175 protein-coding genes, 1 tRNA gene and 3 pseudogenes are annotated in these 180,117 nt (G+C 70.0%); 102 read left to right on the forward strand and 77 right to left on the reverse strand.

Annotation, left to right across the window (positions count from 1 at the left end; all coding sequences use genetic code 11):
• The first annotated feature begins 207 nt into the window (after window positions 1-207).
• The 4 genes from HLA95_RS14735 to plsY all read left to right on the forward strand — a co-directional run bounded on the left by HLA95_RS14735 (window position 208) and on the right by plsY (window position 3,351).
• On the forward strand, window positions 208-405 hold the full coding sequence (locus tag HLA95_RS14735; RefSeq protein WP_191061257.1) for a hypothetical protein: 198 nt from the start codon (window positions 208-210) through the stop codon (window positions 403-405).
• A gap of 67 nt (window positions 406-472) precedes the next feature.
• A complete protein-coding gene (locus HLA95_RS14740) occupies window positions 473-1,423 on the forward strand; it encodes an aspartate carbamoyltransferase catalytic subunit (RefSeq protein WP_191061258.1) in 951 nt (316 codons plus the stop codon).
• On the forward strand, window positions 1,420-2,730 hold the full coding sequence (locus HLA95_RS14745) for a dihydroorotase (RefSeq protein WP_191061259.1): 1,311 nt from the start codon (window positions 1,420-1,422) through the stop codon (window positions 2,728-2,730). Before HLA95_RS14740 ends, HLA95_RS14745 begins: the two co-directional genes overlap by 4 nt.
• Window positions 2,731-2,733: 3 nt before the next feature.
• On the forward strand, window positions 2,734-3,351 hold the full coding sequence (gene plsY / locus HLA95_RS14750; RefSeq protein ID WP_191061260.1) for a glycerol-3-phosphate 1-O-acyltransferase PlsY: 618 nt from the start codon (window positions 2,734-2,736) through the stop codon (window positions 3,349-3,351).
• A 6-nt stretch (window positions 3,352-3,357) separates the two neighbouring features.
• On the opposite strand, the gene HLA95_RS14755 is transcribed toward plsY, so the two are convergent.
• Window positions 3,358-4,143 (reverse strand): SDR family oxidoreductase, encoded by a 786-nt coding sequence (locus tag HLA95_RS14755; protein WP_222183707.1) that lies wholly within the window; start codon window positions 4,141-4,143, stop codon window positions 3,358-3,360.
• A gap of 189 nt (window positions 4,144-4,332) precedes the next feature.
• Here HLA95_RS14755 and HLA95_RS14760 point away from each other — a divergent pair, with 189 nt between their 5' ends.
• A complete protein-coding gene (locus HLA95_RS14760; RefSeq protein ID WP_222183708.1) occupies window positions 4,333-4,737 on the forward strand; it encodes a winged helix-turn-helix transcriptional regulator in 405 nt (134 codons plus the stop codon).
• 3 nt (window positions 4,738-4,740) lie between these two features.
• On the opposite strand, the gene HLA95_RS14765 is transcribed toward HLA95_RS14760, so the two are convergent.
• Window positions 4,741-5,346 (reverse strand): class I SAM-dependent methyltransferase, encoded by a 606-nt coding sequence (locus tag HLA95_RS14765; protein ID WP_322100137.1) that lies wholly within the window; start codon window positions 5,344-5,346, stop codon window positions 4,741-4,743.
• Window positions 5,347-5,395: 49 nt separating this feature from the next.
• Between HLA95_RS14765 and dprA the strand changes: the two genes are divergently transcribed.
• The 5 genes from dprA to rpmG all read left to right on the forward strand — a co-directional run bounded on the left by dprA (window position 5,396) and on the right by rpmG (window position 13,055).
• Complete coding sequence (gene dprA, locus HLA95_RS14770; protein ID WP_222183709.1) at window positions 5,396-6,550, forward strand: DNA-processing protein DprA; 1,155 nt, start codon at window positions 5,396-5,398, stop codon at window positions 6,548-6,550.
• Between the two features lie 108 nt (window positions 6,551-6,658).
• Window positions 6,659-9,385 (forward strand): type I DNA topoisomerase, encoded by a 2,727-nt coding sequence (topA, locus tag HLA95_RS14775; protein WP_191059046.1) that lies wholly within the window; start codon window positions 6,659-6,661, stop codon window positions 9,383-9,385.
• Between the two features lie 3 nt (window positions 9,386-9,388).
• Complete coding sequence (gene rnr / locus HLA95_RS14780) at window positions 9,389-11,662, forward strand: ribonuclease R (RefSeq protein WP_191059047.1); 2,274 nt, start codon at window positions 9,389-9,391, stop codon at window positions 11,660-11,662.
• Window positions 11,625-12,824, forward strand: coding sequence for an MFS transporter (locus HLA95_RS14785; RefSeq protein WP_222183710.1), 1,200 nt, complete (start codon window positions 11,625-11,627; stop codon window positions 12,822-12,824). The genes rnr and HLA95_RS14785 overlap by 38 nt, the downstream gene beginning before the upstream one ends.
• A gap of 63 nt (window positions 12,825-12,887) precedes the next feature.
• On the forward strand, window positions 12,888-13,055 hold the full coding sequence (gene rpmG, locus HLA95_RS14790) for a 50S ribosomal protein L33 (RefSeq protein ID WP_159716472.1): 168 nt from the start codon (window positions 12,888-12,890) through the stop codon (window positions 13,053-13,055).
• Between the two features lie 54 nt (window positions 13,056-13,109).
• On the opposite strand, the gene HLA95_RS14795 is transcribed toward rpmG, so the two are convergent.
• Window positions 13,110-13,673: a hypothetical protein gene (locus HLA95_RS14795; RefSeq protein WP_191059049.1), complete on the reverse strand. Its 564-nt coding sequence runs from the start codon at window positions 13,671-13,673 to the stop codon at window positions 13,110-13,112.
• A gap of 281 nt (window positions 13,674-13,954) precedes the next feature.
• Window positions 13,955-15,856 (reverse strand): propionyl-CoA synthetase, encoded by a 1,902-nt coding sequence (locus tag HLA95_RS14800; RefSeq protein WP_191059050.1) that lies wholly within the window; start codon window positions 15,854-15,856, stop codon window positions 13,955-13,957.
• 97 nt (window positions 15,857-15,953) lie between these two features.
• Here HLA95_RS14800 and HLA95_RS14805 point away from each other — a divergent pair, with 97 nt between their 5' ends.
• Complete coding sequence (locus HLA95_RS14805; protein WP_222183711.1) at window positions 15,954-17,546, forward strand: 5-guanidino-2-oxopentanoate decarboxylase; 1,593 nt, start codon at window positions 15,954-15,956, stop codon at window positions 17,544-17,546.
• Window positions 17,547-17,680: 134 nt separating this feature from the next.
• Here HLA95_RS14805 and HLA95_RS14810 read toward each other — a convergent pair whose 3' ends face one another.
• A complete protein-coding gene (locus HLA95_RS14810) occupies window positions 17,681-18,685 on the reverse strand; it encodes an NAD-dependent epimerase/dehydratase family protein (RefSeq protein WP_222183712.1) in 1,005 nt (334 codons plus the stop codon).
• A gap of 346 nt (window positions 18,686-19,031) precedes the next feature.
• Here HLA95_RS14810 and HLA95_RS14815 point away from each other — a divergent pair, with 346 nt between their 5' ends.
• From HLA95_RS14815 to HLA95_RS14830, 4 genes are read left to right on the forward strand one after another with little or no spacing between them, the layout of a single operon-like run.
• A complete protein-coding gene (locus HLA95_RS14815; protein ID WP_191060552.1) occupies window positions 19,032-19,877 on the forward strand; it encodes a hypothetical protein in 846 nt (281 codons plus the stop codon).
• Window positions 19,874-21,094, forward strand: a complete 1,221-nt coding sequence (locus HLA95_RS14820) for a glycosyltransferase family 4 protein (RefSeq protein ID WP_191060551.1) — start codon at window positions 19,874-19,876, stop codon at window positions 21,092-21,094. The genes HLA95_RS14815 and HLA95_RS14820 overlap by 4 nt, the downstream gene beginning before the upstream one ends.
• Window positions 21,070-22,953: an asparagine synthase (glutamine-hydrolyzing) gene (gene asnB, locus HLA95_RS14825; protein WP_191060550.1), complete on the forward strand. Its 1,884-nt coding sequence runs from the start codon at window positions 21,070-21,072 to the stop codon at window positions 22,951-22,953. Before HLA95_RS14820 ends, asnB begins: the two co-directional genes overlap by 25 nt.
• The gene (locus tag HLA95_RS14830) at window positions 22,950-24,116 is read left to right on the forward strand and encodes an FAD-dependent oxidoreductase (protein ID WP_222183713.1); all 1,167 of its coding nucleotides are present in this window, start codon (window positions 22,950-22,952) and stop codon (window positions 24,114-24,116) included. Before asnB ends, HLA95_RS14830 begins: the two co-directional genes overlap by 4 nt.
• A gap of 803 nt (window positions 24,117-24,919) precedes the next feature.
• Here the strand turns inward: HLA95_RS14830 and HLA95_RS14835 are convergent.
• The 4 genes and pseudogenes from HLA95_RS14835 to HLA95_RS29905 form a co-directional block, all read right to left on the reverse strand.
• Window positions 24,920-26,213: pseudogene (locus HLA95_RS14835) on the reverse strand (transposase family protein); the annotation flags it as partial.
• Between the two features lie 126 nt (window positions 26,214-26,339).
• Window positions 26,340-26,519 (reverse strand): annotated as a pseudogene (locus HLA95_RS29900) (IS630 family transposase); the annotation flags it as partial.
• Between the two features lie 11 nt (window positions 26,520-26,530).
• Complete coding sequence (locus tag HLA95_RS14845; protein WP_191060352.1) at window positions 26,531-26,794, reverse strand: hypothetical protein; 264 nt, start codon at window positions 26,792-26,794, stop codon at window positions 26,531-26,533.
• 371 nt (window positions 26,795-27,165) lie between these two features.
• Window positions 27,166-27,618, reverse strand: coding sequence for an HU family DNA-binding protein (locus HLA95_RS29905; protein WP_222183714.1), 453 nt, complete (start codon window positions 27,616-27,618; stop codon window positions 27,166-27,168).
• Here HLA95_RS29905 and HLA95_RS14855 point away from each other — a divergent pair.
• Window positions 27,533-28,771: a BaiN/RdsA family NAD(P)/FAD-dependent oxidoreductase gene (locus HLA95_RS14855; protein WP_222183792.1), complete on the forward strand. Its 1,239-nt coding sequence runs from the start codon at window positions 27,533-27,535 to the stop codon at window positions 28,769-28,771. The genes HLA95_RS29905 and HLA95_RS14855 overlap by 86 nt on opposite strands.
• Here HLA95_RS14855 and HLA95_RS14860 read toward each other — a convergent pair.
• Complete coding sequence (locus HLA95_RS14860) at window positions 28,725-29,702, reverse strand: NAD(P)H-quinone oxidoreductase (protein ID WP_322100138.1); 978 nt, start codon at window positions 29,700-29,702, stop codon at window positions 28,725-28,727. The genes HLA95_RS14855 and HLA95_RS14860 overlap by 47 nt on opposite strands.
• Window positions 29,703-29,890: 188 nt before the next feature.
• Between HLA95_RS14860 and HLA95_RS14865 the strand changes: the two genes are divergently transcribed.
• The 4 genes from HLA95_RS14865 to cobT all read left to right on the forward strand — a co-directional run bounded on the left by HLA95_RS14865 (window position 29,891) and on the right by cobT (window position 34,515).
• A complete protein-coding gene (locus HLA95_RS14865; RefSeq protein ID WP_255591995.1) occupies window positions 29,891-30,502 on the forward strand; it encodes a J domain-containing protein in 612 nt (203 codons plus the stop codon).
• Window positions 30,503-30,565: 63 nt separating this feature from the next.
• Window positions 30,566-31,285 carry an NUDIX hydrolase gene (locus HLA95_RS14870; RefSeq protein ID WP_191058965.1) on the forward strand — a complete coding sequence of 240 codons (720 nt, stop codon included), beginning with the start codon at window positions 30,566-30,568 and terminating at the stop codon, window positions 31,283-31,285.
• 212 nt (window positions 31,286-31,497) lie between these two features.
• Entirely contained in the window at window positions 31,498-32,514 is a 1,017-nt protein-coding gene (gene cobS, locus HLA95_RS14875; protein ID WP_159714771.1) for a cobaltochelatase subunit CobS, read from the forward strand.
• A 90-nt stretch (window positions 32,515-32,604) separates the two neighbouring features.
• Complete coding sequence (gene cobT / locus HLA95_RS14880; RefSeq protein ID WP_223861451.1) at window positions 32,605-34,515, forward strand: cobaltochelatase subunit CobT; 1,911 nt, start codon at window positions 32,605-32,607, stop codon at window positions 34,513-34,515.
• A gap of 6 nt (window positions 34,516-34,521) precedes the next feature.
• On the opposite strand, the gene HLA95_RS14885 is transcribed toward cobT, so the two are convergent.
• From HLA95_RS14885 to HLA95_RS14900, 4 genes are all read right to left on the reverse strand, one after another.
• Window positions 34,522-35,448, reverse strand: a complete 927-nt coding sequence (locus tag HLA95_RS14885; RefSeq protein WP_191058964.1) for a fatty acid desaturase — start codon at window positions 35,446-35,448, stop codon at window positions 34,522-34,524.
• Window positions 35,449-35,492: 44 nt separating this feature from the next.
• Window positions 35,493-36,227 (reverse strand): amino acid ABC transporter ATP-binding protein, encoded by a 735-nt coding sequence (locus HLA95_RS14890; protein WP_191058967.1) that lies wholly within the window; start codon window positions 36,225-36,227, stop codon window positions 35,493-35,495.
• Window positions 36,228-36,237: 10 nt separating this feature from the next.
• Window positions 36,238-36,894 carry an amino acid ABC transporter permease gene (locus tag HLA95_RS14895; RefSeq protein ID WP_191058963.1) on the reverse strand — a complete coding sequence of 219 codons (657 nt, stop codon included), beginning with the start codon at window positions 36,892-36,894 and terminating at the stop codon, window positions 36,238-36,240.
• 80 nt (window positions 36,895-36,974) lie between these two features.
• A complete protein-coding gene (locus HLA95_RS14900) occupies window positions 36,975-37,739 on the reverse strand; it encodes an ABC transporter substrate-binding protein (RefSeq protein WP_191058962.1) in 765 nt (254 codons plus the stop codon).
• 430 nt (window positions 37,740-38,169) lie between these two features.
• Between HLA95_RS14900 and HLA95_RS14905 the strand changes: the two genes are divergently transcribed.
• From HLA95_RS14905 to HLA95_RS14920, 4 genes are all read left to right on the forward strand, one after another.
• Window positions 38,170-39,681, forward strand: coding sequence for a UxaA family hydrolase (locus HLA95_RS14905; RefSeq protein ID WP_223861450.1), 1,512 nt, complete (start codon window positions 38,170-38,172; stop codon window positions 39,679-39,681).
• 251 nt (window positions 39,682-39,932) lie between these two features.
• On the forward strand, window positions 39,933-41,300 hold the full coding sequence (locus HLA95_RS14910; RefSeq protein WP_222183717.1) for a hypothetical protein: 1,368 nt from the start codon (window positions 39,933-39,935) through the stop codon (window positions 41,298-41,300).
• Entirely contained in the window at window positions 41,297-42,073 is a 777-nt protein-coding gene (locus tag HLA95_RS14915; RefSeq protein ID WP_191059353.1) for an MlaA family lipoprotein, read from the forward strand. Before HLA95_RS14910 ends, HLA95_RS14915 begins: the two co-directional genes overlap by 4 nt.
• A gap of 160 nt (window positions 42,074-42,233) precedes the next feature.
• The gene (locus tag HLA95_RS14920) at window positions 42,234-43,076 is read left to right on the forward strand and encodes an amino acid ABC transporter substrate-binding protein (RefSeq protein ID WP_191059352.1); all 843 of its coding nucleotides are present in this window, start codon (window positions 42,234-42,236) and stop codon (window positions 43,074-43,076) included.
• A gap of 20 nt (window positions 43,077-43,096) precedes the next feature.
• Here HLA95_RS14920 and HLA95_RS14925 read toward each other — a convergent pair whose 3' ends face one another.
• Complete coding sequence (locus tag HLA95_RS14925; protein WP_223861485.1) at window positions 43,097-44,446, reverse strand: Nramp family divalent metal transporter; 1,350 nt, start codon at window positions 44,444-44,446, stop codon at window positions 43,097-43,099.
• Between the two features lie 202 nt (window positions 44,447-44,648).
• Between HLA95_RS14925 and HLA95_RS14930 the strand changes: the two genes are divergently transcribed.
• The 5 genes from HLA95_RS14930 (at window position 44,649) to HLA95_RS14950 (ending at window position 50,759) form a co-directional block, all read left to right on the forward strand.
• The gene (locus tag HLA95_RS14930) at window positions 44,649-44,864 is read left to right on the forward strand and encodes a hypothetical protein (RefSeq protein ID WP_159714757.1); all 216 of its coding nucleotides are present in this window, start codon (window positions 44,649-44,651) and stop codon (window positions 44,862-44,864) included.
• Window positions 44,845-46,068, forward strand: a complete 1,224-nt coding sequence (locus HLA95_RS14935; protein ID WP_191059351.1) for an adenylate/guanylate cyclase domain-containing protein — start codon at window positions 44,845-44,847, stop codon at window positions 46,066-46,068. The genes HLA95_RS14930 and HLA95_RS14935 overlap by 20 nt, the downstream gene beginning before the upstream one ends.
• On the forward strand, window positions 46,065-46,946 hold the full coding sequence (locus tag HLA95_RS14940; RefSeq protein ID WP_191059350.1) for an endonuclease/exonuclease/phosphatase family protein: 882 nt from the start codon (window positions 46,065-46,067) through the stop codon (window positions 46,944-46,946). Before HLA95_RS14935 ends, HLA95_RS14940 begins: the two co-directional genes overlap by 4 nt.
• Before the next feature lie 99 nt (window positions 46,947-47,045).
• Entirely contained in the window at window positions 47,046-48,866 is a 1,821-nt protein-coding gene (locus HLA95_RS14945; RefSeq protein WP_191059349.1) for an ABCB family ABC transporter ATP-binding protein/permease, read from the forward strand.
• A gap of 396 nt (window positions 48,867-49,262) precedes the next feature.
• A complete protein-coding gene (locus tag HLA95_RS14950) occupies window positions 49,263-50,759 on the forward strand; it encodes a hypothetical protein (RefSeq protein ID WP_191060729.1) in 1,497 nt (498 codons plus the stop codon).
• Between the two features lie 51 nt (window positions 50,760-50,810).
• Here the strand turns inward: HLA95_RS14950 and HLA95_RS14955 are convergent, their stop codons facing one another.
• The 3 genes from HLA95_RS14955 to HLA95_RS14965 all read right to left on the reverse strand — a co-directional run bounded on the left by HLA95_RS14955 (window position 50,811) and on the right by HLA95_RS14965 (window position 52,706).
• On the reverse strand, window positions 50,811-51,347 hold the full coding sequence (locus HLA95_RS14955; RefSeq protein ID WP_191060728.1) for a CHRD domain-containing protein: 537 nt from the start codon (window positions 51,345-51,347) through the stop codon (window positions 50,811-50,813).
• A 114-nt stretch (window positions 51,348-51,461) separates the two neighbouring features.
• Window positions 51,462-51,617, reverse strand: coding sequence for a hypothetical protein (locus HLA95_RS14960; RefSeq protein WP_191060727.1), 156 nt, complete (start codon window positions 51,615-51,617; stop codon window positions 51,462-51,464).
• Between the two features lie 66 nt (window positions 51,618-51,683).
• Complete coding sequence (locus tag HLA95_RS14965) at window positions 51,684-52,706, reverse strand: aldo/keto reductase (protein ID WP_191060726.1); 1,023 nt, start codon at window positions 52,704-52,706, stop codon at window positions 51,684-51,686.
• Window positions 52,707-52,848: 142 nt separating this feature from the next.
• On the opposite strand from HLA95_RS14965, the gene ltnD reads away from it, so the two are divergent.
• From ltnD to HLA95_RS14980, 3 genes are read left to right on the forward strand one after another with little or no spacing between them, the layout of a single operon-like run.
• The gene (gene ltnD / locus HLA95_RS29170; protein ID WP_222183718.1) at window positions 52,849-53,724 is read left to right on the forward strand and encodes an L-threonate dehydrogenase; all 876 of its coding nucleotides are present in this window, start codon (window positions 52,849-52,851) and stop codon (window positions 53,722-53,724) included.
• 36 nt (window positions 53,725-53,760) lie between these two features.
• The gene (locus HLA95_RS14975; RefSeq protein WP_222183720.1) at window positions 53,761-54,555 is read left to right on the forward strand and encodes an endonuclease/exonuclease/phosphatase family protein; all 795 of its coding nucleotides are present in this window, start codon (window positions 53,761-53,763) and stop codon (window positions 54,553-54,555) included.
• 57 nt (window positions 54,556-54,612) lie between these two features.
• A complete protein-coding gene (locus tag HLA95_RS14980) occupies window positions 54,613-55,626 on the forward strand; it encodes a lysylphosphatidylglycerol synthase domain-containing protein (RefSeq protein ID WP_191061392.1) in 1,014 nt (337 codons plus the stop codon).
• 18 nt (window positions 55,627-55,644) lie between these two features.
• On the opposite strand, the gene HLA95_RS14985 is transcribed toward HLA95_RS14980, so the two are convergent.
• The 6 genes from HLA95_RS14985 to HLA95_RS15010 form a co-directional block, all read right to left on the reverse strand.
• Window positions 55,645-57,135, reverse strand: a complete 1,491-nt coding sequence (locus HLA95_RS14985; protein WP_191061393.1) for a phospholipase D-like domain-containing protein — start codon at window positions 57,133-57,135, stop codon at window positions 55,645-55,647.
• 82 nt (window positions 57,136-57,217) lie between these two features.
• Complete coding sequence (locus HLA95_RS14990; protein ID WP_222183722.1) at window positions 57,218-57,916, reverse strand: DUF6064 family protein; 699 nt, start codon at window positions 57,914-57,916, stop codon at window positions 57,218-57,220.
• Entirely contained in the window at window positions 57,913-58,827 is a 915-nt protein-coding gene (locus HLA95_RS14995; protein ID WP_222183723.1) for an aldo/keto reductase, read from the reverse strand. Before HLA95_RS14995 ends, HLA95_RS14990 begins: the two co-directional genes overlap by 4 nt.
• A gap of 9 nt (window positions 58,828-58,836) precedes the next feature.
• On the reverse strand, window positions 58,837-61,374 hold the full coding sequence (locus HLA95_RS15000) for an NAD-dependent epimerase/dehydratase family protein (protein ID WP_191061328.1): 2,538 nt from the start codon (window positions 61,372-61,374) through the stop codon (window positions 58,837-58,839).
• Between the two features lie 104 nt (window positions 61,375-61,478).
• The gene (locus tag HLA95_RS15005) at window positions 61,479-63,209 is read right to left on the reverse strand and encodes an HAD family hydrolase (RefSeq protein WP_222183725.1); all 1,731 of its coding nucleotides are present in this window, start codon (window positions 63,207-63,209) and stop codon (window positions 61,479-61,481) included.
• Window positions 63,210-63,236: 27 nt separating this feature from the next.
• Window positions 63,237-63,476: a hypothetical protein gene (locus HLA95_RS15010; RefSeq protein WP_191061131.1), complete on the reverse strand. Its 240-nt coding sequence runs from the start codon at window positions 63,474-63,476 to the stop codon at window positions 63,237-63,239.
• Between the two features lie 312 nt (window positions 63,477-63,788).
• Between HLA95_RS15010 and HLA95_RS15015 the strand changes: the two genes are divergently transcribed.
• From HLA95_RS15015 to HLA95_RS15085, 15 genes and pseudogenes are all read left to right on the forward strand, one after another.
• A complete protein-coding gene (locus tag HLA95_RS15015; protein ID WP_222183727.1) occupies window positions 63,789-64,916 on the forward strand; it encodes a hypothetical protein in 1,128 nt (375 codons plus the stop codon).
• Window positions 64,913-65,299, forward strand: a complete 387-nt coding sequence (locus HLA95_RS15020) for a phage holin family protein (RefSeq protein ID WP_191061133.1) — start codon at window positions 64,913-64,915, stop codon at window positions 65,297-65,299. The genes HLA95_RS15015 and HLA95_RS15020 overlap by 4 nt, the downstream gene beginning before the upstream one ends.
• Window positions 65,296-66,840 carry a DUF3618 domain-containing protein gene (locus HLA95_RS15025; RefSeq protein WP_222183728.1) on the forward strand — a complete coding sequence of 515 codons (1,545 nt, stop codon included), beginning with the start codon at window positions 65,296-65,298 and terminating at the stop codon, window positions 66,838-66,840. The genes HLA95_RS15020 and HLA95_RS15025 overlap by 4 nt, the downstream gene beginning before the upstream one ends.
• Window positions 66,841-67,094: 254 nt before the next feature.
• Window positions 67,095-68,198 (forward strand): NAD-dependent epimerase/dehydratase family protein, encoded by a 1,104-nt coding sequence (locus HLA95_RS15030; RefSeq protein ID WP_191061185.1) that lies wholly within the window; start codon window positions 67,095-67,097, stop codon window positions 68,196-68,198.
• Window positions 68,195-70,249, forward strand: a complete 2,055-nt coding sequence (locus HLA95_RS15035; protein WP_191061186.1) for an NAD-dependent epimerase/dehydratase family protein — start codon at window positions 68,195-68,197, stop codon at window positions 70,247-70,249. The genes HLA95_RS15030 and HLA95_RS15035 overlap by 4 nt, the downstream gene beginning before the upstream one ends.
• 52 nt (window positions 70,250-70,301) lie before the next feature.
• Window positions 70,302-71,426: a glycosyltransferase family 4 protein gene (locus tag HLA95_RS15040; RefSeq protein ID WP_222183730.1), complete on the forward strand. Its 1,125-nt coding sequence runs from the start codon at window positions 70,302-70,304 to the stop codon at window positions 71,424-71,426.
• Window positions 71,423-72,553, forward strand: a complete 1,131-nt coding sequence (locus HLA95_RS15045; protein ID WP_191060973.1) for a CgeB family protein — start codon at window positions 71,423-71,425, stop codon at window positions 72,551-72,553. The genes HLA95_RS15040 and HLA95_RS15045 overlap by 4 nt, the downstream gene beginning before the upstream one ends.
• Complete coding sequence (locus HLA95_RS15050; protein WP_191060974.1) at window positions 72,550-73,650, forward strand: CgeB family protein; 1,101 nt, start codon at window positions 72,550-72,552, stop codon at window positions 73,648-73,650. Before HLA95_RS15045 ends, HLA95_RS15050 begins: the two co-directional genes overlap by 4 nt.
• Window positions 73,647-74,693: pseudogene (locus HLA95_RS29175) on the forward strand (CgeB family protein); the annotation flags it as partial. The gene HLA95_RS15050 and the pseudogene HLA95_RS29175, both read left to right, overlap by 4 nt.
• Before the next feature lie 78 nt (window positions 74,694-74,771).
• Window positions 74,772-75,782, forward strand: a complete 1,011-nt coding sequence (locus tag HLA95_RS29180; RefSeq protein WP_222183785.1) for a UDP-glucuronic acid decarboxylase family protein — start codon at window positions 74,772-74,774, stop codon at window positions 75,780-75,782.
• 45 nt (window positions 75,783-75,827) lie between these two features.
• The gene (locus HLA95_RS15065; protein ID WP_191062334.1) at window positions 75,828-77,078 is read left to right on the forward strand and encodes a cytochrome P450; all 1,251 of its coding nucleotides are present in this window, start codon (window positions 75,828-75,830) and stop codon (window positions 77,076-77,078) included.
• Between the two features lie 28 nt (window positions 77,079-77,106).
• Window positions 77,107-80,403 (forward strand): helicase-related protein, encoded by a 3,297-nt coding sequence (locus HLA95_RS15070; RefSeq protein WP_222183732.1) that lies wholly within the window; start codon window positions 77,107-77,109, stop codon window positions 80,401-80,403.
• Window positions 80,404-80,469: 66 nt separating this feature from the next.
• Complete coding sequence (locus HLA95_RS15075; protein ID WP_191062416.1) at window positions 80,470-80,844, forward strand: hypothetical protein; 375 nt, start codon at window positions 80,470-80,472, stop codon at window positions 80,842-80,844.
• Between the two features lie 198 nt (window positions 80,845-81,042).
• Window positions 81,043-82,482, forward strand: a complete 1,440-nt coding sequence (locus HLA95_RS15080) for an amidase (protein ID WP_322100139.1) — start codon at window positions 81,043-81,045, stop codon at window positions 82,480-82,482.
• 108 nt (window positions 82,483-82,590) lie between these two features.
• Window positions 82,591-83,850, forward strand: a complete 1,260-nt coding sequence (locus HLA95_RS15085) for a DUF763 domain-containing protein (protein ID WP_222183736.1) — start codon at window positions 82,591-82,593, stop codon at window positions 83,848-83,850.
• A gap of 144 nt (window positions 83,851-83,994) precedes the next feature.
• On the opposite strand, the gene HLA95_RS15090 is transcribed toward HLA95_RS15085, so the two are convergent.
• Window positions 83,995-84,069 (reverse strand) — tRNA-Gly (locus HLA95_RS15090).
• Window positions 84,070-84,236: 167 nt separating this feature from the next.
• On the opposite strand from HLA95_RS15090, the gene trxA reads away from it, so the two are divergent.
• Genes trxA through HLA95_RS15140 form a run of 10 tightly spaced genes read left to right on the forward strand, consistent with a single transcriptional unit; the run spans window position 84,237 to window position 91,582 of the window.
• On the forward strand, window positions 84,237-85,175 hold the full coding sequence (trxA, locus tag HLA95_RS15095) for a thioredoxin (protein WP_191060493.1): 939 nt from the start codon (window positions 84,237-84,239) through the stop codon (window positions 85,173-85,175).
• Window positions 85,175-85,822 (forward strand): LON peptidase substrate-binding domain-containing protein, encoded by a 648-nt coding sequence (locus tag HLA95_RS15100; protein ID WP_191060492.1) that lies wholly within the window; start codon window positions 85,175-85,177, stop codon window positions 85,820-85,822. Before trxA ends, HLA95_RS15100 begins: the two co-directional genes overlap by 1 nt.
• Window positions 85,823-85,840: 18 nt before the next feature.
• Complete coding sequence (locus HLA95_RS15105) at window positions 85,841-86,089, forward strand: Trm112 family protein (protein ID WP_191060491.1); 249 nt, start codon at window positions 85,841-85,843, stop codon at window positions 86,087-86,089.
• The gene (locus tag HLA95_RS15110; protein WP_191060490.1) at window positions 86,086-86,442 is read left to right on the forward strand and encodes a gamma-butyrobetaine hydroxylase family protein; all 357 of its coding nucleotides are present in this window, start codon (window positions 86,086-86,088) and stop codon (window positions 86,440-86,442) included. Before HLA95_RS15105 ends, HLA95_RS15110 begins: the two co-directional genes overlap by 4 nt.
• Window positions 86,394-87,656 (forward strand): MFS transporter, encoded by a 1,263-nt coding sequence (locus tag HLA95_RS15115; protein WP_191060489.1) that lies wholly within the window; start codon window positions 86,394-86,396, stop codon window positions 87,654-87,656. Before HLA95_RS15110 ends, HLA95_RS15115 begins: the two co-directional genes overlap by 49 nt.
• A complete protein-coding gene (locus tag HLA95_RS15120) occupies window positions 87,656-88,468 on the forward strand; it encodes a glutathione S-transferase family protein (protein ID WP_191060488.1) in 813 nt (270 codons plus the stop codon). The genes HLA95_RS15115 and HLA95_RS15120 overlap by 1 nt, the downstream gene beginning before the upstream one ends.
• A gap of 12 nt (window positions 88,469-88,480) precedes the next feature.
• The gene (locus HLA95_RS15125) at window positions 88,481-89,230 is read left to right on the forward strand and encodes a gamma-glutamyl-gamma-aminobutyrate hydrolase family protein (protein WP_222183738.1); all 750 of its coding nucleotides are present in this window, start codon (window positions 88,481-88,483) and stop codon (window positions 89,228-89,230) included.
• The gene (locus HLA95_RS15130) at window positions 89,227-89,994 is read left to right on the forward strand and encodes a pseudouridine synthase (protein ID WP_191061078.1); all 768 of its coding nucleotides are present in this window, start codon (window positions 89,227-89,229) and stop codon (window positions 89,992-89,994) included. Before HLA95_RS15125 ends, HLA95_RS15130 begins: the two co-directional genes overlap by 4 nt.
• On the forward strand, window positions 89,991-90,545 hold the full coding sequence (gene rsmD / locus HLA95_RS15135; protein ID WP_191061079.1) for a 16S rRNA (guanine(966)-N(2))-methyltransferase RsmD: 555 nt from the start codon (window positions 89,991-89,993) through the stop codon (window positions 90,543-90,545). Before HLA95_RS15130 ends, rsmD begins: the two co-directional genes overlap by 4 nt.
• Window positions 90,542-91,582 carry a M23 family metallopeptidase gene (locus tag HLA95_RS15140; protein ID WP_191061080.1) on the forward strand — a complete coding sequence of 347 codons (1,041 nt, stop codon included), beginning with the start codon at window positions 90,542-90,544 and terminating at the stop codon, window positions 91,580-91,582. The genes rsmD and HLA95_RS15140 overlap by 4 nt, the downstream gene beginning before the upstream one ends.
• On the opposite strand, the gene HLA95_RS15145 is transcribed toward HLA95_RS15140, so the two are convergent.
• Window positions 91,583-92,086 (reverse strand): DUF1622 domain-containing protein, encoded by a 504-nt coding sequence (locus HLA95_RS15145; protein WP_222183739.1) that lies wholly within the window; start codon window positions 92,084-92,086, stop codon window positions 91,583-91,585.
• Between the two features lie 198 nt (window positions 92,087-92,284).
• Here HLA95_RS15145 and HLA95_RS15150 point away from each other — a divergent pair, with 198 nt between their 5' ends.
• From HLA95_RS15150 to HLA95_RS15160, 3 genes are read left to right on the forward strand one after another with little or no spacing between them, the layout of a single operon-like run.
• Entirely contained in the window at window positions 92,285-92,833 is a 549-nt protein-coding gene (locus HLA95_RS15150; protein ID WP_191061081.1) for a 2,4'-dihydroxyacetophenone dioxygenase family protein, read from the forward strand.
• Window positions 92,811-93,566, forward strand: coding sequence for an SDR family NAD(P)-dependent oxidoreductase (locus tag HLA95_RS15155; RefSeq protein WP_222183786.1), 756 nt, complete (start codon window positions 92,811-92,813; stop codon window positions 93,564-93,566). The genes HLA95_RS15150 and HLA95_RS15155 overlap by 23 nt, the downstream gene beginning before the upstream one ends.
• Window positions 93,566-94,360: an IclR family transcriptional regulator gene (locus HLA95_RS15160; RefSeq protein ID WP_222183741.1), complete on the forward strand. Its 795-nt coding sequence runs from the start codon at window positions 93,566-93,568 to the stop codon at window positions 94,358-94,360. The genes HLA95_RS15155 and HLA95_RS15160 overlap by 1 nt, the downstream gene beginning before the upstream one ends.
• A 56-nt stretch (window positions 94,361-94,416) precedes the next feature.
• On the opposite strand, the gene HLA95_RS15165 is transcribed toward HLA95_RS15160, so the two are convergent.
• The 6 genes from HLA95_RS15165 to HLA95_RS15190 form a co-directional block, all read right to left on the reverse strand.
• Complete coding sequence (locus HLA95_RS15165) at window positions 94,417-94,752, reverse strand: tRNA-binding protein (RefSeq protein WP_191059804.1); 336 nt, start codon at window positions 94,750-94,752, stop codon at window positions 94,417-94,419.
• Window positions 94,753-94,837: 85 nt separating this feature from the next.
• Complete coding sequence (locus HLA95_RS15170; RefSeq protein ID WP_191059805.1) at window positions 94,838-95,542, reverse strand: phasin family protein; 705 nt, start codon at window positions 95,540-95,542, stop codon at window positions 94,838-94,840.
• 113 nt (window positions 95,543-95,655) lie between these two features.
• The gene (locus tag HLA95_RS15175; RefSeq protein ID WP_191059806.1) at window positions 95,656-96,291 is read right to left on the reverse strand and encodes a TetR/AcrR family transcriptional regulator; all 636 of its coding nucleotides are present in this window, start codon (window positions 96,289-96,291) and stop codon (window positions 95,656-95,658) included.
• A gap of 28 nt (window positions 96,292-96,319) precedes the next feature.
• Entirely contained in the window at window positions 96,320-97,147 is an 828-nt protein-coding gene (gene proC, locus HLA95_RS15180; protein WP_223861520.1) for a pyrroline-5-carboxylate reductase, read from the reverse strand.
• Window positions 97,144-97,647, reverse strand: coding sequence for a type III secretion system chaperone family protein (locus HLA95_RS15185; RefSeq protein ID WP_191059813.1), 504 nt, complete (start codon window positions 97,645-97,647; stop codon window positions 97,144-97,146). The genes proC and HLA95_RS15185 overlap by 4 nt, the downstream gene beginning before the upstream one ends.
• A 143-nt stretch (window positions 97,648-97,790) precedes the next feature.
• Complete coding sequence (locus HLA95_RS15190) at window positions 97,791-98,066, reverse strand: accessory factor UbiK family protein (RefSeq protein WP_191059807.1); 276 nt, start codon at window positions 98,064-98,066, stop codon at window positions 97,791-97,793.
• Between the two features lie 122 nt (window positions 98,067-98,188).
• Between HLA95_RS15190 and lgt the strand changes: the two genes are divergently transcribed.
• The 4 genes from lgt to HLA95_RS15210 are packed head-to-tail and all read left to right on the forward strand — an operon-like array spanning window position 98,189 to window position 101,423.
• Window positions 98,189-99,034, forward strand: a complete 846-nt coding sequence (lgt, locus tag HLA95_RS15195; protein WP_191059808.1) for a prolipoprotein diacylglyceryl transferase — start codon at window positions 98,189-98,191, stop codon at window positions 99,032-99,034.
• Window positions 99,031-100,152: a class I SAM-dependent methyltransferase gene (locus HLA95_RS15200; protein ID WP_191059809.1), complete on the forward strand. Its 1,122-nt coding sequence runs from the start codon at window positions 99,031-99,033 to the stop codon at window positions 100,150-100,152. Before lgt ends, HLA95_RS15200 begins: the two co-directional genes overlap by 4 nt.
• Window positions 100,149-100,907: a peptidoglycan editing factor PgeF gene (gene pgeF, locus HLA95_RS15205; protein ID WP_191059810.1), complete on the forward strand. Its 759-nt coding sequence runs from the start codon at window positions 100,149-100,151 to the stop codon at window positions 100,905-100,907. The genes HLA95_RS15200 and pgeF overlap by 4 nt, the downstream gene beginning before the upstream one ends.
• 42 nt (window positions 100,908-100,949) lie before the next feature.
• Complete coding sequence (locus tag HLA95_RS15210) at window positions 100,950-101,423, forward strand: VOC family protein (protein WP_191059811.1); 474 nt, start codon at window positions 100,950-100,952, stop codon at window positions 101,421-101,423.
• A gap of 46 nt (window positions 101,424-101,469) precedes the next feature.
• On the opposite strand, the gene HLA95_RS15215 is transcribed toward HLA95_RS15210, so the two are convergent.
• The 4 genes from HLA95_RS15215 to HLA95_RS15230 form a co-directional block, all read right to left on the reverse strand.
• Window positions 101,470-102,426, reverse strand: a complete 957-nt coding sequence (locus tag HLA95_RS15215) for a hypothetical protein (protein WP_191061270.1) — start codon at window positions 102,424-102,426, stop codon at window positions 101,470-101,472.
• Between the two features lie 188 nt (window positions 102,427-102,614).
• The gene (locus HLA95_RS15220) at window positions 102,615-103,424 is read right to left on the reverse strand and encodes an ABC transporter permease (protein ID WP_191061269.1); all 810 of its coding nucleotides are present in this window, start codon (window positions 103,422-103,424) and stop codon (window positions 102,615-102,617) included.
• On the reverse strand, window positions 103,421-104,173 hold the full coding sequence (locus tag HLA95_RS15225) for an ABC transporter ATP-binding protein (protein WP_191061268.1): 753 nt from the start codon (window positions 104,171-104,173) through the stop codon (window positions 103,421-103,423). Before HLA95_RS15225 ends, HLA95_RS15220 begins: the two co-directional genes overlap by 4 nt.
• 25 nt (window positions 104,174-104,198) lie before the next feature.
• Window positions 104,199-105,206 (reverse strand): TAXI family TRAP transporter solute-binding subunit, encoded by a 1,008-nt coding sequence (locus tag HLA95_RS15230; RefSeq protein WP_191061267.1) that lies wholly within the window; start codon window positions 105,204-105,206, stop codon window positions 104,199-104,201.
• A gap of 196 nt (window positions 105,207-105,402) precedes the next feature.
• Between HLA95_RS15230 and ald the strand changes: the two genes are divergently transcribed.
• Window positions 105,403-106,515 carry an alanine dehydrogenase gene (gene ald, locus HLA95_RS15235; protein ID WP_191060576.1) on the forward strand — a complete coding sequence of 371 codons (1,113 nt, stop codon included), beginning with the start codon at window positions 105,403-105,405 and terminating at the stop codon, window positions 106,513-106,515.
• Window positions 106,516-106,780: 265 nt separating this feature from the next.
• A complete protein-coding gene (locus tag HLA95_RS15240; protein ID WP_222183745.1) occupies window positions 106,781-107,581 on the forward strand; it encodes a DUF2971 domain-containing protein in 801 nt (266 codons plus the stop codon).
• Window positions 107,582-107,609: 28 nt separating this feature from the next.
• Here the strand turns inward: HLA95_RS15240 and HLA95_RS15245 are convergent, their stop codons facing one another.
• The 3 genes from HLA95_RS15245 to HLA95_RS15255 form a co-directional block, all read right to left on the reverse strand.
• Entirely contained in the window at window positions 107,610-107,894 is a 285-nt protein-coding gene (locus HLA95_RS15245) for a BrnA antitoxin family protein (RefSeq protein WP_191060574.1), read from the reverse strand.
• Entirely contained in the window at window positions 107,866-108,147 is a 282-nt protein-coding gene (locus HLA95_RS15250; protein ID WP_191060577.1) for a BrnT family toxin, read from the reverse strand. Before HLA95_RS15250 ends, HLA95_RS15245 begins: the two co-directional genes overlap by 29 nt.
• 63 nt (window positions 108,148-108,210) lie before the next feature.
• Window positions 108,211-109,968 (reverse strand): cation:proton antiporter domain-containing protein, encoded by a 1,758-nt coding sequence (locus HLA95_RS15255; RefSeq protein ID WP_191060573.1) that lies wholly within the window; start codon window positions 109,966-109,968, stop codon window positions 108,211-108,213.
• A gap of 276 nt (window positions 109,969-110,244) precedes the next feature.
• Here HLA95_RS15255 and HLA95_RS15260 point away from each other — a divergent pair, with 276 nt between their 5' ends.
• From HLA95_RS15260 to HLA95_RS15280, 5 genes are read left to right on the forward strand one after another with little or no spacing between them, the layout of a single operon-like run.
• On the forward strand, window positions 110,245-111,474 hold the full coding sequence (locus HLA95_RS15260; RefSeq protein ID WP_222183747.1) for an aminotransferase class I/II-fold pyridoxal phosphate-dependent enzyme: 1,230 nt from the start codon (window positions 110,245-110,247) through the stop codon (window positions 111,472-111,474).
• A 1-nt stretch (window position 111,475) separates the two neighbouring features.
• The gene (locus HLA95_RS15265) at window positions 111,476-114,151 is read left to right on the forward strand and encodes a DNA translocase FtsK (RefSeq protein WP_222183748.1); all 2,676 of its coding nucleotides are present in this window, start codon (window positions 111,476-111,478) and stop codon (window positions 114,149-114,151) included.
• Between the two features lie 24 nt (window positions 114,152-114,175).
• Window positions 114,176-114,802 carry a LolA family protein gene (locus tag HLA95_RS15270; RefSeq protein WP_191062045.1) on the forward strand — a complete coding sequence of 209 codons (627 nt, stop codon included), beginning with the start codon at window positions 114,176-114,178 and terminating at the stop codon, window positions 114,800-114,802.
• A gap of 52 nt (window positions 114,803-114,854) precedes the next feature.
• Complete coding sequence (locus HLA95_RS15275) at window positions 114,855-115,307, forward strand: YqaA family protein (RefSeq protein WP_223861773.1); 453 nt, start codon at window positions 114,855-114,857, stop codon at window positions 115,305-115,307.
• Window positions 115,308-115,353: 46 nt separating this feature from the next.
• On the forward strand, window positions 115,354-115,956 hold the full coding sequence (locus HLA95_RS15280; RefSeq protein ID WP_222183749.1) for a glutathione S-transferase family protein: 603 nt from the start codon (window positions 115,354-115,356) through the stop codon (window positions 115,954-115,956).
• A gap of 5 nt (window positions 115,957-115,961) precedes the next feature.
• Here HLA95_RS15280 and yddG read toward each other — a convergent pair whose 3' ends face one another.
• The gene (yddG, locus tag HLA95_RS15285; protein ID WP_222183750.1) at window positions 115,962-116,924 is read right to left on the reverse strand and encodes an aromatic amino acid exporter YddG; all 963 of its coding nucleotides are present in this window, start codon (window positions 116,922-116,924) and stop codon (window positions 115,962-115,964) included.
• Here yddG and HLA95_RS15290 point away from each other — a divergent pair.
• From HLA95_RS15290 to HLA95_RS15300, 3 genes are all read left to right on the forward strand, one after another.
• On the forward strand, window positions 116,923-117,210 hold the full coding sequence (locus HLA95_RS15290) for a YciI family protein (protein WP_191062379.1): 288 nt from the start codon (window positions 116,923-116,925) through the stop codon (window positions 117,208-117,210). The genes yddG and HLA95_RS15290 overlap by 2 nt on opposite strands.
• Before the next feature lie 8 nt (window positions 117,211-117,218).
• Window positions 117,219-117,620: an EVE domain-containing protein gene (locus HLA95_RS15295; RefSeq protein WP_191062380.1), complete on the forward strand. Its 402-nt coding sequence runs from the start codon at window positions 117,219-117,221 to the stop codon at window positions 117,618-117,620.
• 150 nt (window positions 117,621-117,770) lie between these two features.
• The gene (locus tag HLA95_RS15300; protein WP_191062381.1) at window positions 117,771-118,394 is read left to right on the forward strand and encodes a hypothetical protein; all 624 of its coding nucleotides are present in this window, start codon (window positions 117,771-117,773) and stop codon (window positions 118,392-118,394) included.
• A gap of 23 nt (window positions 118,395-118,417) precedes the next feature.
• On the opposite strand, the gene folP is transcribed toward HLA95_RS15300, so the two are convergent.
• The 14 genes from folP to HLA95_RS15370 form a co-directional block, all read right to left on the reverse strand.
• Entirely contained in the window at window positions 118,418-119,449 is a 1,032-nt protein-coding gene (gene folP / locus HLA95_RS15305) for a dihydropteroate synthase (RefSeq protein ID WP_222183751.1), read from the reverse strand.
• Between the two features lie 65 nt (window positions 119,450-119,514).
• Window positions 119,515-121,461, reverse strand: coding sequence for an ATP-dependent zinc metalloprotease FtsH (gene ftsH, locus HLA95_RS15310; RefSeq protein ID WP_222183752.1), 1,947 nt, complete (start codon window positions 121,459-121,461; stop codon window positions 119,515-119,517).
• A gap of 106 nt (window positions 121,462-121,567) precedes the next feature.
• On the reverse strand, window positions 121,568-122,566 hold the full coding sequence (gene tilS / locus HLA95_RS15315; RefSeq protein ID WP_222183753.1) for a tRNA lysidine(34) synthetase TilS: 999 nt from the start codon (window positions 122,564-122,566) through the stop codon (window positions 121,568-121,570).
• A gap of 40 nt (window positions 122,567-122,606) precedes the next feature.
• A complete protein-coding gene (locus HLA95_RS15320; protein ID WP_222183754.1) occupies window positions 122,607-123,428 on the reverse strand; it encodes a tetratricopeptide repeat protein in 822 nt (273 codons plus the stop codon).
• Between the two features lie 75 nt (window positions 123,429-123,503).
• Entirely contained in the window at window positions 123,504-124,007 is a 504-nt protein-coding gene (gene pal / locus HLA95_RS15325; RefSeq protein WP_191061668.1) for a peptidoglycan-associated lipoprotein Pal, read from the reverse strand.
• Window positions 124,008-124,112: 105 nt separating this feature from the next.
• Window positions 124,113-125,489, reverse strand: a complete 1,377-nt coding sequence (gene tolB, locus HLA95_RS15330) for a Tol-Pal system beta propeller repeat protein TolB (protein ID WP_223861710.1) — start codon at window positions 125,487-125,489, stop codon at window positions 124,113-124,115.
• Window positions 125,490-125,534: 45 nt separating this feature from the next.
• The gene (gene tolA / locus HLA95_RS15335) at window positions 125,535-126,563 is read right to left on the reverse strand and encodes a cell envelope integrity protein TolA (protein ID WP_222183756.1); all 1,029 of its coding nucleotides are present in this window, start codon (window positions 126,561-126,563) and stop codon (window positions 125,535-125,537) included.
• Window positions 126,564-126,592: 29 nt separating this feature from the next.
• On the reverse strand, window positions 126,593-126,997 hold the full coding sequence (gene tolR, locus HLA95_RS15340; RefSeq protein ID WP_222183757.1) for a protein TolR: 405 nt from the start codon (window positions 126,995-126,997) through the stop codon (window positions 126,593-126,595).
• 65 nt (window positions 126,998-127,062) lie between these two features.
• Complete coding sequence (tolQ, locus tag HLA95_RS15345; RefSeq protein WP_191061929.1) at window positions 127,063-127,785, reverse strand: protein TolQ; 723 nt, start codon at window positions 127,783-127,785, stop codon at window positions 127,063-127,065.
• Between the two features lie 184 nt (window positions 127,786-127,969).
• Window positions 127,970-128,380, reverse strand: coding sequence for a YbgC/FadM family acyl-CoA thioesterase (locus HLA95_RS15350; protein ID WP_223861752.1), 411 nt, complete (start codon window positions 128,378-128,380; stop codon window positions 127,970-127,972).
• Window positions 128,377-129,408: a Holliday junction branch migration DNA helicase RuvB gene (gene ruvB, locus HLA95_RS15355; protein WP_222183759.1), complete on the reverse strand. Its 1,032-nt coding sequence runs from the start codon at window positions 129,406-129,408 to the stop codon at window positions 128,377-128,379. The genes HLA95_RS15350 and ruvB overlap by 4 nt, the downstream gene beginning before the upstream one ends.
• The gene (gene ruvA, locus HLA95_RS15360; protein ID WP_222183761.1) at window positions 129,405-130,019 is read right to left on the reverse strand and encodes a Holliday junction branch migration protein RuvA; all 615 of its coding nucleotides are present in this window, start codon (window positions 130,017-130,019) and stop codon (window positions 129,405-129,407) included. The genes ruvB and ruvA overlap by 4 nt, the downstream gene beginning before the upstream one ends.
• Complete coding sequence (gene ruvC, locus HLA95_RS15365) at window positions 130,016-130,537, reverse strand: crossover junction endodeoxyribonuclease RuvC (protein WP_191061856.1); 522 nt, start codon at window positions 130,535-130,537, stop codon at window positions 130,016-130,018. The genes ruvA and ruvC overlap by 4 nt, the downstream gene beginning before the upstream one ends.
• Entirely contained in the window at window positions 130,534-131,283 is a 750-nt protein-coding gene (locus HLA95_RS15370; RefSeq protein WP_191061854.1) for a YebC/PmpR family DNA-binding transcriptional regulator, read from the reverse strand. The genes ruvC and HLA95_RS15370 overlap by 4 nt, the downstream gene beginning before the upstream one ends.
• A gap of 225 nt (window positions 131,284-131,508) precedes the next feature.
• Here HLA95_RS15370 and HLA95_RS15375 point away from each other — a divergent pair, with 225 nt between their 5' ends.
• The 4 genes from HLA95_RS15375 to HLA95_RS15390 all read left to right on the forward strand — a co-directional run bounded on the left by HLA95_RS15375 (window position 131,509) and on the right by HLA95_RS15390 (window position 133,566).
• A complete protein-coding gene (locus tag HLA95_RS15375) occupies window positions 131,509-131,865 on the forward strand; it encodes a PilZ domain-containing protein (RefSeq protein ID WP_191061853.1) in 357 nt (118 codons plus the stop codon).
• A gap of 90 nt (window positions 131,866-131,955) precedes the next feature.
• Complete coding sequence (locus HLA95_RS15380; protein ID WP_222183763.1) at window positions 131,956-132,192, forward strand: YMGG-like glycine zipper-containing protein; 237 nt, start codon at window positions 131,956-131,958, stop codon at window positions 132,190-132,192.
• A gap of 398 nt (window positions 132,193-132,590) precedes the next feature.
• A complete protein-coding gene (locus HLA95_RS15385; protein WP_191062249.1) occupies window positions 132,591-133,067 on the forward strand; it encodes an IS110 family transposase in 477 nt (158 codons plus the stop codon).
• A 55-nt stretch (window positions 133,068-133,122) separates the two neighbouring features.
• Window positions 133,123-133,566: a transposase gene (locus HLA95_RS15390; RefSeq protein ID WP_191062250.1), complete on the forward strand. Its 444-nt coding sequence runs from the start codon at window positions 133,123-133,125 to the stop codon at window positions 133,564-133,566.
• Between the two features lie 42 nt (window positions 133,567-133,608).
• Here the strand turns inward: HLA95_RS15390 and HLA95_RS15395 are convergent, their stop codons facing one another.
• On the reverse strand, window positions 133,609-134,502 hold the full coding sequence (locus tag HLA95_RS15395; protein ID WP_306422319.1) for an ABC transporter ATP-binding protein: 894 nt from the start codon (window positions 134,500-134,502) through the stop codon (window positions 133,609-133,611).
• Between the two features lie 188 nt (window positions 134,503-134,690).
• Here HLA95_RS15395 and HLA95_RS15400 point away from each other — a divergent pair, with 188 nt between their 5' ends.
• Entirely contained in the window at window positions 134,691-135,683 is a 993-nt protein-coding gene (locus HLA95_RS15400) for a FecCD family ABC transporter permease (RefSeq protein WP_191061781.1), read from the forward strand.
• Here HLA95_RS15400 and HLA95_RS15405 read toward each other — a convergent pair.
• The 5 genes from HLA95_RS15405 to HLA95_RS15425 form a co-directional block, all read right to left on the reverse strand.
• A complete protein-coding gene (locus tag HLA95_RS15405) occupies window positions 135,680-139,567 on the reverse strand; it encodes a non-ribosomal peptide synthetase (protein WP_222183765.1) in 3,888 nt (1,295 codons plus the stop codon). The two genes, HLA95_RS15400 and HLA95_RS15405, sit on opposite strands and share 4 nt — an antisense overlap.
• On the reverse strand, window positions 139,567-139,824 hold the full coding sequence (locus tag HLA95_RS15410) for a phosphopantetheine-binding protein (RefSeq protein ID WP_222183767.1): 258 nt from the start codon (window positions 139,822-139,824) through the stop codon (window positions 139,567-139,569). The genes HLA95_RS15405 and HLA95_RS15410 overlap by 1 nt, the downstream gene beginning before the upstream one ends.
• Window positions 139,825-139,834: 10 nt before the next feature.
• Window positions 139,835-141,466: a (2,3-dihydroxybenzoyl)adenylate synthase gene (locus tag HLA95_RS15415; RefSeq protein ID WP_191060890.1), complete on the reverse strand. Its 1,632-nt coding sequence runs from the start codon at window positions 141,464-141,466 to the stop codon at window positions 139,835-139,837.
• Window positions 141,467-141,536: 70 nt separating this feature from the next.
• A complete protein-coding gene (locus HLA95_RS15420; protein ID WP_191060891.1) occupies window positions 141,537-142,598 on the reverse strand; it encodes a YncE family protein in 1,062 nt (353 codons plus the stop codon).
• A gap of 38 nt (window positions 142,599-142,636) precedes the next feature.
• Window positions 142,637-143,740 carry an ABC transporter substrate-binding protein gene (locus HLA95_RS15425; protein WP_191060892.1) on the reverse strand — a complete coding sequence of 368 codons (1,104 nt, stop codon included), beginning with the start codon at window positions 143,738-143,740 and terminating at the stop codon, window positions 142,637-142,639.
• A 208-nt stretch (window positions 143,741-143,948) separates the two neighbouring features.
• On the opposite strand from HLA95_RS15425, the gene HLA95_RS28845 reads away from it, so the two are divergent.
• On the forward strand, window positions 143,949-144,839 hold the full coding sequence (locus tag HLA95_RS28845; RefSeq protein ID WP_222183768.1) for an alpha/beta hydrolase: 891 nt from the start codon (window positions 143,949-143,951) through the stop codon (window positions 144,837-144,839).
• A 19-nt stretch (window positions 144,840-144,858) separates the two neighbouring features.
• On the opposite strand, the gene HLA95_RS15435 is transcribed toward HLA95_RS28845, so the two are convergent.
• The 5 genes from HLA95_RS15435 to HLA95_RS15455 form a co-directional block, all read right to left on the reverse strand.
• Window positions 144,859-146,259 (reverse strand): alpha,alpha-trehalose-phosphate synthase (UDP-forming), encoded by a 1,401-nt coding sequence (locus tag HLA95_RS15435; RefSeq protein WP_222183770.1) that lies wholly within the window; start codon window positions 146,257-146,259, stop codon window positions 144,859-144,861.
• On the reverse strand, window positions 146,244-148,028 hold the full coding sequence (locus HLA95_RS15440; RefSeq protein ID WP_191061422.1) for a glycoside hydrolase family 15 protein: 1,785 nt from the start codon (window positions 148,026-148,028) through the stop codon (window positions 146,244-146,246). The genes HLA95_RS15435 and HLA95_RS15440 overlap by 16 nt, the downstream gene beginning before the upstream one ends.
• Window positions 148,025-148,774 carry a trehalose-phosphatase gene (gene otsB, locus HLA95_RS15445; RefSeq protein WP_222183772.1) on the reverse strand — a complete coding sequence of 250 codons (750 nt, stop codon included), beginning with the start codon at window positions 148,772-148,774 and terminating at the stop codon, window positions 148,025-148,027. The genes HLA95_RS15440 and otsB overlap by 4 nt, the downstream gene beginning before the upstream one ends.
• A 148-nt stretch (window positions 148,775-148,922) precedes the next feature.
• The gene (locus HLA95_RS15450) at window positions 148,923-149,609 is read right to left on the reverse strand and encodes a sulfite oxidase-like oxidoreductase (protein ID WP_191060668.1); all 687 of its coding nucleotides are present in this window, start codon (window positions 149,607-149,609) and stop codon (window positions 148,923-148,925) included.
• A complete protein-coding gene (locus HLA95_RS15455) occupies window positions 149,606-150,607 on the reverse strand; it encodes an LLM class flavin-dependent oxidoreductase (protein ID WP_191060669.1) in 1,002 nt (333 codons plus the stop codon). Before HLA95_RS15455 ends, HLA95_RS15450 begins: the two co-directional genes overlap by 4 nt.
• A gap of 160 nt (window positions 150,608-150,767) precedes the next feature.
• Between HLA95_RS15455 and rpiB the strand changes: the two genes are divergently transcribed.
• From rpiB to thiL, 11 genes are all read left to right on the forward strand, one after another.
• A complete protein-coding gene (gene rpiB / locus HLA95_RS15460; RefSeq protein ID WP_191060674.1) occupies window positions 150,768-151,202 on the forward strand; it encodes a ribose 5-phosphate isomerase B in 435 nt (144 codons plus the stop codon).
• A gap of 24 nt (window positions 151,203-151,226) precedes the next feature.
• Complete coding sequence (gene glyA / locus HLA95_RS15465) at window positions 151,227-152,531, forward strand: serine hydroxymethyltransferase (RefSeq protein WP_191060670.1); 1,305 nt, start codon at window positions 151,227-151,229, stop codon at window positions 152,529-152,531.
• Window positions 152,532-152,609: 78 nt separating this feature from the next.
• Window positions 152,610-152,876, forward strand: a complete 267-nt coding sequence (locus HLA95_RS15470) for a hypothetical protein (protein WP_191060671.1) — start codon at window positions 152,610-152,612, stop codon at window positions 152,874-152,876.
• Window positions 152,846-152,950, forward strand: a complete 105-nt coding sequence (locus tag HLA95_RS29910; RefSeq protein WP_440588849.1) for a hypothetical protein — start codon at window positions 152,846-152,848, stop codon at window positions 152,948-152,950. The genes HLA95_RS15470 and HLA95_RS29910 overlap by 31 nt, the downstream gene beginning before the upstream one ends.
• A gap of 6 nt (window positions 152,951-152,956) precedes the next feature.
• Window positions 152,957-153,415, forward strand: coding sequence for a transcriptional regulator NrdR (gene nrdR, locus HLA95_RS15475; protein ID WP_191060672.1), 459 nt, complete (start codon window positions 152,957-152,959; stop codon window positions 153,413-153,415).
• Window positions 153,416-153,419: 4 nt separating this feature from the next.
• Complete coding sequence (gene ribD / locus HLA95_RS15480) at window positions 153,420-154,559, forward strand: bifunctional diaminohydroxyphosphoribosylaminopyrimidine deaminase/5-amino-6-(5-phosphoribosylamino)uracil reductase RibD (protein WP_255591999.1); 1,140 nt, start codon at window positions 153,420-153,422, stop codon at window positions 154,557-154,559.
• Window positions 154,560-154,569: 10 nt separating this feature from the next.
• The gene (locus HLA95_RS15485) at window positions 154,570-155,172 is read left to right on the forward strand and encodes a riboflavin synthase (protein ID WP_191061242.1); all 603 of its coding nucleotides are present in this window, start codon (window positions 154,570-154,572) and stop codon (window positions 155,170-155,172) included.
• Window positions 155,169-156,293 carry a 3,4-dihydroxy-2-butanone-4-phosphate synthase gene (ribB, locus tag HLA95_RS15490; protein ID WP_191061243.1) on the forward strand — a complete coding sequence of 375 codons (1,125 nt, stop codon included), beginning with the start codon at window positions 155,169-155,171 and terminating at the stop codon, window positions 156,291-156,293. The genes HLA95_RS15485 and ribB overlap by 4 nt, the downstream gene beginning before the upstream one ends.
• Before the next feature lie 9 nt (window positions 156,294-156,302).
• Window positions 156,303-156,767 (forward strand): 6,7-dimethyl-8-ribityllumazine synthase, encoded by a 465-nt coding sequence (ribH, locus tag HLA95_RS15495; protein ID WP_191061244.1) that lies wholly within the window; start codon window positions 156,303-156,305, stop codon window positions 156,765-156,767.
• Window positions 156,764-157,252 (forward strand): transcription antitermination factor NusB, encoded by a 489-nt coding sequence (nusB, locus tag HLA95_RS15500; RefSeq protein WP_191061245.1) that lies wholly within the window; start codon window positions 156,764-156,766, stop codon window positions 157,250-157,252. Before ribH ends, nusB begins: the two co-directional genes overlap by 4 nt.
• A gap of 20 nt (window positions 157,253-157,272) precedes the next feature.
• Window positions 157,273-158,235 (forward strand): thiamine-phosphate kinase, encoded by a 963-nt coding sequence (gene thiL, locus HLA95_RS15505; RefSeq protein WP_222183774.1) that lies wholly within the window; start codon window positions 157,273-157,275, stop codon window positions 158,233-158,235.
• A gap of 16 nt (window positions 158,236-158,251) precedes the next feature.
• On the opposite strand, the gene HLA95_RS15510 is transcribed toward thiL, so the two are convergent.
• Window positions 158,252-158,683, reverse strand: a complete 432-nt coding sequence (locus HLA95_RS15510) for a helix-turn-helix domain-containing protein (protein ID WP_191062195.1) — start codon at window positions 158,681-158,683, stop codon at window positions 158,252-158,254.
• A gap of 212 nt (window positions 158,684-158,895) precedes the next feature.
• Here HLA95_RS15510 and apaG point away from each other — a divergent pair, with 212 nt between their 5' ends.
• Together apaG and HLA95_RS15520 are read left to right on the forward strand one after the other, a co-directional pair.
• Entirely contained in the window at window positions 158,896-159,288 is a 393-nt protein-coding gene (gene apaG / locus HLA95_RS15515; RefSeq protein WP_159714422.1) for a Co2+/Mg2+ efflux facilitator ApaG/CorD, read from the forward strand.
• A 363-nt stretch (window positions 159,289-159,651) separates the two neighbouring features.
• Window positions 159,652-161,298: a multicopper oxidase family protein gene (locus HLA95_RS15520; protein ID WP_222183776.1), complete on the forward strand. Its 1,647-nt coding sequence runs from the start codon at window positions 159,652-159,654 to the stop codon at window positions 161,296-161,298.
• 678 nt (window positions 161,299-161,976) lie between these two features.
• Here HLA95_RS15520 and HLA95_RS15525 read toward each other — a convergent pair.
• The 3 genes from HLA95_RS15525 to HLA95_RS15535 all read right to left on the reverse strand — a co-directional run bounded on the left by HLA95_RS15525 (window position 161,977) and on the right by HLA95_RS15535 (window position 164,507).
• Window positions 161,977-163,317, reverse strand: coding sequence for a glutamine synthetase family protein (locus HLA95_RS15525; RefSeq protein ID WP_191060990.1), 1,341 nt, complete (start codon window positions 163,315-163,317; stop codon window positions 161,977-161,979).
• Entirely contained in the window at window positions 163,292-164,089 is a 798-nt protein-coding gene (locus HLA95_RS15530) for a gamma-glutamyl-gamma-aminobutyrate hydrolase family protein (RefSeq protein WP_191060991.1), read from the reverse strand. The genes HLA95_RS15525 and HLA95_RS15530 overlap by 26 nt, the downstream gene beginning before the upstream one ends.
• An 88-nt stretch (window positions 164,090-164,177) precedes the next feature.
• The gene (locus tag HLA95_RS15535; RefSeq protein WP_222183778.1) at window positions 164,178-164,507 is read right to left on the reverse strand and encodes a hypothetical protein; all 330 of its coding nucleotides are present in this window, start codon (window positions 164,505-164,507) and stop codon (window positions 164,178-164,180) included.
• Window positions 164,508-164,725: 218 nt separating this feature from the next.
• Between HLA95_RS15535 and HLA95_RS15540 the strand changes: the two genes are divergently transcribed.
• Entirely contained in the window at window positions 164,726-164,941 is a 216-nt protein-coding gene (locus tag HLA95_RS15540) for a hypothetical protein (protein ID WP_222183780.1), read from the forward strand.
• A gap of 127 nt (window positions 164,942-165,068) precedes the next feature.
• On the opposite strand, the gene HLA95_RS15545 is transcribed toward HLA95_RS15540, so the two are convergent.
• The 3 genes from HLA95_RS15545 to HLA95_RS15555 form a co-directional block, all read right to left on the reverse strand.
• Window positions 165,069-165,464: a PIN domain-containing protein gene (locus tag HLA95_RS15545; protein ID WP_191059367.1), complete on the reverse strand. Its 396-nt coding sequence runs from the start codon at window positions 165,462-165,464 to the stop codon at window positions 165,069-165,071.
• Complete coding sequence (locus HLA95_RS15550) at window positions 165,454-165,690, reverse strand: AbrB/MazE/SpoVT family DNA-binding domain-containing protein (RefSeq protein ID WP_191059368.1); 237 nt, start codon at window positions 165,688-165,690, stop codon at window positions 165,454-165,456. Before HLA95_RS15550 ends, HLA95_RS15545 begins: the two co-directional genes overlap by 11 nt.
• Window positions 165,691-165,812: 122 nt before the next feature.
• Window positions 165,813-166,748 (reverse strand): LysR substrate-binding domain-containing protein, encoded by a 936-nt coding sequence (locus HLA95_RS15555; RefSeq protein ID WP_191059369.1) that lies wholly within the window; start codon window positions 166,746-166,748, stop codon window positions 165,813-165,815.
• A 229-nt stretch (window positions 166,749-166,977) separates the two neighbouring features.
• Here HLA95_RS15555 and HLA95_RS15560 point away from each other — a divergent pair, with 229 nt between their 5' ends.
• Both HLA95_RS15560 and HLA95_RS15565 read left to right on the forward strand, forming a co-directional pair.
• Window positions 166,978-167,622, forward strand: coding sequence for a hydrolase (locus HLA95_RS15560; protein ID WP_191059370.1), 645 nt, complete (start codon window positions 166,978-166,980; stop codon window positions 167,620-167,622).
• 66 nt (window positions 167,623-167,688) lie between these two features.
• Window positions 167,689-168,276, forward strand: coding sequence for a nuclear transport factor 2 family protein (locus HLA95_RS15565; protein WP_191059371.1), 588 nt, complete (start codon window positions 167,689-167,691; stop codon window positions 168,274-168,276).
• A 107-nt stretch (window positions 168,277-168,383) separates the two neighbouring features.
• On the opposite strand, the gene polA is transcribed toward HLA95_RS15565, so the two are convergent.
• A complete protein-coding gene (gene polA, locus HLA95_RS15570; protein WP_191059372.1) occupies window positions 168,384-171,098 on the reverse strand; it encodes a DNA polymerase I in 2,715 nt (904 codons plus the stop codon).
• A gap of 98 nt (window positions 171,099-171,196) precedes the next feature.
• On the reverse strand, window positions 171,197-172,531 hold the full coding sequence (locus tag HLA95_RS15575) for a calcium-binding protein (RefSeq protein ID WP_191059373.1): 1,335 nt from the start codon (window positions 172,529-172,531) through the stop codon (window positions 171,197-171,199).
• 364 nt (window positions 172,532-172,895) lie between these two features.
• Between HLA95_RS15575 and HLA95_RS15580 the strand changes: the two genes are divergently transcribed.
• Window positions 172,896-173,771, forward strand: coding sequence for a calcium-binding protein (locus HLA95_RS15580; protein ID WP_222183781.1), 876 nt, complete (start codon window positions 172,896-172,898; stop codon window positions 173,769-173,771).
• A gap of 277 nt (window positions 173,772-174,048) precedes the next feature.
• Here the strand turns inward: HLA95_RS15580 and HLA95_RS15585 are convergent, their stop codons facing one another.
• A complete protein-coding gene (locus HLA95_RS15585; protein ID WP_191060751.1) occupies window positions 174,049-174,951 on the reverse strand; it encodes a sigma-70 family RNA polymerase sigma factor in 903 nt (300 codons plus the stop codon).
• A 170-nt stretch (window positions 174,952-175,121) separates the two neighbouring features.
• On the opposite strand from HLA95_RS15585, the gene msrB reads away from it, so the two are divergent.
• Together msrB and msrA are read left to right on the forward strand one after the other, a co-directional pair.
• Window positions 175,122-175,574, forward strand: a complete 453-nt coding sequence (gene msrB / locus HLA95_RS15590) for a peptide-methionine (R)-S-oxide reductase MsrB (RefSeq protein ID WP_191060752.1) — start codon at window positions 175,122-175,124, stop codon at window positions 175,572-175,574.
• A complete protein-coding gene (gene msrA, locus HLA95_RS15595) occupies window positions 175,571-176,092 on the forward strand; it encodes a peptide-methionine (S)-S-oxide reductase MsrA (protein WP_191060753.1) in 522 nt (173 codons plus the stop codon). The genes msrB and msrA overlap by 4 nt, the downstream gene beginning before the upstream one ends.
• 37 nt (window positions 176,093-176,129) lie before the next feature.
• Here msrA and HLA95_RS15600 read toward each other — a convergent pair whose 3' ends face one another.
• Window positions 176,130-176,549, reverse strand: coding sequence for a cupin domain-containing protein (locus HLA95_RS15600; RefSeq protein ID WP_191060754.1), 420 nt, complete (start codon window positions 176,547-176,549; stop codon window positions 176,130-176,132).
• A 53-nt stretch (window positions 176,550-176,602) separates the two neighbouring features.
• The gene (locus HLA95_RS15605; RefSeq protein ID WP_191060755.1) at window positions 176,603-177,358 is read right to left on the reverse strand and encodes an SDR family oxidoreductase; all 756 of its coding nucleotides are present in this window, start codon (window positions 177,356-177,358) and stop codon (window positions 176,603-176,605) included.
• A 274-nt stretch (window positions 177,359-177,632) separates the two neighbouring features.
• Here HLA95_RS15605 and HLA95_RS15610 point away from each other — a divergent pair, with 274 nt between their 5' ends.
• The 3 genes from HLA95_RS15610 to HLA95_RS15620 all read left to right on the forward strand — a co-directional run bounded on the left by HLA95_RS15610 (window position 177,633) and on the right by HLA95_RS15620 (window position 179,975).
• The gene (locus HLA95_RS15610; RefSeq protein ID WP_222183782.1) at window positions 177,633-178,868 is read left to right on the forward strand and encodes a calcium-binding protein; all 1,236 of its coding nucleotides are present in this window, start codon (window positions 177,633-177,635) and stop codon (window positions 178,866-178,868) included.
• Window positions 178,869-178,951: 83 nt separating this feature from the next.
• Window positions 178,952-179,419, forward strand: coding sequence for a nuclear transport factor 2 family protein (locus HLA95_RS15615; protein WP_191062391.1), 468 nt, complete (start codon window positions 178,952-178,954; stop codon window positions 179,417-179,419).
• A gap of 4 nt (window positions 179,420-179,423) precedes the next feature.
• Window positions 179,424-179,975, forward strand: coding sequence for a TetR/AcrR family transcriptional regulator (locus tag HLA95_RS15620; RefSeq protein ID WP_191062392.1), 552 nt, complete (start codon window positions 179,424-179,426; stop codon window positions 179,973-179,975).
• Window positions 179,976-180,117 lie beyond the last annotated feature (142 nt).

Genomic DNA, 180,117 nt, shown 5'->3' on the forward strand with positions numbered 1-180,117 from the left:
ACCTGGCCCATAGCGCATCCCTTGCCGCATGGTGATCCATTGTACCACCACATTGCGGGATCAAACACCTAGTGCGTGTTGCCGTGGTGACGGCAGTCACAGCGGCGGAAGGCACCGCGCTGCTATTGGTCCGTTTGTTGCTGAACGGGCATAGACGGACCTTGGACCGTCGCCCACAAGTGGATATCGGCGAGGTCGAGAACCCAGATGGCAGACATCATCCCGCTGCGCGGCAGCCAGCCGGCGCGAGCCGCACCGGTCCAGCCGGTCGTCTTCGACCCTGCAGATGCCTGGCTGATGCCCTGGGATATGCTCCGCCTGGGCTTGGCCGCCTGGGCGAGCCTCTGGCTGGCGCCGATGGGACTGCGGGTCGAGACGGTCGAGAAGCCCCGCCCGCCGCGCTGACGAGACGGCATCCGGCAACGTCGCCGCTGCTTGTCGGCAGGGCGGGCCGGGCCTATGCCTCCCGGCCATGGACAACCGATATTCCCTTCGCTTCCGCGGGCCGCACCTCCTCGGTATCGAGGGACTGGTGCCCTACGAGATCCAGGACCTGCTCGACCGGGCGGATGCCTGCGTCGACGTGAACCGCGGGCTCGCCGACCGCCGCGACCGGCTGGCCGGCCGCACCCTGCTCAACCTGTTCTTCGAGAACTCGACCCGCACCCGGACCTCGTTCGAGCTGGCCGGCAAGCGGCTGGGCGCCGACGTGGTCAACATGGAGGTCGCGACCTCCTCGGTGAAGAAGGGCGAGACCCTCATCGACACCGCGATGACGCTGAACGCCATGCATCCGGACGTGCTGGTGGTGCGCCATGGCGAGAGCGGGGCCGTGGCCCTGCTCGCCCGGCACGTGCGCTGCTCCGTCGTGAATGCCGGGGACGGGCTGCACGAGCATCCGACCCAGGCGCTGCTCGACGCGCTCACCATCCGCCGGCGCAAGGGCCGGATCGAGGGGCTGACCGTCGCGATCTGCGGCGACGTGCTGCACTCAAGGGTCGCCCGCTCCAACATGCTGCTGCTGCTGGCGATGGGCGCTCGGGTCCGGCTGGTGGCCCCGCCCACCCTGCTCCCGGGCGGGATCGAGGCCTACGGCGCCGAGGTCACCACCGACATGATGCGCGGCCTGGAGGGGGCGGACATCGTGATGATGCTGCGCCTGCAGCTCGAGCGGATGCAGTCCGCCCACCTCCCCTCGATCCGCGAATATTTCCGCCTCTACGGCCTGACCCGCGAGAAGCTCGCCAACGCCGCCCCGGACGCCCTGGTGCTGCATCCGGGGCCGATGAACCGCGGCGTGGAGATCGACGGCGTGGTGGCCGACGACATCGACCGCAGCGCCATCCTGGACCAGGTCGAGATGGGGGTGGCGGTGCGCATGGCGGTGCTGGAAGCGCTGGCAGGGCCGGAGGCCGGGCGATGAGCCGCCTGCTGATCACCAATGCCCGGCTGGTCGACCCGGTGGCGGGCACGGAGACGGCGGGTGCGCTGCTGGTCGAGCATGGCCGGATCGCCGCCCGTGGCCCAAATCTCGGCCGGGACGAGTCGATCGACGCCGAGCGCCTGGACGCGGGCGGGCTGGTCCTGGCACCGGGCCTGGTCGACCTGCGCGTGCAGCTCGGCGAGCCGGGTGCCGAGCACAAGGAGAGCTTTGCCAGCGGCGCGCTCGCCGCGGTGGCGGGCGGCGTCACCAGCTTCGCCTGCCTGCCCGGCACCCAGCCGCCGATCGACGACCCTTCCATGGTCGAGTTCGTGGCGCGGCGGGCCCGGCGCGTGCGGCTGGCCAAGGTCTATCCCTATGCCGCCATCACCAAGGGCCTGAAGGGCCAGGAGCTGGCCGAATTCGGCCTGTTGCGCGAGGCGGGCGCGGTCGGCTTCACCGACGGCCACCTGGCCGTCGCCAATGCCCGGATCATGCGCCGGGCGCTGAGCTATGGCCGGCTGGTCGATGCCTTCCTGGTGCAGCATCCGGAAGAACCGGACCTGGCCCGCGGCGGCGTGGCCAACCCGGGGCCGATCGCCGCCCGGCTGGGCCTGGCCTCGATCCCGCGCGAGGCCGAGGTCATCATGATCGAGCGCGACCTGCGCCTGGCCAGGGCCACCGGCGGGCGGGTCCACTTCTCGCGGATCACCACGGCCGAGGCGGTGGAGGCGATCCGCCGGGCCAAGGCCGAGGGCGTGCGGGTCACCTGCGACTGCACTCCGCACCATCTGGCGCTGAACGAGCTGGAGGTCGAAGGCTACCGGACCTTCGCCAAGGTCTCGCCGCCCCTGCGCGCCGAGGACGACCGGCGCGCGATCGAGGCGGCGGTGGTGGACGGCACGATCGACGCGATCGCCTCGGACCACCGCCCGCAGGACCAGGACAGCAAGCGCCTGCCCTTTGCCAGCGCCGAGTTCGGCGTGGTTGGCCTGGAAACGCTGTTGCCGGTGGCGCTGCGCCTGGTGGCGGACGGGCGGATGAGCCTGCCGGACCTGTTCGCCCGCCTGTCCACCACGCCTGCCAGGCTGCTCGGCATCGAGGCCGGCACGCTCGCCGTGGGCGCCCCCGCCGACCTGATCCTGCTCGACCCGGACCGGCCCTGGAAGGTCGCCGAGCGCGACCTGCACAGCGCGTCCAAGAACACCGCGTTCGAGGGCCGGCTCATGATGGGCCGGGTCGAGACCACGCTGGTGGACGGCCGCGTCGTGTTCCGCCGGGGCGAACCCATCCCCACCAGACTGGACTGAACGATGGAACCCGTCGCCGCCGCGTGGGGCTGGCCCCACCTCCTGGCCCTCGTGCTCGGCTACCTGGCGGGCTCGATCCCGTTCGGCCTGATCGTCACCCGGCTGGGCGGGGCGGGCGACATCCGCGCCATCGGCTCCGGCAATATCGGCGCCACCAACGTGCTGCGCACCGGCCGCAAGGGCCTGGCGTTGGCCACCCTGCTGTTCGATGCCGCCAAGGGCGCTTTGCCCGTCCTGGTGGCGCTCACCTGGTTCGACCGCGAGCTCGCTCTGCTGGCGGGCCTGGGCGCGGTGTTGGGCCACTGCTTCCCGGTCTGGCTGGGCTTCAAGGGCGGCAAGGGGGTGGCGACCGCCGCCGGCGTGGTCCTGGCGATCAGCCCGCTCACTTTGCTGGCGGCACTCCTGGTCTTCCTGGCGGCGGTGACGCTCACCCGCTACGTCTCGCTGGGCTCGGTGCTGGCCTCGGTCGCGGCAGCACTGGTGGCCTACGCCCTGGGCGACCCGCAGGCCGCCCTCCTGTTCGCGGTGATCGGCATCATCGTGATCGTGAAGCACCACCAGAACATCGGCCGGCTGGCGCGGGGCGAGGAGAACAAGCTGAGCTTCGCCAAGAAGCCCTAGGCCGGGTCAGGCACAGGGCACCGTCCCGCCATCGATGGTGTACTCGACGCCGTGGATCGCCGCGGCGCGGTCCGACGCCAAAAAGGCGATGAGCTCGGCCACTTCCTCGGGCTGGGCCGGGCGACCGATCGGAATGCCACCCAGCGCATCCAGGATGCGCTGGCGCGCCGCCGTCTCGTCGATGCCCGCACTCGTGGCGATCCGCTCGACCAGCGCCTCCGCAGCGTCCGTATAAATCCAGCCGGGCGCCACGGCGTTCACCCGGATCCCCTTGGGGCCGAGTTCCTTGGACAGGGCCTTGCTGTAGACGCTCAAGGCGGCCTTGGCCGCCGCATAGCCGGTGGTCGATTCCGGCAGGGGCAGGCGGCGCTGGATGGAGGAGGTGTGGATCACCACGCCCGAGCCCTGCGCGATCATGTGCGGGATCAGCAGCCGGTCGAGCCGGACCGCGGACATCAGGTTGAGATCGAGCTCCGCCTGCCAGGCTTCGTCGTCCAGGGCCGCGAACCCGCCGCCCGGGCTGCGCGAGCCGCCGACCACGTGGACGATCAGGTCGACGCCGCCCAGCCGGTCCAGGACCGCCTCGGCCAGTGCGGTGCAGCCGGCCGCCGTGGCGAGGTCGGCCGGCACGAACGCCACCTCGTCCATCGGCTCGTGCGGGCCGGATCGCGCCGCCGTGACCACCCTGGCACCGCCCGAGACCAGCCGGCGGACCACTGCCCGACCGGTCCCCTGGGTGCCGCCCGTCACCACCGCGCGCCTGCCGGCGAACTCGTTCGGGTCGCAGGCCATCAGCCGATCTCCAGTCCCGAGATGCCGTGCTGCGCCAGGGTGAAGCGCCGGTTGCCCGCGAAATAGGCGGTGACCGGATCGGAGAGATGAACAGCCATGAGACGTCGTGTCCTGGACGTTGTTGTCCAGTCCAGGATCACCTACCCTGACCTCGTGGCAAGTACGCACGGAAAAGTTAGCTACTAACCCATGAGTAAGCGTCCCGATTATACCGGTGCTTTGGCGGCGCATGGCGTGCAGCAGGTGCTGCGGGTCCTGGAAGGGCGCTGGAAGCTGGTGATCCTCTTCCAGCTGTTCGGCGGCAGGCTGCTGCGCTTTTCCGAGCTGGAGCGGGCGGTTCCCGGCATCTCGCAGAAGATGCTGGCCCAGCAGTTGCGGCAACTGGAGAAGGACGGCGTGGTGGCGCGGATCGTCCATCACGAGGTGCCGCCCAGGGTCGAGTATCATCTGACCGAGTGGGGGCAGGCGCTCTGCCCGGCGCTGGACGCCCTGCTCCGCTGGGCCGAGCAGGCACCACCCGCCATGCGCCCGGCCCTGCTGGGCGCGGCCGCCGACGAGCCTGCTGCCCCTGCGGACCCGTTGCCGGTGGCCTGACCTTCAGCGGCGCCGGGCCACCAGGTGGAACAGGTGCCAGTGCTTGGGCCGACCGCGCGGGGTCACCGTGTCGGTCTCCTCCTCGTCCAGCCGCTCCACGGCGAACGGCGCCAGCAGGGCTGCCACCTCGGCCGGCGTGTGGATGGTGATGCCCGGCTGGCCGGCGAAATCGTCGCGCGGGCCCAGCAACTGGCAGGCCAGCCGGCCGCCCGGGGCGAGCCGGGCATGGATCCGGGTGAACAGGCCGGCGAACCGCTCTGGTGGGCAGAACGGCAGGGCGAAGGACGACACGGTGAGGTCGGCCTCCGGCCAGTCCGCGTCCTCGAAGCGTGCAACGGTGGTGGTCAGCCGCGGCAGGTCATCGGGCGGGCAGGTGGCGCGGAGGCGGTCGATCGCGGCCTGCTCCCGGTCGATCGCATGGACCGTGTGGCCCATGGCCAGGAGCGGCAGCGTGTCCCGGCCGACGCCGCAGCCGAGATCCACCACCCGCAGGGGCGTAGCCCGCCCTTCCCGTGCGAACGCGGCCAGGGCCTGGGCCACCGTGGGACGGAGCGGCCCCTGCCCCGCCCGGTCCCAGTAGCCGGCCAGCTTCTCCCGCCAAGGTTGCACAGCGTCCACCTCTTATTGCATTAGTGGCAAGAGACCTTTTGGAGCCAGGATGATCCAGGCGCCGGACGATACCGCGGAAGCCCTGGCCCGGCTGCGCCTGTGCCGCAGCGACGGGATCGGTCCGCGCGCGTTCGGCCGGCTCCTGTTCCGCCTGGACAGCGCCAGGAACGTGCTGGAGCGCTGGCACGAGCTGCCGCGCGAGGCGACGGCCGCCGTGCGCCTGGCCGACCCTGCGGCCGTCGAGCGGGAATGGGCCGTGACCGAGCGGCATGGCGCACGCCTCCTGTTCCTGGGCGAGCCTACTTATCCCGCAGCACTCGCCACGATCCACGACCCGCCGCCGGTGCTGACGGTCCTGGGCGACACGGGCCTTCTGGACATGCCGGCCGTGGCGATCGTGGGCTCACGCCATGCCAGCGGCAATGGCCGCACGCTGACCCGCACGATCGCGCACGAGCTGGCTGCCGCCGACTATACGGTCGTGTCCGGCCTGGCGCGCGGCATCGACACCGCGGCGCATGAAGGGGCCGTGACGGCACCGGGCCGCACGATCGCGGTGATCGCGACCGGCATCGACCAGGTCTATCCCGAGCAGAATGCCGAGCTCGCGGCACGGATCGCGGCCGACGGCCTGCTGGTGACCGAGCGGCCGTTCGGTGCCGAGCCGCGTGCGGCCGCCTTCCCCGCGCGCAACCGGATCATCGCCGGGCTGTCGCTGGGCGTGCTGGTGGTCGAGGCGGCCATCCGTTCAGGCTCGCTGGTCACGGCCAGGCTGGCGCTGGAGCAGGGCCGCGAGGTCATGGCGGTGCCGGGCTCGCCGCTGGACGAGCGGCATCGCGGCACCAACCAGCTCATCAAGGACGGCGCGGTGCTGATCGAGGATGCGGCCGATGTGCGCGCCGTGATCGACCCCCTGGCCATGCGCCGCGAGCGGATCGCATCGCCGCCGCCGCGACGGACGGAGCGCGCCCAGCTACCCCTTCCGGCCCAGCCGAGCTACCTGCCCGCCAGCGGCTCGCCGGCACCAGGCGGCCTCGTGGCGCAGGTGCTGGCCTGCCTGGGTGCCGAACCCCTCGCGGTTGACGATCTCGTACGCCAGTGCCAAGCAACGACGGCCCAGATCCATGAGACCCTGCTCGAGCTGGAGCTCGAAGGTCGCCTGGAGCGGCATGGTGGCAACCGTGTCTCCCTGCTGTTCGCCTGAGCCTTGTGGCCCGCAGGCTCTTGCAACTCGGAAGACAGGGCCCACCTTCCCGACCCGATCCTCACCGCCGCCGACCTGCCGCGGTGGGTGCCCCGAGAAAAGCCGCTGATGAACGTCGTCGTCGTCGAATCCCCGACCAAGGCCAAGACGATCAACAAGTATCTGGGCGACGGATTCACCGTCCTGCCCAGCTACGGCCATGTGCGCGATCTGCCCGAGAAGGACGGCTCCGTCCTTCCCGACGACGATTTCCGCATGATCTACGAGGTCCAGGAGGACAAGAAGAAGCGGATCGACGAGATCGCCAGGGCGGTCCGGGGTGCCGATCGCCTGGTGCTTGCGACCGACCCCGACCGCGAGGGCGAGGCGATCTCCTGGCACCTGCTTTCCGCGCTGCAGGACAGGAAGGCGATCAAGAAGGGCCTGCAGGTGGAGCGGGTCCTGTTCTACGAGGTGACCAAGCCCGCCGTGCTGGAGGCGATGCAGTCGCCGCGCCAGCTCGACCACCACCTGATCGACGCCTATCAGGCGCGCCGGGCGCTCGACTATCTGGTGGGCTTCACCCTCTCGCCCGTCTTGTGGCGCAAGCTGCAGGGTGCCCGCTCGGCCGGGCGGGTGCAGTCGGTGGCGCTGCGCCTGATCTGCGAGCGCGAGGCCGAGATCGAGGCGTTCGTCCCGCGCGAATACTGGACGATCGCGGTCGCCTGCCGGACCGAGCGCGGCGACCCCTTCACTGCCCGCCTCGCCAAGCTGAACGGCAAGAAGCTCGACCGGTTCGACCTGGCGGACGAGGCCCAGGCCATGACCGCGGTGCGCGCCATCGAGGCGGCCAGCTTCAAGGTCGGCTCGGTCGAGAAGAAGCAGGTCAGCCGCAACCCGGCACCGCCGTTCTCGACCTCGACGCTCCAGCAGGAAGCCTCGCGCAAGCTGAACTTCTCGGCGGACCGCACCATGCGCACCGCCCAGCGCCTGTTCGAGGGCGTCAACCTGAACGGCGAGCAGGTGGGCCTCATCACCTACATGCGCACCGACAGCGTGGCCCTGTCGAACGACGCGATCGGCCAGTGCCGCCGCTGGATCGGCAGCCGCTTCTCCGAGCGGCACCTGCCGGACAAGCCGCGCGTGTTCAAGACCAAGACCAAGAACGCCCAGGAGGCCCACGAGGCGATCCGGCCGACCGACGTGTTCCGCACGCCCAAGGAGGTCGGCCGGTTCCTCGACGACGACCAGCGCCGGCTCTACGAGCTGATCTGGAAGCGCACGGTCGCCTCGCAAATGGCAGCGGCCCTGCTCGACCGGGTGATCGCCGAAATCGACGCCACGGACGGTTCGGTCGGCCTGCGCGCCACCGGCCAGACCGTGACCTTCCCGGGCTTTCTGGAGCTCTACCAGGAAGGCCGCGACGACCCCGCCGCGGACGACGAGGACGACGAGAGCCGGCTCCTGCCGCCGATGACGGTGGGCGAACCGGTGAAGCGCGAGGCCGTCACGCCCAGCCAGCACTTCACCGAGCCGCCGCCCCGCTTCACCGAGGCCAGCCTGGTCAAGCGCATGGAGGAGCTGGGCATCGGCCGGCCCTCCACCTATGCCTCGATCCTTTCCGTGCTCCAGGCCCGGCAATATGTGCGGCTCGAGCAGAAGCGCTTCGTGCCGGAATCGCGCGGCCGGATCGTGGTGGCCTTCCTCACCTCGTTCTTCGACCAGTATGTCCAGCCGGACTTCACCGCCAAGCTGGAGGACCAGCTCGACGACGTGGCGTCCGGCGAGGTCGACTGGCGGGCGGTGCTGCGTGCCTTCTGGGACCCGTTCAAGGCCAGGATCGAGGACGTCAAGGAGCGCCGGGTCGCCGAGGTGATCGACGCGCTCAACGACGCGCTGGCGAGCCGGCTGTTCCCGCCACGCGAGGACGGTTCCAATCCGCGGATCTGCCCGACTTGCGGCACCGGCCAGCTCTCGCTCAAGATCGGCAAGTTCGGCGCGTTCGTCGGCTGCTCGAACTATCCGGAATGCCGCTTCACCCGCCAGCTCGATGTGCCGACGGGCGATGCGGACGCAGCGGAGAGCAAGGATCGTCTGCTCGGCAGCGATCCGGACAATGCCGAGGAGGTCTGGCTGAAGGTCGGCCGGTTCGGCCCCTATGTACAGCGGGGCTCCGGCGAGACGGCCAAGCGCTCGTCCCTGCCGCCCAACGTCAAGCCGGACGAGCTGGACCTGGAGACGGCGCTGAAGCTCCTGGCCCTGCCGCGCGAGGTCGGGATCGACCCGGAGAGCGGCAAGCCGATCACCGCCGGCATCAACCGGTTCGGGCCGTTCGTGCAGCTCGACAAGCGCTTCGTGCGCCTTGGGCCGGACGAGGACGTGCTGACGGTCGGGATCAACCGGGCGATCGCATTGCTGCGCGAGCCGCCGGCCCGCGGCCAGCGTGCCGCCCCGGCCGCGCTGAAGGAGCTGGGCAGCCATCCCGACAACGGCCAGCCGATCCAGCTCTTCGCCGGCCGGTTCGGGCCCTACGTGAAGTGCGGCGACGTCAATGCCAGCCTGCCCAAGTCGATGTCGCCGGACACGCTCGATCTCACGACCGCGGCGCGGCTGATCGACGAGCGGGCGGCGCGCGGTCCCTCGGCGAAGAAGCCCAAGCGCACGGCGGCGAAGAAGGCGCCGGTGAAGAAGCAGGCCGGGGGCGAGGCCGCCGGAAAGACGGCGAAGAACGGCAAGACGACGGCAAAGACGGCACCGGCGAAGGCCAAGGCGGTTGCAGACAGCGAGACCGAGCCGGCGGCCTCGGCTGCTCCTGCAGCCAAGCCGGCCCGGCGCACCGCCGCCAAGCGAGCCTGAGGATTGCGCACCACACGAATTCTGCCCCATGCCCGGTCGGGCCTGCCCAGCAAGCGCCAGCTCATGGAGTTCATCCAGGCAGCCGGCGGCGAGGTGCAGGTGCGCGAGGTCGCCCAGGCCTTCAGCGTCCGTGGCGACCAGCGCCATGGCCTGCGCAAGCTCCTGCGCGAGCTGCGCTCCGAGGGTGAGCTGGAAGGCCGGCCGCCGCGCCGTCATGCGATCGCCGGCAAGCCGCCGCCGGTCATGCCGGTCACGGTGGAGGAGGTCGACGAGGACGGCGACCTGATCGCCCGGCCGATCGACGAGCTGTTCGGCGAGCTGCGCGTGCGCCTGCCCCACCATGCGCTGGAGCGCCCGGTACCGGGCCTGGACGACCGGCTGCTGATCAAGCTGTTCCGCCAGCAGGATGGCTCCTACGAGGGCCGGGTCATCCGGGTGCTGCCGAAGGCTGCCCGGGAGGTGGTGGGCGTGGTCGAGCGGGCCGGCGACGGCTTCCGGCTGCGGCCGGCCGACCGCAAGCTCAAGCACGAGTTCCTGCTGCGTGCCGACAAGGTCGAGGTCGCGATCGGCGATCTCGTGCGCGCCCAGGTCCTGCCCGGCTGGCGGTACAGCGCGCCGCGCGCCGAGGCGGTCGAGAACCTGGGCCGGCCCGATGATCCGCGGGCGATCAGCCTCATGACGGCGATCGAGGCGGAGCTGCCCATGCAGTTCCCGCAGGCGGCCCTGGACCAGGCGGCGCAGGCGGAGCCGGTCACGCTGGCCGGGCGGACGGACCTGCGCCACCTGGAGCTGGTCACGATCGATGGCGAGGACGCCCGCGACTTCGACGACGCGGTCCATGCCGTGCCCGATCCCGAGGGGAAGAACGCCGGCGGCTACCTGATCACGGTCGCGATCGCTGACGTCGCCCATTATGTCCGCCCGGGCGACGCGCTGGACGTGGAGGCGCGCCAGCGCGGCAACTCGGTCTATTTTCCGGACCGGGTCATCCCGATGCTGCCGGAGAAGCTCAGCAACGATTTGTGCTCGCTCCGCCCCCACGAGGACCGTGCGTGCCTGGCCTGCGTCCTGTCGATCGACAGCCAGGGCGAGATCCGGCGCTGGAAGTTCGTGCGCGGGGTGATGAACAGCCGTGCCCGGCTCACCTATGGCGCGGTGGAGGCCCTCAAGCTCGGTGACGAAGCGGCGGTGCCGGGCGAGGTGCGCCAGCCGGTCATGCACCTGTTCGACGCCTATGCGCTGCTGCGGGCGGCACGCGACCGGCGGGGGGCGATGGACCTGGACGTGCCCGAGCGCAAGGTCCTGTTCAGCGAGAACGGCCTGCCGGTCGGCTTCAAGCCGCGGGAGCGGCTGGAATCCAACCAGCTCATCGAGGAGTTCATGATCGCCGCCAACGTGGCCGCGGCCTCGGAGCTGGAGGCGAGGAAGGCGGCCTGCCTGTTCCGCGTCCACGACAAGCCGGACGCGCTCAAGCTGGCGGCGCTCGCCGACTATCTGCGCGAGCTGGGCCTGCCCTGGGGCAAGAATGTCAGCAAGCCCGGCGACTTCACCCGGCTGATCGGCCGGATCGAGGACGAGGCATCGCGCCAGATCGTTTCCCAGCTGGTCCTGCGCTCCCAGGCCCAGGCCGTGTATCACCCGGACAATATCGGCCATTTCGGCCTGAACCTGCGCCGCTACGCGCATTTCACCTCGCCGATCCGCCGCTATTCCGACCTGGTCGTTCATCGCTCGCTGATCAGCGCGCTGGGCCTGGGCGAGGGCGGGCTCGATCGCTACGACGAGGGCGAGGCGCTCTACGAATTGGGCTCGCACCTCTCCTCGACCGAACGCCGCGCCATGGTCGCGGAACGCACCGCCTACGAGCGCTTCGTCGCCCTGTTCATGCAGGACCAGGTGGGCGCCCGGTTCGAGGCGATGGTGGCCTCGGTGCAGCGCTTCGGCCTGTTCGTGTCCCTGCTCGACAGCGGTGCGGAAGGTCTGGTTCATGTCGGCGGGCTCGGGCGCGACGACTGGATGCATGACGAGGCGCGTCATGCCCTGGTCGGCCGCTTCTCCGGCGAGGTCTATGCCCTGGGCGACCGGGTGACCGTAGAGCTGGAGGAGATCGACCATCTGGGCGGCAAGATCTCCTTCCGCCTGGTCGAGCACCAGCCCGGCCCCGCCAGCATGGCGGCGGCCAGGCAATGGGCCAGCGGCAAGAAGCGCCGCACCGGACTGACTGGGGGGAGAACTGGCCGTGGCACGGGTGGGGGCAAGGGACGCCGTCGCTTCTGACCCGCCGCTGCAGCCGTCCTGGGGAATCCTGGCTCTGGTCATGGCGACCACGACCCTGGTCGGCATCGTCCTGTCCACGAGCCAGCCGCTGCTTTCCCTGGTCCTGGATCGCCACGGCGTCCCAGCCGGGCTGATCGGCCTGAATGCGGCAGCCGGCGGGTTCGGCGTGTTCCTGGTCATCCCGTTCCTGCCCCGCCTGCTGGCCCTGGGCGCCAGCCGCGCCATGCTGCTGGGCCTGGCCATCGCCGCCCTCACCTTCCTGCTCCTGCCGCTCCGGATCGACCTCTGGCTGTGGTTCGTGCTCCGCCTCGTGCAGAGCATCGGCCTGGCGCTGCTGTTCATCATGAGCGAATCGGCGGTCAACGCGCTGGTGACCGAGGAGCGGCGCGGCCGGGTGATAGGGCTCTACGGCACGCTGTTCAGCGTCGGCTACACGGCCGGCCCCGGCCTGATCGTGCTGCTCGGCAGCGAGGGCTACCTGCCGTTCGCTACCTGTGCCGCCCTCCTGGCCGCAGGCGGCATCCTCACCCTGTTCCTGGCACCGATCGACGGCCTGCTGCGCGGGGGTGCCCGGCACGGCGCCGACGTGCTGGGCAAGCTGCGCGCCACCCCGTTCGTGTTCGCGACCGCCTTCGTGTTCTCCCTGCTGGAGACCGGGCACTTCGCGCTCCTGGTGCTCTGGGGCCTGGCCGGCGGGGCGGTGGAGCAGGAGGCCGGGCTGATGGTGATGGTGCTGATCGCCGGCAACATCCTGTTCCAGTACCCGGTGGGCTGGATCGGCGATCGGATCGGCCGGGTGCGCACGATCGTGCTGACGGCCCTGGCCGCGGCGCTGGGGCACGGCCTGATGAACACGAGCCTCGCGGCCGGCTGGCCCCTCTGGCCCGTCCTGCTGCTCACCGGCGGTGCGATCGGCAGCCTCTATTCCTGCGGCCTGTCCCTGCTCGGCCAAAGCTATGGCCGCGACCACATCGCCGCGGCCAACACCACCTACATCATGACGATCCAGATCGGCATCACGGTAGGGCCGCTCCTTGGCGGCACCGCCATGCAACTGGGGGGTGCCTGGACGCTGCCATGGGTGCTGGGGGCAGTCGCCCTCACCCTGGCGCTGGCCCGCCTGGACGTGCTCACCCGGGGGCGCCGGGGCGGCAAAGGTTGACAAGACCCGCCGATTGCCGCTAGGTCCGCGCCCGTTCCGGAACATTCTGCTCGGAGAAGGCCTGTGGCCAAGGCCGCGACCGTACTGATCAAGCTCGTCAGCACTGCTGGCACGGGCTACTTCTACACCACGAAGAAGAACACCCGCAGCACCACCGACAAGCTGTCGTTCAAGAAGTACGACCCGAAGGTGCGCAAGCACGTCGAGTTCAAAGAATCCAAGATCAAGTGACCAACGGGCGCCTCAAGCGCCCGTTCGTCTGTTCAGGCCCGTGCGGGTGTCGATCTAGCGGTCGACCTGGATCGAGCCGGACAGCATCGCTGCTTCCTGCTCCCCCATGGTGTCCCCGGCATCGCGACATTCGACGGCGGTGATCAGGGCGGAAGTGTGCACTCCTGCCCGTCCGGCCGCGTCGCCGCTGCGCTGGATGGCCACGCAGGCGAGCGGCGTTCCTTCCATGGTCGTGGTGAACTGGGCCCACTCGACCTCCGGATAGCTGTTCGCCAGGCTCCCCTCCCCGGTCACCTGCGGATCCGTGCCGACCTGCTGGACCACGCTGGTGATCGGGCCGGGCCGGTAATAGGTGTCGCCGGAGCCGCGGCCGTACCAGACGATGACGAAGCCGTCCTGGCCGGTGAAGAAGGCGCTCTCGGTGCGCGCGTTCACGCCGCTCTCCACCCGCTGATGATGCTCGCCGGTCACGCCCGGATAGCGGGGGTGCTTCAGGGTGACGGCGGCCCGCTCCGCGGGGATCTGCTGGCCCGGCCCGCTCGGCGGCGGCATGCAGGCGGCGAGTGCCAGTGTGGTGGACAGGCTCAGGACAGCGAGGGACGCGGGCAGTCGCGGCATGGGAATCTCCGCCCCCGTGACGGGGGACTGCAACCATCAGTCCTCGTTCGTACAGCCCCATGTCAAGCGCCACCCCAGCCAGCAGACGGAAGACCCGAAGCGGCTGTGGACTGCCGGCCTCGTGAGTAGCCGAGGCTGAACTCGCCCTGCCGACTTGCCGTTCTTCTTCCGCCCGTGGCCGGGTTTGGGCCCGACTACGGCGGAAGGGGAAGACAGCAGGCCATCGACAGGCGGGCGGTCCCGGCAGGCGGTGGGTGCCGGCCTGCCGGTTCACGACGGCTTCAGGCGGCTGCCTGCGCGTAGCCCAGTTCCTGGAGGGCGGTGCGGATGTCGTCCAGCGTCGAGGGATCCTCGATCGTGGGCGGCATCGTCCACTCCTTGCCGTCGGCGATCTTCTTGATCGTGCCGCGCAGGATCTTGCCCGACCGGGTCTTGGGCAGCTTGCGTATCACCTTGGCCAGCTTGAACGCGGCCACCGGCCCGATCTCCTGGCGCACCATGGCGACGGCCTCCTGCTCGACCTGGGCGGGCGGCTCGTCGATGCCGGCCTTGAGCACCAGGAGGCCCAGCGGCAGCTCGCCCTTGAGCCGGTCGGCCACGCCCACCACCGCACATTCCGCCACGGCCGGATGGGCGGCCAGCACCTCCTCGATCTGCCCGGTCGACAGGCGGTGCCCGGCCACGTTGATCACGTCGTCGATCCGGCCCATCACGAACAGATAGCCGTCCTCGTCGCGATGGCCGGCATCGCCGGTCAGGTAGTAGCCGGGATAGCGGCTCAGATAGTTCTGGCGGAACCGCTCCTCGCTGCCCCAGAGCGTGTTCAGGCAGGCCGGCGGCAGCGGCAGGCGGATGCAGATGTCGCCCTGCTGCCCGGCTGGGACCTCATGGCCGTTCTCGTCCAGAATGCGCACGTCATAGCCGGGTGCCGGCAGGGTCGGCGAGCCCGGCTTCACCGGCAGATGCTCGATCCCGAGATAGTTGGCGGCGATCGCCCAGCCGGTCTCGGTCTGCCACCAGTGGTCGATCACCGGCACGCCCAGATTCTGCTCGGCCCAGCGCAGCGTCTCCGGGTCGCAGCGCTCGCCGGCCAGGAACAAAGCGCGCAGGCCGGACAGGTCGTGGCGGTGCATCAGCACCGCGTCCGGATCCTCGCGGCGGATCGCCCGGAAGGCGGTGGGGGCGGTGAACATCACCTTCACCCCGTGTTCCGCGATCACCCGCCAGAACGCCCCCGCATCCGGCGTGCCGACCGGCTTGCCCTCGTAGATCACGGTCGTGCTGCCGTTCAGCAGCGGCGCGTAGACGATGTAGCTGTGCCCGACCACCCAGCCGACATCCGAGGCCGTCCAGAACACCTCCCCCGGCTGGACGCCGTAGATGTGGCGCATCGACCAGAGCAAGGCGGTGGCATGGCCGCCATGATCGCGCACGATGCCCTTGGGCAGGCCGGTCGTGCCGGAGGTGTAGAGGATGTAGAGCGGGTCGGTGGCGGCGACCGGAACGCAGGCTGCCGGCTCGGTACGCTCCATGGCCTCCGCCCAGTCCAGGTCGCGGCCGGGGTCGAGCTGGGCTTCGGCCTGCGGGCGCTGCAGGACGATGCAGCGCTCCGGGCGGTGGCCGGCCCTGGCCAGCGCATCGTCGACCAGCGGCTTGTAGGGCACCAGCCGGCCGGGCTCGATGCCGCACGACGCGCAGACGATCACTTTGGGCGTGGCATCGTCGATCCGGGTGGCCAGCTCCTTGGCGGCGAACCCGCCGAACACCACCGAATGGACGGCACCGATCCTGGCACAGGCCAGCATCGCGATCGCGGCCTCGGGGATCATCGGCATGTAGACGATCACCCGGTCGCCCTTCGCCACGCCCTGGGCCCGCAGCACGCCGGCAAAGCGCGCCACCTGGTCCTGGAGCTCGGCATAGGTGAGCCTGCGGGTCGTGCCGGTCACCGGGCTGTCGTGGATGATGGCGACCTGGTCCCCGCGGCCGGCCGCCACGTGCCGGTCCACGGCATTGTGGCAGGTGTTCAGGACCCCGCCCTCGAACCAGCGATAGCGCGGCGGCTCGTCGAAGTTCAGGACCCGGTCCCACGGCCGCTCCCAGTGCAGCGCCCGGGCCGCCTCGGCCCAGAACCCTTCCGGATCGGCCAGCGATTGCTCATGGATCGCCCGATAGCTGCTCATTCCCCTCCCCCTGGTCGGCGCCGATCACTGCCGGATGCGGTTGCCGCGCCGGCTGGCGCGAGGGCACGATAGGCCCACAGCCAGGAAGGATCACGCGTTGAACAATGCACCCAGTACCGCCGAAGCGCTGATCGAGGGCCTGATCGCCTATGGCGTCGACACGGTGTTCGGCATTCCGGGCGTTCATACCCTCCAGCTCTACGATGCCATGGCGCGCGCGAAGATCCGCCATGTCGGCATCCGCCACGAGCAGGCCGGCGTGTTCATGGCGGACGGCTATGCGCGCGCCACCGGCAGGCCGGGCGTCGCCTGTCTGATCACCGGCCCCGGCCTGCTCAACGCCGCCACCGCGATCGGCCAGGCCTATTCGGACAGCGTGCCGGTGCTGGTGCTGACCACGCTGAACCCGATGGATGGCGGCGGCCTGAGCCGCGGCCGGCTGCACGAGATCGGCGACCAGCGCGCCACGGTGGCGCCGATCACCCGGCTGACCCGGACGATCCACGCACCCGAGGAGGTCGACGAGGCGCTGGCCGCCTGCTTTCGCCATTTCACCCTGGAGCGCCCGCGCCCGATCGTCCTGCAGGTGCCGCTCGATGTGGCCGAGCGCCGGGGCGGGCTGGCGCCGACCGCCCGCCGGCCGGCGGCCCGCCCGCATCCCGATCCGGCCCAGGTGCAGGAGGCCGCGGCCCTGATCGCTGGGGCGCGGCGGCCGATCGCGATCTTCGGCGGCGGCTGCGTCGATGCGGCGCCGGCTGCGCTGCGTTTCGTCGAGAGGACCGGTGCGATCGCGTTCACCACGATCGCCGGCAAGGGTGTGCTGCCCCAGGACCACCCGAGCAATGCCGGCGCGCTCCTGACCTCCAAGGAGATCCACGCGCTGCTGGGCAAGGCGGACGTGCTGATCGCGATCGGCACCGAGCTCGCCGAGAACGACATCTGGGCCGACCGGCTGGAGATCCCGGGCAAGATCATCCGGATCGACCTGGACCCGGACCAGCTCGACCGCGACTTCCCGGCCGAGATCGCGATCCTGGCCGATGCCGGCGCCACCATGACCGCACTGGCCCAGGCCCTGCCGGACCCGCGCCCGGCACCCGCCCAGCTCGTGGCGGGCCTGCGTGAGGCGCACCGCGCCGCGGCCACGCCGCTGGAACGCAAGCACGAGCGGGTCCTGAGCGCGCTGCGCGCCGCCCTGCCCGAGGACGGCATGGTGTTCAGCGACATGACGATGATCGCCTACAGCGGCAACAGCCGCTATCCGACCAGCCGGCCGCGCACTTGGTTTCACCCGGCCGGCTTCGGCACGCTGGGCTACGCCCTGCCGGCCGCGATCGGCGCCAGGCTCGCCTGCCCCGGCACGCCGGTGGTGGCGCTGATCGGCGATGGCGGCATCCAGTTTACCCTGGCCGAGCTCGGCACCGCGCGTGAGCAGAACCTCGCTCTGCCGATCCTGCTCTGGAACAACCGCTCGCTCGGCCAGATCGCCCTCGGCATGCGCCAGCGCGGGATCGAGGAGCTGGCGGTGCATCCCTTCACCCCGGACTTCGCCGCGATCGCCGCCGCCTATGGCTGCGGCCACGTCCGCCCGGGCTCGGGTGCTGAGCTGACCGCTGCCCTGACCAGTGCCTTCACCGCCAGCGGCCCCACCGTGATCGAGGTGAACCAGGACGATTCCTGGCTGGGCTAGCCGCTCGTCGCACGCCCCCGGTGACGAAAGTCACAGCAAAGCCTTCCCCGACCGCCCATTAATCAGGCAGAATTACCGGAAATTCTGGGGTGGCGGAGATGGCGGGGAAAGTCGGGGGCGGAACGAGGCCGGGCCTAGCGGAGCAGGCCCTGCCCGAAATACCAGTCCGCCGTCCGGCCAAGGCCCTCGCGCAGGTCGACGGTCGGCCGGTAGCCGACCAGGCGCTCGGCCTTGGCGCTGGTGAACGCCCGGGACTTGGTGAAGAAGTCGGTGCGGCGGCGGTGCAGCGGCGGCTCGATGCCGAATGGTCGGCAGACCGCCTCGCAGGCCGCCGCCGCCAGCAGCAGCGGCCCGATCGGCAGGCGCCCCTTGGGCGGCGGCACCTTCACCGCCTCGGCGGTCAGCGCCACCAGCTCGTTCAGCGTGGTGCAGCGAGCACCGGTCAGGATGAAGGTCTCGCCCAGCGCTGCGGGATGGGTGCCGAGCAGCACGATGCCGCGCGCCAGATCCTCGACGAAGGTCAGGTGGTAGAGGATCTCGCCCGAGCCGAACATGCGGAACTTGCGCTCGCGGATGGTCCTGAACAGCTTGAGGAAGCGCGTGTCGCGCGGGCCATAGATCCCGGCCGGGCGGAAGCAGGCACCGGCCATGCCCTTCTGCAGGTAGGCCTGGAACAGCTTCTCCCCCTCGACCTTGCTCTCCTGGTAGACGTCGCCCGGTGCCAGCGGCGCGTTCTCGTCGGCCACGCCCGCGACATCGCCATGCACGCCTACCGTGCTGCAGTGGACGACGCGGGCGCCGTTCTGCAGCGCCGCCTCGAACAGATGGCCGGTGCCGGTGACATTGACGTCGAAATAGACCGAATCGGCGAAGCGCGCCTCGCGGTAGAGCGCGCCGATATGGTAGACATGGCTGGTACCTTCCACGGCCCGGTGGAGGCTGTCCCGATCGCGCAGATCGCCCTGGGCGAGTTCCACGCCGCGGGCGGCCAGTTCCTGCGCGGCGGGTGCCGCAGGGTCCCGCACCAGGGCCCGCACCGGCACGCCCTGGGCCTGCAGTTCCTTGGCCACGTACCAGCCTGTGAAGCCGGTGGCTCCGGTGACCAGGGCGCGGTTCGGCGTCCGGTTGGTTTCGGTCATCGAGGCTGGCTCCTGCGGGATGGGCAAGGGGATGGGAGGCCGGGTGCGCCCGGCTGCTTGCTGCCCGCTAGGTACACGAGCCGACGGCGTGCGCAAACACGAGGCAGCAGCATCGGAGTGTGCATCACTTCTCGATGAGCTTCATCAAATCTTAGGGGGTTGTAGACTAGATGTTATTCACCTCAGCCGTGGGCTGGGTCCGGTGCTCGATCGGGAACCGGCCTTTCTAATGTGATGCGTTCGGGAAGGTTGGGCAGATGGGCCGGCCAGCATAATGCGAACATCGACTTGCAATGGCCTGTCGTATCCGTCACATCCCTCGGCGGGATGCGGCCGGATACTGGAAATGTCGGACAGGACGACCAATGCTGACGAGCGGGACGAAGGCTCGCTGGCCGCGATGCCGGCCGGCGCGGTCCGCCGCGTCCTGGTCGATGCCCATGTGCATCTCTACCCGTGCTTCGACCGGGGAGCCTTCCTGCAGGCGGCGGCGGATCATGCGCGGGCAGCGGGTGCGGCACTGCCCTGGCTCCTGTTCACCGAGACCGCCCGCGACTTCGCCTACCAAGCACTGGCCGAGGATCCCCCGGCCGGCTGGACGGCCGAACGCCATCCGGACGGCCGGACCATCACGCTCACCGGCACCGCCGGCCAGCAGGTCATGATCACGGCCGGGCGGCAGATCCAGACCGCCGAAGGGCTGGAGCTGCTGGCACTCGGCAGCGACGAGGTGATCCCCGACGGCACCCCGCTCCAGGACGCCTTCCGACTGGCGCTGGCGGCGCAGGCCCTGCCGGTCATACCCTGGGGCTTCGGCAAATGGGTCGGGCGGCGCGGCCGCGTGCTGGCGGCATTCCTGGCCAGTCCCGATGCCCACCACCTGTTCCTGGGCGACAATGGCGGCCGGCCCTGGTTCTGGCCGACGCCGCTTGTGTTCCCCAAGGTCGACGCCGCCGGCCGGCGTGTCCTACCCGGGAGCGACCCACTGCCGTTTCCCACCCATCAGGCCCGTGCGGGCAGCTATGGACTCGTCATGGAGATACCGGTCGATCATGACCGGCCATTTGAGCAACTCGTGTCGCGTTTGATCAACAAGAGCTTTCCCGCATCGCGCTTCGGCCGGCTGGCCGGTGGCCTGACATTCCTACGCGACCAGGCGGCGATGCAGATGATCAAGAGGACTCGCCGATGATTCGTCCGCGAGCGCTCGTGGTAGCGCCTCAGCCATTTTTCACGCCCCGCGGCACGCCCTTTTCGGTATATTACCGCACCCTGGTGACCGCCGAGGAAGGCTTCGACGTCGACTTGCTGTGCTATGGTCGCGGCGAGGATGTCGATCTGCCCAATGTGCGCATCTACCGGATCCCGGAGATGGCGTTCCTCGGCCCGGTCAAGATCGGCCCCTCGCCGCTGAAATTGTTCTTCGACGTGTTCATGGTGCTGTGGACGCTGTTCTTCCTGTGCACCCGCCGCTACCAGTTCGTGCATGCCCACGAGGAGAGCGTATTTTTTCTGCGCTTCCTCAAGCCGCTGTTCGGCTTCCGGCTGATCTACGACATGCATTCGAGCCTGCCCGAGCAGCTCCGCAACTACAAGTTCACCGAATCGCGCACGATCATCGGCATCTTCGAGTGGCTGGAGCGCACCTGCCTGAAGAACGCCGACGCGGTGATCACCATCTGTCCGGAGCTCGCGCGCTACGCCGAGCCGCTGGTGCCCGAGCGCGGCCGGCACGTGCTGATCGAGAACTCGATCTTCGACCCGGTGCGCCTCGCCGGTGCAAGGGAAGAGCGGGCGCGCCCGGAACTGGTTCCCTTGCCCGAGGACCGCAGGCTCGTGGTCTATGCCGGGACGCTGGAGGCCTATCAGGGCATCGAGATCCTCCTGGGCGGCTTCGCCCGGGCCTTCCCGAGGGTGCCGGACGCGCTGCTCCTGATCGTGGGCGGCACGCCGGACCAGGTGGCCGCCTATCAGGAGATGGCGGCCGAGTTCGGGATCGGTGATCAGGTGGCGTTCACCGGCCGGGTGCCGCAGGCGACGGCGAAGGAATATATCCGCCGCGCGCATGTGCTCGTGTCGCCGCGCAGTGCCGGGATCAACACGCCGCTCAAGATCTACGAGCAGCTCGCCAGCGGCGTGCCTCTGGTCGCGACCAACATCCTCTCGCACACCCAGGTCCTGGACGAGAGCGTGTGCTTCCTGACCGAGCCGGAGCCTGCCGCGTTCGGCGAGGCGCTGGTCACCGCGATTGCCGACGAGGAGGCCAGGGCCAGCGTGACCGAAGGGGCCAGGCGCCGCTATGCCGACGTCTACAGCCGCCCGGTCTACGTGGCGAAGATGCGCCGCGTCCTCGACATGGTCTGCCCGGAGCGAAGCAGAGCGGTATGTGTGGAATCGCGGGCGTCCTGACCCTGCCGGGCGGAGAGCGCCCGGATCCTTCCCTGCTCGCCCGGATGACCGACACGATCCTGCACCGCGGGCCGGACGGCCGGGGGCATCATGTCGACCCGCCGGTGCTGATGGGCATGCGCCGCCTGTCGATCATCGACGTGGCCGGCGGCGACCAGCCGATTGGCAACGAGGACGGCAGCGTCCAGGTCGTGTTCAACGGCGAGATCTACAATTACCGCGAGCTGCGCGCGGAGCTGGAGCGGCAGGGCCACCGGTTCCGCACCGCCTCCGACACCGAGGTGCTGGTCCATCTCTACGAGCAGCACGGCGACGCCTTCCCGAGCTACCTGAACGGGATGTTCGCCTTCGCGCTCCACGACCGGACGCGGCAGCGTGTGCTGCTGGCTCGCGACCAGATCGGCATCAAGCCCCTGTTCGTGGCGAGGCTCCCGGGCCAGCTGGTGTTCGGCTCAGAGATCAAGGCGCTCTTGGCCAGCGGCCTCGTCCCGCGCGAGCTTGACCACGATGCGCTGGCCGAGTTCATGAGCTGGGAATACGTGCCGGCACCGCGCACCCTGTTCCGGGCGGTGCGCAAGCTGGAGCCGGGCTGCACGCTCGCCGTCGACCTGCGCAGCGGTGAGATCGTCGAGCGGCGCTTCTTCGACCTGCCGCCGGCCGATGCCGTGGAGCATCGCAGCGAGGCCGAGTGGGCGGACCGGCTCGATGTCGTGCTCGGGCAGGCGGTACGCCGGCAGATGGTGGCCGACGTGCCGCTCGGCGCGCTCCTGTCCGGCGGCGTCGACAGCTCGATGGTCGTAGCCAAGATGGGGCGGGACGCGCTGACCTTCTCGATCGGCTTCGACGATGCCTCCTATGACGAGCTGCCGCACGCGCGGCGGGTCGCAGAGGCGTTGGGCGTGCGCCACGAGGTCGAGGTCATCCGGCCGGACGTGCGCACGCTGTTCGACCATCTCATGCAGTTCATGGACGACCCGATCGCGGACTTCTCGATCTTCCCGACCTATCTGGTCTCCCGCCTGGCGCGCCGGCATGTGACCGTGGCGCTCAGCGGCGATGGCGGCGATGAGCTGTTCGGCGGCTACGACACCTATGTGGCCCAGGGCATGGCGAGGCGCTGGCAGCGCCTGCCGGCCGCACTGCGCAGCGGCGTGGTGGCGCCGATCCTGGACCGCATCCCGCCGCGCCCGCAGAAGAAGGGGCTGATCAACAAGGCCAAGCGCTTCGTGGAGGGGGCCAGGCTCGACCCGGCGCTGGGCCATGCCCGCTGGCGGCTGTTCCTGGAGAGCGCCCTGCGGTCCCGCCTGTTCACCGGCGCGATGGCGGAGCGGCAGACCCAGCAGCCCGAGGCCCACATCCATCGCTACATGGAAGAGGCCGAGGGCCGCGACCCGGTCGATCGTGCGCTGCATGTCGACATGAAGTCCTATCTGGTCGACAACTGCCTGGTGAAGGTCGACCGGATGTCGATGGCCTGCTCGCTCGAGGTGCGGGTGCCGCTGCTCGACCTCGAAGTGGTCGACCTGGCCTTCCGGATGCCGTCCTCGCTCAAGCTCCGCGACGGCGCGACCAAGCCGCTGCTCAAGGAGGTCACCGCCCGGCACGTGCCGCGCGAGAGCGTGTACCGGACCAAGCAGGGCTTCTCCATCCCGATCAAGCACTGGCTGAACGACACGTTCCGCGAGCTCACCGACGAGCTGCTCGCACCGGAGCGGCTGCACGCCGACGGGCTGTTCCAGGCCGGGACGGTCGAGGCGCTCCTGGCCGAGCACCGGGCGAACCGCGCCAACCACAGCCACATCATCTGGGCGATGCTGGTCTTCCAGGACTGGCAGCGCCGCTGGGGTGTCAGCCTTTGAGCCTTGACAGCGGAGAGCGCTTCGACCTCGCGGTGATCGGCGGCGGGGTGGCCGGGCTGTGCCTCGCCTATGAGGCGGCGCGGGCCGGGCGGCGGGTGGTGCTCCTGGAGCGGGAGGCGACACTCGCCGCGCGCACCTCCGCCAACTGGTTCCGCATCCTGCATGGCGGGCTGCGCTACCTGCAGACCCTGGACCTGGTCCGGCACCGCGAATCGGTCCTGGCCCGGCGGGAATGGCTGCGCGATTTTCCGGACCTGATCGAGCCCCTGCCCTGCCTGATGCCGCTGGCCGGCCGCGGGCTGAAGCGACCATGGGCATTCCGGGCGGCCCTCGCCCTGGACGCGGCGCTGGCGCGCGGGCGCAACCGCGGCCTCCGTCCCGACCGGCACCTGGCCGCCGGCCGGGTGCTGACGGCAGCAGACGTGCGCCGCCTCCTGCCCCCGCTCGGCGACCTGCCGGGCCTGGAGGGCGCGGCTCTCTGGCAAGATGCGGTGGCCCGCGATGCGCCGGCACTGGCAGCCGCCCTGGCCAGGCGGGCAGAGACTGCAGGCGCCGTGCTGCGGACCGGGGCCGCAGTGGCGGAGATCCTGGTCGAGCGCGGCCGCGCCGTGGGCGTGCGCACTGAAGACGGCGCCCGGGTCACGGCAGCAGCAGTGGTCAACGCCACCGGCCCCTGGAGCGACCTGACCCTCGGCCACCTGCCCTCCATCCGCCGTCGCGACCTGTTCCGGCCCTCGCTCGCCTTCAACCTGGTGCTGGACCGCCCGGCTCCGTTCGACGGCGCGCTCGCTGTGCAGGCCAGCCGGCCGAACGCACCGATCCTGTTCGTGTACCCGTTGAACGGCCGGATCTTCGCCGGGACCTGGCACGCCCCCTGGCAGGACGGCCCGGACCAAGTGACACCACCAGCCGCCGCGATCTCGGCGTTCCTCGCCGATCTGGCCGACGCCATGCCCTGGCTCGACCTGCGCGAGGACGCCATCCATGCCGTGCATGCCGGGCTGCTCCCGGTGAACCATCCAGGCTCGACCGACCTCACCGGCCGTCCACTGATCGTCGATCACGGCCGGGAAGGCGGCCCCGCCGGACTGCATTCCATCGCCGCGATCAAGTTCACGACCGCCCCCATGCTGGCACGCAAGATCCTGGCCCGGATGAGGTAACGGCTCCGGCCCCCGCCGGCAGAACATCCTGGCCGTTCGACCCACCGCCAGCGCTGCTTCGGCCAGAGGAACCTCCACTCGCCTGCATCCGTCACACCAACCCGATCATTCAGTCCGATCCGGACCGTGCGGTTTCCCGGCAGGCACCGATCATCTGACTGGGGCGAGAGGATGGCTGAAACAGCACAAGGTGGTGTGACGCCACGGCCTGCTGGGCAGCCTTCCCCCGGTGGCCACCGCTAACTGACCACTGGCAAAGCCGCTGAATGGTCACGGGATGTGCCGCAGCATGATCCGGCTCATGGCAGCATGGGTCACCACACCGGATTCAGGCAGCCGCTCATAGTCCCGGGCAAGGCGACGTGAGCGGGGAGAGCTAGGCGAAGGTCCGCTCGATGCCCCATCATCCGCCCGCAGGTGGATGACCCGCTTCCCGAAGGGACGCCGGTCAGTAAGCCACCGAGGACGGCGCAGCGGGACGTAGAAGTCTGCCGGCTGCTTATCCAGCCAATAGCGCCACGCTTGGCGCTGGCGATGGAAGGGTATCTCTATGCGTCAGCCGCCCGCCTTCTCCAGCCACCTTGCAGATGGCCCGGTATAGGCACCATCTGTCCAGACCAGCTTCAAACGGCAGGGCTGCCATAGGTATCACCTCGACCATCTACCGTGCGCCCACCGTGTTGTGCAGGCTAACGGCGTGGATGTGCGCCAGGAGGATCAGGCCCGCATCCATCAGGATGTGTGGAGTGCCTCCCATTTCGCCGGACAGGATCTGGGCCGGGTTGGGCACTGAGTCTGTGCAACTCGGTTGGCGATTGGAAGCGCAGCGCCGAGTATGGATGGATGTTGTTGTGGTCGTCGAACCAGACCCGCAGCAGGATCAGAACGGTGGTGATATCCGGCAGGATCGAGAGGTGTAGGTAGTCCCGCCGGAAGGTCTTCACGAACGCTTCAGCGATGTAGTCACTCTGCGGCGAGCGCACCGGCGCAGGCCAAGGGCAATGGCCGTGTTCCGGGTCTCCCTGGCGATGTAGGCGCTGCCGTTGTCCGACAGCCATTCGCATCAGGTGAGGCGTTTTCAGGCTGCCAAAGTGTTGCTCGACGCAGGTGACCATGAGGTCCTGGACCAGCATCCGCAGGAGGCGGATGCTCCATCTCCGCAGGAGCCAGTGTCAGAAGACGCTGGCGGTTCGCCGGAGACGCCGGCCGTGGTGCCCGACCATCGATCGGAGGAGGCGATCGATCCAATCCTACCGGGACGGCCGCCAGGAGACGGTCGCGGGACGATGATTTCCCGTTCGCAGGCGTTGATCGCGAACAGGATGCGGGCAATCTCGTCGCGCCGGCAGCTCAGATCGAAGTGGCTCAAGCACCATGATCCGGCAGGAGCCGGATGATCCGCTTCCGGCAAGGACGGCGGCCAGCAGACCGCCGAGGGTGACTGTTCGAGGTCAGGGCGATCACCACGCCGTCATGTGTTCGGTCGGCTTGGCGTCCGATGTGACGCTGCAGAACCAGCCCATGGTTTTTAGAGTCAGGTTCCCGCGCTCCCGGCGACGGTTGAGGAGCGCCGTGATGCGGCGGTAGCCGTACGATTGCCGCTCCTCGGCTAGCTGCCGGATCAAGGGCAGAAGCCGGCTGTCGCCTGCCTGGCCGTACTGCCTACGCGGCTTGGTGGCATGAGTTTGGCGCGTGATCAGGTTTGAACGGGCAACTCTAAGGGAGCTGGCGATGGTCGTCATCACGAACCGTCCCCTGTGCCCGTGCCATGTCGAGGGCCTCTTCGAAGATCTCGCCCCCCAGGATCTTGTTGCCCCAAGCAGGCGCTCCAATTCACGGACCCGCCTCTCCAGGTCGCGCATCTGGCTCTGGCCGACCACTGGCTCAATCCGCCTGCACGGCCTCCAAGTCGCCCTCCAGCATCCGGCACCGCCACTTGAACAGTAGGCTAAAGCAAGATGCCGGCTTGGCCGGCGACCAGCGACACACTCATGCCAGGCTGCCGGTCGAGAAGCGCCGTCGTTGCTGCATGGCGCTAACCACCTCAACGCGGGGTGGACGACTGTTCGGCTCGGCTGACGCCCCTGTCCGACTCAAACGGGGTGCAGTCCAGCCACCTTACGCAGCCAAGGCCTTGAGCTTGAAGGCATTTTGGATGAGGTGAAGTCAGGGCTATAGGGCAGATGGAACAGCAAGATCACCCCTGTGGCCTCGGTGAAACGCAACGCTCAGGCGCAGGCGTTCACCGCGGGGCAACGTCCGTGCGTGCGGGTCGTGTTCGTCTTGGCCCCAGGTCGCATCTATGATCACCAACCGCTCGGGATCGAGGTCGATTTGGCCGCCGAACCATACCTGCCGGCACTTCAGGACGTCGGGTCGGTCCTGCTCCCCAGTGTGCCCGGTCCTTTTGCGCGTCAGGCCGAGACGGCGGAAGAACCGCTGCCGGGTGCCGCACCCAAAGCCGTGGCCGCGCGCGCGGTCAGCGCGGTGCGCAGTTCTTCGGTGGTGGGGCCGGGCGTTGCCTCCAGCAGTTCCCGGAGCAACCCGCCCTGCGCCTCGACGTGGGTGGAGCGGCGACTACTACTGAGCCAGCCAAGCTGCGGGCTGCCCCCTGTGTCCGTTCCAGCGCGCGCCACCGGCTCACGCTCGCGACGATCGATTGAAAGCGCCTTTGCCATCCCCGCCAGCCTCCGTCCCGGCGGCATCCTGAATCAGGACCAGGGGCTGGTGTGAGGCCCCTTAACGATCCGATCGGGGCGGAGGATGCTCCAGGAGCCCGGGCAGCGCCCTTGCTGCTGGCAGGGAATGGGGGTGGTGTGCAGCCCGGCACTCCGACTGCACCAGGGAGGCCCGGCCGGATCCGGCCTGTGGGGCTGAAGCAACCGGGAGGCGAACTCAGCCGAAGATGTGATTGCCGTCGTCATGATGATGGTCATGGCATGACTGTACCATGACTGGGAGCCGGCCCGCATCAGCCGGTTTGGGAGGCAGGCAGCCTCGCGATTATTGGCCGGCTACTGAGGCATGGCCGATGCGGGATGCCCGAGTGTCAGGCGACGGAGTCCTTGAGGCCCTTGCCGGGCTTGAAGCGCACCGCCTTGGAGGCCTCGATCGTGATCGTCTTGCCGGTCTGCGGGTTGCGGCCCTCGCGCGCGGCGCGTTCCACCACCTCGAACGAGCCGAAGCCGGTGATGGTGACCTTGTCCCCGCCCTTGAGCGCCGCCTGGATGCTGTCCAGGATGGCGCGCACCGCCTTCGTCGAGTCGGCCTTGGTGATCCCGGCCTTCTCTGCGACCGCCGAAGTCAGTTCGTCCAAGGTCATGGAGTACTCCTCTGCATGACTAAAGGTGAAACGCGCATTATCATGGCAATCGATGGTTGCAAATACCGATAGGGACTGGCCGTACCGCCCCGGCGTGCCACGGGTCGTGGTGATCGGCGCGGGGCCGGCTGGGCTGATCGCCGCCGAGCGACTGGCCGAACGACGAATATCTCCAGTCATCGTGGAGGGTTCGCGCAGCCCTGCGAGAAAATTCCTGATCGCCGGCAGAGGCGGCCTGAACCTGACCCATGTCGGCACGGTCGAACGACTTTGCCTTCACTTCGGCAGTGAACAGTCCTGGCTGCGCCCACATTTGGCGCGCTTCGACGCGGATGCACTGCGCAGTTGGGCCGACGGCCTGGGGGCCGAGACCTTCATCGGCACGAGCGGGCGGGTCTTCCCCCGCGCGCTGAAGGCGACCGGCCTGGTGCGAGCCTGGCTGGCACGACTGGAGCGGCTGGGTGTGACCTCGAAGCTGCGCACCCGGCTGGTCGGGATCGGGCCTGACCGGCTGCTGCGGCTGCAGGGGCCGGACGGCATTAGCGAGCTCCGCCCGGATGCGGCGATCCTGGCGATGGGCGGGGCGAGCTGGCCGAGGCTGGGCTCGGACGGCGCCTGGGTCCCGATGCTCCGTGACCTGGGGGTGACCGTCCGGACGCTGCGGCCGGCCAATGTCGGCATGCTGGTGCCCTGGTCCGAGCTGGCCCGCCAGCGGCTGCAAGGCATCCCGCTCAAGAACCTGGCAGGGCGTGCCGGGGGTGCGGCGGCCCGGGGCGAGCTGGTGCTGACCAGCTATGGGGTCGAGGGCCAGCTCGTCTACGCGCTGGGCCGCGCCCTGCGTGAGGAGCTGGAGGCGAACGGCACCGCCACGCTCCGCCTCGACCTGAAACCCGACCTCACCCTGGCCCAGGTCGAGGCCAGGCTGGCGCGGCCACGCGGCAGCCGCTCCTTTCCGACCTGGCTCACCGGCAGCCTGCGCCTGCCTCCCATCGTGCCCTTCCTCCTGCGCGAGCTGGGCCACGGTCCGGATCTCAGTGCCGCCGAGCTGGCGCGGGCGATCAAGGACCTGCCCGTGCCGGTGACCGGTACCAGGCCGATCGCGGAGGCGATCAGCAGTGCCGGCGGCGTGGCGCTGGCCGAGCTCGACGAGCGGCTGATGCTGCGCCGCGTGCCTGGCCTGTTCGTCGCCGGCGAGATGCTGGACTGGGAAGCGCCGACCGGCGGCTACCTGCTCCAGGCCTGCTTCTCGACCGGCGTCGCCGCGGCCGAGGGCATGCTGGCCTGGCTCACGGCACCAGCAGGATCTTGCCGATATGGGCCGAGCTCTCCATGAGCCGGTGCGCCTCCACCACCTGGTCGAGCGGCAGGACCGCGTGGACCACCGGGCGGATCCGGCCGGCCGAGAGGATCGGCCAGACCTGCTCGCGCAGCTCGCGGGCGATCTGGCCCTTCTCCGCGACCGAGCGCGGGCGCAGCGTCGAGCCGGTCCAGGTCAACCGCTTGGCCATCAGCCGGGTGAAGTCGGCCTCGACTTGGGCGCCTTCCAGCCAGGCGATCTGCACGATCCGGCCTTCCACCGCGGCGGCGTCCAGGTTGCGCGAGACATAGGAGCCGCCGACCATGTCCAGGATCAGGTCGACGCCCTTGCCGCCGGTGGCTTCCCGGACCACCGCCACGAAGTCTTCCCGGCGATAGTCGATCCCGCGCGTTGCCCCCAGTTCCTCGCAGGCCCGGACCTTGTCCGGGGAGCCGGCGGTGGCGAACACCTCAGCACCGAACGCATGGGCCAGCTGGATCGCCGTCACCCCGATGCCCGAGCTGCCGCCATGCACCAGGAACCGCTCGCCCTGCCGCAGCCGGCCGCGCTGGAACACGTTGGTCCAGACGGTGAAGTAGGTTTCCGGCAGGCCGCCCGCCTCGACCGTGCTCCAGCCATCCGGCACCGGCAGCACCTGCTCCACCGGGGCGGTGCAGTATTCGGCATAGCCGCCGGATGCGACCAGGGCGCAGACGGCATCGCCCAGGGCCACGCCCGCTGCGCCCTCCCCCAGCGCCACGACCTCGCCCGCGACCTCCAGCCCGGGCACGTCGGAAGCGCCGGGCGGCGGCGGGTAGGCGCCCATGCGCTGGAACACGTCCGGGCGGTTGACGCCGGCGCTCGCCACCCGGATCAGCACCTCGCCCGGCCCAGGTTGAGGCACCGGCATCCGGGCGATCTCCAGGACTTCCGGGCCGCCCGGGCGGGCGATCCTGACATGGCGCATGGAGCTGGGGATCTGGTCCGACATCCTGGCGTTTCCTTGGTGGCGGTTCTTTCGGCACCGAAGGCACGGCTGGCACGGGAGCGCAAGGGCGTGTGACTTCGCTCAGGCCTGCGCTTACCGGGTGATCGGCGCCCTTGTCCGGCCCGCCGGCCATCACCATTATGCGGCATTCCCAGACATACCGAACAATGACCAGCACGACTGCACGAACCAGGGCACGGATGATCGCCGAGGAGCCGCTCCACGCGGCCGCCGGGCGTCAGCATGTCCGCGGCGGCGCCCGGATAGGGGGCCCCTCGCGCGCCTGCGCCTGGCCCAATTGTGACGCCTGCGGCGAGTATCGGGCACCCCGCTCCCGCAACTCGCTGCGCGAATACCAGTGGCTGTGCCTGGAGCACGTGCGCGAGTTCAACCGCAACTGGGACTTTTTCCAGGGCATGAACAGCGACGAGATCGAGGCGATGCGCCGCGATGACGTGACCTGGAGCCGTCCCACCTGGCCGCCGGGCCTGAACACGGCCGACCTGCGTCTGAAGGACCCGTTCGAGCTCCTGCATGCCCACGGCTTCACCCGGCACCGGCCGGAGCCGCCCAAGCGCCCGCCGACCACCGCCCAGTCCCATGCCCGCACGCTGGGCCTGGAGCCGGGCTTCACGGTGTCGGAGCTGAAGACCCGCTACAAGTCGCTGGCCAAGCAGCACCACCCGGACCTGCATGGCGGCGACCGGCACCAGGAGGAGCGGCTGAAGGAGATCAACGCCGCCTATACTTGGCTCCTGGCCCATCCGGGCGAGCGCTAGCGAGCCCTCGCCCGGCCGCCCCTTCCCCTTCCCAGCCGCACGCGGCACCAGCGGAGCCAGCCGATGACAGGCCAACCAGAGCTTTGCCGGGTCGACGAGGTAGTGGCGCGCCTGGATGAAGGCCCATGGCCATGGGCCGTGGCGGAACGGGCCCGGATCGACGCGCACTGGGCCGGGCTGATCGCGGCCAATCCCGCCTTGTACAACGGCCAGGTCCTGATCGCGCGGGACCGCCGGTTCGCCGGCAACCGGCTGGAGGTGCGCTACACGCCCACGGACTATGCGGCCTTCCTCACCTTCCGCGACCTGGGCTTCCCCGACCCGTCCAGCAGCAACTGCTTTGGCCTGGCGGCCCTGCGCGCCTCGGATGGCGGCTTCCTCCTGGGCGTGATGGGCGGGCACACCGCCAATCCCGGCCGGGTCTATTTTCCCGGCGGCACGCCCGAGCCGGCCGACGTCCTGCCAGACGGCCGGGTCGACCTATTGGGCAACGTGCTGCGCGAGCTCGGTGAGGAAACCGGCCTCCTGCCCGGCGAAGTCGAGGTGGCGCCTGGCTGGATCGTGGCGGTCGAGGGCGGCCGCACCGCGCTGATGCGCGAGATCCGGATCGACCTGCCGGCCGAGGCGGCGCGTGCGCGGATCATGGAATTTCTCGCCGCCGAGGCGGAACCGGAGCTGGCGGGCATCCGGATCGTCCGCACACCGGAGGAAGCGGAGCAGGACGCGGTGCCGGGCTTCGTCCGCTCCTATCTCCGCCATGCCTTCGGGTCGCAGCCGGGCTGACGAATCCCCGCTCCAGGCCTCGCAGATGCGCGTCGGGGCACCTACATTAGCCTTGAGGCGGACCCGGCGGGGTTGGCGCGGGTGGAAACGTTCTGCTAGCGTCGCGGTTGTCGGGGTGGGCGTTGCGGGTGCAGCGCCCTCGTTCGGGCGGGCTGTTCGCTCCGCGCCCTGCGCCACCATCGCCTCGCTACCTTCGCGTCTTCGGATCCGTCATGACCGTCGCTGATCAGAGTCCGCTCCTCGATCCGTCGAACCGGATCGACCTGCCCGCCAAGCCCGACATCCGGCTCTCGGTCCGCCAGACCTTCGGGATCGACAGTGATCTTGAGGTGGATGCCTACAGCCGGCGCACCGACTATGTGCCCGACCTCGACGAGGCCTACCGCTTCGACCACGACACCACGCTCGCGATCCTGGCCGGCTTTGCCTACAACCGCCGGGTGATGATCCAGGGCTATCACGGCACCGGCAAGTCGACCCATATCGAGCAGGTCGCGTCCCGGCTGAACTGGCCCTGCGTGCGGGTCAACCTGGACAGCCATATCAGCCGCATCGACCTGGTCGGCAAGGACGCCATCGTGCTGCGCGACGGCAAGCAGGTCACCGAGTACCGGGAAGGCATCCTGCCCTGGTCCCTGCAGAACCCGGTGGCGCTGGTGTTCGACGAGTATGATGCCGGCCGCCCGGACGTGATGTTCGTGATCCAGCGCGTGCTGGAGAGCCAGGGCCGCATGACCCTGCTCGACCAGAACAAGGTGCTGCGCTCGCACCCCTCCTTCCGGCTGTTCGCCACCGCCAACACGGTGGGCCTGGGCGACACGTCCGGCCTCTACCACGGCACCCAGCAGATCAATCAGGGCCAGATGGACCGCTGGTCGATCGTGACCCAGCTCAACTATCTGGAGCATGACGCCGAGGTCCGGATCGTGCTGGCCAAGTGCCCAGACTACGACACGGCCGAGGGGCGCAAGCAGGTCTCACAGATGGTGAGCCTGGCCGACCTGACCCGCAACGGCTTCGTCGCCGGCGACGTCTCGACGGTGATGTCGCCCCGCACGGTGATCACCTGGGCGGAGAACGCGCGGATCTTCAAGAGCCTGCCGCTCGCCTTCCGCCTGACCTTCCTGAACAAGTGCGACGAGGCCGAGCGGACCACGATCGCGGAATATTACCAGCGCTGCTTCGGCCAGGAGCTGCCGGAATCGGCGACGCGGCTGGCTTTGGCCTGATCCGTCGGGGCTTGACCGGCTGGCGACAGCGCAGGCCGGACCGGCGGCATCGCCGGCCGGCGGCATGAAGGGAGTGGCAGGGTGGCAGTCGTGGCAACCCGTTCCGGAACGCCCGAGCAGAGCAACCAGGCGGCCCGCGAGCGGATCGACAGTTTCCAGCGGGTCGTCGGCGCCACGGTGCGCGCGATGGCGCGCAAGCCGAGCCTGGACGTGCAGTTCCGGGCCGGCGAGAACCGGCGCCCGTCCGAAGGGCAGGCCGGTGGCGAATCGGTCCGCCTGCCCACGCCGCGCCAGGACTTCGCCAGGGCCGACCTCGCCCGGATCCGCGGCGAGGGCGACCAGTCGGCCCTGCGCCTGCGCCACCATGACGCCAAGCTCCATGCCCGCCACGCCCCCAATGGCGAGATCGCCCAGCTCGTCTACGACAAGATGGAGCAGGTCCGGGTCGAGGCGCTGGGCTCGTCGCGCATGGTCGGGGTGCGCGAGAACCTGCTGAACGCCTGGAAGGCCCGCACCCGCCCGATCGAGAGCGGCGGCCAGGAGCAGGCCGGGCACATGGCCGAGATCGTCGAGCTGTTCGCCCGCGAGCAGCTCCTGGGCGTCGATCTGCCCCCGCCCCATGCCAAGGCGCTGGAGCCCTGGCGCGACTATCTGGCCCAGCACATGGCCGGGCACCTGCCCAAGCTGGAATCGCTGCTCGCCGACCAGGAGCGGTTCGCGCTCGAGATGCGCGAGCTCCTGAACGACCTGGGCTTCACCACCGAGGACCTGCCCGAGGACGGCGAGGGACAGGATAGCCCCGAGGACCAGGACGACGACCAGGAAGAGGGCGGCGAAGGCGGCGAGCAGGGCCAGGACGGCGAGGGCCAGGACCAGCAGCAGGACAGCCAGACCAAGGAGATCAGCGCTGCTCAGGACGCTGCGATGGCCGAGGCCGGCGAGGGCGACGAGAGCCAGGACGCCATGGCCGAGATGGGGTCGGAGGACGAGGGCGAGGCCCCGGCCACCAACCGGCCCAAGGCCGGCCACAACCAGGCCGATCCCAACGCCTATAAGGTGTTCACCCGCAAGTTCGACGAGGTGGTCACGGTCGACGAGCTGTGCGGCCCCTCCGAGCTCACCCGGCTGCGCGGCCAGCTCGACCTGTCGCTGCAGCGCTTCCATGCCATGATCGGCAAGATGGCGAACCGGCTGCAGCGCAAGCTGATGGCCCAGCAGCAGCGCTCCTGGCTGTTCGACCTGGACGAGGGCATCCTGGATGCGGCGCGGCTCACCCGCGTGGTGGTCAACCCGAGCCACGCGCTGACCTTCAAGGTCGAGAAGGAGACCGACTTCCGCGACACGGTGATGACCCTGCTCATCGACAATTCCGGGTCGATGCGCGGCCGACCGATCGCGGTGGCGGCGATGAGCGCCGACATCCTGGCGCGCACGCTGGAGCGCTGCGGCGTCAAGGTCGAGATCCTGGGCTTCACCACGAGGGCCTGGAAGGGCGGCCAGTCGCGCGAGCAGTGGCTGCGCGAGGGCAAGCCCGCCAATCCCGGGCGGCTGAACGACCTGCGCCATATCATCTACAAGGCCGCCGACACGCCCTGGCGGCGCGGCCGCCGGGCGCTGGGCCTGATGCTGCGCGAGGGCCTGCTCAAGGAGAATATTGACGGCGAGGCGATCATGTGGGCGCACGAGCGCCTGCTCGCCCGCCCCGAGCAGCGCCGCATCCTGATGGTGATCTCCGATGGCGCCCCGGTGGACGACAGCACCCTGTCCTCCAATCCGGGCAACTATCTGGAGCGGCACCTGCGCCAGGTGATTGAGCAGATCGAGACGACCTCGCCCGTGCAGCTCCTGGCGATCGGCATCGGCCACGACGTGACCCGCTATTATCGCCGCGCGGTCACGATCTCCGATCCGGAGCAGCTGGGCGGCACCATGCTCAAGCAGCTGGCAGAGCTGTTCGACCTGGACGAGGACCGCCCGGGCCGGCGGCGGCGGGCGGCCTGACCGGGCTCAGGCCCGGCCGCCGGCCACTGCCTTGGCGAACTTGCCGTTGAAGCGGGCATAGCCCCGCTCGGTCTGGCGCAGATGCGCCCGGGCGTGCTCGTGCAGCGCCGGCAGTCGGTGGAACGGCACCGTCGGGAAGGCGTGGTGCTCGGCGTGATAAGGCATGTTCCAGGCGAGGAAGCGCACGATCCGGGTCGTGAAGGTCGTGCGTGTGTTCTCCAGCATGTTGGCGACATGCGGACAGCGGGCATGCTCGGCGAGCAGGTAGGCGCGCAGGAAGGGCTGGCCCAGCACGACCGGTACCAGCCAAGTCCAGAGTAGCAGGGTCGAGCCGGTGAGGAGCGAGCCCAGCAGGAGCAGACCGTAGCCCGCCAACATCGCCCGTGCCTCCCAGACCATCTGTGGCCTGGCACCCTTGGGCAGGAACGGCTCGGTGATGGCACCCTGCGCATTCGCGACCAGCGTGCGGAGCATCGACCACCATAGCGGCAGGCCCGACAGGTAGCGGACATACTGCCAGAGCGTCTCGGGCTTGGGCGACATCAGTTCCGGGTCATGGTCCGGATCGTGGGTGTGCCGGTGGTGGGCGAAGTGGAAATATTTGAACCAGCAGGGCGGGACCAGGACCAGGAAGCCCGCCAGATGCGCCACGGCCGTGTTCAGCCAGCGGGTGCGGAACGCGGTGTTGTGGCTGGTCTCGTGCAGGGCGGTGAACAGGAACACGATCAGGATGCCCTGCGGGAGCAGGAGCAGCGGCCAGAAGGGCACGGCCGTACCGATCAGGGCGCCCAGCAGGAGGATCAGGCCGAGATGGCCGGCGAGCTGCCGCAGCCCCGGCCCGTCGGCCAGGGCCGTGAGCACCCGGCGCTGCTCGGCACCCAGGCTGGAGATCAGCCGGCGATGGTCGAACTCGGCCGATCCGGCTTCGGCCATGTGCTGCCCCTCCTGTACCCGATGCACCGCCGATCCTAGCGCCTTCAGTCGATCGGGTGCAGGACCCGGTGGAGGAAGTCCTGGGTGCGCGGATGATTCGGCCGGACCAGCACTTCCGAGGGCGGGCCCTGCTCGACGATGATGCCGCCGTCGATGAACAGCACCCGGTCGGCTACCTCGCGGGCGAACGCGATCTCGTGGGTGACGATCAGCATCGTCATCCCCTCCTTCGCCAGGTCGCGCATCACGGACAGCACCTCACCGACCAGTTCCGGATCCAGCGCCGAGGTCGGCTCGTCGAACAGGATGGCGCGTGGCTGCATCGCCAGCGCCCGGGCGATCGCGACCCGCTGCTGTTGGCCGCCCGAGAGCTGCTGGGGATGGTTGTCGGCCTTGGCGGCGAGTCCCACCCGCTCCAGCAGGGCGCGACCCCGCTCGGTTGCGGATGCCCGGTTCTCGCCCTTCACATAGACCGGCCCCTCGATCACGTTCTCCAGCACGGTCCGGTGCGGGAACAGGTTGAAGCGCTGGAACACCATCGCGACCTCCATCCGCACCTCGCGGATGGACTTCTGGTTGCGGTCGACCACCTGGCCTTCGACCAACACCCTGCCCTTCTGGTAGTCCTCCAGCCCGTTCACGCAGCGCAGCATGGTCGACTTGCCCGAGCCGGACGGGCCGATGATGCAGACAACTTCGGCCTTGCCGACCGTGGCATCGATGCCTTTGAGGACCTCCAGCGCGCCGAAGCTCTTGTGGACGTCCTGGAACTCGATCATCGCCATGGGATCAGCGCCTCCGGCCCATGCGTTTCTCCAGCCAGCGGCTGAGCCCCATCAGCGGCAGGCACATCACCAGGTAGAGCAGCGCCACCGTGGTGAAGACCGCCGTGTTCTTGAAGGTCGAGGATGCGATCAGCTTGCCCTGCAGGGACAGTTCCGCGACCGTGATGGTGGACGCCAGCGAGCTGTCCTTCAGCATCATGATCATGGTGTTGCCGTAGGACGGCAGGATGATCTTGATCGCCTGGGGCAGGATCACCCGGCGCATCATCAGGCCGCGCGACATGCCGATCGATTGCGCGGCCTCGGTCTGGCCATGGTCGACCGCCTCGATGCCGGCGCGGAAATCCTCCGCCTGGTAGGAGGAATAGGCGATGCCCAGGCCGATGATCGCGGCCTGCAGCGCGGTCAGCGCCAAGCCCAGCTCCGGCATCACGAAGTAGATGTAGAAGAGCTGCACCAGGATCGGGATGGCGCGCAGGATGTTGACGATGGTCGCACTGGTCAGGCTGAGCGCGCGATTGGAGGACAGGCGCATGATTGCCCAGATCAGGCCCAGCACCGTCGAGAAAATGATCGAGCCGACCGTCACGATGAGGGTGAGCTGGATACCCTTCATCAACGCCGGCAGGAAATTGATCATGTCCTGAAGAAAGCTGCTCATGCCGAACTTCTTCATGATGTAGGCGGCGGCCGGGACCCGGCCGCCGCGTCGCACGCTTCAAACGAGTTCGGGAGCGAGCCTCAGTTCAGGCTCCACTTCTCGATCATCTTGTCGAGCTCACCGCTCGACTTCAGCTCGGCGATCGCCTCGTTGATCTTGGTCATGCGCTCGGTGTCACCCTTAGCGGTGATGATTCCGATCTTGCCGGGCAGCGCCGTCTGGTAGCTCTTGACCAAGTGAACGTCGGGGAACTGGCCCTGGCTCAGGTAATAGGAGGCCACCGGATAGTCGACGAAGCCCGCCTTGATTCGGCCGGCATTCACGTCGTTCATGACCGCCGGGATCGTGTCGTAGGCCTTCACCTCGCTGAAGATGCCGGCCTCTTCCAGGGCCGCGATATAGACGGTGCCGACCTGGGCACCGACGACCTCACCTTCCATGTCCTTGAACGAGGTGTACTCCTTGGTGTCGTCCTTGGAGACGACCATGCCTTCGCCGAAGCTGTACACGTCGTCGGAGAAGTCGACGACCTCGGCGCGGGTCGGCGTGTTGTACATGGCGGCCGAAATCAGGTCGATCTTGCCCGACGTCAGGGACGCGATCAGGGCCGAGAACTCCATCGGCTCCATCTGGACGTCGAAGCCGACCTTCTCGCCGATCACCTTGATCAGCTCGACCATGAAGCCATCGAGCTCGTTCTGCTCGTTCATGAAGGCGAACGGGATGCCCTGGGCTTCCGTGCCCACCCGCAGCGTCTCCGCCCGGGCCTCGTCGGTGATCGCCGGCAGGGCAGCGAGCCCGACCGACAGGGCGAAAACGCTTGCGAACAGTGACTTCAGACGCATGATTGTGCTTCCCTCGAACTTGCCAATGTCCATGGCGGCTGGTGCCCCATGGTTCGCATCACCATGGGCACGAACCTCTACTTGCTCGCGCCCACCGGCGCCATGCCTTGTCTTCGGGCCGGTCTGACCTGCCGGCTGCCGGCCACGCCCGTTGCACGGCGGCATCAAGTCTGGCCACGGCGCCATGTCATGCAAATCGGGTGCCGTGACGTCTCACCCGACATCTTGCAAATCGCGCGCCGCGTCGCCTTATGAGGGGCCGCTGCATCATGCAGCGCGATCTCGAACGGTTCACGTCTCCTAGCCAAGCCGGCTGCCTGACCGGACGACCCGACCGCGTCCGGGCGTCCTCGCCCCTGGCACTGGTCCTTGGAACGCTTATGATGTGCGCGGATCAACCCGGGGCCCTACGACCTTGACCGAGCTTGCCTTGACCATTCGCCTGAACGCCAACGACAACACGGTCGTGGCCAGGCTCGACATCCTGCCCAATACCCATCTGGGCAGCGAGGACCTGCGCACCGCGCAGCGCATCCCGGCGGGCCACAAGGTCGCGACCCGGCCGATCGCCAAGGGCGAGCCGATCCGCAAGTTCAACCAGATCATCGGCTTCGCCAGCCAGGACATCGCACCCGGCGAGCATGTCCACGTCCACAACTGCGTGATGCAGGACTTCGACCGCGACTATGCGGTGGGCGCCGACGTCAGGCCGATCGAATACGTGCCCGAGAACCAGCGCCCGAGCTTCCAGGGCTATCTGCGCCGGGACGGCCGCGCTGCGACCCGCAACTATATCGGTATCCTGTCGACGGTGAACTGCTCGGCCACGGTCTGCAAGTTCGTCGCCGAGCGCTTCCCCAAGGAGATCCTCGACCAGTATCCGAACGTCGACGGCATCGTCGCCATCACCCATGACACGGGCTGCGGCATGGCGGATGCCGGCGAGGGCTACGGCAACCTGCAGCGCACGCTCTGGGGCTTCGCGCGCCACCCGAACTTCGCCGCCGTGCTGATGATCGGCCTGGGCTGCGAGGTGAACCAGATCGACTTCCTGCTGGACGCCTACCAGATCCAGCCGGGCCCGAACTTCCGCACCATGACCATGCAGGCCACGGGCGGCACTCGGAAGACGATCGAGCGGGCGCACGACATCATCAAGGAGATGCTGCCGGGCGTGAACGAGTATGCCCGCCAGCCGGTCTCAGTCTCCGAGATCAGCCTGGCGCTGCAGTGCGGCGGCTCCGACGGCTACTCCGGCATCACCGCCAACCCGGCGCTGGGCCATGCCGCCGACCTCTTGATCCGCAACGGTGGCACGGCGATCCTCTCCGAGACGCCGGAGATCTACGGTGCCGAGCACCTTCTGACCCGCCGTGCGGTCGACCAGAAGATCGCTGACAAGCTGATCGACCGGATCAAGTGGTGGGAGAACTACACTTCCATCAACGGCGGTGAGATGAACAACAATCCGTCGCCAGGCAACAAGGCGGGCGGGCTCACCACCATTCTGGAGAAGTCCCTGGGCGCGGCGGCCAAGGGCGGTACGCTCAACCTGAACGGCGTCTACAAGTATGCCGAGCCGGTCACGGCGCGCGGCTTCGTCTACATGGACAGCCCCGGCTACGATCCGGCCGCCGTCACCGGCCAGGTCGCTTCCGGCGCCAACATGGTCGCCTTCACCACCGGCCGTGGCTCCTGCTTCGGCTTCAAGCCCGCGCCGTCCATCAAGATCGCGACCAACAGCGCCATGTACCGCCGCATCGAGGAGGACATGGACATCAACGCGGGCACGATCGTGGACGGCGAGGAGACGATCGAGCAGGTCGGCGAGCGCATCTTCCACAAGGTGATCGAGGTCGCGAGCGGTAACCACTCCAAGTCTGAGGAGCTGGGCGTGGGCGACCACGAGTTCGTGCCGTGGATGGTCGGCGCGGTGATGTGATCCGGCCGGGCGCCGCGTAAAGGCGGCGCCCACCCTTCTCCTGTTCTTCCACTCGCAGCTTGGCCCGGACGTCTCCGGGTCGCGGCCGGTACCGATGGCCGCCTTGTCCAGGATCGGCACCGGTGGTACCGGCTTGCGCTCCCCAGGTGGATTCCATCGGCGCCGGAACGTGAAGGTGCCGTGGGGTGTTCCTGGCGCACCGGCTGGCCGCTCCGTTCGGCGTCGACCTTCCGCGAGTGGTCCCTTTGCCCATGACCCGTCCGAGCATCGCGCTGGACCCGCCCGGTGGCCGCCACGGCCCCAGCCGGCGGCAGTTGCTCGGGATGGCGGGCCTGCTGGCGCTGGGCGGTTGCGCCAGTTCCGCCGGTCATGCGCCGACGACCCTCGCCCCGGCCGACGTCGCCGCAGCTTCTGCGCCCTTCCCCTTCGCCGATCCTTGGGTCGCCACCGTGGTCGGCACGCCCGCCGAGCTGCGGGCAGTGCTGCCCGATGGGCCGGCACCACAGCGTGCGACGCTCGAGCGGTTCCCCGGCCGGGCGATCCCGGAAGGGTTCTGGTACTATGATGGCGGCCTGACCTACTCGACCCTGCTCCAGGAGCGCCCCGCACCTTTGGTGTTCGTGATCGCGGGCACCGGGGCGGACGACCGCTCCCGGCTGATGATCCTGCTGGCGCGGACCCTGCACGCCGGCGGCGCGCACGTGGTGCTGATCCCCTCGCCCAGCCATGCCAACTTCATCGTCACCGCCGGCAGCACCTTCATGCCCGGCAATGGCGAGCAGGACGCGGCCGACCTCCTCAAGGTGATGGACGCGATCCGGCAGCGGCTGGCCGGCCGGATCCAGGTGACCCGCTACGACCTCACCGGCTACAGCCTGGGCGCCTGGCATGCCGCCTTCGTGGCCAGGGCCGATGCGGCGCGGGCAGCACCGATCGGCTTCGGCCGGGTGCTGCTGATCAACCCGCCGCTCAGCCTCTACCACTCGATCCAGCAGATCGACGCCATGCTCTACCGGGGCCTGCCCCAGGGGATCGACGGGCTCGACCGCTTCCTGGCCCGGCTGACGGACCATCTGGCCTATGCCGTGGGCCCGAACGACCCGCTCGACTTTTCCGGCCAGAACGTGGTGCTCGAACTGTACCAGCGGCTCCAGCCCAGCGACGAAAGCCTCGCCACCACGATCGGGCTGGCGTTCCGCCTGTCCACCACCAACCTGATCTTCACCTCGGACGTGATGAACCGGTCGGGTTACGTGTTCCCGCGCGGCCAGGAGTTCCGCTCGACGACGCCGCTCGGCGACTATCTGGCCGTGGCGCTGCGCCTGAGCTTTACCGACTATTTCAACGATCTGTTCGTGGAGCACTATGCGGGCGGTGGTTTGACCCGGCAGGACCTGATCGACCGGAGCGACCTCCGCTGGATCGGCGGCTGGCTGGCGGGGCAGAAGCAGATCGGCCTGATCACTAATGCCGACGACGTCATCCTGGCGCCCGGCGACCTGGACGGGCTGCGGGAGATCTTCGGCGATCGCGCCTCCGTTCACCCGCATGGCGGCCACATGGGCAACCTGGCCTTCTGGCCGGTCGTCGAGCAGATCAGCGGCTATTTCACGGCATGACCAGCACCATTGGCCGCAGCACCGCCGCCGCCCTGCTCCTGCTGCCGCTGGCCGGCTGCGCCACGGCACCTCCCCAGCCGCAGGGCATGGCCCCGCCGCGCCGGCCGATCACCGAGTTCCTCCGGCCGGGCGAGACCAGGGAGGCCGCCAACCCGATCGCGATCTATGATCCGTTCGAGCGCACCAACCGGGCCATCTACAAGTTCAACGCCCAGTTCGACCAGTACGTGTACCTGCCGGTGGTGAACGCCTACACGTCCGTCACCCCGGCGCCGGTCCGCCGGAGCGTCAGCAATTTCTTCAACAATCTCGAAGAGATCACGACCTTCACCAACTCGGTGCTGCAGGGCAAGGTGGAGAAGGCCTCGCCCACCCTGTTCCGGTTCATCATCAACTCCACGGTCGGCCTGTTCGGCCTGTTCGACCCTGCCAGCCATCTCAACCTGCCGCGCCAGGACGAGGATTTCGGCCAGACGCTCGGCTATTGGGGCCTGGGCAACGGCCCCTATCTGGTCTTGCCGATCATCGGCCCGTCGAACCTGCGCGATGCGACCGGCATGGGCGTGGACCTGGGCACTGACTGGGTCCTGCTCCAGCAGCTGCCGAGCGACGTGCGCGACGACCTGTTCTACGACCTCCTGTTCTGGGGGCTCTGGCCGATCGACGCCCGCTACCAGATCGACTTCCGCTACCACTCGACCGGCTCGCCCTTCGAGTATGACCTGGTCCGCTACTTCATCACCAAGTCGCGCGAGGTGAAGATCCGCAACTGACGGGTCCACGGGAGCAGATGAGCGGCACCGCGGATTCCGGAGCCGCCCGTTCTGGCCACGACAATGTCGTTTCTCTTGACGCATGGTGTGAAAAATGGGCAGCCGGGGGCGGCCCAAGCGGTCACCGACCGTCCCGGCCACTCCAGGGAAGAAATGACGCATGCGCATCCTGATTGCTGCCGGTCTGATCGGCCTGGGCCTGACGGCCGCCACCGCGGAAGCGGCGACGCTCGACCGCATCAAGGCCAGCGGGACGATCACGCTGGGCTACCGCACCGACGCCGAGCCCTTCTCCTATGAGAGCCCGATCGGCGAAGCCGCCGGCTACAGCGTCGCGCTGTGCAAGGCGATCGCAGCCGGCATCAAGGCCGAGCTGGGGCTGGATACGCTGGAGGTCCGCTACCTGCCGGTGAAGGACGAGGGCAGCTTTGCCGAGCTGCTGACTGGCAAGGTCGACCTGGTGTGCGGGGCCACCACCCAGACCCTGGCCCGGCGCGAACTGGTCGACTTCTCGCTGCCGACCTTCGTCACCGGCTCGACCCTGCTCTACCGCCAGGACGGGCCCAGGAGCTTCGAGGAGCTGGCCGGGCAGAAGATCGGGGTCAGGGCCGGCACCACCACCGAAACCGAGCTGAAGGAGGCGTTGGCCGAGCAGCAGTTCCAGGCGGAGCTGGTCACGGTGGACAGCCACGAGCAGGGCGTGGCCGACCTCGCTGCCGGCCGGCTGGGCGCCTATTTCGGCGATGGCGCCATCCTGCTCTACCAGTGGCGCAAGAGCCCGGACGCCGACCGGCTGATGGTGTCCGGCCACCTGTATTCCCACGAGCCCTATGCGCTGCCCCTGCCCAAGGGCGACAGCGACTTCCGCCTTGCGGTCGACCGGGTGCTGGCCGGGCTGTATCGCGGCGGCATCGAGCAGGTCTTCACGGCCTCCTTCGGCACCGGTGCGGAGCCGTCCACCCTGGTGCAGGCGCTCTACCTCATCCACGCCCTGCCGGAGTGAGTGGCGCGCTGGCCTGATCCTCAGCCGCCGAGCAGGAAGTCGGCGATCAGCTTCAGGTTCAGGACCACGATCAGGAGTGCGATCGCCCAGCCGAGCAGGAGCTGCCAGGTTGGCGCCATCAGCGGGCCCAGGCGCAGGCGGTCCGACGCGAACAGCATGAGCGGGATCACCGCGAACGGGAGTTGCAGGGACAGGATCACCTGGCTGAGGATCAGGAGCTCGGCCGTGCCGCTCTCGCCATAAAGCCAGGTGACCAGCACCGCCGGCACGATGGCGACCAGCCGGGTGATCAGGCGGCGCAGGAAGGGCGGCATCCGGAAGTGCAGGAAGCCTTCCATCACCACCTGGCCGGCGAGCGTGGCGGTGACCGTCGAGTTGATGCCGCACATCAGCAGGGCCACCGCGAACAGGATCGCGGCCAGGCTGCCGCCCAGGAGCGGCGCCATGAGCTGGTAGGCGTCCTGGATCTCGGTGACGTCGGTCCGGCCGGCCGCGTGGAACACCGCGGCCGCGGTGATCAGGATCGCGGAGTTGATCAGCAGGGCCAGCACCAGCGCGATGCTGCTGTCCCAGCTGGCGAAGCGGATCGCTTCCTGGCGCTGGGCGACCTCGTCGCCGATCGCGCGGGACTGCACCAGGGCCGTGTGGAGGTAGAGATTGTGCGGCATCACCGTGGCGCCGATGATGCCCATGGCGATGTAGAGCTGGTGCTGGTCGGTGACGATCGAGGCGGACGGCAGGTAGCCCTGCAGCACCGCACCCCAGTCCGGGTCGGCCAGGGCGATCTGGACCACGAAGCAGACCAGGATCAGGGTGATCAGGCCGAACACCAGTGCTTCCAGCCGGCGCACGCCCTTGTGCTGCAGCCAGAGGATCAGGAAGGCGTCCAGGGCGGTCAGCACCACGCCGTAGAGCAGCGGGATCCCGAACAGCAGCTCCAGCGCGATCGCCGTGCCGATCAGCTCGGCCAGGTCGGTGGCGCAGATCGCCAGCTCGGCCAGGAGCCAGAGCGGGTAGGCCATGCTCCTGGGAAACCGCTCGCGGCAGAGCTGGGCGAGGTCGCGGCCGGTGGCGATCCCGACCCGGGCGCACAGCGCCTGCAGCAGGATCGCCATCAGCGAGGACAGGAGGACCACCGCGAGCAGCGTGTAGCCGAAGGCCGAGCCGCCGGCGAGCCCGGTCGCCCAGTTGCCCGGGTCCATGTAGCCGACCGCAATCAGGTAGCCCGGGCCCAGAAACGCCATGAGCTTGCGCACGAAGCCCCCGCCGATGGGCACGGCGATGGTGCCGTGCACCTCCGGCAGGCTCCGCGGCGGCACTCGGCCGGGCCGGTCGGGCATGCGCACGGCGCCTTCGGGTGGAGCGGCCATCTTGTTCCGGTTCGAGGATCGCACGGCAGTCCTGTCGCGCACGGGCCGGGGAGGCAAGCCCGCGCGCAGGCAGGACTCGCTCGAGGCCGCCCGGTTCCGTACCCGCCTGCGTCCTGCCGGCTACAGCCCTCCCGCTTGATCGATGGCCGGGCAAGGCGCACATGCAGCCGATGTTCTTTCCTGCTGCCGCGGCGTCCCGACCATGACGATGTCCTGGACCATTGGCTGGCTGATCGTCTCGACGCTCCTGGCGGGCCTGGGCGCCTGGCAGGACCGCCGGCCGATCGGGCTGGGGCCGGCGCCGCTGGTGCCCGCCCTGTTCTGGCTGGCGATCGGCACCATCGGCATCGTGCTCTGCCTGGCGCATCTCATTTCGCTGCTCACCGGGGTGGAGCTGCATGGCCGAGGCAATTTCTGACTGCTGCCCGGATTGTGCCGGCCAGCTCCTGGAACTGTGCGACGAGCTTTTGGCCCGTGCTTCCGACTTTCCCGATCCCGGGGAGTTCATCGGCCTGGTCGCGGCCAGGCTCACCGAGATCGGCCTGCCGATCCTCCGCCTCGCGGCAGGCGGCGACCTGCTCCATCCCACCATCGAGGGCATGGGCTGGCGCTGGCGGCCCAGCACCGGGGTCGAGTCGCTGATGATGGAGCGGCGGGAGAGCTGGGACGTCGAGGAGTGGATCAAGAGCCCGATCCGCCACCTGATCGAGACGGGCGAGCCGTCGATCCAGCTACCGACCGGCGACGACGAGCTGGCCGCGCGCTTCCCGATCCTGGCCGATCTGCGCCAGGAAGGTGTTACCGAATATCTCCTGTTCACCGAGCGGGTGCGCGGAGCGCTCCGCATCACGTCGGACAACGACGTCTGGGTGTCCTTCGCCCATGGCGGCGGGTTCCGGATCGACGCGGCCACCGCCAAGGGCCTCAAGCGCGTCGCCACCATCCTGGTCCTGATCATCCAGGCCCATGCCGCACTCTTCACCGTGCGCACCCTGCTGGGCGTCTATCTCGGTGACGATGCGGCGCAGAAGGTGCTGGACGGTAACGTGCTGCGCGGCCGGGCCGACCCGATCAGCGCGGTGATTTGGTACTCGGATCTCGCCGACTTCACCAAGATCACCGACGAGAAGCCGCCCAAGGGCGTGCTGGCGTTGCTCAACGACTATGCCGCGACCATTTCCGACGAGCTGGCGCGGCATGGCGGCAACGTGCTGAAGTTCACCGGCGACGGGATCCTCGCCGTGTTCCAGCAGGACGATGGTGCTGCCCGCGCCCTGGCGGCCGTGGACGACACGCGGCGGGTGGTGACCGAGCTCAACGAGCGGCGGGCCCAGCGCGGTGCGCCGACCACGAGCGTGTACGTGGCGCTGCACCATGGTGAGCTACTCTACGGTAATTTCGGCAGCACTACCCGGATGGACTTTACCGTGCTGGGCCAAGCGGTGAACCAGGTGGCCCGGATCGCCGCCCTGTCGCGCAGCCTGGACCAGCCGGTGATCCTGAGTGAGGCGTTCGCCGAAGCGGCCCCCTCCGAGCGTCATCGTCTGGTCTCGCTCGGCCGCTATGCGCTGCGTGGCGTGACCCGCCCGCAGAACCTCTTCACCCTGGATCCGACCGCATGATCTCGCTCGTTACCTGGAACATCCAGTATGGCCGCGGCCGCGACGACCGGGTCGACCTGGAGCGCCAGGCCGATCTCCTGCGCCCGTTCGACGTCATCGGCCTGCAGGAAGTGGAACGCTTCTGGCGGCGGACCGGCGAGGTCGACCAGGTGGCGCGGCTGGCCGAGCTGCTGCCCGACCACTACCATGTCTATGGCCCCGCCACCGACATCCTGAAGCAGCACGAGCCGGGTCCCAAGGGTGCCGTGCGCCGCCAGTTCGGCAATGCGGTGTTCTCCCGCTTCCCGATCCTGACCGCCAACCCGGTGACCCTGCCCAGGCGCGCGGCGATGGGTATTCCGACCAGTGCCAGGATCGCGCTCGACACGATCCTCGAGCTGCCGTCCGGTCGGCACCTGCGCTTCTGCTCGACCCATCTGGACCATGCCCAGGCCGATCTGCGCCTGGAGCAGGCGGACGCCCTGCTCCGGCTCTACCGCGAGGCAGCCCTGTCCGGCGGTATCTCCCATGGCGCTGCCGGGTCCGACCATCCCTGGTGGGGCGAGGAGATCCAGGCACCCCCAGTGCCGCCGGACATGGTGCTGGTCGGCGACTTCAACCTGACGCCGGCGGAGCCGACCTATGCCCGGCTCGTGGGCGCCTGCGATCCGCATTTCGGCCGGGTCGCCCATCTGGACGGGTTCGCCGATGCCTGGACGCTCACCGGCCATGCCGAGGAGGAAGGCATGACCTGGTGGGACGATCCAGAGGTGGCGCCGCGTCGGCTGGACTATGTGCTGGTGACCGCAGGCCTGGCGCCGCTGGTCCGCTCCTGCCGGATCCTGCCGGGCGACCTGTCCGACCACCAGCCGGTCGCGGTCGAGCTGGAGCTCGGCTGAGCCCGGTTTTCCTGGACCCGTTCCAGCCAGCCGCGTAACGAGCGGCCATCGCCAGCATCCGCTCTGCTTCCTGGGCCGGATCAGGCAAGCGGGGAACGGATGCAGGGGCCGATCGAGCCAGCGCGCGAGCCACGGGCAGGACTGGCCGAGCTGCGGCGCCTGCTGGCCTTCGTGCTGCCCTATCTCTGGCCGAAGGACGAGCCCGGCCTCCGGATCAGGGTGGTGCTGGCCAGCATCGCCATGGTGGCGGCCAAGCTCCTGAACATCCAGGTGCCGTTCTTCCTGAAGCGGGTGGTCGATGCGCTGGGCATGCCGGCCGACCTGCTCACCATCCCGCTGGTGGCCCTGATCGCCTATGGCGCGGCAAGGCTGGGTGCCGCCCTGTTCCAGGAGCTGCGCGACGCCCTGTTCGCCCGGGTGGGCGAGCGGGCCGGGCGGCGGGTAGCGATCGGGGTGTATCGCCACCTGTTCGACCTGTCGCTGCGCTACCACCTGGAGCGGCGCACCGGCGAGCTCGGCCGCTCGGTCGAGCGCGGGGTGAAAGCGATCAGCTTTTTGCTCACCACCGCTTTGTTCGCCATGGGCCCGGTCCTGGTCGAGCTGGTCCTGGTGCTGGGCATCCTGCTCCGGCTCTATCCCTGGAGCTGGGCGTTCACCGTGTTCGCCACGATCGCGGTCTATGCGGCCTTCACCATCTGGACCACCAACTGGCGGACCAAGTACCGACGCGAGATGAACCGGCTGGACAATCTGTTCGCCGGCCAGGCGGTGGACGGGCTGATCAACTACGAGATGGTCAAGGCGTTCACCGCGGAGGAGCACGAGACAAGGCGGCTGGACCAGGCGATGGCGCAGTACGAGGAGGCCGCCGTCCGCTCGCAGACCTCGCTCTCGCTCCTGAACACCGGCCAGGCCGCCATCATCGCCATCGGCGTGACCGTGCTGATGGGCCTGTCCGCGGCGCGCGTGGTGGCGGGCGAGGCCACGGTGGGCGACGTGGTGCTGGTCAATGCCTTCATCCTCCAGCTCTACCTGCCGTTGAACTTCCTGGGCGTGCTTTATCGTGAGCTGCGCCAGTCGCTGATCGACCTGGAGAACCTGGCGGGCCTGTCCGGCCTGAAGCCCGAGGTGGCCGATGCCCCGGACGCGAAGGCGCTGCAGCTCGCCGGCGGCGAGGTGCGCTTCGAGCATGTCAGCTTCGCCTACGACCCGCGCCGGCCGATCCTGGACGACCTGTCCTTCACCATCCCGTCGGGGCGCAAGCTGGCGATCGTGGGCCCATCGGGCGCCGGCAAGTCGACGGTGGTGCGCCTCCTGTTCCGCTTCTACGACGTGAGCTCCGGCCAGATCCGGATCGACGGCCAGGACCTGCGCGGGTTGCGACAGCGCTCCTTGCGCCAGGCGATCGGCGTGGTGCCGCAGGACACGGTGCTGTTCAACGACACGATCCGCGCCAACATCGCCTATGCCCGTCCGGATGCCGGCCAGGAGGAGATCGAGGCCGCGGCCCGGACCGCACAGATCCACGACTTCATCCGCCTCCTCCCGGAAGGCTACGACGCCGTGGTCGGCGAGCGCGGGCTCAAGCTGTCCGGCGGGGAGAAGCAGCGGGTGGCCATGGCGCGGGTCGTCTTGAAGGACCCGCCGATCCTGATCCTGGACGAGGCCACCTCCGCCCTCGACAGCCGCACCGAGCAGGCGCTGCAGGCGGAACTGCAGCAGGTCGCGGCCGGGCGCACCACGCTGGTGATCGCGCACCGCCTTTCCACGGTGGTGGACGCCGACGAGATCCTGGTCCTGGAGCGGGGCAAGGTGGTTGAGCGGGGCAACCACCACCGGCTGCTGGCCCATGGCGGCCTGTATGCGCAGATGTGGCGGCGCCAGCATGAGCGCGTGCCCGGCAGCTACCCAGCGGACTGACCAGCCGGCGCAACAGCCTGGATCACGGGCCGTGGCCTGGGGGTCACGTCATCAGAATTTCCGGTAATAATTCCGAGCTTCAGCTCTGAGGCCCGACGCTGCTGTGCGCGGAAAAATCCAGCTCTGACGCGTGTTTGATGGATGCACCGGAGCGTCGATGTAATTCTACGACTCTTCCGGAAGATGAATAATAATACATCCATGATCCGGTCGAGGCGTAACGTGTTCTCAAGGAAGACGGAATGATCTACGCGACTACCGGATGAATTGATGGTAGATAAGAACAACCTTTAGGCGAATAACTGCCGACTAGATAGAACTTCCGACAACTTCACGAGCCATGGCCAGCCGTCTGCCGACGCTCCGCCATGGTCGGTTCACGACCGGAGAAGGATCATGATGCGTATTCGCGGGGCGATGGGCATCGCTGCCGTGCTGCTGGCGGTGTCCGCTCCGGCTGCGGGCACGGCGCTGGCCACGGAGGCGGCCCCGATCACCGGCCTGGCCGCTCAGGCGGCGCTGGCCGGTGCGGCGAACGACGACGTGCTGGCGAGGCGGCTGGACGACCGGGTGAAGCTGCAGCGCACCTCGCACCGGGGCATGGAGTTCGTGCCGATCGCGCGCCCGGGCGGGACCAAGAACGGCAAGGCCAAGCTCGGCATCGACATCGTCAACCAGATCGAGCTCGACGGCAACGCGCTGGACAACGTGTTCTCCAGCCTCCTGCCGCTCGACTTCAACAACAACGGCACGGCCGAATTCCTGCACTGGAACGGCCACCGGATCATGCGGCTCTATGGCGGCAAGGGTAACAAGATCTGGCAGATCACCAACAGCTCCGGCCGCCGCCAGGGCAAGGAAGCCTGGACCCATCGCGATACCGCCGCGATCCTCGACCTGAACGGCGACAAGAAGGAGGACGTCCTCCACTGCTGGCAGTCCGGCTCCACCAGACAGCTGGTCGCCCGCAACGGCGCCAACGGCAAGGAGATCCGCAAGGTCAGTCTGAGCGGCCAGAGCAACTCGGCCGCCAGCCTGTGCCTGATCTCCGTGTATCGCAAGCAGTCGGACAAGAAGCCGATCGTGATCGTCGCCCAGCAGCAGCCGGGCGGCAGCGCCAAGTGCGACAGCAAGAACTATGTCGACTACTATACCCGGGTCGCCGCCTACGACACCAACCTGAAGCTGCTCTGGACCACCGACACCTGCCATGCCGGCCACCAGACCGCCGGGGTGGACACCGATGGTGACGGCTACATGGAGTATTTCTTCGCCGGCAAGTATGCGCTCGACTTCAACGGCAAGATCCGCTGCTCGCTGAGCGGCTGGAACAGCAAGGACCATGTCGACGCGATCCGCGTCGGCCGGCTCGATCCCGCCTCCACCCGGATCACCGCCGTGGCGCTGGGTGCCACCGGTGGTGGCGGCTTCGACGCCAGCAACTGCAAGCGGCTCTGGACCATGCCCAAGGAGATCAAGAACCCGCAGGAGCTGTCGATCGCCCAGCTCGACCCTGCCCCCAAGCCGCTATCGATCACCGTCACCCAGCGCGGCTCGGACACCACCAAGAGCCACGTGCTCAACAAGGACGGTAAGATCGTCCGCACCATCGGCCACCGCGTCGTGCCGATGCAGAACGCCGAGCTCGACAGCGACACCCGCACCGACGAGCTGGTCTCGATGTTCGGCAACGTGTTCAACGGCGCCGGCAGCAAGATCCTGTCGACCAACTGGTACTGGGACCTCAAGGGCAGCAAGGTGAAGCAGGTGAGCACGGCCAACGAATACGAGGCCTGGGCGGCGTTCCCCCTGCTCTACGACGTCGACAATGACGGCCGCGACGAGTTGGTCACCTGGGGCCAGAGTCTGATCGTGGTCGGTCGGCCCCGCTGAAGAACGGCCGCGGGAGGGAGCACCCGCCCCGCGGCCGCACCGGTGATCGGCTCAGTGATGATGTCCGTGGCGATGCACGTCGCCGCGGATCTCGCCGGCCGGATACTTGGCCGAGTGTACGTTGACATAGACCGCACCGGCGCGGATCGCGCGGATCAGCTCGCCGATATTGTCCACGCCCTGGGCCTCGGGCCCCGTGGCCTGGCGGATCGTGCCGGACACGCGCCCGGACTTCGGGCAGGCGGGCGTGCCGGCCGGGCCATTGCCCAGATTGGTGCACAGGAAGGCGGAGATGCCGCCATTGACCGCCGGGCGGCCGATATGGATGTGCGCCTGGGTCACGGTGCTCTCGGTGGCCCGGTACTCCAGCGTGTACCTGATCGTGCTGCCGTCGATGCGCAGCGTGGCGCTGCCGCTGCCCGGCGTGACCAGGGTCGGCACTTCCTGGAAGCTGTCGAGCTTCACCACGAAGACGTTGCGGTGCCGGTCGCCCCGGCGGTCGCCATCCCTGGCCTGGACTGCATCACCCGCCACGGCGGCAAGGCAGAATGCGGCGCACAGCGTGCCCATGAGCTTGGCGCGGATCATTGCAACCTCCCTTTCCGGCAATCGCCTCCGCGGACGAAGCGGGGCAGATCACCTTGGTTACCATCATCATCTTCCGCCAGCCTCACGGGCAGTTCAAGAAATATTGACCTTGGTTTATGTAATATTTCCACCGCCAAATACGACAGCAGACCAGCCGCTGATCAACGTCAATATTCCCAAAGAGAAGCTGCCGATCTGATCCAGGCCGATCGTGACTTCCGAGTGGGCAGATTTTCCTGCCGGAACATCTCCAACATTCGTCACCAGCATTACCCGACATCCGGAACAGGCTGCCAACGCCCGGGCCGGCGCTTCTGCACCGGCCCGGGCAGTGCCTCAGCCCGGCGCGGGGCTGCCCTCGCGCAAGAGACCCTCGTGGCGCAGTTCCGCCCACAAATCCGCCGGGATCCGCTGGGTCATCAGCCGGACATTGGCCTGGACCTCCTCGGGCTTCACCGCACCCGGGATGATCGACGCCACCTCCGCCAGGCCCAGCGGGAACTGGATCGCGGCTGCGGCCAGCGGCACGGCGTGGCGCTGGCAGACCGCCTCGATCCGGCGGACCCGCTCCAGGATCTCCGGGGGTGCGGGCTTGTAGTTGTACTTCGCCCCTTCCACCGGGCCGGTCGCCAGGATGCCGGAATTGAACGGCCCGCCCAGCAGGAAGCTGAACTTCTTCTGCCGCGCCAGCGGCATCAGGTCGTCCAGCCCGTTCTGCTCCAGGAGGGTGTAGCGCCCGGCCAGCAGGAACACGTCCGGATCGGCGTCGGTCGCCAGCCGCTTGCACGGCTCGATCTCGTTCACGCCCATGCCGATCGCATTGACCACGCCCTGCGCGCGCAGCTCGGCCAGTGCCCTAAACGCACCCTCGACCGCCTCCTTGTAGCGCTGCTCGTAGGCCTCGCGGGTGCCATGGGTCCAGATGTCGACATCGTGGATGAACAGGATGTCGATCCGCTCGATGCCCAGGCGCTGCAGGCTGTGCTCCACCTCGCGCATCGTGCCGTCATAGGAATAGTCGTAGACCGGCTGCATGTTCAGCCCGCCGGCCCACTGGCCGCGGTCGATCTGCTCCGGCGGGGTCGGCTTCAGCCAACGGCCGACCTTGGTCGAGAGCACGTAGGAATCGCGCGGCTGCCGGCGCAGCACATGGCCGACCCGGTGCTCGGACAGGCCATAGCCATAGAGCGGCGCAGTATCAAACAGCCGGCAGCCGGAGTCGTAGGCCGTCTGCACCGTGGCCAGCGCCCGCTCCTCCGGGATCTTCTCGTAGATGTCGCCGAGCGGCGCCGACCCGAACCCCAGGACCGGCACCGCGAGGCCCGTCGTCCCGATCTCGCGCGTGGCGAGTTCCGTCATCATCGTCTCCCTGTTGAGCGGGCCGGGATCCTAGTGCGGCGTCCTGGTAAGCGTAAGCGCCCGCAAGGCGTCCGCCGGCACCGCTTGCCTGCCCGGCACGGGCAGCGCAGGTTCGGACCAGGACCAATAAGGAGAACGACCCGTGCAGCTCGGCGTGATCGGCCTAGGCTCGATGGGTGGCGGCATGGCGCGCGCCGCGAGCGCCCGGGGCCTGAAGGTGACCGGCTACGACATCCGCCCGACCCGCATCGAGGGCATCACCGCCGCGGCCTCGCCGGCGGAAGCTGCGGCCGGGGCCGACATCCTGCTGGTCATGGTGGTCAATGCCCATCAGCTCGAGGTCGCCCTGTTCGGCGAGAATGGTGCCCTTGCCGCTTTGCCCGAGGGTGCCGTCGTCGTGTCGAGCGCCACCATCCCCGCCGAGGATGCGGTGCGGATCGGCGAGCGGGTCGAGGCGGCGGGCCACCCCTACCTGGACGCCCCGGTCTCGGGCGGTGCCGCCAGGGCCGCCTCGGGCGAACTGACCTTCATGGCCTCGGGCAGCGAGGCGGCGTTCGCCAAGGCTGCACCCATGCTGGATGCCTGTGCTGCCAAGGTATTCCGCCTGGGCCCGAAGATCGGCATCGGCTCCACGGTCAAGACGGTCCACCAGCTCCTGGCCGGCGTGCATATCGCGGCCGCGGCGGAAGCCATGGCGCTGGGCGTGCGCGCCGGGGCGGACGCGACGGAGCTGTTCGAGGTGATCAGCAACGCCGCCGGGCGGTCCTGGATGTTCGAGAACCGCGTCCCGCACATGCTGGCACGCGACTTCACGCCCCACTCCGCCGTCGAGATCTTCGTCAAGGACTTAGGATTGGTGCTGGATACTGGGCGCAGCCTGCGCTTTCCCCTGCCGGTCGCGGCGGCGGCGCACCAGCAGTTCCTGGCAGCGGCGGCGGCCGGGCTCGGCGGCGAGGACGATGCCGCGGTGGTGAAGGTCTATGAGCGCCTGGCAGGGATCGAAGTGAAGGGAAGCTGAGTTCCATAGCAGCCTTCCCCGCATGGAGATCCCTGCGTGCCGCGCATCGTCACCTACAATGTCCATAGCTGCATCGGCACCGACCGCCGTCACGCACCGGAGCGGATCGCCGAGGTGCTGGCCGAACTCGAGCCGGACATCGTGGCCTTGCAGGAGCTCGATGTCGGCCGCGCCCGCAGCGGCGGAGTCCACCAGGCGGAGCTGATCGCCGAGCGGCTCGGCATGAGCATGCTGTTCCACCCCGCGGTCAACGTGCTGAAGGAGCAGTATGGCGATGCCATCCTGACCACCCTGCCATGCCGGCTGGTGCGGGCCAGCGCCCTGCCCGGGCCGCCACGCGGCCTGTTCCTGGAGCCGCGCGGCGCGCTCTGGGCCGAGGTCAGCGTGGCGGGCCGGCCGCTCCAGGTGATCAACACCCATCTGGGCCTGCTGGGTGCCGAGCGCCTGCTGCAGAGCCACGCCCTGCTGGGGCCGGACTGGCTGGGCCATCCGGACTGCCGGCCGCCCTTGATCCTGGCCGGCGACTTCAACGCACCCTCGGCCAGCGCCACCTTCCGGCGGCTGCGCCGTCACCTGCACGAGGCGCAGGGCAGCCAGCCCGGCCGGCGCCTCGCCACCTTCCCCAGCCGCATGCCGATCATGGCCCTCGACCACCTGTTCTACCGGGGTCCGGTGGCGGTGGAGCGGGTGAGCGTGGTGCGCACCCCGCTGGCCCGGCTGGCCTCCGACCATCTGCCGCTGGTGATGGACTTCCAGGTGGGCGAGCTGCCCGACCCGGCGGACGAGCAGCTTCCGGCGAGTTCCGGAGCCGCGCCCGCTCTGTCCGGTTGATGACGGGAGGACGGCGACGGAGATGACCGCCGCCGCGGCCATGGGATCAGCGGATCGATGCGGGCAGCCAGCGCGGATGAGAGCGGCCGGCCGGAGGCGGCGCAGGGCAAGGGAGGTTGGCGACGCTGGGTGACGATCGGCGTCACCGTGGCCGCCCTGAGCCTGGCCGCCTTCCTGCTCTACCGGACCTTCTCGCACTACACCTGGCAGGAGCTGGTCGATTCGGTCGCCTCCGTGCCGGTGGGCAACCTGCTCCTGGCAGGGTTGTTCGCGGCGCTGAGCTATCTCTGCCTGACCGGCTTCGACTGGATGGCGACCCGCTATGTCGGCAAGCGCCTGCCCTACCCGCGAGTGGCGCTGGCCTCGTTCCTGAGCCTGTCCATGGGCCACACGATCGGCATGGCCGCGCTCAGCAGCGGCATGATCCGCTACCGCTTCTATTCCCGCTGGGGCCTGAGCAACGAGGAGGTCGCCAAGGTCATCCTGTTCTGCGGGCTGACCGTCGGGATCGGCCTGATCGGGCTGGGCGGTGCCGGCCTGCTGGTCCGCCCGGACCTCGGCCAGCGCATCACCCGGCTGGGCGAGCCCGTCATGCTGGCGCTCGGTGCCGGCTGCCTCGCCATCGTGGCCCTCTATCTCGTGCTGGCGGCGTTCCTGCGCCGGCCGCTGCACCTGTGGCGCTGGTCCTTCGAAATGCCGAGCCTGCGCCTGGCGGTGGCCCAGGTCGTGATCGGCACGACCAACTTCATCATGGTTGCCGCCTGCCTCTACCAGTCGCTCGCCGCGTTCACCGAGATGCCCTATCTGGGCATCGCCGCCATCTACGTGATCGCCAACGTCACCTCGCTGATCTCGCACGTGCCGGGCGGGCTCGGCGTGATCGAGAGCGTGGTGATGTTCATCCTGAAGGGTGAGAACGTGATCGGCGGGCTGATCGCGTTCCGCTGCATCTATTTCTTCATCCCGTTCGCGATCGGCGGCACGGTCTTCCTGCTGACCGAACTGGTGTTCCGGGCGCGTGGCAGGCCGGGACAGGAGCAGCCGGGGCGGTCCACCCCGGCCCCGGCCTGAACGGTCAGGCCAGAGCAGTCAGGAAGGCGCCAGGGTGGCGCTTTCGGACTGCCGCCGGCCGAACCGCCGCCAGCGGGCACCGATCGGCTCCCTCGGGTCGAGCAGGGCCGTGCCGATCACCGGCCCGGTCCGGCCGTTCGGGTCGACGCCCGCGAAGTCGCGCAGCCCCTTGCCTTCGGCCTGCAGGGCCCGGATCGCCCGGATGGTCGAGCCATGCTCGACCGTGGCCGCCCGCAACTGCTCCGGCGTGACGCGGAGATGGCCCGCCAGGAGCTGGCGCCGGATGGTGGCGATCGACTGGCGCTCCCCATCAGAGTGCGCCTCGATCGCGAGGTCGCATTCGGTATCCAGCCCGACCGAGCGGTTGTTGATGTTGGCCGAGCCGACCTTCAGGAACCGGTCGTCGATGATCATCAGCTTGGCGTGGATCAGGATATCGATGTCGCCTGTGGCCGAGGGGGTGCAGGTGTAGTAGCCGCCGAATCGGCCGTGCCGGTCGGCCCGCATCAGCCGGCGCAGCACCCGGTCCCGGTTGCGGCCCATGATGAACTGCTCGAGCGTGCCGGGCAGGCGGCGGCTCATCAGCACCACGACCTCCGGCCCGGTGGGCTGGCGCAGGCTCCGCTCCAGCAGCTCGGCCACCTCGAAATTGGCGAAATACTGCGCCTCGATGTAGATGCAGTGCCGGGCGGCCGCGATTGCGTCCAGGGTGAGCGCGCTGATCTCGTGGACAGATGGATAGGTGCGCCAGGCCGGCAGGGTACGCGCCACCGCCACCTCCGCATCGACGAAGTGCGGCTCCAGGCCGGGCGGCCAGAGCTCGTCCCGCTCCGTGGTGGGCACGGGTGGCGGCTCTTGGCCCTGGGCGCGCTGCCAGCGGGACCTCGCCACGGCCGCCACCGCCTCGGCCGCCTCCCCTTCCACCACCATCTGCATGTCGTGGACCGGCTCGTAGAGATCGCCCTCGGGATCCATCCGCCGCCGGTCGCGGGCCTTGTGCCGCCATGTGTCCCAGCGCTTCACCGTCAGGTCGATCCCGCCCACGAAGGCGAGCCGGTCGTCGATGCAGACGATCTTCTGGTGATGCGCGGCATAGATCGGGTGCTCGTGGTCGAGCTTCAGGTGGATGCGCGGATGCTGCTCCCAGTCCTGGTTCAGCAGCAGCTCCGACGGCGCGCTCGGCGCATGGACCACCGCAAAGCTCCACACCAGGATGTGGACCTCCAGCTCCGGCTTGGCCTCCACCAGCCCGCGCAGCATGGCGCCCAGCGGCTGGCAGGTCTGGTCGGTAGGGCAGAGCCGGATCCGCCCGTCGAAATCCCAGCCGATGATCAGGATCGAGCGACGGGCCCGCTGGAAGGCCTGGGCGAGCCTGGCGAAGTAGCTGGCGGCATCGGGCAGCAGGGCCGCGCGCGACGCCCGCGCGATCCGCCAGCAGTTCCGGCCGGGCTGGAGGATCGCCGGCAGCGCCGCCTTGGCCCGCGGGCTCGTGTCATGCTCCTCGGTCATCTCGATCCTCGATGGGAGCGCAGGCGCCCTGGCCACACATCCGCCGCTGCGGCTCCGGTTCGACCATACCATCCGGAAACGGTCATGCGCAGCGCCGCTGGGCCGCCAAGTCCTCCCGGTGTGCCGTATCCCTCCAGGCCAGCCCCATGCCGCCTGCCAGCAACAGCAGGGCCAGGCCCGGGACGAGCCAGGCATCCGGGGCGTCCATGGCCAGGAGCGTCAGCCCGGCCACCACGCACCACAGCAGCGGGACGGGCACCAGCAGCCAGCGCCACCAGCCGGTGCAGCCGGCCAGCACCGCCAGCGTCGCGAGCGCGGTCGAATCGGGCAGGACCAGGGCGAGGTCGGCCTGCCGCCAGCTCCGTCCCGCCAGAAGTGCCGCGAAGACCGGCAGGAGGCAGGCCGCGGCGAAGAGGCCGAGTGCTGCGCGGCGGCGGCCAGGGCCGGCAAAGCCCAGCCGGCCGGACAGGCCCAGCACCAGCAGGGCCAGCGCCTGCAGCGCGAATGCCAGGGCGGCACCGCCCGCCGCCCAGTTGATCGTGGCATAGCGCAGCCAGAACCAGGACCACGCCACGAACAGCCAGCCCGCCGCCAGCACCAGCACGACGGTGCGCATGCCCTGGCTGCGCCACATCAGCACGCCCACCAGCACCAGCGCCGCCCCGGCCAGGAGCTGTGCCGGCCACACCGCCGCATGGTGCAGCTCGATCAGCCGGAAATAGGTGCGCGGCGCGAACAGGAGGAAGTCCTCCAGCGCGTAGCTGCCCCAGTCATCTATCATAGCACCGCCTCGACCTCGGCCACGATCCGGCGGCGCAAGGCGGCATCCGGCAGCTTCCCCTCGGCCGCCTGCATGTTCTCCTGCACGTGGTCGACCCGCGTGGTCGCCGGGATGGCGCAGGTCACCGCCGGATGAGCCAGGATGAACTTCAGCAGCAGCTGCGCCCAGCTCGTGCAGCCGAGCTCGGCCGCGACCGATGGGAGCGGCTGCCCCTCGAGCGCACGGGTGAGCGCACCCTGGCGGAACGGCCGGTTGACGATCACGCCGATGCCGCGCTCCTGCGCCAGCGGCAGGATCCGTTCCTCCACCTCGCGGTCCAGCACGTTGTAGGTCACCTGGATGAAGTCGAGCCGGTGCCCCTGCATCACCCGGACGAACTCGCCGTGGCGCCGCCCTTCCGAGGTGGTGATGCCGACATGGCCGAGCTGCCCGGCCGCCTTCATCTCCTGGAGCAGCGGCAGCTTCCTTTCCCAGTCCGCGAGATTGTGGACCTGGAGCAGGTCGAACTGCGGCACGCCCCAGAACTGGCGGGAGCGCTCGATCTGCGCTGCGCCGTCCCCCGACGTCCAGACCTTGTCCGCCGAAAACAGGCCGGGCGGGTGGCCGAGCCTGGCCAGGCCATGACCGACCACGGGCTGCGACGAGCCGTACATCGGCGAGGAGTCGATCATGCCGCCGCCGGCCTGGAAGAATGCCGCCATCACGTCCGCGCACTCGTCGCGCAGCACCGGATCGTCCCCCACGTTGAAGGTGATCCAGGTGCCGAGCCCGACGACCAGCACGGGCTGCCCGGACGACGGCACCGCGCGGGTCGCGGGCGCGGCGGCGGCCGATCCCGCCACGACCAGCGGCGCTGCCGCGATCGCCCCCAGCATCTCCCGCCGTCGCCAGCCCCGGACATGACCCGTCATGGCCCCTCCTCAGACGATCAGGTGGTTCCAGCCACCATAGTCCTCCTCGCTGCGCTCGCCGCGCGGCAGGCTGAGCACGACCAGCAGGCCACCCAGCACGACCGCGCCGATCTGGTCGACCAGCCCTGCCCCGCCCAGGAGGAACGGCGAGGCCACCACCCAGGCGCCGATCGCCACGTTCAGGAACCGGGCGGCCCGCGCGATCTCGGCCATGGCGGTCACCGCAATGGTGATCACCAGGCAGCCCATGATGTGGTGGCTGAAATAGAGATCGCCGGTGGTGCCGAGGAACAGGGGCGTGGCCATCAGCAGGACGCCGATCGCGGTCGATGCCACCAGGGTCCAGGGGAAGTTGACCCCGCCCTTGAGGAACTCGACCATCAGGCTGCCGAGCGGCTGGCTGAAGCCGGGCGACGGGTCCATGTCGTCCGACAAAGCCGGCCCGCCGCGCCAGAGCGTGCGCCAGAACGGCAGGCCCGCGCGCCTGGCCCGGATCAGGTACTGGCAGGTCGCCAGCACCTCGTCGATCGAGTACGGGATCAGGATCACCGTCACCGCCGCCTGGATCAGGCACAGCGTGCACAAGGCACCGATGATCGTCGGCTGGATGATGATGAAGATCAGGCTGACGGCACCCAGCGGGACGATCAGCATGCCGAACAGCAGGACCAGCCAGGGCATGGTCCGCCAGCGGCGCCGGTCGCCCGCCGCACCGGTCACGATGTCCAGCATGTAGGCGACCGCGCCGAAGCCGGCATCCGCGATCGGGAAGCCCTTGGACACGGCCGAGGTGACCACCGCGACCGTGCCGTTCGCCGCCTCATTGGTGCCGGGCCCGAAGATCGGGTCCCAGACGCTGTCGATATGGCCGAGCTGATAGGCGGCCAGGTAGCGCGACACGAACAGGCCGACGAAGGCCAGCGCCACGATCGGAGCACGCTGAGTATAGCTGGAGGGCGAGTAGGACCAGCCGAGCGGCCGGTCGCCCTTGGTAGCCAGGGCTTCCCGCGCGACGCCGGGCTGGGGTGCGATGATCACCGCAAACGTGATCAGCAGCATGCCGACCAGCGTGTCGCTGCCATAGGCGGCGGCATTGGTGGTCCAGAACACCAGCGGGGCCAGCAGGAGCCAGCAGCCGAGCACGGTCACCACCCAGGCCGCCCAGCCCCGCCCACGGTCGAGCGCCAGCTTGGAGAACAGGATCACCAGCAGCCCGGTGACGATCTCGCTGATCCCCAGCCACCAGTTGCGGACGGTGGGGTCGGGCAGCTCGTGGCCCAGTGCCGGCGGGGGCGGCAGCTGGCCCACCGGATCGAACAGGCCGTGGATGAAGGGCGAGGCCACCAGCCAGGCGCCCAGCATCATGTTGAGCAGGTGGCACCAGTCGGTCCGGTCGCGCTCCCGCTCCATCGCCTCGTCGGCTTGGCGCAGCCGGGCCTCGGACAGTTGCCCGATCTGCTCGGCCGCCTCCTCGATCACCGGAGCGGCAGCGGCCACCGTGGCCGGGTCGAGCTTGTTGCGGGCGTACCAGCCGGGCGGGTCCTGCTTCAGGCGGGCGACGATGTCGGGCAGGGTCGCCATCACGTCGTGCTTCGGCCGCCAGCCCAGCAGCCGCTCCGCCCGGGAGATGTCGAGCTCGTAGTGATCCTCGGACATCGAGGTCATCCACGGCTTGATGTAGCTGTCCTCGTCGAGGATCTCGGTCTGCATCCAGCTCCCGACCTGGGCCAGCGGCTTGGGCAGGGACAGGGTCCGCCAGTCCTCGCCATGGATCAGCCGGCCGAGCGTGCGCTGCATGTCCCGATAGGTGGGCGTGCTGGTCTCGCCCAGGAGGAAGGCGGTGTGCCTCGGCAGCTTCTGGCGCCGCTCCACGACCCGGAAGACCGCGTCCACGAAGTCGTCCAGGTGCAGGTAGGGCTGGCCGCGGTCGATGTCGCCGGCGAACAGGTAGGCGGTCGGCAGCCGCTCATAGATCCGGGCGATCTGCTGGGCGAGGAAGGCGGCGCTGCCGTCGTCGTCGTAGATGCCGGCCGGGCGCAGGATCACGGTCGGGATGTCGCCGCGCTCCGCCTCCACCACCTGCTCCGCCGCGACCTTGGACGCGGGGTAGGCCCAGGGCGGGTCGATCGGGTGGTCCTCGTCGATGCGCATGCCGGGCTCGGCCGGCGCATGCACCAGCATGGTGCTGGCGAACACGAACTGCCCGGTCTCACCCTCCCTGAGCGCCCGGATCAGCCGGCCGGTGCCGTCCACCGTGATCTTCTGGTAGAGCGGATGATCCTCGCCGGTGATGTCGTAATAGGCGGCCAGGTGGATGACCGAGGCGATCGGGCCGCCGCTGACCCCCCTGGCCTCGGCGATGGCGCTTTTGACGCTGTCCTCCGAGCCCAGGTCGAACTCCAGCGAGGTCATGCCCTCGACCGGCTGCTTGGGCAGGCTGATGTCCAGCCCGATCACCCGGTAGCGCTCCATCAGGCGACGGGCCAGCGCCTGCCCCAGAAAGCCGTTGCTGCCGGTAATGATCACGGTGTCGGCTGCCGGGGCCATCATCGCTCCAAGCGCAGTTCACTTCCCTGGCAAACCCCGCGCCGGGCGGCGGGTTCCGAATTCCCGAGGCGGAGGCGTGGAAACGGCCGGCGGGCCGTCCCAGGTCAGTCCTGCGCCTTGACCGCCACCGTGTATTGGCGCTCGATCGCTTTCCTGACCGCCCGGCGGCTCGCCGCGGGATCGGCCTGTTCGGGCAGCTCGCGGACCTCCTTGGCGAGCCCGTCGTCCTTGACCGCCTCCTCGAACCAGCGTGCGTAGTCGCCGTTCTGAAGGTGGAACAGCCAGGTCTCGTCGTCGACGCCCTCGGCGATCTGCAGGAAGATCATGAGGTTGTTGGCGCGCAGGTTGAGCTTCCCATCCGGGCCGCGGAAATAGAAGCTCCGGTCCGGGCCGAGGTCGCCCTGCGCGTACTTGCGCACATGGCGCTTGAGCCGCTCCTTGGGCGGGTCCACCTCGACCTCCTGGACCATTCCGTCCCGCCACAGGATGCCATGGCGCGGCTCCATCGGTCCGGCTGACACCTCGCCCACCGGCTTGCCCGAGACTTCCGCGAACTCCTCCAGCACCCGCTTCGGATCGCTGCCGATCGCCAGCATCGTGGTGACGGTCCGGGCGAGCTTCGGCGCCAGCGATTCCGGGTGCACGGTGATCATGAGGGTGGCCGGGAGGCATTCCGGCACGACCGCCTCGGCCGGCACCCATTCCCGCGGGAACATGTGGTGGGCCTCGTCGATCAGCAGCCATTGCGGCCGGCCGACCTCGGCGCGCAGGCGCTGGATCTCCGGCAGGAGGCGGGTGAGGAAGCCCGGCCGCTCGTCGATGTCGAACCCCAGCAGGTTCACCACCACGTTCTCCATGCGCGGGCCCAAGAGCTCCACCACGTCCTCGAGCGAAGGCGGCTGCTGGGCGTCGCCCAGCACCACGGCACCGTTGAACTCGCCATAGTCGCCTTCCGGGTCGATCACGCAGAACTGGAAGCCACGCTCGGCGAAGCGCTCCAGCAGCGTGGTGGCGATGGTCGACTTGCCCCCGCCCGAGATCCCGGCGATCAGCGTGGCCCCATCCCGTGGATCCAGCTCGATCATCGCCGCGGCGTCGCCGCCGCCGACCGGCCGAGCGAACGGCACCTTGCGCCGCGACGCGGCACGCGGGTCGTCCAGGTCGTTGGCCACCATCGCAGCGGCGAGCTCGGCCACGCCCGCCCCGCGCGGGGCCTCCGTCACGATCTCGGCCGCTTCCTTGAGTGAAGGCAGGGCATTGGCCACCGCCACGCCGACCCCGCATTCGGCCAAAAAGGCGTGATCGTTTTCCGCGTCGCCCACGCCCACCACGTTGTGCGCCGAGAGGCCCAGCCGCTCCAGCGCTGCATGGAGGCCGGTCGCCTTGTTGACGCCCGACGGCAGCACCATCACCGCGCCCTTGTTGAAGATGATCTGCAGCTCCAGGCCGAGTTCCCGGATCGCCGCCAGCACGGTGTGCTCGTGCGGCGTCCAGGTGGCGATGATGGAGCGGCCGACCGAAAGCGGCTCGACGCCCTCGGCCTGGAGCCGCTCGACCAGGGCCGCAGGCGGGGGTTCGCCCAGCACCGTCTCGGTCCGGGTGGCGGGCTCGTAGAGGAGCCCGCCATTTTCCAGGACGGCGAGATCGAACAGCTCCAGATCCGGGAACGCCCGCTGCAGGTCCGGTAACTCGCGGCCGCTCACCAGGATCAGGCGCCGCCCCGACTTCTTCAGCTCGCAGAGCGCGTCGAACGTGGCCTGATCCACGGCGCCATGCTCGGCGATCGTGCCGTCATAGTCAGTGGCGAGCGCCAGATAGTACATCATGTTCCTCATGATTTGTTTGCTGGCGCCTGCGACCGGTCAGCCAGGCTGGTCGTTGCCCTGCAGCGTGGAAGGCCCGTGCTTCGGCTGGCGCTCGTCGACCGCCTTCTCGACCTGCTGGGTGATCGGGTTCTCCGCACCGCGGCCCGGCAGCTTCTCCGCATCGGGCACGGCCCGGTCGACCGACTGCTCGAGGCCCGGGTCGGCATTGCCGTCACCCTTGCCCTTGCCTGCCGCCGCAGTGCCGGAGCCGGTGGTCTGGTCGATGCGATTGGCCATGTTTTGCCTCCTCGTTCTGCTGGCAGCGCAACGTGACGCTGCGGCCCGTGGTTCCACCTGGGGCAGGCCGGCGGCGATTGCAGATTGCACGGCGGCCGATGGAACTTTGACGAATTGCTGTTGTTCAATGGGCTCAGGTTCAAGGACGCAATCCAAGGCGGAGACAGGACGGAACTCGGGCTCGCAGTCATTGGTCGTCATCGAGTTCATGATCGCGGTTTCTACCCTGATCCACTGGTGAAATCCGACCGCACGAGCGCATCCGTCAGCAGTTCCCTCCCCGTGGAGATGCACCAACCAAAGGTTATTGTCATGGCTACGGGCTCGACGGACTACCGAACGGATCCCACCCTGACTTCCCCCTCGGCGAGCACCGGAACTACCGGAAGCCGGCAGGAAGCGGATCACCAGACCGGCGCGGCCAAGGACGCCGCCCGTGAAACCGTCGACCAGACGAAGGCGGAAGCGAGCAGGCTGGGTCAGGATCTCAGGAGCGAGGGCACGAATCTCGCGCACGACCTCAAGGAGCAGGGCCGCGACGTGGCGGACGCCGCCAGGCAGCGGGCGCAGGGCCTGGTCGAGGAGCAGAAGGCGGCCGGGGCCGAGCAGGTGAGCGGGATCGCCCGCGCCGCCACCCGGGCCGCGGACGAGCTGGAGCAGAGCTCGCCGCAACTGGCCCAGTTCGTGCGGCAGGCGGCCAGCTCGGCCGACGAGCTCTCGGACTCCCTGCGCAACCGCAAGATCGGCGACATCCTGCAGGATGTGACCGACTACGCCCGTCGCGAGCCCGTGGTCTTCTTCGGCCTCACCGTGCTCGCCGGCTTCGCCCTGTCCCGCTTCCTCAAGAGCTCGGCCGCATCCAGCAGCCAGGGCTATTACCAGGGCGGCTACCAGGGCCGCGGCCCGCAGGACAGCCAGGGCTACAACCAGGGCGGCCGTTACCAGGGCGGCAGCGGCTACGGCGACACCCATCGCTCGTCGGCCGCCTACACCGGCAGCTATCCCGGTTCGGGCGAGGACGGCATCCGGTCGGGCAGCACGGCCTATGGCAGCGCCGGCAGGGCCGACACCGCTACCCAGAGCAGCACGGGCTATGACGCATCCCGCACCCCCGGCTCGACCAGCCCCGCTGCCGGTACCGGCACCTCCTCCGTGGGCGGCACCTCTTCCGTAGGTGGTACCTCTTCCGGCGGCACCTCCCCCGTGGGTGGCACCTCTTCCGCAGGTGGCACCACCTCCATGGCTGGCGCTTCCTCCCTGGCGGGCACTTCCTCCGGGACGGGCGCTTCCTCCACGAGCGGCGTACGTCAGGCCGCCGAGCTCGCCGGAGCGACCAGCGGTGCCGTCAGCAGCGTCGCCGGCACCAGCAGCGCCAAGGACGACCCGTCGCACAAGGGCACGGGCACTCGCGGCTCGATCGGGGGAGGGTCCGGCGCATGATGCAGGACCGTCCCATCACTAGCCTGTTCTCCGACCTGATCGAGAACGTCACCACCCTGTTCCGGAAGGAGGTGCAGCTCGCCAAGGCGGAACTTTCCGAGAAGGCCGGGCAGGTCGGCACGGCGTCGGCGTCGGTGGGCGTCGGCGGTGTCATCCTGCTGGGCGCCTTCATCATGCTCCTGCACGCGATCGTGGCCTGGCTCGCGGTGGCCGGTCTCGGAACCCATTGGGGCTTCCTGATCGTGGCGATCGTGGTCGGCATCATCGGCTACGTCGCGCTGCAGAAGGGCATCAACAATCTCAAGGCGGCCCGGCTGATGCCGACCAAGACGGTCGAGCAGTTGCAGCGTGATGCTGCCGTGGCCAGGGAGCAGGTGCGATGAGCAGCTACGACGAGAAGTCCAGCAACGAGATCGAGCGCGAGGTCGAGGACAGCCGCGACCAGGTGCGCCGCACCCTGGCCGAGCTCAGTGAGCGGATGTCGCCGGGCCAGCTGGTCGACCAGGCGGTCGACTACATGAAGACCTCGAACGGCACCGAGTTCGCCCAGAACCTGGGCCGTCAGGTCCGGGACAACCCGCTGCCGCTCCTGCTGGTCGGCGCCGGGATCGGCTGGCTGATGCTGGGTGGCCAGCCGGCCGTGCAGCGCCGGCTGGGCCATGACGACCGCCGCCACTGGCATCGGGACGACGAGCGCCTGGGCGCGCCGCTGGCCGCCTATGGCACCGGCGTCGAGCATGGTACCGGCGTCGAGCACCGCCCGACCGGCACCAGCAGCGGCGTGGACAGCATGCCGCGGCCGAGCAGCCAGTACCCCGCCTCGGGCAGCCAGAGCCATTCGCCCTCGCTCACGGAGCGGGCCGGCTCGGCGGTACGCTCGGTCGGCCAGACCGGTGGGGCGACGCTGCACAGGGTGGGCGATGCCGGAAGCAATGCCGCCAGCGCCGTGAGCCGCGCCGGCAACTCGGCAGCCAGCGCCATCAGCGGCGCTGCCAGCAGTGTCTCGAGCGAGGTGGCCTCCACCTATGGCCGGGCCAGCGACGCCGCGGCCTCGGCCTATGAGCGGGCGAGCGGGGCGGCCTCGATGGGCTACCAGCGCGCCCAGGAGGCCGGGCACGCAATCGGCGACACGGCCAGCCATCTGGCGCATCAGGCGTCTCATCTGAGCGAGCAGGCCAGGATCGCCAGCGAACGGGCGGCCCATTATGCGCAGGACCGCTTCGGCCGGGTGATCGAGGACCAACCCCTGGTCCTGGGCGGCATCGGCCTTGCGATCGGCGCGATGCTGGGTGCTGCCCTGCCGCGTACCCGGATGGAAAACCGCCTGGTGGGCCAGACCGCCGACCAGTTCAAGGACGCGGTGGTCGATACGGCATACCAGCAGTACGAGCACGCCGCGGACGTGGCGACGGACACCTACCGGAACGTGGTCGAATCGGTCCAGGAGAGCGGGGTCACTGACAAGCTCGCCGGTGCCGTGTCCCAAGCCGCCGACAAGATCCGCGAGACGACCAAGTCGGCCGCGGACCAGGCGCACCAAGCCATCGACGCCACCGCCGACAAGGCCAAGCAGAAGGCGGGCGAGGCCGGCCAGAGCGGCGGCAGCGCCGGGTCGGGCAGCGGGACCGGCACTACCGGGTCGGGCACCAGCACTGCAGGCTCCGGCACGACCGGCTCGACCAGTTCGACCGGCGCCAGCCGGTCCGGTACCGGCAGCAGCACCGGCACCAGCGGCAGCGCCGGCATGAGCAGCGGCAGCAGCACCGGCAGCAGCACCGGCAGCAGCACTGGTGTGGGCAGCGGCAGCAGCACCGGCATGGGTAGCAGCACCGGCAGCACCACGCCGGCCAGCTCGACCGTATCCGGCAGTGGCCGGACCGACACCTCCGTGCTGAATGACCGGAGCCGAGACCGGGAGCGCTGACCTGGCGCGAACCGACCAGGACCCGCCGGCCGGCCCAAAGATGGGCCGGCCGGCGGCGGTGCTTTTCTGGAAGCGGGGTGACCATGACCGCCGGAAGTTCCGCCCGGGTGTGGCGTTGTTCACACGCTCATCATGAGATTACCGCGCCGTAAGCATCTTCTTTTACATCTTTATCTTCCACTTCGGGAACAACCTCCGCCCGCGACTGTTATTCAGCAGGGCTGCCCCTGGCAGCGATGGCGGAGAAGACATGGATGGCGGCGACCTATCTCGTCACCGGCGGTGCCGGGTTCATCGGGCGGCAGTTGTGCGATGAGCTCCTGCGTGCGGGCCACAAGGTCCGCGTGATCGACAGCCTGGTACCGCAGGTGCATGGCGACGTGGAGCCGCCGCTCCCCGCCGGGGTGGAGTTCCTGGAAGGCGACCTGCGCGATGCCGGCCTGGTCCGGCGCGGCCTCCAGGGCGTGGACGGCGTGTTCCACCTGGCCGCCGAGGTCGGGGTCGGCCAGAGCATGTACGAGATCGCCCGCTATGTCGGCGGCAACGACCTGGCCACCGCCGTGCTGCTCGAGAACATGATCGACGAGCCGGGCCGCCGCCTGGTCGTGGCCTCGTCGATGAGCGTGTACGGCGAAGGCCTGTACCGGACCGCGGACGGGACCCGGGTGGGTGCCGTCCGTCGCGTTGCCGGCGAGGCCAATGGCTGGGATCCGGTGGGACCGGACGGCGCGCCCCTGGTGCCGGTGCCGACCGACGAGACCAAGCAGGTCGACCTCGCCTCCATCTACGCCCTCACCAAGTACGCACAGGAGCGCGCCTGCCTGATCACGGGGGCGGCCTACGGCATCGAGACGGTGGCGCTGCGGCTGTTCAACGTGTTCGGCCCGGGCCAGGCCCTGTCCAACCCCTATACCGGCGTGCTCGCCAATTTCGGTGCCCGCCTCCTGCACGGCCAGCCGCCGATCATCTTCGAGGACGGCCAGCAGCAGCGCGACTTCGTCCATGTGCGCGACGTGGCAAGGGCCTTCCACCTGGCCATGACCAGCCCGGCCGCCGCCGGCCATGTGGTGAACATCGGCAGCGGCCGTGCCTACACCATCGCGCGCGTCGCCGAACTGCTGGCCGACGCCATGGACGTGCCCGAGCTGGCGCCGCAGTTCCTGGGCAAGGCCCGGGCCGGCGACATCCGCCACTGCTTTGCCGACATCGCCAAGGCCCGAGACCTCCTGGGCTATTCGCCGAGCGGCTATCTGGAGGACCAGGTCGGCGAGCTGGCCGGGTGGATCCGGGCCCAGGACGCGCAGGACCGCGGCGAGGACGCCAAGCGGCAGCTCGAAGCGCGTGGCCTGGTCGCATGAGGGCTGCGCCCCCAGCACGGCCGTTCGGCTTCGTCGAGTGGTTCCGCCAGGGCGAGTACGACCGGGTGGGCGAGGCAGTCGCCGGGATGCGCGCGGCCGGTGCCACCCGCCTGCGTACCCACCTGTCCTGGGCGGAGTTCCATACGCCGGGCGGGTCCGAGTGGTATGACTGGCTGATCCCGAAGCTCGGCCAGGAGTTCGACCTCCTGCCCTGCGTGCACTACACGCCGCCATCCCTGTCGCGCACCGGTCATTCCGCCGGGCCGCCCCGCCGGCTCCTGGACTATGCCGACTTCATCGACATGGTGCTGACCCGCTACGGGCGGCATTTCAGCCATGTCGAGCTGTGGAACGAGCCCAACAACCTGCTCGACTGGGACTGGCGGGTCGACCACGACTGGCAGCTCTTCTGCGAGATGGTGGGTGCCGCCGCCTACTGGACGCGGCAGCGCGGCTGGAAGGCGGTGCTGTGCGGCCCCTCCCCGTTCGACGCCCACTGGCTGGAGCTGATGGGCCAGCGCAACCTCCTGGCCGAGGTGGCCGCGGTGGGCTTCCACGGCTTTCCCGGCACCTGGGACAGCGAGGCCGCCGCCTGGGAAGGCTATGCCGCCCATCTCGGCCAGATGCGCGAGATTCTGGACCGCTACAACCCGGCTGCCGAGATCTGGATCACCGAGGCCGGCTACGCGACCTGGCGGCACGACGAGGCCCAGCAGGTGGCACGCTTCCGCGAAGCGCTGAACGCGCCGGCCGACCGGCTCTACTGGTATGGCTGGCAGGACGTGCCCCGCAAGGTCGCGGTCCAGGAAGGCGTCTATTTCGATCCCCGCCACTATCATCTGGGTGTCACCGATGCGGAAGGACGGCCGAAGCTCCTCAGGCGACTGCTGGAGGCGGGCGGCGTGAGCGGCCTGGCCGACCTGCCGGACCAGCTCCACGCCCCGAACGTCCGGCGGCCCTCAGCCCCGGTCACGGTGATCGGCGGCGCGGGCTTCATCGGCTCCAACCTCGCCGACGCGCTGCTGCGAGACGGCGAGGAGGTGATCGTCCTGGACAGCCTCGCCAGGCCCGGCGTGGAGCGCAACCTCGCCTGGTTGCAGGACAGCCATGGCGAGCGGCTGCATGGCTGCATCGCCGACATCCGCGATGCCAGCCTGGTCGCCGACGCGGTCAAGGGCAGCAAGGCGGTGTTCCACCTGGCGGCCCAGGTCGCCGTCACCTCCAGTCTGGTCGACCCGGTCCACGACTTCCTGGTCAACGCCCAGGGCACGCTCACCGTGCTGGAGGCGGTGCGTAACCACGCGCCGGAGACGCCGGTGATCTTCGCCAGCACCAACAAGGTCTATGGTGCCCTGGAGGACATTCCGGTCGCCGAGACCGGCGGGCGCTACCTGCCGGTCGATCCGAGCCTGCGCGCCCACGGCGTCGACGAGAGCCGCCCGCTCGACTTCTGCACCCCCTATGGCTGCTCCAAGGGTGCCGCCGACCAGTACGTCCTGGACTATGCCAAGAGCTTCGGCCTGCGCACCGCCGTCCTGCGGATGAGCTGCATCTACGGCCCCCGCCAGTTCGGCACGGAGGACCAGGGGTGGGTCGCCCACTTCCTGATCAAGGCGATGCAGGGCGAGCCGATCACCATCTATGGCGACGGCAAGCAGGTGCGCGACATCCTCCACGTCCACGACGCGGTGGCGGCCTATCGCGGCCTGCTCGCCGGGATCGACCAGGTAAAGGGCCAGGCCTTCAACCTGGGCGGCGGGCCGTTCAACGCGGTGAGCCTCCATGCCGTGCTGGCGGAGATCGCGACGCTCACCGGCAAGGAGGTGGCCTATGGCAAGGAGGCCTGGCGGACCGGCGACCAGCTCTACTTCGTGGCCGACACCCGCCGGCTGACCGACGCCATCGACTGGCACGCGCGGATCGGCTGGCGTGAGGGCCTGCGCGACCTGGCCCTCTGGGTCAGCACGGAGCTGGGCCTGCCCCTGGCCGAAGGCCTGCCCGAGCTGCCGGTCGAGCCGGCCCTGCCTGCCGGGCGGAGGAAGCTGGCATGAGCCGGCCGCCGCACCCACCACCCTGCCCCCGCCCGAGCATCTGGCCGAGCCCATGTCCGTCGATCTCCTGATGCGCCCGCGCCGGGTCATGATGACCCTGGATGCGGTGGGCGGCGTGTGGCGCTACGCCCTGGATCTGGCCGCCGGCCTGGAAGGCGAAGGGATCCGCACCCTGCTGGTCGGGTCCGGCCCGGCCCCGAATGCCCGACAGCGGGCGGAATGCGCCGCGGTCGGCGCCGAGCTGCACTGGACCGACCTGCCGCTCGACTGGCTGGTGGCCGATGCCGACGCTCTGGCGGAGGTGCCGGCCAGCCTCGCCCGGATCGCCATGAACTGGCAGGCCGACCTGCTCCACCTGAACCTACCCTCCCAGGCGGCCGGGCTGGAGATCGACCTGCCGGTGGTGGTGGCCTCGCATTCCTGCGTGTCCACCTGGTGGCGGGCGGTGCGGGGCGACCGGCTGCCGGCCGATCGGAGCTGGCTCGAGCGGCACAACGCGCTGGGCTTTCGCCGCGCGGAGGTCGTGCTGGTGCCCAGCCGCTCCCATGGAGAGAGCGTCACCGCAGTGTACGGCCCGCAGCCGCGCCTGGAGGTCGTCCACAACGCCGCGGCGGTGCCGCCCATCGCCTGCGGCAAGACGGAGATGGTGCTCTCGGCCGGGCGCTGGTGGGACGAGGCCAAGAACGGCCGCACCCTCGATCAGGCCGCCGCCGCCTCGCCCTGGCCGGTCGTGATGGCCGGCGCGCTGCAGGGCCCGAACGGCGAGCGGGTCCGGCTCGACCATGCCCGTGCCGCGGGCGAGCTGCCGCCGCATGAGCTGCGGCAACTGATGCGCGAGGCGGCCATCTTCGCCGCCCCCTCGCGCTACGAGCCGTTCGGCCTGGCGGTGCTGGAGGCGGCCGGCAGCGGAGCTGCCCTGCTCCTGGCCGACATCCCGACCTTCCGCGAGCTCTGGGCGGATGCCGCCATCTTCGTGCCGCCGCACGAGCCCGCCGCCTTTGCCGAAGCGATCCAGGCCCTGGCGGACGATCCGCCCTGGCGGTTCGACCTGGCCGAGCGGGCCAGGCGCCGCGCCGGCACCTTCACTACTCATCGCCAGCTCACCGGCACGCTGCGCGCCTACGGCACCGCGATGCTGCGCCATGCCCCGGCCGGGGCCAGCGGGAGCACTTCATGAAGTTCGTCCTTTATACCCATTCGCTCCAGTCCGACTGGAACCATGGCAACGCCCATTTCCTGCGCGGCCTGCTCAGCGAGCTGCAGTCCCGCGGTCACCAGACCCTGGCGCTGGAGCCGGCCGACGGCTGGAGCCGCAGCAACCTCCTGGCCGACCAGGGCAGGGGTGCGCTCGACCGCTTCGCCCATGACTTCCCGGGCCTGACCAGCCAGAGCTATGGCGAAGGCTTCGACCATGCGGCAGCGCTGGCCGATGCCGACGTGGTCCTGGTCCATGAATGGACCGATCCCGGCCTGGTGGCGGCACTCGGCCGGCTGCGCCGCGCCGGCGCGCCCTTCACCCTCCTGTTCCACGACACCCACCATCGCGGCGTGTCGGACGAGCAGGCGATCGCCGACCTGCGGCTGGCCGACTACGACGCGGTGCTGGCCTTCGGCGCCACGCTGAAGGAGCGCTACGAGCGCCAGGGCTGGGGCAGGCAGGTATTCGTCTGGCACGAGGCGGCCGACACGAGGGTGTTCCGCCCCTTGCCGGAGGTGGAGCCCGAAGCCGACCTGGTCTGGATCGGCAACTGGGGCGATGGCGAGCGGGAACGCGAGCTCCAGGAGTTCCTGATCGAGCCGGCAACCAAGCTCGGCCTGTCCGGCACGGTGCATGGCGTGCGCTATCCCGAGCCGGCGCTGGCAGCACTGGCGCGCTCGCCTCTGGCCTATCGGGGCTGGCTTGCCAATGCCGACGTGCCCCGGACGTTCGCCCGGCACCGGATGACGATGCACGTGCCGCGCCGGCCCTATGTCGCGGCCCTGCCCGGCATCCCCACCATCCGCATGTTCGAGGCGCTGGCCTGCGGCATCCCGCTGGTGAGCGCGCCCTGGGACGATGCCGAGGGCCTGTTCCGCGGCGACCGGGACTATCTGCGCGCCGCGGACGGCGAAGCGATGACGCGGCACCTCCAGGCGCTGAAGGCCGACCCCGAGCTGCGCCGCACGATCGCCGCGAGCGGCCTCGAGACCATCCGCCGCCAGCACACCTGCGCCCATCGCGTCGACGAGCTGCTGGCCATCCTGGTCCTGCGCGGCAGTGCCAGGGTCCGGGCCGCCCTTGCCGCCATCGAGGAAGCCGCATGACCCGGACGATCGCGTTCTACGGCTCCAGCCTCCTGTCCTCCTACTGGAACGGGGCGGCCACCTATTACCGGGGCATGCTCCGGGCGCTGGCCGCCCATGGCTATGCCATCACCTTCTACGAGCCGGATGCGTTCGACCGGCAGAGCCATCGCGACATCGACCCGCCGGACTGGTGCCGCGTGGTGGTCTATCCGGCCACGGCGGACGGCCTGGACAGCGCGGTGGCGGCCGGTGCCGGTGCGGACGTCATCGTCAAGGCGAGCGGCGTGGGCTTTGCCGACGACGAGCTCCTGCTGCGCACTCTGGGGCAGGCCCGGCCCGACGCCCTGCGGATCTGGTGGGACGTGGACGCGCCCGCCACCCTGGCCGAGGTCGCCGTAGCATCCGACCATCCGCTGCGCCGGGTCCTGCCGGAGATCGACCTGGTGCTGACCTATGGCGGCGGCGACCCGGTCGTGCAGGCCTACCGGGCGCTGGGCGCTGCCGACTGCGTGCCGGTCTACAATGCGCTGGATCCCACCACCCACCATCCGGTGGCGGCCGACGGGCGCTTTACGGGCGATCTCGGCTTTCTCGGCAACCGCCTGCCCGACCGCGAGCGGCGGGTGGAGGAGTTCTTCCTGCGGCCGGCCGCCATGCTGCCGGAGCGGCGCTTCCTCCTGGGCGGATCCGGCTGGGCGGACAAGGACTGCCCGCCCAACGTCGACAAGATCGGGCACGTCGCGACCGAGGCGCACAACGCCTTCAACTGCACGCCGAGCGCGGTCCTGAACATCAACCGGGACAGCATGGCTGCGATCGGCTTCTCGCCGCCCACAAGGGTGTTCGAGGCGGCCGGTGCCGGAGCCTGCCTGCTCACCGACCATTGGGAAGGCATCGAGCTGTTCCTGCGGCCGGGCGAGGAGGTGCTGGTGGTCCGCGACGGCCAGGACGTCGCCGAGGCCGTGCGGACGCTCGACCCGGTGCGCGCCCGCACCATCGGCCAGGCGGCGCTCCGCCGCGTGCTGGCCGAGCATACCTACGACCGGCGTGCGGTCCTGGTGGACCGGCTGCTTACCGCCGGCATTGTAACCAAGGCCAAGGAGCTTGCTGCATGACCGAGCGGCCTTTCGACCTCGTCGTCCTCGGCCTGTCCCTTTCCTCGTCCTGGGGCAACGGCCACGCCACCACCTTCCGGGCCCTCTTGCGCGGTCTCGCGACCCGTGGCCGCCGCGTGCTGTTCCTGGAGCGCGACGTTCCCTGGTATGCCGAGAACCGTGACCTGCCCGATCCCGACTTCTGCACGCTCGGCCTCTATGCAAGCCTGGAAGACCTGGAGCAGCGCTACCTGGCCGACATCGAGGCCGCCGATGCGGTGATCGTCGGGTCCTACGTGCCGGACGGCATCGAGGTCCTGGACCTGGTGCTGGAGCGGGCAAAAGGCATCCGTGCCTTCTACGACATCGACACGCCGGTCACCCTGGCCAAGCTGGAAAAGGACGAGGCCGGCTATCTGGCGCGGCGGCAGATTCCCGAGCTCGACCTTTATCTGTCCTTCTCCGGTGGGCCGGTGCTGGAGCGCCTCGCCCGCGAGTTCGGCGCGCGCAACCCGCAGGCCTTCTTCTGCGCGGTGGACGAGACCCGCTATGCGCCGCTGCCGGCGGACCCGACCTGGGACCTGGGCTATCTCGGCACCTACAGCCCCGACCGGCAGCCCGCCCTGGAGCGGCTCCTGCTGGAGCCGGCCCGCCGCCTGCCGCACCTGCGCTTCGTGGTAGCCGGGCCGCAATATCCGGACGGGATCGACTGGCCGGCCAATGTCGAGCGGATCGAGCATCTCTCGCCCGCCGAGCATGCCGCCTTCTATGCCCGCCAGCGCTTCACGCTGAACGTGACCCGCGCCGACATGATCAAGGCCGGCCACTCGCCGAGCGTGCGCCTGTTCGAGGCGGCGGCCTGCTGCACCCCGATCATCAGCGATCGCTGGGAAGGCCTGGGTGACCTCCTGCCGGAAGGTCGGGCCATCCTGATCGCCGACCAGGCCGAGCAGGTGGTGGCGGCGCTGACCGGGATCGACGAGCCGGTACGCCTGCAGATCGCGGAGAACGCACGGGCCATCGTGCTGGGTGCCCATACCGGCATCGCCCGCGCGGCGGAGTTGGAACGGCATCTCGCCGCCGCCGAACGCACGACGCCGAAGGACACGTCGTCCCGGGGGCGAGCCCGCCGCACCGCCCCCATGACCGCCCTGGTCGCGGGCGGTGCCGGATTTCTCGGCAGCTATCTGTGCGAGCGGCTGATCGGCGAGGGCCGCCGCGTCATCTGCCTGGACAGCTTCCGCACCGGCACGCCCGACAACCTGCGGGCGCTGGAGCGCGACCCGCGCTTCTCGCTGCTGGAAGCGGACGTGTGCGAGCCGCTGCCGGCCAGCATCGAGGTGGACCGGATCTACAACCTGGCCTGCCCCGCCTCGCCCCGGCACTACCAGGCCGACCCGATCCACACGCTGATGACCAGCGTGCTGGGTGCGCGCAACCTGCTGGAGCTGGCGCGCGCCAACGATGCCCGGCTGCTGCAGGCCTCCACCAGCGAGGTCTATGGCGACCCGGACCAGCACCCGCAGCGGGAAAGCTACTGGGGCAACGTCAACCCGATCGGCATCCGCGCCTGCTATGACGAGGGCAAGCGCGCCGCGGAAACGCTGTGCTTCGACTATCTGCGCCTGCACCGGGTGGACGTGCGGGTGGCCCGGATCTTCAATACCTACGGGCCCCGGATGCGCCCGGACGACGGGCGGATCGTTTCCAACCTGATCGTCCAGGCGCTCTCCGGCCGGCCGCTCACCGTGTACGGCACCGGCGCCCAGACCCGCTCCTTCTGCTACGTCACCGACCTGATCGACGGCCTGGTCCGGCTGATGGAGGTGCCGGAGAACCCGCTGACGCCGATCAATATCGGCAACCCGGAGGAGTACACGATCAACGAGCTGGCACGCCTGGTCACCAGCCTGACCGGCACGACCTCGCCGATCGTCTACGAGCCCCTGCCCGCCGACGACCCGCAATGGCGCCGGCCGGACATCACGGTAGCCCGCCGCGTGCTGGGCTGGGCGCCCCGCACCTCCGTGCGCGAGGGGTTGGCCGCCACCATCGCCTGGTTCGCCGGGCCGGCCGCGGCATCGGCCGTGATCCGGATCCAGCCGCCCAGGCGCAAGCTGAAGCCGGCCGCGGTAGCCGGTCTGTCCGCCTGAGCGGGGCGGCCTATATCAATGCGTCTCTGCGCAGGGAACGCATGTATGAACGAAGTCCCAAGGGACGACAGCCTCGACGCCTCGGTAGCCTTCCTGCGCGAGGGCTACACCTTCGTGTCCAGCCGCTGCGACCGTCTGGGCTCCGACCTGTTCCGCACCCGGCTGATGCTGACGCCGGTGGTCTGCATGCGCGGCGCCGAGGCAGCCGGGATCTTCTACGAAGGGCAGCGGTTCACCCGGGTCGGTGCCATGCCGCCGACCGTGCTGCGCCTCCTCCAGGACATCGGCAGCGTCCAGACCCTGGACGACGCGCCGCACCACCATCGCAAGGGGATGTTCCTGGCGATGATGTCGCCCCCGGCACTCCAGCGGATGGTGGAGCAGTTCCGGGCGGCGTGGCTCGCGGCCGTGCCGCTCTGGGGGGAGCGGCAGATCGTGCTGCAGGACGAGGTCTCGGCCATGCTCGCCCTGGCCGGTGCCGCCTGGGCGGGGGTGCCGCTCGATCCGGACGAGGCGCCGCCGCTCACCCGGCAGCTCGTCGCGATGATCGAGCAGACCGGCACGATCGGGCCGGCCAACTGGTGGGCACACCACCTGCGCAACCAGGCCGAGCGCCACTGGCGGGGCGCGATCCGCTCGATCCGGTCGGGCGAGACTGCGGTCGCAGAAGGTTCGGCCGCCGACCTCATCGCCCGGCACCGCGACCTGGACGGCGAGCTTCTGGATGAGACGACCGCCGCGGTCGAGCTGCTGAACGTCCTGCGCCCGACGGTCGCGGTGGCCCGGTTCGTGACGTTCGCCGCCCTCGCACTCCACCATCACCCGCAGTGGCGCGAGAAGTTCGCACAAGGCGGCGACGAGCTGCTGCGGCCCTTCGTCCAGGAGGTCCGCCGCTTCTATCCCTTCTTCCCGGTGATCGGCGGCCGCGCCCGCCACGACTTCGCCTGGCAGGGACACGAGTTCAGCAAGGGCGACTGGGTGCTGCTCGATCTCTACGGCACCAACCATGACGGGCGGCTGTGGCCGGAGCCGGAGACCTTCCGGCCCGAGCGGTTCGTGGACTGGCCGGGCGACCCGAACACCCTGGTCCCGCAGGGTGCCGGCGACTTTGCCACCGGCCATCGCTGCCCGGGCGAATGGCTGACCATCGCCCTGCTGGAGGAGGCCGTGCGCCTCCTGACCCGGACGATCCGCTACGAGGTGCCGGCACAGGACCTCACCGTCGCGCTGGACCAGCTTCCCGCCCTGCCCAAGAGCGGCTTCATCATGCAGAAGACCCAGCTCCTGGCGGCCTGAGCCGGGCGCCCTCCCTCCTGGACCGATCATGCCGCCAGCCGATTCCCCCGCCGACGCTTCTGCCGATGCGCGCCCGGTGCCGACCGGCCTGCTCGCCGCGCGGCTCCTCCACCTGCTGGCGGCCGAGCCCACGCCCCTGATCCATGTCGCCGCCGACCTGCGCTCGGCCCGGGCGCTGGCGGCCCTGGCCGGTGCCATGGCGCCGGACCTGCCGGTGGCCGTGCTGCCGGAATGGGACAGCCTGCCCTACGAGCGCATGCCGCCCTCGGTCGCGGTGATGGGCCAGCGCATGGGCATGCTGCGCTGGTTTTTGGACCAGCGGGCCCGGCCCCGGCTGGTGCTGGCCACCGCGCCGGCACTCATGCGCCTGGTACCGCCACGCACGGTCTGGGCCGATGCCGGGCTGGAGTTCCGCGTGGGCGACCCGGTCGATCTCGACCGGCTGCGGACCGACCTCCTGCGCCAGGGCTATGTGGTGGACGAGCGGGTCGACGAGCCGGGCGAGGCGGCGCTGCGCGGCCAGGTGATCGACCTGTTCCCCGCGGCGGCCCCGATGCCCTGCCGGATCGAGCACCAGGACGGAAGGATCAGCGAGATCCGCTCCTACGATCCCGTCTCGCAGCGCTCCGCGGTCGAGACCGACCTGCTGATCGTGGACCCGGCCTCGGAGATCGTGCTGCCCCGGCCAGGGGACGGTGCGGTGCCGGACTTCCCGCGCGGCCAGGAGCACGAGCTCGCCCGGTTCTATGGCCGGCTGGAGAGCGTGTTCGACTACCTGCCCGATGCCCGGCTGACGCTGCACTCCCATGCCGTGACCCGGGCCGCCGACTTCCTGGAGCAGGCGGCCGAGGCCTGGCAGGCCCGCCAGGGTCCAGGCGACACCGCACTGCCGCCGGAACAGCTCTTTCTTCAGGAGGATGCGTGGCGGGAGCGGACGGCGGCCGCCCTGGAGCTGGAGCACCGGACCCGCCCGGACGAGCGCGTCCCCCGCTTCGTCGAGAGCCGGGAAGGCGCCCGGCAGTTTCGGGCCTTCCTCCAGGCACGGCTGGCCAAGGGGCCAGTCGTGCTCGCCGCAGGCGACCCGCGCCCGCTCCGGACCCTGGCCTCGCGCGCCCGCCAGGCGACCGGAAGTTCGGCAGCGGCGGCAAAGGACTGGCAGGAGTCGGCTGCCGCGGAGCCGGGGACGCTCCTCACCCTGGCCCTGCCCGTCCGGCACGGCTTCGTCGACGAGGCTGCCGGCGCCACGGTAATCGCCGCGGCCGACCTGCTCGGCACGCGGGCAGAGTTCGCCCAGGCCGCGACGCCGCAGGCCACCTTGCCGCTGGGCGAGGTCGATCTCGGCACCGGTGACGTCGTGGTCCATCTCGACCATGGCATGGGGGTGCTGGAAGGGCTGGAGGAGGTCACGCTCGGGGAAGAGGAGCCCGGCGAGGTGCTGCGCCTGCGCTATGCCGGCGACAAGACCCTGCTGGTGCCGGTGGGCGAGATCGGCCGGATCTGGCGCTATGGCGGCGATCCGGAGGCGGTGACCCTGGACCGGCTGGACGGCGACGGCTGGGCCAAACGGCGGGCCGGGGTCGAGAACGGCATCCGCGCCACCGCCATGCATCTGGTCGAGCAGGCCGGCGCGCGTGACCGGGCCAGTGCACCGAAGCTGACCGCACCGGCCCGCGACTATGAGCGTTTCGTCGCCCGCTTCGCCTACCCGCTCACCCCCGATCAGGCCGCCGCGGAGGCGGCGGTGCTGGCCGATCTCGCGGCGGGGCGGCCGATGGACCGGCTGGTCTGCGGCGATGTCGGCTTCGGCAAGACCGAGATCGCCCTGCGCGCCGCCGCGGTCACAGTGCTGGCCGGCCGGCAGGTGGCGCTCGCCGCCCCGACCACGGTCCTGGCCCGCCAGCATGCCCGGACCTTCGCCCGTCGCTTCGCCCATCTGGGCATCGAGGTCGCCCTCCTGTCCCGGCTGGTGAAGCCGGCCGAGGCGCGCAAGGTCAAAGCCGGGCTGGCGGATGGCAGCATCCGCCTGGTGATCGGCACCCACGCATTGGCCGCCCGCGGCGTGCGCTTCGCCCAGCTGGGCCTCCTGGTGATCGACGAGGAGCAGCGCTTCGGTGCAGCGCAGAAGGCGAAGCTGCGCGCCCTGGCGGAGGGTGGCGGCCACGTGCTGACCATGACCGCCACCCCGATCCCGCGCACCCTGCAGGCCAGCCTGGTCGGGCTGCAGGAGCTGAGCCTGATCACCACGCCGCCGGTCCAGCGCCAGCCGATCCGCACCCAGTTGCAGCCCTTCGACGAGGCGGTGCTGCGCGACGCGCTCATGTACGAGCGCCAGCGCGGCGGCCAGAGCTTCGTGGTCTGCCCGAGGATCGAGGACATCACGCCCATGGCCGAGCGGCTGGCCCGGATCGTGCCGGAGCTGCGGGTGGTGGTGGTCCATGGCAAGCTGCCCGCCGACGACGTCGACGCGGCCATGGTGGGCTTCGCCGAGGGCGAGGGCGACCTCCTGCTGGCCACCAACATCATCGAGAGCGGCCTGGACGTGCCGCGCGCCAACACCATGCTGGTCTGGCGCCCCGAGCGGTTCGGCCTGGCCCAGCTCCACCAGTTGCGTGGCCGGGTCGGCCGGGGCAACCGCAGCGCCACCACGTTGCTGCTGACCGACCCCGACCACCCGCCCGTCCCCGCGGCGGAGAAGCGGCTTCGCACCCTGGAGGCGCTGGACCGGCTGGGGGCGGGCTTTGCGATCAGCGCGCGCGACCTGGACCTGCGCGGGGCCGGCGACCTGATCGGCGAGGAGCAGGCCGGGCACGTCACCACGCTGGGCCTGGGCCTGTACCAGCATCTGCTGGACCGGGCGCTGCGCCGGGTACGCGGCGAGGACGTGGCCGACGACTGGCTGCCGGAGCTGCATCTGGGCGTCACTGGCCGGATCCCGGCCGACTACGTGCCCGAGCCCGACATGCGCATCGATCTCTATGCAAGGGCGGCGCAGGTGGCGGACGGAGCCGATGTCGAGGCGTTCCTGGCCGAGCTGGAGGACCGGTTCGGCCCGGTGCCGGCGGGCATGACCCGGCTGTTGGCCCAGGCCCGCATCCTGGCCGCCTGCCGCCGCCTCGGCATCGGCCGCGTGGATGCCGGGCCGCAGGGCCTGGCGCTCACCCTGCGCGACGAGGCACCGGTGCCGGCCCTGCCCGGCTGGAGCCGGAAGGACCGGCGCCTCGTGCTGGCCCAGGCCATCGAGGATCCCGAGGAACGGCTGGAGTTGCTCCTGGCGGCGCTGGAAGCGGGGGCCGAATCCCCGGAGGAGCCGCCTGCCACCGCGTGAGCAGGACGGAACTCCGCCCGCCCGGTGCCGGTTCCCTTCAAGGGATCAATCAGGGCGAGGCAGGCCATGAGCAGAGCGATCACGGCGATCTTCGCGACCCGCGCTGCAGCGGAGCGCGCCCGCGACAGCATCGTGGCCCTGGGCGTGGCACCGGATGCGGTGCTGGTCCGGGGCGGGGAAGACCGGGAGGGCGGTGCCGACCACGGCTTCTGGCGCAACCTGTTCGAGACCTTCATCCCGCACAGCGAGCATCCGTCCTACCTGGAAGGCATGCGCGCCGGCTCCTTCGTCGTGGCGGCAGAGGTGCCCGAGGCGCAGGTAGCCGCGGTGGAACGCCTCCTGGACGACCAGGGGAGCTGTGTGGCCGGCGGTGCCGGCTGCGCGGTCGGCAGCACCATGGGCTCGCGGGTGCGCAGCTACGGGCGCAGCCGCCAGGGCTGACCCGGCCGACTTTTTAGGCGCTGCCGACACGATTCCTGCCCCACCCGGCGGCCAGGCTGGCCCCGCCGGGGGCTTCGCACGGCCCGAGCTGGCCAATGGCGTAACGGCGTTACGGACTCTAAGGTCGCCGCCGTCCCGGCCCTCCGGGAACAGCCCTCGAGCGATGCCGTGCGAAGCAGGAGAACAAAGTTGGCAAGGGTGACGAAGGACCTGGTTGGGCTCTATGCGGACAGCGATGCGCTGGCGCTGGCCGACCTGGTCAAGAAGAAGGAAGTGACGCCCAGCGAGCTGGTCGAGACCGCGATCCAGATCATCGAGGACATCGATCCCAAGCTCAACGCGGTGGTGATCAAGAATTACGAGATCGGCCGCGCGGCGGCGCAGTCCGAGCCCAAGGGTCCGTTCGGCGGCGTGCCGTTCCTGCTCAAGAACATCGGCTCGCACTGGGAGGGTACCCGTGTCGATGGCGGCATGGAGTATCTGAAGGACTATGTCTGCGCCTACGACTCCACCCTGTCGTCCCGCATCAAGGAGGCCGGCTTCCTCCTGCTCGGCCGCACGAACTCGCCCGAGGGCGGCTGGTGCATCGCGACCGAGCCGCGCTTCTACGGCAAGACGCTGAACCCCTGGAACCCGGAGCGCACGCCCGGCGGCTCCAGCGGCGGTGCCGCGGCGGCGGTGGTGAGCGGCATGGTGCCGCTGGCCGAGGCCTCGGACGGCGGCGGCTCGATCCGGGTGCCGGCGTCCTGCTGCGGCGTGGTCGGCCTCAAGCCCTCGCGCGGCCGGATCACCTATGGCCCAGCCGATGCCGACTTCTGGTTCGGCTCGGTCTACACCTTCGCCTGCACCCGCACGGTGCGCGATACCGCGGCCTATCTGGACGCGACGGCCGGCTGGGGTGCTGGCGACCCCTACACGCCGCCCGTCCCCGAGAAGAGCTGGCTGGAGCTGGCGCAGGCGGCACCAAGGCCGCTGAAGATCGGCTTCACCCTGGACGCGCCGTTCGGCGAGCCGCTCGCACCCGAGGTCGCCCAGGCGGTCAGGGAGACGGCGAGCCTGCTGGAGGGCATGGGCCACAAGCTCGAGCCCTACACGGTCAAGTTCGACCTGGAGAAGGCCTGGTGGGACTATAACGACATCATCGCCGTCGAGATGGCCAATGCCATGGACCAGTCGGCGGCGCTGGTCGGCCGGCCGATCGAGCAGCACGAGCTGGCGGCCTTCAACTGGACGATGTTCGAGTACGCCAAGACGCTGTCCGCCAAGCAGTACTCGGCCAGCATCGCCGGGATCCGCAAGGCCAACCAGCAGCTGGGCATCGAGCTGAACCAGTTCGACGCGTTCCTGACCCCGGTGCTGACCCAGCCGCCGCGGCCGGTCGGCTACTGGTCGATGGAGGACGGTGACCGCAAGCGCTATCTCGCCCGCTGGTCGGACGCGGCCTACATGTTCGCCTTCAACATCTCCGGCCTGCCGGCGATCTCACTGCCGAGCACGACGTTCGCCAACAATACGCCGATCGGCATCCAGTTCGTCGGCCGCATGGGCGACGAGGCGACCCTCCTGAACCTGGCCACCCAGGTCGAGCAGGCGCGCCCCTGGATCGGCAAGAAGCCGCCGATCCACGCCACCGCCTGACCTCCGGCATCCCCGGGTTCTGCCCCTCCGGCAGGACCCGGATCGCGGCCATGGCCGGCCCTCCTGCCGGCTGCTAGGAGTTCTCCTTCTGTTCTTAGAGGAGACCGCATGGCCCGCCGCGCCGGCAGCGCCGACCTGCCCCTGCACCATGGACGGGTGCCGGCCTGGCTCGGCCAGCGGATGAGCCGGCTGGGCGCCGTGATCGCCGAGGCGATCATCCACCATTACGGCCGCGACGAGTTCCTGCGCCGCCTGGCCCACCCGTTCTGGTTCCAGTCCTTCGGCGCCGTCATGGGCATGGACTGGCACTCCTCAGGCATCACCACCAGCGTGCTGGGCGCGCTCAAGCGGGGGCTGGCGCCGCTGGAGAACGAGCTGGGCCTGCGCGTCTGCGGCGGGCGCGGCAGCCATTCCCGGCGCACGCCCGAGGAGCTGGCCGCGTTCGGTGCCCGGACCGGGCTGGACGGGGCGGCCCTGGCCCATGCCAGCCGCTTGGTCGCCAAGGTCGACAGTGCCGCCGTGCAGGACGGCTTCGACCTCTATCTGCACGGCTTCGTGGTGGCCGATGACGGCCGGTGGGTGGTCGTGCAGCAGGGGATGAACGGGATCAGCCGCACCGCGCGGCGCTACCACTGGCTGTCGGAACATCTCCAGAGCTTCGTCGAAGCGCCGCACAGCGCCATCGACGGCCCGAACCGGGGCCGGATCGTCAACCTGACCGACCGGCGCGCCGCAGTCTCGCGCCGCCACCAGGTCGGGCTGCTCGGGGAGCTGGGCCCGGACCGCATCGCCCGCGAGGCCGCCATCCTCCAGGCCCGGCGGGCCCGGCCGGCACCGCCGCCGGAAGCGCCACTCCTGCCTCATCTGGTCATGCCGGAGCACCATGACGTGCGGCCCAAGGACGTGCTGATCCGCCGCCTGCATGGCGCGCTCGCCGCCGCGGCCGACCGGGGCCCGGCGGACTTCGCCGATCTCCTGCTGGTGCCGGGCGTGGGTGCCCGCACCGTGGCGGCACTCGCCATGGTCGCGGAAGTCGTGCACGGCGCGCCCTGCCGCTTTGCCGATCCCGCCCGCTTCTCGCTGGCCCATGGCGGCAAGGACCGCCACCCCTACCCCGTGCCTAGCCGGGTCTACGACCAGACCATCACGGTCATGAAGGATGCGGTGAGCAGGGCCAGGCTCGGCAATGACGAGCGGCTGGCGGCACTGGCCCGGCTGGACCAGCAGGCACGAGCCCTGGAGACGAGCGCCACCGGCCCGTCCCTGCCGGCGTTCACGGCCGGCGAGCGTCACCGCTCGCACGCGCTGGGCGGCCGCAGCGTGTTCGGCTGGGAGCCGGAGCCGAAGTCAGCCGGGTCCGGCGGCTGAGATCACCGCCAGCAGCGGCACGGCATGATGCGGTGGGCCGGCAATGCCGGCCTACGACAACGACAGATGAAGGAAAGCAGCCACCAAGCAGCCGGCACGGCTTTCGCCGCGTCACACAAACCGTCGGTGGTCCGGAAGAGATATTGGAGCGGGCGAAGGGATTCGAACCCTCGACCCCAACCTTGGCAAGGTTGTGCTCTACCCCTGAGCTACGCCCGCGTCCTTGGGTGGCGCGGTGATTAGACGGAAAATCCGGCGTCTGCAAGCCCTTCTTCGCACCGAATGCGGAACCCTTGTATCGCCTCCTGGACGCCGCCATCTTCCAGGGGCGCGGCAGGGGCATGGCCCGTTGCCGTTGTTTTGGTTCCCTTCCCTGGTGAGGCGTCATGGCGTTGTTCGGCACCGGTACGGCTCCGGCTCCCGCACAAGCAAGCGGCGACGACTGGATCGTCGAAGGCAGCATCGCGACCTTCGCCAAGGACGTCATCCAGTCGCCCGTGCCGGTCCTGGTCGACTTCTGGGCGACCTGGTGCGGCCCGTGCAAGCAGCTCACCCCCACGCTCGAGAAGGTGGTCCGGGGTGCCCGCGGCAAGGTGCGGCTGGTCAAGATCGACATCGACAAGAATCCGGAGCTGGCGCAGCAGTTCCGCATCCAGTCGGTCCCGACCGTCTATGCCTTCGTCGGCGGCCAGCCGGTCACCGGCTTCCAGGGCGCCCAGCCCGAAAGCCAGATCAAGGCGCTGGTCGACCAGCTCCTGAAGATGGCGGGCGGCGCCGCCGGTGCTGCCGGCGGCGAGGACGAGGTGCAGGTGGCCCTCGCCGAGGCCAAGTCCATGGCCGAGGCGGGCGACGTGCAGGGTGCCGCTGCCCTCTACAGCCAGATCCTCCAGCTCGAGCCGGAGAATGCCGCGGCGCTCGGCGGCCTCGCCCGCAGCCTGGTGACGCTCGGCGACTTCGCCAGTGCCGAGGAGGTGCTGGGCCAGGTGCCGGCCTCGCTCGCCAACAATGCCGAGATCACCGGGGCCAAGGCCGCCCTGGCACTCGCCAAGGAGTCCGGCGAGCTGGGCGATCCGGTGGCGCTGGCGGCCAGGGTCGAGGCCGATCCCGACGACCATGACGCGCGCTGCAAGCTGGCGACGCTGATGTTCCTGCGCGGCCAGGTCGAGCAGGCGATGGACCAGCTCCTGACCGTGATCCGCCGCGACCGCGCCTGGGAGGACGAGCGCGCGCGCAAGCAGCTCGTGAAGTTCTTCGACGTGCTGGGCCTGCAGCATCCCGCCACGCTCAAGGGCCGCCGCCAGCTGAGCTCGGTGCTGTTCTCCTGATGGCGCTGTCGGTCGAGAGCCTGCCGGTCCACTTCCCGGTGTTCCCGCTCACCGGCGCCCTCCTGCTGCCGGGTGGCAACCTGCCGCTCAACATCTTCGAGCCGCGCTACCTGGCGATGGTCCGTGACGCCATGCAGACCCACAAGATCATCGGCATGGTGCAGCCCCGGCCCGACCAGGAGCGCGAGCCGACGCCGCAGATCTACGGGATCGGCTGCGCCGGGCGGATCACCCATTTCGAGGAAACCGACGACCGCTTCCTGATCGCCCTCACCGGTGTGTGCCGGTTCGACGTGGTCGAGGAGCTGGACTGCGGCACGCCGTACCGGCAGGTGCGCGCCGACTTCAACCGGTGGATGGGCGACCTGGAGCCGGTCGAGCCCTCGGGCGCCCTGCGTACCGCACTGCTGGACGCGCTCCGGCAGTTCCTGGACGCCCACGAGCTGTCCGCCGAATGGTCCGGCATCGAGCAGGCGCCGATGTCGGGGCTCGTCACCTCGCTCGCGATGATCTGCCCGTTCGAGCCGTCGGAGAAGCAGGCCCTGCTGGAAGCGCCCGACCTCAACCGGCAGACCGAGATCCTGACCGCACTCATGCAGATGGATGCGCGCACCACGCCCGGCGGCGCACCCACCCAGATGCACTGACGGAGAAGCCCGCTTCCGATGCCCGTGGCCCCCGTACCACCGCCCCAGCCGGCCGCAGCGCCGGTCGATCCGCAGCTCCTGGCGATCCTGGTCTGCCCGCTCACCAAGTCGCCGCTGCGCTACGACCGTACCGCCGGGGAGCTGATCAGCGACAAGGCCGGCCTGGCCTTCCCGATCCGCGACGGCATCCCGATCATGCTGGTCGACGAGGCCCGGCGGATCGAGGACGACCCGCACCCGCCGGTCCCGCCTGGGTTGCGGCCATGAGCGAGGGTCCCTGGCCGGTCGAGATCCGCGTCACCCCGGGTGCCCGGGCGATCGAGGTCGATTTCGACGACGGGCGGAGCTTCCTGCTGCCGGCCGAATATCTGCGGGTCGAGAGCCCGTCCGCGGAAGTGCAGGGCCACGGCCCCAGCCAGAAGGTCATCGTGCCGGGCAAGCGTGAGGTGACGATCACCGGGGTCGACCCGGTCGGCAACTACGCAGTCCGGCTGGTCTTCTCCGACGGCCACACCACCGGGATCTATGCCTGGCCGGCACTCTACCGCTTAGGGGTAGAGCAGGACCGGCTATGGCCGGCCTATCTGGAGGCACTGGCCGCCCGCGGCCTGTCGCGCTGACCCCTGCTGGCGAAGCAGAGAGCCTGACGCTCGACCCCCGGCTGGTCCGGGTGGTCCTGTGGCAGACCTTCCTGGTCCAGGTGCTGGCGGCGTTCGCCATCTTCACCGCCCCGGTGCTGGCGACCGAGATCGCGGCCGATCTCGGCCTGGAGCCGGTGGTGGCCGGCCTCTACACCGCGACCCTGTTCACCGGCGCCATCCTGGGCTCGGCCCTGGCCGGTGCGGTCACCCGGCAGGTCGGCGCCTTTGCCGGCAGCCTGGGCTCGATCCTGCTGATCGCAGCCGGCATCGCCCTGCTCGCCTCCGCCCAATTCTGGCTGCTCCCGCCCGCCGTCCTGCTGGCAGGCTTCGGCTACGGCCTGGTCAACCCCACCGCGTCTGCCCTGCTGGTCCGGGTGACGCGTCCCGAGCGGCGCGGCTGGGTGTTCTCGGTCAAGCAGACCGGCGTGCCGATCGGCACGGCCCTCGGCGGCTTCCTGGCCCCGCCGCTCGCCCATGCGCTCGGCTGGCAGGCGACCCTGCTCGGCATCGCCGCGGCGGGGGTGCTGATGGTCGTCCCGTTCGCGGGCGAGGCCCTGCGCAGCCTCAAGGCGGAACGCTCCGCGGGCCAGCGCCAGGCCGGCGGCATCCAGCTCCTGCGCCGGCACCGCCCGCTCCTGGTGCTGGCCATGGGCTCCTTCGCGCTGGCTGCCCTGCAGCTCTGCCTGTCGACCTTCCTCACCGCGCATCTGGTGCTGAGCGGTGGCCTGTCCCTGGTCCAGGCTGGCCAGGTGTTCGCCTGCTCGCAGATCGGCGGTGCCGTGGCCAGGCCGCTCTGGGGCAGGCTCGCCGACTGGACCGGCCGGGCCGGCTGGACGCTCTGCCTGATCGGCGTCCTGGGCTCGATCATGGGCCTCCTGACGGCCCTGCTCACGCCGGGCTGGCCGCTCTTCGCCATGATCCTCCTCTCGACCGGATTCGGCGCCACCTCGCTCGCCTGGAACGGCGTGTTCTTCGCCGAGATCGTCCGGATCGTCCGGCCGGACGAGGCGGCGGCCGCCACCGGCGGCGCCCAGCTCTTCACCTATAGCGGCATCGTGACGGGCCCGCTCCTGTTCGCCCTGGTGGCCTCGCTTGCCGGCGGGTTCGGCCCCGCCTACGCTGCGCTTGCCGCCGTGGCCTTGCCGGGTGCGGTCGCGATCGGCGCGATGGTGGGATCTGGCAGGCGCGGGTGATGGCGGACGAAGCACTGGCCGTGGTTCAGCCGGAAGCGGTGGTACGCACCCCGGCGGCACTCTATTCGCCGCTGGTCCTGGTCCAGTTCCCGCCGGTCTGGGGGCGCAACTTCAGCCCCTTCACCCTCAAGCTCGAGACCTGGCTGCGCCTGGCCCATATCCCCTACACGGTGCGCTACCAGCGCAACCCCGGCTTCTCGCCCAAGGGCAAGCTGCCCTATGTGATCGAGAACAGCCGGCGGATCGGTGACAGCGGCCTGATCATCGGGCACTTGAAGCGCAGCCGGCTGATCGACCCGGATGCCTGGCTGGATGCGCGCCAGCTGGCCGAGAGCCTGGCCCTGCAGCGCCTGTTCGAGGATCACCTCTACGGCATCCTGGTCTATGCCCGCTGGATCGACCCGGAAGGCTGGGCGGCGATGCGCCAGGTGATCCGGGGCCTGTTCCCGCCGCCGGTCCACTGGCTGGCGGGGCCCCTGCTGCGCCGGAAGATGCGCCGGGCCCTCCATCGCCAGGGCATCGGCCGGCATTCACAGCGCGAGATCTACGCCATGGCGCGCGCGGACCTGGCTGCCGCCTCGATCATGCTGGGCTCCCGGCGCTTCTTCATGGGCGAGCAGACCTCGACCATCGACGCGGTGGCCTATGGCTTTCTCGCCAACATCCTGCTGGTCCCGGTGGACACGGAGCTGCGCCGGATCGCCGAGGACTTCCCGAACCTGCGCCGGTTCTGCGAGCGGATCGACCAGGGCCTGGAGCGCGCCTCCTTGCGGGACGAGGCCGATGCGGCGCATATCCCGGCCGGTGCCTGATCGGGATTTTCCATGACCGCTGCTTCGCGCCGCCCGCTGATCGGGCTGACCCTGGACGCCGAGCCTGCCGGCGGCTGGTCCAAGCTGCCCTGGTACGCGCTGCGCCAGAACTATTTTTCGGCCGTGACCGACGCCGGGGGCCTGCCGGTGGCCCTGCCGCACGAGCCGGAACTCGCCGAACACTACGCCCGGGCCCTGGACGGGCTAGTGGTTACCGGCGGCGCCTTCGACGTCGACCCGGCCCTCTATGGCGCCGGATCGACCCATGCCACCGTCACCACCAAGGACCGCCGCACCCGGTTCGAATGGGCGGTGACCGAGGCGGCGCTCGCCCGCGACCTGCCGGTGCTGGGCATCTGCGGCGGCCAGCAGCTCCTCAACGTCGTGCTGGGCGGCACGCTGATCCAGCACATCCCCGACGCGATGCCCGACGCACTCGCCCACGAGCAGCCCAACCCGCGCACCGAGCCCGGCCACGACGTGGCGGTGGCGGCGGGCAGCCTCCTGCACCGGATCACCGGCGCCGATTCCCTGCCGGTCAACAGCGCCCACCATCAGGCGGTCGAGCGCCCGGCTCCGGGCCTCGCGGTGAGCGGCCGTGCCGCCGACGGCGTGGTCGAGGCGATCGAGGATCCCGGCCGCACCTTCCTCCTGGGCGTGCAGTGGCACCCGGAATATGCGATCTCGCCGGGGGACCGCGCGATCTTCCAGGCCTTCGTCGGGGCGGCGCGCGAGCGGCAGGCACGGGACGAGGCCCGATGAGCGACGTGCCGGCGGGCGAGCGCATCGCCAAGCGGATCGCACGGGCGGGGGTCTGCTCGCGGCGCGACGCCGAGCGGCTGATCGCCGAGGGCAAGGTCGCGGTAAACGGCAAGGTCCTGGCCTCGCCGGCCCTCAATGTCGGGCCGGACGACTGGATCGTGGTGAACGGCCAGCCTCTGCCGGCCGCGGAGCCCACGCGGCTGTTCCGCTTCCACAAGCCGCGCGGCGTGCTCACCAGCGCACGCGACCCGGAGGGCCGGCCGACCATCTACGACCGCCTGCCGCCGGAACTGCCGCGCCTCGTCCCGGTCGGCCGGCTGGACATCGGCTCGGAAGGCCTGCTCCTGCTCACCAATGACGGCGAGCTCAAGCGCAAGCTGGAGCTGCCGTCCACCGGCTGGACCCGGCGCTACCGCGCCCGCGTCCACCGGCTGCCCGAGCCCGACCAGCTCGCCCGGCTGCTCGCCGGGATCACGATCGACGGCATCACGTATGGGCCGATCCAGGTCACGATCGACCGGGAACAGGGCGACAATACCTGGATCATGGTGTCCCTGAAGGAAGGCAAGAACCGGGAGGTGCGGCGGGTGATGGAGCATATCGGCCATCCGGTCAGCCGGCTGATCCGGGTGGCGTACGGGCCGTTCCAGTTGGGCCAGTTGCCGCGCGGTGAGGTCGAGGAGGTCAACCCGCGCGTGGTGCGCGAGCAGCTCGGCGGCGGTGCGCCCAAGCCCGTGCGCCGTGATCGGACGAGGCGGGCATGAGGATCATCGCCGGCCAGCATCGCGGCCGCCGCCTGGAGGAGTTTCCCGGCGACGCCGTCCGCCCGACTTCCGACCGGGCGCGCGAGGCCCTGTTCAGCATGCTGCACTCGCGCGAAGCCCTGCTCGACGCCACGGTGCTCGACCTGTTCTGCGGCACCGGCGCGCTCGGGCTGGAGGCGCTGTCGCGCGGTGCTGCGCACGTCACCTTCGTCGACAACGACCCCGAGGCGCTGGCGATCACCAAGCGCAACATCCAGGCCTGCAAGGAGACCGGGCGCAGCCGGATCCTGCGCGCCAATGCCGCGAAGCTGGGAGCGGCCGACCAGCCCTACCGCCTGGTGCTGCTCGACCCGCCCTATGGCAAGAATCTCGTGGTGCCGACCGTCCACGCGCTGATGGCGGGCGGCTGGCTGGACACGGGCGTGCTGATCGTGGCGGAGATCGGGCGCAAGGAGGACCCGCCGGAGTTGGAGGGCTTCCACGTGGACGACGTGCGCCGCTATGGGGCCGCCAAGTTCGTGTTCTATGAACTGGGCGCGGCATCGGCATGAGGCGGCGCCTCATCGTCATCGTGTGCGCGCTAGCCGCGGCACTTATTGTTGGATTGCTGCTCTACCTGTTCTTCCGCCCGCAGCCTCCTTTGCGCCAGCAGTCTGCTTTGGGCTTTACCCTAGACCTGCCGATCGCCTGCACGCCCGGCACGGACTGCTGGATCGTCCATTATGTCGACCATGACCCGGGTCCGGGCGTGGCCGACAGTTTCTGTGGCCCGATGAGCTATGACGGCCATGACGGCATCGACTTCGCCGTGCGCGACGGTGCCGCCATGCGGGCCGGGGTCGAGGTGCTGGCCGCGGCGGATGGCGTGGTGGCGCGGGTGCGCGACGGGGTGCGCGACGTCCCGGTCGAGCAGGGCGGCAAGGAGCAGGTCGCCGACATCAACTGCGGCAACGGCATGGTCGTGGTGCATCCCGATGGCTGGGAAACCCAGTACTGCCATCTGCGTCAGGGCAGCGTCGCCGTCCGGCCGGGCGACACCGTGCAGGCGGGGCAGAAGCTGGGCCTGGTCGGCCTGTCCGGCATGACCAGCTTCCCCCACCTCCACCTGAGCGTGCGCAAGGACGGCCAGAAGCTCGACCCGTTCCACGCCACCCCGCCGGAGGAGGCCTGCACGGTGGCGGGCACCTCGCTCTGGAGTGCGGAGGCCACCGAACGCATCGGCGCCTACCAGCCGCTGGCGCTCAGCGTCCTGGGCATCGCAGACGGCCCGGTGACCAGCGAGGCGGTCTGGGACGGCCGCGCGGAGGCCGTCCTGCTCACCCCCGACTCGCCGGCGGTCGTGGCATTCCTGGGCGGCTATGCGCTGCGCCAGGGCGACCGGATCACACTCACCCTGACCGACCCCAACGGCGGGGAGGTCGTCCGGCACGAGCAGGACCAGGCGCGCGATCAGGCCCGCACCATGCTGTTCGCCGGCCGCAAGCGCCCGCCCGACGGCTGGCCCGCCGGGAGCTGGACCGCCCGCGCCGAGGTGGTCCGCGACGGGCAGACCTATCACCTGGAACGGCGCTTCGAGGTCGAGCCCTAGTCAGGCCTTGGGCGTGGACATGTCGGGCTGTGGCGTCGGTGCCTGCTGCCAGGGCCAGCGTCCCTGGATCTCGACCTCCAGCGCGAAGCTGAGGAAGGTCCGGATCAGCACGATGCCTGCCAGCACGCTCAGGCTCTCCAGCGTCGGCTCCACGGCCACCGTGCCGATGATGTCCGCCGCCACCAGGAACTCCAGGCCAAGCAGGATGGCGCGGCCGAGGCTGGCCCGGTAGGCATGGTAGACGGCGGCAGAGCGGCCTGTCCGCAGCAACTGCCAAAGATAGTGGAACGTGGCTACGAGGCCTCCCAGGACGATGATGGCCACGCCGACCACCTCGATGCCGCGGGCAGTGCCGTGCAGCCAGGCTTCCAGCCATTCCGGGACGGACAGCGGCCCGGGTTCCGCTGGCGCACCATCCTGGGCCGAAGCCATCAGTGGCAGGAGCAGGACGACCGTGGGCAGAACGGGCCAAGCCTTCGGCAGAAGCTCGTGGTTCACTTTCATGTGGCTCTGTCCATGAGTGGTTGGCCCATCGCAGCATTGGCGGAATGTTCTCAACGAACGCCGTGGATCGGACGACGTTCTGCCGGCACGGCCCCCGCGTGCGCAGGGCCGTCAGCAGGTTGACAAGCCAGCCTCCGCTGCGGACACTCACATCGTGGACAGGATGTCCACCATGTAGACAAAATGGAAGAAGCCTCCATGTCGGACGCTACCGCCCCGGGCGCAGGCCTCGATCCCGAAACCATCCGCCGGATGCCCTACCAGAAGCCGCAGCCGAGCGAGATCCTGCCCGATCTGGTCGTGCCCAACGCGATCCCGGAGGACGAGCGGATCTGGGTGCCGCAGGCCGAGAATGTCTGGTTCCGCCCCCTCTGCCTGAACCGGTCGTCCGGCTACTGGATGAACCTCCTGCGGGTGCGCAAGTCCGGCATCCTCAGCCGCCACCGCCACCCCAACCCGGTCCACGCCTTCGTGCTGAAGGGCAGCTGGCGCTACCTGGAGCATGACTGGGTCGCGACCGAGGGCTCCTATGCCTTCGAGCCGCCGGGCGAGACCCACACGCTGGTGGTCGACGAGGACGTCGAGGAGATGATCACCCTCTTCCAGGTGAACGGCTGCATGTACTACGTCGATCCCTGGGGCAACAATGTCGGCTTCGAGGACGTGTTCACCAAGATCGACATGTGCCGCAAGCACTACAAGGAAGTCGGCCTGGGTGAAGACTATGTCGACCGCTTCATCCGCTGAGGCGGGCCGGCGCGCCGGCTACGACCTGACCGGGCTCGTTGCCGTGGTCACCGGCGGCTCGCGCGGCATCGGGCAGGCCATCACCCATGGCCTGCGTGCCGCCGGTGCCCGCGTCCTCGTCTGGGACCGCGACCCGCCGGATGCGGCCGATGGCGACACGCTCGCCGTCGACGTCACCGACCCGTCCTCGATCGAGCAGGCGCTGGCGGCCACCCTCCAGCGCTGCGGTCGCCTCGACATCCTGGTGAACAATGCCGGCTATGCCGGGCCGACCGTGCCTGTCGAGGAGTATCCGCAGGATGCGTGGCGGCGGATCGTCGACATCAACCTGACCGGCACCTTCCTGGTCTGCCAGGCGGCGGTGCCGGCACTGCGGGCGAACGGCTGGGGCCGGATCGTCAACATCGCCTCGCTCGCCGGCAAGGAGGGCACGCCCAATGCCAGTGCCTACAGTGCCGCCAAGGCGGGAGTGCTGGCGCTCACCAAGTCGCTCGGCAAGGAACTGGCCGGCAGCGGTGTATTGGTGAATGCCGTGGCGCCCGCCGCGGTCCGCACCGCGATCCTGGAGCAGATGAGCCCGGCCCATGTGCAGACCATGATCGACAAGTCGCCGCTGCGCCGCCTGGGCGAGCCGGAGGAGGTGGCGGAACTGGTGCTCTGGCTGTGCTCGGCGAGCTGCAGCTTCAACACCGGGGCGGTGTTCGACCTGTCCGGCGGCCGCGCGACCTATTGATGGCCACGGCCGACCCGTCGCAGGCGGGGGTGCCCGGCACCGCCGCGTTCGGCAAGTTCATGCGCGTGCTCCAGGCGGTAGCCGACGCGCCGGGCGAGCACGGGGTGGCGGCGCTGGCCCGCCTCACCGGCCTGCCGCGGCCCACCGTGCACCGGATCGTGGCGGCGCTGGAGGCGGAAGGCCTGGTCGTGCCGGCACCGGGCTCCGGCCGCTACGCGCTCGGCACCCGGCTGATGGCGCTGGCCTCGCAGAGCTGGGACCGGCTCGACCTGCGCCGCCTGGCCCGGCCACATCTCCAGGCCCTGCGGGACCGGCTCGACGAGACCGTGCATCTCGCCCTGCCGGCCGGCGACGCCATGGTCTATGTCGACAAGCTGGAATCGCGGCAGGTGGTGCGGATGACCTCGCGGATCGGCACGCCCGTGGCCCTGCACTCGAGCTCGGTCGGCAAGGCCTGGCTGGCTGCCCTGCCGGAAGCCGAGGCGACAGCACTGGTGGCGCGCCTGACTCTGTCTGCCCGCACACCCCACACGATCCAGGACTCGGCCCGGCTCCTGGAGGAGGTCGACCGCACTCGGGCCTCCGGGGCCGCGATCGACCGGCAGGAGAACGAGCTGGACATCTGCTGCTATGGCCAGGCCATCCCCGGCCCCGACCGGCGGCCGCTCGGCTGTGTCAGCGTCAGCATGCCCCGCTACCGGTTCGAGGCGGCCCCGGCAGCCCCGATCGAGGCGGCCTTGCGCGCCTGCGTGGCGGCGATTGCGGCCGAGTTGGGCACGGTGCTGCCGGCCTAGATCCGTCAGCGGTGCCGGTCGGGGGCATTGGTGCCGCGCCCGGCTCCCCCAATCGTTCAGTAGAGCCGGCCGCCATTGGGGACCGGCCGCTCGACGCTGACCAGCACCACCCGCCCCTCCGCGTCCGGGAAGCCCAGCACCAGCACTTCCGAGACCACCTTCGCGATCTGCCGCGGCGGGAAGTTGACCACGGCCGCCACCTGCCGGCCGACCAGCTCGTCGGTACCGTAGAGGTCGGCGAGCTGCGCCGAGCTGGTCCTGGTGCCGATCTCCGGGCCGAAGTCGATCAGGAGCTTGTAGGCGGGCTTGCGCGCCGCGGCGTTGGGCTCGCAGCGCAGGATGGTCCCGACCCGGATGTCGACCTTGAGGAAGTCGTCGAAGCTGATCGTCACGCCGCTGCCTTCCGCACGCAAAAAGAAAGGCGGCGTCCGGTAACCGGCCGCCGCCTCGAGAGCGTTCGATAGGAAGGAAAGGGAATCAAGCGGACTTTTCGTAGACCGCCTTGATCTCTTCGATCTGCTCCAGCGCCCGCTCGTTCAGGAGCTGGAAGGCCTCGGACTGCGACCGGGTGACGACGTTGCCCAGGTCGCGGGCCTCGGCGATGATCTTCTCGAAAGCCTGCTTCGAGGCATCCACCTGCTTCTCGATGCCGGTCCGGCTGTCCTTCTCGGCCAGCAGGTTCTGCAGGAGGCTGGTGGCCTCGGTGATGGTCTGCTGGAACAGAGCGAGCTGCCGCTGGAACACGGTCTGGGCGCCATCGACCATCGCCGCCTGCGCCTTGAGGAAGGCGCCGACATTCTTCTGGTGCTGGGCCAGCACCAGGTCGAAGCGCGGCGCGCCGGAGCCGAACGCCTGGTCCATGCCGAACTTGCTCACGTCGAACTTGCTCGGGTCGAACCGGGCCGCGTCGAAGCCGAAGCTCTTGGGGTCGAAGCCCAGCCGCTGCGCGAACTCGGTCTGCGCCTTGATCAGGTGGTCGAACACGTCCGCCATCGGATTGGCCGTCTTGGCCGCCGCACCGGCTACCGCGTCAGCCGAACCGCTGCCGGCCTTGATCGCTTCGTCAGCCACCGCCTTGGCCTGCTCGGCCATTGCCACGGCGGTGTCCGTCCCTGCCGCAGTCGCTGCGGTCTTGTCGCCGACGGCAGACTTGATGGTCTTCGGAGCACTTGGTTCGGCCATGACATCACCTTCCGCCAGAAGCTTGGTGCCGGTCAACTCGACGACGGCTCATCTCGCAGTGCGATAGAGCTGCGTCAAGTTGATTGTGCGCCGCAACAACGATGGTTCGGCCGTCAGGCTGCCGCGACGTCGGGCGCCGCCGTCCGCCGCCTGGGCATGAACCGGCACAGTCGCCGCGCTCCCTCCTCCAGCCGCGCCAGCCCCTTGTCCAGCTCGGCCAGCAGGCGAGCCTGCTCCGGATCATCGTCCTGCAGCCAGATCCGGACCAGCCGCAGGTAGAGCAGGCCCACCCCGTTATGCGCGAGGAGCAGGCCCGGGCCGCGGATGCCGGCGGCATCGATGATCTTGGCGACCGCGCGGGTCATGTTGCCGAGGCTTGCCCCCGCCACCGCCAGATCGCCGCGGCTCTCCCTCGCCAGCCGGACGAGCACGTCCCGGTAGGGCTTCATCGCGTCGAAGCGCCGCATGATCAGCTCGAACAGCCGCTCGCGCACGCTCATGTCGTCCAGGTCGGCGGCCGCCAGCTCCAGCATGCGCTGGTCCAGGCGCCGGCCCAGCCGGTCCAGCACCGCCACCCGGCTGGGGAACTGCCGGTACACCTCGCCCAGCGGCACATTCAGCTCGCGGGCGAGCTCGACCAGGCTGAACGAGCGCCAGCCCGAGGCGGCGATCATGCCGAGTGCCGTGTCGAGCGGGTCGCGCAGCGTGACCGGCTCCGCCTCCGGCGTGATCCTGGGTTTCCTGGCCATCTCCACTCCTTCCCGACCGGGAGGGCGGTCAGCCCAGCTCCACCGAGCGCCTGGCCGCCGCCGCGATCGCCTTGTCGAACAGATCCTGCATGCCACCCTCGGCCATCAGGACCGCCAGGGCTTCCTGGGTGGTCCCGTTCGGGCTGGTGACATTCTGGCGAAGCTGTGCCGCCGGCTCCGGCACCAGCCGGGCAAGCTCGCCGCTTCCTGAAACAGTGGTACGCGCCAGCCGCATTGCCAGATCTTCCGGCAGGCCCAGTTTCGCGCCGGAAGCGGCCAGCGCCTCGATCAGCAGGAACACGTAGGCCGGCCCGCCGCCGGACATGGCGGTGACGACGTGCATCAGCGCCTCGTCCGTGATCCAGTCGACCGTGCCGACCGCGCAGAGCATCTGCTCGGCGAGCTGGCGCTGCGCCTGGCTGACATTGGCGTTGGCGATCAGGACGCTGGCACCCCGGCCGACCGCCGCGGGCGTATTGGGCATGGCGCGCACCACCGGCGTCGCCGCACCGAAATAGGCTTCATACGCCGCGATGGTCTTGCCGGCCGCGACCGACAGGACCAGAGCACCCCTGCCCACCAGGGGGCGGAACGAGGGTGCCGCGGCATCCATCATCTGCGGCTTGACCGCCAGCACCACCACGTCCGGCTGGAGGTCGGCCGGCAGCTCCTCGGCCTTGAACACCCAGGTCACCCCGCGCGGCACGCCCGCCGTGGGCCCGGGCTCGACCACGAAGGCGTTGGCGGGGGCCAGCCCCGCCGCGAGCCAGCCATGCAGCATGGCCGAGCCCATCTTGCCGCAGCCCACCAGCAGCACCCTGGCCTCGGTCAGGGTGTTCTGCCGCTCGCTGCTCAAGCCTCGCCCTCCGTTTCCAAGAGCGCCGCCATCATCGCCTCGGCCGGCTTCTTGCCGCCCCAGACGACGAACTGGAAGGCCGGGAAGAACCGCTCGCACTCGCCGACCGAGATGTCGATCACGTCCTCGATCACCTCCAGCGAGGGCAGCGCGCTCTCACGCACCAGCATGCCGTGGCGGAACACCGGCAGGTCCTCGTCCGACCACAGGTCGAAATGGCCCAGCCACAGCTTCTCGTTGGCGAGAGCCAGGAGCTGGCGGATCGGCTCGCGCTTCTTGGCGGGGATCTTGAGATCGAGGGCCGTGGTGAAGTGCAGGATCCACAGGTCCGGGTTCCAGGTGACCATCACCTGGTAGCGGCACCACGACCCCGCGACCTCCACGGTCAGCTCGTCGTCGTCCTTGCGGACGCAGTTCCACTCGCGCAGCTGGGCGAGATGCTCGATCATTTCCAGTGGGTTGGACGCAAGTTCGTCGTCTTCGGCCACTTCGGAGCGCATGATCGACAATGGCTTCTCCTGACGATGGGGCCTTCCTGCTCAGAGGACGGCCCGTGAAAAAGTCTGGGCGGCGGGCGCGCTCAGCCCGAGCATGCCTCAAGCGTTGCAGCGCAGCAACGCATAGGCGGTCGCGTTTTCGCCCTTCAGTCGATTTCGGCGGCGGACGACTCCAGTTTTGCCACACGTTCCTCCAGGGCCGCGATCCGCTCCATCAGCGTGTCCTGTTCCTCGCGGGCCTTTTGTGCCATGGCACGGATCGCAGCGACCTCGTCGGCGGTCGGCAGGTCCATGTCCGCCAGCATCCGCTCGACGCGCTCCTTCACGCGGGTCTCGATCTCCTCCTTGACGGCACCGAACGTGCTCACCGCACCGCTCGCCACCTTGGCCAGATCGTCGAACAACCGGCTCGTGGTCTGCATGCCAACCTCCATCAGCGACGGTGCCATCCAAACCGCTATATGGGACTTCCCCTGACAGGCGCAAAGCCTACCCTGTCTCACGGTTGCGCGGGCGTGGCTTGAACGGGCCCGCCCGAACAGCCATGACCGAGCGGAAACCCGCGCTGCCGGAACGAACCTTGCCGCCCCTGTTCGCCATCCCCTTCCCGCCGATCGACCCCGTGATCGTCCAGATAGGCCCGTTCGCGCTGCGCTGGTATGCGCTGGCCTATGTCGGCGGCCTGCTGCTCGGCTGGTTCCTGACCAAGCGGCTGGTGACCCGGCCCGGCTGGCGGATCACGCCCGAGGACGTGGACGACCTCCTGTTCTACATCACGCTGGGCGTGATCCTGGGCGGCCGGCTCGGCTACGTGCTGTTCTACAACCTGCCCACCTACCTGGAGAATCCAGCCCAGATCCTGATGGTCTGGCAGGGCGGCATGTCCTTCCATGGGGGGCTGATCGGCGTGCTGGTGGCGATGGCGCTGTTCGCCCGCTCGCGCCAGGTCCCCTTCCTGGACGTGGCGGACGCGATCGCCGCGGTGACGCCGTTGGGCCTTCTGTTCGGCCGCATCGCCAACTTCATCAATGGCGAACTCTATGGCCGGGTCACCGACCTGCCGTTCGGCGTGATCTTCCCCCATGGCGGGCCACAGCCGCGTCATGCCAGCCAGCTCTACGAGGCCTTCCTGGAGGGCCTGGTCCTGCTGGTGGTCGTGCAATGGCTGGCGCGCCGGCCGCGCCGGCCGGAGGAGCGCGGCCTGATCGGCGGGACCTTCCTGCTGGGCTACGGCCTTGCCCGCTTCGTCGTCGAGTTCGCCCGCGAGCCCGACGCGCAGCTGGGATACCTGCTGGGCGGGCTGACCATGGGCCAGCTCCTGTCGGTCCCGGTGGCGCTGGTCGGGCTCTGGCTGGTGCTGCGCACCCGGCGCGTGGCCAGCCCGGCATGAGCGGCCCGCTGCTCCAGCTCATGCGCCGCAAGATCGAGGCGGAAGGCCCGATCCGGTTCGACGAGTGGTGGCAGACCTGCCTCTACCATCCGGGCCACGGCTACTACGCGACCCGGGTACCGATCGGCGCCGACTTCGTCACCGCGCCCGAGATCTCCCAGGTATTCGGCGAGCTGCTGGGCCTGGCCCTGGTGCAGTGCTGGCTGGACCAGGGCGGGCCCAGGCCCGCACGCCTGGCCGAGATCGGGCCCGGCAAGGGCACGCTGATGGCCGATGCTTGGCGGGCATTGGCGGTGGTGCCCGACGCGCGGGACGCGCTGGCGCCGGTGGCGCTGGTGGAGATCAGTGCCGCCCTGCGCAGCTTCCAGGCCAACCGCCTGCGCGGCCTGCCGGTCGAATGGCACGATGCGCTGGAACAGGTCGCGGCGGACCGCCCGCTCTACCTGATCGCCAACGAGCTGTTCGACGCCCTGCCGATCCGCCAGCTCGTCCACCTGTCCGGGCACTGGTTCGAGCGCCGGGTCGGGATCAGCGGCAGCGGCCATCTGGGCCTGGTCCTGGAAACCCGGCCCTCGCCCCTGGGCCAGATCATGCCGGACTGCCCGAATGGGGCGATCCACGAGATCTCGCCCGCGCGCGAGGCCATGGCGACCGCGATCGGGCGGCGGCTTGCCGCCTGCGGCGGTGCCGCCCTGCTGATCGACTATGGCGACGCCTATGAGGGGCCCACGGGCGACACGGTGCAGGCGGTGCGCGGCCAGCGGAAGGTCCACGACCCATTCGACCTGCCGGGCGAGATCGACCTGACCAGCCGCGTCGACTTCGCCCCGCTCATCCGCGCTTTCGCCGCAACCGGCTGCCGCACGGCCGGCCCGGTGCCGCAGGGCGAGTTCCTGGGCCGGCTCGGCATCGAGCTGCGCACCGAGGCCCTGGCCCGGGGACTGGACGAGGATCGCGCGAGCGACCTTTGGAGCCGTACGCGCCGCCTGGTCGACCCGAACCGGATGGGGCGGACGTTCAAGGTGCTGGGCGTGGCGGCACCCGGCCAGGCGCTGCCGCCCGGCCTGGTCGACGAGACCGGCCCGGCCGATCAGGGAGAGGCGGAAGCGCACCGATGAGGATCACCACCGCACTGCTCGACGCCCAGCCCGGCATCCGCCACGGCTTCTTCGGCCGCCAGGGCGGGACCAGCGCACCACCCTATGACAGCCTCAACATGGCGCTGCGCACCGGCGACCGGCGGGAGCAGGTGCTGGCCAACCGGGCGATCGTCGCAGGCGCCCTGGATGCCCGGGAACTGGTGGTGGGCCGCCAAGTCCACGGCACCACCACGGTGCGGGTCACTACCCCCTGGCAGCCGGACGAGGCGCCCGAGGCCGACGCGCTGGTCACCACGGTGCCCGGGCTCGCCATCGCGGTCACCACCGCCGACTGCGCCCCGATCCTCCTGTGCGATGCCGAGGCAAGAGTGGTGGCGGCCGTCCATGCCGGCTGGAAGGGTGCCTTGTCCGGCATCGTCGAGAGTGCGGTCGCGGCGATGGCCGAGGCGGGCGCGGTACCGGCACGGATCGTGGCCGCGGTCGGCCCCTGCATCCAGCGCCGCTCCTACCAGGTGGGGCCGGAATTCCAGGAACGCTTCCACGCCGAGGACACGGCCTCGGATGCCTGCTTCGTGACCGGCCGTGACGGCCGCCCCTATTTCGACCTGGAAGCCTATGTCTGCCTGCGCCTCGGCCGGGCCGGCCTGCGCCTGGTGCAGGCCTCCGGCCTGGACACGGCCACCCAGCCAGACCGCTACTTCAGCTACCGGCGGACCACGCTCGCAGGCGGCGGCCCGTTCGGCACCCAGGCGAGCGCCATCCTCCTGACCTGACGGGAGGACGGGGCCGCGCGCACCCCGAGGAAGGAACGCGCCATGGCGAAGAATACGATCTGCCTCTGGTTCGATAAGGATGCCGAGGCCGCCGCCCGCTTCTATGCGGCGACCTTTCCCGACAGCGCGGTGACTGCCGTACATCGTGCTCCCGGCGACTATCCCTCCGGCAAGGCCGGCGACGTGCTGACCGTCGAGTTCACCGTCGCGGGCATTCCCTGCCTCGGCCTCAATGGCGGCCCCACCTTCAAGCACAGCGAGGCCTTCTCGTTCCAGATCGCCACCGACGATCAGGAGGAGACCGACCGCTACTGGAATGCCATCGTCGGCAATGGCGGCGAGGAAAGTGCCTGCGGCTGGTGCAGGGACCGCTGGGGCATTTCCTGGCAGATCACCCCGCGCGTCCTGACCGAGGCGCTGGCCGCGGGCGGCGACGAGGCGAAGCGCGCGTTTGCCGCCATGATGACCATGGGCAAGATCGACGTCGCCGCGATCGAGGCGGCGCGGCGCGGCTGACGCCCATCCCGCGCCCATCCGCTGCCGCGCCCGCCGGGCTGCCGGCCTAGTCCACAGCACCCAGGTCGACGGTCGCGATCCGCTCGTCCAGGTCGCCTTCCCAGGCGGCCGTGACGGTGAGCGGGCAGGCGGCGATGTCACGGGCGCCGGCCACCCGGTAGCGGCCATAGCGCGGGTTGGCGGGATCCCGCGCGACCGGCACATCGACCAGTTGCGGCACGCCGGCCGGCGTCGTCAGCGTGAGCTTCACCACCGGCAGGGTTTCCGGCAGTGGATTGGTCATGTCGGCGGCATGGACCCAGCCCTGCACCTCGAGCTCGCCGCCGGTCGCCCCGGCATGGAGGCGGCAGCGCGCCCGGGTGATGCTGACCTCCGCCTTTGGCTGGATCGGTGCACCGTCGCCCACCATCAACCGGTGGAAGTAGAAGCTGCGCGGGCCATCCTTGCGCCGGTCGTCATCGTCGTCATCATCGTCATCGTCATCATCGTGGCCGGTGGTGAAGTAGCCGGTCATGGTGACCGCCATCCCGCGCGTCACCGAGGCCGGTGCGATCTCGAAGCCGTACAGGTTGCGATAGCCGTCGGCGGGCAGAAGGCCCGTGCTGGGCCGCACCGGCAGGCCGTTGACCGCGAGCGGGCTGCCGGCCGCCGAGGTGACGAGCCCGGTGACCGTGGCGAGGTCGAGGCTGGCATAGGCGGACTGCGCCACCGGCGCGCCGTTGCCGGGTGCGAGCTGGATCACGACCGTGCTGTTGCGAAAGCCCTTCTTCCGCCCGGGCACGTCGTCCTTCAGGAGCTTGCCCGACACGCCGAACGCCGCTGGCGTGTCGACCAGCCCGCCCGGCAGCTGCACGGTCTGGCCCATGACCATGATCGAGCGGTCCTCGATCTCGTCGGCCGGGCCCTGCAGCACGGGACCACCCGTGGACTGGGCCACTGCCGGCAGGGCGCCGCACAGCAGCGTCAGCACGAGCGCCTGCCTGCGGATTGGATGATGGACCATGACTTCCCCCGGAAGACGAGCGGTGATCGAACTGGTCACCATCCTACCTTGAGGAAGCTTAATAGAAATTCATCAATAGTTATCGGGGATATAGCGCCGACGCGCTGTCGAATATTACTTTTCCGGATAAATGATCACGGGCGGTTGCAGCACGACAACCTCAGGGTGTGCCGTCAGAAGGCTGGCGGTTACTCACCCGTCTGCAGGAGCTGGCCGCGCCGGCGCACGGAGCGGAACAGGGCCATATAGACCAAGGCGCCCAGCACCAGCCAGAGGCAGAGCATGGCCAGGGCGTGGAGCAGCAGGCCCAGGTCGAAGCGGTGCTCGATCAGCACCGCGCGCATCCCCTCGAACACCGGTGCGGTCGGCAAGCACCAAGCGATCGCCTGCACCCAGCCCGGCAGGGTATCGATCGGGTAGAACACGCCGGAGACGGGCTGGATCAGGAAGATCGCCGCCCAGGCCAGGCTTTCCGCCCCCATGCCCAGCCGCATCACCAGCCCGGCGATCATCAGGCCGATCGACCAGCCGAACGCCATCAGCACCGCCATGAACAGCACGGTCGACCAGCCGAGCACCCCGCCGATCCAGAAGCCGTGGATCGGGATGGCCAGGACCGCTGCCCCGCCAACCCCCAGCGCCACCCGGATCATGGCGATCAGGAACACGGCCAGCACATGCTCGTAGGGGCGCAGCGGGCTGGTGTAGAGATGGCCGAAATGGCGGGAATACATCTCCTCCAGAAAGCCCAGGCTGACGCCCAGCTGGCTGCGGAACAGCACGTCCCACAGCAGCACCGCCGACAGGAAGATCCCCGCCGCATTGGCCACCAGCGAGCTCTCCTCGGCCAAAAAGCGGGTGATGAAGCCCCACAGGATCACCTGCACGGTCGGCCAGTAGACCAGGTCCAGCATGCGCGGCCAGGACGCGGTCAGCAGGTACCAGTGGCGCCGGAACACGCCGCGGATCCGGCGCAGGGCCAGGGTTGCCTGACTCATGCCGGGGCCGGGTCGCGGGCACGCCCGCGCGCGATGTCCAGGAACACCTCCTCCAGGTCGACCCGGCCGAAGCGCTCCAGCAGTTCCGCCGGCGAGCCCTCCGCCACCAGCCGCCCGGCCTTGAGCATCACCACGTGCTGCGCCAGCCGCTCGACCTCCGGCATGTTGTGCGAGGCGAGCAGCACGGCGGCACCGCGCTCGGCCTGGTAATCCTGGAGCATGGTGCGCAGCCGGTCGGCCGTGTCCGGGTCGAGCGAGGCGGTGGGCTCGTCCAGGAGCAGGAGTTCCGGGCGGTTGATCAGCGCCTTGGCCAGCACGACCCGGGTCTTCTGCCCGGCCGAGAGCCGCCCGGTCGGGCGGTCGAGGAACGGAACGAGATCCAGCCAGTCCGCGAGCTCGGCGATCCGCTCATATGGTGCGGGCACACCGTAGAGGTCGGCATAGACCAGGAGGTTCTGCCGCACGGTCAGGCGCAGCGGCAGATCGACATAGGGCGAGGAGAAGTTCATCCGCGGCAGGAGCCGGTTGCGCGCCTTCGGCATCGGCAGGCCGAAGATCTCGATCGTCCCGGCACTCGGCGCCAGCAGCCCCAGCAGCATCGCGATCGTGGTGGTCTTGCCGGCACCGTTGGCGCCCAGCAGGGCGGTGGTCCGGCCGGCCGGGATGGCGAAGCTCAGCCGGTCGACGGCCACCACCTCGCCATAGCACTTGACCAGACCCTCGACCCGGACGGCCGGGGCGGTGCTCACTGGACCCCGCACCGCCGGGCCGTGCTCACTGGACAAATCCCTGCTCGCGATAGAACTCGGCGGCACCCGGGTGGACCGGGACCTCCATCCCGTCCAGCGCGTGGGCCAGGCTCAGGTCGAGCAGCCGTGGATGGACGTTGCGCAGGAAGGCCTGCGACTGCGGGTGCCAGAAGGCCTGGGTGATCCCGTAGATCAGCTCGTCCGGCACGTCGGCCGAGACCAGCCAGAGTGCCCGCACGCCGATGGTAGGCGTGCCATAGGCACCGACATAGGCGCCGGGCTGGATCGAGGTGCGGATGAAGAACTGGGTGTCGCGGAGCAGCTGGTCGGCCGGGCCGCCGTCGATCGGGATGATCTGGGCGTCCAGCGTGGCCACCGCCTCCGACACCACGGCAGCCGGCGCCCCTGCGATCACGAACATCGCTTCGAGCGAGCCCACCCGCATCCGCCCGAGCGCTTCCACCGCGTCGATCTCGACCAGCGTCACCTGCTCCGCCCCCAGCCCGAATGCGTCCAGCACCCGGCGGACGGTGACGGCGGTGCCCGAGCCCGCCGAGCCGATCGCCACCCGCATGCCGCGCAGGTCCCGGATCGCGTGGATGCCCACGCCCGGCAGGGTCACCAGGTGCAGCGCCTCGTCGAACAGGGAGCATAAGCCCCGGAGCTTCTGAAACGGCGGGCTGCCCTCGAACGGCCCGGTCGCGTTGGCGGCGAACCAGGCGACGTCGGCCTGGGCGAAGCCGCTCTCGACCTCGGCACTCTCGATCGCCTCGACATTCTCCACCGAGCCGCGCGAGGACTGGACCAGCGCCACCAGCCCCTCCACGCCGCAGCCACCGCCCAGCTGGCACGGCCGCCCGCCCTCGGGTGCCCCGATCACGCCGGCGATCGCGGTGCCGACCGGGTAATAGGTGCTGGACGGCGCCCCGGTCCGGATCCGGAAGAAGCTCGCCGACCAGGCATGGTGCGACACCAGGAGCGAGCCCGTGGCGGCACCGAGCGATGCCAACAGCAGGCGACGTGACAGCGACATCCGTCCCTCGCTAGGCCGGCAATGGCACCGAGATAGGTCCGGGCACCAGGGCCTGCCAAGGTGAAACACTGGCCGGCCCGCCCGGTGCCGTCCGGCTGTGGCCTGCGCACCCGGGGATCACCCGCTCCGTGCCGCAACTGGCGCCGGGCGAGCCTTCCGCCTAGCCTGCCGTGCCCGCGGGAAAAGGAGGCTGGCGATGCGGATCGGGGTCTCGAAGGAGATCAAGAGCCACGAGTACCGGGTGGGCCTGGTCCCTTCCAGCGTGCGCGAGCTGGCTCATCATGGCCACGAGGTGCTGGTGGAGACCGGGGCCGGGGCCGGGATCGGCTATGACGACGAGGCCTACCGCCGTGCCGGGGCCAGGATCATGCCCGACCCGGCCGAGTTGTTCGCCCGCGCCGCGATGATCGTGAAGGTGAAGGAGCCGCAGCCCGAGGAATGGCGGATGCTGCGCGAGGGCCAGGTCCTGTTCACCTATCTGCACCTGGCCGCCGACCGCACCCAGACCGAGGCGCTGCTGGCGTCAGGCGCGGTGTGCATCGCCTATGAGACGGTAACCGACCGGCGCGGCCGCCTGCCGCTCCTGTCGCCGATGTCCGAGGTGGCCGGGCGCATGTCGGTCCAGGTCGGCGCCCATTGCCTGGAAAAGTCGCAAGGCGGCTCCGGCACGCTCCTGGGCGGCGTGCCGGGCGTGCCGGCCGGCCGGGTGGTGATCCTGGGCGGCGGGGTGTCCGGGACCAACGCCGCGCGGATGGCGATGGGCATGGAGGCGGCGGTGACCGTGATCGACCGGTCGCTGGAGCGGCTCTACGAGCTCGATCTGCAGTTCGGCCCGACCCTCAACACCATCTTCTCCACGATCGACGCGATCGAGCAGCACGTGGCCGGGGCGGACCTGGTGATCGGGGCGGTACTGGTGCCGGGTGCGGCGGCGCCCAAGCTGATCACGAGGCAGATGATCCAGCGGATGAAGCCGGGCTCGGTGTTCGTCGACATCGCGATCGACCAGGGCGGCTGCGCCGAAACCTCCAGGCCCACCACCCATGCCCAGCCCACCTACCAGGAGGACGGCGTGATCCACTATTGCGTGACCAACATGCCGGCGGCCGTCGCCCGCACCTCGACCCATGCGCTCAACAACGCGACCCTGCCTTATGTGCTGGCGCTGGCCAACCGGGGCTGGTCTGCGGCGCTGGCCGGGGATCCGGGCCTAGCCGCCGGGCTGAACGTCCTTTCCGGCAAGCTGACCCACGCCGCGGTGGCCTCGTCGCTGGGGCTGCCGTTCACGCCATGGCCCGGCCGGGCATGAGCGCCGGCACCCGCGCCGCCACAGGGCGTCCTTTGCCTGAGCGCCGAATCGATCACCTCAAGTGGATCCGGCCGGAGATCCAGATGTTAAGGAGGCTGATGCACGAGCAATCCCACAAGGTCCAAACCACATGCCTGCGGAAGACCAATCAAACCTTCGGGATTTTCTCGTTCAGCACCTGATAGATCATGCCCCGCTCCCGAGCGGGGCCATCTACCATTACACGAACGGCCATGGTCTTATTAAGATCATCGGCAGCGGCACGTTGCTGGCCAGCCAGATCGGCTGCCTGAACGACAGCATGGAAATGACCTATGCCTTCGACCTGCTGCAGGAGCGGATGGCGGAGGCGATGAAGAGCGGGCGGCATGCGCGCGTGCAGGCCGGGTTCGAGCGGATCATCCAGCGGCTGGAGAGCTTCCGGCCCGAAGCCATGTCCGTCTACGTCACCTCGTTCACCGAGGATGCCGACTCGCTCAGCCAGTGGCGCGGCTACGCCGAGGGCGAGGCGGGGTTCGCGATCGGCTTCGATCCCGGCTGCCTGGCCGGGGCCAGCCGTCACCAGGCCAGCTACCTGCTCAAGGTGGAATACGACCCCGACCGGCAGCGCGCGCTTCTGGACGATGTCATCCGCTGGACCGATGAACATTTCGCCCCAGGTGAGGGAAGCGCCGGCACCGCATCGGGCGACCTCTGGGCCGAGAAGTTCGCCACCGGCTGGCTGGACACGCTGACCTCGCTCGCCGCCTGCCTGAAGCACCCGAAGTTCGACGACGAGCGTGAGTGGCGGATCATCTACTATGCGCGCGATGAAGACCTGGCCCGGATGCAGTTCATCCAGCGCCGCGCCACCATCTCCCGGCACATTCCGCTCACCTATCGCCCCCTCGCCCAAGTGGATGCGCCGTCCGACCCGAGGCTGCCAATCACCGACATCGTCATCGGCCCCTGCCGCTATCTCGACTCCACGCGATATGCAGTGGCCGACCTGCTGAAGGCACGCGGCTACCGGCTGGATGCCGATGCCGCGATCAAGACGTCCAAGATCCCCTACCGGCTGATCTAGCCTCGGCAGGAGCCCGGGCGCCGCCGCCTCACGCCGCGCCCCGATGCTCCCGCAGCCATTCCCGCAGCGCGTCGTTCATCCGGGTCTGCCAGCCGCTCCCCTCCGCCCGGAACGCCGCCACCACATCGGCATCCAGCCGCATGGTCACCGGAATCTTGCGGCCGCTCCCGACGGGGCGGCCGGGCCCGCGGCTGAACGGCCTGAGCCGCGCGAACTCCTCGTCCGACAGTTCGTACGTGTCGGGGTCCGTGCCGATCGCGGCGTTGATGGCGGCGTCCTCGGCATCAGTCGGCGGCAGCAGCTTGCGCTTCATAGCGCCTGAACTCCCTCAGATTGGCCTTGCGCAGGCTGATGACGTGCAGGACGTCGCCCCGGCGGGTGAACACGACGCAGTAGAGCCTGCCATCCATGGGTGCATAGCCGATCTCCCGCAGCTCGCCATAGTCACGCCGCTCGTCCGGCTTCACCAGCATCACGTCCCAGTCCAGCCGCGCCGCCGCCAGCAAGCCGATGCCGTGCTTGGCGAGGTTCGACGCGTCCTTCGCCGGATCGCAGCTGAACCGCATCAAATAAATGTACGTACAAAAATAGGCGGGTCAAGTGGTTCTGCCGACACCACCACCCTTTGCCTATCCCTGCGCCGGCAGGGCCGGGACCGGCTCGGCCTGGGCCACCTCTGCCTGCCGGTTCATCTCGGTGCGCTGGCGGACCAGTTCCAGCAGCTTCTGGCGCAGCCCGGGATGGTGGCTGACGAACTGCCGGAAGTCGCGCTGCTCCAGCGTCTGGAACTGGCAGTAATCCAGCGCGGTCACGTCGGCCGAGCGGCGCCGGCCGCTCAGGAGCGCCATTTCGCCGAAGAAGTCGCCCGGGCCCAGCCGGATGTCCTGGCCGTTCACCCGCACCAGCACCGTACCCGCCGTGATGAAGTAGGCGGCATCCGGCCGGTCGCCCACCCGGATGATCCGCTCGCCCGGCTGGGCGGTGCGCGGCCGGAACAGCATGAGCAGGTCCTCCCGGCTCGTCTGGTTGAGGTCGGCGAAGATCGGGAAGCGCTCGATCAGGCTGGTGATCTGCAAGGAGCGCGCCTCCTCCCGTGCCTGGCTCTTGCGGCGCAGTTCGTCGAGCTGGCCCTGCAGGCCGAGCTGGCGGTCCTTGCCGAACTCGTCGAACCAGGCGGGAAAGTGCTGGCGCCCCTGCTCCCGCAGCCAGTCGACCGCGATGAAGCAGACCGAGTTGAGGGTGATGGAGAGCAGGGCTCCCGCCAGGATCAGGTCCTGCCCCTCTTCCGGCAGCAGCCCCATGCTGAGGCCGAGCCCGGCCAGGATGAAGGAGAACTCGCCGATCTGCGCCAGGCTGGCCGAGACGGTGAGCGCCGTGCCGACGGGATAGCCCAGCAGCTGGACGATGGCGAACGCCGCCAGCGACTTGCCGATCGTGATCACCAGGAGGACCGCCAGCACCTTGAGCGGCTGCTCCACCAGCACGAATGGGTCGAACAGCATGCCCACCGACACGAAGAACAGGATGGCGAACGCATCCTGCAGCGGCAGAGAGTCCGCGGCCGCGCGGTGGCTGAAATCGGACTCGCTCAAGACCACGCCGGCGAAGAAGGCGCCCAGCGCGAACGACACGCCGAAGATGGTGGCCGAGCCGTAGGCGATGCCCAGGGCCACGGCCAGCACCGAGAGGGTGAACAGCTCGCGCGAGCCGGTCCGCGCGACCTGGCGCAGGAGCCAGGGCACCAGCTTCGGCCCCAGCACCACCGCCAGCGCCACGAAGGCCACGACCTTGCCCAGCGTGAGGAGGATCGACCAGAGCAGGCCGCCGCCGGATGCCGTGCCGCGCCCCCCGGCATGGCCGCCCAGCAGTTCGGCAAACGCCGGCAGCAGCACCAGGGTGAGGACCATGGCGAGGTCCTCGACGATCAGCCAGCCGACCGCGATCCGGCCGTTCGGCGTCGCCAGCGCGTTGCGTTCCTCCAGGGCGCGCAGCAGCACCACCGTGCTGGCGACCGACAGGCTGAGCCCGAACACCACGCCGGCACCGAAGCTCCAGCCCCAGGCCATCGCCAGGCCCACGCCCATGAGCGTCGCGACCAGGATCTGGCCGACCGCCCCCGGCACCGCGACCCAGCGCACCGCCATCAGGTCACCTGCGGAGAAATGCAGCCCCACCCCGAACATCAGCAGGATCACGCCCATTTCGGCGAGCTGCGCCGAGAGCGCCGCGTCGGCGACGAAGCCCGGCGAGAACGGCCCGGCCATGACGCCCGCCACCAGGTAGCCCACCAGCGGCGGCAGGCGCAGCCGGTTGGCCAGAAAGCCGAAGGCGAACGCCAGCACGAAGGCCATCGCGACGGTGGCGATCAGGGGGACGTCATGGTGCACGGTGGCGGGGTCCAGGCTGCGCTTTGGTGGCGGCCTCCACTTGTGAACGCAGCACGCGACCGCGCGCAACCCATCCTGCGGCGGGCGCCGACCGGCTTGCACCACATGCAAAACCGATGCGTGCTCCCGACGGTGAGCACTCTCCTGGTGCGGGAAGACCGCCACAGGCGGGCACCTCGGCGGCAGCGCGTTTTCCTGCGTCGTTGCGGCGGCTTGGCCCTGGATGTTAACTCTCTTTTTCCAGGCCTGAACACCGCGCAGGAATTGTTCATCAAGATGCACGGGTCCCGTCTCGACCGCCTCGGCGAATTTCCGTTCCGACGCCTCGCCGGGTTGCTCGCCGACCGGGTTCCGCCGGCGGGCCGGCCGGTCCTGGACCTCGGCATCGGCGAGCCGCAGCATCCCGTGCCGCCGATCCTGGCCGAGACGGTGGCCCGCCATGCCGCGAGCTGGAACCGCTACCCGCCGCCCACCGGCACCCCGTCCTTCCGCCAAGCCGTGGCGGGCTGGGCCTGCCGGCGCGGCGGCCTGCCCGAGGGGGCGCTCGATCCCGGCCGCCACGTCCTGCCGGTGGCCGGCACCAAGGAAGCGCTCTATCTGGCGGCCCAGCTCGCGGTGGACCGGGCCGGGCGCAGCCGGCCGGCCGTGCTGATGCCGACCCCGTTCTACGCGGTCTATTACGGTGCCGCCGCCATGGCCGGTGCCGAGCCGGTGCTGCTGCCGGCCACGGTCGCGACCGGCTTCCTGCCGGACCTGGACGCGATCCCGGCCGAGACGCTGGCGCGCACCGCGGCCTTCTACCTGTGCACGCCGGCCAATCCGCAGGGTGCGGTGGCCGACCGGGCCTATCTGGCCCGCGCCCTGGCGCTTGCCCGCCAGCACGGCTTCGCCTTGTTCCTGGACGAGTGCTATTCGGAGCTGTGGGACCGCACACCGCCGCCTTCCGGCCTGGACGTCGCGCTGAACGATACCGGCAGCCTGGAGCGGCTGCTCGTGTTCCAGTCGCTCAGCAAGCGCTCGAATGCGGCCGGCCTGCGCTCGGGCTTCGTCGCGGGCGACCCGGCCCTGATCCGCGCCTTTGCCAAGCTGCGCGCCTATGCGGCACCGGTCCAGCCTTTGCCGCTGATGGCGGCGGCCGAGGCCCTGTGGAACGACGAGGCCCATGTCGAGGCCAATCGCGCGCTCTACCGGCAGAAGTTCGATCTGGCCGAGCAGCGCCTGGCCGGCCGCTTCGGCTTCTTCCGCCCGCCCGCCGGCTTCTTTCTCTGGCTGGACGTGGGCGACGGCGTGGCAGCGGCCAGCCGGCTCTGGACGGAGGCCGGGCTGAAGGTACTGCCCGGCGCCTATCTGGACGGGCCGGAGCCGATCTCGGGTGCCTATCTGCGCCTGGCCCTGGTCCACGGGCTCGACACGACCGCCGATGCGCTCGACCGTCTGGTCGCCACCCTCGCCTCCCCGGCCGCAACCGCACGGCCGGACCGTGCCGCACTTGCCAAGGGACGCTGACATGGCCGCGATGCTGGGACGGCTGGATCAGGAACGCCCGTTCGCCAGCCTGCTCGCCACCGCGCGACGCCTGGTGCTGGGCATCTTCTGGCTGGGCTTGGCGGCACTGCTCGCCATCGCGGTCTGGGGCTTCGATCCCGCCGACCCTTCGTTCAACACCGCCACCACGGCCGCCCCGGTCAACCCGCTCGACCTGTTCGGCGCCTATACCGCCGACCTGATGCTCCAATTGTTCGGCGTGGCGATCTGGCTGCCGATCCTGGTGTTCGCCGCCTGGGGCATCCGGCTGATCGCCGACAAGCCGTTCCGCGGCGCCTGGCTGGCCGCCACCGCCCTGCCGCTGGCGCTTCTGGGCTTCTGCGCCTTTCTCGCCACCCAACCCCAGCCCGATGCGGCGAGCTGGCCGCTGCGGGTGGGGCTCGGCGGCTTCGTCGGCCGGTTCCTCTACGAGAACCTGCAGCCGGGCCTGGGCGGCGCCCTTTACGGCTGGATCGCCGTGATCGTGACGCTCGTCACGGGCCTGCTCGCCTTCGGCGTGCAGATCGTGGAGGGCGGCTGGACCCTGCTCGGGCTGGCGAGCGGCGGCCGGGCCGGCCGCAGCGCCGGCTCCACCGGTTTGCGAAACGAACCCGAGCGGCCGCGGCGCCGCGTCGCCCTGGCCGATGACGACGAGCCGGAAGGCCCCGGCATGCTGGCCCGGCTGGCGGCACCGCTGCGCCAGCAGGCCGCCGCCCTGGCTGGACGGGCCATGCAATTGTGGCGACGAAACAAACCCGAGACCGTGGTCCGCCCGCGCCGCCCGGCGGTCCGGCGGGTAGCGCCATTGCCCGACGAGCCGGAGGAGCTGGAACAGCAGCCGCCCCGGCGTCCCCGGCCCGCCCCGGCCCCGGTGCGCGAGGACCGGCAGCGGCCGGCCGTAGCCGCCCCGCCCGTCGAGGAGGAGTTCGACGCGGAGGAGTTCGACGACGCCGCGGACGACGGGTTTGAGCCGGAGCCGGCACCACCGGCCCGTGCGTTGCGACGCGAGCCGGAACGGCCGGCCACTCCCCCGGCACCGCCGCGCAGCGCGCCGCCTGCCCCGCCCCGCCCGTCCCAACCGCGGCTGCAATCCCCGGCCGACGAGGATTTCGAGCTGCCGGACCTGGAATACCTGACCCCGCCCAGGCAGAAGCCCGGGGCCGGGATCACCCGGGAAAAGCTGCACGAGACCAGCCGCCAGCTCGAGACCGTGCTGGACGATTTCGGCGTGCGCGGCGAGATCACGGATGCCAAGCCCGGCCCGGTGGTGACGCTCTACGAGCTGGAGCCCGCCCCCGGCACGCGCGCCGCCCGGGTGATCAGCCTCGCCGACGACATCGCGCGTAGCTTGTGCGCGTTGTCGGTGCGCGTCGCCACCGTGCCCGGGCGCAACGTGATCGGCGTCGAGCTGCCCAACGACGTGCGCGAGACCGTCTACCTGAAGGAGCTGCTGGACAGCCCGCAGTTCACCGAGACCTCGGCCCGCCTGGCCCTGGCGCTGGGCAAGGACATCTCGGGCAAGCCGATCATGGTCGACCTGGCGCGGATGCCGCATCTTTTGATCGCGGGCACCACCGGCGCGGGCAAGTCGGTCGCGATCAACGGCATGATCCTGTCGCTGCTCTACCGGCTGACCCCCACGCAGTGCCGGATCATCATGATCGACCCCAAGGTGATCGAGCTGTCGGTCTACGACCACATCCCGCATCTCCTGGCCCCGGTCGTGACCGAGCCCGGCAAGGCGGTGGTGGCGCTGAAATGGGTCGTCCGGCAGATGGACGAGCGCTACCGGCTGATGTCGCACCTGGGCGTGCGCGACATCTTCGCCTTCAACCGCCGGATCGAGGCGGCCAAGGCGCAGGGCGAGCAGCTCAGCCGCCGGGTGCGCACCGGCTTCGACCCGAACACCGGCTCGCCGGTGTTCGAGGACCAGCCGATCGAGATGAAGGCGCTGCCGCTGATCGTGGTGATCGTCGACGAGGTCGCCGACCTGATGCTCACCGCCGGCAAGGAGATCGAGAACGCGATCCAGCGCCTCTCGCAAAAGGCCCGTGCCGCCGGCATCCACCTGATCGTCGCCACCCAGCGCCCCTCGGTCGACGTGCTCACCGGCGTGATCAAGGCCAACCTGCCGTCCCGGATCAGCTTCCGGGTGTCCTCCAAGATCGACAGCCGCACCATCCTGGGCGAGCCGGGGGCCGAGCAACTGCTCGGCCAGGGCGACATGCTGTTCATGATGCCGGGCGACCGGATCATGCGCATCCACGGCCCCCTGGTGACCGACGACGACGTGGCCCGGGTGGTGAAGCATCTGAAGACCCAGGGCGAGCCCGACTATGTCGATGCGGTCACCGACGAGGCCGGCGGCGACGAGGCGGGCGGTGCCGGCGGCGATGGTGCCGGCCCGGGCGCCATGTTCGGCGGTGGCGAGGCCGGCGGCGATGCGATGTATCAGGAAGCGGTGAAGGTCGTTGCCCGGGACGGCAAGGCCTCCACATCTTACCTGCAGCGCAAGCTGAACATCGGCTACAACACGGCGGCCAAGCTGATCGAGCGGATGGAGCAGGATCGCCTGATCAGTCCGGCCGACCATGTCGGGCGCCGCCAGGTCTTGATGGGGCGCGGCGGGGTGGATGGTGACGAGCCGACCGACTTCTGACCGGCCCTCGCGGAAGGACGAAACTTGACCTCACGCCGTCTGCTTCTTTCGACGCTGCTGGTGGGCGCCACCCTCCCCGGCCTGGCGAGGGCCGCCCTGTCCAGCCGGCAGCAGGCCCTAGTCGACCGCGTCACCGAGTGGATGCAGGGCCTGGAGACGCTCACCGCCACCTTCGTGCAGGTGGCACCCGACGGCGCGCTCAGCACTGGCCGGCTCTGGATCAAGCGGCCTGGCCAGATGCGGATGCAGTACGACCCGCCGGCCCAGATCCTGCTGGTCACCACCGACTGGCGGCTGGTCTTCTATGACGCCAAGACCAAGCAGGTGAACTACATCCCCGTCGCCCAGACCCCGATCGGCTTCCTCCTCTCGGAGAACCCGAATTTCGGCCAGGAGGTGCTGGTCCGCGACGTGGCGGCCGCCGGCGGCGAGATCGTGATCGAGGCGTTCCGCAAGGGTGCCGAGGACCAGGGCTCGGTGCAGCTCGTGTTCGCCGAAAAGCCGGTAGAGCTGCGCCGCTGGACGGTCCTGGACCCGGGCGGCACCCGCACCGTGGTCACCCTGTCCGACGTCCAGATCAACCAGCGCATCGATCCGGACCGGTTCGTCTGGCGCGACCCCCAGATGTTCGGCTATCCGGAACTCGACTGATCGGACCTGACCTGACCGCCGCCGCTTCCTGGCGGCTGCGGAGAATGACCTCGTGAGCGAACTGGTGCTTCTGGCCGGGCTGTTTCTCAGCGCCTTCACCTCGGCCACCATCCTGCCCGGCAGCTCGGAGGTCGTGATGCTGGGCCTGATGACCCAGGGCATCGGCCTCTGGGCGATCTGGACCGTGGCCACGATCGGCAACATCGCGGGCTCCGTGGTCTCCTGGTGGATGGGCACCGCCATCCTGCGCTTCCAGGATCGCAAATGGTTCCCGGTGGGCCCGGAGAAGCTGGCGAAGGCCCAGGGCTGGTTCAACAAATGGGGCAAGCCTGCCCTGCTCCTGACCTGGCTGCCCGGTGTCGGCGACGCGCTCTCGATCGCGGCCGGCACGCTGCGGGTCCATCTCGTCCCCTTCATCATCCTGGTCGGGATCGCCAAGGGCCTGCGCTATGCGATGGTGCTGGGCGGCGGCGACTTCCTGGGCGTGGACGAGCTCTTCAACTGAGCCCTGCGGCGTGGCATCTCGCCCGCCGGATCCCTGGAGGCGCTTCATGCAGTTGATCACCCTCGGCCTGAGCCCGTTCGGCCGCAAGGCCCACATCGTCGCCCTGGAAAAGGGGCTGGACCTCGCCATCACCGCGCCCACCGTGCCGACGGCCCTGTTCCAGGACCCGCTGGTGGTGGCGAAGAACCCGCTGGCCAAGGTGCCGACCCTGCTGCTGGACGACGGCACCGCCATCTACGACAGCCCGGTGATCTGCGCCTATCTGGACAGTCTGGGCCAGGGCCCGAGCCTGGTCCCGGACGGTGCCGAGCGTTTCGGCGTGCTCACCCGGGCAGCGCTGGCCGACGGGATGATGACGGCGGCGGTGGCAGCCCGCCAGGAAAGTATCCGCCCGGACGGCGAGCGCTCCCAGGCCTTCATCGACAAGCAGCGCGACCTGAACCTGCGCGCCGTGGCCGCGGCCGAGGCGGACCTCGCTTCGTTCGGCAGCGGCGCCCGGCTGGATGCGATCGCACTCGCCGTGGCGCTCACCTATCTGGACATTCGCCACCCCGGCATCACCTGGCGCGACGGGGCGCCGAAGCTCGCTGCCTGGCATGAGGAGATGGAGCGTCGGCCGAGCTTCGTCGCGACCAGGCCCGCCGGCTGAACTCGTCAGGCCCTCGGGCGGCGCAAGAGGTCGCCCGAGGCCAGGAGCGAGCCGCCCACGATCAGCACCGCGGCGAGCAGCAGCCGCCAGGACGGCTGGGCCCTGCCCATGAGCAGGAGCAGGAGCGTGCCGATCAGCGGCCCGGCATAGGCGGCTGCCCCCAGGATCCGGATGTCGCCGGTCTTGGTGCCGCGGTCCCAGAGCAGGAAGGCCAGGCCCACCGGCCCCAGCCCCAGCAGGAGCAGGGCCGGCCAGCCCCAGCCCGCCGGCAGGGCGGGCGGCTCGACCAGCAGCCCGGTGGCCAGCGAGAGCAGGGCCGTGACCAGGCAGAAGCCCACCACCGCCTCGGACGGGGTGCCGGCGGCAAAGCGCCGGTTCAGGATCGAGTAGCCGGACCAGATCAGTGCGGCTGCCCCGGCACAGGCCCAGCCGCCCAGGCTGCCCCCTCCCCCCAGTTCGCCCCGCCCCAGCACGATCAGGCTGGTGCCGGCCAGGCCCAGCAACGCGCCCACCAGGTGGCGCGGCAGGAGCCGCTCGCCCGGCAGCAGGGCCGAGAACAGCACGATCAGGAGCGGCCAGAGATTGATCACCAGCAGCGCGTCGACCGGCGGGAGCAGTTGCAGCGCGCTGAAATAGACCGCGTGGTAGCCGAAGAAGCCGCCCACCCCGATCGCCCAGGCGACCGGGCTCGCGCGAAAGCCCGCGGCGAGCGGCCGGCCGCGCAGCGGCAGGGCCAGGAGCAGGAACAGCCCGCCGATCAGGAAGGCGGCTCCGGTCAGGAGGAAGGGCGGCACCCCGCCCACCGCCACGCCCAGGGGCGCCAGTGTCGCCCAGAGCAGGATGGCGCCCAGGCCGACCAGCGTGCCGGCCCGGCGGCTCGCCGCTCCGTCCGCCACCGTGTCGGGGTGACGGCCGGGCCCGGCCGTGCCAATGGTCCGCGGGCAAGGACCCGTCTCGGAGATCGACATGCTCTTCATCATCCGCGCCGAAGACAAGCCGGGCGCCCTGTCCCGCCGGCTCGAGATCCGGCCGACGCATCTGGCCTATCTGCAGGGCAAGCAGGACATGATCAAGGTCGGCGGCGCCATCCTGGACGAGAAGGGCGACCCGATCGGCAGCATGTTGGTGATCGAGGCGCCCGACCGGGCCGCAGCCGAAGCGTTCGCCAAGGACGATCCGTTCACCAAGGAAGGCGTGTTCGCCTCGTTCACCGTGACACCCTACCGGCCGGCGGTGGGCGACTGGATCGGCTGAGCCCGTCCATGGCGCACTGGCTGATGAAGACCGAGCCCGGGGACTATAGCTGGGACCGGCTGGTCGCGGACGGCGAGACCGAGTGGGGCGGCGTGCGCAACCACCAGGCCGCCCGCAACATGCGCAGCATGGCATTGGGCGAGGAAGTGTTCTTCTACCGTTCGGTGGTGCAGCCGGCCGTGCTCGGCATCATGACCGTGTCCCGCACCTGGTATCCCGACCCGGACCACCCGCTCTGGTGCCTGGTCCGCGTCAAGCCGCTGCGCCCGCTGGCCAGGGAGGTGCCGCTGGCCGCGATCAAGGCGGAGCCGGCCCTGGCCGGCATCGCACTGATCCGGCAGTCGCGGCTCTCGGTGATGCCGGTCGAGGACAGCCACTGGCAGAAGATCCTGGAGCTGGGCGGCGGCTGACCGGAAGCCGCCGCGGCACCGGCATGGATTGATCCCGCCCCTGCCAGCGCCCACCATCTACCCGGATCACCCGGATCTCGCTCGGCGTGTCTCGCTGGCGCCCTGGCGGCGATCCGGCCGATCCCCGCCCACGGGATGAAGGAGCCGGTGATGAACGAGGATCTGCTGACCCTGATCGACCGTGCCCGCACCGCCGGGGGCTATCTGAGCGTGCGCGACACCGTCCGGCTGATCGAGGGCGGCAACATCGTCCCCGACCCCTTCTCGGTGCTGATCTCCCGCTTCGTCACGATCGGCACCGGCAACCTGTTCCACCCCTCGGTGGTGCTGGAAGCCAGGGCCGGGGCACCACTCACCATCGGTGACCGCAACCGGTTCTGCACGGGCACGGTGATCATCGCGGCCACCGGCCCGATCCGGATCGGCCATGGCAACCAGTTCGGCGAGGGCGGCTTCGTGGCGCGCACCAACCGGCCGGACGCCGAGATCCGGATCGGCGATGGCGGGCGCTATGTCGGCGGGGTCGCGGTGTTCGGCCTGAGCCGGCTGGGCTCCGGCAGCCAGGTGCTGGGCGGCATCACCGTGGATGGCTGCGAGCTGGGCGACGGGCGGTCCTTCGCCGAGCCCGACCCGGACCTGCGCGGCGGCGTGCTCAAGGGCCAGGGCACCGCCCGCGACCTGCGCGTTGCCGCCGGTGAGGTGGTCGTGGGCGAAGGCAGCTTCCTCCAGGAGAAGCTGCAGCGGCAGACCGACTTCCACCCCAGGCCCGACTAGTACCGCACCCCCGACCTTTCCGATCAGGCTGCCGTATCGACCGCCTCCGCCAGGGCCAGGGCCTGGCGGGTCTCGGCCACGTCATGCACCCGCACGATGCTGGCCCCGCGCGCCACGCCGGCCTGCGCCAATGCCAGCGAGCCCGGCAGGCGGTCGGCCGGCGGCAGGTCCTTCTGGGCGCTGACCTTGGCGATCATGCTCTTGCGCGAGGCACCCAGCAGGACCGGGCAGCCCAGCGTGCGCAGCAAGGCCAGGTGCTGGAGCACGTCCAGGCTGTGGGCGGCGAGCTTGCCGAAGCCCAGGCCCGGGTCGAGGATGATCCGCGCCTTGGCTATGCCCGCGTCCAGGCAGGCCGCCACCCGCTCGGCCAGATGGTCGAACACGTCGAGGCAGGCGCGCCGGTAGCGCGGGTCGACCTGCATGGTCTGGGGCTCGCCCTGGCTGTGCATCAGCACGACCGGGCAGCCCGCATCGGCCACCACCCGCATCGCGTCGGGATCGTGGCGCAGCGCCGTCACGTCGTTGACGATCGCAGCACCGGCGGCGAGCGCCGCCGCCATGGTGGCCGCGTTGCGCGTGTCGATCGAGACGGTCAACCCGCGATCGGCCAGGGCCTTCACCACGCCCACGACCCGCCGGATCTCCTCCTCGACCGGCACGGGCAGGGATCCGGGCCGGGTGCTCTCGCCGCCCACGTCCAGCATGTCCGCCCCGGCCTCGGCGAGGCTCAGCCCGTGGGCGATCGCCTGCTCCTCGTCGAACCACCGCCCGCCATCGGAGAAACTGTCCGGCGTGACGTTGACGATCCCCATGATGCGCAAGGGCCCGACCGGTGCCGCCAGGCCCACCAGCGCCGGGGCCAGCTCTGCACGGCCATGCAGGGCCGGGGCCGCCACCAGTTGCTCCGTCACCGCGTCCCCGTCGCGCCGGAACAGGCGGGCATGGAGGAAAGCCCGGTCGGCGCCGAACGGCAGCCCGCTGCCCTCGGCGATGGCAGCGGCCGCGGCCGGCCCCGACAGGAGGCAGAGCGGCTCCAGATAGGTTCGAGCGGTCATCCCATATGCAAAGGGAGCCGTCGCCGGCTCCCTCTGTCCCCTTGAGTGGTAGCTGTCCGGCTGGCTCAGGCCGGGCCCGGCGAGGGCTCCACGCCGCCCGGGCCGTCCGAGGGCCGGGTGGTCGGCACGGAGGAGCGCCGGCCGCCGCCATGGTTGGTGGGTGCCGAGGTCGGCGGCGTGTCGTCGCCCCAGCGCTTGGGCGTGGGCATCGGCTCGCCGCGCATCACCGCCGTGATCTCCTCGCCGGTCAGCGTCTCGTACTCGAGCAGCGCCTGGGCGAAGGAATGCAGCTTGTCGATCTTCTCGGTCAGCAGGGCATGCGCCCGCTGGTAGCCGCGGTCGACCAGCGCCCGGATCTCGCTGTCGATCGTCTGCGCGGTCGCTTCCGACACGCTCTTGGTCTGGTGGAGCTGGTGGCCCAGGAACACTTCCTGCTGGTTCTCGGCATAGCCGACCGGGCCCAGCTTCTCGCTCATGCCCCACTGGGTGACCATGTGCCGCGCGATCTTGGTGGCCTGCTCGATGTCCGAGGACGCACCCGCGGTCACCTTGTCGTGGCCGAAGATCAGTTCCTCGGCGACCCGGCCGCCCATGGCCACGGCGATGTCGGCCTCCAGCTTCTCGCGGGTGACCGACAGACGGTCGCCCTCGGGCAGGCGCACGACCATGCCGAGTGCCCGACCTCGCGGGATGATGGTCGCCTTGTGGATCGGGTCGGAGGCCGGCGAGAAGAAGCCGACCACGGCATGGCCCGCCTCGTGATAGGCGGTGAGCTTCTTCTCGTCCTCGGACATGACGAGCGAGCGGCGCTCCGCCCCCATCATGACCTTGTCCTTGGCCTGCTCGAACTCGGTCATGGTGACCAGGCGCTTGCCGACCCGGGCAGCCAGCAGGGCGGCCTCGTTGACGAGGTTGGCGAGGTCGGCGCCAGAGAAGCCGGGCGTGCCGCGGGCAATGGTGCGCGCGTCGATGTCCGGCGAGGTCCGCACCTTCTTGATGTGGACGTTCAGGATCTTCTCGCGGCCCATCACGTCGGGGTTCGGCACCACGATCTGCCGGTCGAACCGGCCAGGCCGCAGCAGGGCCGGGTCGAGCACGTCCGGCCGGTTGGTGGCGGCGATCAGGATCACGCCGTCATTGCCCTCGAACCCGTCCATCTCGACCAGGAGCTGGTTGAGGGTCTGCTCGCGCTCGTCGTTGCCGCCGCCCAGGCCCGCACCGCGATGGCGGCCGACCGCGTCGATCTCGTCGATGAACACGATGCAGGGCGCATGCTTCTTGGCCTGCTCGAACATGTCGCGGACGCGGGACGCACCCACACCCACGAACATCTCGACGAAGTCGGAGCCGGAGATGGTGAAGAACGGCACGTTCGCCTCGCCGGCGATGGCGCGCGCCAGGAGCGTCTTGCCGGTGCCGGGCGGGCCCACCAGCAGGCAGCCCTTGGGGATCCGGCCGCCCACCGAGGTGAACTTCTGCGGGTTCTTCAGGAACTCCACGATTTCCTGGAGCTCCTCCTTGGCTTCGTCGATGCCGGCCACGTCCTGGAAGGTCACGCGGCCATGCTTCTCGGTGAGCATGCGCGCGCGCGACTTGCCGAAGCCCATGGCCTTGCCGCCGCCGGCCTGCATCTGGCGCATGAAGAACACCCAGACGCCGATGAGCAGCAGCATCGGGAACCAGGAGACCAGCACGCCCAGGAGCGACGGTACGTTGTCGTCCACCGGCATGGCGGTGATGCGCACGCCGTGCTCGGTCAGCCGGTCCACCAGGGCCGGATCGTTCGGCGTGTAGGTCTGGAAGCTGGTCCCGCTGCTGGTCCGCCCCGTGATCTGCTCGCCCTGGATGGTCACTTCCGCGACCCGCCCGCCCTCGACCTCGGTCAGGAAGTCGGAGAACGCCAGGTTGGAGCTGGTCCCGCGCGTGCTGGGACTCTGGAACAGGTTGAACAGCGCGATCAGCAGCAGGCCGATGATGACCCAGAGCGCCAAGTTCTTGCTGAAATTGTTCACGTAGCCGTGCCTCGTGCGGTGCGGAACGTCCTGCCTTCCCGAGCGTGGCAGAACACCGCGAGTAGGCTGAACATAAGTGAGCTGGCGAGTGAAGCAAGATCCACGCTCAGTACGGTCCCGCACCGGATGGTGGCGGGCCCGCGGCTGCGGCGAACGGTGCCGGCGCCAGCGGCACGGGTGGCCGCCACGGCAGGGGCAGCTCCTGCTCCGATCGGAGCCGGACCCAGCGCTGGCCAAACCGTACCAGGCAGCCACCCAGCGTCATGGCACCGTCGTCCGGCCCTGCCAGGGCCGCCTGCAGCCGGGCGAGCGAGCGGGCACGCGGCGGATAGGCCCGCTCCGCCAGGGCCACCAGCACCGTGCCCAGCAGATGACAGGCGGTATCGGCCGGCAGGGCGCGGAAGGCGGCACGCGGGAAGCGGAGGCGGCGGTCCGGGTCGGGCTCGGCATGGCGCGCCAGGAACAGGGCGGCCTCGGCCGCGCGCGCCTGGCGGACCGACGGGTCCGGTGCCTGGCCGGATGCGGCATCCTGGGCCCGCAGCCGGGCGCGGGCAAAGCGCGGGTCGGCATTGCTGGGATCCTCGGCCCAGGCGGCCCCGGCATGGGCGAGCCAACCCAGCAAGCTGCGCTTGGGCCAGGCCAGGAGCGGGCGGAGCAGGCGGAGCTGCGGCCGCTCCACGATCGCCGCCATGCCGCTCAGGCCGACCCCGCCGCTGCCGCGGGCGCGGCGCATTGCCACGGTCTCCGCCTGGTCGTCGGCATGATGGCCCAGCAGCAGGTGCAGGCCGCCCCAGCCGGCCACGGCCTCCTCCAGCAGCGCATAGCGGGCCTGGCGGGCGCGTTCCTGGATCCGGCTGTCGACGGCCCCGTGATCCCACCGCAGCACCGTGACCCCCACGCCCCGGGCCGCCATGCGTTCTGCGGTAAGGGCCGCCTCGGCCGCGGAATCGGCACGCAGCCGGTGATCCACCAGGAAGGCCCGGAGCTCGCCGCCCTGGGCCGCCGTCCAGTCGCGCGCCAGGAGGGTCAGGCAGACGCTGTCCCCTCCACCCGACAGGGCGACGCCGATCCTGGGGCGCGGCTCGAACGGGCCGATCCCGGCCATCGCCGCCGCGAACGCCTTACCGTCCAGGCGGGGCGGCTGATCAGGCGCAGCCGGCGTTGCTCTTCTCGCGGCCGGCCATCTGCTTCAGCGCCACCGGTGCTCTGGGATAGCGGCGTTCGAACTCGGCGAAGGTGGCGCAGGCCTTCTGCCGGTCGCCCATGCGCGCCAGCGACATGCCGAGCTTGAGGACATTGTCGGGTGCCCGGACCGCGTCATCGCCATAGGTGCTGACATTGCGGGCGAAGCTCGCGGCCGCCTGCGGCCATTGCTGGCGGGCATAATAGGTCTCGGCCTGCCAGTAGGCGGCATTGGGTGCCAGCGGATCGTCCGGGGCGCCGGCGACCACCGAGGCGAACGCCGCCTCCGCCCCGCTCCAGTCGCCGGCCTTGACCCTGGCCATGCCGGCATCGAAGCGGTCGCGCGGCGAGCCCGCCACGGCAGCCGAGCCGTCGAGTGCCGGCGGCTCGGGCGGCGGGGCCGGCAGCCCGGCCAGCGCGTCGTCCGGAAGGGTGCCGAGCACGCCCGGCTGGCTGGGCGAAGGGGCCGCGACCGGGGGGACGGGCTGGGGCACCGGCTGGACGACGCCACCGCCATCCGGTGCCGCCGCGCCCGGGCCCGGCTCCACGCCGCGCAGGCGCGCGTCGATGTCGGCTACCAGCCGGTCCATCCGCTCCGCAGCCGCCCGCGCCTGGTATTCGGCGTCCTCGGCCCGCCCGCGGAGCTGGCGGACTTCCTCCTCCAGCCGGAGGATCCGTGCCTCCAGGTCGGCGATCAGCCGGCTGTCGGCCGACTGGGCCAGCGCCGTGCCCGACCAGACCGACAGGAACAGCACCAGCAGCAGGATCAGCCTCGATGCAGCCACCCGCATCCTTTCCCCATGGCGCCGGCGGGTCGAAGCGGGGTGCCGCGGCCGGCAGCGCCGGCACCCCTGCCACGGTCAGTTGGTGGCGTTGATCACCGTAACCGCTCGGCGGTTCAACGCCCAGGCCTCCTCGGAGCTGCCGGGATCGGCCGGGCGGTCCTTGCCGTAGGAGATGGTCATCAGCCGGCTCTCCGGCACGCCCAGGCTGGACAGATAGCGGGCCGCGGCCGAGGCGCGCCGCTCGCCGAGCGCCAGGTTGTACTCGCGGGTGCCGCGCTCGTCGGTATGGCCCTCGACCGTCGCCGAGACCGAGGGGAACTGCTGCAGCCAAGTCGCCTGGCGCTGCAGGGTGGACCTGGCGGTCTCGTCCAGGGTCGTGCTGTCGAAGCCGAAATAGACCCGGTCGCCGACATTCTGCTCCAGGTCGGCCTGGCTGCCGGCCACCGGGCCGCTGGTCAGCGAGGAGGTGTCGCTGGTGGTCAGGCCGCCGGCACCGGCGGCCTCATCCGAGGACGGGGTCGAGCTGCAGGCCGCGAGCAGCAGCGCTGTCGCAGCGACCGAGAGGAGAGAGAGCTTCATCGGTAGTTCCCAAGACGACTTGGCGCCGCGACAGTTCATGGCGCACGGACGAATCACGGCCAGCGCCGTGACTGCGACCATACCGGATCTTCTACTGTCAATTGATTAAGGAAGCAAGCCGGACCAATCGGGATCTGAAGCATCCAGAGGTGTCGGCACCAGCCGTTCATTGTATCCGGAGACATCGATCGCATAGAGGCGCTTGGTTGTTCCATCACGCTCGGTCCGCTGAAAGATGACGACACGGCCATTGGGCGCCCAGGTCGGCGCCTCGTCCTGCCAACTGCGCGTGATCAGCCGCTCGTCACTACCATTGGGGCGCATCACACCGATATGGAAACTTCGCTGCTTGATGTTGACGAACGCGATCAGGTCGCCGCGCGGCGACCAGGCCGGGCTGCCATACTGGCCGTCGCCATAGGAGATCCGCTCCGCCGGGCCGCCCTGGGCGCCGGTCACGAACAGATGCGGCCTTCCTGAGCGGTCGCTGTTGAACACGATCCGGCGCCCGTCCGGGGAGAAGGAGGGCGAGGTGGAGATGCCGCCACCGCTGGTGATCCGGCGCTGCTGCCGGGTGGCGAGGTCGACCGCCACGATGTTGAAGTCGCCGTCCTCGTTGACGGTGACCAGTGCCGTCTGCCCATCCGGCGAGAAGCGCGGCGCGAAGTTCATCCCGGGCGTGTCGATCAGCACCTGCTCGCGGCCGCCCTCGATGTCGCGCATGTAGACCCTGGGCCGCATGCCCCGGTAGAGCAGGTAGGCGACCCGCCGGCCGTCCGGCGAGAAGCGCGGGCCGAAGGTGAGCTCACGCCCGTCGGTCAGGAAGCGATGGTTCGCGCCGTCCTGGTCCATCAGTGCGATGCGGGTGATCCGCTTGGCCTTGGGGCCGGTCTCGCTGACATAGACGATGCGCGTGTCGAAATAGCCCTTCTCGCCGGTGATCCGCTCGTAGATCGCGTCCGAGATGCGGTGCGCGATGCGCCGCCAGGAGGCGGCCGGCGCATCGATGCGCAGGCCGGTCATCTGCTGGCCGCCCAGCACGTCCCACAGGCGGAACTCGACCCCGATCCCGGCCGGCGTCTCCTCCACCACGCCGCTCACCAGCGCCTGGGCGTTGATCTGCCGCCAGTCGGCAAAGCGCGGCAGGCCGCGCAGCTCCTCGGGCCCCTGGATATAGGCCTGCCGGTCGATGGTGCGGAACAGGCCGGAGCCGTCCAGGTTGGCCGAGATCACGTCGGGGATCTGGCCGGCCAGCGTCGCCGACTGGCCACCGCCGGCCGCGAACGGGCTGATCGCGATCGGGATCGGCTCGACCACGCCCTGGGTGATGTCGACCGCGAGCTGGCCGAACGCCTTGCCGCCGGCACCAAGCAGGAGGCCGGCGGCACCCGCACCCAGCAGGCCGCGCCGGCCGATCTGCATCAGGCCTGGCAGGGGCCGGATGCGCACCGGCTCGTCACGTCGCGGATCGAGAAACTGCATCACGAGACCAACCTCCCTGCCGACTCAAAGGTCAGCCACTCAGGCTCAACCCATCTGGTCGGGGCGGAAATTCATGATGATGTCACGCCAGTCTTCATAGTTCTCGCGCGGCAGCTTGAGCGGCGAGCAGGCGCGGGTCGCCCGCACCGCGCTCTCCGCCACCGCACGATAGACCGGGTCCGACCCCATCCGGCCGACATCCACCGGTGCGACGCTCTGCACCGTGCCGTCCGGCGCCATCCGGATATTGACCGGGACCACCATGCCGGACAGGCCCTGCGCCGCCACCGGGATGTTCCAGCAGGGCTGGATCTGCTCCCGGACCATGGCGCCCAGCCCTGCGGCCCCCAGCCGTGCGACCGAGGTGCCCGTTTGGTTCGAGCGTGCCGGCTGGTCCGCGGCCACCTGGCCGCGCCCGTCCCGCTTCTCCGGCGCGTTCACCCGCTTGTCCAGGTTCTCCACGCTCTTGAGCAGTGCCGCGAAGTCGTCCTCGGGCTGCGCCGGTGCCGGTGGCTTCTCCGGGGCCGGCGCCTGCTCGGCCGGCTTGGGCTTGGCCTTGGGCGGTGCCGGCGCCGCGGCCGGCGGAGCGGGCGGCGGCGGGGCAGGCGGCGGTGCTGCCGGCGGGGGCGGGGGCGGTGGTGGAGGTGGCGGCGGCGGTGGCGGCGCCGGCGGCTTCGGCTCGGGCAGCGGGGTTTCGGCCGGCGCCGGCTTCACCTCCGGTGCGGGTGCCGGAGGCGGAGGAGGTGGCGGCGGTGGTGGCGGCGCCGGGGGCGGCGGTGCCGGTGGGGGTGGTGCCGGCGGTGGCGGTGGCGGCGGGGGTGCCGGCGGCGCCTTGGGCGGCTCCTTCGGCTTCTCCTCGGTCGCCTGTGCCTGGCGCGAGGCGGCCTTGCGTTCGGGGATCGGCGCCTGGGCGGCCGGCTGCGGGCGCGGCGGCAGGTCCGGCGCCTCGCTCACCAGCTCGACCGCCACGCCGCCATCCTCGGGCAGGGGCTGTCCCCATTCCGGCAGGCCGAACCAGAGCAGTCCGGCGATTAGGGCATGGAAGCCGGCCGAGGCGAGCAGGTACTTGCGCATCTCCCCTCACCCGCCAGCCTGGCTGCCGGTCACGTGTCGCCGCCAGCGAGCGGGCCGGTCTCGTCCGGTGTCTGGGTCAAGAGCGCCACCTTGGTGAAGCCCGCCGAATGGATCGCCCCCATCACCGCCATGACCTGGCCATAGTTCACCGCCTGGTCGCCGCGCACGAAGATCCGGGCCTCGGCATTGCGCTGGGTGATCGCCTGGAGGCGGGGGCCGAGCTGCGCCACGGTGATCTCGCTGTCCTGCAGATAGACCTTGCCGTCAGGGCCCACCGTCACCGCCAGCGGCTCGTCCTGGCCCGGCAGGGGCGAGCTCGCCGTCTCAGGCAGGTCCACCGCCACGCCCACGGTGAGCAGCGGGGCAGCCACCATGAACACGATCAGCAGCACCAGCATCACGTCGACCAGCGGCGTGACGTTCGGCTCGGACATCTGCCGGCGCCGCCGCCGGCCCCGGCGTCCCGACCCTGCCGGGTTGAACGAGGTCCCGGCCATGCTCAGGCGGCCCCGCTCGCCTCGATCTCCCGCGCCAGCACGACCTGGAACTCCTCGCCGAAGCTCTCCAGGCGCTCGGCATAGCGGTCGATCTCGCCGGACAGCTTGTTGTAGGCGACCACGGCCGGGATCGCCGCGGCTAGCCCCACCGCGGTGGCGAACAGGGCCTCGGCGATACCGGGTGCCACCACGGTGAGCGTGGTGTTCTTCGAGACGGCGATCGCGGTGAAGCTGTTCATGATGCCCCAGACCGTGCCGAACAGGCCCAGGAACGGTGCTACCGAGCCGATGGTCGCCAGTGAGGGCACGCTGCGCTCGAGCGCCACCAGCTCGCGGTCCATGGCCAGGCGCATCACCCGGCCGATCCGGTCGAGCAGGTGGCTGCCGCCGTCGCGCAGTGCGCCACGCGGGGCCTCGCGCCACTCCTCCATCGCGGTCGCGAACATCATCGCCATGGGATGATCCGGCCGCTTGGCCAACCTGCGGTAGAGTTCCTCCAGCGGTGCGCCGGACCAGAACGCCCGCTCGAACCCGGAGGTGCGTCGCTTGAGCGCGGCCAGCCGCCAGACCTTCTCGAAGATCACCGCCCAGCACCACAAGGAGGCGAGTGCCAGGATCAGCATCACCGACTTCACCACCAGGTCGGCCTGCATGACCAGCGACCACACGGACATCGCGGCCTCCGGCGTCGCGAGCGGAGCGGCGGTGACGAGATTGGGATCCATGGTTCTGGTGATCCAGGCCGAAGCGCGGGCGCGGCCGCCGTTGCGGCAAGATGGAAAGGAGGTCAGGAACTTCAGCTAAGACAATGAAGCCGACTGACTTTCTCCGTCTGCACCTGCACCATACGCACGATGTGGTGTCAAGCGGAACTCTCGCGCAGGACGCGAGATATCATGGTTGTGCGAATCAGGTCCCCATCGACGGCGCCAGGATGTCGTGCAGCGGGAACGGCACTCGCACCGGGCGCATCGCATGGTTTACCAGCACGAGCTCCACGGCCAGCGTCGCCAGCTCCCGCTCCGCCTCAAGGACCCGCTGGCGCACCCGGACCCGGGCGCCGTCGATCCCTTCCGACCAAGTTTCCACGCTGATCTCGTCGTCGAGCCGGGCCGGGGCCAGGAATACCACGTCGCAGCGCCGCACGGCGAAATGCAGGCCGAAGCGCTCCTGGAGGGTCGGGTGGTCCATCCCGCGGCTACGCAGCCATTCGGTGCGCCCCCGCTCGGCAAAGCGCAGAAAATTGGCATGGTAGACGATGCCGCCGGCATCCGTGTCCTCGTAATAGACCCGGATCGCCAGGCGGTGCGGCCCGGTCATGGCGGCGGCTCGTCGAACATGCTGGGCTGCTCGATGCTGGCGGGCGGCGTCTCGCCCAGATGCAGCCAGGCTGGTCGCGTGAGCATCCGCCCGCGCGGCGTGCGCTGGACCAGGCCCTGCTGGATCAGGAACGGTTCGACCGTTTCCTCGATCGTATCGCGCTCCTCGGCCAGTGCTGCCGACAGGGTCTCGATCCCGACCGGCCCGCCGCCATAGGCGTTCGCGATCATCTTGAGATAGCGCCGGTCCAGCGTGTCCAGCCCCAGCCGGTCGACGTCCAGGCGCAGGAGCGCCCGGTCGGCGAGGTCCCGGTCGACCGATTTCGCCCGCTCGACCGTGGCGAAGTCACGCACCCGGCGCAACAGGCGGGTGGCGACGCGCGGCGTGCCGCGGGCGCGCCGCGCGATCTCGACAGCCCCGTCCTCGGCCAAGTCGAAGCCCAGCAGCCGGGCGCCGCGGCGCAGGATCGAGACCAGCTCCTCGATCGTGTAGAACTCCAGCCGCGCCTGGATCCCGAACCGGTCGCGCAGGGGCGTGGTCAGCAGGCCGGAGCGGGTGGTGGCGCCCACCAGGGTGAAGGGCTGCACGTCGATGCGAACGGAGCGCGCGGACGGCCCCTCGCCGATCATCAGGTCGAGCTGGAAATCCTCCATCGCCGGATAGAGCACTTCCTCGATTGCCGGGGAGAGCCGGTGGATCTCGTCGATGAACAGGACGTCGCGCGGCTGGAGGTTGGTGAGCAGGGCTGCCAGGTCACCGGCGCGAGCGATGATCGGGCCGCTGGTCATGCGGAAGCCCACGCCCAGTTCGGCCGCCAGGATCTGGGCCAGCGTGGTCTTGCCGAGCCCGGGCGGCCCGGCGAAGAGCACATGGTCCAGCGGGTCGCGCCGCGCCTTGGCCGCCTCGATGAACACTTCCAGGTTGGCGCGCTGGCGGGCCTGGCCCACGAACTCGGCCAGGCGCTGCGGGCGCAAGGAGCGGTCCAGGTCGTCGACCTTTTCCAGCGCGTCGATCAGCCGCTCGCTCATCGGGCCAGTTCCTTGAGCGCCAGCGTGAGCAGTTGCTGCAGTGCCATCTCCTCCTGCTGCGTGGCCAGCACCGCCTGAAGCGCGGCATAGGCTTCCGCCCGACCATAGCCCAGATTGGCCAGGGCCGAGAGCGCATCCTCGACCGGTCCGGCCGGTGCCGCGGCCCCGCCCGCCTCGGGTGCCGCCGCGACCGCACGGCCGATGCCGAGCATCGCCGCCTTGTCCTTCAGCTCCGCGCAGATCCGGGCGGCGAGCTTCGGCCCCACCCCGGGTGCCCGGGTCAGCGCCGCCTTGTCCTGGGCCGCGATCACAGCTGCCAGCCGGGCCGGGTCGTGCACGCCCAGGATCGCCAGGGCCGAGCGTGCGCCCACGCCCTGGACCGCCTGCAGCGCCTTGAACCAGGTCCGCTCCGCCGCCTCGGCGAAGCCGAACAGGGTGATCGCGTCCTCGCGCACCTGGGTCTCGACGAACAGGTCGACGACCTCGCCGGTGCGCCCGAGCAGCGCCAGCACCCGGGCGGGGCAGAGCACCAGGTAGCCGACCCCGTTCACGTCCAGGACGATCCCGTCCTCGAGCTGCTCCAGCACCCGGCCACGCAGCCGCGCGATCATGCCGGGCCTCCGACCGAGGCGCGCATGCCCCGGCTGATCGCGCTGACCGTGGCGGTGCGGTTGGCATGGCAGACCGCCACGGCCAGCGCGTCGGTGGCGTCCGAGCGGTAGGTTCCGGAGCCCGGCAGGAGCAGGCGGATCATCGCCGCGACCTGCACCTTGTCCGCAGCACCGGTGCCGACCACCGCCCGCTTCACCGCCATCGGCAGATATTCGGTGACCGGCAGGCCGGCCGCGGCCGCGGTGAACATGACCACGCCGCGCGCATGGCCCAGCTTGAGCGAGGAGCCGGCGTTCTTGTTGACCACCGTGTGCTCGACCGCGGCCACCGTCGGGCTGTAGCGGGACAGGACCTCCGCCAGCCCGTCATGCAGCGTGACCAGGCGCACCGCCAGGTCGTCGGCCGTGTTGGTGTCGACCACGCCGGCCGCCACGAAGCGCAACCGGTTGCCGGCGGCCTCGACCACGCCCCAGCCGGTATGCCTGAGACCGGGATCGAGGCCCAGCACCAGCATCAGGCGGCGCTCAGCCTGGCCAGCGTCTCGTCCGAGACCTCATGGTTGGCGACCACCCGCTGGACGTCGTCGTTCTCGTCCAGCACCTCCAGCAGGCTCAGCAGCGTGTCGGCCTTGTCGTCGTCGACCGGCACGCTGTTCTGCGGCCGCCAGGTCAGGATCGCCTCGCTGGCCGAGCCGAGCTTGGCCTCCATCGCTTGCAGGACCGAGTTCAGTTCGTCCGGCGCGCACCAGATCTCGTGGTTCTCCTCGTCGCTCTCGACGTCCTGCGCGCCCGCCTCGATCGCCGCCTCCATCACCGTGTCGGCATCGGCGAGCGCCGCGTCGAACCGGATCTTGCCGATCCGCTCGAACTGGAAGCTGACGCTGTTGCTCTCGCCCAGCGCCCCGCCATGCTTGGTGAAGGCGGAGCGCACATCGGCCGCGGTGCGGTTGCGGTTGTCGGTCAGCGCCTCGACGATGATCGCCACGCCGCCCGGGCCGTAGCCCTCGTAGCGGACCTCCTCGTAGTTCTCGGCGTCGCTGCCCTGGCTGCGCTTGATGGCCCGCTCGATATTGTCCTTCGGCACGTTGGCCTGGCGCGCCGCCTGCACGGCCATGCGCAACCGCGGATTGGCGGCGGGGTCAGGCAGGCCGGACTTCGCGGCGACCTGGACTTCCTTCATCAGGCGGGTGAACAGCGCCGACTTGGCCGCGTTCGCGCGGCCCTTGCGGTGCATGACATTCTTGGCGTGGGAATGGCCGGCCATCGTCTTCTGGTATGTCGGGTTCGGAGTTGGTGACCGCAGGGTCTAGACCAAGAGGCCCGCAGGCGGAACCGGGCAGCGCAGCCGCAAACCCTGCTCCAGTCGGGATTCTCGACGATCGTCCCGGCCCTGGCGAGGGGCGGCCGGGCACAGCGGCGCTGCAAAGTTTTGTTAACTGCCATGGGCCTAGGATGCGCGGCACCAGGACAGCGCACGAGGCATCGAGCCATGGATCGCATCGAGACGGACGACGAAACCGGCGGCGAGCTCATCCCGCCCTTGGCCGAGCGCCGCTACCACCGCCGCTATCCCAGCGGCCTGTCCGCCTATATCGACGTGGACGGTGCCGTGCGCGCGGTGACGATCATGGACCTGTCGCTGGGCGGCGCCGGCCTGGCGCCCGCCTTCCCGGCCCTGGTCGGCGCACCGGTCGAGCTGGAGATCACCGCCCTGTACCCGCGCCGCCGCCTGCGCGCCCGGATCCTCAGCGTCAGTCGTTATCGCACCCATCTCCTGTTCAACTGCAACGAAGAGGAACAGACCGCCCTGATTTCCTTCCTGCTCGCCACCGGCGAGGAGGCCTGAGAACTTCGGAACCGTCAGGGCGGCACTCGGGTTGTCCTGCCAAGGTTTCTCGGCCGACTGAGCATCGGCCAGAAGTTGGAGGACGAGATCATGCGTAGCCTGGTGCTGCTCTTGCCGGTCGCCCTGCTGCTGGCGGCCTGCGGCGAGACCAAGACGGACCGGGGCCTGAGCGGTGCCGGCATCGGTGCCGGCGTGGGCGCCGCCACCAGTGCCGTCACCGGCGGCAGCATCCTGGGCGGCGCCGCCGTCGGCGGTGCGGCCGGCGGTGCGGCCGGTGTCCTGACCGACGAGGACGACGTCGACCTGGGCAAGCCGGTCTGGCGCTGAGGCTGGGTCCTTCGGGTCCTGTGCCGGCAAGTGCCGCCGGGCCAAGGTGCCGGCGAGCCTACTCACGGCACGCCCACACGGCTGCCCGCAGGCGCCTGAGCAGGGCTGACGGAGCGGTCGTTCGGCCGGATACCTGCACTGCCGCCGGGAGCCGCCATTCCGACGGGCTCGGGGCGGGCTGGCTGCAGGCTGAGGCGGTGCCCCGGCTTGCTTGTTCGGCGTGTGTCATGATGCGGCGCCTGCGGAGCGTGCACGCTCCGCAGGCGTGGGCGGGAGGCTGTTCGTTCCCGCCGGGCCGGATGAGGCCGTGGTCGAGGTCGGCCCCGCCCGCTCTTCCATGACCCCGAATAGTTGCCCGGGCATCTGGAGCCCGCAACGCAAGCCAGGGCGGATGGATCATGCCACAGGAGCGCATCTTTGTCGGGATCGATGTGGCGAAGGACCGGCTCGACGTGCATGTTCTCGATGGCGAGGTATGCGCGGTCGCCAACTCGTGCACCGGCCGGCACCAGCTGGCCGCGCGGCTGACCGCTCTCCCTGGGCAAGTAGCGGCAGGGCTCGAGGCGTCCGGTGGCTACGAGACGCCGGTGCTGCAGGCCCTCGCCACGGCTGGCATCGCCGTCTGGCGTCTGGACGCCGGCCGGGTCCGGGCATTCGGCAGGTCGATGGGGGCCAAGGCGAAGCTTGTCCTCCGGCCCGCGAGCGGGACCGGGGGAACCGACGCCATCGATGCCGCGGTGATCGCGCGCTGCCTGAAGGCGACCATCGACACGGTGCCGGCCTGGCAGCCCGATCCCGAGATCGCGCGGCTGGCAACCCTGGTGCGCTTTCGCAGCCGCCTGGCGGCAAAACTCGCCGCGCTCAAGGCGCGATGACCCCGCCGACGAGCCCCTGATCGACCGCATCGTTCAAGACAAGCTGCGCGCCGCGATGCTGGCCATCGCCGAGCTCGACCACGCCATCCTGGCCCTGATCGCCCAGGTGGAGCGGCTCGACCATCACGCCCGGCTCCTCAAAAGCGCCCCCGGCGTCGGCCCGGTGCTCGCCGCCACCCTCATCGCCGAACCGCCTGAACTCGGCAGCGTATCCAGCCGTCAGGCGGCAGTGCTGGTCGGCGTGGCCCCTTATGACCGCCAGTCCGGACGCCGCCAAAAAACCCGTCGCTGCGCCGGCGGCCGCAGCCATCTGCGCAAGATCCTCTACATGGCCGCGCTCGCCGCCATCCGCGCCAAGCAGGCCAACCCCTTCAAGACCACCTACCACCGCCTGAAAACCGCCGGCAAAGCCGCCAAGGTCGCCATCGTCACGGTCATGCGCAAGGTCATCGTCACCCTCAACACCATGATCCGCAACAACACCGCCTGGGCACCATGAACACCGAACACAGTTGCCTTGACCGGGTTGCTGGCTGGTGGCTCAGCTCTGGGCCAGCGGACCATCGACCGCGACCTGGAGATGGCCGGCGGAGCAGCGCTCGACCCGGGCACACACGCCATAGACCTGGGCCAGCATGTCCGGCCGGATGACCTCGGCGGGCGTGCCGTCGGCATGGAGCCGGCCGCGGTCCAGCACCACGATCCGGTCGGACCAGCGGCCCGCCAGCGAAAGGTCGTGCAGCACCAGGAGGACCGTGCGCCCTTCGGCGGCCAGTGCGCGGACCACCGCCATGACCTCGACCTGGTGGCGCAGGTCGAGGGCGCTGGTGGGCTCGTCCAGCAGCAGGAGGCCGGTGCCACGCACCACCGCCTGGGCCAGCGCCACCATCTGGCGCTGGCCGCCCGAGAGGCGGTCCAGCGGCTCCATGGCCAGGTCCGCCACCTGCAGGCGCTGCAACGCCGCCAGCGCCCGCTCCGGTGCGGGAGTGTCGCGCGCCTGGCCCGGCAGTAGTGCCGGCGCGGCACCCGGCCCGTCCGGCCCCGTCTGCCCGGCCGGCGAGGCATGCAGCGCGCCCAGCACGGTTTCCAGCACGCTGAGTGCCGTGCCGGCCGGCAGGGTCTGCGGCATGTAGGTCGCGAGCTTGGCCCGGGCGGCGAACGACAGGCCGCCGAGTTCCTGGCCGGCGAAGCGGATGCTGCCTTTGGCCGGCAGCAGTCCCGCCAGGCCGCGCAGCAGGGTCGACTTGCCGGCCCCATTGGGGCCGACCAGGCTGGTCACGCTGCCGGCCGGGATAGGGGCCAGGCTCAGCCCCTGGATCACCGGCCGGCCGCGATAGCCCGCGCGCACGTCCCGGATGACCAGGCCCTGCGCCGAGCCTGCCCCCTGCCCCTGTTCCATGTCGGCCAGGCGCGGCCGTGCGCCGCCATCGGTCATCACCAAGCGCAGAACCCTCCCATCCGATGAGCCGGATATTCAAGTGAGGGGGCCCGGATGGTAGAGCCGGGCCCGCGGGCGCTGCCGCGGCCCCGCGCACCTCCCATCCTCGACTGGTTCCAACCTTGGCCGATCCCACCACCCTCGCGGCACCGCTCGCCGCCTATGCGTCCCAGCTGCGCCGGCGCATGGCGGCACTCCTGGTGCTGCTGCTGGGCGTGGCGCTGGCCTTCCTGCTCGACCTGGTGACCGGCCCCTCCTCCCTGCCGGTGGTGGACGGGCTGCGCGCCCTCTTGGGCCTGGGCGAGCTGACGCCGGCGCTGGAGGTGATCGTCTGGCAGGTCCGCCTGCCCCAGGCGCTGCTGGCGCTTCTGGTCGGCGGTGCCCTGGCGCTGGCCGGGGCCGAGATGCAGACTACGCTGAACAACCCGCTGGCCAGCCCGTTCACCCTGGGCGTGTCCTCGGCGGCCTCGCTGGGGGCGGCGCTGGCGATCGTGCTGGGCCTGGGCGTCCCGGGCGTGCCGGCCAGCTGGATCCTGTCGGGCAACGCCTTCCTGTTCGCCTTCGGCTCGGTCCTGCTCCTGCAGTTCCTGGCGCGGCTGCGCGGCACCGGGGTGGAGACGCTGGTCCTGTTCGGGATCGCGCTGGTGTTCACCTTCAACGCGCTGGTGGCGCTGATCCAGTACGTCGCCAGCCAGGAAGCCCTGCAGCAGCTGGTGTTCTGGAACCTCGGCAGCCTCGCCCGGGCGAGCTGGGAGAAGATCCTGGTGGCCACCCTGGTGCTCGCCCTGGTGCTGCCCTTCTCCCTGGCCGCCTCCTGGCAGATGACCGCACTCCGGCTGGGCTCCGACCGGGCCTACAGCTTCGGGGTGAATGTCGGCCGGCTGCGCTTTCTGTCCCTGTTCCGGGCGAGCCTCCTGGCCGCGACCGCGGTGGCGTTCGTCGGCACGATCGGTTTCGTCGGCCTGGTCGGGCCTCATCTGGCGCGCCTCCTGGTGGGCGAGGACCATCGCTTCTTCCTGCCGGCCAGCGTCTTGTGCGGTGCACTGGTGATGTCGCTGGCCTCGGTCGCCAGCAAGACCCTGGTGCCGGGGGCACTCCTGCCGGTCGGCATCGTCACGTCCTTGATCGGGGTGCCCTTCTTCGTCGTGCTGATCTTCGCCCGGCCCGAGCGCGGCTAGGCCGGCAGCGCCAGGCACACCCGCTCGACCTCGGCCATGCGCGCCTCCAGCACCGGCACGATCCGGCCGAGCGCCGGCTCGGTCAGCATGTGGCCATGCACGCTCCGCACGTCATGGACCACGAGCTGGCCGACATGTGAGCGCCAGGCCAGCGGGTCGAGCCCGCGGGTCTCATTGCCCTCCGTGGCGCGGAAATGGTCGAGCCGGCCCGCGAAGGGGCGGTGCCAGTGCCCGCGCACCAGCCGGTCATTGGCCGCCACCACCCGCAGCACGCCGTCGAGCGCCCGGTCGTCCAGCCCGCCCAGCGCGTGGCCGCTGTCGCGCAGGAAACCCACCACCGCGTCGCGGGTCAGCTCCAGCCCGGCCATCCGCTCGGGATCCTGGCCGGCAATGTAGAGCAGCGCCTTCAGCGCGGCATCGGCCGCCGGCGGCGGCTCTTCACGCCAGCGCTCGCAGGGATAGGAATCCAGCATCGCCAGCAGGCCGGCCTCGGCGCCGAGCCTGGCCGCGATCGCCTGGGCCACGATTCCGCCCACCGACCAGCCCAGCAGGTGGATCGGCCCATCCGGCCGGATCGGCCGGATCCGCGCCAGATAGGTCTCCGCCATCTCGTCCAGGCTGGCCGGCAGCGGGGCCACCGGGTCGAGCCCGTCCGCCTGCAGCCCGAAGACCGGCCGTGATCCCCCCAGGGCACGGGCCAGCCCGCCATAGCACCAGGCGATCCCGCCGGCCGGATGGATGCAGAACAAAGGCGGCAGCTCGCCGCCCCGATCGGCACCCAGCCGGATGCAGGGGCCGAGCCCGTTGCCGGACCGGGCATCGGGGGCAGCGGCCATCAGCTCGAGCTGGCGGGCCAGCCGGGCGATCGTCGGGTGCTCGAACACCAGGCCCAGCCCGACCTCCAGCCCCCACTCCGCCCGGATGCGCCGGGCCAGGCGCACCGCCAGCAGCGAATGGCCGCCCGCCAGGAAGAAGTCGTCCTCGGCCCCGACCTCGCGCCCCAGCACCTCCGCGAACAGCCGGGCCAGCCGTTCCTCGGCAAAACCTTCCGCCGCCCGGCCCGCGGCCGGCGCCAGCTCGGGCGCCGGCAGGGCTGCACGATCGAGCTTGCCGTTCGCATTGGTGGGCAGGCTCGCCAGCACCATGAAGCTCGCCGGCAGCATGTAGTCCGGCAGGTGCCGGCCCAGCTCGGCGCGCAGGGTCGCCGGCTCGGGCACGGTGCCGGCGGCCGGCGTGACATAGGCGGCCAGCACCGGCTCGCCGTCATTGCCGGCCCTAGCCAGCACGACCGCCTGGCCGACCTCCGGGCAGGCCTGCAGCGCCGCCTCGATCTCGCCCAGCTCGATCCGCAGCCCGCGGATCTTCACCTGGTGGTCGGAGCGGCCGAGGAATTCGCATGCCCCATCCGGCCGCCAGCGGGCGAGGTCGCCGGTCCGGTAGAGCCGCTCGCCCGGCCGAAACGGGTCAGGGCCGAACCGCTCGGCGGTGAGGTCGGGGCGACCGAGGTAACCGCGCGCGATCTGCCGGCCGCCGAGATGGAGATGGCCCGCCACGCCGGGCGGCACCGGGCGCATCCGCTCGTCCAGCACGTAGAGTGCGGTGTTCCAGACCGGGAAGCCGATCGGCACCGGGCTGGAGCGATCCTCCGGCCCGGCTGGCCAGTAGCTGACATCCACCGCCGCCTCGGTGGGCCCGTAGAGATTGTGCAGCTCCGCCCCCATCCGGGCGTGGAACCGGTCGCGCAGGGCCGCCGGCAGCTCCTCGCCGCTGCAGAACACCTGGCGCAGGCGCAGGCCCCGGCAGGCCGGCTCCTCCAAAAACGCCGCCAGCATCGAGGGCACGAAATGGAGCGTGGTGACACCCTGCTCCTTGATGATCCGGACGAGCCAGGCCGGGTCCTTGTGCGCCTCGGGCGGAGCGATCACCAGCTCGGCACCCGAGATCAGCGGCAGGAACAGTTCCCACACCGAGACGTCGAAGGTGACCGGGGTCTTCTGCAGGATCCGGTCGCCCGGACTGATCCGGTAGTGCGCCTGCATCCAGCACAGCCGGTTCACGATGCCGGCATGCTCGTTGACGACACCCTTGGGCTCGCCGGTCGAGCCCGAGGTGAAGATGACATAGGCGGCATCACCGGGCGCCGGCGGCCGGACCGTCGCCCCCTCCCCGCCGTCCTCCGCCCGGTCCAGGTCGAGCAGCGGCCAGCCGTCCGGCAACCGGTCGTGCTGGTCGGAGAAGGTCAGGACGAGCGAGGGTGCGGCGGTCGCCAGCATCCGCCGCAGCCGCTCCTTGGGCTGCGCCAGGTCGAGCGGCAGGTAGGCGCCGCCCGCACGCAGGATCGCGGTCAGCGCTACGATCAGCTCCAGCGAGCGCGGCAGCGCCACCGCCACCACGCTGCCGGGACCGACGCCCATCGCGGCCAGCCGTCCGGCCAGCCGCCCGCTCTGCCGGTCCAGCGCGCCGCGATCCAGCACAAGCTCGCCGAACCGGACCGCCGGTGCGCGCGGGTCGGCCGCGAGCTGCCGCTCGATCAGCGCGGTGAGCGTGGTGTCCTCGACCGGGTGCGCGGTCTGGTTGACCTCGACCAGCCAGTGCCGGGCCTCCGCCGGTGTCAGGGTCGGCACGTCGGCCAGCCGCTCTGCCGCCAGTGCGTTCTGGAGAAAGCAGGCCAGCCGATCCGCCTGGACCTCGGTCGCTGCCAGGTCGAACAGGCCGGGATTGCTGTCCAGCTCCAGCCGCAGCCCGGCCCCGGCCGGATCGCCGCGGAAGGTGAAGGTCAAATCGTCGACCGGGCCGGTGCCGAGCACGATGAGCTCGGTCTCGAGCCCGTCCAGGACGAGCGGCGCCTCGAATGGCAGCACGTTGACGAGCGGCCCATGGAGCCGGCGGCTGCCGCCCAAAAGGCCCAGGTCGCGGCGCAACTGCTCGCTGCGATAGCGGCCGTGCCGCCGCGCCTGGCGGAGTGCCCGCGCCGCACCGGCCAGGAAGGCGTCGAGCCCCTGCTCCTCGTCGATCGCGAAGCGCACCGGCAGGACGTTCATCACCATGGCCGGCACGTTCGCGGCGGCACTGCCGAAGCGGCCCATGTGCGGCACGCCCAGGATCGCCTCCGGCCCGCCGGCATGGCGCTGCACATAGGCCGCGACCAGGGCCGCCAGCACGTCCGGCCAGGTGACGCCCGCAGCCTCGGCACGCGCCAGCAGTCGGGCCGCGAGCACCGGGTCCAGGGGCCGTGCGACCCGGTGGAAGCGGTGGCCGCTCACGGCGGGGCCTTGCGCCATCGGCGCCACGTCCGGCCGGTCGCCGAACATTTCCAGCCAGAAGCGGTGGTCCGCGGCTTCACGCTCCGAGCCACGGTAGGCCGCAGCCTCGGCCAGCACGGCAGAGAACGGGCCGAACGGCTCGCCGCCGCCGGCGTAGAGCTGGCCCACCCGCCTGGTCAGCAGGTCGGTGCCGTAGCCGTCCACCAGGAGATGGTGGATGCGCTGGTACCAGACATGGCGCTCGCGGGAGAGCACGAACAGGCGCTGGGCGACCAGGCCGCCTGCCTCCAGGTCCACCGGCGTCGCCATGTCGGCGTCCACGGCGGCCCGCCAAGCCGCCTCGGGATCAGGAAGGTGACGCAGGTCGACCAGTTCCGGCCGCGGCCGCGCCGCCTCGTCCAGCCACTGGCGCGGCCCGTCCGGCCCGTCGGCAAAGCGCAGCGCCAGCCCGTCCGCCTCCTGCATGGCCCCGTCCAGCGCCGCCACGAACCGGGCCCGGTCGAGCAGCCCGTCGATGACGATCGCCTGCCCGGTGAGGAAGATCGGGTTGGCTGGATCCAGGCGCTGGGCGAACCACAGGCCTTCCTGGGCCCCGGTGAGAGGCCGGCCGACGTCCTGCATCAGCCGCGGGACCTCTGCACCACGTCCCACCAGTGTGCCAGGGTGGGCGTTGCGGCGAAGGCCGAGAACTCGGCCCGCACCCCGATCTCCTGCCAGCGGCGCACCAGTGCCATGGCCCGCATCGAATCCAGCCCGAGATCGATCAGGCTGTCGTCCGTCCCGATCTCCTCGGGATCGTCGTGCAGCAGCGCCGCGATCTCCCGGCGCATGCTCTCCAGAGTCAGCTCGGCCGCCGACCTCGCCCGTTCCTCGCCCATCGCTTCCGTCCTACCGGCCCGCCTCGGCCAACCGCTGGCGCAGGATCGCCCGCAGCTCCTTGCGGCTGATCTTGCCCACGGCCGTGGCGGTGAACTCCTGCATGAACACGACCTGATCCGGCACCTTGAACTCGGCGAGGCCCCGGCTGCGGATCCAGGCCTTGATCTCGATCGCCCTGGGCTGGCGCCCATTCGGGATGATGAAGGCGCAACTGCGCTCGCCCAGATACTCGTCGGGCACCGACACCACGGTCGCGTCGAACACGTCGGGATGGGCCAGGAGATGGTCCTCGATCTCCTCGGCCGAGATCTTCTCGCCCGCCCGGTTGATATGGTCGGTGGCCCGGCCCTGGACCTCGAGATGGCCGCTGGGCAGCCGGCGCACGATGTCGCCGGTGCGGTAGAACCCGTCCTCGGTGAACGCGCGGGCGTTCGCTCCCGGGTCGTTGTGGTAGGCGCGGATCGTGTAGGGGCCGCGGGTCAAGAGATGGCCGGGCTCGCCGTCCGGCACCGGCAGGCCCTGGTCGTCCACCACCAGCACCTCGTCGTCCGGGCTGATCGGCCGGCCCTGACTGTTGATCACCAGCTCGTCGGGATCGTCGTGGCGGGTATAGTTGACCAGGCCCTCGGCCATGCCGAACACCTGCTGGAGCCGCACGCCCAGCGTCGGCCCGATCCGCCGCGCGATCTCCGGGGCCAGCTTCGCACCGCCCACCTGCAGGAGCTTCAGGCTGGACAGGTCGGCGGTGCGGCCGGCGGCGGCCTGCAGCCAGAGCAGCGCCAAGGGCGGCACCATCCCGGTGATGGTGACCCGCTCCTGCTCGATCAGCGGAAAGCCCACGTCGGGGCTGGGCGACGGGCTCAGCACCACCCGCCCGCCGGCATGAAGCACGCCGAACACGCCGGGCGAGCTCATCGGGAAATTATGCGCCACCGGCAGCACGGTCAGGTACACGCTGTTCGGGCCGAGCTGGCAGATCTCCGCACTGGCGCGGAAGCTGTAGATATAGTCGTCATGGGTGCGCGGGATCAGCTTGGACAGGCCGGTGCTGCCGCCCGAGATCTGCATGAAGGCGACCGAAGCGGGGCTGGGCTCCGGCAAAGGCGCACCGGGCGGAGTCACCGCCAGTTCCGCGAAGGACATGGCACCCGGCAGGTCGCCGGTCTCCCCCACCACCACGACCCGGCGGATCGCCGGGACCTCGGCCATCACGGTGCGGGCGAGCGTGCGGTAGTCGAAGCCGTCCTGGCGCTCGGCGATCACGTAGGCGCACGCCTCCGAGCGCTGCGCCAGGTGCACGATCTCGGTCTGCCGGTGGGCCGGCAGCGCGAACACCGGCAGGATGCCGGCGCGGAACATGCCGAACACCAGCGGGAAGAACGCAGCCACGTTCGGCAGTTGCACGACCACCCGGTCGCCCGCTTCCAGCCCGGCGGCGCGCAGGCCGGCGGCCACCCGGTCGGCCAGCAGATCCAGCTCGGCATAGGTCCAGCGATCCGCACCGCCCACCACCGCGACCCGGTCGGGGAGCTGGCGCGCCCGCTGCCGCAGGAACCCGCCGAACGTCTCGCCCCGCCAGTAGCCCCGCTCGCGGTACCGCCGCGCGAATTCCTCGGGCCAGACCTGTTGCACCGGAACCATGAAACCCTCGAAAAACCACGGCCGTACCCGCCCCCGGCCGTCCGGGGAGCAGATACGGCGGTCGCCCCGTTCAAGGCGTGATGATGGAGACCGTGTCGCCGTTCGGGTCGTCGATCGGCGGCTTGCCGCGGCCGGCCGACTTCGCCTTGTTGGTCACGTACACGACGTTCGTCTCGGGATCGATGGCGATGGTCTGCGGGTGCGTGCCGGTCGGCAGGCTGGCGATCACCTCCAGCTTCTCGGTGTCGACCACCGACACCGTGCCGGCCTTGCGGTTGCCCACGTAGAGCAGCCGGTTGGCCGGGTTGTAGGCCAGGCCCAGCGCGCCCTCGCCCGTGGGGATCCTGGTGACCAGCTTGCCGTTCTCGAGGTCCAGCACGCTGACGTCGCCGGACTTCTGGTTGGCGGCGAACAGCCGGCGGCCGGCCGGATCGATCGCCAGGTTGATCGGCGACTCGCCGCCGGCGGCGTATTTCGCCGTCACCGCACCCTCGGCCAGGTCGATCTGCACCACCTCGTTCGTGACCATGTCGGCGGCGTAGAGCACGCCCTTGGCCGGGTCGAGGGCCAGGCCGGAGATGCCGCTGCCCGGGTTCTCGATGACCCGCTCCAGCTCGTTCCTGGCGCCATCGATCACCCAGACCGCACCCGGCCCGCCGTCACGGCCACCGAACACCGAGACATAGACCTTGTTGCTCTCCGGATCGACCAGCGCCTCGCGCACATGGGCCTCCTCGCCATGGCGCACCGTGGCCACCACTTGGCCGGACTCCACGTCGATCGCCAGGACCTCGCCGCCGCGGGTGGCGGTGGCGTACAGTGTGCCGGTCCGGTCGTTCAGGCCCAGGCCGAAGGCCGGCTGGGCCGAGACGTCGATCGTGCCGACCGTGTCCAGGGTCTTGGGGTCGAGCGCCAGGATCCTGGCGTTGTTCTCGCCGCGCTTGCCGGTGCTCGCGACATAGAGCCGGTCCTGGCTATCGCTCAGGACGATCTGGTAGAGCCCGTCGGCGATCTTGCGGCTCTGCTCGACCGCGGGTGCCGCGTCCGCAGCACCCGCCACGGGCAGGACGGCCATCAGACCCAGGAAGGAGGCGGCCAGGAGCTGGCGGCGCAGGAGGGCTAGGCGCGGCACGTTGCGGTTTCCTTTCGTCGTTGAGGCGAAGCGGTCGGTCACGGAAGGTCGGCCCAGAAGATCCCGTCCTGCGGGACCGCCAGGAACCGCCGGTTGATGGTCTCCTGGGTGGCCGCCGGGTCGAGGTCGGCGAACAGGTCGGGCTGGATCCATTTGGCCAGCACCTCGACCGCCAGTATGTCCAAGGGCGAGTTCAGGAGCTGGTGGGACAGGGCATGGGCACGGCCTTCGGCCACCGCCGGGAGCTGGGCGATGCCGGGCCGCGCCGCCAGGCGGTCCAGCGCCTCCTCCGCCTCCGCCGCCGTGTAGCCCGGCCCGATCACCAGGCCGTTCGACTTCTCCAGATGCGGCCCGCCGGTGGCGATGTAGACGTCCGGTGCCGCGGCCACGACATATTCGAGGTTGAGACGGCCGTACGGCCGGTCCAGCACGTCGGCACCGATATTGTGGCCGCCCGCCAGCTCGACATAGTCGCCGAGATTGCCCTTGCCCGGCGAGCTGCAGCAGTCATCGGACATGCCGGCATGCACCTCGACGAACACTTTGGGCCGGTCCTCCTCGGCCAGGCCCTGCACCCGCTCGGTGATGGCGGCCAGATGCTCGTCGCGAAACGCGATGAACTCCGCCGCCGCCTGCTCCTGGCCGATCAGCCTGCCCAGGATGCGCAGGCTGGGCGCCAGGTTGCGCTGCGGGTGGGAGAAGAAGTCGATGAACAGGACCGGGATGCCGGCGGCCTCGACCTGCGCCACCTGCTCGGGGGTAGGACCGGTGCCGACGGTGAACACCGCGACGTCCGGTGCGGTCGCGATCACGAGCTCGGTGGAAAAGTCCCCGGCCGAGCTCGGCCCGGCCGGCAGGTCGGCCAGGGTCGGGAAACGCTCCAGGTAGCGCTCGTAGACGATCTGGCCGATCCGGTGGACGTCCTTGGGCCAGGCGGCCAGCCGCGCCACCGGGTCCGGGTCGAGCAGGGAAAGGGCGATCAGCACCCGCGCATCGTCGATCAGCAGCCGGTCCGCCGGCCCGTCCAGCCGCACCTCACGCCCGGTGATGTCGGTGATCGCCAGCTCGGCACGGGCGCAGAGCGGCGATGCCACCAGCATCACCGCCAGCGCCACTTGCCATGCCGCCCGGACCACCCGCATGCGTCGGTTCCATGTTGTTGCTGGAGAATGCATAATGCTGGCGCGCCTTTGCGCCCTGGACGACGGCGATGTCAAGCTCACCTCAGCACGATGCACCAGCCAATCGCGTCGAGGTGACGACCGGGTCCAGCAGACTAGTTTAGATTTATTATAGATCATGATTGCGGGTCATTGCCTTGGCCGCGACTTGACGCAACGGGAACCCATCTTGACCGAGCCCGCAGCCACCTCCGCCGGCGCCACCGGCAGCGGCCTTTCGACCGGAGGGTTCCGCCTGGCCGGCACGTCCCGGCAGACGGTGACGGCCAGCGCGGGCGGCCGCCGCTACGAGCTGCTGCTGGCCGCCCCTCCCGGCCCGCCGCCGGCCGGCGGCTATCCGCTGTTCCTGGTCCTGGACGCCCATCACCTGTTCGCCACGGCCGTGGAGGCCCTGCGCCGGTCCTGCCACCGGCCGAGTGCTACGGGCGTTTACCCGGCGGTCATTGCCGGGATCCAACCGCTGCCAGAAATGGGCGACACCGATCCCCGCCGGCGCGACTTTCTGCCAGCCCATGCCGCGCCGTTCCTGGCCTGCCTGGAGGGGGACGTGCTGCCGGCCATCGCCCGCCACTTCCCGATCGACCCCGACCAGCGCACGCTGTTCGGCCATTCGCTGGCCGGCTGCTTCGTGCTGCACGCGCTCCAGGCCAGGCCCGACCTGTTCACGCGCTGGATCGCGGCCAGCCCGTCGATCTGGGCGGACCCCGAGCGGCTGGAAGGGGGCTTCGCGGCGCTGGCGGCGTTCGCGGCGGCGCCGCCCTGCGAGCTGCGGGTCATGGTCGCGGTGGGCGGCTGGGAACAGGGCCTGGCGCCATGGCAGGCGGCGGAGGCGGATGCCCCCGCCATGGCCAGCCGGCGTGCCGAGCGCGGCATGGTCGACCGGGCCTGGGCGTTCGCCCAGCGCCTGGACGCCCTGGCCAGCCCGTCGTTCCGGGTGCGCTACGAGGAATTGGCCCATGAGGACCATGCCTCGGTGGTGCCGATCGCCCTCGCCCACGGGCTGCGCTTCGCGCTGGCCCCGGCCCGGCTCCTGGACAACTGGCCGCGGCCGGCCGCCTGAGCAGCCGGCGAGGATTCCCTCAGGCCGCGTGGGGCAGTTCGCCCTTGGCCTTGGCGACCTCGTCCAGCTTGTGGACGAACGCGTCGTACCAGGTGCGCGCCGTCCAGGTCTGGAGCGGCTCCAGGCAGCGCCGCCAGCGCTCGATCCGCTCGTCCTTGGGCATCCCCAGCGCATCGCGCATCGCCAGCGCGGTCTGCTCGATGTCCAGCGGGTTCACGAGCAGGGCGCCGTCGCCCAGTTCCTCCACCGCACCGGCAAAGCGCGACAGCACCAGCACACCCGGATCGTCCGGGTCCTGGGCCGCGACATATTCCTTGGCCACCAGGTTCATGCCGTCGCGCAAGGGCGTCACCAGGCCCACCTGGGCGACCCGGAGGAAGCCCGCCAGCACCTTGCGCGGCACCGGCTGGTTCACGTAGCGGATCGGGTTCCAGTCGGGCGAGGCGAACCGGCCGGCGATGCGCCCGGTGGCGCGCTCCAGGTCGGAGCGCAGGGCGCGGTACTGGGCCAGCTCGCCCCGGCTGACCGGGGCGATCTGCAGCATGACCACCTCGTGCAGCCACTCCTCGTAATGGGCCAGGAGATGCTCGTAGGCGGCAAAGCGCAGCGGCAGGCCCTTGGTGTAGTCCAGGCGCTCGACACCCAGCATCAGGGTCCGGCCGCCTAAGGACTCCTCGAGGTTGCGCACCTCCGCGGTCTGGTACGAGGCGGCCGCCTCCTTGGCGAAGCCCGCCGTATCGATCGCCGCCCGGTAGACCCCGGTCGCGATCCGGTGGCCTTCGTGGATCAGCGTGTCGCCGTCGCGCTCGGCCCCGCACCAGCGCTCCAGGAAGTCGAGCAGGTCGTGGTGCGAGCGGTCGGTCTGCACCCCGATCAGGTCATAGTCCAGGAGGCTCCGGCCGAGCTCGGCATGGGCCGGCAGCACCTCGACGATGTCGCCCGAGGGGAACGGCACGTGGAGGTAGAAGCCGATCACGCCCTTGAAGCCCAGCTTGCGCAGTTCCTCACCCAGCGGGATGAGCTGGTAGTCGTGGACCCAGACATGGTCGTCGGGCTTGAGCAGGGTGAAGAGCTCGGCGGCGAACTGCGCGTTGACCTTGCGGTACGCCCGGTAGTGCTCGGCCTTCCAGTCGACCAGGCCCAGCCGGTAGTGGAACAGGGGCCAGAGCGAGCCGTTGGCGAAGCCGTAATAGAAGCCACGGTAGTCGGCCTGGTTCAGGTCGAGCAGCGCATAGCTCATCCGGCCGCGGGTGGTTACCTTGGCAGGCCCGGGCTTGTCGGCGAACTCGCCGCTCCAGCCGAACCAAAGCCCGTCGGCCTTGCGCAGCCCATCGCGCAGGACCACCGTCAGTCCACCGGCCTCGACGCGCCTGCCCGACGGCACGCTGACGCGGTTGGAGACGATCACGAGTCGCGCCAAAACGCTTCCTCCCAGGTCTTTGACAGGCGCATGCCGGAAATGATCAGCCCCACCATCGAGTAGCTCTGCGGGATGTTCCCCCAGAGCTCCTTGGTCAGCGGGTTCACGTCCTCGGACAAGAGCCCCAGCGAATTACGGCAGGAGATCAGTTCCTCGTAGATGGCGCGCGCCTCGTCCTTTCGGCCGATCGCCGCCAGCGCATCGAGGAACCAGAACGTACAAACGGTAAAGGCGTTCTCCGGTTCGCCGAAATCGTCCGGCGCCTTGTAGCGGAACACATGGTTGCCCCGGCGCAGCTCCCGCTCAATCGCCGCCACCGTGTTGACGAAGCGCGGGTCGTCGGCGGCCAGGAAGCCCACCTCGTGCATGAGCAGCAGGGCCGCATCCAGGTCCGTGCCGCCGAAGCTCTCGACGAAGGTGCGCCGTTCCGCGTCCCACGCCTCCTCCAGGATCGCCCGGCGGATCCGGGCGGCATGGGCGCGCCAGTAGTCGCCCCGCTCCGGCAGCGCCAGCACGCCCGCGATCTTGGCGAGCCGGGCGCAGGCCACCCAGCACATCAGGGCGGAATGGGTATGGACCCGCTCGCGGCCGCGATATTCCCAGATGCCGGCATCCGGCTCCAGCGCCAGCCGCGCCGCCTGCTCGCCCAGCCGCTCCAGGAGCTGGAACAGCTCCAGGTCGCCCTGCACCGGCAGGCGGCGGTCGTAGAACATCTGGGCGGCCGCCATCACCACGCTGCCATAGACGTCGTGCTGGCGCTGGAACCAGGCGGCGTTGCCGACCCGGACGGGGCCCATGCCGCGATAGCCCTCCAGCGCCGGCGCCTCGGTCTCGTCCGGCGTGGTGCCCGGCAGGATCGGGTAGAGCGGCAGGAGCGTGCCGTCCTCGGACAGGGTCACCAGCGTGGTGATGTAGCGCAGATAGTCCTCCATGGTCCGGGTAGCGCCCAGCCGGTTGAGCGCGTGGACCGTGAAGTAGGTGTCGCGCAGCCAGCAGAACCGGTAGTCCCAGTTGCGCCCGGAATCGGGCGCTTCCGGGATGGAGGTGGTCAGTGCCGCGACCACGCCGCCGGTTTCCTCGAAGGCGCACAGCTTCAGCGTGATCGCCGCGCGCAGCACCACGTCCTGGTACTCGAACGGCACCGACAGGTAGCGCGACCATTCCTGCCAGTAGAACAGCGTCTCCTCGTAGAGCTCGCGGAACACCTGGGCCGGCGATTCCATGACCGAGGTGTCGCCGCTCAGGATCATGTGGATCGGGGCGTGGACCACGATCGGCAGTTCCTCGGCGATGGAGGCCACCGACATGTCGGTGGTCAGCCGGATCGCCTGGTCGCCGGAGATCAGGCGCAGGCTGTTGCTGAGCGCCACGGTCTGCATCGGCTCGGCACCGTAGCGGCTGCTCGGCCGCAGCCGCACCGTGCAGGGGAACCGGCCCTGCACCGGCTCGATCCGGCGCAGGAGCGTGGCCGGGCGGAACATCCGGCCGAAGCGGCGGCAGCGCGGGGCCAGGTCGGTGATCCGGATCACCGCCCCGGTCTCGTCCTCGAGCTCGGTCTCCAGGATCGCGGTATTGCCGACATAGCGCCGGCGCGCGGTGGCAGGCCGGGTCGACTCGACCGACCAGAAGCCGCCTTCCCCGCCCAGCAGCGCGTGGAAGATCGGGTCGCCGTCCAGCCTGGGCCAGCAGGTCCAGACATGGCGGCCCTGCTCGTCGATCAGGGACGCGATCGTGCCGTTGCCGATCACCCCCAGGTCGAGCCCGCTCACGGGCGGTTGCCCCCGTCCGGCCCGCCGGCCTGCAGGAGGCCGGCCAGCCAGTTCCGGACGTCGTGCGGGCGGCGCAGGGGCCCGGCCGGCCCCACCAGCAGGCCGTAGCCGCCGCTGCGCTGCACCGTGTCGATCGCATCCAGATCGGTCGTGTCGTCGCCGATGAAGACCTGGGTGCGGCCGGAAAAGGGCGGCTGCTCGGCCAGGGTCGCCACCGCCGCCCCCTTGTGGACGCCCTTGCGGCGGAACTCGAACACCGCCTTGCCGTGCAGCACCTCGTAGTCCGGGAAGCCCGCCACGATCTGCTCCACCGCCTGCCCGATCTCGCCCTCCAGCTCCGGCCGGGCACGCACATGCAGCGCCACTGCCCCGCCCTTGTCCTCGACCAGCATGCCGGGATGGCGCAGGGCCAGGGCCACCGCCAGGTCGCGCAGCCGCTCCGGCACGGTGCTGATCCGGCCGGTGATGCCGTCCGCCGTGATCCGCCATTCGGCACCATGCTGGCCCGCCACCGGCAGGCGCAGCGGCTGGAACAGCCGGTCCAGGTCGGCCACCGTCCGCCCGCTCACCAGCGCCACCGCGCCGCCGGCCCCGGCGAACAGCCCGGCCAGCACCGCCTTGAGCTCGTCGCTCACCACCACCGCGTCGGGCGTGGGGGCGATGTCGAGCAGGGTGCCGTCCACATCGAGGAACAGTGCCATCTGGCTGAGCGGGATGGTCGGCAGGTTCGCCGCTGGCTGGATCAAGTTCGTCGTCCGCACGTGCTCTGGTCGCTTCCGGAAAGGCCCGGCCCACCGCCATGCCTTTGGCCCTTAGGGAAACCCGACCGGCGCGCGAGGACAACCCCTGCCGTGCCTTGCAGTTCCGGCCCGGCCGGCTCAACCCTCCTTCCGTTCAGTCCTCTTCATCGTGGTAGCGCTGCTCCGCCCAGGGATCGCCGCGGTCATGATAGCCGCGCTCCTCCCAGAAGCCGCGCCGGTCCTCGGCCACGAACTCGATCCGCCGCAGCCACTTGGCACTCTTCCAGAAGTAGAGATGCGGCACGACCAGCCGGACCGGCCCGCCATGCTCGACCGGCAGGGGCTCGCCTTCCCAGCGATGCGCCAGCAGCGCGTCGGGCGAGGCGAAGTCGGCGAGCGGCAGGTTGGTCGTGTAGTCGTCGTAGCTGTACAGCACGACGAAGCGCGCCTCGGGCCTGGGCCTGGCCTGGGCCAGGATCACGCTGGTCGCGACCCCTTCCCAGTGATTGTCGTAGCGCGACCAGGTGGTGACGCAGTGGATGTCCGAGACGGAGCGGGTCTGCGGCTGGGCCAGCATCGCCTGCCAGTCCCAGGTGAAGCTCTCCTCGACGAGGCCGAACACCCGGAGCTGCCAGCGCTCGGGCGCCACCTTCGGCCGGGTGCCCAAATCCAGGATCGGCCAGTTGGTGACGACATGCTGGCCGGGCGGCAGGCGCTCGCCGGCAGGACGGGTCTCGCCGGTCAGGAACCGGCCGCTCTCGGCCCAGCCCTGCTTGATCTCGGCAAGGCGGCCGCGGACCTTCGGTGCCGCGGCCTGCCCGTCGTCGCTCTGGTCGGTCATGAGCCGGTCCCGTTCAGCCTGGCGGCGATGTCGGCGAGCAGGGTGAAGGAGGCCTTGCGCGCCGCGTGGTCGTAGAGGGGTGCGGCCACCATCACCTCGTCGGCGCGGGTGCGCTCCAGGAAGGCCTTGAGGCCATCCTCCACCGTGCCGGGCGCGCCCACGAACGAGCAGGCCAGCATGTGCTGGGCCCGCGCCTTCTCGTGCGGCGTCCAGTAGGCATCCATGTCGTCGACCGGCGGGCGCAGCCGGCCGGGGTCGCCGCGCTGCAGATGGGCGAACTGCTGCTGGATCGAGGTGAACAGATAGCGGGCCCGCTCGTCGGTCTCGGCCACCACCACATTCGCCGCGACCATGGCGTAAGGCTCGGCCAGTTGTGCGGAGGGCTCGAAGCGCGCCCGGTAGATCTCCAGCGCCTGCATCAGCGCATCCGGGGCGAAATGCGAGGCGAAGGCGAACGGCAGGCCCAGCGCTGCGGCGAGCTGGGCGCCGAACAGGCTGGAGCCCAGGATCCACAACGGCACCTCCGTGCCCACGCCCGGCACCGCCCGCAGCGCTTGGCCGGGGCGCTCGGGTGCCAGCAGGGCCTGCAGCTCGACCACGTCCTGCGGGAAGCGGTCGGCACTGTCCGGCGAGCGGCGCATCGCCTGGAAGGTGCGCATGTCCGAGCCGGGGGCGCGGCCCAGGCCCAGGTCGATCCGGCCGGGGAACAGGGTGGCGAGCGTGCCGAACTGCTCGGCGATCACGAGCGGCGAGTGGTTGGGCAGCATCACGCCGCCGGACCCCACCCGGATCGTGCTGGTACCCGCCGCGACATGGCCGATCACCACCGAGGTCGCGGCACTGGCGATTCCGATCATGTTGTGGTGCTCGGCCAGCCAGAAGCGGCGGTAGCCGAGTTGTTCGACATGGCGGGCGAGGTCGAGCGTGTTGCGGAACGCATCGGCGGCGGTCGACCCTTCCACGATGTGGGCGAGGTCGAGCACGGAGAAGGCTGGCACCGGTCGGGCACTCCGGGAAACGTTCGTCCTGATATGTAGATGCACCCCCGCCCTGCCAACCGCAGGGGCGCCCCAGGAGTGGCCGGCGCCGATGGTGCGCAGGCCGGCGGGTCATGCTATCTGCGCGGCCGCAGCAAGGCAGGGAACCCTACGGGTGGGCATGGCGACGATCGCGTTCGGCGCGGATCATGGCGGCTTCGAGCTGAAGGCGCTGCTCCTGGCAGCGGCGGAGAAGCTGGGCCATCCGACGCTCGATCTGGGCACGCACGGGCCGGCCGCGGTCGACTATCCGGACGTCGCCCGGGCAGTCTGCGCCGCGATCGGCGAGGGCCGGGCGGCGTGCGGCGTGCTGGTCTGCGGCACCGGGGTCGGCATCTCGATGGCTGCCAACCGCTTTCGCCACATCCGCTGCGCCCTGGCCCATGACGCTACCACCGCACGGCTGACCCGGCTGCACAACGACGCCAACGTGCTGGCCCTGGGCGCCCGGGTGATCGGACCCCAGGTAGCACTGGACTGCCTGGAAGCCTGGCTCGCCACGCCGTTCGAGGGCGGCCGCCACGCCGCCCGCGTCGCCAAGTTGTCCGACCTCTAGCCCGCCCGATCCGGAAGAGAACCCATGGCCGCATCCACCGACCTTCCCCGGACCCGCTCCGCCGGCTTCTTCACGAGCGGGCTGGAGACTGCCGACCCCGCCCTGTTCGGTGCTATCCAGGACGAGCTGCACCGCCAGCAGGACCAGATCGAGCTGATCGCGTCCGAGAACATCGTGAGCCAGGCGGTGCTGGACGCCCAGGGCTCGGTGTTCACCAACAAGTATGCCGAGGGCTATCCGGGCAAGCGCTACTATGGCGGCTGCGAGTTCGCCGACGTGGTCGAGCAGCTCGCGATCGACCGGGTGAAGGAGCTGTTCGGCTCCAGCTTCGCCAACGTCCAGCCGCACAGCGGTGCCCAGGCCAATTTCGCGGTCCTGCTGGCCCTGCTCCAGCCGGGCGACACGATCATGGGCCTGTCGCTCGCCGCCGGCGGACACCTGACCCACGGGGCGCCGGCCGCCGTGTCCGGCAAGTGGTTCAACGTGGTCCGCTACGGGGTCCGCGAGGACGACCACCTGATCGACTATGACGAGCTGCAGCGCCAGGTCGAGGAGGCCCGGCCGAAGCTGATCATCGCCGGCGGCTCCGCCTATCCCCGGATCCTCGACTTCGCCCGCTTCCGCCAGATCGCCGACAGCGTCGGCGCGATCCTGATGGTGGACATGGCCCATTTCGCCGGGCTGGTGGCGGGCGGCGTGCATCCCTCGCCGGTGCCGCACGCCCATGTCGTCACCTCGACCACGCACAAGACCCTGCGCGGCCCGCGCGGCGGCCTGATCCTGACCAATGACGAGGCGCTGGCGAAGAAGTTCAACAGTGCTGTATTCCCCGGCTCGCAGGGCGGCCCGCTCATGCATGTCGTGGCGGCCAAGGCGGTGGCGTTCGGCGAGGCGCTCGCCCCCGAGTTCAAGGCCTATGCCCAGCAGGTGGTCGACAATGCCCGGGCGCTGGCCGGGGTGATGACCGAGCGCGGCTGCGCCCTGGTCTCGGGCGGCACCGACACGCATCTGCTGCTGGTCGACATGCGGCCCAAGGGGGTCAAGGGCAATGTCGCCGACAAGGCCCTGGAGCGGGCCGGGATCACCTGCAACAAGAACGGCATCCCGTTCGACCCGGAAAAGCCCGCCATCACCTCGGGCATCCGCCTGGGTACCCCCGCCGGCACCACGCGCGGCTTCGGCACGGCCGAGTTCCAGACGATCGGCCACCTGATCTCCGACGTGCTGGACGGCCTGGCCCGCAACCCGGAAGGCGACGCCCAGGTCGAGCAGGCGACCCGGCACAAGGTCGAGGAACTGTGCCGCCGGTTCCCGATCTACCGGCGGTGAGTGGCAGCCGTGCCGGCGCAGGCTATCGTCACCACGACAGCATGCGCCGGCATGAGCCCAGGCGAATGGAGGCGATGAATGGTTGCAGCGGCCGATGTCGTCACGGAGGCGATCGAGCGGTTGCGTTCGTTGCCGCGCCCACAGGCCGAGGCCGCCGCCATGCTCCTGCCAGAGATCGAGGGCGAGGCGGCCTGGGACGAGCTGTTCGCCGGACCCCAGGATGAGCTTGCCGCCCTTGCGGACGAGGCGCTCGCGGAAGCGACAGCCTGCAGGTCAAGCAGATCCACGCGACCCGGCAGATCTATTCTGTCCGGATCGGTCTCGGTCATCGCGCGGTCGGCGTGATGTCGGAGGGTGCCATCATCTGGTTCTGGGCCGGTTCCCATCGGGACTATGAGCGCCTCATTCGGGGACTCTGATCGACCATGCGCTGCCCGTTCTGCGGCTACGAGGACACCTCGGTAAAGGACAGCCGGCCGATCGAGGATGGCGCCGCGATCCGCCGGCGCCGCTCCTGCCCCGGCTGCGGCGGCCGGTTCTCCACGATCGAGCGGGTGCAGATCCGCGAGCTGACCGTGGTGAAGAAGGACGGGCGGCGGGTCGGCTTCGACCGGGAGAAGCTCGCCCGCTCGATCCGGATCGCGACCCGCAAGCGCGGCATCGAGGAGGAACAGATCGACCGGATCGTGGCCGGGATCATCCGCCAGCTCGAGGCGTCGGGCGAGAGCGAGATCCCCTCGACCCGGCTGGGCGAGCTGGCCATGGAGAGCCTGGCCGACCTGGACCCGGTCGCCTATGTGCGCTTCGCCTCGGTTTATCGCGACTTCGCCGGCCCGGAGGACTTCCAGACCTTCATCGGCCAGCTGAACCGCCGCCCGGACTGAACACTTGTCGGCCGACCCGGAACTCGACCGGCGCTGCCCGGAACGCGATCAGCGCTGGATGCGCATGGCGATCGACCTCGCCGCATTGGGCCTGGGCGCCACCTGGCCCAACCCGTCGGTCGGCTGCGTGATCGTCCAGGGCCACGTGGTGCTGGGCCGCGCGGTGACCGGCAGCGGCGGGCGGCCCCATGCCGAGACCGAGGCGCTGCGCCAGGCCGGCCCGGCCGCCCGTGGTGCCACCGCCTATGTCAGCCTGGAGCCCTGTGCCCATGTCGGCCGCACGCCCCCTTGTGCCGACGCGCTGATCGCCGCCGGCGTGAGGCGGGTGGTGGTGGCCTGCGGCGACCCGGACCCGCGCGTGTCGGGGCGCGGCGTGCGCCGCCTGCGCCAGGCCGGGATCGAGGTCACCGAGGGCGTGCTGGCGGCGGAGGCCGAGCGCGACCATGCCGGCTTCTTCGCCCGGGTCCGGCGCGGCCGGCCGCTGGTCTCGCTCAAGCTCGCGACCTCGCTGGACGGCCGGATCGCGACCGCCACCGGCGAGAGCCAGTGGATCACCGGGCCAGAGGCCCGCGCCTATGGCCATCATCTGCGCGCCACCCACGACGCGATCATGGTCGGCAGCGGCACGGGTCTGGCCGACGATCCGGCGCTGACCTGCCGGCTGCCGGGCCTTGCCGACCGCTCGCCGGTGCGGGTGGTGCTGGATGCCCGGCTGCGCATCGCTGAGGATGCCACCCTGGTCCGCACCGCCTGGCAGACGCCCACTTGGCTGTTCACCGCCCCGGACCACGACCGGGCCAAGGCGCGGGCGCTCATCGACCAGGGCGTGCGCATCGAGCAGGTGCCGGCGGCTTCCACGGGCGGCGTCGCCCTGGTCACTGTCTTGGCGCGGCTTGCCGAGCGCGGTATCACCCGCCTGCTCGTCGAGGGAGGTGCCGTGCTTGCGGCCAGCCTGATGCGTGAGCATCTGGTGGATCGGCTGCACCTGCTGCGCGCCCCGCTCCTGATCGGTGGCGACGGCGTGGCGGGCTTGGCTCCGTTCGGCGTGCGCCGGCTGGCCGATGCCCGCCGCTGGCGGATCATGGCGGAGCGCACCCTGGACGGCGACCGTCTGGTGGAGCTGGATTCACTGGGCAATCTTTGAGGACCTGTCGATGTTCACCGGCATCGTCACCGACATCGGCAAGATCGTCGCCACCCGGCAGAGCGGGGCGGCAGGCGGCGGGGTCGAGCTGACCGTCCAGAGCGCCTTCGATCCGGCCGCCATCCCGCTGGGCGCCTCGATCGCCCATTCCGGGGTCTGCCTGACCGTCACCGAGCACACGGGCGACGGCTGGAAGGTCCATGCCTCGCCGGAAACCCTGCGGCTCACCACGGTCGGCGGCTGGCAGGAAGGGACCCGGATCAACCTCGAGCGCTCGCTGCGCCTAGGGGACGAGCTGGGCGGCCATCTCGTGTTCGGCCATGTCGACGGCCTGGGCACGGTGGAATCGATCGAGCCCGAGGGCGAGGGCTACCGGCTGCGCTTCACCCTGCCGCCGGAGCTCGCCCCGCTGCTCGCGGTCAAGGGCTCGATCACCGTGGACGGCATCTCCCTGACCGTGACCGAGGCGGACGAGCGGAGCTTCGCTGTGGCGATCATCCCGCACAGCTGGACCCACACCACCCTGTCCGACCGCCGGCCCGGCGACCGGGTCAACCTGGAGGCCGACATGCTGGCCCGCTACGTCGCGCGTCAGCTCGGGCAGAAGCGATGAGCCCCGACGACCTGTCCAGCTATTCGGACTATCTCGCCTCGATCGACGAGGTGCTGGACGATGCCCGCAACGGCCGGATGTTCATCCTGGTCGACGACGAGGACCGCGAGAACGAGGGCGACCTCGTCATCCCGGCCCAGTTCTGCGACGCGGTGGCGGTCAACTTCATGGCCAAGCACGGCCGCGGCCTGATCTGCCTGGCGCTGCAGCGCCAGCGCTGCGAGGAACTGGGCCTGCCGCTCATGGCCCAGGGCAACGAGGCCCGGATCAGCACCGCGTTCACGGTAAGCGTCGAGGCGCGCACCGGCGTGACCACCGGGATCTCCGCGGCCGACCGGGCGCGCACCATCGCGGTCTGCATCGATCCCGCCGCCGACCGGCGCGACCTGGTGGCGCCTGGCCACATCTTCCCGCTGATGGCGCGCGAAGGCGGCGTGCTGGTCCGCACCGGCCATACCGAGGCCGCGGTCGACATCTGCCGGCTGGCCGGCCTCTACCCGGCGGGCGTGATCTGCGAGATCATGAACGACGACGGGACCATGGCCCGCCTGCCCGACCTCGTCGCGTTCGCCCAGCTCCATGGCCTCAAGATCGGCAAGATCGCCGACCTGGTGAGCCACCGCCTGCGCCACGACCGGCTGGTCGAGCGTGACGTGGTGACCAGCTTCGAGAGCCGCTATGGCGGCCAGTGGCGCCTGCAGGTCTACAAGTCGGCGATGGACAAGATCGAGCACGTGGCCCTGGTCAAGGGCGACCTGCGCACGGGCGGGCCGGTGCTGGTGCGCATGCACTCGGTCCACATCCTGGAGGACCTGCTGGGGGCCGGCGAGAGCGGGCGCGGCGACCAGCTCCACCGGGCGATGGAGCAGATCGGCCGGGCCGGGCGCGGCGTGGTCGTGCTCCTGCGCGAGCCCACCCCCAACGCGATCTCCGAGCGCGTCCTGGTCAGCCTCGGCCAGAAGGCGGCACCGCCGGGCGACCTGCGCGTCTATGGCATTGGCGCCCAGATCCTGGTGGATCTGGGCGTCCAGGACATGATCCTGCTTTCCAACACCGGCCGTTCGATCATCGCGCTCGACGGATGGGGTCTGCGGGTCGTCGAGACCCGAGCGATCGACTGAGGAATCTTCATGGCCGGCAGCGGCGACCAACTTTCCATTCCCGTGCTGACGCGCGCGCGCATCCTGATCGTGGAGGCGCGCTACCACGCCCATATCAACGACATGCTCCTGGCCGGCGTGCGCCGGATGCTGGAGCGCGCCCGGGTCAACCGGGTCGAGCATGTGGTGGTCCCGGGTGCGCTCGAGATCCCGGCGGCGATAGCATTGGCGCCCAAGAGCTATGACGGGTTCGTGGCGATCGGCGTGGTGATCCGCGGCGAGACCACCCATTACGACACGGTGGCCTATGAGAGCTCGCGCGGGATCACCGATCTCGCTGTGCGCGAGCAGCGCCTGATCGGCAACGGCATCCTGACCGTGGAGAACGAGCAGCAGGCGCTGGAACGTGCCGATCCGGCGCGCATGGACAAAGGTGGCGGCGCCGCGTTGGCCGCCTTGCACCTGATCGCCTTGCGGGACAGATTCAGAGGATGACCCGCAAAAAGACCAGCAAGCCGATCACCAAGCGTCGCGCCGCACGCTTCGCCGCGATCCAGGCCCTCTACCAGATCGAGCTGATGGGCGCGAAGCCCTCGGCCGTGGCCGCCGAGTTCGACGACCACCGGCTCTCCACCCTGTTCGAGCCGTTCCTGCCCGACGAGCCCGCCCCCGAGGTCGACCGCGAGTGGTTCAAGCTCGTGGTGCTGGGGGCTGCCGAGCACGCCCCCTCGCTCGACCAGCAGATCGCCCCGCTGCTCAGCAGCGGCTGGACGATCGAACGGCTCTCCGCACCGATGCGGGCACTCCTGCACTGCGCCGGGTTCGAGCTGGCGCACCGCACCGACGTGCCGACCAACGTCGTGGTCGACGAATATGTCGAGCTGGCGTTCGGCTTCTTCGAGGGCGGCGAGCCCGGCTTCGTCAACGCGATCCTGGACCGGCTCTCCCGGGTGCTGCGCCCGGCCGGCTCGACCGTCTGAGCCCTGAAGGAGGCTGCCGGATGGCGCAGGGCGAGTTCCAGATGATCGACCGGCTGCTCAAGCCGCTGGCGGCCGGCTGTCCGGGAGCCCTCGGGCTCACCGACGACGCGGCCCTGCTGGCGCAGCTCCCCGGCACCGAGCTGGTGCTCGCCAAGGACGCGATCGTCGAGGCCGTCCATTTCCGCCAGGAGGATCCCCCGGGCACGGTGGCGCAGAAGCTCCTGCGCCAGAACCTGTCCGACCTCGCCGCCATGGGGGCCGAGCCGGTGGGCTACCTCACCGCGTTCGGCCTGCGCCAGGGCCTCCCCGATGGCTGGCTGGACGGCTTCGTCGCCGGCCTCGCCGAGGACCAGCGGCAATTCGGCATCCATCTCCTGGGCGGCGACACCGTGTCGACGCCCGGCCCCTTGTTCTTCTCGCTGACCGTGCTGGGCCGCCTCCCGGCCGGCACGGCGCTTACCCGCGCCGGCGCCCGGCCGGGCGACCTCGTCTGCGTGTCCGGCACGCTGGGCGACGGTGCGCTGGGCCTGGCCGTGCTGGAAGGGCGGGTCACCGCCCCGGCCGATGCGGCCGCCTATCTGGCCGGCCGCTATCGGGTACCCCAGCCGCGCCTGGTGCTGGGCCAAGCCCTGCGCGGCCTCGCCAGCGCCTGCCTGGACGTGTCGGACGGCCTCCTGGGCGACCTCGGCCACATCCTCGCGACGTCCGGGCCTGACGGGAACCTGGGTGCGGTGATCCGTGCCGGCGACCTGCCGCTCTCGCCTGCCGCCGCCGGCCTGCCCGGCGCCCTGGAAGCGGCGCTCTCCGGGGGCGACGATTACGAGCTCCTGTTCACCCTGCCGCCCCGCCACCGGGCGAGGCTCGCGGAGCTGCCCGTGCCGGTCGCGGTGATCGGCGAGATCCGCAGCGGTGCCGGGACCGAGGTGCTGGGCCCGGACGGCGCCCCGCTCACTTTGTCCGGCCGAAGCTGGACCCATTTCTGAACCGGCAAGCCCGCCTTCACGCCGCGCGCGACTCGACGACCGGCGGCCGCTGCAGGGAATGGCCCAGGATGCGCAGGATCGCCTCGGCCTGGTCCCAGGGCAGTGCCTGCTCGACCTGCAGCCAGACCCGGTTGCCGTCGTCGGCCAGGTGGCGCAGCGTGAAGCCGTGCGCCTTGCGGCCGTTCGGGATGTCCTGCTCCGGCATCGGGATCAGCTCCTCCGGCCCGACCGACAGCGCCGCCGCCAGCCGGTTGAGGATCGCCGGCCCCGGCAGGTTCTTGCCGCGGATATAGCCGCTGACATTGTCGCGACCGATCCGGGCGCGCCTGGCCAGCTCCGACTGGGTCCAGCCCCGCTCGCGCATCGCCATCAGCAGACGCTGGGCGAATGCCGCCTTCATCGCGTCGTCGGCCCGGCCACTGTCGCGCCGGTCTTCATCAGTGCCCATGTCGCCACCGTCCATGTCTGAACGGCACCACCCTAATTCCACCGTAAGTTTAATTCAACTGTTCTGATGCACGCACCTGTCGGATCTTCCCCCGCCTGCGCTAGGGCCGCCGCGTGCCGGCCTGCCACACCCGCACGACGGTCCTGGACAGGTGGGAACCTGCCGCCCAAGCTCCGGTTGTCGCGTCATCGCAGAATGGGTGGGCCGCCGCCATGTACAGTGCCACGACCCGCTCGATCGCCGTCTCGGTCGAGCCATTCTTCGTCGAGGACCAGTCCCGGCCCGAGGAACAGCGCTGGGTGTTCGGCTATCGGGTCCGGATCGCCAACCAGGGTGCCGAGCGCGTGCAGCTACTCGGCCGCCACTGGCGGATCACCGACGCGCGCGGCCGGATGATCGAGGTGCGCGGCGAGGGTGTGGTCGGCGAGCAGCCGCGCCTGGAGCCCGGCGAGACCTTCGAATACACCTCGGGCACCCCGCTCACCACGCCAACCGGCATGATGCTCGGCAGCTACCAGATGGTGAACGACCGGGGCGAGGAGTTCGACGTCCGCATCCCGGCCTTCTCCCTGGACGCGCCCGGCATCACCGCGACGCTGCACTGACGGGCGCAGCAGCGCATTTCGCAACCACCAGCAGATGCCGGCCGGACACCCGCGCCCCGGGCCGTGTCATGCGCGCCTGCCGCCGCTGGCCGCTGTCCTTCGCCTCGGTCCCAAACGCCGGGCGACAGGCGCACCAAGTCACCGTCAAGTAGAACGGCCGGCCCTGAAGCATGAAGCATCCGGACATCCCGGTGACCTTCCGCCTCCGGTGGTCTGCGGCAATGTCGACCGGTACGGCCGCCAGTCCTGATCCTGATTGACGCGATCCTGAACCTGCCGCACCTTCGAGCCTGGGCAGGCGGGCGCGCCTCGCAGGGCCAGGGACAGTCCGGCCCGCAGATCTCGTGGTGGCGGAGAACGGCGATGACTCGATCGCGACTGGCCGGTGGTCTCGGCGGTGCTGCCGCCCTGGCCGCCATGCTCCTGTCCGGCGCGCTGCCGGCCTGGTCGGCCGCGCCCGGGCCGATGCCGGCCCGGCTCCAGGCCACCCAGGCGATCGACGACCTGCCCAACCCGCCGGAACTGCGCAGCCAGGACGGGGTGCTGCGCGCCACCCTCAGGATCAGGCCCGCGGAGATCACCGTGCGCGGCCGCAAGGTCCGCGCCAACGTGGTCAACGGCAGCTACCTGGCCCCGACCCTGCGCATCCGCCCGGGCGACACGATCCAGGTCAAGGCGATCAACGAGATCGGGCCGTCGGAGGTCGCCATCGACCGGCCGCAGCCGACCAACATCCACTTCCACGGCATGGACGTCTCGCCCAAGCGCCCGAACGGCGACAACGTGTTCCTGCGGATCGATCCCGGCCGTGACCTGCGCTACGACGTGGCCGTGCCGCCTGACCACCCGCTGGGCCTGCACTGGTACCACGCCCACGTCCATCACTATGTCGACGACCAGATCGGCTCCGGCATCTCGGGCATGCTGATCGTGGACGGCACGTTCGAGACCCAGTACCCGGAGCTGGCCAAGCTGCGCCGGCGGGTCATGGTCCTCAAGGACTTCACCTTCCCCGGCTTCAAGGACGGCGACGCCCGCGCCAAGTCACTGAACGGCCTGGCCAACCCGCCGATCCGCACGCGCCCGGGCGAGTTCCAGGTCTGGCAGCTGGGCAATCTCGGCGCGGATGCCTTCTTCGACATGCAGCTCGACGGCCACCAGGTCTGGCTGCTCGAGCGCGACGGCAACCTGCTCGCCAAGCCGGTACGGATCGACCACGTCTTCCTGCCGCCGGGTGCCCGCGCCACGATCGTGGTGGAGGCCGGCAAGGCCGGGCGCTACGCCTTCCGCCACCGCAACGTCGACACCGGCCCCGCCGGTGACCCCAACCCCGCCGTCCAGCTCGGCACCTTCATCGTGGAGGGCGAGCCCCGCCATGCCCGGCGCTTCCTCAAGCGCCTGAACGACGGCCCGGCCCGCCCGGACCTGATCCAGCCCAACGCCGCCGAGATCGCCGAACTGAAGGTCGACCGGACCCGCTATGTCGACTTCTCGGAAAGTGCCGACGGCAACAGCTTCTTCATCAACAAGAAGATGTACGCGGACGACCGGATCGACACGCTCACAAGGGTGGGCCAGGTCGAGCGCTGGATCGTGCGCAACTTCACCCAGGAATACCACGTCTTCCACCTGCACCAGACGGCCTTCCTGGTTCGGCGCTTCTCCGGCGACCCGGACGAGACGCCGGGCGGCGGCCTGCGCGACGTGATCAACATCCCCTATGCGAAGAACGGCAAGCCCGGCATCGCCGAGATCATCATCCCGTTCACCAACCCGATCATCGCCGGCGACTTCGTCTATCACTGCCATCTGGTGCAGCACGAGGACGCCGGGATGATGGCCAACATCCGCGTCATGCCCCGCCGCACCGCCGCCGAGCAGGTCTGGGAGAAGCTGCAGGACTTCGCCGGCCTCGACCTGCCCTCCCTCTGGCCGACCTCGACCGCCGAAGCCGGCACCTTCGCCGGCCTGGACTCCCCGATCTGCCGGACCGGCGAGAACGCCGAGTAGAGGCTGCCAGGGGCCGCAAACCTCGCGACTGATCGCAAGATCAGCGCCACCTGCCGACCTGCCGCTCCACCTCTCCTTCGTCATGGGCCTTGAGCCGGCCATCCAGTGATAGCCGGAAAAGCCGGATGGCCTGGTCGAACACGCGGCTGCCCGGCTCGTGCCCCAAGCCGGCTACCAGCGCCGGCCCCCCTCCTTCCGGTCATCCCCCGGCTCGTCCGGGGGATCCACCGCCACACGCCGGCTGTGGCATCGCCTGCGCAAGGGGCACCGCAGGCGTGCCAGCGCAGGATGCCCTGGCCGTGCAGTTGATCCCCCGCATGCGCGGGGGATGACCTGAGGAAGGGGCTGGCCGTCCTGCTCGACGACGACGAGGAGGCAGGCGGGCACGTGCTGCTGAGCTGGGCGCAAGAGTTCGACCGCCGCTTCGACCTCGCTCAGGCCGGGATCGACCGGGCGATCGAGCTCAACCCCGGCGGTCCGGAGGTACGCGCCCAGCGCGGCTCGATCTACCCCGCCAGCGGCGACCTCGACCGGGCGATCCACGCGTTCGAGACTATCCTGACGTTCGACTCGGTCCATGACCCCGTCTGGACCGACCTGGGCGTCGCCTACTCCTGGACAGCCGCCCGCAGGACGCCCTGCGGATCCTGGAGCGGAACCTCGGCCGCAGGGCGGGCCCTACACGTTCAGCAGCAGATGCTCCCGCTCCCAGGAGCTGATCACCGACTGGTACGCCGCGTGCTCGGTCTCCTTGACCGCCAGCATCACCTCGACGAACTCCTCGCCCAGCACCTCGCGCATGGTCTTGGACGCGGCCAGCTTCTCCAGCCCCTCGCCCAGCTGGGTCGGCAGCGAGTGGGACAGGCGGTAGGCGCTGCCCGAGATCGGCTTGGTCGGCTCCAGCCCCTGGACCATGCCGAGATAGCCGCAGGCCAACGACGCGGCGATCGCCAGATAGGGATTGGCGTCGGCCCCCGCGATCCGGTTCTCGATCCGCCGCGATTCCGGGGAGCTGGCCGGCACGCGCAGGCCGACCGTGCGGTTCTCGGTACCCCAGTGGACGTTGATGGGGGCGGTGGAGAAGCGGCGCAGCCGCCGGTAGCTGTTCACGTTGGGCGCCAGCAGCGGCATGCATTGCGGCAGGTATTTCTGCAGCCCCGCGATGTGCGCCAGGAACAGGTCGGCATAGCCCTCGTCGCCCTCGGCGAACACGTTCCGCCCGGTCCGGACGTCCACCACCGACTGGTGAATATGCATGGACGAGCCGGGCTCCCGCTCCATGGGCTTGGCCATGAAGGTCGCGTAGATGTCGTGCTTGAGCGCGGCATGGCGCAGGGTGCGCTTGAACAGGAACGCCTCGTCGGCGAGATCCAGCGGCTCGCCATGGGCGAAGTTGATCTCCATCTGGGCGGCACCCGATTCATGGGTCATGCCGTCCACGTCGATCTCCTGCGCCTCGCACCAGGCGTAGACGTCCTCGAAGATCGGGTCGAACTCGTTGAGCGCGTCGATGCCGAAGCTCTGCCGCCCGGTCTCGGGCCGGCGCGAACGGCCGATCGGCGGCTCCAGCGGATAGTCCGGGTCGGTGTTGATCTTGGTGAGGAAGAATTCCAGCTCCGGGGCCACCACCGGCTTCCAGCCGCGCTCCTCGTAGAGTCCGACCACCCGGCGCAGCACCTGCCGCGCCGCGATCGTCACCGGCTGGCCGTCATGGTGATGGACATCGCAGATCACCTGCGCGGTCGGCTCGTCGTACCACGGCACCAGGCGCAGCGAATCATGGTCCGGCCGCATCCGCACGTCGCGGTCGGCCGGGTCGATCACGTCCTCTTCCGGATAGTCGCCAGTCACGGTCTGGATGAACACACTTTCCGGGATGCGCAGCGTGTCGTCTTCCAGCGACTTCAGGAACTTGTAGGCCGGCAGCACCTTGCCCCGGCCAATGCCGTTGATGTCGACGATGAGGCACTCGACCTCGGTGATGTGCCGTTCCTCAAGCCACGCGGCGATATCGACCATGCTGCACCCTGGTTTGCGCGCGGGCCCGGCAGGCATCCCCGAACGCTTGAAACATCCTCACGCTGTCCGAATTCTCGGTGGCCCGCCATTCCGGGTGCCACTGCACCCCCAGCACGAAGCCCGGCGCATCCGGCACGCTCGCCGCCTCCGGCGTGCCGTCCGGGGCGATCGCCTCGATCCGCAGCCGTGCCGCCACCCGGTCCAGCCCCTGGCCGTGCAGCGTGTTCACCCGCGTGACTTCGGCACCGCCCAGGATCCGCTGGAGGGCGCCGCCCGGGGTCAGCCGGATCTCGTGGCGCGGATCGTAGCGCTCCGCCGGTGGCCGGTCCTTTTGCGAGCGGTGGTCGAAGCGACCCTCCACCTCGTGCAGGTGCTGGTGCAGCGTGCCGCCCAGCGCCACGTTCAGCTCCTGGAAGCCCCGGCAGATCGCGAAGATCGGCAGGCCCACCTCGATCGCCCGGCGGATCAGCGGCAGGGTGGTGGAATCGCGCGCGGCATCAGCGATGTTGCCCTCGCGCGGGGGCGGGCCGCCATAATGCTGCGGGCCGACATTGCTCGGGCTGCCGGTGAGCAGGAGCCCGTCCAGCCGCTCCACCAGGAGTTCGGCGTCCGCCGCGTGGCCGAGCGCCGGGATCACCAGCGGCATGGCGCGGCAGGCCTGGACCACCGCGTTCAGGTACTTGGCACCGACCTGATGGGAACCCAGCCCGTCCTCGCTTTCGCGCAGGCAGGCGGTGACGCCGATCAGGGGAAGCAGAACCCGGTCATTCATGCTGCACAGGTATCCCAGGGCTGAAGGGGCGACAAGCCGGCCCGGCCACGCTCACGACAGGCTCCGGCTCGCCAGGGAAACGAAACGGTCAGAACCATGGCCGCCTGCGCCAGCGCCGCGCGCGCCGCCGGCAGCATCGCGGCGAGATCAGTGCCCGGGCATGCGCCAGACCAATGCGCACGCCGAACCGGCGCCCGGCACCCGCCACCGCCAAAGGCTGCGCCAGCAAGGCCGACAGCCGGGCCGCCAGCGTCTCTGCCCCCTCGGCCCCGCTCACCACCGCCACCACCGCACGCAGCCCGTCCTCCTGCGGCAGGAGATGGTCGACGGTGCGCAGGCTGGCCCGCAGCCGCTCATCCAGCCCGGTGAGCACCGCATCGGCCGCGGCAGGCCCCAACTCGGCCGCCAGCCGCTCCATGCCACCGACTCCAGCAGGAGCAGCGCCACCGCCCGGTCCTGCTCCGCGGCACTGCGCGCCGCACGCAGGAGCCCCTCGTCCAGTGGCGACAGGTCCTGGCAGGCTGCGAACTGGAAGCCCGCCGCCTCTTCCCGCAGCCCGGCTGGCTGGCCACGCGCCTCGCCGCGCAGCACCCGCCTGCCCTCGCCCCTGCCTGCTCGATCACCTCCAGCGCCACCATGCCCCCGTGGCGGCCCGGCAGGAGCACACGCCCGTCCCGCCCGTCCAGCGCCACTCCGGCCTGCAGCACCACCTCGTCCACCAGTGCCCGCAGCGCCCGGTTCGCCAGCACCACGCCCCCGGCCGGATCCAGCACCACGAGCGGCAAGGGCGAACTGTCGGCGACGACATCCAGCAGCGTCTCGGCCATGGCGGCACCTGCGGCGGCGGGCTAGCCAGCGAGTATTGGCAAGGATCCGGAAAGATTTTCAACCATTATGTTATGTTGCGACACTGCTCCTCCCGCAGCACGACGACATGAGCCACGGTACTCGGCAGCGCCCACGCCGAAAGAGAAGCCGGTCACGCGAACGGGTTGCGGATGGTCAACTGCCCGGCGACCAGCATCCCGTCCTGCATGTCCTCGCTCCACAGGACCGTACAGCCGGCCTCGACCGCCGCCGCGGCGATCATCGCATCATAGACCGACAGGCCGTAGCGCCGGGCCAGTTGCAGGCCCAGCTCATGGGTACGGGTGGTGAGATCCACCACCGGCAGCAGACTGCGCAGCTGGCCCAGCCGCTGCTCGATCTCGGGCCAATCCAGCTGCCGTTTCTTCCGCAGGATGTTCAGCGTCTCGTTCAGCACCTGGACGCTGATCGTCGGGCCGCGGCGCAGGATCGTTCGCGCCGCCGCCGCCTTGGGCCCGGCACTGACCGCGTAGATGACGATGTTGGTGTCCGCGAACTCAGCGGGCATTCGCCTCGTCCCGGTCGAACCGGTAGTCTGCGGGCACAGCGGGCCGGGCGTCGCATTCGGCGAAGAATTGGTCCCACTCCGCGCTCCTGGCCCGTGTCCGGAAGGCATGGAGGCTGCCCTCGCCGGCCACCAGCTCGATCTGGTCGCCTTCCTTCAGCCCCATTTCCTCGACCAGCCTGGCAGGCAGGCGGACGGCCAGACTGTTGCCCCAGCGTGCGATCTGCATGGCTCGCCTCCAATGTGGATATACATATCTACAGTGTGTAGATCATCCGCGTCGATACAGCAAGCAGCCGCCAGAACCAGGCGCAGCCTCGTTCTCGGCCTCGCAGCCCCTGGGTGAAACGATCATTGCGACGTAGGTATCGGTGGTACGACCTTGTCAGCCTGGGTTCGCTGGATGGCACATTCTCGGACAAGGAAATCGATCAGCGCCCGCACGGATGGAAGCAGTCCACGCCGGGAGGGGAAGACCGCATGGACGATTGCCGACCGTGGTCGCCAATCGGGAAGTACGTGGATGAGCCGGGCCGCACGGATATCATCCCAGACGAAGATGGTCGGCAACTGCACGGCGCCCGCCCCTGCGATCGCCGCGTTCTGCAGGACCGACATGTCGTCCGTGACCAGGCGGGGTGCGTGCGGGACCGTCGCCACCCGACCATCAGCGTGATGCAGTTCCCAGGAATGGTCCCGATGCGGCCGCTGTTGATCCAGGCTCGGCAGCATGTGGAGATCCGTGGGCGACTGTAGGGTGCGGTCGATCAGGCTGGGCGCCGCAACGAGGCATTGGACGCTCTCGTACAGCCGCCTCATCACCAGGTCGGTCCGCTCCAACGGTGGAGACCGCACGCGAATCGCCAGGTCGAGCCCTTCGGCGATCACATCGACGCGGCGGTTCGTGCTCTCCAACTGTATCTGGATGGCGTGGTTCTGCATCATGAAGCGGGCGAGCAGCTCGCCGAACTGAAAGGACAGGAGCCCCGTCGGACAGCTCATCCGCACCAGGCCCCGCGGCTCCACCTGGATCTCCGCGGCGATCTGTTCGGCCGCCTCCGCTTCGACGATCATCGCGACGCAGCGCTCGTAGAAGTCACGCCCGATCTCGGTCACCGAGAAGCGGCGCGACGACCGGTTGAGGAGACGAACGCCGAGGCGCTCTTCGAGGAGCAGGACCCGGCGGCTCAGCCGCGATTTCTGGATGCCGAGCGCGCGCCCGGCCGCTGAGAAGCCGCCGTGATCAACCACGGCCGCGAAGTAATAGAGATCGTTGAGGTCCCTCATCGTCCTCACCGTAGGACGCTGCGTCGTACCAAGCAAGCTTTCTACATCATCGTTGCACTTTTATCTCTGGCCCACGCAATCACGATGGGTTGCGACGCCGATAAGGACCGGACCGGACCCGAGTCCGGCTTCCGATTTCCTGAGGATGGCACGCGCCCGCTCGTCCGCTTGGTCGAGGCTGCGGACCACCTCCAGCGCAGAATGTCCAATCAAGGCAGGAGGCCTACCAATGGCCAGTGAAACGACTCGCAACGCGCAGACCGACCATCTGCTCACGCCTGAGAATTCGGTTTTCATCATCATCGACTATCAGCCGATTCAGGTCTCGTCGATCCGCTCGATGCCCCGCGACGAGTTGGTGTTCAACATCGTCGGCACCGCGAAGGCGGCGATGAACTACAACCTTCCGATCGTCCACTCGACCGTCAATGTCGCCACGGGCCGCAACAAGCCGCCCATCCAGGAGCTGCAGGACGTGCTCGGCCACCTGCCGACCTATGACCGTACGTCGATCAACAGCTGGGAGGACACCGAGTTCAAGCAGGCGGTCAAGGCGATCGGCCGGCGGAAGCTCATCATGACCGCCCTTTGGACCGAAGCGTGCCTGACCTTCCCCGCACTCGACGCGATCCAGGAAGGCTATGAGGTCTATGTGCCGGTCGATGCGGTGGGCGGCACCTCGCTCGCCGCGCACGAGGCGGCGCTGCGTCGCATCGAGCAGGCCGGCGGCAAGCTCATCAGCCGCGTGCAGATGTATTGCGAGCTTCAGCGCGACTGGGCGCGTGAGGCGACCGTGCCCGGCTTCATGGGCGTCTTCGACAGTTTCGACGGGTTCAACCCCGAGAAGGCAGCCGAGGAAGCGGCCAGGCGCTGAGGCCCGACGCTACCGCCATCCCGAACCACCGCAGACAGCAACCTGAACAGCGAAAGGAACAAGCACATGACGTCTCTCAATCCTTCCAAGGCAGTTCTCGCAGCGGCACTTGCGATGAGCACGCCTGTCTTGCTGTCAGCGCCTGCCGCAGCGCAGGCAACGGGCTCGCAGGATCAGTCCGCCGCGTCCCTGGCCGTCGTCATGGATTTCCTGTCCAACACGAGCCCGGACAAGGTCGAAGCTGCGGCCGCCCGCCTCGTAGCGCCCGACGCCGTTTACGTATCGCTGAACTTCGACAACCCCGAACTGAAGAAGATCGAGCCGTGGGCTGGGACTGCCATGGGCCCTGGCGCGTACAGCAGCACCTTCCTTCAGGTCGCAGAATATTGGCAGATCGAGGACTTCACGATCACCGACAAGCTGGCTTCAGCCGAGGATGTCGCCATCTTCGGCAAGTTCACCTACCGTTCGGTGGAAGTAGGCCATGTCTTCACCTCGCCATTCTCGATTCACGCCAAGGTGCGTGATGGCAAGATGGTCTACTTCCAGTTCATGGAAGACACCTACGCATCGGCGAGCTCATTCCGTCAGAGCGGCTCGTGGACCGTAAAGACGACCAAGGGGACCCCGGCATTCGAGGTCGGCGCAAGGTAACCTCGTCTGGCGAACGGATGGACAGGGGCTCGACGGAGTGACGGGCACCGGCTTCGCAGAACCTGCGGCGAGCGCAAAAGCCTGCAGCCGGCGGCAGTCAGGCCGGCCTAGTGCGCCGCCCCCCAGCTGTGCCCGGTGCCGACCTCGACCTCCAGCGGCACGCTCAACGACGCCGCCCCCTCCATCGCCGCCCGCACCAGCACAGCCGTCGGCTCGACCTCGCTTTGTGGCACTTCCAGCAGCAGCTCGTCATGGACCTGGAGCAGGAGGCGCGCCCCCGCCCGCTCCTCCGCGAGCCGCCTCGCCACGCGCAGCATCGCCCGCTTCATGATGTCGGCGGCCGTCCCCTGGATCGGCGCGTTGATCGCCGCGCGCTCGGCATAGGCCCGGCGGGACGGCAGCTTGGACAGGATGTCCGGCACCCAGCAGCGCCGCCCGTCCACCGTCACCACATGGCCCTTCTCGCGCGCCTCCGCCTTGGTCTGGTCCATGTACTCCCGGATGCCCGGATACTGCTCGAAATAGCGATCGATATAGTCCTTGGCCTGCGCATGCGGGATGCCCAGGCGCTGGGCCAGGCCGAACGCCCCGATCCCGTACACGATGCCGTAATTGATGGTCTTGGCGCTGCGCCGCAGGTCGCCGCTCACCTCCTCCACCGGCAGGCCGAACATCTGCGCCGCGGTCAGCCGGTGAATGTCGATGCCATTCGCGAACGCTTCCTTGAGCGTCGCCAACTCGGCCATGTGCGCCAGGATGCGCAATTCCACCTGGGAATAGTCCGCCGACATCAGCACATGGCCGGGCTCCGCGATGAACGCCTCGCGGATCCGCCGCCCTTCCTCGGTGCGGATCGGGATGTTCTGCAGATTGGGCTCGGTCGAGCTGAGGCGCCCGGTCGAGGTGGAGGCCAGCATGTAGGAGGTATGGACCCGCCCATCGGCCGGGCTGATCTGCTCGATCAGCGCATCGGTATAGGTGCGGGTCAGCTTCTGCAGCTGGCGCCACTGCAGCACCACTTTCGGCAGCTCATGGCCCTGCTCGGCCAATTGCTCCAAGACGTCCGCATCGGTGACATAGGCCCCGGCCTTGCCCTTCTTGCCGCCGGGAATGCCCATCTCGTCGAACAGCACCTCGCCCAGCTGCTTGGGCGAGCCGATGTTGAAGCTGTGGCCGACCAATTTGGCCGCCTCGGCCTCGTAGGCCGCCATGCGCTGGCCGAACTCGCCCGACATCCGGCGCAGGAGGTCGCGGTCGACCGCCACCCCGTGCAGCTCCATCTGCGCCACCACCGCCGGCAGCGGCCGGTCCAGCTCCTCATAGACCCGGACCATCTTCTCCTCGACCAGGCGCTTCTTCAGCACCTTCCAGAGGCGATAGGTGACCAGCGCGTCCTCGGCGGCATAGTCGGTGGCCTTGACGACCTCGACCTTGGCGAAGCCGATCCGCGACTTGCCGGTGCCGGTCAGCGAGTCGTAGCTGATCGTGTCATGGTCGAGATGGCGCTTGGCCAATTCGTCCATGCCATGGCCGTGCCTGGCCCCGTCCAGCACGTAGCTGATCAGCAGCGTGTCGTCGTAGGGTGCTATCGTGGCCCGGTACTTGGCCAGCACGCCCATGTCGTATTTCAGGTTGTGCCCGATCTTGAGGATCGAGGGATCCTCCAGGACCGGCCGGAGCCGGTCGATCACCGCGTCCGTCTCGAGCTGCCCCTCGCAGCGCTGGCCGAACGCGTCCTCGTGGCACAAGGGGACATAGACCCCCTCCTCCTCGTCCACCGCCATGGACAGCCCGACCAGGGTCGCGTCCATGATGCTGAGCGAGGTGGTCTCGGTGTCGATCGCCAGATAGCCCCCGGCCTTCGCCCGTGCCAGGAACCCGTCCAGCTCGGCGAAGTCGGTGATCGCCCGGAAGCGCAGCTCGCGCTTGACCGCCACCTCCTGGTGCACCGCCGCCGCCTCGGCCAGCAGCCCCACCCGCGAGATCAGCGCCTTGAAGCCGTTCTCCTGGAGGAACGGCAGCAGCGTGGCCGGGTCGATCGCCGCCCGCCCGATCTCCTGGAAGGTCAGCGGCAGCGGCGCATCGTCCTTCAGCCCCACCAGCTCGTAGGACAACCGCGCCTTGTCGGCATTGCTTTCCAGCGTCTCGCGCCGCTTCGGCTGCTTGATCTTCGCCGTGGACGCCAGCAGCGCCTCCAGTGACCCGTATTCGGTAACGAGCTGTGCTGCCGTCTTCACCCCGATGCCCGGCACGCCCGGCACGTTGTCCGAGGTGTCGCCCGCCAGCGCCAGCACGTCGCGCACCCGCTCCGGCCCCACCCCGAACCGCTCGACCACCTCGTCATGGCCGATATTCTTGTTCTTCATCGGGTCGAACATGAACACGCCGTCGGTGACGAGCTGCATCAGGTCCTTGTCGGAGCTGACGATCTCGACGACCCGCCCCTCCGCCTTGGCCGCCTTGGCATAGGAGGCGATCAGGTCGTCCGCCTCGTAGCCCTCCAGCTCCACCACCGGCAGCCCGAACGCCCGCGCCGCCTCCCGCACCATGGCGAACTGCGGCCGCAGCTCCGGCGGCGGCTCCGCCCGGTTCGCCTTGTACTCCTCGTACATCTCGTTGCGGAACGAGGAGCGCGAATGGTCGAACACGACCAGGAGGTCGTCCTCCGGCCGGTCGGTCATCAGCTTGAACAGCATGGACGCGAAGCCGAACACGGCGTTGACCGGTGTGCCGTCCGCCCGGGTCATCGGCGGCAGCGCGAAGAACGCCCGGAAGATGTAGCCGGAACCATCGACCAGGACGAGGCGGGATGCGGTGCTCATGGGCAGGGAACCTAGCCGCGACGAGGCCATCCCGACAGGGGCATGCTGCCGGTCGCGCCATGCATCATTCGCTTCGGCCGCTCTCTGGCCGGCGCTTGCTACCGCGTCGTCGCATCGATGTCCGCGGCCGTCAGTTGCGTGATGCCGAACAGGGTGACGGTGCCGAAGGCCTCGGCGACATGGTCGAAGGCGAACTGCGCCACGTCGATCATCAGGGAGTCGGCGGTGCGCCCGTCCAAGGTGACCGACTGCAGGGAGAAGCCGGCGTCATTCTGGTCGAGGCTGCCGTCGCCGTTGCTGTCGAGATCCGCGAACGTCGCGATCTGGTAGACGCTGTCCTCGCCCTCCTCGGGATGCTCCGGCCCTTCGTCGAAGAAGGTGAACTGCAGCCGGTCCTCACCCCGAACCAGATCCTGAATGACATCGTCGGCCACCCAGTTGTTGGCACCGGGGCTGCCCTGCAACCCGTTCCAATGGCGGAAGTCGATGCCGAACAGGTCGTCGCCCGCTCCGCCGATCAGCAGATCCCAGCCCTCTCCGCCGGCCAGCCGGTCGTCCCCGTCGCCGCCCATCACCACGTCGTCGCCGATATTGCCCTCCAGCCGGTCATTGCCGGCCCCGCCCATGATCAGGTCGTGGCCGGACGCCATGTCGATCCGGTCGTCACCCTCGCCGCCCTCGACGACATCATCGGCATAGCCGCCGTCGATCAGGTCGTTGCCGGCACCGCCGTCGATCGTGTTCGGCAGGCCGGTATTATAGTCCCAGTCGTCCTGCGGCAGCGAGATCCAGTCGTCGCCGTCACCGCCGTCGATCACGTTGCGGCCACTGCCGAGCCAGATGGTGTCGTTGCCGTCGCCGCCGCTGACCGTGTTGTCGCCGGTCGGGGACACGCTGCCGTCCGACTGGATGTGGTCGTCGCCGGCCCCGCCATCGACCACGTTGTCGCCGCCGCCCAGCTCGATGCGGTCGTCGCCGTCGCCGCCCGACAGAACATCGTTGCCCCGCTCGGCGAACAGCCGGTCATTGCCGGCCCCGCCGTCGAGCCGGTCGTCGCCGTCGCCACCGCGCAGCAGGTCCGCGCCGTCACCGCCCGAGAGCAGGTCGTCGCCCCCGTTGCCCCAGAGCGCATCGTCGCCCGCCTCGCCGAACATCCGGTCATGGCCATGCGCGCCCACCAGCAGGTCCGCACCGGTCCCGCCATGGAGGAGGTCGTCGTCCTCCTCGCCATAGAGCCGGTCGTCGCCCTCGCCGCCGGTGATCAGGTCCGCCCCGCGCCCGCCGAACACGATGTCGTTGCCCGCACCCAGCTCGATCAGGTCCGCTCCGGCGAACGCCTTCACCCAGTCATCCCCGGCCAGGCCGTAGATCTGGTCCGGCTGGCCGCTGCCATACAGCAGATCTTTGCCGAGCGTGCCCGTGCGCGTGACCATGGAGGCGGACTTCCCTGAACCGGTGGCTGTTCCTCCATCCGCTAGCGCAAGCGCAGGCGGACGCAACAGGCAACATTTCCTGTTCATGACCAGGCGGCAATGGATTCAACCTCGGCCTGCGGCCGCCTGCCATGCCGGCGAACCTGGCCACCGGCCTGCCGGGAAATGATCAGGGCTGGATGATGTCACCCCGCACCGAGATAAGCCCCAGCGCCGGACGCTGGCGGCCATTGGCCGCAGACAGTCATATGAAGGATACATGTAGCTGCCTTCATGTTCTATTTGAGCACGTTCGGACGAATGGCAATGGAACTGCCAGAGACTCGGCCGGTTCGGGCCACGGCGTGCAAGGGGAGGATCCATCTTGAGCACGATTCATGGGACGCAAGAGAACGACGTCCTGGGCGGAACGCAGGCGGCGGACACGATCCTCGGCGGTGCCGGGGACGACGTGATCGGGTTCCGTACCGGCCCGGACGGCCAGGCGATCTTCCTTGCCGAGGAAGGCGACGACTTCATGGCGGGCGAGGCCGGCGACGACCGGCTGAACGGCGGCGAGGGCGACGACCTGCTCGACGGCGGCTCGGGCCTCGACGTCCTGTTCGGCGGCGCGGGCGACGACCGCCTGCTCGGCGGATCCGGCGACGACTATCTCAACGGCGGCGACCGCCATGACTGGCTGCATGGCGGCAGCGGCAATGACGAGCTCTATGGCGGCACGGGCAACGACTATCTGATCGGCGGCGATGGCCAGGACCGCCTCCATGGCGGCGAAGGCCGCGACCGGCTGGCCGGCGGCGACGGCCACGACATCCTCACCGGCGACGGCGGCAGCGACTATCTGAATGGCGGTGCCGGCGACGACATGCTGTTCGGCGACGGCGCCAGCGACCGCCTGTCCGGCGGCAGCGGCAATGACGAGCTCCATGGCGGCGAAGGCGACGACGTCCTGGACGGCCAGGACGACGACGACGTGCTGTTCGGCGGCGCAGGCCAGGACCGGCTGACCGGCGGTGCCGGCGACGACGGCCTGTTCGGCGGGGCGGGCGACGACGTGCTCCATGGCGGCCCGGGCAGCGATGCCGCCCTGTTCTCGGGCGCGTCTGCCGAGTACGCGGTGACCAAGGAGGACAATGGGAGCTGGACGGTCACGCACGCGCTCGCCGGCGGCGATGGCACCGACATCCTGCACGACATCGAGTTCCTGGTCTTCACCGACCGGACCATCACCCTCGGCTGACTTGGTTCTACCGGGCGAACCTTTCCCGGCACCAGGTCGGCCGGCCGCTGCGCATGGGCGGGTCGTTCGCGGTCCGGAGCGATCTGGACAGCCCCGGCGCGTACAGCTTCTACGGCGTCAGGCAGTGATATGCTGATCATGTCCTGCCGGGCCGCAGCCGCACCCCCCGCAGCCCGGCCGGCATGAGCCCCAGAAGCGAGCGCCCATATCGACGGCCGCATGGCACCGGCAGGCACGCCGTCCGGCAATGGCGGACGCGCCTGCCCGCCTCGGCACCTCACGCCGCCGCGCCCGGCCCCGCCTCCGCTTCCAGCAGCTTCACCACCTCCCCCAGCTTGTCCGGGTTGCGGGTGATGTAGATCGCGGTGATCCGGCCATCCTCGATCTCGAGCGCCGTGGTCTGCAGCACCCCGCCGCGCTCGCGGCTGAGATAGCCGGGCAGGCCGTCGATCCAGGCCGGCCGCAGCCACGTCGCCGAATGGGCACCGAGCTTGCGGTGAAGGCCGCGGTACAGGCGCAGCACCCGCGCCAGCCCAGCCACGGGATTGAGGAACGCGATCACCTTGCCGCCGCCATCCGAGCGCAGCACCACGTCCTCGGCCAGCATGGACTGAAGCGCAGCGAGATCGCCGCTCTGCACCGCCGTGAAGAAGGCTTGGGCGATCCGGCTGCCCTCCTCGCGCGCCACCGGGAAGCGCGGCCGCGCCGCCTGGACGTGGCGCCGCGCGCGTACTGCCAACTGGCGCACCGCCGCCGGCTCCCGCCCCAAGGTGCGGGCGATCTCGTCCAGCGCCACGTCGAACACGTCGTGGAGGAGGAAGGCCGCGCGCTCCAGCGGCGAGAGCCGTTCCAGCGCCAGCATCAGCGAGAGCGTCAGCTCGTCGGCCGCCACCGCTTCCTCCGGCTCCTCGACGATCGGCTCCGGCAGCCAGCTCCCCACATAGGTTTCCCGCCGGGCCCGCGCCGATTTCAGCGCATCCAGGCACAGCCGGGTGACGGTGCGGGTCAGGTACGCCCCGGGCTCGCGCACCGTCCCCGGCTCCACCTGCCGCCAGCGCAGCCAGGCATCCTGCACGATGTCCTCGGCCTCGGCCGCCGAGCCCAGCATCCGGTAGGCCAGCCGCACCAGCCGCCGTCGATGCGCCTCGAACAGCGCCGTCGCCCCGTCCTCGCTCGTCATGTGCCGCATCATCCCGCGTCCCCCACCATCGTTCCAGCACTGACGAGGCAAGGCGCACGCTTGTGACATGGCCTCGGGGGGCGATGCAGGCGCTCAGGAGGCAACCTATATCAGGGGGCGACATCCGGCCCCGGCCCGCCCGGCCGCCAGGAGCATCGCCAGGAGATTCGATGGTGCAGACCTACAGGAAGGACCCGGACGCGATCGCCCGGCTCACCCCGGAGCAGTACCGCGTCACCCAGCAGAACGGCACCGAATACCCGGGCACCGGCCCCTACCTGAACAACAAGGAGCCGGGCATCTATGTCGACATCGTCTCCGGCGAGCCGCTGTTCGCCTCGTCGGACAAGTTCGAATCCGGCTGCGGCTGGCCCAGCTTCACCAAGCCGATCGAGCCCGCCAACATCCAGGAAAAGCGCGACCTGTCGCACGGCATGATCCGCGTCGAGGTCCGCTCCGCCCATGGCGACAGCCATCTGGGCCATGTCTTCCCGGACGGGCCGCGGGACCGGGGCGGCCTGCGCTACTGCATCAACGGCGCTGCCCTGCGCTTCATCCCGCGCGAGCGGATGGAGGAGGAGGGCTACGGCGCCTATCTCGACCAGGTGGAGGACATTCGATGACCGAGGAACGCGCGGTCCTGGCCGGCGGCTGCTTCTGGGGCATGCAGGACCTGATCCGGCGCCAGGAAGGCATCATCCGCACGCGGGTCGGCTACACGGGCGGCGACGTGCCGAACGCCACCTACCGCAACCACGGCACCCACGCCGAGGCGATCGAGATCATCTTCGACCCGGCCAAGACCAGCTTTCGCCGGATCCTGGAGTTCTTCTTCCAGATCCACGACCCGACGACCCGCAACCGCCAGGGCAACGACATCGGGATGAGCTACCGCTCGGCGATCTTCTATGTCGACGAGGCACAGAAGCAGGTCGCCCTCGACACGATCGCCGATGTCGACGCGTCCGGCCTGTGGCCCGGCAAGGTCGTCACCGAGGTGAGCCCGGTGGGCGACTTCTGGGAAGCTGAGCCGGAGCACCAGGACTATCTGGAGCGCTACCCCAACGGCTATACCTGCCACTTCATCCGCCCGAACTGGCGCCTGCCCAGGCGCAGCGAGGCGGCCGTCGCAGCCGAGTGAGCCCGGCGGCGGGACCAGCCGGTCCCGCCGCGCTCATTCACTCCGGAGCGGGCCGCACCAGCACGGTCTCCTCCGTGTCGACCACGAACACGGCCAGGAGGCGCGACGGCTCGGTGTCGCTGGCATTGGCGCTGACCCCGTGACGGTCGCCCGGCATCTCCACGAAGCTCTCGCCCGCCCGGTAGACCTTCTCCGGCCCGTCATTGACCTTGCTGCGCACGGCCCCCTCCAGCACCGTTGCATAGATGAAGGCCGATTCCGGATGGGTATGCGCCGCCGAGAACCCGCCCGGCCCATACTCGACCAGCACCGCCTTCAGGCTCTTGCCCGGCACGTTGGGCAGCGCGTGCTCGGCGACCAGCGTCACCGTGGCGTCCTTGCCGGATGCGTCATGGGCCGCGGCCGGCCAAAGCGGCAGCGCCGCCAGTGCCAGGGCGCAGCAGATCCGTGTGAACATGGTTCTCGTCCTGTCGGGAATGGAAGGAAGGCAGGCCCTGGGCCCGCCGGAGGTCACGGGTGCTGGGCGCGGGCCAGCCAGTCGCCCAGGCGGGTAGGCCCCAGGCAGGCGCCCTCGCCCGGCGTCAGCGAGCGATCGTCCATCGTCTGGCCGAAATAGGTGGCCTCCGGATCGGGCACGACCCGACGCCCATCGCCCCTGGCCTGCACGTACCGCCCGACCACCTCCGCCATCCCGATCCGCTCCGGCCCGCCGATCTCGATCCGTCGGCCGAGCGGCCGGTCCAGCGCCAGCTCGGCCACGATGTCCGCCACGTCGTCCGCGGCCATGGGCTGGAACTGCGCCGGCGACAGTCGGACGGTGCCGCCATCCGCCGCCCCGCCATCGGCGATCCCTGCCAGGAACTCGAAGAACTGCGTCGCCTGCACGATCGTGTAGGGAACGCCCGATTCCTCGATCAGCCGCTCCTGGGCGCGCTTGCCCCGGAAATAGCCATTGTCCTGGAGGCGCTGGGTGCCGACCACGGACAGGGCCAGATGATGCCGCACCCCGGCTCTCGCCTCCGCCGCCATCAGGTTGCGCCCCGACGCCTCGAAGAAGGCCAGCGTCGCGTCCGCATCGAACGAGGTCGGGTTGGTCACGTCCACCACGACCGCCGCACCCGCCAGCGCCTCGTCCAGCCCCTTGCCGCTGACGGTGTCGACGCCCGTGCTGGGCGAGGCGGCCACCACCTCGTGGCCGCGCCCGCGCAGCCGTTCCACGAGCTTGCGGCCGATCAGCCCGTTGCCGCCGATGATCACGATCTTCATGCGCTACCTCTTGCCAGATGCGCGCCGCCTGTTCCGTCAGGCCGGGTCGCGCGTGTCCAGGACGAGGCAGGCGGACGCGTTGTGACGTGGCAGCACCGGCTTTCTCGACCGTTCCCCCGGCTGCGGCCCATGGCCGTCCGGCCTCTCCAGTCCAGGTCAAGTAGATTCCAGCGAAGATACAAGAACTCACTGATCTTCCACAGGGTGCAGCGCATCCTTCACGGCCGTGATAAAAACCCGCTCCGCAGATCGCACGCTCATGGAGGACCATCCATTGACCAGTATTATTGGTACGAGTGGCGACGATTTCCTGACCGGCACGAGATTTGCCGACACCATTGCCGGGCGCGGCGGCAACGACCGGGTCCTGGGCCTGGCCGGCCGTGACCGTCTCTTTGGCGATGCCGGCAACGATTCAGTTCATGGCGGCGATGGCGCCGACCGCATCGCCGGCGGTTCCGGCAATGACCGACTGTTCGGCGACAGCGGCGACGACCTGGTCTCGGGCAATGCCGGCCGGGACTATCTCTGGGGCGGGGCCGGCGACGACCGCTTGGCCGGCGGGCCCGGCGACGACGTCCTGCGCGGCAATGTCGGCGACGACATCCTGCGCGGCGGCGACGGCCGCGACCTGATGGAAGGCGGGGCCGGCGACGACCTGATCTTCGACGGGCCGGGCGTCGACAGCTTCATCGGCGGCAGCGGCTACGACACCGTGTCGTTCGTCGACGCGGACCGGGGCGTGTTCGTCCATCTCGCCGACGAGATCGCGGCCGATCGCGACCCGGACGACGGCCCGGCGACGGTCGAGCCGCTGCAAGGCATTGAGCGGGTGTTCGGCAGCCGCCATGACGACGTCCTGTTCGGCGAGAAGGATCCCGAGCTTTCCGCCCTGGACCGCCCGGTCGCGCTGTTCGGCCGGGCCGGCGACGACTGGGTCGAGGGCGGCAGCGCCAACGACACGGTGAACGGCGGCGAGGGCAACGACCTGGTCAACGGCAATGACGGGAACGACCGCGTCACGGGCGGTGCCGGGGACGATCTGGTCCGGGGCGGCCGCGGGATCGGCGACGATCGGCTGACCGGGGGCAGCGGCGAGGACGTGTTCAGCCACACCTCCTATCGCAGCATGTTCGGCTTCACCGAGGCGGGCGTCGACACGATCACCGACTTCCATCGGGGGGAGGACCTGCTGCGCTGGGGGGTGGCGGTCGACGAGGATCCAGGCAACGGCGGCGCCGGGATCCCCGGCCTGCCCTTCATCGACGGTGCCGCCCTGTTCGCAGCACTCGATACCGACGGCAGCGGCATCCTGGACGCCCTGGACCGCTTCACCGAGGAGCGGACCGGCGGCGCGAGCGGCCTCGTGATCGACTTCTCGGCCTTCATCGATACCCAGCTCGACGACGCGCATTCCCTGAACGGCCTGACCCCGACCGATACCCTCACCCTGCTGGGCGTGACCGCGCTGACGCTGCAGGACATCGAGCCGACCCCGCCCACCGGCTGAGCGGCGGCGGCCACTCAGCGCATGGACAGGCCGAACCAGCTCCTGTACCAATCGGTACATGCTTATCCGAGAGGTACAGGAGCATGGAACAGCGCCCACCCCTGCCACCCTTCACCGCCGAAACCGCCGCACAGAAGGCCCGCCTCGCCGAGAACGCCTGGAACACCCGCGACCCGCAGAAGGTGGCGCTCGCCTATACGGAGGACAGTCGCTGGCGAAACCGCGCCGAGTTCCTCCAGGGCCGCCCGGCCATCGTCGACTTCCTCACCCGCAAATGGGCAAGGGAACTGGACTACCGCCTGATCAAGGAAGTCTGGGCCTTCCACGAGAACCGCATCGCCGCCCGCTTCGCCTATGAATGGCACGACGACAGCGGCAACTGGTTCCGCTCCCACGGCAACGAGCAGTGGGAGTTCGACGAGCACGGCCTGATGCGCCGCCGCCTCGCCAGCATCAACGACCAGCCGATCCACCAAGCCGACCGCCGATTCCACTGGCCGCTCGGCCCCCGCCCCGACGGCCATCCGGGCCTGTCCGAACTCGGCCTCTGAGCGCATGGCCCGCATCGTCCAGGAGCGCCACGACGTGATCCCGCTGCTCGCGGAAACCTTCCGCGAGCACGGCTACGAGGGTGCCAGCCTGTCCCTGATCGGCCAGCGCACCGGCCTGGGCAAGGGCAGCCTCTACCACTTCTTCCCCGGCGGAAAGGCGGAGATGGCCCAGGCGGTCCTGGCCGAGCTCGACGCCTGGTTCGAGACCAACCTGTTCCACCCCCTCCACACCGAGCCCGACGCCGAAGCCGCCATCGCCGCCATGTTCCGCACCGTCGACAGCTATTTCCGCTCCGGCCGCCGGATCTGCCTGGTCGGCCTGTTCGCCCTGGGCGAGCCCCGCGACCGCTTCGCCCAAACGATCGCCACCTACTTCACCCGCTGGTGCCAAGCCCTCGCCAGCGCCCTGCACCGCGCCGGCAAGGACCCGGCCCTTGCCGAGGAATTCGTCGCCGGCATCCAGGGCGCCCTGGTCCTGTCCCGGGCCCTGAACGACCCGAACCTGTTCACCAACGCCCTCGCCCGCATGGAAGCCCGGCTCGCCGACGGTCGGTAGCGATCATCGGCGGCCGAGCTGCGTGGCAGTCCCCCTCGAGCTGCGTGGCCGTGGCCACTCTCTCTCATGTCATCCCCCGGCTTGGCCCACGGCTGTCCGGTTCGTTGTTCACAGCGCCAAAGTTCCCTGCCGTTCAAGCAAC

The organism is Geminicoccus harenae (genome assembly GCF_019800005.1).
GTDB lineage: Bacteria > Pseudomonadota > Alphaproteobacteria > Geminicoccales > Geminicoccaceae > Geminicoccus > Geminicoccus harenae.

Coding starts and splice junctions, on each gene's coding strand:
- HLA95_RS14735 (WP_191061257.1), top strand. CDS start 208: ATGGCAGACATCATCCCGCTGCGCGGCAGCCAGCCGGCGCGAGCCGCA.
- HLA95_RS14740 (WP_191061258.1), top strand. CDS start 473: ATGGACAACCGATATTCCCTTCGCTTCCGCGGGCCGCACCTCCTCGGT.
- HLA95_RS14745 (WP_191061259.1), top strand. CDS start 1,420: ATGAGCCGCCTGCTGATCACCAATGCCCGGCTGGTCGACCCGGTGGCG.
- plsY (WP_191061260.1), top strand. CDS start 2,734: ATGGAACCCGTCGCCGCCGCGTGGGGCTGGCCCCACCTCCTGGCCCTC.
- HLA95_RS14755 (WP_222183707.1), bottom strand. CDS start 4,143: ATGGCCTGCGACCCGAACGAGTTCGCCGGCAGGCGCGCGGTGGTGACG.
- HLA95_RS14760 (WP_222183708.1), top strand. CDS start 4,333: ATGAGTAAGCGTCCCGATTATACCGGTGCTTTGGCGGCGCATGGCGTG.
- dprA (WP_222183709.1), top strand. CDS start 5,396: ATGATCCAGGCGCCGGACGATACCGCGGAAGCCCTGGCCCGGCTGCGC.
- topA (WP_191059046.1), top strand. CDS start 6,659: ATGAACGTCGTCGTCGTCGAATCCCCGACCAAGGCCAAGACGATCAAC.
- HLA95_RS14795 (WP_191059049.1), bottom strand. CDS start 13,673: ATGCCGCGACTGCCCGCGTCCCTCGCTGTCCTGAGCCTGTCCACCACA.
- HLA95_RS14800 (WP_191059050.1), bottom strand. CDS start 15,856: ATGAGCAGCTATCGGGCGATCCATGAGCAATCGCTGGCCGATCCGGAA.
- HLA95_RS14810 (WP_222183712.1), bottom strand. CDS start 18,685: ATGACCGAAACCAACCGGACGCCGAACCGCGCCCTGGTCACCGGAGCC.
- HLA95_RS14815 (WP_191060552.1), top strand. CDS start 19,032: ATGTCGGACAGGACGACCAATGCTGACGAGCGGGACGAAGGCTCGCTG.
- HLA95_RS14820 (WP_191060551.1), top strand. CDS start 19,874: ATGATTCGTCCGCGAGCGCTCGTGGTAGCGCCTCAGCCATTTTTCACG.
- asnB (WP_191060550.1), top strand. CDS start 21,070: ATGTGTGGAATCGCGGGCGTCCTGACCCTGCCGGGCGGAGAGCGCCCG.
- HLA95_RS14845 (WP_191060352.1), bottom strand. CDS start 26,794: ATGGCAAAGGCGCTTTCAATCGATCGTCGCGAGCGTGAGCCGGTGGCG.
- HLA95_RS29905 (WP_222183714.1), bottom strand. CDS start 27,618: ATGACTGGAGATATTCGTCGTTCGGCCAGTCGCTCGGCGGCGATCAGC.
- HLA95_RS14860 (WP_322100138.1), bottom strand. CDS start 29,702: ATGCGCCATGTCAGGATCGCCCGCCCGGGCGGCCCGGAAGTCCTGGAG.
- HLA95_RS14865 (WP_255591995.1), top strand. CDS start 29,891: ATGACCAGCACGACTGCACGAACCAGGGCACGGATGATCGCCGAGGAG.
- HLA95_RS14870 (WP_191058965.1), top strand. CDS start 30,566: ATGACAGGCCAACCAGAGCTTTGCCGGGTCGACGAGGTAGTGGCGCGC.
- cobS (WP_159714771.1), top strand. CDS start 31,498: ATGACCGTCGCTGATCAGAGTCCGCTCCTCGATCCGTCGAACCGGATC.
- HLA95_RS14885 (WP_191058964.1), bottom strand. CDS start 35,448: ATGGCCGAAGCCGGATCGGCCGAGTTCGACCATCGCCGGCTGATCTCC.
- HLA95_RS14890 (WP_191058967.1), bottom strand. CDS start 36,227: ATGATCGAGTTCCAGGACGTCCACAAGAGCTTCGGCGCGCTGGAGGTC.
- HLA95_RS14895 (WP_191058963.1), bottom strand. CDS start 36,894: ATGAGCAGCTTTCTTCAGGACATGATCAATTTCCTGCCGGCGTTGATG.
- HLA95_RS14900 (WP_191058962.1), bottom strand. CDS start 37,739: ATGCGTCTGAAGTCACTGTTCGCAAGCGTTTTCGCCCTGTCGGTCGGG.
- HLA95_RS14910 (WP_222183717.1), top strand. CDS start 39,933: ATGACCCGTCCGAGCATCGCGCTGGACCCGCCCGGTGGCCGCCACGGC.
- HLA95_RS14915 (WP_191059353.1), top strand. CDS start 41,297: ATGACCAGCACCATTGGCCGCAGCACCGCCGCCGCCCTGCTCCTGCTG.
- HLA95_RS14920 (WP_191059352.1), top strand. CDS start 42,234: ATGCGCATCCTGATTGCTGCCGGTCTGATCGGCCTGGGCCTGACGGCC.
- HLA95_RS14925 (WP_223861485.1), bottom strand. CDS start 44,446: ATGGCCGCTCCACCCGAAGGCGCCGTGCGCATGCCCGACCGGCCCGGC.
- HLA95_RS14930 (WP_159714757.1), top strand. CDS start 44,649: ATGACGATGTCCTGGACCATTGGCTGGCTGATCGTCTCGACGCTCCTG.
- HLA95_RS14935 (WP_191059351.1), top strand. CDS start 44,845: ATGGCCGAGGCAATTTCTGACTGCTGCCCGGATTGTGCCGGCCAGCTC.
- HLA95_RS14940 (WP_191059350.1), top strand. CDS start 46,065: ATGATCTCGCTCGTTACCTGGAACATCCAGTATGGCCGCGGCCGCGAC.
- HLA95_RS14945 (WP_191059349.1), top strand. CDS start 47,046: ATGCAGGGGCCGATCGAGCCAGCGCGCGAGCCACGGGCAGGACTGGCC.
- HLA95_RS14950 (WP_191060729.1), top strand. CDS start 49,263: ATGATGCGTATTCGCGGGGCGATGGGCATCGCTGCCGTGCTGCTGGCG.
- HLA95_RS14955 (WP_191060728.1), bottom strand. CDS start 51,347: ATGATCCGCGCCAAGCTCATGGGCACGCTGTGCGCCGCATTCTGCCTT.
- HLA95_RS14960 (WP_191060727.1), bottom strand. CDS start 51,617: ATGCTGGTGACGAATGTTGGAGATGTTCCGGCAGGAAAATCTGCCCAC.
- HLA95_RS14965 (WP_191060726.1), bottom strand. CDS start 52,706: ATGACGGAACTCGCCACGCGCGAGATCGGGACGACGGGCCTCGCGGTG.
- HLA95_RS14980 (WP_191061392.1), top strand. CDS start 54,613: ATGCGGGCAGCCAGCGCGGATGAGAGCGGCCGGCCGGAGGCGGCGCAG.
- HLA95_RS14985 (WP_191061393.1), bottom strand. CDS start 57,135: ATGACCGAGGAGCATGACACGAGCCCGCGGGCCAAGGCGGCGCTGCCG.
- HLA95_RS14990 (WP_222183722.1), bottom strand. CDS start 57,916: ATGATAGATGACTGGGGCAGCTACGCGCTGGAGGACTTCCTCCTGTTC.
- HLA95_RS14995 (WP_222183723.1), bottom strand. CDS start 58,827: ATGACGGGTCATGTCCGGGGCTGGCGACGGCGGGAGATGCTGGGGGCG.
- HLA95_RS15000 (WP_191061328.1), bottom strand. CDS start 61,374: ATGGCCCCGGCAGCCGACACCGTGATCATTACCGGCAGCAACGGCTTT.
- HLA95_RS15005 (WP_222183725.1), bottom strand. CDS start 63,209: ATGAGGAACATGATGTACTATCTGGCGCTCGCCACTGACTATGACGGC.
- HLA95_RS15010 (WP_191061131.1), bottom strand. CDS start 63,476: ATGGCCAATCGCATCGACCAGACCACCGGCTCCGGCACTGCGGCGGCA.
- HLA95_RS15015 (WP_222183727.1), top strand. CDS start 63,789: ATGGCTACGGGCTCGACGGACTACCGAACGGATCCCACCCTGACTTCC.
- HLA95_RS15020 (WP_191061133.1), top strand. CDS start 64,913: ATGATGCAGGACCGTCCCATCACTAGCCTGTTCTCCGACCTGATCGAG.
- HLA95_RS15025 (WP_222183728.1), top strand. CDS start 65,296: ATGAGCAGCTACGACGAGAAGTCCAGCAACGAGATCGAGCGCGAGGTC.
- HLA95_RS15030 (WP_191061185.1), top strand. CDS start 67,095: ATGGCGGCGACCTATCTCGTCACCGGCGGTGCCGGGTTCATCGGGCGG.
- HLA95_RS15035 (WP_191061186.1), top strand. CDS start 68,195: ATGAGGGCTGCGCCCCCAGCACGGCCGTTCGGCTTCGTCGAGTGGTTC.
- HLA95_RS15040 (WP_222183730.1), top strand. CDS start 70,302: ATGTCCGTCGATCTCCTGATGCGCCCGCGCCGGGTCATGATGACCCTG.
- HLA95_RS15045 (WP_191060973.1), top strand. CDS start 71,423: ATGAAGTTCGTCCTTTATACCCATTCGCTCCAGTCCGACTGGAACCAT.
- HLA95_RS15050 (WP_191060974.1), top strand. CDS start 72,550: ATGACCCGGACGATCGCGTTCTACGGCTCCAGCCTCCTGTCCTCCTAC.
- HLA95_RS29180 (WP_222183785.1), top strand. CDS start 74,772: ATGACCGCCCTGGTCGCGGGCGGTGCCGGATTTCTCGGCAGCTATCTG.
- HLA95_RS15065 (WP_191062334.1), top strand. CDS start 75,828: ATGAACGAAGTCCCAAGGGACGACAGCCTCGACGCCTCGGTAGCCTTC.
- HLA95_RS15070 (WP_222183732.1), top strand. CDS start 77,107: ATGCCGCCAGCCGATTCCCCCGCCGACGCTTCTGCCGATGCGCGCCCG.
- HLA95_RS15075 (WP_191062416.1), top strand. CDS start 80,470: ATGAGCAGAGCGATCACGGCGATCTTCGCGACCCGCGCTGCAGCGGAG.
- HLA95_RS15085 (WP_222183736.1), top strand. CDS start 82,591: ATGGCCCGCCGCGCCGGCAGCGCCGACCTGCCCCTGCACCATGGACGG.
- trxA (WP_191060493.1), top strand. CDS start 84,237: ATGGCGTTGTTCGGCACCGGTACGGCTCCGGCTCCCGCACAAGCAAGC.
- HLA95_RS15100 (WP_191060492.1), top strand. CDS start 85,175: ATGGCGCTGTCGGTCGAGAGCCTGCCGGTCCACTTCCCGGTGTTCCCG.
- HLA95_RS15105 (WP_191060491.1), top strand. CDS start 85,841: ATGCCCGTGGCCCCCGTACCACCGCCCCAGCCGGCCGCAGCGCCGGTC.
- HLA95_RS15110 (WP_191060490.1), top strand. CDS start 86,086: ATGAGCGAGGGTCCCTGGCCGGTCGAGATCCGCGTCACCCCGGGTGCC.
- HLA95_RS15115 (WP_191060489.1), top strand. CDS start 86,394: ATGGCCGGCCTATCTGGAGGCACTGGCCGCCCGCGGCCTGTCGCGCTG.
- HLA95_RS15120 (WP_191060488.1), top strand. CDS start 87,656: ATGGCGGACGAAGCACTGGCCGTGGTTCAGCCGGAAGCGGTGGTACGC.
- HLA95_RS15125 (WP_222183738.1), top strand. CDS start 88,481: ATGACCGCTGCTTCGCGCCGCCCGCTGATCGGGCTGACCCTGGACGCC.
- HLA95_RS15130 (WP_191061078.1), top strand. CDS start 89,227: ATGAGCGACGTGCCGGCGGGCGAGCGCATCGCCAAGCGGATCGCACGG.
- rsmD (WP_191061079.1), top strand. CDS start 89,991: ATGAGGATCATCGCCGGCCAGCATCGCGGCCGCCGCCTGGAGGAGTTT.
- HLA95_RS15140 (WP_191061080.1), top strand. CDS start 90,542: ATGAGGCGGCGCCTCATCGTCATCGTGTGCGCGCTAGCCGCGGCACTT.
- HLA95_RS15145 (WP_222183739.1), bottom strand. CDS start 92,086: ATGAAAGTGAACCACGAGCTTCTGCCGAAGGCTTGGCCCGTTCTGCCC.
- HLA95_RS15150 (WP_191061081.1), top strand. CDS start 92,285: ATGTCGGACGCTACCGCCCCGGGCGCAGGCCTCGATCCCGAAACCATC.
- HLA95_RS15155 (WP_222183786.1), top strand. CDS start 92,811: ATGTCGACCGCTTCATCCGCTGAGGCGGGCCGGCGCGCCGGCTACGAC.
- HLA95_RS15160 (WP_222183741.1), top strand. CDS start 93,566: ATGGCCACGGCCGACCCGTCGCAGGCGGGGGTGCCCGGCACCGCCGCG.
- HLA95_RS15170 (WP_191059805.1), bottom strand. CDS start 95,542: ATGGCCGAACCAAGTGCTCCGAAGACCATCAAGTCTGCCGTCGGCGAC.
- HLA95_RS15175 (WP_191059806.1), bottom strand. CDS start 96,291: ATGGCCAGGAAACCCAGGATCACGCCGGAGGCGGAGCCGGTCACGCTG.
- HLA95_RS15185 (WP_191059813.1), bottom strand. CDS start 97,647: ATGCGCTCCGAAGTGGCCGAAGACGACGAACTTGCGTCCAACCCACTG.
- HLA95_RS15190 (WP_191059807.1), bottom strand. CDS start 98,066: ATGCAGACCACGAGCCGGTTGTTCGACGATCTGGCCAAGGTGGCGAGC.
- lgt (WP_191059808.1), top strand. CDS start 98,189: ATGACCGAGCGGAAACCCGCGCTGCCGGAACGAACCTTGCCGCCCCTG.
- HLA95_RS15200 (WP_191059809.1), top strand. CDS start 99,031: ATGAGCGGCCCGCTGCTCCAGCTCATGCGCCGCAAGATCGAGGCGGAA.
- pgeF (WP_191059810.1), top strand. CDS start 100,149: ATGAGGATCACCACCGCACTGCTCGACGCCCAGCCCGGCATCCGCCAC.
- HLA95_RS15210 (WP_191059811.1), top strand. CDS start 100,950: ATGGCGAAGAATACGATCTGCCTCTGGTTCGATAAGGATGCCGAGGCC.
- HLA95_RS15215 (WP_191061270.1), bottom strand. CDS start 102,426: ATGGTCCATCATCCAATCCGCAGGCAGGCGCTCGTGCTGACGCTGCTG.
- HLA95_RS15220 (WP_191061269.1), bottom strand. CDS start 103,424: ATGAGTCAGGCAACCCTGGCCCTGCGCCGGATCCGCGGCGTGTTCCGG.
- HLA95_RS15230 (WP_191061267.1), bottom strand. CDS start 105,206: ATGTCGCTGTCACGTCGCCTGCTGTTGGCATCGCTCGGTGCCGCCACG.
- ald (WP_191060576.1), top strand. CDS start 105,403: ATGCGGATCGGGGTCTCGAAGGAGATCAAGAGCCACGAGTACCGGGTG.
- HLA95_RS15245 (WP_191060574.1), bottom strand. CDS start 107,894: ATGAAGCGCAAGCTGCTGCCGCCGACTGATGCCGAGGACGCCGCCATC.
- HLA95_RS15250 (WP_191060577.1), bottom strand. CDS start 108,147: ATGCGGTTCAGCTGCGATCCGGCGAAGGACGCGTCGAACCTCGCCAAG.
- HLA95_RS15260 (WP_222183747.1), top strand. CDS start 110,245: ATGCACGGGTCCCGTCTCGACCGCCTCGGCGAATTTCCGTTCCGACGC.
- HLA95_RS15265 (WP_222183748.1), top strand. CDS start 111,476: ATGGCCGCGATGCTGGGACGGCTGGATCAGGAACGCCCGTTCGCCAGC.
- HLA95_RS15280 (WP_222183749.1), top strand. CDS start 115,354: ATGCAGTTGATCACCCTCGGCCTGAGCCCGTTCGGCCGCAAGGCCCAC.
- HLA95_RS15290 (WP_191062379.1), top strand. CDS start 116,923: ATGCTCTTCATCATCCGCGCCGAAGACAAGCCGGGCGCCCTGTCCCGC.
- yddG (WP_222183750.1), bottom strand. CDS start 116,924: ATGTCGATCTCCGAGACGGGTCCTTGCCCGCGGACCATTGGCACGGCC.
- HLA95_RS15295 (WP_191062380.1), top strand. CDS start 117,219: ATGGCGCACTGGCTGATGAAGACCGAGCCCGGGGACTATAGCTGGGAC.
- HLA95_RS15300 (WP_191062381.1), top strand. CDS start 117,771: ATGAACGAGGATCTGCTGACCCTGATCGACCGTGCCCGCACCGCCGGG.
- folP (WP_222183751.1), bottom strand. CDS start 119,449: ATGACCGCTCGAACCTATCTGGAGCCGCTCTGCCTCCTGTCGGGGCCG.
- tilS (WP_222183753.1), bottom strand. CDS start 122,566: ATGGCCGGGATCGGCCCGTTCGAGCCGCGCCCCAGGATCGGCGTCGCC.
- pal (WP_191061668.1), bottom strand. CDS start 124,007: ATGAAGCTCTCTCTCCTCTCGGTCGCTGCGACAGCGCTGCTGCTCGCG.
- tolB (WP_223861710.1), bottom strand. CDS start 125,489: ATGCAGTTTCTCGATCCGCGACGTGACGAGCCGGTGCGCATCCGGCCC.
- tolA (WP_222183756.1), bottom strand. CDS start 126,563: ATGCGCAAGTACCTGCTCGCCTCGGCCGGCTTCCATGCCCTAATCGCC.
- tolR (WP_222183757.1), bottom strand. CDS start 126,997: ATGTCCGAGCCGAACGTCACGCCGCTGGTCGACGTGATGCTGGTGCTG.
- tolQ (WP_191061929.1), bottom strand. CDS start 127,785: ATGGATCCCAATCTCGTCACCGCCGCTCCGCTCGCGACGCCGGAGGCC.
- HLA95_RS15350 (WP_223861752.1), bottom strand. CDS start 128,380: ATGACCGGGCCGCACCGCCTGGCGATCCGGGTCTATTACGAGGACACG.
- ruvB (WP_222183759.1), bottom strand. CDS start 129,408: ATGAGCGAGCGGCTGATCGACGCGCTGGAAAAGGTCGACGACCTGGAC.
- ruvA (WP_222183761.1), bottom strand. CDS start 130,019: ATGATCGCGCGGCTGCGTGGCCGGGTGCTGGAGCAGCTCGAGGACGGG.
- HLA95_RS15370 (WP_191061854.1), bottom strand. CDS start 131,283: ATGGCCGGCCATTCCCACGCCAAGAATGTCATGCACCGCAAGGGCCGC.
- HLA95_RS15375 (WP_191061853.1), top strand. CDS start 131,509: ATGGATCGCATCGAGACGGACGACGAAACCGGCGGCGAGCTCATCCCG.
- HLA95_RS15380 (WP_222183763.1), top strand. CDS start 131,956: ATGCGTAGCCTGGTGCTGCTCTTGCCGGTCGCCCTGCTGCTGGCGGCC.
- HLA95_RS15385 (WP_191062249.1), top strand. CDS start 132,591: ATGCCACAGGAGCGCATCTTTGTCGGGATCGATGTGGCGAAGGACCGG.
- HLA95_RS15390 (WP_191062250.1), top strand. CDS start 133,123: ATGCTGGCCATCGCCGAGCTCGACCACGCCATCCTGGCCCTGATCGCC.
- HLA95_RS15395 (WP_306422319.1), bottom strand. CDS start 134,502: ATGACCGATGGCGGCGCACGGCCGCGCCTGGCCGACATGGAACAGGGG.
- HLA95_RS15400 (WP_191061781.1), top strand. CDS start 134,691: ATGGCGGCACTCCTGGTGCTGCTGCTGGGCGTGGCGCTGGCCTTCCTG.
- HLA95_RS15405 (WP_222183765.1), bottom strand. CDS start 139,567: ATGCAGGACGTCGGCCGGCCTCTCACCGGGGCCCAGGAAGGCCTGTGG.
- HLA95_RS15410 (WP_222183767.1), bottom strand. CDS start 139,824: ATGGGCGAGGAACGGGCGAGGTCGGCGGCCGAGCTGACTCTGGAGAGC.
- HLA95_RS15415 (WP_191060890.1), bottom strand. CDS start 141,466: ATGGTTCCGGTGCAACAGGTCTGGCCCGAGGAATTCGCGCGGCGGTAC.
- HLA95_RS15425 (WP_191060892.1), bottom strand. CDS start 143,740: ATGCGGGTGGTCCGGGCGGCATGGCAAGTGGCGCTGGCGGTGATGCTG.
- HLA95_RS15450 (WP_191060668.1), bottom strand. CDS start 149,609: ATGACCGACCAGAGCGACGACGGGCAGGCCGCGGCACCGAAGGTCCGC.
- rpiB (WP_191060674.1), top strand. CDS start 150,768: ATGGCGACGATCGCGTTCGGCGCGGATCATGGCGGCTTCGAGCTGAAG.
- glyA (WP_191060670.1), top strand. CDS start 151,227: ATGGCCGCATCCACCGACCTTCCCCGGACCCGCTCCGCCGGCTTCTTC.
- HLA95_RS15470 (WP_191060671.1), top strand. CDS start 152,610: ATGGTTGCAGCGGCCGATGTCGTCACGGAGGCGATCGAGCGGTTGCGT.
- nrdR (WP_191060672.1), top strand. CDS start 152,957: ATGCGCTGCCCGTTCTGCGGCTACGAGGACACCTCGGTAAAGGACAGC.
- HLA95_RS15485 (WP_191061242.1), top strand. CDS start 154,570: ATGTTCACCGGCATCGTCACCGACATCGGCAAGATCGTCGCCACCCGG.
- ribB (WP_191061243.1), top strand. CDS start 155,169: ATGAGCCCCGACGACCTGTCCAGCTATTCGGACTATCTCGCCTCGATC.
- ribH (WP_191061244.1), top strand. CDS start 156,303: ATGGCCGGCAGCGGCGACCAACTTTCCATTCCCGTGCTGACGCGCGCG.
- nusB (WP_191061245.1), top strand. CDS start 156,764: ATGACCCGCAAAAAGACCAGCAAGCCGATCACCAAGCGTCGCGCCGCA.
- thiL (WP_222183774.1), top strand. CDS start 157,273: ATGGCGCAGGGCGAGTTCCAGATGATCGACCGGCTGCTCAAGCCGCTG.
- HLA95_RS15510 (WP_191062195.1), bottom strand. CDS start 158,683: ATGGGCACTGATGAAGACCGGCGCGACAGTGGCCGGGCCGACGACGCG.
- apaG (WP_159714422.1), top strand. CDS start 158,896: ATGTACAGTGCCACGACCCGCTCGATCGCCGTCTCGGTCGAGCCATTC.
- HLA95_RS15520 (WP_222183776.1), top strand. CDS start 159,652: ATGACTCGATCGCGACTGGCCGGTGGTCTCGGCGGTGCTGCCGCCCTG.
- HLA95_RS15525 (WP_191060990.1), bottom strand. CDS start 163,317: ATGGTCGATATCGCCGCGTGGCTTGAGGAACGGCACATCACCGAGGTC.
- HLA95_RS15530 (WP_191060991.1), bottom strand. CDS start 164,089: ATGAATGACCGGGTTCTGCTTCCCCTGATCGGCGTCACCGCCTGCCTG.
- HLA95_RS15535 (WP_222183778.1), bottom strand. CDS start 164,507: ATGGAGCGGCTGGCGGCCGAGTTGGGGCCTGCCGCGGCCGATGCGGTG.
- HLA95_RS15540 (WP_222183780.1), top strand. CDS start 164,726: ATGCCCCCGTGGCGGCCCGGCAGGAGCACACGCCCGTCCCGCCCGTCC.
- HLA95_RS15545 (WP_191059367.1), bottom strand. CDS start 165,464: ATGCCCGCTGAGTTCGCGGACACCAACATCGTCATCTACGCGGTCAGT.
- HLA95_RS15550 (WP_191059368.1), bottom strand. CDS start 165,690: ATGCAGATCGCACGCTGGGGCAACAGTCTGGCCGTCCGCCTGCCTGCC.
- HLA95_RS15555 (WP_191059369.1), bottom strand. CDS start 166,748: ATGAGGGACCTCAACGATCTCTATTACTTCGCGGCCGTGGTTGATCAC.
- HLA95_RS15560 (WP_191059370.1), top strand. CDS start 166,978: ATGGCCAGTGAAACGACTCGCAACGCGCAGACCGACCATCTGCTCACG.
- HLA95_RS15565 (WP_191059371.1), top strand. CDS start 167,689: ATGACGTCTCTCAATCCTTCCAAGGCAGTTCTCGCAGCGGCACTTGCG.
- polA (WP_191059372.1), bottom strand. CDS start 171,098: ATGAGCACCGCATCCCGCCTCGTCCTGGTCGATGGTTCCGGCTACATC.
- HLA95_RS15575 (WP_191059373.1), bottom strand. CDS start 172,531: ATGGTCACGCGCACGGGCACGCTCGGCAAAGATCTGCTGTATGGCAGC.
- HLA95_RS15585 (WP_191060751.1), bottom strand. CDS start 174,951: ATGACGAGCGAGGACGGGGCGACGGCGCTGTTCGAGGCGCATCGACGG.
- msrB (WP_191060752.1), top strand. CDS start 175,122: ATGGTGCAGACCTACAGGAAGGACCCGGACGCGATCGCCCGGCTCACC.
- msrA (WP_191060753.1), top strand. CDS start 175,571: ATGACCGAGGAACGCGCGGTCCTGGCCGGCGGCTGCTTCTGGGGCATG.
- HLA95_RS15600 (WP_191060754.1), bottom strand. CDS start 176,549: ATGTTCACACGGATCTGCTGCGCCCTGGCACTGGCGGCGCTGCCGCTT.
- HLA95_RS15605 (WP_191060755.1), bottom strand. CDS start 177,358: ATGAAGATCGTGATCATCGGCGGCAACGGGCTGATCGGCCGCAAGCTC.
- HLA95_RS15615 (WP_191062391.1), top strand. CDS start 178,952: ATGGAACAGCGCCCACCCCTGCCACCCTTCACCGCCGAAACCGCCGCA.
- HLA95_RS15620 (WP_191062392.1), top strand. CDS start 179,424: ATGGCCCGCATCGTCCAGGAGCGCCACGACGTGATCCCGCTGCTCGCG.